At 42.4% G+C, this 230,686-nt stretch carries 204 protein-coding genes, 1 tRNA gene, 8 pseudogenes and 1 other annotated feature (2 of these 214 cut by a window edge); of the genes and pseudogenes, 28 read left to right on the forward strand and 185 right to left on the reverse strand.

Features of this window, described 5'->3' with window-relative positions:
* Positions 1–926: the beginning of a DNA mismatch repair endonuclease MutL gene (mutL, locus tag HMPREF9243_RS06500; RefSeq protein ID WP_013668991.1), read on the reverse strand. It extends 973 nt beyond the left edge of the window; only the first 926 of its 1,899 coding nucleotides appear in the window; the start codon lies at positions 924–926; its stop codon lies beyond the left edge, outside the window.
* A 1-nt stretch (position 927) separates the two neighbouring features.
* Positions 928–3,495 (reverse strand): DNA mismatch repair protein MutS, encoded by a 2,568-nt coding sequence (mutS, locus tag HMPREF9243_RS06505; RefSeq protein WP_013669389.1) that lies wholly within the window; start codon positions 3,493–3,495, stop codon positions 928–930.
* A 147-nt stretch (positions 3,496–3,642) separates the two neighbouring features.
* Between mutS and HMPREF9243_RS06510 the strand changes: the two genes are divergently transcribed.
* The 3 genes from HMPREF9243_RS06510 to HMPREF9243_RS06520 all read left to right on the forward strand — a co-directional run bounded on the left by HMPREF9243_RS06510 (position 3,643) and on the right by HMPREF9243_RS06520 (position 5,929).
* Positions 3,643–4,269, forward strand: a complete 627-nt coding sequence (locus tag HMPREF9243_RS06510) for a histidine phosphatase family protein (RefSeq protein ID WP_013668625.1) — start codon at positions 3,643–3,645, stop codon at positions 4,267–4,269.
* A 31-nt stretch (positions 4,270–4,300) separates the two neighbouring features.
* A tRNA-Ser gene (locus tag HMPREF9243_RS06515) sits at positions 4,301–4,388 on the forward strand.
* 260 nt (positions 4,389–4,648) lie between these two features.
* Positions 4,649–5,929 carry an ISL3 family transposase gene (locus tag HMPREF9243_RS06520; RefSeq protein WP_013669166.1) on the forward strand — a complete coding sequence of 427 codons (1,281 nt, stop codon included), beginning with the start codon at positions 4,649–4,651 and terminating at the stop codon, positions 5,927–5,929.
* A gap of 625 nt (positions 5,930–6,554) precedes the next feature.
* Here HMPREF9243_RS06520 and HMPREF9243_RS06525 read toward each other — a convergent pair.
* From HMPREF9243_RS06525 to HMPREF9243_RS06550, 6 genes are all read right to left on the reverse strand, one after another.
* The gene (locus HMPREF9243_RS06525; protein WP_013669771.1) at positions 6,555–6,788 is read right to left on the reverse strand and encodes an LPXTG cell wall anchor domain-containing protein; all 234 of its coding nucleotides are present in this window, start codon (positions 6,786–6,788) and stop codon (positions 6,555–6,557) included.
* Positions 6,789–7,087: 299 nt separating this feature from the next.
* Complete coding sequence (gene rny / locus HMPREF9243_RS06530; RefSeq protein ID WP_013669186.1) at positions 7,088–8,659, reverse strand: ribonuclease Y; 1,572 nt, start codon at positions 8,657–8,659, stop codon at positions 7,088–7,090.
* A 284-nt stretch (positions 8,660–8,943) separates the two neighbouring features.
* The gene (recA, locus tag HMPREF9243_RS06535; RefSeq protein ID WP_013669682.1) at positions 8,944–10,059 is read right to left on the reverse strand and encodes a recombinase RecA; all 1,116 of its coding nucleotides are present in this window, start codon (positions 10,057–10,059) and stop codon (positions 8,944–8,946) included.
* An 81-nt stretch (positions 10,060–10,140) separates the two neighbouring features.
* On the reverse strand, positions 10,141–11,379 hold the full coding sequence (locus HMPREF9243_RS06540; RefSeq protein WP_013669019.1) for a competence/damage-inducible protein A: 1,239 nt from the start codon (positions 11,377–11,379) through the stop codon (positions 10,141–10,143).
* Positions 11,380–11,430: 51 nt separating this feature from the next.
* Positions 11,431–12,009 (reverse strand): CDP-diacylglycerol--glycerol-3-phosphate 3-phosphatidyltransferase, encoded by a 579-nt coding sequence (gene pgsA / locus HMPREF9243_RS06545; RefSeq protein ID WP_013668694.1) that lies wholly within the window; start codon positions 12,007–12,009, stop codon positions 11,431–11,433.
* A 245-nt stretch (positions 12,010–12,254) separates the two neighbouring features.
* Entirely contained in the window at positions 12,255–14,462 is a 2,208-nt protein-coding gene (locus tag HMPREF9243_RS06550; RefSeq protein WP_231286949.1) for a DNA translocase FtsK, read from the reverse strand.
* Between the two features lie 300 nt (positions 14,463–14,762).
* On the opposite strand from HMPREF9243_RS06550, the gene HMPREF9243_RS06555 reads away from it, so the two are divergent.
* Both HMPREF9243_RS06555 and yidC read left to right on the forward strand, forming a co-directional pair.
* Positions 14,763–15,041, forward strand: a complete 279-nt coding sequence (locus tag HMPREF9243_RS06555; protein ID WP_013668490.1) for an acylphosphatase — start codon at positions 14,763–14,765, stop codon at positions 15,039–15,041.
* A gap of 63 nt (positions 15,042–15,104) precedes the next feature.
* Entirely contained in the window at positions 15,105–16,031 is a 927-nt protein-coding gene (gene yidC, locus HMPREF9243_RS06560; RefSeq protein ID WP_013669441.1) for a membrane protein insertase YidC, read from the forward strand.
* A gap of 89 nt (positions 16,032–16,120) precedes the next feature.
* On the opposite strand, the gene HMPREF9243_RS06565 is transcribed toward yidC, so the two are convergent.
* Both HMPREF9243_RS06565 and gndA read right to left on the reverse strand, forming a co-directional pair.
* On the reverse strand, positions 16,121–16,828 hold the full coding sequence (locus tag HMPREF9243_RS06565; RefSeq protein ID WP_013668854.1) for a response regulator transcription factor: 708 nt from the start codon (positions 16,826–16,828) through the stop codon (positions 16,121–16,123).
* Between the two features lie 26 nt (positions 16,829–16,854).
* Positions 16,855–18,294, reverse strand: coding sequence for an NADP-dependent phosphogluconate dehydrogenase (gndA, locus tag HMPREF9243_RS06570; protein ID WP_013669844.1), 1,440 nt, complete (start codon positions 18,292–18,294; stop codon positions 16,855–16,857).
* 230 nt (positions 18,295–18,524) lie between these two features.
* Here gndA and HMPREF9243_RS06575 point away from each other — a divergent pair, with 230 nt between their 5' ends.
* Positions 18,525–18,698 (forward strand): hypothetical protein, encoded by a 174-nt coding sequence (locus tag HMPREF9243_RS06575; RefSeq protein WP_013668844.1) that lies wholly within the window; start codon positions 18,525–18,527, stop codon positions 18,696–18,698.
* An 86-nt stretch (positions 18,699–18,784) separates the two neighbouring features.
* Here the strand turns inward: HMPREF9243_RS06575 and thiI are convergent, their stop codons facing one another.
* The 7 genes from thiI to HMPREF9243_RS06610 all read right to left on the reverse strand — a co-directional run bounded on the left by thiI (position 18,785) and on the right by HMPREF9243_RS06610 (position 25,746).
* Positions 18,785–20,008: a tRNA uracil 4-sulfurtransferase ThiI gene (gene thiI, locus HMPREF9243_RS06580; protein ID WP_013669648.1), complete on the reverse strand. Its 1,224-nt coding sequence runs from the start codon at positions 20,006–20,008 to the stop codon at positions 18,785–18,787.
* 8 nt (positions 20,009–20,016) lie between these two features.
* Positions 20,017–21,162: a cysteine desulfurase family protein gene (locus HMPREF9243_RS06585; protein WP_041706751.1), complete on the reverse strand. Its 1,146-nt coding sequence runs from the start codon at positions 21,160–21,162 to the stop codon at positions 20,017–20,019.
* Positions 21,163–21,318: 156 nt separating this feature from the next.
* Positions 21,319–23,040: a septation ring formation regulator EzrA gene (locus HMPREF9243_RS06590; protein WP_013669430.1), complete on the reverse strand. Its 1,722-nt coding sequence runs from the start codon at positions 23,038–23,040 to the stop codon at positions 21,319–21,321.
* 186 nt (positions 23,041–23,226) lie between these two features.
* Entirely contained in the window at positions 23,227–23,838 is a 612-nt protein-coding gene (gene rpsD, locus HMPREF9243_RS06595) for a 30S ribosomal protein S4 (protein WP_013669168.1), read from the reverse strand.
* Between the two features lie 250 nt (positions 23,839–24,088).
* Positions 24,089–24,784: a 5'-methylthioadenosine/adenosylhomocysteine nucleosidase gene (locus tag HMPREF9243_RS06600; protein WP_013670044.1), complete on the reverse strand. Its 696-nt coding sequence runs from the start codon at positions 24,782–24,784 to the stop codon at positions 24,089–24,091.
* Positions 24,785–24,793: 9 nt separating this feature from the next.
* The gene (locus HMPREF9243_RS06605; RefSeq protein ID WP_013670039.1) at positions 24,794–25,189 is read right to left on the reverse strand and encodes a hypothetical protein; all 396 of its coding nucleotides are present in this window, start codon (positions 25,187–25,189) and stop codon (positions 24,794–24,796) included.
* 5 nt (positions 25,190–25,194) lie between these two features.
* Positions 25,195–25,746 (reverse strand): NUDIX hydrolase, encoded by a 552-nt coding sequence (locus tag HMPREF9243_RS06610; RefSeq protein WP_013669274.1) that lies wholly within the window; start codon positions 25,744–25,746, stop codon positions 25,195–25,197.
* A gap of 163 nt (positions 25,747–25,909) precedes the next feature.
* Between HMPREF9243_RS06610 and HMPREF9243_RS06615 the strand changes: the two genes are divergently transcribed.
* Positions 25,910–26,155, forward strand: coding sequence for a GlsB/YeaQ/YmgE family stress response membrane protein (locus HMPREF9243_RS06615; RefSeq protein ID WP_013669621.1), 246 nt, complete (start codon positions 25,910–25,912; stop codon positions 26,153–26,155).
* Positions 26,156–26,373: 218 nt separating this feature from the next.
* Here the strand turns inward: HMPREF9243_RS06615 and HMPREF9243_RS10350 are convergent.
* From HMPREF9243_RS10350 to HMPREF9243_RS06795, 36 genes and pseudogenes are all read right to left on the reverse strand, one after another.
* Positions 26,374–27,800 (reverse strand): IS3 family transposase gene (locus tag HMPREF9243_RS10350; RefSeq protein WP_101560582.1). Its coding sequence is split into 2 segments (ribosomal slippage): positions 26,374–27,290 and positions 27,290–27,800, totalling 1,428 coding nucleotides; the frame shifts between segments, so codons are not numbered across the junction.
* A gap of 96 nt (positions 27,801–27,896) precedes the next feature.
* Positions 27,897–29,240, reverse strand: coding sequence for a H2O-forming NADH oxidase (gene nox, locus HMPREF9243_RS06630; protein WP_013669341.1), 1,344 nt, complete (start codon positions 29,238–29,240; stop codon positions 27,897–27,899).
* A gap of 270 nt (positions 29,241–29,510) precedes the next feature.
* On the reverse strand, positions 29,511–29,714 hold the full coding sequence (locus tag HMPREF9243_RS06635; RefSeq protein WP_013668879.1) for a cold-shock protein: 204 nt from the start codon (positions 29,712–29,714) through the stop codon (positions 29,511–29,513).
* Positions 29,715–29,716: 2 nt separating this feature from the next.
* Positions 29,717–32,500 (reverse strand): isoleucine--tRNA ligase, encoded by a 2,784-nt coding sequence (gene ileS, locus HMPREF9243_RS06640; RefSeq protein WP_013670032.1) that lies wholly within the window; start codon positions 32,498–32,500, stop codon positions 29,717–29,719.
* Positions 32,501–32,819: 319 nt separating this feature from the next.
* Entirely contained in the window at positions 32,820–33,512 is a 693-nt protein-coding gene (locus tag HMPREF9243_RS06645) for a DivIVA domain-containing protein (protein WP_013669349.1), read from the reverse strand.
* A gap of 13 nt (positions 33,513–33,525) precedes the next feature.
* Complete coding sequence (locus tag HMPREF9243_RS06650) at positions 33,526–34,311, reverse strand: RNA-binding protein (protein WP_013669787.1); 786 nt, start codon at positions 34,309–34,311, stop codon at positions 33,526–33,528.
* Positions 34,312–34,328: 17 nt separating this feature from the next.
* A complete protein-coding gene (locus HMPREF9243_RS06655; protein WP_013669306.1) occupies positions 34,329–34,571 on the reverse strand; it encodes a YggT family protein in 243 nt (80 codons plus the stop codon).
* A 20-nt stretch (positions 34,572–34,591) separates the two neighbouring features.
* Positions 34,592–35,260 (reverse strand): YggS family pyridoxal phosphate-dependent enzyme, encoded by a 669-nt coding sequence (locus tag HMPREF9243_RS06660; protein ID WP_013669488.1) that lies wholly within the window; start codon positions 35,258–35,260, stop codon positions 34,592–34,594.
* 4 nt (positions 35,261–35,264) lie between these two features.
* Positions 35,265–36,554 carry a cell division protein FtsZ gene (gene ftsZ, locus HMPREF9243_RS06665; RefSeq protein WP_013670070.1) on the reverse strand — a complete coding sequence of 430 codons (1,290 nt, stop codon included), beginning with the start codon at positions 36,552–36,554 and terminating at the stop codon, positions 35,265–35,267.
* 33 nt (positions 36,555–36,587) lie between these two features.
* Complete coding sequence (gene ftsA, locus HMPREF9243_RS06670) at positions 36,588–37,970, reverse strand: cell division protein FtsA (RefSeq protein WP_013669695.1); 1,383 nt, start codon at positions 37,968–37,970, stop codon at positions 36,588–36,590.
* Positions 37,971–38,179: 209 nt separating this feature from the next.
* A complete protein-coding gene (locus HMPREF9243_RS10000; RefSeq protein WP_013668687.1) occupies positions 38,180–39,448 on the reverse strand; it encodes a cell division protein FtsQ/DivIB in 1,269 nt (422 codons plus the stop codon).
* 11 nt (positions 39,449–39,459) lie between these two features.
* Positions 39,460–40,554: an undecaprenyldiphospho-muramoylpentapeptide beta-N-acetylglucosaminyltransferase gene (murG, locus tag HMPREF9243_RS06680; RefSeq protein ID WP_013669244.1), complete on the reverse strand. Its 1,095-nt coding sequence runs from the start codon at positions 40,552–40,554 to the stop codon at positions 39,460–39,462.
* A 14-nt stretch (positions 40,555–40,568) separates the two neighbouring features.
* Positions 40,569–41,957: a UDP-N-acetylmuramoyl-L-alanine--D-glutamate ligase gene (gene murD, locus HMPREF9243_RS06685; RefSeq protein ID WP_013669746.1), complete on the reverse strand. Its 1,389-nt coding sequence runs from the start codon at positions 41,955–41,957 to the stop codon at positions 40,569–40,571.
* A 9-nt stretch (positions 41,958–41,966) separates the two neighbouring features.
* Complete coding sequence (gene mraY, locus HMPREF9243_RS06690; RefSeq protein WP_013668497.1) at positions 41,967–42,914, reverse strand: phospho-N-acetylmuramoyl-pentapeptide-transferase; 948 nt, start codon at positions 42,912–42,914, stop codon at positions 41,967–41,969.
* A gap of 20 nt (positions 42,915–42,934) precedes the next feature.
* On the reverse strand, positions 42,935–45,091 hold the full coding sequence (locus tag HMPREF9243_RS06695; RefSeq protein ID WP_013670017.1) for a penicillin-binding protein: 2,157 nt from the start codon (positions 45,089–45,091) through the stop codon (positions 42,935–42,937).
* A complete protein-coding gene (gene ftsL / locus HMPREF9243_RS10005; protein WP_013668707.1) occupies positions 45,075–45,485 on the reverse strand; it encodes a cell division protein FtsL in 411 nt (136 codons plus the stop codon). Before ftsL ends, HMPREF9243_RS06695 begins: the two co-directional genes overlap by 17 nt.
* 19 nt (positions 45,486–45,504) lie before the next feature.
* Positions 45,505–46,461 carry a 16S rRNA (cytosine(1402)-N(4))-methyltransferase RsmH gene (gene rsmH, locus HMPREF9243_RS06705; protein WP_013669381.1) on the reverse strand — a complete coding sequence of 319 codons (957 nt, stop codon included), beginning with the start codon at positions 46,459–46,461 and terminating at the stop codon, positions 45,505–45,507.
* 15 nt (positions 46,462–46,476) lie between these two features.
* Positions 46,477–46,907: pseudogene (mraZ, locus tag HMPREF9243_RS06710) on the reverse strand (division/cell wall cluster transcriptional repressor MraZ).
* Between the two features lie 214 nt (positions 46,908–47,121).
* Entirely contained in the window at positions 47,122–47,493 is a 372-nt protein-coding gene (locus HMPREF9243_RS06715) for a DUF3397 domain-containing protein (RefSeq protein ID WP_013668766.1), read from the reverse strand.
* A gap of 241 nt (positions 47,494–47,734) precedes the next feature.
* Entirely contained in the window at positions 47,735–47,923 is a 189-nt protein-coding gene (gene rpmF, locus HMPREF9243_RS10355; protein WP_081456691.1) for a 50S ribosomal protein L32, read from the reverse strand.
* 29 nt (positions 47,924–47,952) lie between these two features.
* Complete coding sequence (locus HMPREF9243_RS06720; RefSeq protein ID WP_013668711.1) at positions 47,953–48,504, reverse strand: DUF177 domain-containing protein; 552 nt, start codon at positions 48,502–48,504, stop codon at positions 47,953–47,955.
* Between the two features lie 108 nt (positions 48,505–48,612).
* A complete protein-coding gene (locus HMPREF9243_RS06725) occupies positions 48,613–49,827 on the reverse strand; it encodes a nucleotidyltransferase family protein (RefSeq protein WP_013669639.1) in 1,215 nt (404 codons plus the stop codon).
* A 50-nt stretch (positions 49,828–49,877) separates the two neighbouring features.
* Positions 49,878–50,636, reverse strand: coding sequence for a class I SAM-dependent methyltransferase (locus HMPREF9243_RS06730; RefSeq protein ID WP_013668644.1), 759 nt, complete (start codon positions 50,634–50,636; stop codon positions 49,878–49,880).
* Positions 50,626–51,003 (reverse strand): ribosome silencing factor, encoded by a 378-nt coding sequence (gene rsfS, locus HMPREF9243_RS06735; RefSeq protein WP_013669212.1) that lies wholly within the window; start codon positions 51,001–51,003, stop codon positions 50,626–50,628. Before rsfS ends, HMPREF9243_RS06730 begins: the two co-directional genes overlap by 11 nt.
* Positions 51,000–51,611 carry a bis(5'-nucleosyl)-tetraphosphatase (symmetrical) YqeK gene (yqeK, locus tag HMPREF9243_RS06740; RefSeq protein WP_013669530.1) on the reverse strand — a complete coding sequence of 204 codons (612 nt, stop codon included), beginning with the start codon at positions 51,609–51,611 and terminating at the stop codon, positions 51,000–51,002. Before yqeK ends, rsfS begins: the two co-directional genes overlap by 4 nt.
* Positions 51,604–52,248 (reverse strand): nicotinate-nucleotide adenylyltransferase, encoded by a 645-nt coding sequence (locus HMPREF9243_RS06745; RefSeq protein ID WP_013669021.1) that lies wholly within the window; start codon positions 52,246–52,248, stop codon positions 51,604–51,606. The genes yqeK and HMPREF9243_RS06745 overlap by 8 nt, the downstream gene beginning before the upstream one ends.
* Positions 52,249–52,251: 3 nt before the next feature.
* A complete protein-coding gene (locus HMPREF9243_RS06750; protein WP_013669958.1) occupies positions 52,252–52,575 on the reverse strand; it encodes a YhbY family RNA-binding protein in 324 nt (107 codons plus the stop codon).
* A gap of 8 nt (positions 52,576–52,583) precedes the next feature.
* Positions 52,584–53,696, reverse strand: coding sequence for a ribosome biogenesis GTPase YqeH (gene yqeH, locus HMPREF9243_RS06755; RefSeq protein WP_013668564.1), 1,113 nt, complete (start codon positions 53,694–53,696; stop codon positions 52,584–52,586).
* Complete coding sequence (locus HMPREF9243_RS06760) at positions 53,689–54,219, reverse strand: YqeG family HAD IIIA-type phosphatase (protein ID WP_013669417.1); 531 nt, start codon at positions 54,217–54,219, stop codon at positions 53,689–53,691. The genes yqeH and HMPREF9243_RS06760 overlap by 8 nt, the downstream gene beginning before the upstream one ends.
* Positions 54,220–54,344: 125 nt before the next feature.
* Positions 54,345–55,244 (reverse strand): homoserine kinase, encoded by a 900-nt coding sequence (thrB, locus tag HMPREF9243_RS06765; protein WP_013669543.1) that lies wholly within the window; start codon positions 55,242–55,244, stop codon positions 54,345–54,347.
* Between the two features lie 3 nt (positions 55,245–55,247).
* Positions 55,248–56,528 (reverse strand): homoserine dehydrogenase, encoded by a 1,281-nt coding sequence (locus tag HMPREF9243_RS06770; RefSeq protein ID WP_013668985.1) that lies wholly within the window; start codon positions 56,526–56,528, stop codon positions 55,248–55,250.
* Between the two features lie 17 nt (positions 56,529–56,545).
* Positions 56,546–58,060, reverse strand: coding sequence for a Mur ligase family protein (locus HMPREF9243_RS06775; protein WP_013670127.1), 1,515 nt, complete (start codon positions 58,058–58,060; stop codon positions 56,546–56,548).
* Positions 58,061–58,182: 122 nt separating this feature from the next.
* Positions 58,183–58,410 (reverse strand): YkuJ family protein, encoded by a 228-nt coding sequence (locus tag HMPREF9243_RS06780; RefSeq protein WP_013669196.1) that lies wholly within the window; start codon positions 58,408–58,410, stop codon positions 58,183–58,185.
* 64 nt (positions 58,411–58,474) lie between these two features.
* Positions 58,475–59,683 carry a glycosyltransferase gene (locus HMPREF9243_RS06785; protein ID WP_013668624.1) on the reverse strand — a complete coding sequence of 403 codons (1,209 nt, stop codon included), beginning with the start codon at positions 59,681–59,683 and terminating at the stop codon, positions 58,475–58,477.
* Between the two features lie 166 nt (positions 59,684–59,849).
* On the reverse strand, positions 59,850–61,574 hold the full coding sequence (gene ptsP / locus HMPREF9243_RS06790) for a phosphoenolpyruvate--protein phosphotransferase (protein WP_013669403.1): 1,725 nt from the start codon (positions 61,572–61,574) through the stop codon (positions 59,850–59,852).
* A 1-nt stretch (position 61,575) separates the two neighbouring features.
* Positions 61,576–61,842, reverse strand: a complete 267-nt coding sequence (locus HMPREF9243_RS06795; RefSeq protein ID WP_013668503.1) for a phosphocarrier protein HPr — start codon at positions 61,840–61,842, stop codon at positions 61,576–61,578.
* A gap of 290 nt (positions 61,843–62,132) precedes the next feature.
* On the opposite strand from HMPREF9243_RS06795, the gene HMPREF9243_RS06800 reads away from it, so the two are divergent.
* Both HMPREF9243_RS06800 and HMPREF9243_RS06805 read left to right on the forward strand, forming a co-directional pair.
* Positions 62,133–64,322: an ATP-dependent Clp protease ATP-binding subunit gene (locus HMPREF9243_RS06800; protein ID WP_013669718.1), complete on the forward strand. Its 2,190-nt coding sequence runs from the start codon at positions 62,133–62,135 to the stop codon at positions 64,320–64,322.
* 272 nt (positions 64,323–64,594) lie between these two features.
* Entirely contained in the window at positions 64,595–65,815 is a 1,221-nt protein-coding gene (locus tag HMPREF9243_RS06805) for an IS110 family transposase (protein WP_013668470.1), read from the forward strand.
* A 497-nt stretch (positions 65,816–66,312) separates the two neighbouring features.
* Here HMPREF9243_RS06805 and guaB read toward each other — a convergent pair whose 3' ends face one another.
* From guaB to HMPREF9243_RS06870, 13 genes are all read right to left on the reverse strand, one after another.
* Positions 66,313–67,794: an IMP dehydrogenase gene (gene guaB, locus HMPREF9243_RS06810; protein WP_013669855.1), complete on the reverse strand. Its 1,482-nt coding sequence runs from the start codon at positions 67,792–67,794 to the stop codon at positions 66,313–66,315.
* 276 nt (positions 67,795–68,070) lie between these two features.
* Complete coding sequence (locus HMPREF9243_RS06815) at positions 68,071–69,600, reverse strand: peptide chain release factor 3 (protein WP_049776776.1); 1,530 nt, start codon at positions 69,598–69,600, stop codon at positions 68,071–68,073.
* A 181-nt stretch (positions 69,601–69,781) separates the two neighbouring features.
* Positions 69,782–70,525, reverse strand: coding sequence for an amino acid ABC transporter ATP-binding protein (locus HMPREF9243_RS06820; RefSeq protein WP_013668761.1), 744 nt, complete (start codon positions 70,523–70,525; stop codon positions 69,782–69,784).
* Positions 70,515–72,161: an ABC transporter permease subunit gene (locus HMPREF9243_RS06825; protein WP_013669705.1), complete on the reverse strand. Its 1,647-nt coding sequence runs from the start codon at positions 72,159–72,161 to the stop codon at positions 70,515–70,517. The genes HMPREF9243_RS06820 and HMPREF9243_RS06825 overlap by 11 nt, the downstream gene beginning before the upstream one ends.
* A gap of 201 nt (positions 72,162–72,362) precedes the next feature.
* On the reverse strand, positions 72,363–73,001 hold the full coding sequence (locus HMPREF9243_RS06830; protein WP_013669305.1) for a V-type ATP synthase subunit D: 639 nt from the start codon (positions 72,999–73,001) through the stop codon (positions 72,363–72,365).
* 20 nt (positions 73,002–73,021) lie between these two features.
* The gene (locus tag HMPREF9243_RS06835; protein ID WP_013668519.1) at positions 73,022–74,461 is read right to left on the reverse strand and encodes a V-type ATP synthase subunit B; all 1,440 of its coding nucleotides are present in this window, start codon (positions 74,459–74,461) and stop codon (positions 73,022–73,024) included.
* Positions 74,461–76,242 carry a V-type ATP synthase subunit A gene (locus HMPREF9243_RS06840; RefSeq protein ID WP_013669077.1) on the reverse strand — a complete coding sequence of 594 codons (1,782 nt, stop codon included), beginning with the start codon at positions 76,240–76,242 and terminating at the stop codon, positions 74,461–74,463. The genes HMPREF9243_RS06835 and HMPREF9243_RS06840 overlap by 1 nt, the downstream gene beginning before the upstream one ends.
* 18 nt (positions 76,243–76,260) lie before the next feature.
* Complete coding sequence (locus tag HMPREF9243_RS06845; protein WP_013669832.1) at positions 76,261–76,572, reverse strand: V-type ATP synthase subunit F; 312 nt, start codon at positions 76,570–76,572, stop codon at positions 76,261–76,263.
* Positions 76,562–77,584 carry a V-type ATPase subunit gene (locus HMPREF9243_RS06850; RefSeq protein WP_013670022.1) on the reverse strand — a complete coding sequence of 341 codons (1,023 nt, stop codon included), beginning with the start codon at positions 77,582–77,584 and terminating at the stop codon, positions 76,562–76,564. Before HMPREF9243_RS06850 ends, HMPREF9243_RS06845 begins: the two co-directional genes overlap by 11 nt.
* Positions 77,585–77,600: 16 nt before the next feature.
* Positions 77,601–78,182, reverse strand: coding sequence for an ATP synthase subunit E (locus HMPREF9243_RS06855; protein WP_013668999.1), 582 nt, complete (start codon positions 78,180–78,182; stop codon positions 77,601–77,603).
* A gap of 21 nt (positions 78,183–78,203) precedes the next feature.
* A complete protein-coding gene (locus HMPREF9243_RS06860; protein WP_013668531.1) occupies positions 78,204–78,683 on the reverse strand; it encodes a V-type ATP synthase subunit K in 480 nt (159 codons plus the stop codon).
* A gap of 15 nt (positions 78,684–78,698) precedes the next feature.
* Positions 78,699–80,672 (reverse strand): V-type ATP synthase subunit I, encoded by a 1,974-nt coding sequence (locus tag HMPREF9243_RS06865; protein ID WP_013669505.1) that lies wholly within the window; start codon positions 80,670–80,672, stop codon positions 78,699–78,701.
* The gene (locus HMPREF9243_RS06870) at positions 80,659–80,985 is read right to left on the reverse strand and encodes a hypothetical protein (protein ID WP_013669599.1); all 327 of its coding nucleotides are present in this window, start codon (positions 80,983–80,985) and stop codon (positions 80,659–80,661) included. The genes HMPREF9243_RS06865 and HMPREF9243_RS06870 overlap by 14 nt, the downstream gene beginning before the upstream one ends.
* A 301-nt stretch (positions 80,986–81,286) precedes the next feature.
* On the opposite strand from HMPREF9243_RS06870, the gene HMPREF9243_RS06875 reads away from it, so the two are divergent.
* Positions 81,287–81,724: a GNAT family N-acetyltransferase gene (locus HMPREF9243_RS06875; RefSeq protein WP_013669157.1), complete on the forward strand. Its 438-nt coding sequence runs from the start codon at positions 81,287–81,289 to the stop codon at positions 81,722–81,724.
* A gap of 5 nt (positions 81,725–81,729) precedes the next feature.
* Here HMPREF9243_RS06875 and metA read toward each other — a convergent pair whose 3' ends face one another.
* The 4 genes from metA to HMPREF9243_RS06895 all read right to left on the reverse strand — a co-directional run bounded on the left by metA (position 81,730) and on the right by HMPREF9243_RS06895 (position 86,132).
* Entirely contained in the window at positions 81,730–82,656 is a 927-nt protein-coding gene (gene metA, locus HMPREF9243_RS06880; protein WP_013670041.1) for a homoserine O-succinyltransferase, read from the reverse strand.
* A gap of 334 nt (positions 82,657–82,990) precedes the next feature.
* Positions 82,991–84,400, reverse strand: coding sequence for a magnesium transporter (gene mgtE, locus HMPREF9243_RS06885; RefSeq protein WP_013669315.1), 1,410 nt, complete (start codon positions 84,398–84,400; stop codon positions 82,991–82,993).
* Positions 84,401–85,264: an RluA family pseudouridine synthase gene (locus HMPREF9243_RS06890; protein ID WP_395994315.1), complete on the reverse strand. Its 864-nt coding sequence runs from the start codon at positions 85,262–85,264 to the stop codon at positions 84,401–84,403.
* Between the two features lie 49 nt (positions 85,265–85,313).
* Positions 85,314–86,132, reverse strand: a complete 819-nt coding sequence (locus tag HMPREF9243_RS06895) for an NAD kinase (RefSeq protein WP_013669620.1) — start codon at positions 86,130–86,132, stop codon at positions 85,314–85,316.
* 228 nt (positions 86,133–86,360) lie between these two features.
* On the opposite strand from HMPREF9243_RS06895, the gene HMPREF9243_RS10010 reads away from it, so the two are divergent.
* Together HMPREF9243_RS10010 and HMPREF9243_RS06905 are read left to right on the forward strand one after the other, a co-directional pair.
* Positions 86,361–86,957 carry a CYTH domain-containing protein gene (locus HMPREF9243_RS10010; protein ID WP_013669815.1) on the forward strand — a complete coding sequence of 199 codons (597 nt, stop codon included), beginning with the start codon at positions 86,361–86,363 and terminating at the stop codon, positions 86,955–86,957.
* A 39-nt stretch (positions 86,958–86,996) separates the two neighbouring features.
* The gene (locus HMPREF9243_RS06905) at positions 86,997–87,650 is read left to right on the forward strand and encodes a DsbA family protein (RefSeq protein WP_013669055.1); all 654 of its coding nucleotides are present in this window, start codon (positions 86,997–86,999) and stop codon (positions 87,648–87,650) included.
* 142 nt (positions 87,651–87,792) lie between these two features.
* Here the strand turns inward: HMPREF9243_RS06905 and HMPREF9243_RS06910 are convergent, their stop codons facing one another.
* Both HMPREF9243_RS06910 and trpS read right to left on the reverse strand, forming a co-directional pair.
* The gene (locus HMPREF9243_RS06910; protein WP_013669783.1) at positions 87,793–88,839 is read right to left on the reverse strand and encodes a competence protein CoiA; all 1,047 of its coding nucleotides are present in this window, start codon (positions 88,837–88,839) and stop codon (positions 87,793–87,795) included.
* A 73-nt stretch (positions 88,840–88,912) separates the two neighbouring features.
* A pseudogene (trpS, locus tag HMPREF9243_RS06915) lies at positions 88,913–89,901 on the reverse strand (tryptophan--tRNA ligase).
* Between the two features lie 369 nt (positions 89,902–90,270).
* Here trpS and spxA point away from each other — a divergent pair.
* Complete coding sequence (spxA, locus tag HMPREF9243_RS06920; protein WP_013669487.1) at positions 90,271–90,666, forward strand: transcriptional regulator SpxA; 396 nt, start codon at positions 90,271–90,273, stop codon at positions 90,664–90,666.
* A 162-nt stretch (positions 90,667–90,828) separates the two neighbouring features.
* Positions 90,829–91,476 (forward strand): adaptor protein MecA, encoded by a 648-nt coding sequence (locus tag HMPREF9243_RS10015; RefSeq protein ID WP_013668685.1) that lies wholly within the window; start codon positions 90,829–90,831, stop codon positions 91,474–91,476.
* Between the two features lie 14 nt (positions 91,477–91,490).
* Here HMPREF9243_RS10015 and HMPREF9243_RS06930 read toward each other — a convergent pair whose 3' ends face one another.
* From HMPREF9243_RS06930 to HMPREF9243_RS06945, 4 genes are all read right to left on the reverse strand, one after another.
* Positions 91,491–92,015 carry a GNAT family N-acetyltransferase gene (locus tag HMPREF9243_RS06930; protein WP_013669719.1) on the reverse strand — a complete coding sequence of 175 codons (525 nt, stop codon included), beginning with the start codon at positions 92,013–92,015 and terminating at the stop codon, positions 91,491–91,493.
* A 171-nt stretch (positions 92,016–92,186) separates the two neighbouring features.
* Positions 92,187–93,062, reverse strand: coding sequence for a MetQ/NlpA family ABC transporter substrate-binding protein (locus tag HMPREF9243_RS06935; protein ID WP_013669833.1), 876 nt, complete (start codon positions 93,060–93,062; stop codon positions 92,187–92,189).
* Positions 93,063–93,088: 26 nt separating this feature from the next.
* Positions 93,089–93,766, reverse strand: coding sequence for a methionine ABC transporter permease (locus HMPREF9243_RS06940; protein WP_013669711.1), 678 nt, complete (start codon positions 93,764–93,766; stop codon positions 93,089–93,091).
* Positions 93,767–93,768: 2 nt separating this feature from the next.
* On the reverse strand, positions 93,769–94,824 hold the full coding sequence (locus HMPREF9243_RS06945; RefSeq protein WP_013668742.1) for a methionine ABC transporter ATP-binding protein: 1,056 nt from the start codon (positions 94,822–94,824) through the stop codon (positions 93,769–93,771).
* Between the two features lie 208 nt (positions 94,825–95,032).
* Here HMPREF9243_RS06945 and HMPREF9243_RS06950 point away from each other — a divergent pair, with 208 nt between their 5' ends.
* Complete coding sequence (locus HMPREF9243_RS06950) at positions 95,033–95,503, forward strand: Dps family protein (RefSeq protein ID WP_013668903.1); 471 nt, start codon at positions 95,033–95,035, stop codon at positions 95,501–95,503.
* A gap of 58 nt (positions 95,504–95,561) precedes the next feature.
* Here HMPREF9243_RS06950 and rplT read toward each other — a convergent pair whose 3' ends face one another.
* The 17 genes from rplT to HMPREF9243_RS07030 form a co-directional block, all read right to left on the reverse strand.
* On the reverse strand, positions 95,562–95,921 hold the full coding sequence (gene rplT / locus HMPREF9243_RS06955) for a 50S ribosomal protein L20 (protein ID WP_013669362.1): 360 nt from the start codon (positions 95,919–95,921) through the stop codon (positions 95,562–95,564).
* Positions 95,922–95,977: 56 nt separating this feature from the next.
* Positions 95,978–96,178: a 50S ribosomal protein L35 gene (gene rpmI, locus HMPREF9243_RS06960; protein ID WP_041706153.1), complete on the reverse strand. Its 201-nt coding sequence runs from the start codon at positions 96,176–96,178 to the stop codon at positions 95,978–95,980.
* Between the two features lie 17 nt (positions 96,179–96,195).
* Positions 96,196–96,720, reverse strand: a complete 525-nt coding sequence (gene infC, locus HMPREF9243_RS06965; RefSeq protein ID WP_041706154.1) for a translation initiation factor IF-3 — start codon at positions 96,718–96,720, stop codon at positions 96,196–96,198.
* A 47-nt stretch (positions 96,721–96,767) separates the two neighbouring features.
* Positions 96,768–96,908: a sequence feature (ribosomal protein L20 leader region), on the reverse strand.
* 44 nt (positions 96,909–96,952) lie between these two features.
* Entirely contained in the window at positions 96,953–98,161 is a 1,209-nt protein-coding gene (locus tag HMPREF9243_RS06970) for a M20 family metallopeptidase (RefSeq protein ID WP_013670118.1), read from the reverse strand.
* A gap of 28 nt (positions 98,162–98,189) precedes the next feature.
* A complete protein-coding gene (locus HMPREF9243_RS06975; RefSeq protein WP_013668979.1) occupies positions 98,190–98,654 on the reverse strand; it encodes an O-acetyl-ADP-ribose deacetylase in 465 nt (154 codons plus the stop codon).
* 1 nt (position 98,655) lies between these two features.
* Entirely contained in the window at positions 98,656–99,036 is a 381-nt protein-coding gene (locus HMPREF9243_RS06980; RefSeq protein ID WP_013669564.1) for a GtrA family protein, read from the reverse strand.
* Positions 99,037–99,158: 122 nt separating this feature from the next.
* Positions 99,159–101,114: a threonine--tRNA ligase gene (gene thrS / locus HMPREF9243_RS06985; RefSeq protein WP_013669850.1), complete on the reverse strand. Its 1,956-nt coding sequence runs from the start codon at positions 101,112–101,114 to the stop codon at positions 99,159–99,161.
* A gap of 302 nt (positions 101,115–101,416) precedes the next feature.
* Positions 101,417–102,346 (reverse strand): primosomal protein DnaI, encoded by a 930-nt coding sequence (dnaI, locus tag HMPREF9243_RS06990; RefSeq protein ID WP_013668901.1) that lies wholly within the window; start codon positions 102,344–102,346, stop codon positions 101,417–101,419.
* Entirely contained in the window at positions 102,343–102,597 is a 255-nt protein-coding gene (locus HMPREF9243_RS06995) for a hypothetical protein (protein WP_013670037.1), read from the reverse strand. Before HMPREF9243_RS06995 ends, dnaI begins: the two co-directional genes overlap by 4 nt.
* Positions 102,558–103,745, reverse strand: a complete 1,188-nt coding sequence (locus HMPREF9243_RS07000) for a hypothetical protein (protein ID WP_041706155.1) — start codon at positions 103,743–103,745, stop codon at positions 102,558–102,560. Before HMPREF9243_RS07000 ends, HMPREF9243_RS06995 begins: the two co-directional genes overlap by 40 nt.
* A complete protein-coding gene (gene nrdR / locus HMPREF9243_RS07005) occupies positions 103,742–104,263 on the reverse strand; it encodes a transcriptional regulator NrdR (protein WP_041706156.1) in 522 nt (173 codons plus the stop codon). The genes HMPREF9243_RS07000 and nrdR overlap by 4 nt, the downstream gene beginning before the upstream one ends.
* Positions 104,264–104,363: 100 nt before the next feature.
* A complete protein-coding gene (gene coaE, locus HMPREF9243_RS07010) occupies positions 104,364–104,972 on the reverse strand; it encodes a dephospho-CoA kinase (RefSeq protein ID WP_013669342.1) in 609 nt (202 codons plus the stop codon).
* A gap of 13 nt (positions 104,973–104,985) precedes the next feature.
* Positions 104,986–105,576: a DNA-formamidopyrimidine glycosylase gene (gene mutM / locus HMPREF9243_RS07015; protein WP_269208272.1), complete on the reverse strand. Its 591-nt coding sequence runs from the start codon at positions 105,574–105,576 to the stop codon at positions 104,986–104,988.
* Positions 105,531–105,797, reverse strand: a complete 267-nt coding sequence (locus HMPREF9243_RS10875; RefSeq protein ID WP_269208273.1) for a DNA-formamidopyrimidine glycosylase family protein — start codon at positions 105,795–105,797, stop codon at positions 105,531–105,533. Before HMPREF9243_RS10875 ends, mutM begins: the two co-directional genes overlap by 46 nt.
* A gap of 307 nt (positions 105,798–106,104) precedes the next feature.
* A complete protein-coding gene (polA, locus tag HMPREF9243_RS07020) occupies positions 106,105–108,771 on the reverse strand; it encodes a DNA polymerase I (RefSeq protein WP_013669944.1) in 2,667 nt (888 codons plus the stop codon).
* A 49-nt stretch (positions 108,772–108,820) separates the two neighbouring features.
* Entirely contained in the window at positions 108,821–109,207 is a 387-nt protein-coding gene (locus tag HMPREF9243_RS07025; protein ID WP_049776777.1) for a hypothetical protein, read from the reverse strand.
* 180 nt (positions 109,208–109,387) lie between these two features.
* Positions 109,388–111,109 carry a LysM peptidoglycan-binding domain-containing protein gene (locus HMPREF9243_RS07030; protein ID WP_013669773.1) on the reverse strand — a complete coding sequence of 574 codons (1,722 nt, stop codon included), beginning with the start codon at positions 111,107–111,109 and terminating at the stop codon, positions 109,388–109,390.
* 170 nt (positions 111,110–111,279) lie between these two features.
* Here HMPREF9243_RS07030 and HMPREF9243_RS07035 point away from each other — a divergent pair, with 170 nt between their 5' ends.
* Complete coding sequence (locus HMPREF9243_RS07035; protein WP_013668541.1) at positions 111,280–111,846, forward strand: class I SAM-dependent methyltransferase; 567 nt, start codon at positions 111,280–111,282, stop codon at positions 111,844–111,846.
* Position 111,847: 1 nt separating this feature from the next.
* Positions 111,848–112,636 carry a hypothetical protein gene (locus HMPREF9243_RS07040; protein WP_013670011.1) on the forward strand — a complete coding sequence of 263 codons (789 nt, stop codon included), beginning with the start codon at positions 111,848–111,850 and terminating at the stop codon, positions 112,634–112,636.
* On the opposite strand, the gene HMPREF9243_RS10965 is transcribed toward HMPREF9243_RS07040, so the two are convergent.
* The 10 genes from HMPREF9243_RS10965 to HMPREF9243_RS07085 all read right to left on the reverse strand — a co-directional run bounded on the left by HMPREF9243_RS10965 (position 112,608) and on the right by HMPREF9243_RS07085 (position 123,964).
* A complete protein-coding gene (locus tag HMPREF9243_RS10965) occupies positions 112,608–112,877 on the reverse strand; it encodes a JAB domain-containing protein (RefSeq protein WP_315861756.1) in 270 nt (89 codons plus the stop codon). The two genes, HMPREF9243_RS07040 and HMPREF9243_RS10965, sit on opposite strands and share 29 nt — an antisense overlap.
* A 14-nt stretch (positions 112,878–112,891) precedes the next feature.
* On the reverse strand, positions 112,892–113,233 hold the full coding sequence (locus HMPREF9243_RS10970; RefSeq protein WP_315861757.1) for a UPF0758 domain-containing protein: 342 nt from the start codon (positions 113,231–113,233) through the stop codon (positions 112,892–112,894).
* A 205-nt stretch (positions 113,234–113,438) separates the two neighbouring features.
* Positions 113,439–115,247 (reverse strand): glutamine--fructose-6-phosphate transaminase (isomerizing), encoded by a 1,809-nt coding sequence (gene glmS, locus HMPREF9243_RS07050; protein ID WP_013669358.1) that lies wholly within the window; start codon positions 115,245–115,247, stop codon positions 113,439–113,441.
* A gap of 548 nt (positions 115,248–115,795) precedes the next feature.
* Complete coding sequence (locus tag HMPREF9243_RS07055) at positions 115,796–118,426, reverse strand: valine--tRNA ligase (protein WP_041706779.1); 2,631 nt, start codon at positions 118,424–118,426, stop codon at positions 115,796–115,798.
* A 317-nt stretch (positions 118,427–118,743) separates the two neighbouring features.
* Positions 118,744–119,370 (reverse strand): DNA-3-methyladenine glycosylase, encoded by a 627-nt coding sequence (locus HMPREF9243_RS07060; protein ID WP_013669465.1) that lies wholly within the window; start codon positions 119,368–119,370, stop codon positions 118,744–118,746.
* The gene (locus HMPREF9243_RS07065) at positions 119,370–119,792 is read right to left on the reverse strand and encodes a rhodanese-like domain-containing protein (protein ID WP_013668491.1); all 423 of its coding nucleotides are present in this window, start codon (positions 119,790–119,792) and stop codon (positions 119,370–119,372) included. Before HMPREF9243_RS07065 ends, HMPREF9243_RS07060 begins: the two co-directional genes overlap by 1 nt.
* 3 nt (positions 119,793–119,795) lie before the next feature.
* On the reverse strand, positions 119,796–120,761 hold the full coding sequence (locus tag HMPREF9243_RS07070) for an ROK family protein (protein WP_013669495.1): 966 nt from the start codon (positions 120,759–120,761) through the stop codon (positions 119,796–119,798).
* A gap of 9 nt (positions 120,762–120,770) precedes the next feature.
* Positions 120,771–121,436: a rhomboid family intramembrane serine protease gene (locus HMPREF9243_RS07075; RefSeq protein WP_013668529.1), complete on the reverse strand. Its 666-nt coding sequence runs from the start codon at positions 121,434–121,436 to the stop codon at positions 120,771–120,773.
* A gap of 144 nt (positions 121,437–121,580) precedes the next feature.
* A complete protein-coding gene (rpmG, locus tag HMPREF9243_RS07080; protein ID WP_013670055.1) occupies positions 121,581–121,736 on the reverse strand; it encodes a 50S ribosomal protein L33 in 156 nt (51 codons plus the stop codon).
* Between the two features lie 104 nt (positions 121,737–121,840).
* Entirely contained in the window at positions 121,841–123,964 is a 2,124-nt protein-coding gene (locus HMPREF9243_RS07085) for a penicillin-binding transpeptidase domain-containing protein (protein ID WP_013669107.1), read from the reverse strand.
* Between the two features lie 183 nt (positions 123,965–124,147).
* Between HMPREF9243_RS07085 and HMPREF9243_RS07090 the strand changes: the two genes are divergently transcribed.
* Positions 124,148–126,832 carry a YfhO family protein gene (locus HMPREF9243_RS07090; RefSeq protein WP_041706782.1) on the forward strand — a complete coding sequence of 895 codons (2,685 nt, stop codon included), beginning with the start codon at positions 124,148–124,150 and terminating at the stop codon, positions 126,830–126,832.
* A 62-nt stretch (positions 126,833–126,894) separates the two neighbouring features.
* On the opposite strand, the gene HMPREF9243_RS07095 is transcribed toward HMPREF9243_RS07090, so the two are convergent.
* On the reverse strand, positions 126,895–127,578 hold the full coding sequence (locus tag HMPREF9243_RS07095; protein WP_315861758.1) for a methyltransferase domain-containing protein: 684 nt from the start codon (positions 127,576–127,578) through the stop codon (positions 126,895–126,897).
* Between the two features lie 177 nt (positions 127,579–127,755).
* Between HMPREF9243_RS07095 and HMPREF9243_RS10880 the strand changes: the two genes are divergently transcribed.
* Together HMPREF9243_RS10880 and HMPREF9243_RS10885 are read left to right on the forward strand one after the other, a co-directional pair.
* Positions 127,756–128,181: a DUF1189 family protein gene (locus HMPREF9243_RS10880; protein ID WP_041706161.1), complete on the forward strand. Its 426-nt coding sequence runs from the start codon at positions 127,756–127,758 to the stop codon at positions 128,179–128,181.
* A complete protein-coding gene (locus tag HMPREF9243_RS10885) occupies positions 128,133–128,657 on the forward strand; it encodes a DUF1189 family protein (protein ID WP_013669756.1) in 525 nt (174 codons plus the stop codon). The genes HMPREF9243_RS10880 and HMPREF9243_RS10885 overlap by 49 nt, the downstream gene beginning before the upstream one ends.
* A gap of 27 nt (positions 128,658–128,684) precedes the next feature.
* On the opposite strand, the gene HMPREF9243_RS07110 is transcribed toward HMPREF9243_RS10885, so the two are convergent.
* Entirely contained in the window at positions 128,685–130,034 is a 1,350-nt protein-coding gene (locus tag HMPREF9243_RS07110; RefSeq protein WP_013669095.1) for a DEAD/DEAH box helicase, read from the reverse strand.
* 184 nt (positions 130,035–130,218) lie between these two features.
* Between HMPREF9243_RS07110 and zwf the strand changes: the two genes are divergently transcribed.
* Positions 130,219–131,676 (forward strand): glucose-6-phosphate dehydrogenase, encoded by a 1,458-nt coding sequence (zwf, locus tag HMPREF9243_RS07115; RefSeq protein ID WP_013669838.1) that lies wholly within the window; start codon positions 130,219–130,221, stop codon positions 131,674–131,676.
* A 39-nt stretch (positions 131,677–131,715) separates the two neighbouring features.
* Positions 131,716–131,865: a hypothetical protein gene (locus tag HMPREF9243_RS10515; protein WP_155812001.1), complete on the forward strand. Its 150-nt coding sequence runs from the start codon at positions 131,716–131,718 to the stop codon at positions 131,863–131,865.
* An 80-nt stretch (positions 131,866–131,945) separates the two neighbouring features.
* Here the strand turns inward: HMPREF9243_RS10515 and HMPREF9243_RS07120 are convergent, their stop codons facing one another.
* From HMPREF9243_RS07120 to gmk, 51 genes and pseudogenes are all read right to left on the reverse strand, one after another.
* Complete coding sequence (locus HMPREF9243_RS07120; RefSeq protein ID WP_013669298.1) at positions 131,946–132,911, reverse strand: bifunctional oligoribonuclease/PAP phosphatase NrnA; 966 nt, start codon at positions 132,909–132,911, stop codon at positions 131,946–131,948.
* Positions 132,912–132,939: 28 nt separating this feature from the next.
* A complete protein-coding gene (locus HMPREF9243_RS07125) occupies positions 132,940–134,253 on the reverse strand; it encodes a DRTGG domain-containing protein (protein ID WP_013670025.1) in 1,314 nt (437 codons plus the stop codon).
* 19 nt (positions 134,254–134,272) lie between these two features.
* Positions 134,273–135,391 (reverse strand): DNA polymerase IV, encoded by a 1,119-nt coding sequence (gene dinB / locus HMPREF9243_RS07130; RefSeq protein WP_013668620.1) that lies wholly within the window; start codon positions 135,389–135,391, stop codon positions 134,273–134,275.
* A 120-nt stretch (positions 135,392–135,511) separates the two neighbouring features.
* Positions 135,512–135,805: a post-transcriptional regulator gene (locus tag HMPREF9243_RS07135; protein ID WP_013669407.1), complete on the reverse strand. Its 294-nt coding sequence runs from the start codon at positions 135,803–135,805 to the stop codon at positions 135,512–135,514.
* 2 nt (positions 135,806–135,807) lie between these two features.
* Positions 135,808–136,191, reverse strand: a complete 384-nt coding sequence (yajC, locus tag HMPREF9243_RS07140; RefSeq protein WP_013668841.1) for a preprotein translocase subunit YajC — start codon at positions 136,189–136,191, stop codon at positions 135,808–135,810.
* A 38-nt stretch (positions 136,192–136,229) separates the two neighbouring features.
* Positions 136,230–136,763: pseudogene (locus tag HMPREF9243_RS07145) on the reverse strand (tRNA-guanine transglycosylase); the annotation flags it as partial.
* A gap of 177 nt (positions 136,764–136,940) precedes the next feature.
* Positions 136,941–138,367, reverse strand: a protein-coding gene (locus tag HMPREF9243_RS10360) for an IS3 family transposase (RefSeq protein ID WP_101560582.1) whose coding sequence is annotated in 2 segments (ribosomal slippage) — positions 136,941–137,857 and positions 137,857–138,367 — 1,428 coding nt in all. Because the reading frame shifts where the segments join, the coding sequence is not laid out codon by codon here.
* Between the two features lie 29 nt (positions 138,368–138,396).
* Positions 138,397–139,026 (reverse strand): annotated as a pseudogene (locus tag HMPREF9243_RS07160) (tRNA guanosine(34) transglycosylase Tgt); the annotation flags it as partial.
* A 185-nt stretch (positions 139,027–139,211) separates the two neighbouring features.
* Entirely contained in the window at positions 139,212–141,830 is a 2,619-nt protein-coding gene (gene clpB / locus HMPREF9243_RS07165) for an ATP-dependent chaperone ClpB (RefSeq protein ID WP_013669177.1), read from the reverse strand.
* A gap of 179 nt (positions 141,831–142,009) precedes the next feature.
* Positions 142,010–144,634, reverse strand: a complete 2,625-nt coding sequence (locus HMPREF9243_RS07170; RefSeq protein WP_013670113.1) for an ATP-dependent Clp protease ATP-binding subunit — start codon at positions 144,632–144,634, stop codon at positions 142,010–142,012.
* A gap of 99 nt (positions 144,635–144,733) precedes the next feature.
* Entirely contained in the window at positions 144,734–145,951 is a 1,218-nt protein-coding gene (locus tag HMPREF9243_RS07175; protein ID WP_013669337.1) for a dihydrolipoamide acetyltransferase family protein, read from the reverse strand.
* Positions 145,952–145,965: 14 nt separating this feature from the next.
* Positions 145,966–146,997, reverse strand: coding sequence for an alpha-ketoacid dehydrogenase subunit beta (locus HMPREF9243_RS07180; protein ID WP_013668574.1), 1,032 nt, complete (start codon positions 146,995–146,997; stop codon positions 145,966–145,968).
* A gap of 33 nt (positions 146,998–147,030) precedes the next feature.
* Positions 147,031–148,035, reverse strand: coding sequence for a thiamine pyrophosphate-dependent dehydrogenase E1 component subunit alpha (locus HMPREF9243_RS07185; RefSeq protein ID WP_231286977.1), 1,005 nt, complete (start codon positions 148,033–148,035; stop codon positions 147,031–147,033).
* A 102-nt stretch (positions 148,036–148,137) separates the two neighbouring features.
* Positions 148,138–149,484 (reverse strand): NAD(P)/FAD-dependent oxidoreductase, encoded by a 1,347-nt coding sequence (locus tag HMPREF9243_RS07190; RefSeq protein WP_013669603.1) that lies wholly within the window; start codon positions 149,482–149,484, stop codon positions 148,138–148,140.
* A 209-nt stretch (positions 149,485–149,693) separates the two neighbouring features.
* Entirely contained in the window at positions 149,694–150,572 is an 879-nt protein-coding gene (locus HMPREF9243_RS07195) for a LysR family transcriptional regulator (protein ID WP_013668859.1), read from the reverse strand.
* Between the two features lie 194 nt (positions 150,573–150,766).
* Positions 150,767–151,303, reverse strand: coding sequence for a hypothetical protein (locus tag HMPREF9243_RS07200; RefSeq protein WP_013669796.1), 537 nt, complete (start codon positions 151,301–151,303; stop codon positions 150,767–150,769).
* Positions 151,304–151,458: 155 nt separating this feature from the next.
* Positions 151,459–151,911, reverse strand: a complete 453-nt coding sequence (locus HMPREF9243_RS07205; RefSeq protein ID WP_013669747.1) for a MaoC family dehydratase — start codon at positions 151,909–151,911, stop codon at positions 151,459–151,461.
* Between the two features lie 71 nt (positions 151,912–151,982).
* Positions 151,983–152,345, reverse strand: a complete 363-nt coding sequence (gene rplS, locus HMPREF9243_RS07210; RefSeq protein ID WP_013669011.1) for a 50S ribosomal protein L19 — start codon at positions 152,343–152,345, stop codon at positions 151,983–151,985.
* A 118-nt stretch (positions 152,346–152,463) separates the two neighbouring features.
* Positions 152,464–153,222 (reverse strand): tRNA (guanosine(37)-N1)-methyltransferase TrmD, encoded by a 759-nt coding sequence (gene trmD / locus HMPREF9243_RS07215; protein ID WP_013669952.1) that lies wholly within the window; start codon positions 153,220–153,222, stop codon positions 152,464–152,466.
* A complete protein-coding gene (gene rimM / locus HMPREF9243_RS07220) occupies positions 153,212–153,751 on the reverse strand; it encodes a ribosome maturation factor RimM (protein WP_013669404.1) in 540 nt (179 codons plus the stop codon). The genes trmD and rimM overlap by 11 nt, the downstream gene beginning before the upstream one ends.
* Positions 153,752–153,841: 90 nt before the next feature.
* Positions 153,842–154,096, reverse strand: coding sequence for a KH domain-containing protein (locus tag HMPREF9243_RS07225; RefSeq protein WP_013669406.1), 255 nt, complete (start codon positions 154,094–154,096; stop codon positions 153,842–153,844).
* Between the two features lie 15 nt (positions 154,097–154,111).
* Positions 154,112–154,384: a 30S ribosomal protein S16 gene (gene rpsP, locus HMPREF9243_RS07230; protein ID WP_013668726.1), complete on the reverse strand. Its 273-nt coding sequence runs from the start codon at positions 154,382–154,384 to the stop codon at positions 154,112–154,114.
* A gap of 145 nt (positions 154,385–154,529) precedes the next feature.
* Positions 154,530–155,093 (reverse strand): hypothetical protein, encoded by a 564-nt coding sequence (locus HMPREF9243_RS07235; protein ID WP_013669725.1) that lies wholly within the window; start codon positions 155,091–155,093, stop codon positions 154,530–154,532.
* A 2-nt stretch (positions 155,094–155,095) separates the two neighbouring features.
* Positions 155,096–156,075 (reverse strand): annotated as a pseudogene (gene floA, locus HMPREF9243_RS07240) (flotillin-like protein FloA).
* A 56-nt stretch (positions 156,076–156,131) separates the two neighbouring features.
* On the reverse strand, positions 156,132–156,695 hold the full coding sequence (locus tag HMPREF9243_RS07245; protein WP_049776779.1) for a hypothetical protein: 564 nt from the start codon (positions 156,693–156,695) through the stop codon (positions 156,132–156,134).
* A 254-nt stretch (positions 156,696–156,949) separates the two neighbouring features.
* Positions 156,950–158,707, reverse strand: coding sequence for an ABC transporter ATP-binding protein (locus HMPREF9243_RS07250; RefSeq protein ID WP_013669294.1), 1,758 nt, complete (start codon positions 158,705–158,707; stop codon positions 156,950–156,952).
* Positions 158,700–160,415, reverse strand: a complete 1,716-nt coding sequence (locus HMPREF9243_RS07255) for an ABC transporter ATP-binding protein (RefSeq protein WP_013669973.1) — start codon at positions 160,413–160,415, stop codon at positions 158,700–158,702. Before HMPREF9243_RS07255 ends, HMPREF9243_RS07250 begins: the two co-directional genes overlap by 8 nt.
* 241 nt (positions 160,416–160,656) lie before the next feature.
* Positions 160,657–161,907: a peptidoglycan bridge formation glycyltransferase FemA/FemB family protein gene (locus tag HMPREF9243_RS07260; RefSeq protein WP_013668724.1), complete on the reverse strand. Its 1,251-nt coding sequence runs from the start codon at positions 161,905–161,907 to the stop codon at positions 160,657–160,659.
* Between the two features lie 24 nt (positions 161,908–161,931).
* Positions 161,932–163,407, reverse strand: coding sequence for a signal recognition particle protein (gene ffh / locus HMPREF9243_RS07265; RefSeq protein ID WP_013669012.1), 1,476 nt, complete (start codon positions 163,405–163,407; stop codon positions 161,932–161,934).
* 3 nt (positions 163,408–163,410) lie between these two features.
* Positions 163,411–163,758 carry a putative DNA-binding protein gene (locus tag HMPREF9243_RS07270; protein WP_013668599.1) on the reverse strand — a complete coding sequence of 116 codons (348 nt, stop codon included), beginning with the start codon at positions 163,756–163,758 and terminating at the stop codon, positions 163,411–163,413.
* 148 nt (positions 163,759–163,906) lie between these two features.
* Positions 163,907–164,932 (reverse strand): signal recognition particle-docking protein FtsY, encoded by a 1,026-nt coding sequence (gene ftsY / locus HMPREF9243_RS07275; RefSeq protein WP_013669326.1) that lies wholly within the window; start codon positions 164,930–164,932, stop codon positions 163,907–163,909.
* Positions 164,933–164,946: 14 nt separating this feature from the next.
* Complete coding sequence (locus tag HMPREF9243_RS07280) at positions 164,947–165,759, reverse strand: Cof-type HAD-IIB family hydrolase (RefSeq protein ID WP_013670075.1); 813 nt, start codon at positions 165,757–165,759, stop codon at positions 164,947–164,949.
* Between the two features lie 481 nt (positions 165,760–166,240).
* A complete protein-coding gene (gene smc, locus HMPREF9243_RS07285) occupies positions 166,241–169,801 on the reverse strand; it encodes a chromosome segregation protein SMC (protein ID WP_013669142.1) in 3,561 nt (1,186 codons plus the stop codon).
* Between the two features lie 14 nt (positions 169,802–169,815).
* A pseudogene (rnc, locus tag HMPREF9243_RS07290) lies at positions 169,816–170,513 on the reverse strand (ribonuclease III).
* 18 nt (positions 170,514–170,531) lie between these two features.
* Positions 170,532–170,777, reverse strand: a complete 246-nt coding sequence (gene acpP, locus HMPREF9243_RS07295; RefSeq protein ID WP_013670010.1) for an acyl carrier protein — start codon at positions 170,775–170,777, stop codon at positions 170,532–170,534.
* A gap of 39 nt (positions 170,778–170,816) precedes the next feature.
* On the reverse strand, positions 170,817–171,836 hold the full coding sequence (gene plsX / locus HMPREF9243_RS07300; protein ID WP_013668484.1) for a phosphate acyltransferase PlsX: 1,020 nt from the start codon (positions 171,834–171,836) through the stop codon (positions 170,817–170,819).
* Positions 171,837–171,859: 23 nt separating this feature from the next.
* The gene (gene recG / locus HMPREF9243_RS07305; RefSeq protein ID WP_013669825.1) at positions 171,860–173,899 is read right to left on the reverse strand and encodes an ATP-dependent DNA helicase RecG; all 2,040 of its coding nucleotides are present in this window, start codon (positions 173,897–173,899) and stop codon (positions 171,860–171,862) included.
* 27 nt (positions 173,900–173,926) lie between these two features.
* The gene (locus HMPREF9243_RS07310) at positions 173,927–174,940 is read right to left on the reverse strand and encodes an MsnO8 family LLM class oxidoreductase (protein ID WP_013669183.1); all 1,014 of its coding nucleotides are present in this window, start codon (positions 174,938–174,940) and stop codon (positions 173,927–173,929) included.
* A 55-nt stretch (positions 174,941–174,995) separates the two neighbouring features.
* Entirely contained in the window at positions 174,996–176,663 is a 1,668-nt protein-coding gene (locus HMPREF9243_RS07315) for a DAK2 domain-containing protein (RefSeq protein ID WP_013669869.1), read from the reverse strand.
* Positions 176,664–176,684: 21 nt separating this feature from the next.
* Positions 176,685–177,047 (reverse strand): Asp23/Gls24 family envelope stress response protein, encoded by a 363-nt coding sequence (locus tag HMPREF9243_RS07320; RefSeq protein ID WP_013668911.1) that lies wholly within the window; start codon positions 177,045–177,047, stop codon positions 176,685–176,687.
* Positions 177,048–177,250: 203 nt separating this feature from the next.
* A complete protein-coding gene (gene rpmB, locus HMPREF9243_RS07325; RefSeq protein WP_041706165.1) occupies positions 177,251–177,439 on the reverse strand; it encodes a 50S ribosomal protein L28 in 189 nt (62 codons plus the stop codon).
* Positions 177,440–177,539: 100 nt separating this feature from the next.
* Positions 177,540–178,211: a thiamine diphosphokinase gene (locus tag HMPREF9243_RS07330; RefSeq protein WP_013668786.1), complete on the reverse strand. Its 672-nt coding sequence runs from the start codon at positions 178,209–178,211 to the stop codon at positions 177,540–177,542.
* Positions 178,212–178,226: 15 nt separating this feature from the next.
* On the reverse strand, positions 178,227–178,874 hold the full coding sequence (rpe, locus tag HMPREF9243_RS07335) for a ribulose-phosphate 3-epimerase (protein WP_013669714.1): 648 nt from the start codon (positions 178,872–178,874) through the stop codon (positions 178,227–178,229).
* A complete protein-coding gene (gene rsgA / locus HMPREF9243_RS07340; protein ID WP_013670068.1) occupies positions 178,871–179,803 on the reverse strand; it encodes a ribosome small subunit-dependent GTPase A in 933 nt (310 codons plus the stop codon). Before rsgA ends, rpe begins: the two co-directional genes overlap by 4 nt.
* On the reverse strand, positions 179,796–181,847 hold the full coding sequence (pknB, locus tag HMPREF9243_RS07345) for a Stk1 family PASTA domain-containing Ser/Thr kinase (RefSeq protein WP_013669164.1): 2,052 nt from the start codon (positions 181,845–181,847) through the stop codon (positions 179,796–179,798). Before pknB ends, rsgA begins: the two co-directional genes overlap by 8 nt.
* Complete coding sequence (locus tag HMPREF9243_RS07350; RefSeq protein ID WP_013668640.1) at positions 181,844–182,587, reverse strand: Stp1/IreP family PP2C-type Ser/Thr phosphatase; 744 nt, start codon at positions 182,585–182,587, stop codon at positions 181,844–181,846. The genes pknB and HMPREF9243_RS07350 overlap by 4 nt, the downstream gene beginning before the upstream one ends.
* Positions 182,588–182,598: 11 nt before the next feature.
* Positions 182,599–184,011, reverse strand: coding sequence for a 16S rRNA (cytosine(967)-C(5))-methyltransferase RsmB (rsmB, locus tag HMPREF9243_RS07355; protein ID WP_013669384.1), 1,413 nt, complete (start codon positions 184,009–184,011; stop codon positions 182,599–182,601).
* Complete coding sequence (gene fmt / locus HMPREF9243_RS07360) at positions 183,968–184,924, reverse strand: methionyl-tRNA formyltransferase (protein WP_013668555.1); 957 nt, start codon at positions 184,922–184,924, stop codon at positions 183,968–183,970. Before fmt ends, rsmB begins: the two co-directional genes overlap by 44 nt.
* A gap of 43 nt (positions 184,925–184,967) precedes the next feature.
* Positions 184,968–187,400, reverse strand: coding sequence for a primosomal protein N' (gene priA / locus HMPREF9243_RS07365; protein ID WP_013669468.1), 2,433 nt, complete (start codon positions 187,398–187,400; stop codon positions 184,968–184,970).
* A gap of 124 nt (positions 187,401–187,524) precedes the next feature.
* Positions 187,525–187,749 (reverse strand): DNA-directed RNA polymerase subunit omega, encoded by a 225-nt coding sequence (gene rpoZ / locus HMPREF9243_RS07370; protein WP_013669681.1) that lies wholly within the window; start codon positions 187,747–187,749, stop codon positions 187,525–187,527.
* 2 nt (positions 187,750–187,751) lie between these two features.
* Positions 187,752–188,377, reverse strand: a pseudogene (gene gmk / locus HMPREF9243_RS07375) (guanylate kinase).
* Between the two features lie 347 nt (positions 188,378–188,724).
* Here gmk and HMPREF9243_RS10020 point away from each other — a divergent pair.
* Positions 188,725–189,105 (forward strand): hypothetical protein, encoded by a 381-nt coding sequence (locus HMPREF9243_RS10020; RefSeq protein WP_013668976.1) that lies wholly within the window; start codon positions 188,725–188,727, stop codon positions 189,103–189,105.
* Between the two features lie 227 nt (positions 189,106–189,332).
* Here HMPREF9243_RS10020 and cls read toward each other — a convergent pair whose 3' ends face one another.
* The 6 genes from cls to rpsO form a co-directional block, all read right to left on the reverse strand.
* On the reverse strand, positions 189,333–190,793 hold the full coding sequence (cls, locus tag HMPREF9243_RS07385) for a cardiolipin synthase (protein WP_041706788.1): 1,461 nt from the start codon (positions 190,791–190,793) through the stop codon (positions 189,333–189,335).
* Between the two features lie 153 nt (positions 190,794–190,946).
* Positions 190,947–191,552 (reverse strand): energy-coupled thiamine transporter ThiT, encoded by a 606-nt coding sequence (locus tag HMPREF9243_RS07390; RefSeq protein WP_013669041.1) that lies wholly within the window; start codon positions 191,550–191,552, stop codon positions 190,947–190,949.
* Positions 191,553–191,571: 19 nt separating this feature from the next.
* Positions 191,572–193,374, reverse strand: coding sequence for a ribonuclease J (locus HMPREF9243_RS07395; protein WP_013670074.1), 1,803 nt, complete (start codon positions 193,372–193,374; stop codon positions 191,572–191,574).
* 96 nt (positions 193,375–193,470) lie between these two features.
* Complete coding sequence (locus HMPREF9243_RS07400) at positions 193,471–194,514, reverse strand: aspartate-semialdehyde dehydrogenase (protein ID WP_013669108.1); 1,044 nt, start codon at positions 194,512–194,514, stop codon at positions 193,471–193,473.
* Positions 194,515–194,776: 262 nt separating this feature from the next.
* On the reverse strand, positions 194,777–196,897 hold the full coding sequence (pnp, locus tag HMPREF9243_RS07405; RefSeq protein WP_013669431.1) for a polyribonucleotide nucleotidyltransferase: 2,121 nt from the start codon (positions 196,895–196,897) through the stop codon (positions 194,777–194,779).
* 173 nt (positions 196,898–197,070) lie between these two features.
* Positions 197,071–197,340: a 30S ribosomal protein S15 gene (rpsO, locus tag HMPREF9243_RS07410; RefSeq protein ID WP_013668480.1), complete on the reverse strand. Its 270-nt coding sequence runs from the start codon at positions 197,338–197,340 to the stop codon at positions 197,071–197,073.
* A gap of 224 nt (positions 197,341–197,564) precedes the next feature.
* On the opposite strand from rpsO, the gene HMPREF9243_RS07415 reads away from it, so the two are divergent.
* Positions 197,565–198,452, forward strand: coding sequence for a phosphatase PAP2 family protein (locus HMPREF9243_RS07415; RefSeq protein WP_013669640.1), 888 nt, complete (start codon positions 197,565–197,567; stop codon positions 198,450–198,452).
* Between the two features lie 129 nt (positions 198,453–198,581).
* On the opposite strand, the gene uvrB is transcribed toward HMPREF9243_RS07415, so the two are convergent.
* The gene (uvrB, locus tag HMPREF9243_RS07420; protein WP_013668746.1) at positions 198,582–200,576 is read right to left on the reverse strand and encodes an excinuclease ABC subunit UvrB; all 1,995 of its coding nucleotides are present in this window, start codon (positions 200,574–200,576) and stop codon (positions 198,582–198,584) included.
* 181 nt (positions 200,577–200,757) lie between these two features.
* Between uvrB and rpsT the strand changes: the two genes are divergently transcribed.
* Positions 200,758–201,012: a 30S ribosomal protein S20 gene (gene rpsT, locus HMPREF9243_RS07425; protein WP_013669066.1), complete on the forward strand. Its 255-nt coding sequence runs from the start codon at positions 200,758–200,760 to the stop codon at positions 201,010–201,012.
* A 79-nt stretch (positions 201,013–201,091) separates the two neighbouring features.
* On the opposite strand, the pseudogene holA reads toward rpsT, so the two are convergent.
* The 12 genes and pseudogenes from holA to HMPREF9243_RS07490 all read right to left on the reverse strand — a co-directional run bounded on the left by holA (position 201,092) and on the right by HMPREF9243_RS07490 (position 217,524).
* Positions 201,092–202,110, reverse strand: a pseudogene (holA, locus tag HMPREF9243_RS07430) (DNA polymerase III subunit delta).
* 61 nt (positions 202,111–202,171) lie between these two features.
* Complete coding sequence (locus HMPREF9243_RS07440) at positions 202,172–204,496, reverse strand: DNA internalization-related competence protein ComEC/Rec2 (RefSeq protein WP_013669741.1); 2,325 nt, start codon at positions 204,494–204,496, stop codon at positions 202,172–202,174.
* Between the two features lies 1 nt (position 204,497).
* Positions 204,498–205,244 carry a helix-hairpin-helix domain-containing protein gene (locus HMPREF9243_RS07445; RefSeq protein ID WP_013669009.1) on the reverse strand — a complete coding sequence of 249 codons (747 nt, stop codon included), beginning with the start codon at positions 205,242–205,244 and terminating at the stop codon, positions 204,498–204,500.
* A 93-nt stretch (positions 205,245–205,337) separates the two neighbouring features.
* Positions 205,338–205,919, reverse strand: a complete 582-nt coding sequence (gene rsmD, locus HMPREF9243_RS07450; RefSeq protein ID WP_267986273.1) for a 16S rRNA (guanine(966)-N(2))-methyltransferase RsmD — start codon at positions 205,917–205,919, stop codon at positions 205,338–205,340.
* A gap of 184 nt (positions 205,920–206,103) precedes the next feature.
* On the reverse strand, positions 206,104–206,958 hold the full coding sequence (locus tag HMPREF9243_RS07455; protein WP_013669668.1) for an LPXTG cell wall anchor domain-containing protein: 855 nt from the start codon (positions 206,956–206,958) through the stop codon (positions 206,104–206,106).
* Positions 206,959–207,464: 506 nt separating this feature from the next.
* The gene (locus HMPREF9243_RS07460) at positions 207,465–208,583 is read right to left on the reverse strand and encodes a DUF5633 domain-containing protein (RefSeq protein ID WP_013668637.1); all 1,119 of its coding nucleotides are present in this window, start codon (positions 208,581–208,583) and stop codon (positions 207,465–207,467) included.
* Between the two features lie 456 nt (positions 208,584–209,039).
* Positions 209,040–209,348 (reverse strand): YlbG family protein, encoded by a 309-nt coding sequence (locus tag HMPREF9243_RS07465; RefSeq protein WP_013669393.1) that lies wholly within the window; start codon positions 209,346–209,348, stop codon positions 209,040–209,042.
* 35 nt (positions 209,349–209,383) lie between these two features.
* The gene (locus HMPREF9243_RS07470) at positions 209,384–212,815 is read right to left on the reverse strand and encodes a pyruvate carboxylase (protein ID WP_041706794.1); all 3,432 of its coding nucleotides are present in this window, start codon (positions 212,813–212,815) and stop codon (positions 209,384–209,386) included.
* A 79-nt stretch (positions 212,816–212,894) separates the two neighbouring features.
* Positions 212,895–214,019: an FtsW/RodA/SpoVE family cell cycle protein gene (locus HMPREF9243_RS07475; protein ID WP_013669939.1), complete on the reverse strand. Its 1,125-nt coding sequence runs from the start codon at positions 214,017–214,019 to the stop codon at positions 212,895–212,897.
* Between the two features lie 315 nt (positions 214,020–214,334).
* Positions 214,335–216,173, reverse strand: coding sequence for a translational GTPase TypA (gene typA, locus HMPREF9243_RS07480; protein ID WP_013669550.1), 1,839 nt, complete (start codon positions 216,171–216,173; stop codon positions 214,335–214,337).
* 201 nt (positions 216,174–216,374) lie between these two features.
* Positions 216,375–217,169: an inositol monophosphatase family protein gene (locus tag HMPREF9243_RS07485; protein ID WP_013668848.1), complete on the reverse strand. Its 795-nt coding sequence runs from the start codon at positions 217,167–217,169 to the stop codon at positions 216,375–216,377.
* An 82-nt stretch (positions 217,170–217,251) separates the two neighbouring features.
* Positions 217,252–217,524: a UPF0223 family protein gene (locus HMPREF9243_RS07490; protein WP_013669788.1), complete on the reverse strand. Its 273-nt coding sequence runs from the start codon at positions 217,522–217,524 to the stop codon at positions 217,252–217,254.
* A 160-nt stretch (positions 217,525–217,684) separates the two neighbouring features.
* Here HMPREF9243_RS07490 and HMPREF9243_RS07495 point away from each other — a divergent pair, with 160 nt between their 5' ends.
* Positions 217,685–218,416: a pseudouridine synthase gene (locus HMPREF9243_RS07495; protein WP_013669072.1), complete on the forward strand. Its 732-nt coding sequence runs from the start codon at positions 217,685–217,687 to the stop codon at positions 218,414–218,416.
* Positions 218,417–218,514: 98 nt separating this feature from the next.
* Here HMPREF9243_RS07495 and HMPREF9243_RS07500 read toward each other — a convergent pair whose 3' ends face one another.
* The 5 genes from HMPREF9243_RS07500 to HMPREF9243_RS07520 form a co-directional block, all read right to left on the reverse strand.
* Positions 218,515–219,162 carry an amino acid ABC transporter permease gene (locus HMPREF9243_RS07500; RefSeq protein WP_013670079.1) on the reverse strand — a complete coding sequence of 216 codons (648 nt, stop codon included), beginning with the start codon at positions 219,160–219,162 and terminating at the stop codon, positions 218,515–218,517.
* Between the two features lie 11 nt (positions 219,163–219,173).
* Positions 219,174–219,815: an amino acid ABC transporter permease gene (locus tag HMPREF9243_RS07505; RefSeq protein WP_013669281.1), complete on the reverse strand. Its 642-nt coding sequence runs from the start codon at positions 219,813–219,815 to the stop codon at positions 219,174–219,176.
* 1 nt (position 219,816) lies between these two features.
* Positions 219,817–220,659: a glutamate ABC transporter substrate-binding protein gene (locus HMPREF9243_RS07510; protein ID WP_013668596.1), complete on the reverse strand. Its 843-nt coding sequence runs from the start codon at positions 220,657–220,659 to the stop codon at positions 219,817–219,819.
* A gap of 14 nt (positions 220,660–220,673) precedes the next feature.
* Complete coding sequence (locus HMPREF9243_RS07515; RefSeq protein WP_013669549.1) at positions 220,674–221,408, reverse strand: amino acid ABC transporter ATP-binding protein; 735 nt, start codon at positions 221,406–221,408, stop codon at positions 220,674–220,676.
* A 277-nt stretch (positions 221,409–221,685) separates the two neighbouring features.
* Entirely contained in the window at positions 221,686–222,111 is a 426-nt protein-coding gene (locus HMPREF9243_RS07520; protein ID WP_013668468.1) for a hypothetical protein, read from the reverse strand.
* Between the two features lie 165 nt (positions 222,112–222,276).
* Between HMPREF9243_RS07520 and HMPREF9243_RS10365 the strand changes: the two genes are divergently transcribed.
* Positions 222,277–223,703 (forward strand): IS3 family transposase gene (locus tag HMPREF9243_RS10365; protein ID WP_101560582.1). Its coding sequence is split into 2 segments (ribosomal slippage): positions 222,277–222,787 and positions 222,787–223,703, totalling 1,428 coding nucleotides; the frame shifts between segments, so codons are not numbered across the junction.
* A 207-nt stretch (positions 223,704–223,910) separates the two neighbouring features.
* Here HMPREF9243_RS10365 and lpdA read toward each other — a convergent pair.
* The 4 genes from lpdA to pdhA are packed head-to-tail and all read right to left on the reverse strand — an operon-like array spanning position 223,911 to position 229,106.
* Entirely contained in the window at positions 223,911–225,320 is a 1,410-nt protein-coding gene (gene lpdA / locus HMPREF9243_RS07535; RefSeq protein WP_013669106.1) for a dihydrolipoyl dehydrogenase, read from the reverse strand.
* A 15-nt stretch (positions 225,321–225,335) separates the two neighbouring features.
* Complete coding sequence (locus HMPREF9243_RS07540) at positions 225,336–226,961, reverse strand: dihydrolipoyllysine-residue acetyltransferase (RefSeq protein ID WP_013669722.1); 1,626 nt, start codon at positions 226,959–226,961, stop codon at positions 225,336–225,338.
* A 52-nt stretch (positions 226,962–227,013) separates the two neighbouring features.
* Complete coding sequence (locus HMPREF9243_RS07545) at positions 227,014–228,000, reverse strand: alpha-ketoacid dehydrogenase subunit beta (RefSeq protein WP_013668539.1); 987 nt, start codon at positions 227,998–228,000, stop codon at positions 227,014–227,016.
* Between the two features lie 2 nt (positions 228,001–228,002).
* The gene (gene pdhA, locus HMPREF9243_RS07550) at positions 228,003–229,106 is read right to left on the reverse strand and encodes a pyruvate dehydrogenase (acetyl-transferring) E1 component subunit alpha (RefSeq protein ID WP_013669884.1); all 1,104 of its coding nucleotides are present in this window, start codon (positions 229,104–229,106) and stop codon (positions 228,003–228,005) included.
* 441 nt (positions 229,107–229,547) lie between these two features.
* Between pdhA and def the strand changes: the two genes are divergently transcribed.
* Positions 229,548–230,126 carry a peptide deformylase gene (def, locus tag HMPREF9243_RS07555; protein ID WP_013668970.1) on the forward strand — a complete coding sequence of 193 codons (579 nt, stop codon included), beginning with the start codon at positions 229,548–229,550 and terminating at the stop codon, positions 230,124–230,126.
* Between the two features lie 69 nt (positions 230,127–230,195).
* Here def and coaBC read toward each other — a convergent pair whose 3' ends face one another.
* Positions 230,196–230,686 carry the 3' portion of a bifunctional phosphopantothenoylcysteine decarboxylase/phosphopantothenate--cysteine ligase CoaBC gene (gene coaBC / locus HMPREF9243_RS07560; protein WP_013669165.1) on the reverse strand. The gene runs 748 nt beyond the window's last position, so 491 of the gene's 1,239 nt are visible here — the last part of the coding sequence; the start codon falls outside the window, past its right edge; its stop codon occupies positions 230,196–230,198.

The raw sequence follows: 230,686 nt of genomic DNA on the forward strand, positions 1-230,686 counted from the left end.
TCTTCTTCCTTACTAATGCGAATCTCTTGTTTGGTTGGATGGACATTAACATCAAGTAATTGGGCATCTGTAGAAATATTAAGGACAGCTATGGGATAACGGCCAATCATTAACTTAGAAGCGTAACCCTTGATAATTGACTGACTGAGGACATAGTTTTTGATATAGCGGCCGTTAACAAATAGGGACATATAATTGCGTGAGGCCCGGGTAAGTTCTGGTTTAGAAATATAACCGCTGAGTTGAAAATCATGGTCCTCATTCTCAATCGCTAACATGTCTTGAGCCTGTTTAAAACCGTAAACTGCAGCGATAACTTCTTGGAGCCGGCCCTTGCCATTGGTCTTTAGTAGTTTCCTGCCATCATGAGTATAAGTAAACCGTATATCAGGGCGGGCCATGGCTAAACGGTTCACGACATCCGTAATATGAGAAAGTTCGGTACTTAATTGCTTAATGTGCTTTAAGCGGGCTGGGGTATTATAGAATAAATTTTCTACTCGGATGGTTGTTCCTTGCCGTAAATGCGAAGGACGATACTCTACTTCATCGCCCCCAATTAAGCTGATAGAGGAGCCCTCTTTTCCATCACTGGTTTCCAGCGAAACTTCAGCCACTGAGGCGATCGAGGGTAAGGCTTCACCTCGAAAGCCCAAGGTTTTGATCCGAAAGAGGTCTCGTGAATGATAGATTTTACTGGTAGCATGGCGTTTAAAGGCCAACTTCACATCTTCCCCACTCATTCCTAAACCATTATCAATGACTTGGATGCTCTTCAAACCAGCCTCTTCGACTTTGATATCGATACTGGTTGCCTGGGCATCAATCGCATTTTCTAAGAGTTCTTTTACCACGGAAGCTGGCCTTTCGACCACTTCCCCAGCGGCAATCTGATTAGCAACTTGTTCAGGAAGTTCGTGGATCATCCTAATCCTCCTCGCTTAGTTTCCTCTGTAATTGGTTCAATAATTCTAAGGCTTCAATAGGTGATAAATGATTAATATCGACAGCATCTAGCTGGTCTAAGACATAATCTTCACTAGCTTTCTTTTGATTGAAATTTTCTTGGTCAGTGAAGAGATTAAGCTGCTTAGGCTCTGCCCCTTTAGCGGCTTCACTCTCCAAGTCAGATAAAATATTAGCTGCATTGGCTAATAAGCTCTTAGGTAAGCCAGCCAGCTTAGCAACATGAATCCCATAACTCTTATCTGCCGGGCCATCATAAACCTTATGAAGAAAGACCACTTCACCATCTTTTTCAATGGCGCCGACATGAATATTCTTAAGGGCCGGTAAATGATTATCCAAATCAGTCAGTTCATGGTAATGGGTTGAAAAGAGCACCTTCGCCTTAAGATGGTCGTTTAAATACTCTAAAATAGCTTGGGCTAAGGCAATGCCATCATAAGTCGAAGTCCCCCGCCCAATTTCATCAAAGAGTAACAAAGATCGGTCAGTCGCATGTTGAATAGCCTGGTTAGCTTCCATCATTTCGACCATAAAGGTACTCTGTCCCGCTTGCAGGTCATCAGTTGCCCCAATCCGAGTAAAGATCTGGTCAAAAATAGGTAGGGTTGCTTGACTCGCGGGCACAAAACTTCCCATTTGCGCCATGATCACGGTAAGCCCCAGTTGGCGCATGTAAGTGGATTTTCCTGACATATTTGGGCCAGTAATTAATAGAATGCAAGTGTCTTTATCCATGATGATGTCATTAGGAACAAAATCATCTCGGCCTAGGGTCTCTTCAACCACTGGGTGGCGGGAATCTTTAAGCAATAAGGCCCGGTCTTCTCTACTAAAATGAGGACGCACATACTGGTTTTGTTCGCTAATTTCCGCTAGGGACTGGATCACGTCCACCTGGGCAACAGCCTGGGCGATGGCTTGTAGGTCTTTTTGGTAGACTTTTATCTTTTCTCTCACCCCAAGGAAAAGCTCATATTCCAGGTCAACTGATTTTTCCTGAGCTTCCAAGATCCGATATTCCATTTCCTTTAGTTCTGGGGTAATAAAACGTTCAGCATTAGTTAGGGTTTGCTTTCTCTCATAACGACCTTCTGGTAAAAGATGAAGGTTAGCCTTAGTTACCTCGATATAATAACCAAAAACCTTATTATAGCCAATTTTTAAAGATTTAATCCCGGTCGCTTCACGCTCCTTGGCTTGCAGGTTAGCAATCCATTCTGATCCGTGGCGAATCGCCTGACGATAGTCATCCAGCTGATCACTAAAGCCATCCCTAATAATGCCACCTTCAGTAATCGATATATTAGCTTCCGGATCAATAGCGCTTTCGATGGTTTCAACCACTTCTGGTAGGGCTGCCAGGCTGTTAAGGAGCTTGTTCCAAACACCGGTTTCTTGTCTATCACTTGGATTATCTTGGATAGCTTGTAAATTTTCAGAGACTTGGGGAACCTTTTTCAAGGAATTCATCAATTGCAGGAGCTCGCGGGCATTGACCTGCCCCATTGAGATCTTAGCCACTAAGCGCTCTAAATCGTAGACCCCAGAGAGATTTTCTTGGATATTGCGCCGTTCAAAGAAGGCGTCGATCAAGGATTCTACTTGGTCTAGGCGCTCTTCAATCGTTGCTTGGATAATAAGAGGCCGGTCCAGCCACTGTCTTAGCAAACGTCCGCCCATGGCGGTTTTAGTCTCATCGAGAAAATGCAGTAAACTTCCTGAACGTTTCTGAGTTCGAATGGATTCGGTTAATTCTAAATTGCGTTTAGCAAAATAGTCCATATGCAAGTAATAGTCTAACTCATAGGACTCCGCTTGGCGCCAGTGGTTAACCATACGAAACTGGGTACTATAAACATAGGCCATCAATACCCGCAAAGCCTTAAGCTCAATACGATGCTTAATATTTTGAGTAATTTTTTCAAAGGCAGTTTCCGGTAATTGATCGAGGGTTTTACGATTAATATAGGAAGCGGTGAAAGGAAAGAGCTGCTCGAGTTGGGCCAAGTCTTCTTCACGCAGTTCATGGTAAAAGACAACTTCCTTGGCTTGAATTTGTGAGAATTCTGTTAACAACATTTCAAAAGCAGACATATGGGTCACTTTCAGCTCGCCTGTTGAAATATCAGTATAAGCTAAAGCATAGGCGCCTTCTTGATGTATAATCGCACAAATAAAGACATTTTCCTTATCGCTAGAATTGTAATAAGTCCCCGGGGTAATCACCTTGATCACCTGGCGGTCCACCATGCCCTTGGCTTGTTTAGGGTCTTCCATTTGTTCAGCGATGGCTACCTTATAACCTTGGTTGACTAGGGTTTTCACATATTCGTCCGCTGAATGATAGGGAACACCGCACATGGGAATGGGATCATCCGCATTCCGATTTCGACTCGTTAGGGTAATTTCTAATATCTGTGCCGCTTTTTTGGCGTCATCATCAAACATTTCATAAAAATCGCCCAGCCTAAAAAATAAAAAGGCATCGGGATATTGATCTTTGATCTGATAGTATTGCTCCATCATTGGTGTTTTTTCTTCGCCATTGTTTACATCCTTTAATCTTAACTTTTTACAATCCTATCTATTCTAACACAGAAAAGCAAAGGGTGAAATTCACAGCTTTAATAATTCGTGATAAAATAAAAGCTAAAAAAAGGAAAGGAATTAATCATGTTAAAGCACTTATATCTCATGCGCCACGGCGAAACGGAATTTAATTTGGAGAACCGCGTACAGGGCTGGTGTGATTCCCCTTTAACTGAAAAAGGCATCCGACAAGCCGAGCTGGCTAGAGATATGCTAAGAGAACGGGAAATCACTTTTACCCATGGCTACAGCTCACCACTTGATCGAGCGATTACGACTCTAAAACACGCTATTCCTAATCCCATGCCCACAGAAACAGTCCCCGGCTTAAAGGAATGGGGCTTCGGTTCACTAGAAGGGCAATCTCGCGACCTCATGCCTAAACCTCTCTCAGCACCTAAAACGGATGATTACTATTGTCAATATGGTGGTGAGAGAGCTAGCGAAGTCTGTCAACGCATTAACCATAGCCTCCAAGCCATCATGACAAAAGAGGATAGCCAGCAAGTCTTAGCAGTCGCTCATGGGGCTGTTATCTACCAATTTGTAAAAGATTTCCTTCCTGAGCCAGCCTCAGGAATTGGCAACTGCGAAATCTTTCACTTTGTTTACGATTTCAACACCTTCACTTTTATAGAAAATATGAAGCCTTATCGGGAGATGGCCGTGTCTGGTGAAAATTTATTTGCAAAATCGGACAAAACGTTATAAGATATACTTTGTTGCTAACTTAGTTTAGCCGGGAGAAGTAGCGAAGAGGCCGTAACGCGCTTGACTCGAAATCAAGTTGTCGGGAAACCGGCACGTGGGTTCGAATCCCACCTTCTCCGTAGTCAAATTTTCAAAAATACCCAATAACCCCCAATTGTTGTTAAATCAGCGTTTCTAAGGGTTTCGATTTCCTAACAATTTTTAATAATCGCCAACTTTTACCCAAAAATATATAACTTTTTTACATCAAAAATAGGTTCTATAATATTTGGTGTTGATGGGAGCCAACGGCTCTTCATTGGCACCATTTTTTGATACACAAAAAGCCATGGAAGGCCTATACTGAAAATACAATCCAAAACACAGAAAGGCGGATTCCATGACTCAATCTAATTGTATACAAAATCTCTTTAATATAAAAGATGAAAATATTGAAATTGAAGATAAAGTAGTGGAGGAAAAGAAAAATAATATCATTCATAAGGTTATTTTTGGAACCTTAACTAACCATCCTTCTCACTGTTCCCATTGCGGACATATCAACGAATCACAAGCTGATATCGTTAAAAATGGATTTTATTCAAGCGATATCTTACTAACGACCATTAATGGAGGTCAACCCGTTACTTTGCGTCTTAAAAAGCAACGTTTCTTTTGTAAGCACTGCCAAAGGACTTTTAATACTGAAACCCCCATAGTGGCAGCTAATTGCTATATTTCTAAAGCGCTAAAAACTGCGATTACTTTTGCTCTTAGTGAAACGATAGCGATGACTCTTATCGGTAAACAACACAATGTTTCTGTATCGACGGTGATTCGTCTTCTAGAAGAAAGAGGGAAAGCATTACTACCTAAATTTAATTATTTGCCCCAGTGCCTTTCTTTTGATGAATTTAAATCAGTGAAAAATGTTAGTGGCGCGATGAGCTTTATTTTTATTGATCCCCTAAACCATCGGTTAATTGATATTGTTGAAAATCGACAAAAGAACGAATTAATCCACTACTTTATGCGTTTTTCTTACAAAAGTCGACAAGCTGTCAAAATAGTTACGATTAATATGTATAGCCCTTATATTGAAGTTATCCGCGCTTGTTTCCCTAATGCAAAGATACTATTTGATCGTTTTCACGTTATTCAACATCTTAATCTGGCAATCAACTCCGTACGTATTCAACTGATGAATCATATTCGCTATCAATCACCACGTGATTATCGCAAATTAAAACAGTTATGGAAGTTACCTTTAAAAAATGAATGGGAACTTGACTATAAAAACTTATATACACATCGACTTTTTGACGGTCTCGTTTCAGAACAGATGATTGTCGATTACCTCATCAATTTATCTCCCGAATTGTCACGTACCTATACCTATGTTAATCGCCTAAAATACAGTATTTATACCCATGACATTCAGTCATTTAAAGACTTACTCATTGAAGTCAAGAAGTACACTTTTCCACGTAGAGTACGAACTATTTTTCAAACCTTAGAAAGATATCAAGAAGGTATTTGTGAAGCTTTAACGTATACTTTGTCTAACGGTCCAATAGAAGGAATGAACAATAAAACGAAACTGATCAAGCGCACAGGTTATGGCTACCATCGTTTTGATCATTTAAGAATACGTATAATAATGGCTTCTCGCTTGGTATGAAATGATTTCCAACCTCGTTCACTCACTTTTTCAGAAGCAGCATAATCTTTGTGGTATTTATTCATTATTTATAATATTGCTTTCTCACTCTCTGTCTTCGCCTACGGCGAAAAAATAAGAAACAAGAGGCCTTTTAATCGTACCCTTTTTCACCTATCAGAAGCTATTAAAAAATGCCATACCATTTCTGATATGACATTAATTATAAAAATTCCTATCAACACTATTTGACAGAGAACCCAAAAATATTGCCATGCCAGCACGTAGCGCCCCTCGAGGGTGCTTTTTTTCTATAACTTTTCCCCTTCTTGCCCTATATTGAAAAGCACTTTTAAAATAAGTTGTGACTACTTAAAAATAATTAATTCCAAAATAAATCGTACAAATCTCGTACAAGTTTTTCTCCCCCCCACTATCGGGTTTATAGAAGAGAATGAATGAGCGGTCACCAGAACCGCTTTTTTATTGCGCTTTTTTAGAACTTTGGTCTGCTTTCCCTCAATAGAAGTACACAGCCTCAGTTTTTACATTGTAATATCCTAGAATCACATCCTAAGTTAACAAGCATAATAAAAAGCCCAAGCTCTAATTGAACTTGGACTATAGCTGTCTCAAGGCATGCTAATTATTTGCGACGTTTCAAGACAGTTGCTCCAGCTGCGGCTAAGGCAAGGCCAAAGCCTGTAAAAGATGCAGCAACTACATCAGTTTTAGGTAAAACAGAATGAGTAGCCGGTGCAAAGGTCGCTTTAGCGGTCGAAGATTTTTCTTCCTTAGGAGCTAAGGCTAGGACTTTATCTGTCTTGGTATCTTTATTTTGATTTGCTGTCACTGGATCATTTGTATCAGAAGCAGTCACTAAAAGTTGAAACTTGTGAACCTTCTTCTGCAGTCACTGACTTATCACTATCGCTAGATGGAGCAACAGCTGTAGGAGTTGCTAGTGTAGGTGCTATAGCAGCACTAGGTTGGCTAGTTGGAGTAACAAGCGGAGTGAAATAAATCATAAAAACTAACAATTTAGACCAAGTCACATAAAAAATAAGCGAACCGACCTTTCCAATAGGGATTTATCGATTCGCTTATTATTTCATTCTGGAATTTACTACTCCAGATTTCTTTATTTTTAATCAAAGCTTATTGTATAGCTTAGGTAATTTATCTTGCATAATCCACAGAACGGGATTCACGTATTACCGTCACCTTAATTTGGCCTGGGTAATCCAGTTCGTCTTCAATACGTTTAGAAATATCATGTGACATCTTAACGACACTTAAGTCATCCACCTTTTCGGGGTTAACAATCACACGAATTTCGCGGCCCGCTTGAATAGCGTATGTCTTCTTCACACCACTAAATTCATTAGCTAGGGCTTCTAAACTTCTTAAACGTTGAATATAATTCTCTAATGATTCACTTCGAGCACCGGGACGAGCAGCCGACAAGGCATCAGCGACCTGAACAATAATGGCAATCGCAGAAGCAGATTCGATATCTCCATGGTGGGCCGCAATGGCATTAATAACGATATCATTTTCATTATATTTACGAGCGAGTTCAGTACCAATTTCAACGTGGGTACCTTCCACCTCGTGGTCCACGGCTTTGCCAATATCATGTAATAATCCACTTCGTTTAGCCAGTTGTTCATCTTCGCCGAGTTCACTAGCAATAATACCAGCCAGTTTAGCTACTTCGACACTATGGTTCAAGACATTTTGCCCATAGCTGGTGCGATAGTTTAAACGTCCGACTAACTTGACTAAGTCTGGATGCATATCATGAATACCTAGGTCAAAGGTGGTCTCTTCCCCAGTATCACGAATTTTTGTATCCATTGATTTTCTAGCACGTTCAACCGCTTCCTCAATTTTTGCTGGATGAATACGTCCATCCTTAATTAGATTTTCTAAAGCAATCCGAGCAATTTCTCGACGAATCGGGTCAAAACCACTGAGTACCACCGTTTCTGGAGTGTCATCGATAATTAAATCAATCCCAGTCAAGGCTTCAATGGTTTTAATATTCCGCCCATCTTTACCAATGATACGACCTTTCATATCATCGTTTGGTAAATCGATACGGGTTACCGAAGTATCGGCGACTGTATCGGCAGCAGATGTTTCGATTGCTTGTAAGATAATTGAAGTAGCGAGCTTATGTGCTTGCTCTTTATAGTTTTCTTCTGCATTTCGAATTCGTAAAGCAATTTCATTAGATAAGTTTGCTTCTGTCTCTTTCAAAATCAAAGCCTTGGCATCTTCAGTTGTCATCATAGAAATCCGCTCGATTTCATCTTGACGTTCCTGAACCATTGCTTGGACTTCTTCTTCTTTTTGAGAAACATTTTTTAAGCGATCTTGAATTGATTGCTCTTTAGAAAGCTGATCATTTTCCTTATTGGTAAGAACATTTTCACGCCGGTCAAGATTTTCTTCTCTTTGGAAGAGTCTTTGCTCTTTTTGAGTGATTTCTTGACGGCGATCACTTAATTCGCTTTCTACTTGATTGCGATAATCCTGAGCTTTCTCTTTTGCATCTAAAAGAATTTCTTTTCTTTTAGCTTCAGCATCTTTATTTGCTTGAGCTAAAATTCCTTTTGCAGTATTTTGCGCCTCATTACGTTCTTCTTCTTCAACATTTTGACGTCTTTTGTAACCAATTACTAATCCGACTAAAAGGCCAACAATTAAAGTAACGATAACGAAGGCAATAGTTAAACCATCCATAGTTTCACCTCCGTGTCTATTTAATTGTCTGCTTTTTTAAATAAAAAAATCATAAAATTTCAAATGCAAAGCATTTATTTAAATTTTATATTTTTTTCACATTATTGTCAATTATTCTAGAAGCGCTACCAAAAAATTCTCCTTCTGCTCTGAAAGCAAATATAAGGAAATATTGATAGGATGAGACGCTTATAGGTAATAGATAGAGGTCATAATCTCATTATTTATAAGACTTTTCTAAAGAAAAAACTTGGCTAAGAACACCAAGTTTTTGGAAAAATATTTTATTCTTCATCATCGTTAAATAAATCTAGGGTTTCATTTTCTTCATCACTTGATGAATCGTTTTTGGCTTCTTCATTGGTTGTTTCATCCTCTGAATCGTCATCTTCAACAGCTGGACCAAAACCATACTCTGCTCGAACCTTACTATCAATTTCCTTAAATATGTCAGGGTTTTCGGTGAGATATAGTTTGGCATTCTCGCGTCCTTGGCCAATCCGGTCATCCCCGTAAGAATACCAAGAGCCACTCTTCTTAATGATATCCATGTCAGCAGCTAAATCAACTAATTCACCCGCTTGAGAAATTCCTTGCCCATACATAATATCCACTTCAGCGACCTTAAATGGCGGAGCTACCTTATTTTTTACTACTTTAATCTTAGTGCGGTTACCAATAATATCCTGACCGGATTTGATCCGTTCCCCGCGTCTAACTTCTAGACGAATAGTGGAATAAAATTTTAGGGCCCGTCCCCCTGGAGTGGTTTCTGGGTTACCAAACATGACACCTACTTTTTCACGGATCTGGTTAATAAACATGGCAATGGTTTTCGTCTTATTAATGGAGCCCGATAACTTCCGTAGGGCTTGAGACATCAACCGAGCTTGGAGCCCCACATGGGAGTCCCCCATCTCACCTTCAATTTCAGCCCGTGGAACTAAGGCAGCAACAGAATCGACAACGACAATATCAATCGCACCAGAGGACACTAAGGCATCAGCAATTTCTAGCCCTTGTTCACCAGTATCTGGTTGGGAGAGTAATAGCTCATCAATGTCAACTCCCAAAGCTCTAGCGTATTCAGGGTCTAAGGCGTTCTCAGCATCAATAAAGGCAGCAATTCCACCTTGTTTTTGAACCTCGGCAACAGCATGTAGGGCAACAGTGGTTTTCCCAGAAGATTCTGGACCGTAGACTTCAATAATTCGTCCACGCGGATAACCTCCGACTCCCAGGGCAATATCTAAGGATAAGGAGCCTGACGGAACAGTCGACACCTGAGTATCCGTTGATTCTCCCATCTTCATTATAGCTCCCTTACCAAAGTTTTTTTCAATTTGTTTAAGGGCCTGGTCTAAAGCCTTTTGGCGGTTTGCATCATGTGATGTACTCATTCAATATCCTCCTCGTTTATCTTTCTATCTTAGTCTAACGGCATTAAGTCAAAAAAGCAAGCAAAAACAGAACAAATGTTCTTAGTCCTTTTCTTGGATAAAATCTAACACAGCTTGGTAGATAACCTTTAAACGAATGGCTGAGCGGTTGCCATTAATGTGATAGCGTTTGACCTGGGTAGACTGCCCTCGGCTAGCAAAACCACAATAGACGGTTCCAACTTCTTGACCTTCCATCTTATCAGGACCAGCAACTCCGGTGAAGCTAATGGCATAATCAGCCCCATAGTTTGAGCAGGTTAATTCAGCCATTTGCCGGGCACAAGCCTCGCTAACCATGCCCTCTTGGTCGAGAGTTGCTTGACTTACGCCAATGACATGAGCCTTGGCATATTCACTATAGGAAACGGTTGACCCTTTAAAAATTTTTGAAGAGCCTTCATGGTTGACCAATAAGTGCGCCGCTAGACCACCCGTCAGGCTTTCAGCAAAGGCAATTGTTTTTCCTTCTTGGTTCAAATAATCGAACAAGGCATCCATAGGGAGGTAATTATAACCACTTCCGTAATAATATTCACCAACGAGTTCAAGTATTTCTTCCTGGGTTTGGTCGAGCAGTTTATCTGTAACTGCGTGATTCTCCCCTTGGGCCGTGAGTCTTAAGGTGACTACTGATTTAGAGGCATAAGGAGCGATCGTTGGATTACTTTGTTTAGCGATTAGGTCTTCTAGACGACTAGTTAAGGCCGCTTCCCCAATACCAAAGAAATTTAAAAAGCGGGAAGCTAATACCTGTTTATTGGACAAATGTTCAAAAAGATAAGGCTTGACCTCATTAATAAACATGGGTTCCAATTCATCCGGAAAACCAGGCAGGAAGACATAGAGACAGCCATTTTTATGAATGAGGCTTCCACAGGCTTGCCCCGTTTCATTCTTTAGCGATTGGCCATTTTTGAAAGTCAGGGCCATCTGTAGGTTGTTGGAGGACATGCTTTGATGGCGGTCCTGGTAGTACTGTTTTATCTGCTCTAAACACTCTTGGTCGTAGATAAGCTCTTCATTTAAGTATTCGGCAATTACTTGCTTGGTCAAATCATCCTGGGTCGGTCCAATTCCTCCAGAGTAAATGATCATATCACTACGTGACTCGGCAATCTGAGTTAATTCAACTAAGCGCTCAGGATTGTCCCCCACCACCGTCTCATAGTAGTGTTCAATCCCTAGTTCATTCACTTGTCTGGCGATAAATGGGGCATTGGTATTGACAATTTGTCCCATCAGCATTTCTGTTCCTACTGCGATTATTTCAGCCTTCATTATTTCCTCCACTCTATTATTCCGTACTTACAGCAATTTTTATTGCCTTCTTTAAAAACTATCACTAAAGACTTGCCAATTCTTTTTAAAATAATCATAACCTGAATAGATGGTTGCTAGTAAAGCCAGGTAGAGGCAAAGCTGTCCGAGTGAAAATGGCAAGGCTTGGAAAGGAAAATCGTTCATTAATAATAAAATGATCGCTAACATCTGGGTACAGGTCTTGATTTTTCCTGGCCACTTAGCTGCTAGAACCTCCCCTTCAGTCACGATCAATAGTCTTAAGCCCGTAACAGCCAACTCCCGCATGACAATAATGGCAACAAGCCAAGCTGGCGCCTTGCCTAGAGCAATGAGCTCGATTAGGGCGGTAATGACCAGCATTTTATCCGCTAAGGGGTCGGCAAATTTACCAAAGTTGGTCACTAGGTTATCACGACGAGCAATATAGCCATCCAGCCAATCGGTCAAACTCGCTACGGCAAAAATAAGGGCTGCTACAGCGAATTGAATATTCACGCTTTGACTGCCAATGGCCCATGCTCCCCAATCAAAAGGAATTTCTATTAATAAAATAAATAAAGGAATCATCAAAATCCTTAGCATGGTCAGTCGATTAGGTAAATTCATTATGACAATGTCCTCCTTTAGGAAAATATCTCTTACATTATATCACGTTTTAGACAGTCAAAAAGCAATCCGTTCCATTAAAAAAAGTCAAAGAGCGAGTCACCACTAAAGATTCTCTTCTCTTTGACTTATTCATAATGAGGGTGCAACAAGAGCGTTTTAATAAAAAGTGATCTGCACCCGGAGCACATTTTGAATTAGATAGTTGGATTTTGAAAAGAGATTAGGGCCTTTAGCCAGGCCTACTAATCTTCTTGATCTTCTTGTTTTTCAGAAATATTAACCGTGCGCGGCTTACTTCCGTTTTGTTCTGAGACAATGCCGCGTGCCTCCATGTCATCAACTAAGCGGGCGGCACGGTTGTAACCAATGCGAAATTGACGTTGCAACATGGAAATCGAAACCGTTTCGCGGCCCTTGACAAAATCAATAACCTCATCCCACATCTCATCAAGGTCGTCAGCCGCGCTATTCTCATTCTCTTCGCTAGGCATCATCGCCTCACTATAATTAGCCTCTTGCTGGTCTTTAACAAAGTCAACTACGCTTTCAACCTCTTCATCAGTAATGAAAGCCCCTTGTACTCTTAAAGGCTTACCCTCTCCCATGGGCATAAAGAGCATATCACCGCGGCCAAGGAGTTTTTCCGCGCCATTTTGATCGATAATTGTCCGTGAATCAGTCCCACTAGAAACAGCAAAGGCAATCCGGGAAGGGACATTAGCCTTAATGATCCCCGTAATAACATCAACGGACGGCCGTTGGGTAGCTAAAATCATGTGAATACCAGCTGCCCGCGCCATTTGTGCTAAACGGGTGATGGCAGCCTCAACTTCTTTGGAAGCCACCATCATCAAGTCAGCTAATTCATCGACAATAACCACAATATACGGCAGCAAGGCCTGTTTATCATCACTGGTCTCATTATATTCACTCACATGATGGTTATAGCCATCGATATTTCGCTGACCCGTTGCAGCAAATAATTCATAACGCCGCTCCATTTCCTCAACTACCTTATTCAAGGCTTGGGCGGCTTTGCGTGGATTAGTTACTACTGGAGTTAGTAGATGAGGAATACCGTTATAGACGTTTAACTCAACCTTTTTGGGGTCAATCATCATTAATTTCACTTCATTAGGCTTAGCCTTTAATAAAATGGAAACAATCATACCATTGATGCAGACGGATTTACCAGAACCAGTAGATCCCGCAATTAAGAGATGGGGCATTTTCGTTAAGTCCGCCACCCGGGTGTCCCCATAAATTGACCGTCCCAAGGGAACTTCTAGTAACTTCGTATTGGCTGGCTGGTTCTCAAAACTGTCTCTAAAAGAAACCACAGATACCTTTTGATTAGGAACCTCAATACCAATCACTGATTTTCCTGGAATTGGCGCTTCGATCCGGATATCCTTAGCAGCTAAGGCCAAGGCGATGTCGTCAGCTAAGTTGGTAATTTTAGATACCTTGGTACCGACTGCCGGTTCAATTTCATACTTGGTAACTGCCGGACCTAAATTCGCCTTAGTCACCTTGGCATCCACATTAAAGCTGGCTAAGGTCTTTTCCAAAGTTTTGATGTTTTCTTTAATAATGTGGTACTCACTACTTTGATCCGTGTGGTGAATTGGATTTAAGAGGCTGACTGGAGGGAGTTTATAATCTGGATTTTCTTCTTCGGCCTCGATAGTTAAATCAGATAAATCTTCTCCATCATCCTCTTCGTCGATATCCAGGCTTAATTGGCTGGCTTGGTCTTGGCTTTGACTTGCCTTTTCCTGGTCAAGGGCTGATGCTTCTTCTGATTCTACTAAGTTTTGGTAGTTGGGCCCTACAATTTCCACAGCGGATTCTTGATTTTTGTCGTCATCAAGCCTGACTTCATTATTATCATCTTCCTCTTCAGCTAGCTTAGGGGAATGATTTTTCGCTGGAATTTCTGGCTGACTTTCCTTACCCTTATTCGCCTTGGCTTCTTTACGCTTAGCAGATTTCTCCTTAGTAGCATTTATAAAGCTTTGTTGCCACTGCACCGCCATTTGAAACAGATTTTGAACACTAGAAATCATTTCTTGACCGGATATATTTAGGCAGTAAGCCAGCCAAGCTAAAGCAGCTAGCAAAATAAGTAAATAAGTTCCCCATTGGCTGAGGATAAAGTAACTCACTTTATAGAGACCAGCGCCCATGATACCGCCACCAACATCGGGCTGAAAATTTCCCTTAAAACCTGCCAAAAAGTGATTTAAACTAACGGCAAATAGAGATTTCCCCTTGGCCATGACTTCTTTAAACTGGATCGCATGGCAGAGTAAAGCCAAAATGGGGACGGCTAATAGCAGAGAACTGTAAGGGCGTTTGCGCCAATTTGGCCCTTGATTGGTTAACAAATAAGCAAGGGCGGTAATTGCCACCAGGAAGAATCCCAATAGATAAAGCTCTCCCACCATAAAGCGCATGCTGGCTTTAACAATTCGACCTAAAAAGCCCAGTTGAAAACTCCCTAGCCCGGTTAAAATTAAAATAAAAAAGCGATAATCGCTTGTTGGTAAGTATTATTTGTTTTTTTCTTTGAACGTGTTTTTCTTTTTGCCATAGTTCCTCCCGACTCATCTCTTCTTAAGTCAATCAGTCTTCATTATATAATATCCCTTCATTTTTTTAAAGCTGGGTCTTGGCGGGCCTCTCCATAGAATCAATCAATTTAATTAGCGGGATTATGTTAAAATAAAGCAATAGGAGATGATCATATGCTAACCAGTAAAATACAAGTTCAAGGCCGGGTACAAGGCGTCGGCTTTCGCTTTCACGTTACCCGCCTAGCCAATAAACTGCAACTGACCGGTACGGTAAAAAATGAGTCCGATGGCAGTGTGACTATCCAATTACAGGCAAATGAAGCCCAAAGAGAACATTTTATCACAGAGCTCCAAGACCCTAAGAATATCCCTTATGCTAGAATCGATCAGCTTAGTGTCACGGAGGAAAAAGATCTTCCAGCCATGCATGATTTTCACCCCATATATTGAAAAAACAATATTTTTCGCTAAAATTAGGGGCGTTCGACAAATCTATAATTAAGGAGTGCTATTTTGAAAACAAGTCTCAAATCAAAACATCTCCAGCTGCTCAGTCTATTGGCTGCCTCTTCCTTATTCTTAGGAGGCTGTGTTAGCCGTAACCAAGACAGCTGGACTTTTCGTTTAATTGCCAGTCCAATTAACCAGTTAATCGAGTGGTTGGCCCAATTTTTCAATGGTAACTATGGCTTTGCTATTATTGGCCTAGTGATCATCATCCGCCTACTACTTATCCCACTCACCTACAAGCAACAAACCAGTTCCATTCTGGGGACAGAAAAACGCCGTTATTACCAACCTTACTTGATGAAATTCCAAGAGTTAATCCAAGGCGCCGAAACTCCAGAAGAACAAATGGAATACACCCGTCAACAGCAAGCCTTTATGAAGGATAATAATATTTCCTTATTTGGAAATATGGGCTGTTTCCCCCTATTAATTCAGTTACCTATCCTTTCCGGGATGTATGTGGCAATCTATAATAACCAAAATATTGCCAACTACAATTTCTTTGGCTTCTCTTTAGGAGAACCCAACCTGGTTTTAACAATTATCTTTATTCTTTTATCTTTCTTACAAACCCGGATCAGCATGCAAACCATGCCTGAAGAAGTCCGCGAGCAACAAGGTAAATCCATGCTATTTATGCCTCTCATGCTCGGTTTTGTTGTCTTCAACGTCCCCGCTGCGATTGGTTTATACTTAGTAACAACCACCATTTGGGGGATGCTCCAACAATTGGCCATTAATACTTTTGTTCATCCTCGTATCAAGGCTAAAGTGGAAAATGAAATGAAGGATAATCCCATCCGCTTTGACCAACATTATAAACCCAATAATTCAGTCAAAGATGTCACCCATACAGCAAATTCCTCAACTTCAGCAACTAAGGCCCATAAATCTAACCGGAATGCGGGAAAACAAAACAGAAAGAAATAAAGTTTTAAGTAAGCATTCAAACTAAAACACCCCCTAGCTGCTAGCGCATTAAGCGAACAGTTAGGGGGTGTTTTGATGTCTTTATTATGCTAAGAGTTATCCTCATCGCGCATGACATAACCAGCACCGCGGATGGTTTGGATATACTTTTGATTCCTATTAGGATCAATTTTGTTACGTAAGTAACGAATATAAACGTCCACGACATTGGTTTCAACCACACTTTGAAAACCCCAGACATCTTTAAGTAATTTTTCCCGGCTCAACACCTTATTGATATTCTCCATAAAAATTACTAATAGGTCATACTCACGTTTGGTCAAATCTAAGACCTCTTCGCCACGATAAGCAAGATGATTTTCTTTTTCCACTAGTAAATCGCGAAAGACCAAGCGGGTCTGCCTAATATGGTTTTCATTAGCTTCAATGGTCATACGTCTTAAAATTGAGCGTATGTGTGCTAAAAAAACTTCAATTGGAAGCGGCTTAATTAAATAACCATCAGCCCCTTGGTCCAAGGCAGACACTTGGTCAATGACCGATGAGCGCTGGGTCATCACTAGAATTGGGACCGTCATCTCTTGCCGCAAGCGGCGCATGACCTCTAAGCCGTTTAACAAAGGCAAATCTAAATCAAGTAAAATCAAATCCCATTGGTGTTGATGAGCCAGTTCTAAGCCCATTGGACCATCATGAGCGATTGTGGCAAAATAATTTTCACTATTTAACTCATCACCGAGATAATGCACCCATTCTTCTTCAGCATCGATTAAAAGAATTTGCTTTTTTGCTTCCAAACCCTAACACAACTCCTTAATGCGGATTACTGCTTAACTTCCTTTTCTTCATCCCATAAGAAATGATAAGTTCCTTCTTGGTCCACTCTTTGATAGGTATGGGCCCCAAAATAATCTCTTTGTGCTTGGATCATATTAGCAGGTAGTGTAGCGGAACGATAGCTGTCATAATATGAAATTGCGCTAGTAAATCCAGATACTGGAATCCCTGCTTGAACCGCTGCGCTAACCACATCACGGGTAGCTTGTTGGTATTTAGCGGCTATTTCCTTAAAGTAATCATCTAAAAGAATATTTTCTAATTCTGGATTATTCTCATAAGCAGCCATAATTGTTTCAAGGAATTGGGCTCGAATAATACATCCCCCTCTAAAAATACTTGCAATGGCCTTATAATCTAAGTCCCAGTTGTAAGTCTTGCTTGCCTCACGGTATTCCACAAAACCTTGGGCGTAGCTCATGAGTTTAGAGAAATAGAGGGCTTGACGGATTTTTTCAATAAAGGCTTCCTTTTCCTTATCCTCAACGTCTTTCACTTGGCTTGGACCTTCTAAGACTTGGCTAGCACGAACGCGTTCATCCTTTAAAGCAGAAATATAACGCGCATAGACTGAATCCGTAATGGTTGGTAATGGCACACCTAAGTCTAAGGCCTCTTGTGATGTCCATTTTCCGGTTCCCTTATTACCTGCAGCATCAAGAATAACATCAATCATTGGCGCTTGGGTTTGGGGGTCCTTCTTGGTCAAAATATCAGCGGTAATTTCAATCAAATAGCTGTCTAATTCGCCTTGGTTCCATTGCTTGAAGTATTGAGCACATTCTTCCACGCTTAAGCCTAAATAGTGACGCAATAAATCATAGGATTCACTAATTAATTCCATGTCCCCATATTCGATACCATTATGGACCATTTTGACAAAGTGACCGGCCCCATTTTCACCAATATAGGTCACGCAAGGTTTACCATCACTTGGTGCCTTAGCGGCCATGGCTTCAAGAATATCTTTCATTTCTAGATAGGCTTCTTTTTGACCACCTGGCATTAAAGCAGGCCCCTTCAGGGCACCCTCTTCACCACCAGAAACTCCCATACCGATAAAGTGGATTCCGGATTGAGCTAATTTTTCTGAACGCCGCATAGTATCTTTGAAATAAGTGTTTCCTCCGTCAATGAGGATATCGCCTTCTTCTAAAAGCGGTAAAATTTGGTCAATAAAATGATCAGTAGCTGCCCCAGCCTTTACCATAAGTAAAATACGACGGGGTCGTTCAAGATGTTCAACAAATTCTTCTAGCGAACGGGTAGGGACTAAGTTTTTGTCCTTGTTTTCTTCATAAACGGCTTCCATCCGTGAGGTAGTCCGATTATAAATAGCGACCGTATAGCCGCGGCTTTCAATATTTAGGGCCAAGTTTTTCCCCATTACCGCCATTCCGATTACACCAATTTGTGCTTGAGTCATAGTAGTTCCTCCTACATTCTAATAACATTCGATGAGATTGCGTCATTAGGCTTCTCATTTCAATGATAATATTATCAAAGTCTTTAGCAAAAATAAAGACGTAGCCAGGCACATGTTTTCAACCTTTGCTTAAGTGAAGGCTTAAAGAAATCTTTCTAAGTCCACGTTAAATGTCTTTAGCCTTTATGCTATAATAGCAAGGAGATTATTGTAAGGAGCGTTATACGAATATGTCAAATTCAACGAATTGGAAAGAGCAACGCGAAAAAGCCTATGAAAAATCAGAACGAAAAAAAAGGCGGAAGAAAAGATGGGGCAAATTATTCACCTGGGCCATGTTACTTGCCCTCGTTTCGAGTGTAGTGATTAGTCTAGGCGTTGCCGTTTACGGGTATTTTTTCTAAATAAACGCTAAAAAGCTTGCCTCTCTTCGATTGGCAAGCTTTTTATATTGTTCTTTTTTACGACCTTGATCGACTCGCTTATATTTTTAAAGTAAGTCATCCATGGCTTCTTCCTGGGCACTGCTTTCCTCTAAGGAATGATGGTCAATTCGCTCAAAGTTAAGCTTAGCTAGGCAATTATCCACTAAGCTATCAATATCAAGACGAGATTCATAATATTCGCAGCGGTCTACTTTTGGCTTAGTACTTGGTGAAGCCGGTGCAAAGACAGTACAGCAGTCCTCAAAGGGTTGAATCGACAAATCAAAGGTATCAATTGCTTGAGCAATATCAATAATTTCTAATTTATCCATGGTAACAACAGGACGAATAATCGGCGTTGTGGTCACGGCATTGATGGCATACATGGATTCAGCGGTCTGAGAAGCCACTTGCCCAAGGGACTCTCCATTAATAATGGATAGGGCATGGTACTGGTCACGAATGCGGTCAGCCACCCTTAGCATCATCCGCCGGGTAATAGTCATTAAATATTCACTGGGAATATGCTCCTTAATTGCTTCTTGAATTTCTGTAAAAGGCACTTCAATAAAATCGATCCAAGAGCCAAATTTAGTCAACTTACCCGCTAATTGTTTCGCCTTTTCTAGGGCTTGGGGACTGGTATAGGGTGGTGAAGCAAAGTGGATGGCAATGGGTCTGACTCCACGTTTCATGGCTAAATACCCCGCTACCGGAGAATCAATCCCCCCAGATAACATGAGGATCCCACGGGAACTGGTTCCCACCGGTAAACCGCCGATCCCTTTAATCCAGTCCGAGGAAACGACAAAGTCCTTGAAGCGCACCTTGACCCGGACAGTGAGGTCGGGCTTTTTCATTTTAACTTCTAAATCAGGGAATTCTTCCATCAGATAAGCCCCTAATTCCCGGTTAATAGCATTGGTGTCCATATGATAATTGTGGTCGGAACGGGAAGTAGCGACCTTGAAGCTATGAATTTCCCTTTCATCTAACTTTTCTTTCACTACTTGTTTGGCCACTTCTTTTAACAGGTCAAAGTCGCGGTCAATTTCGTAGACGGGACTATAACTTTGGATACCAAAAATATATTGCAAGCGATCAATAACGATTCCCTTATCGACACCATTAAGCTCAATAAACATGAAATCGAACTGTTCACTCACCTTAACCTGTGGATAGTCGGAAAAGATTTGGCGAATATTTTCAGCTAAACGGTTAATAAAACGACGTTTATTTTTTCCTTTCACTGATAATTCGCCATAACGAATCATGATTTTAGTTTCCATAAGACCTCCTATTGGATAACAGTAAATTTTTGACGTAAATCTTCAAAAGTGTCAATAAAGCACTGGGCTTCTTCTTCTGTATTTTCAAAGCCAAAGCTTAGACGAATAGCCGAATGAGCCCAAGAGCCATCAACCCCCATGGCTAGTAAGGTGGATGAAGAATGACCGGTTTGGCGGCTAGAACAGGCACTGGTTGTGGACACATAGATGCCCTTTTCTTCCAAAGCGTGGACCATCACTTCTCCACGAACCGCCTTTAAAGCAAAGCAGAGTACATGAGGAGAAGCGCCTGATGCAGGAGAAAAAATGCGGATGGTATCAGGGTATTGTTTGAGGTAAGCTCTGATTAAAGCTTGGATGGCTTCTTGGCGCTGGTTTTCTTCTTGAGCCCGCTCTAAACTTAAACGGAAGGCCTTGGCTGTTGCCACAATTCCGGGTAAGTTTTCGGTACCACTCCGTAGATTTGCTTCTTGGCCGCCACCTTCTACTAAATTCTTCAATGTCCGGTTTTTCTTTTTGTAGAGAATTCCCACTCCCCGAGGCCCATTGAATTTATGCGATGAGAAGGAATACAAATCAACCCGAGAATGAATGAGGGGATTCTTAAAACGGCCCAAGCTTTGGACGCCATCAACATGAAAGTGGATGGTGGGGAAATCGGTTAAAATTTCAGCAATCTCCTTGATCGGTTGGATGGTCCCAATTTCATTATTTACAGCCATGATTGACACCAGAATCGTATCCGCTCGCAATGCGGCCTGAAGATCCTTGGGGTTTACCCGCCCTTCCTTATCAACAGGTAAGTAAGTCACTTCAAAACCTTCTTGTTCTAGCTCTTTTAAAGTATGACTGACTGAGGGGTGTTCAACACTAGAAGTAATAATATGTTTGCCTCGACCCGCCTTTTCATAGGCCGTTCCTTTGAGAGCCCAGTTATTGGATTCGGTTCCCCCACTGGTAAAAAAGATTTCCTCAGCCTGGCAGCCACAGAGCTCTGCGATTTGCTGGCGGGCTTTATTGAGCAAGGCTTTTGCTTGGTTACCTAAGTCATGCAAGCTAGAAGGGTTGCCGTAATAATTCTCCATGGTCATCACCAGGGACTTTAAAGCGGCAGGATCAATTTTAGTTGTTGCACTATTATCAAAATAAATGATTTCTGACATGATTACTCCTTTACAAACGGTCAAAATAGTGACTGCTAGTCATTCCATCAATGGATAAAAAAGCAAAAGTGCATCAAATCAATAGCTATCCAATTGATTGAAGCACTTTCCTTGTTTAGAGACTGGTCAATGAGCCCCTATTAATATTTAATATAAACGCTCTTCTTTCTCTTGACGATATTGGTTCTCGACTTTATTAGAAGCCCCTGACTCTAATTGGTCAACAGCTTGACTAATAGTCTGATGAGCCTTTTTATAATCGAAAGTTTGATTAAAGTAATAAGAAGATTTTTCGATGGCTTGATTCAGTTCAGGATGGTTGGCCCGGTAGCGGTTAGCATATTGAACGGTTTGTTCGGTCAATAAGGCTTGGTCAATCATATTTTCCGTTTCTAAATCCAGGCGCTCAATCGCTTCGGAAACTTCATTGACGAGCTGGTCAATTTCATCCATATCCAGTTTGACCCGATTCATTTTGCGCTCGAGTTCTTCAACTTTATCTTCAGTAGCAAAATAACGATCTAGATAAGCATCAGGAAGTCCCGGTAAATGATACTGATTCACCCGACGTTTCATGTTACGCATATCTAAGTCGAAAGTGTAAAGCATGTCACGGGCATCGCGTTCTTTTTGCCGGAGATTGGCTAAGGACCCCACAATATGGGATTGGGCCTTATCAATTTCATTAAGCTGTTCATATTTATCTTTATAAACGCTCTGCATGTCGGTATAGGCAATGACGTGGGCTCCTAGACGTTGGTTAACGGTATCCACTTCTTCGTGGATGCGGTCAATTTGAGCAGCGTAGTCCTGTAACTTGCCCAGTTCATTATCATGAAGCAGATAATTTTGGGACACCCGGTCAATTTCTAGTGATCCATAGCGATTACTTTGGCGGACTTGGTTAATTCTTTGTTCAAGGTTACCTTGGTTTTTCTCAATATATTCCTTAGCCCGTAATTCAACTTCCATTAATTCATAGCTGCGGTCAATTTGAGCTTCAGTTGCGCTCATTAAGGAAGATGTTTCACTTAAATCGCATTCAGCTAAGGCTGCATAGCATTGCTCGATGCCCTTTTCTACCTGTTGAATTTCTTCATCAACCCGCACACCAGAAGGGAATTGGAAGTCCATATCTAGCATTTGCGAATAGCCTGATTTAAGGTCTTCAAGTTGTTCTTCATATTCATTATCAATCTTATCCAATAGCTTAGGAATTTCTTCCATCATTGCTTCTAAGGCTTCAATATCTTCCTTAGTTTGGTCTAAAACATCATGAGCGGCTAGATAGTCGGCATCGCTCATTAAGGTATTGTATTTGGTAAAGTCCAATTCAATATAAGAAAGATGTTTTTCCAAAGTTTCTTGTGAATCCCCATAGGCATAACCATGAGCAAGGAGTTGTTTTCTTATTTTGGCATAGCGGTCATTAATCTCTTGAAAATAAGCTTCATTTTTTGACTCGCTAGCTAAGAGTTCTTCTAAGGATTGATTGATATTTTGAACATCTTGCAAAGTATCATAAATCAACTTTTCGGTTTCTTCGGCCGTTTTTCTAGACTTAATCAGCGAAAATTTATCAGCATCTGCCTGGGCCTGCACCAGTGCCGCTTCAATTTCAGGCAACTTATACTGTTTAATAGTTTGCCACTTGGCTTGTTCAGCCTCAAATAGCCGGCGTGTGTTTCCACTCACATTTTTATTACGGATAGTGTAGAGTTTATCTGCAACAGGAATGGCCATGATCTCCTGTTTTTTCTCATCAAGTTCTAGGTTGGTTTTGCTTTGCTTGCGACCTAAGTAGTAGAGTAGGCCATAGCCAATCAAAATAATCACAATGATGATGATTAGAGCAATTATAAATCCCACTGTCTTCCCCCCTCTATTGCTAAAAAGACGCTTTTATACCTAATAATAAACATTATACGCTAAAGTTAGGACTTAGTCCACACTGGCCTTAGGGCAATGACCAAAGTATCCACCCGGCAAGGGGCTACTCCCGCTATACAATAAAAGTCTGTTACAAAAACTGTAACAGACTTTTCTAAAAGCGGATTAAACTTGGTTGTAGTATTCAACAACGAGTGATTCGTCAATTTCTTGGTTCATTTCATCGCGTTCTGGTAAGCGTGATAATGAGCCTTCGAGTTTATCAGCATCAAATTCAACATAAGGAACATGGCCATATAAACCTTCAACTGAATCTTTAATCACTTGTAAGTTCTTAGATTTTTCACGAACGCCGATAACTTGTCCTACTTCAACAATGTAAGAAGGAATATCAACACGTTTGCCATCAACAGTAATATGCCCATGGGAAACTAATTGACGGGCTTGGCGACGGGTAGAAGCTAAACCTAAACGGTAAACCATATTATCTAAACGTTGTTCTAAAAGGGTCATGAAGTTGGTACCCACAGTACCTTCTTTAATCTTTTCAGCACGGTTGTATAGATTATGGAATTGTTTTTCAGTTAAACCATAGATAAAACGTAATTTTTGTTTTTCTTGTAATTGAAGACCGTATTCAGATAAGCTCTTACGACGTTGGTTAGGTCCATGTTGACCAGGAGCGTAAGGGCGACGGGCTAATTCTTTACCAGTTCCGGATAATGAAATCCCATAACGACGTGATTTCTTCCAGCTTGGTCCTGTATAACGTGACATAAATTGTTTCCTCCATTTTTAAATAATTTCTTTGGAGTAAAATAATTATGGAATTGATCGCATTCGTGTAGTTCATCCAAGGCTTTCCCCTATGCAGCCGCAGGTACTCACTACACCATTCGTGGGCGAACTATTGACGAGCTTGCTTCAACTCTGCTGCATTATTTTACACAACCATTAGTGTACTAAATATCTACCCTGCTGTCAATTTATTTACCGATATTTTTCTGATACTTATTCCTAAGCAGACTTATTGAAGTTTTGCTATAAAGTCCAGCGTAGCTTGGGCGCTTTGACGACCCACTTTTTCAATAAACTCTTCAAAAGTTATATTAGCATCATGGTTAGCGGTATCTGAGATGGCCCGGATAATAACAAAGGGAATCTTAAAACGATAAGCCACTTGACCAATCGCCGTGCCTTCCATCTCGGTACACATAGCTCCAGGGAAGTGCTCTTGAATCCAAGCCACCTTGTCTTGGCTAGCAATAAAGGAATCTCCAGAAACAATCGGTCCAACTTTAATGTTAGCTTGGCTAGCATGTTCAGAATAATACTGATAAAAAGCTGAACGCCATTGAGGGTCGGTTGGGTAGTTAACCGGCATCCCATCCACTTGGCCTAAGACATTATCAAACGCAGTCGCATCGACATCGTTATAGATGGCATATTTCGCCAAGACAATGTCCCCAATCTTTAAACTAGGATCAATAGCTCCAGCTGAACCGGTATTAATAATCACATCCGGATCTTCCAGAGCAACGACAGTCGTAGCCAAGGCCGCATTGACCTTACCCACACCGGATTGGGCGATCACTAAATCCTTGCCCTGATAGCTGCCTAGCCAATAGGTCATATCGGCGATTGTCTTTTCTTCTAAATGGTCAATAGTTTCAATATAATAATTCACTTCCCGACTCAAGGCCGCGATAATAGCAATTTTCATTCTTCTCTCCTATACAAAAAATGCAATAGCAGTAACGACAATGATGGCTAAAATTAAAATAATGATACCCCAATTGAGGAAGCGGTCAATTGGAGGCCTTTGGTGAAGTCTGCCTTCCCTGTCATCTTGGTCTGCTTCCTCAAGTTTCCCAGACTGGCTAGCTGCTTTAGCCGCTTCCAGGTCTGCGTCAGCCTCTTGACTGGCGGATGAGCTAGCTTGGCTCTCATCAGCTTCTGATTCAGCGAGCTTCTCTGGGGCAACTGGGCGAGATTCATTATCTATTTCTTCTTGGTCATCAAACTCGTCCTCTTGTTTGAAGAGGCGCCGCCAGATATTTTTGCGGTTGTTCTTCTCCCGGGCCTTCCGATAAGAGCGTCGGGTAATTAAAGGATCCTTTTGCTTCATAATAATTACTTCGTTTCACCTCGTAATTTGATAATCTCCCATTGCTTGACGGCATAAATGGTCTTCATGTCACAAATGTCTCCTTTTTCAATAGCCGCTTGTACTTCTTCGAAACTTAATTGAAAAACTTCAATATGTTCATCAGCATCTTGGGCTTTAGGATGAGCGACCTTAGCCAAGCTGGAAGCTTGATAAATTTGAAGATTTTCATCTAAGTAGCCCGGTGAGACATAAAATTTATCCAGGGCTTGCCAGTTTTCAGCTTGAAAGGCAGTTTCCTCTTCGAGTTCACGCTTGGCAGCAGTTAAGAGGTCTTCTCCAGGATCGACTAAGCCGGCCGGAATTTCTAAAATTGCCTTTTCAATAGCTTTACGGTATTGCTTGACCAGTAATAATTTATCATCATTAATCGCTAAAATTGCCACTGCGGGGGCATGGTGGATGATTTCACGATTGGCTTTTTCTTTATTTTGTAATTCCACCACGTGCTTTTCAACTTCAATCAAACTGCCTTGGTAAATGATTTCTTTATTGAGTGTTTTTTCACCGAATTCCATGAGGCTACCCCTTTTCTTTGCAATTAAATTCTTTTTTATTGTAACAAAAATCTCTCAGAATGGGTCAAGGTCTCTAATTCTTAAGCAGAACTTACATATTATTTGTTAAAAGCGTCTTTTTCAACTAGAATATAAACAGACAAAAATAAAGGAGGTAATCACTATGGGTTGGATTTGGTCCCTCATTGTTGGTGGTGTACTTGGTGCAATCGCTGGTGCCATCATTGGTAGAGACGTTCCCGGTGGAGTGATTGGAAATGTAATTGCAGGTATTCTCGGTTCCTGGCTAGGCGGAAAATTAATGTCTGGCTTCGGTCCAGAAATCGGCGGTTTTTACATTATTCCTACCCTACTAGGTGCCATTATTATTTTGCTCATCTATTACTGGCTGGCTAAGAAGCTAGGCTAATTAATTATCAATTAAAAAAGGCCCTGAGTCACTTGATTAGATTTTATGGTGACCCCAATAAGTTGGACTTTATATATAGTGAGTTGGCCTTTGGCCAGCTCTTTTTTGTTGCTTACAGTTCTTGCTTATTTCTTGCCGACACATTTACTCAGAAATTTAAACTTGTCAAGAGGAAGAGCGTAGCGGCTCTTGATAAGTTTAAAGTTTATGTGTAATCATTAAGCGGCGAAAGAAGCGTGATGAAGACGAAATTCTATAGGACTCCTAAAATCTAATTTTTCTTTGATTCTTTCACCATTGTAATAGATTATAAAATCTTCAATCGCTTGTGCTAATTCTTCAAAGGAATGATAAGTCCGACCATAGTAGACTTCTTGTTTTAGTAGACTAAAGAAATTCTCCATTGGCGAATTATCTAAGCAATTTCCTTTACGAGACATACTTTGAAAAATTCGGTGATCCTTCAAGAGCCGGGTGTAACTTTTCATTTGATAGGCCCAGCCCTGATCAGAATGAAAGGTTCTTCTGTATGGACATAATTTACTTGCTTCAATGGCAGCTTGTAGCCCCTCCAACATGCTTTGTCCATTAGGCTGATGTGTTATCTTAAAAGAAATAATTTCTCGATTAAATAGATCCATGTAAGGATCTAAATAGAGTTTTCCAGTTTGATAATTCCCAGAATCATCGGCATAGTAGTATTTAAATTCTGTTGTGTCTGTTGTTATTTTTTGATAAGGAATGGTCGAATCAAACCGCCGGTTGATACGATTTGGCGCTATCTCTCCAATCGTTCCTTTGTAGGAATTATATTTTCTTGTCTTTCTAGTATAGCTAGTGACCTGTATCCCCATAATTTTCATTAGGCGTTGAACTTTGTTTTTACTGACCTTATAACCACGGGAAAGCAGTTCAGCTCGCATTCTTCGATAACCATAATCCTTATGGGTTTCTCTGATGTCTTTCATTTCCTCTTTTAAATCGGCATCCTTATCAATTTCCTCATCTTTATTTTTCCAATAAAAGTAGGTCGATTTAGGAAACTTTAAAACGCTAAGAATATCTTTTAAAGCATATTTTTCATCATGGAGACGTGTGATTTCGGTCACTATTTCTTCTTTTCTCGCTTGACTCTTTGAGCCACACGTCTCCTCAATCCTTTTAAAAATTTGTTCTCAATTTCTAAATCCGTAATCCGTTGTTCAAGTTCCTTTATTTTTGCTTCACTTAACTGATTGGTTTCGCTGCTATCCTTTATTTGATTGATTTGTGATTTCTTTTTAGACACTTTAGGTGGCCTTCCTTTCCTCGCGGAAAGGCCATCAAGTCCTCTTTCATGATAAGCTCTTCGCCAATTAGCGATTAGACTTGGATTATTCATGTTTAATGAATTGGCCAATTCGCGATAACTCATTTCCGTACTTTCATACAATTCTATCGCATTTAATTTGAATTCAACAGTATAAACCTGTTGAGTCCGCCTTTTCTTTAAACCATCTACACCAAATTCATAATAGTTATTAACCCACCTTCGTAAAATAGAAGGATCTATTCCTGCTTTATTAGCTAAGGTTCGATAACTTCCTTTTTTCGCAATATAGTCTCCTACTAAATTCAGTTTAAATTCTAATGAATATTTAGACATAAAAATAACCCCCAAAAGTTGAATTCTTAGTCCAACTTTTGGGGGTCACTACATTTTAATCAGTGACTCAGGGCTTTTTGCTTTTCTTAATGGCTGCTATTTATCAGCGCTTAAAGCCGCCATAGTGACATAGTTATAAGGTTGGTTATAGTGAGGCAAGAAGAAGATATCTAGGAGTTGTAATTTATCCATGGTTAATTCTTCTTGGATTGCTAAGGAGAACATGTGGATTAATTGGTGCATATCGTAATGAGAAGCTAATTGGGCACCTACGATCCGGTTACCTTCTTCAGTATAGACAATCCGAATTTTTACCTTTTCATTCTTTTCTTCTGGCATAAAGCCTGGTAATTGTAAGTCTTCATAGTCAACAAATTTCACTGGAATATCGGCTTTTTTCGCAGCCTTAATACTTAAACCGGTGGAAACTAATTTCAAGTCAAAGATTTCAATTCCGTTAGAGCCTTGGACGCCAGCGCCGTCAATGGCAGTCCCTGCTGCATTATGGGCACCAACGATTCCGGCACGAACTGCATTACTTGCTAAAGCAATATAGGTAGTATCTTGCAAAGCATTGGAATAGTTGGTTGCACAGTCGCCCACAGCATAAACATCTGGGTCAGAGGTTTGGAAACCACGGTTTACTAAATATGCGCCATTACCGAAACGTTCCAGGTAGTCTTCACCAAGGTTTGAATTAGGTCTAAAGCCGATACAGTTAATCACAGCATCCACTTCATATTGGCCTTTATCGGTTTTTAGTCCAGTGACCCGTCCATTTTCACCTAAATATTCTTGGGCGAATTCACCGTAATGGGTCTCAATCCCGTTTTCTTTAAGGTTTTCATCCATTAATTGGGAGAACTCTTTGTCATAGTAGGAAGCCAAACAAGTATCTTCAGCATCGAATAATAATACATTCTTACCACGACGTCTTGCTGCTTCAGCAATTTCTACCCCAATATAACCGGCACCAATAACTGCTACGGTATCAACGCCTTCTTTGCTGAGTTCTTGGTCAACCGCTTGGCCTTCTTGGAAGAGTTTTAAGAAGTGAATGCCATCTAAGTCTTTACCAGGTAAGTTAGGAGCAATTGGTGCAGACCCTTCAGCAAGAATTAATTTGTCATAAGATTCTTCAATTTCTTGCCCATCTTTTGTTTTGGCATAAACGACCTTCTTATCAAAATCAACCTTTTCCACATTAGTTTCCAAAGAAATTTTAGCACCTTTGGCTTCAAAATCTTCTGGTTTAGTATAGAAAAGTCCTTCATAGCCATCGATTTGGCGACCTACCCATAAGGCAGTCCCGCAGCCTAAATAACTTAAGTTTGAGTTACGGTCAAGCATGACTAATTCATTGCCTTCTCCATAATTATCTAAAATAGTATTTGCCGCTGCAATCCCAGCATGGTTTGTACCAACAATTACAAATTTCATTTTGCTACCTCCTAAATTTTGTACTATTTTCTACATGTTTATTATATCACGAAGTCATGTAAGCGCTATTTATATTAGCAAATTAGCGTAAAATCAAGGTAAAAAGACACAATTTGTATTTATTTTCACTAACTAGATACAATTATTGTTTATTTTATAACTAAATTAACTTTCCACTTTCCTTTTTTGTTTTTATTTACCCTCTTCTATGGATTAGACAAAAAAACTACCCCAATCAAGCTAGTAATCTGATTGGAATAGCTTATTCATTTATTGAACGTTCACCGCTTGAGGGCCTCTTTGTCCCCAAGCAATTTCAAAAGCTAGAAGATCATTGACCAGCATTTTTTCATAGTCAGCTGCCTGTAAGGCAGTCCGGTGGATAAAAACTTCTTTTTCAAAATAGGGATGAAGGACTTGAATAAAACCATAGCCACGTTTTTCATCGTATGACTTTAAAATTCCTTGGTACATGACTAATCTTCCTCTTTGACTAGTGCTTCAGGGAAGTTTTTAAGGACGATATCAGCACAACGTTGGCAAAGACTTTCTGCTCCTTCAACACTACCTACTGAAGGATAAACGCCCCGGCAACGGTCACACACCTTACCATCAGCCGGAACGATGGCAATGGCATAGTCCTCGTAATCGGCGGCTTGGTCACCTGCTTCTTGATAGTCTTTAATTTCTAACTGGGAAACAATCAGATAAGTTTTTAGGTCTTCCCCAATGCTTTCCAAGAATTGGCGACTATCTTCCTTAGCATAAACAATGACCTTGGCCTCTAAAGACTTACCGATCACTTTTTCGTTACGGGCGCTTTCTAAGCTATGGTTAACGTCACCTCTAAAGTTAAAGAATTTTTCCCATTTTGCTTTTAATGCTTCAGCATTGCTATAGTCTTCTACTTTAGGGAAGTCTGCTAATTGGACATAGTCCTCAGCTTCACCCATGTAGGACCAAATTTCTTCTGTGGTATGGGGAATAATTGGAGTAAGCAGGATAGTCATTTTCTTTAACACTTCGTACATTACCGTTTGCATGTTGCGCCGTTTAGGATCATCGGCTAAGAGAATATAAGTAACATCCTTGGAATAGTCCAAATAGAAACTAGACATGACTTGGGTGAGGAAATTAATGATTTCTTGGTAAATACTGTTGAAATCATAATGATTGTAGTAATCAATGACATGGTCAACTAATTCATTAAGTAGGACCAAGATATATTGATCAATACTGTCAAGGTCATCATAAGCGACATAATTTTCTTTGGCATCGAAGTCAAAGAGATTTCCTAAAGTAAAGCGCAAGGTATTCCGGATCTTCCGATAAGACTCAGCCACTTGACCCAGGATATCATCAGAAATACGAACATCATAGCGGGAATCTACTGAAGCCACCCAGAGGCGTAAAATATCTGCCCCACGTTGGTCACAGACATCATTAGGAGAGACGGTGTTTCCTAATGACTTACTCATTTTACGTCCTTCCCCATCGTTAACAAAGCCTTGGGAAACGACTTCCTTATAAGGCGCATGGTCATTAACGGCAACAGAAGTTAAGAGACTAGAATTAAACCAACCACGGTATTGGTCAGACCCTTCCAGATACATATCTGCTGGATAGGAAAGTTCATCTCGAGTTTGTAAAACCCCAGCCCATGATGAACCTGAGTCAAACCAAACATCCATAATGTCATTTTCCTTGGTGAATTGACCATTAGGCGAATGTTCATTTTCGTAACCCTCTGGAAGTAAGTCCTTGGCTTCTTTTTCAAACCAAATATTTGACCCATGTTCTTCGAAGAGCTTGGCTACATGGTCAATGGTTTCTTCGCTAATGATCGGTGTGCCGTCTTCTGCATAGAAAATAGGTAGTGGAACTCCCCAAACCCTTTGTCTAGAGATGACCCAGTCACCCCGGTCGCGAATCATGTTATAGATCCGGTGTTGACCAGAAGGATGCCACCAAGTCACTTCATTATTGATAACATCTAGGGTCTTTTCACGTATTTTATCTACTGAACAGAACCATTGAGGGAGGGCTCTAAAAATAACTGGTTTCTTGGTCCGCCAGTCATGGGGATAACTATGGACAAAGTATTCTACCTTTAATAAGGTGCCATTTTTAGTCATTTTATCAATGACTAAGTCGTTCCCTTCTTCGTAGAAGATCCCTTCTAAGCCTTCAGCTTCATCAGTAAAACACCCTTGGTCATCCACAGGGGACAAGACATCTAAGCCATATTTAACCCCGACATAGTAGTCATCTTCCCCATGACCAGGCGCCGTATGAACTAAACCAGTACCTGATTCAGTGGTCACATGGTCCCCCAGGATGAGTAGTAATTCGCGGTCATAGAATGGGTGGTTGGCCTTCATCAATTCCAGATCTTGACCTAAGACTCTATCTTCAACATGATAATCGGCCCATTGGAATTTTTCTGCTAAACTTTCTAGCAATTCGCTAGCAACGACATAGTGATGACCATTGACTGCCACTAAACTGTATTCGATTTGTGGATGAACTGCAATAGCTTCACTAGCAGGCAAGGTCCATGGTGTGGTGGTCCAGATAATAAATTCAGTATCCTCTGGTAATTTGCCCTTAGTATCCTTGGCCTTGAAGGCAGCATAGATACTTGGGGTTTCCACGTCTTTATATTCAATTTCCGCCTCAGCTAAGGTCGATTCACTTGAAGGTGACCAATAGACCGGTTTATTCCCCCGATAAATTAAGCCCTTCTTAGCCATTTCACCAAAAACACGAATTTCTTGGGCTTCAAACTTTTTAGTATAGGTAATATAAGGGTCTTCCCAATCCCCTTGTCCCCCTAAGCGTTTAAAGTCTTGGCGTTGGCTATCGATTTGTTGGCTCGCGTAATCTTGACAGATCTGACGAAATTCAGCTGTCGACATTGACTTACGGTCCACTCCTGAATTAGTCACCGCTTGTTCAATCGGTAGGCCGTGGGTATCCCAGCCAGGCACATAGGGACTATAGTAGCCCTGCATGTTTTTAGAACGGACAATGATATCCTTGGTAATCTTATTTAAAGCATGACCAATATGAATATTTCCATTGGCATAGGGAGGGCCATCATGGAGCACAAAGGGTTCATTGTCCTTATTTTGGCTCAAACGTCTTTCATAGACCTGATTTTCTTCCCATTCTTTTTGACGTTCTGGTTCTTTTTTGGGTAAATTTCCCCGCATAGGAAACTTCGTTTTTCCTAAGTTTAAAGTATCTTTCATTTTCATATATCAATTGCTTCCTCTCATTAAAATAAAAAAACACACCGCCCAAAGGGACGATGTGTGCTCGTGGTACCACCCAATTTTACAGATAAAGTTCTGCCTTAAAGTCTTAACGCAACTAACGGCCCAGCTTACTCTACATGTTCAGCTAAACAGGTCAACAGATGATAATCTAAGGCCATAATCATCTATCTCGCACCCCACATAGACTCGCTCAGATTAAAGTACCTTAAACCGTGTTCTGTTATAAATCTTATTGCAATCAATTATACGCAAGAAAAGCTAAATTTTCAACTTCAAAATAGATCCCATTTGCTCAGTTTTAATTATCGCTATCCAGTTTCTCTGCTTCTTCATCAAATAGTTTTTGTGCCTCTTCAGGCATTTGCGCCGGTTGGTCACCAGAAGCTTGGTCAAAAAATTCTTTTTGAGCTTGTTTATGCTTAGCCTCATCCAAAGCTTCTTGGTAGAGTTGGTCAGCTTCCTGGTTACGTACCTGGAAACTCTCCTCAGCTAGGACTTCGTCCAATACCGGTGTCTCCACTTTTTCTTCTTCTTGATCTTCAAAGAGTTCTTGCCATTGCGGATCATCTAAAACTTCTTTTGCATTATTAATCAAGCCTTGCATTTGGAAGATGTAGTAACGCGACATTTCCCTGAGCCGTGATTTCTCTTTAACAATGGTATTGGCTTTATCCGCTGCCGTTTGTAGGAGTTTTTGGGCTTCCGATTCGGCTTTTTGAATAATAAGATCAGCCTCATTCAAGCTATCCGCGCGCACCCGGTCAGCGGCTTGTTGGGCAACTACTATAGACCGATTCACTGAGGCTTCTCGTTCACGATATTCATCGAGCTGGTTATTGACATCGTATAATTCTTGTTGCAAATATTGATTATTGGTCTCCAGATTATCCATGACCATGGAAAGCTCTTTGAGATAAGCGTCGACCTCTTTTTTATCATAACCCCGCATTTTGCTATTAAATGTTTTTTCTCTAACTTGTTTAGCTTGCATCGAAAGTAACCTCCTAGCGATTTTCTAAACGACTTAATTGTACCCGATACTTTCCCTTTTTGCTGACCTTAAGCACCTTGTCTAAGCGCAGCCGACCATGATGTCTAAGCGATAAAATATCTCCTTCTGAAACTGTTTGAGCACTATTGGTTAAGGGCATCCAATTGTATTTTACTAAGCCTGCTTCAATAGCCGATTTTACTTTTGAGCGCGACAAGTTAAAGCCCTCGCTCAAAACCAGATCCATACGAAAAGAAGCTAGTGATCTTTCCAAGGGCTGCCATGGGTCTGCCACTTGGATCCTATCAGCAAAATCAACGGCTTCTAATTTAACACTGACTTTTCCAATACGCTGAATTTGGCTATTTACAAAGTCAATGAGAGAAGCATCAATAAAAAATTGCCAGTCTAAGTCAGAGTGAATAATATCGCCAATTCGATTTCTTTGTAAACCTTGTCCCAATAAAGTCCCTAAGACTTGGCGATGTTCAATATGGTTGAACTTGGCGGCATAATTAATCTGAATCAGGCTAATGTTAAAATCACCATCATTGACCTCCTCATAGCGAGGAGCAATGATCATCCGGCGCATTTCAGCTTGAGGATAACCGCCAAAATCTATAACCTGTATGTCTTCATCTTTACCAATGATGGAATAAACAATGGCCTGCTCTCTAGGATCCAAAAAGTGGCTTAGAAAGGGTTGAAAGGATGAAGCCACTCGATTTTTCCAATTAATCACCTGGTCAACAAAGTCTGCCTCACTCGGCAAGAAATGCATCAAAGTCGAATCGGTCATCTCAAATAACAGTCCTTCTAGCGTAAAACATTTAAGCCACTAATGGCTAATTCTAAGACTAAGATGGCTACAATAGGGCTAAAACTAATGCCGCCGATCGGTGGGATTATCCGTTCAAACCAGTCAATATAGGGCCTGACGATCCGGTCCAATAATTGGCCCAAACGGCTCTGTCTAGCACCTGGCAACCAGGATAAAAGTGCCCAAACGATGATAACAGAAATATATATTTGCAATACATTTTGAATAAAATTAATCATTAACATTCCTACCTTTTTGGCTAGTCTTTGAAGAAAGCTGCCCCTACTCGAATAAAGCTGGCCCTTTCTTTAATGGCAAGTGGATAGTCTTGGCTCATTCCCATGCTAAGCTCGGTGCAAGGAGCGTGCATCCATTGCTGGTCAGCAACTTGGTCACGCAAGCTTGCCAATTGTCTAAAAATTTCTTGAACTTCTGAGTCACTGGCGGCACTCGGAGCCATGGTCATCAGACCAACTACCTTGATTTTCTTAAATTCAGCTAATTGTTTGATGAAGGGAAGGGTCTCTTCCTTTGTTAGACCATGTTTGGAAGTTTCTCCAGATATATTCACTTCAACAAAACATTTAATCTCTTTGGCCGCCCGCTTGTCGATCTCTTTAGCTATCTTTATACGGTCTAAGGCATGGTAATAGTCGATTTCATTAATAACCTCTTTGACCTTTCGTGACTGCAAAGGCCCGATTAAATGCCAAATCACATCATCCGGCATAGCTGCTTTTTTAGCTAATAAGCCTTGGACATAATTTTCTGCAAAGTGACGGATGCCACAATGGTATACTGCCATGGCCTCTTCAGGACTATGATATTTAGAAACGCAAATCAGCGTGACCTTGTTTGAAGAACACGCTGATTGCTTAGTATCCTCTATGATACCTTCAATTTGTTTTACATTCGCTTGAATCGTCATGATCTTAACGACGACGCTTTCTAAAGAATGGTGGTGTGTCTAACTCATCATCTTCACTAACGTTATCAGTAAAGCGGTTGTCTTGTTGGTAGCGTGGGTCTTGGCCACCATAATTACGTCCTGAATCATTCCAAGGCTCTTGGCTTACTTGTCCTTGACGGTTTTGGAAAGCTTGGTTATTTGGAACTTGTTTTTCTTCAAAGTATTCGGGACGGTTCCCCAAATTTCTGGCTTGTCCTTGGTTTTGAAAGGCTTGATCTTGATAATTTGGTGTAGCTTGGCTAACGGGACGTTGCTTTTTTGCCTTACGTTGTTTTTCTTGGCGACGTTCAGGATCAATCCCGGTAGCAATAACGGTTACCACCACTTCGTCATCTAAACGATCATTGATAGTGGTACCAAAAATGATGTTCACTTCGCTAGAAGAAGCTGCACCAACGATTTCAGCAGCGTCTTGGGCTTCAAATAAGGTTAGGTCTTCCCCACCAGAAATATTCAAGAGAATTTGTTCAGCGCCATCAATGGAGACTTCCAATAATGGTGAAGAAATGGCCTTCTTAGTTGCTTCAGCGGTACGGTTTTCCCCGCTTGCTGTACCAATGCCCATTAAGGCTGTCCCTTGGTCTTGCATCACAGTACGCACGTCAGCAAAGTCCAAGTTCACATAGCCGGGTGAGGTAATCAAGTCAGAAATTCCTTGTACCCCTTGGCGTAAGACATTGTCCGCTTCACCAAAGGCTTCCCGCATTGGGGTTTTCTTATCAACAATTTCTAATAAACGGTTGTTAGAAATGGTCACTAAGGTATCCACATATTCCTTCATGTTGGCAATACCTTCTGCAGCTGCACGACCACGTTTAGGACCTTCAAAGGTAAATGGACGGGTAACTACCCCAACGGTTAAGGCACCTAAGTCTTCCTTAGCAATACGAGCAACAATTGGAGCAGCACCGGTACCAGTACCACCACCCATGCCAGCGGTAATAAAGATTAAATCAGCACCTTCTAGTGCTTCGCGAATTTGGTCTTCACTTTCTTCAGCGGCTTTTTGCCCTACTTCTGGTTGGGCCCCAGCACCAAGGCCACGGGTCACTTTAGGGCCTAAGTGAATCTTTGCATCTGCTTTAGAGTTAGCCAAGGCTTGGGTATCAGTATTAGCAACAATAAATTCAACACCCTTAACACCTTCCTCGATCATGCGGTTAACAGCATTGTTACCCCCACCACCAACACCAATGACCTTGATGTTAGCGTTATTGTTGTATTCTGCAGTATTATCAAATTCTAAATCCATAGTTAATCCTCCTAATTTATAAGCAATTCCCTCTTAACTAAACATATCATCAAAAACTTGACGTATTTTTTGTAAGAATCCTTCATCTTCTTGGTTGTCATCTTGATAATCTTGACCAGCATCTTCAGCTGTTGCATAAACATCACGCTCATCATTCGTTACAGAATCCTTATAAGTTGGTTCATCCACAACTGCCTCTTGATGAAGGGCTTGATTGGAAGCTTGGTAACTTGGTTTACTTTGATTACTGTTTACAGAATGGGTTTTTCCTTGAGCAACATGATAAATATCTGGGAGCTTAGCTGCATAAGCCACAACGCCATATGCTGTTGTAAAGCTTGGATTTCTTAGGCCAACTTGTTCAGGAATATAGAACCTAACATCCGTGCCAAACATTTCCTCAGCCAAATCAACTAAACCTGGTAAGGAAGCGGCTCCTCCGGTGATCACAACTCCTCCAGGAAGTTCAAAGGCTTCCACTTGGTCTAGGGCTTTCTTTAGCGTTTCAAATATTTGTTGTAAACGTGCTTCAATAATTTCTGCAAGATACTGTTCATCAACACGAACAGGGTCTTTTTTCCCGATCGTTTCAACTGGGAAATATTCATCAGGACTGGTAACGTCTGATTTTGCGTAGCCATATTCTAATTTAATACGTTCAGCATTTTCTAAAGTCGTATTGAGTATGGTGGAAATATCTTTTGACACATATTCTCCACCTTCTTGATCAACATAAGAGAATTTTAATTGACCTTCATGAATTACACTGGCTGTAGATTGCCCGCCACCCATGTCAATGATAATAGTTCCAAAATCGCGTTCATCTTCCGATAAGGCCACTTGACCATTGGCCAAGGGTTGAACAACTAGGTCATCAACAATGAGACCAGCTTTATCGACACAACGTTTAATGTTGTGAATGATGGTTTTAGGACCGGTAATCATGCTGGCGTATAATTCTAAACGTACGCCAATCATACCACGTGGGTCGCGAATGCCATCAAAACCATCAACGATAAATTCTTCAGGGACAACTGAAATAATTTCTCTCTCTGGGGGTACAGCTCTCACTTTAGCTGCTGATAAGACATTGTAGACGTCCTTGTCGGTGATTTCTCGATTTTCTCCTGAAACGGCAATCATTCCGTAACAAGGTTCAATATTAATTTGATTACTTGGAACGCCGACAACCACTCGATCAATTTGTATGTTAGCTTTCTGTTCGGCTTGGTTTACTGCACTTCTAATCGCTTCGACGGTTTTATCAATATCAACAATTACTCCTCGGCTTAGGCCTTCAGAGCGTTGACTACCAACACCGATAATATTTAAACGTTGATTAACATTTTCGGCAACAACGACTTTGACGGAAGTGGTTCCAATGTCTAATCCTACATATGTTTTGGGTTGAACCATATGATTGAAACCTCCTATTTAATTCTATAAGTATTAGATATGACTATATCGCAATTAATTTTAACATAAATCCTATTAAGACGAAACGAATTTGTTAGTAATCGGTCTTTTTACTTCTACCGCTTGCCCAGCAAATAGGACTATTAATTGTTTTTAATCATTGTATAAGAGACAAGTCCTTTTTTTCAATCCAATTTAATAGATAAATTTTAAGAATTACTTGACCTAGTCTGAGTCACTGTTGATGACTGCTGGCTCGAATTAGTGCCGGGTCTAGGGCTGGACTGACTACTCGTTTGCCTTTGTGAAGAAGTCACTTCCTCACTTGCTCCGCTTTGCTCTCCTCTTGGCTTAGGTTTATCTCCTAGCTTAGACTCGCTGCTATGCTTATCAGCCTTTGCCTGCTTTTCTTTAGACTTTTCCTTGGCCTGGTCCACTTTTTCTTGGTAGGAAGCTTTTTCCTCCGGACTCGCAAAAGGATCGTTGAGGGGATTCTTTTCTTGGAAATAGCTCCCTACCTCCATATTAATTACCCCGGTTTTTCCTTCTAATTCACTAACGATTTGGTCATAGTACTGCATCCGGTCAGCAATACTATCGATAAAACCTACCACGATATTGCCATCTTCCATTTTTAAAGCAATGTGGTTAGGGTAATTATCATCGCTAATATTCACAACTTCATTAATCTTAGCCAGTAAGTCATCAGACAATTTGGAAAGTTGGTTGGCCAGGTGAAGTAGTTCTTGGTCTTCAAAACCAGTAAAGAGGGGAATATCCTGGTCAAGATAAGGAATAGCCCCATCAAGCATAATATGATTTTCCAAAACCGGGTAATAAAAATCTTGTTTCTTCACATAGCCAATGGCACGGAATTCTTGGACATTAACTTCGACCGTTCGATTTCCCTTAGCATTCAGCTGAACACTGCGGACACTGGGGAACAATTGTTTTAAGCGGTTATCCACCACCCCGGTTTTTGATTCAATCCCTAGATAGGTCATATTTTCCCGTAAGCCTGATCCATAGAGAATCTGCTCTTGGGGGACAATATTATTCCCACTTACTTCAATTGTAGCGATACGGTTAAGTGGTGAAAGCCAGAAGGCACTAAAAATAATCATAAAAAGGAAAGCAGCAGCTAAAATCAATCGTGACCATGAGACTGATTTTAACTGCAGTTTTTTGTTCTTTGACCGAGATAAATAGGTCCAATTGATATATTTTCTATGATTAAAAGTCTTTTTGTGCTTTTGCTCTTGATCTTTAGCAAAATCTTCGCCCTTTGCCTCTTCTTCATTTGGCAGGCCTTGTTGCTTATCTTCTAGCCCTAAGTGTTTTTGCGGAAGCGCTTGACTTAGTCCAGGGTCATCACTGGGCTCATCGGCTTGCCCTTCACTTGAAGCCAATTCTTCCTGCTTCTCGGCCTCTTGACGCCGTTGACGAAAGCGTTGGGCTTCCTTATCCCAATCAACCATAATAACCTCCTTTAAAGCAGATCTTTAATAACTTGAATAATCCGATCACTAGCATCAGGGACGCCTAAGTTTTTCGCTTGGTGACTCATTTGGATACGCTTACCCGGATTAGTCATTAGTTCATCAATAGTTTGCAGTAAACGTTTAGGGCTGAGGTCTTTTTCTAGGATCATTTTGGCAGCTTGGTTGTTGACCAAGCTTTCAGCGTTATGTTGTTGGTGGTTATTGGTCACATTAGGACTAGGGATCAAGATACTCGGTGTACCGACTGCCGTCAGTTCGGTGAGCGTCGTTGCTCCGCTCCGACAAACGACTAAGTCTACCTTACGCATAAGTTCAGGCATATTATTGATATACGGCAGGATCCTAACATTGGAAAAGTTCTCCATATTAGGAAAACGAGCCTGCCAATCCTCATAGTAAATATCTCCAGTAGCAATGATACTTTGATAGGACCGGTGTTGTAGTTCACCCACCATGTCCAAAACCACTTCATTGATCCGTTGTGCCCCCCGACTTCCTCCAAAGATAAGTACTGTAGGCAGGTCATTATCTAATTGAAAGCTTTCTAAATCAACTTGAGAACTATCTCCAGCTAATTCTTGGGCCCTAGGGTTTCCCGTAAAGACCACCTTATTTTTGTGATGTTTAAAATCTTGCTTGACCTCAGGATAGCAAATACAAATTTTATCAACATAGCGACTGAGAAACTTATTGGTGACCCCAGCAACACTATTTTGTTCATGAATAATCGTTGGAATGTTCATCTTAGCGGCTTGGTAAAGAACCGGTGCACAAACATAGCCACCTGTTCCTATCACCACATCTGGTTGGAAAGCTTTTAAATATTTTTTACATTGATGAATACTTTTGACCATGTAGGCTAGAGTGCGCACATTGTCAAAGGAAAGTGAGCGTTTTAGCCCCTGGACTCTAATCGTCTGAAAGTCAATGCCCAAATTAGGAACAATTTTCCCTTCAAGACCCATTTCTGTTCCAATATAGAGGAATTCCGCTTGGGGGTATTGCTTTAAAATTTCTTTCCTCAGTGCTAAGGCTGGATAAATATGCCCGCCTGTACCACCACCAGATAAAACGATTCGCATAGTAAAACTCCTTTTTAGCTTTCCTGTTTCTTTAATTCTGCTACTGCATCGATAAAGCGTTGACCACGCACTTCAAAATTAGGGTATTGGTCCCAAGAAGCACAGGCAGGGGATAAAAGAATCACATCTCCTGGCTGGCTTAAACGGTAAGCGGCTTGGGTCGCCTCTTCAATATTTTTAGCGACACTAATTTGAGAAATTCCTGCCTTATTAGCGAGATCGATAAATTTATCCTGGGTTTCTCCCATAGCTACTAAGGCATGCACCTGACCTAGCTCTTTTAATAGTTCTTTCACACCATTTCCCCGATCCAAGCCACCAGCTATCCATACTAAGGGCTCTTTAAAACTGCGTAAGGCTGTGATGCTGGCTTCGTTATTAGTCGCCTTAGAATCATTGTAAAAGCGGCGTTCTTTTATTTGATCAACAAATTGAATCCGGTGTTTGACCCCATGGAATTGTGAACAAGCTGTTTGGATACTTGCATTGCTTACGCCTAATAATTTAGCGATGGCAAGAGCGACTAAGGCATTCTGAACATTGTGTTTACCAGGTAAGAAGAGGTCTTCTCGTTTTAAGACCGTCTCACTCCCCCACATTAGGGTTCCTTCTTTTTCATTATACCATGCCCCTTTCTCCAACTCACTTTCTATAGAAATCGGAATAATTTGGGCAGAACTTTCCTTAGCCTTTTGCCAAAGGATTTCTTGGTCATAGTTTAATAGTAAGTAATCGTCCGGTCCTTGGTTCTTAGTAATCCGCCATTTAGCAGCAAGGTAATTTTCAATACTTCCATGGTAGTCTAAGTGGGTGGGGTAGAGGTCAATAATGGCTGCAATATGGGGGCGAAAAGTTTCAATTCCCATTAATTGAAAACTGGACAATTCTAACACTAAGCGGTCTTGAGAACTTAAGCCTTGGCTGGCGGTTAAGGCCGGAATGCCTATATTACCGGCTACTTCCGTTTTTCCGGTTAATTCCTTAGCGCCTTGTAAGATCTCTCCCAATAAAGAGGTGGTGGTTGTCTTACCATTTGACCCGGTAATGCCAATGACCTCCGCTTGGTTAAACCAGGCTAGAAGTTCAATATCAGTATAAATCGGTAAATTCAACTCTTGGGCTCTTTGAACCATAGGATTACTGTAAGGAATGCCAGGATTTTTGACCATGAAAGCGAAGTCCTCGTCTAGGAGTTCAATAGGATGATAGCCAGAAATAATACGAACATTATGCTCAATGAGATCTTGGGCGGCTTTATTCTCATCTAGGGGCTGTTTATCATTGACAGTCACAATCGCACCTTCGGCAGCGAGTTTCTTAACCACACTCAGACCCGTTTTGGCCAAGCCTAAGACCAAAACCTTTTTATTCTTTACTGTTTGCTTACTAGATGTTTGCTCCATAATATACTCCTAAAAAATAAAAATTCCGATAACACTTAAAGCTGCAGCAATGCCCCATAAAACAAAGTCAATTTTCCACTCGCTCCAACCTTCCATTTCAAAATGGTGGTGGATGGGGGTCATTTTAAAGATTCGCTTACCAGTCTTTTTGAAATAAGTGACTTGAATCATGACACTAGCCGTTTCTACAACGTAAATAAAACCGAAAACTAGTAAACTCCAAGGATTTCCACTCATTAAGCTAATCACCGCTAAGCTAGCGCCAATTGCCAATGAACCAGCGTCACCCATAAAGACTTTAGCAGTTTTCATATTAAAGATTAGAAAACCAAACAAAGAAGCAATCAAGGCAACATTGAAAAGCGCCAGGTCCATCTGCCCTTGTTTTAAGAAGATAATGAGATAGGCAGTTAAGCTAATAATTCCGTTACCACTGGCTAAACCGTCAATTCCATCGGTGAGATTGAAAGCATTTGAAAAACCGGTGATCCAAAAAACCGCAAAAATAAAGACCACTAAAAATGAGGATGTACTAAAGCCAAAGGGAAGCGGTAAGGAAAAGTTTAACCCCGAAAAATACATGGCCAGAATCAGAACGGCTGATGCCATAAGCTGAGATAGAAATTTTTGCTTCGATGTAAGGCCTTCATTTTGTTTTTTGAAAATTTTCAAAAAGTCATCCACAAAACCGATTCCAGCAAAAAGAATCAAAGAAAGCATTAGAGTAACTAAAGGAAGAGAAAAATACGAATGCCAAAGTTTGTGAATGGTCAAGGCCAGCAAACTAGCAAAGAGAAAAACTAAACCTCCCATAGTAGGGGTACCACTTTTTTGCTTGTGCCAGCTGGGACCAATGGCTAAAATTTCCTGACCAAATTGTTTAGCATGCATCCATTGGATAAAGATTGGCATTAAGATAACCGTTATTAAAAAACTCAATATAAAGGTAAATAGCATAAATGATTCTCCCGTTCTCATTATTGTAATTCTACAGTAAGCCCCTGGCCATCAGCAATTGGTCGACCAGGTTCAATATTTTGACTGATCACTTTACCTTCACCATTCACTTTGAGATTAATTCCTAACAAACGTGCTAAGGTAATAGCTTCCGTCTTTTCTAATCCAAGGAAGTTAGGCATTTCCACTTGCCCATTAGTTAAGAGATAAACACGATTATCTAAAGACCGTCTGGTACCCGCTTGTGGAAATTGTTCAATCACCTTATCCCCGTCACCAATGACCTCAACGTTGACAAAGCCATTTCCCTGCATGGTTTGCTGGCCACTTTGGATACTGCTGTTAACCACATTAGGCACTGCTGTTAAATGGGCTTGGTCGGATTGGTCTAACTTCCCATATTCCATCGCCCGTTTCATAAAGGGAACAAAAATTTCTGAAAGCTGTACCTGGGCCAACTTTCCTGCTGAAGGAGATGGTTTCTTTAGGGTTAAGTATAAAATATATTGGGGATGATCGGAAGGTGCAAAGCCGACAACTGAATGTAAATAATTCGATTCACCGGATAAGTAACGACCCGCTTTTTCGTCAAAAATTTCTGCTGTCCCAGTCTTAACCGCTAGGCGGGTACCTTCAACATCATAGATTTTACCAGTACCAGTTGGGGCATAGACGATGGACTCCAAGGCTTTCAGGGTTTTTTGAGCGGTTTCTTCAGAAATCGGTGAAGAAATCACTTCTGGTTTAACAACTTCAATACTGCCATCTTCTTTTTCTAGGCGGTCAATCACATGTAATTTCATCATCTTGCCGCCGTTTCCTACTGCGGTATATGCTTGCATTAGGGCCCAAGGCGTAACTTGAATCCCTTGTCCAAAAGCGGTATTGGCCTTTTGGAGTTCTTCATCATAATTCATCGAACCCGCTATTTCATCAGAAAAACCTGAATTAGGTTTCTGAGTTAAGCCAAACTCCACCATATACTTATGCCAGGTATCATAGCCCATGGCTTGAACCAATTTTACCACAAGCACGTTAGATGATTGGGATAATCCTTCTAACTGGGTAATCGTTCCCCAACCGACCTTATTCCAGTCACTAATGCGGATACTATCCACAATAATACTCCCCGATTGGTAGGTAGCATCAGGATCAAAAACGCCTTCTTCGATGGCAGCAGCAATGGTTAAAACCTTAATGACTGACCCAGGTTCAAAGGCTTCGCCAACCAAAAGATTAGTCCACATATCTTCAATCCCTTTGCGGGTTTGCATGTTAAAAGTCGGTCGTTGGCTGGCTGCAAGAACATTCCCAGTGGAAGGCTCAACCAACATGGCTGTCATCGATTCAGGATGGTAATTATCATAGATGTTAGACATCAAACCCTCTAGGTAGGTTTGTAAACGGGTATCGATGGTCGTGTAGACATCTAAGCCATCTTTAGCTTCACTGTTAGCCGCTTCATTATCATCACTATTGGCATCATTGACAGCGACTTGGTCATGGCCAGCCTGGTAATCTTTGATAGCATTCTTTCCTGCCAGATGGGAGTCTAAGCTCTTCTCTAAACCTAATTGTCCCACGAGGCGACTATCCAGGGGATTTTCTGCTTCTTGAAATTGGGCATAACCAATCACGTGAGAGGCAAAGATTCCCGACGGATATAGGCGGGAAGGTTGGGGGTCAAAGTGGATCCCTTGCAGGTTTTCATTTTGAATTTCTTGCATTTTCGCATAGGAAAGGTTTTTCCCAGCTTGGCCAAATTCAATTTGGGTGGCATTTTCCGTGTTTAATTGTTTGAGGATGTCTTCTTTTGACATATCAATATGCTTACTTAAGACTTCCGCAGTGTGCTCTTTTTGATCATCAGGAACATGGATGGGTTCGGCGCCTTCATCGGCCCAAGCGGAGGTTAAAACAGCGTATAAATTATAAGAAGTAGCATCCGTAGCTATGGCGTTGCCACCAACATCATAGATGGTTCCACGCTTAGCTATTTGAATACTACTTCTTCCATATTGTTGCTGTGCACTTGCTCTTAAGTCCACCCCATCAACTTCTCCACCCAGCATGATATAAGCCAGTCTCCCTACAAAGAGGACAAAAATAAAACTAACCAAAAGCATCATGATATGCAGAAATTGTAAACGGTTTTGCTTGCTATTTTGATGTTTCATTGGTGACATTCCTTATATTTTCTTCTTCTAGCTTCAAGCCGTTGTCCTTAGCATACTGCATAACTCTTTCATAACTAGATAGTTCATTAACTTCTTGTTGGAGATTCCCTTTTTCCGTTTTTAAGGCCTGTGTTTCTCTTTGCACATTTTGTAATTCTTGTCTTTTAGCATCCACTGATGAACGTGCATTAATCAGCCAAAAAATCGCCACCATTAAAAAGAGAATCATTCCTGCTGAAAGCAAAAAATCTTTTCCCGTAAAAAAAGTAGAGGTCTCCACATGGTAGTGACCATTTAAAGATTTTGCTGAATGACTATACCTATGATCAATTTCCTCCTTAGGCAGGGCATATTGAAGTTTAGCTTTCTCTCTTTCAAGTGCTGGTGATGACACATTAACGACTCCTCTCAAATTACTCCGATACCCGTTCAATGACACGTAACTTGGCGCTTTGTGCCCGTGAATTCTTGTCTAATTCTTCCTGGCTGGGATAAATCGGCTTTTTATTTACTAAACGAAACTTAGCTTGGGGCAATTGGCTTTCCAATAAGGGTAACTGGCTAGGAAGATTATCCACAGTGCTGGCCTCTTTAAACATGACCTTGACAATTCGGTCTTCTAAAGACTGAAAGCTAATGGCAGCAATCCGCCCTTCAACCTTTATCAATTGCAAAGCCTGACTTAAGGAACTTTCAATAGCTCCCAATTCGTCATTGACTGCGATACGGATGGCTTGAAAACTGCGTTTAGCTGGGTGTCCACCCTTGCGGCGGGCTGGAGCGGGAATGGCTTCTTTGATAATTTCCACTAATTCAGACGTTCGGGTAATGGCTGCTTTTTGCCGACGGTTTTCAATATTGCGAGCAATGGCCTTGGCAAACTTTTCCTCACCATAGCGTTTGAGGATGCGAACTAAGTCAACGTAAGACCAGTCATTGACAATTTCTTTGGCAGTCAGTGTTTGACTTTGGTCCATCCGCATATCCAAGGGAGCATCCTGCTTATAGGAAAAGCCCCGCTCTCTATCATCTAATTGCGGGGAAGACACGCCTAAGTCATAAAGAATACCGTCAACTTGCTTAACGCCTCTTTGGGCAAGCTGCTCTTCTAACTGAGCAAAATTAGCATGGATCAAAGTCAGTTGTCCAGCTGCAATCGCATCAGCAAAACGCTCCTTAGCATGGTTAATGGCCTGGATATCTTGGTCAAAAGCATAAAGACGGCCCTTGGCTGATAGTTTACTTAAGAGATAGCTGGTATGACCGCCGCCTCCCAGGGTGCAATCGACATAAGAACCATCTTCTTTAACATTTAAGTCATCAACCGTCTCTTTTAAAAGAACCGTAATATGATGAAATGTTTCTGTCATAGGGGCCTCCTTCTCCTAAAGACCAAAATCAAATAGGTTTTCTGCAATATCTTCAAAGTTATCAGAAAGCGACTCAGCTTCTGCTAGCCAGCGCCCTTCATCCCAGATTTCAATCCGTTCACTAACACCAATCACGCGACAGGCCTTTTCTAAATGGGCAAAATCGATCAAGGTTTGGGGAATATTAATCCGCCCTTGCTTATCCAGTTCTACCTCTTGTGCAGCCGAGTAAAAAAACGGGTAAAGGCCCGGGCATCCTTCTTAGCTAAGGGAAGTTGTTTTAACTTTTCCTGGACCAGATCCCAGGTAGCTTTCGGATAACCAAAAATACAGCCATCCAAGCCCCGAGTAATCACAAAGTTTTCCCCTAAATCATCGCGCAATTTAGCAGGCATAATCAGGCGACCCTTGCTGTCAATATTATGTTTATATTCTCCCATTAACATAATTTTTCGCCTTTCTGTGTCCCTGGTCCGCCTAGAATACTAAGATAATATTAGTTTACCACAATCCTCCACAATCCTCCATTATTCCCCAAATATTTTTGAAAATTTACCACATCCCCCACTTTCCTAAAAAAGGGCAGAAAAAAAGCCCAACCTAGAAAGGAAAATGCCCTTTCTAGGCTGAGCTATTTGCTCTAGTATTTACGAAAAAGACCTATTTAATAATAACTTGGATAAAACGAACGATAAGCATAAGTAAGTAGGAAATAGAGGTCAGAACAAAGAGACGCTTGGAGAGTTTCCTAAAGAAACGGGTCCAGCGAAAAGCCCCCTCTCCTTTTTCCTCTTGGTACAAGCCCCAGAGCCCCAGAATCCCCAAAACAATAAAATACAGGGGAAGTAAGGAAAAATAAAAAATGGTCTCAGTTAAATAATGGAAGCATAGCCATAATATAGGATGCATGACATCAATAGGTAACAAGTGGATATGGCGTCCATCATTTAAATACTGACGAAAATAAAGGGCTAAAAATAAAGTTAAAAAAGGCATGAGATAAATGATAATTTCTGTCCATGAAAACGACATTGTCTGACCTCCTTAATGAGTAAAGCTAATAATAGTATCTCAAGCAAATTGATTGAATAAGCTGACTGTTGCCAGCTCTCTCAAAATGACATCTATATACTAACCTAAAGTCAAAAAAAGCAAAAGCCCTTTCATTCAGCAGACATAATAATTAAGTTGCTTGGGAATTAGCTAAAAGAAAAATAAAGTGAAAATAAAAAAGAGATCAGGACTTATGTCCCAACCTCTTACAGCAGAATCATTATTCTGCATCTTCATTATTAGACATCACGTCTTGGCCATCGTAGTATCCACAACTTGGGCAGACATGATGTGACTTACGGTATTCACCACAATTTGGACAAGTAACCATTCCTGGAACTTCCAACTTGTAATGAGTACGGCGTTTGCGTTTTCTTTGTTTTGATGTTTTACGTTTTGGTACTGCCATCTCCATTACACCTCCTAATTAGTTTCAGATTATGATTCAGAAGTATCATCGCTCAATAGATCCTTCAACTTGGCAAAGCGGGGATCGATTTGATTCGATTCTTTTTCTTCATTTTGAAATGAAGCTTCTGTCATTAAATTCCAATCGTCGCCAGATGGTAATTCTGTTGCTTCCAACTCATCAGGCGTCAATCGTTTAAGAGGGATATGTGTGATGATATTATCAACAATGGCCCTCCCCAAATCCACTGTATTATCCTCAAGTTCAATCACTAAGTTGTCCTCGTCTTGGACAAGTTCACTTTGCCAACCTGATTCAATATAGCGTTCTCGAATTGGAAACTGCATTGCCACATCTACCGGTTCAAGAGACCGTGAAGATGGGAGCGTTATAGTTAAAGCTATTTCTAATTGAGCCAATACTGTATGATCGTCGTATATCAAATACCCTTGAACCTCTACTGGTGATAAATCGAGGACTTCTTGATTTTTATTCATTAAATCATCTTTAAGGTCCAAGGTCTTATCAACCTTTAAGGGATCTTGGGCTTTTATACGGAGTTCTTGAAAAGACCATTTCATCATTGACCACCATTAAGCAACAAGAAAAATTATACCGATTTTCAATCGCTTTGTCAATGTTATTTCCTTGACAATCTTTTTCTCTACTTGCTCCCTTTCCACTATTTTTTATAACATGATCGGAGGATGAGCGAAAAGCTGACTTTCTTTACTTTTCATAACTACTTGCTGATAGATTTCATCCACACGAATCCATAAAGGCCAGGCCTTACTTTCATCCCTGCCTACACGGTTTATCATAGCATAAGAAGATGGATCTGTAATTTCTAAGCCTTTTAAATACTTTCTTCCCCTAGAATTGGCCCCCAAAAGATAGAGAGGTTGACGTTTTTTCAAATGATCCTGCATTTCCTGGTCAGAAACCCCTAAAAAAATCATCAAAAGCGCCCGTTGAATCCGGTATTTAGACCATTTTTTATTGGTAACCTGATTAAGAAAATCGGCATAGCAGGTCTCCTTCCGGGCGGCTTCGATAAAGTTTTTTTCAATGCCTTCGTAAACTTGATAATAGTCTGCCAGCTTATGACGGGATTCAGATAGGATTTTATAACGCAATAAGGGGTACAAAGCTGACCAGGAACTGTCATAATTGACTAATTCAAGCTTTTCCACCATTGCTTTGGGCATCAGCTGGTCAAGCTGATGGGGGTCTACCTGGTCCTCTAGCAGTGCCTTCCTAATACTGGTACTGGAAGCATAATTAGCCCCTGGGCTCATGTCTTGGTCTCGGTGCTGACTTCCTTGTCGCTTGATTGCGGTTAGGGTCATGGGCGCTTGATACTTAGCATTGGCCTTGGCATAAGAATAGGCTAATAAGACATTACTGTTATCAGTGAAATCGATCTTTAAATGCCTTAATTCAGGCACTTCCGCCACTAAATCAGCTAGGAGACTAATCGAGCTCTTGCCATAATTATTGGCATGAAAGGCTTCATTTTGCTGTTTCAAAGCCACAGTTTCTTCATGGTCACTCACCCATTGGGCTAATTTTTGGTAAGGTGCAAAATCCTCTAGCTCACTACCAAAAGCTAATTGCTGGCAGCCCAGTGCTTGTAGGCAACCCACCGCCCCTTCTGCGAAGAGGTCAGCCGGTTGAACAGCATACCAGAAGGGAAGTTCTATCACCAAGTCGCATCCATTTTTTAAAGCGACTTCCGCTCGTTGCCACTTAGAAAGCAAGGCGGCTTGACCCCTTTGGACATAATTGCCACTCATTATAGCAATGATAACTGTATCCGGTTGACGGCCCTTAAGCTGTTGGATCAGATAAGCATGGCCATTATGAAAAGGATTCCATTCTACAATCATTCCACAGACAGACATGTTAGGTTTACCTCCTTAACTCATTCAGTCTTCCCCTGGAAAATATCTACTTACTTTTTACAGGAAAAAAAGAGGCGGCGACTCTTTTGGCTAGGTTTATCTTGGCTAAAGTCTGCTGTGATTTGAATATCAGTAAAACCTGAGCTGAGTAAGGCTTCTTGATAGTTTTTTAGGGGCCAAATTTGTTCCTGATGGACTTCTTCAAAGCGCTGGTAAAGTTGACTGGCCTCATCCTTAACGAAGATATTCAATAAATGATCGATGGTATTAGGCCCCCTCAGCTGGTCACTTTGCCAGGTAAAAACAGCATCATCCCAGCTATCCACCCATTGAAAGTCAGGGTATATGCAATTCATCTGGTAAGAACTATGGATATCAAAAAGCAAGAGGCCACCCTTTTCTAAGGCCTCATAGCAAGCCTTAAAGGTAGCTTCTAAGTCAGCTAGACTGTCTAAGTAACAGATACTGTCACAAAAGATGGAAATCAGGTCATAGCTTGTCTCAGTTTTAAAACTGCGCATATCTGCTTGAAAATAAGGAACGTAAACCCCTGCCTCCTGCATCTCTGCTTGAGCAATGGATAACATTTCTTCAGACAGGTCCATGCCTGTCACATCATAGCCGGCCTTAGCCAGTTCCAGGGTTAAGCGCCCATCTCCGCAAGCCATATCCAAAATTTTTAGTCCTTCTTGATGAGTCAAGCGACTATGGACCTGATCTTCTAAATAATTCTGCCAGTTCTGGTAGAGGGTTTGGTCAAAAATTTGATGGTAGACTTCGCTAAACAAGGCATATTGGTTAGTCTTCATCATCATTTTCCAATAAAGCCGTTAAATTGACCAATGGCGCATCATTCCACAATTTTTCAATATTATAATGACTACGTACTTCTTTATTAAAGACATGGACAATAACATCCACACAGTCAATTAATACCCAAGCATGGCCGTCTTTCCCTTCAATGCCTTTAACCGTATAGTCTGCTGCTTCAACAGCTTCCGCAATACTTTCCACAATGGCGTTGACTTGTCGGTCATTTTTAGCGCTAACAATAACGAAATAATCAGCCAGTGGAGTTAATTGGTTAACTTCTAAAGCGACAATGTCTTGCCCTAAACGATCATCAGCTGCCTTTACAATAAGCTCCATTAACGGACGATTTAATTGATTAGTCATTCACTCTTTCCTTTCTTATTAATCCAAGCATTATATACCGCTAAACTTTCAGGATAAATACTTTGTCCCTTGTCAAGCAGATGTTTTAGATTTTGCTTAATTTTATAATCCACTGCCAAATCAAGGGATTGCTCAGTTAAGGCCCGAGCTTGATCCACACCAGGAAAATCGCGGCCCGGCTCCATGTAGTCAGCTAAAAAGACTAACTTAGCAGTATCAGTCCAGTCAATACTTCCAGTGGTGTGCTTATAAATGGCATAATAAATTTCTAGATCGTGTAGGCCAAATTCATCCACAGCCTTCATCGCTGCCAGGGGGCCGTGCCAGATCGCATTACCATAGTTCACCCACTCTTCATCGAAACCAGGAAAATGGACATATGCCTTTAATGTGGCTAGGCTGTCTTCTTTGGCATAGTCATGGAGCAAGCCAGCTATCCCTGCCCGCTCCCAGTTCAACTGATATTTTTGGGCGAGTTCTATAGCGGTGGACTCCACCCGTAAACAGTGTTCGAAGCGATCCTTTGATAAATTATTCTTTAACGCCTTAATTAAGTCTTCACGACTAGCCACAATGTATTTGTGGGAATAACTTATTTCTTTAGTCACGATATAACCCTTCCTTATCAATATAGTCTCTGACCTCTTCAGGCAATAAGTAGCGGATGCTAGATCCCTTATGGACGCTTTGACGTATATAGCTTGAAGAAATATCAATTTGAGGACTATCGACATAGATAATATTATAATCACTCGGCATATCATAGCCAGGTCTTTGGACCCCGACAAAATGACAAAGCTGCAATAATTCTCCAACCCGGTACCACTTGGGGAGGTTTTCCACCATGTCACCGCCTATAATAAAATAATACTCATTGTCAGGGTGGAGAGTGGTCAAGATATCCATGGTATCGTAAGTATAGGATTTACCGGGACGATCCAGCTCAATTTTTTCTATTGCAAAGTGGTCATTTGCTTGGATGGCAAGGTCTAGCATGGCCAAACGTTTGTCGGCAGCAATGGTCTCCTTATGCTCGGCATGGGGCGGAAGATTGCTAGGCATAAAGTCCACGCGGTCCAGGCATAACTTTTCATAGACCTGTTCAGCCACCATCAAATGCCCCTGGTGAATGGGATTGAAGGTCCCCCCTAAAAGACCAATTCTTTTTTTAGCCGAACTGCTTTCCTGGGCTTCTTCAAGGACTTGGCAGCTGTAATCCCCTTGTCTTTGCCTATTCTCAGCCATTCATTACACTCCTTTATTTTTTAAGGCGCGAATTTCTTTCGATAGCTTTTGGTTCTTTTCCTCTGAGGAAGTCCGGTAAAGGACAATAGTGTGTCCGATACTATAAGCGAATTGAGGCGCTAGGGCCTGGTCAATGGCTTCAAGAGCTTGGTCGGTCTCAATCCCGGCATTTTGTAAAACTGAGATTTTAACTAGCTCTCTCTTCTCTAGAGCTTGGTCAATTTGTTCCATTAACTCATCTTTTAAACCGCTTTTTCCAATTTGCAAAATAGCCTTCTCATGATGAGCTGCTTTTTTGATTGCCTTTTTTTGTTTATTTATTAGCATATTTCCTCCTAAATAAGTGGTTTTCTTTGAAAAATATCGACTGCTTTAGGTGCATAAATAGCTACTTTTCCTGGTTTTTTGATACTTAGCCAACCTAGGCCAGCAATAACCAAATCACATGGCTCCTTAATGGTATAGACCTGACTAACCAGATCGGGAAATCGCTCGACTTCACTGGCACTTGGCGGAGTGAGTAAGTCTCCTTGGTGCTTGGCTAAGAATTCATCAGATCCTTCAGTTTTTCGACGGTGAATGTCCACTTGATTACTCAAGTAAACTGTTACCCCCTGTTTGGCTCCTTCTAAGTAGTCAAAGCGAGCCATTCCTCCTAGGAATAAACTCTGACCCGGATTTAATTGAAAGGTTCTCGGCTTTATCCGTTTTTGGGGGAGGATTTGCTCAATACTCTTATAATCCAGTAAAGTGGTCATTTGACTGTCCTTAAGAATACCAGGCGTGTCAATTAAGTCACTCGCTTCATCAAAAGGAATTTTTATCAAATCTAGAGTCGTTCCTGGAAATTGACTGGTGGTAATGACACTATCGCTAAAGCCTTGGGCCCTGAGCATACTGTTAATTAAGGTCGATTTCCCCACATTACTTACTCCGACAATGTAGACATTGCGGCCCTTGCGGTGTTGGTCAATAAAGCTAAAGAGATCATCTATGGCTTTATTTTTGACGGCAGAGGTTAGGAAGACATTTCTAGCTTTAAAACCTTGGTCCTTTAAATATTTCCTCAGCCAGGCTTCAATTTTACTGCTTTTGACATCACTAGGGAGCAGGTCAACTTTATTCGCTACAAATACAATATCATTATTTCCCACTAAACGTTCTAAGGCCGGAATAATGGTGGACTGTACGTCAAAAATATCAATGACATTGACGATTAAAGCATCGTCCTCACTGATCTCATGTAAAATCTGTCTAAATTCTGCTGGGGTCATTTGGACTTTTTCTAATTGGTTATAGTGGCGCAATTTAAAACAGCGCTGGCAATAGAGGTCGCCACTTTCTACCCCCTTATCATAGGCACTTTTTGGAGTATAGCCTCGCTCCTTGGGCTGGTCTGTTTGCAAGCTCGCTCCACAACCAATACAATAAAGGACTTCCTCAGTCAATCCGATCCCTCCACTTTAATTCTGAATAGCGTCTTTTTAGTCCATTAAAGACAAAGCTTTCGATACGACGGTTTATCCGCGTGACTACACTATCACTGTTGGTCACCGGTCGGACCAAGACACTGCGCAAGCCTTGCCGGTTGGCCACAAAAATATCAGTCAATAGCTGGTCGCCAATGATAATAACTTCTTCTTCTTTTAAGCCGGAAATTTTCAATAAATGTCTTATTCCCTTGCGAAAGGGTTTAAAAGCTGCTGAATAGTATGGAACTTGTAATTGATCTGCGACATGTTTTACCCGCTGTTCATTGTTATTGGATAAAATCATAACCTCAATGCCATTTTCTTGCATCTCTTTAACCCATTCAATCAATTCCTGGGTAGCATCCGGAAAATCCCAGGCAATTAAGGTATTATCTAAATCAGTTATTATCCCTTTCACACTCAAGCTCTTTAGGGCTTGGGGAGAAATGGAATAAATTGTATCTACCAACCAGGTCGGTAGGAAGTAGTCTGTGAGCATATCCCTCTCCTCTCTACATTTCTTATATTATAGCATAATCATTGACATTGATAATTGATTGGTTCTTTTAAATAGAGGAAAACACGACTTCTAAAACTAGCGGCTAGAAGTCGTGTTTAAGCATATTATTCAAACTCATCCAGGGTTTTCACTTCTTCAAAGCGACTCCCCTTATCATCAATAGCAAGGTCATAGAGGCTGGCCTCTTCAAGGCTAGCCTCCAGTAAGTCCTTAATTCCTTGACTATGGGAAGCCTGGACCATAGTCATGACGGTAGGACCTGCTCCACTAAGATAAGTGCCATAGACTCCAGGAACGCCCTTTAAAAGTTGACGCACTTGTTCTAATTCAGGCACTAAGCTCTTGCGATAAGGCTCGTGGAAATAGTCCTGTTCCATTAAACGGCCCGCATCATCCAGATTACCTTCCATTAACTTGGAAACGAGAACATTTCCCATTCCATTGGCCCGAACAGCATCAGCGTATGACAGGCGGTCGGGTAGGACTTCGCGAGCTTTTTTGGTTGATAGTTGATAATGAGGCACGGTTGCGATTAGGCGAGTATTAGGAAAGACTTCCTTAGACCAAATCACTTCTTCCGAACCGATAGCCACTCCAATCACTAGTCCACCTGCTAAACAAGGAGCAATATTATCAGGATGCCCTTCGATTTTATTGGCTAAATTGATTTTGTGGCTAAGTGACCACTGGAATTGATTGAGATAATCAACAATTTCAATAGCAGCAACAATGGCACTGGAACTGCTCCCTAGGCCACGTGTGATGGGAATCTGACTGTGCATATATAATTGTTGGGGCGGTGTTTGGGGGGCAAGATCGAGAATAGTTTTTATCAATAGGTTATTCTCATCAGTTGGGACATCATCCCCCAGGTTATGTCTAATTTCCCATTCTTGACTAGGGCCGATAAGATCTACTCTCAAATACAGGTCGACAGCCACCCCGACCGAGTCAAAACCTGGGCCTAAATTGGCTGAAGTGGCAGGAACTATAACACGCTGCATGCTTTAGTCCTCCTTCTCTTCATTAAAAATAGGGTAGGAAGCCAATAATTCCACTCCTTGAGCGTTTTCAAGCTGCTTGGCAATTGCTTGATGAGAAGAATAGCTTCCTGGACTGGTTAAAATATACAGCATTCCCTCTTGGTAATTCCCCAAGTGGTTGATAGAGATTCCTTCTTGGTTGAGAAGATCGAGCAGGGTCTTTAGGCCTTGACTCTGGTCCTGGATGGCTAAACGATAGTAATAAGGATAGTTGGCTTGGGCAGACAAGTGGACCTTTTCATCTAAACGATAATTAGCAAAGACTTGGTAGTCATCATCTTCCTGGTTCTTAGCGACTTGGATGATATCACTCACAACAGCAACCCCTGTTGGCAACTCGCCGGCTCCGGGACCGTAAAACATCATTTCTCCCCCAGCCTTGCTCTTGGTATAAACAGCATTCATCTCTTGCTTAACCATGGCTAATGGATGTGACTTTTCTAGTAGAAAGCTTTGCACTTCACAAGCAAATTTTTCTCCTTGACGGTCGAGGACTGCCAAGGATTTAATCACGTAACCTAAATTCTTAGCGATCTCTATATCCACCGCATTTAAGTCACTAATCCCTTTGATCATCACATCATCTAAATTGAGACTAATACCAAATCCCATCTTGGCGAGGATAACCGCCTTACGCCCAGCATCAAGGCCATCAACATCGGCACTAGGATCAGCTTCAGCAAAACCGAGTTTCTGAGCTTTAGCTAAGGCTTCTTGGTAGCTAGACCCATTTTCGGTCATTTCACTAATAATAAAGTTAGAGGTTCCGTTTAGAATCCCTAATATTTCAGTGACTTCATCGCCAGCAAAACTATTGCGTAAGGTGTTTAAGATAGGGATGCCACCAGCGACCGCCGCCTCGAAGCGTAAGTCAAGTTCCTTAGTTTCAGCGAGTTGACTTAAGGCAGCTCCATGTTCACAAATAAGGTCCTTATTGGCAGTAACCACCGCTTTGCCTGCTTGAAGAGCGCCTTCAATACATTGCTTGGCAAAATCTATGCCACCCATAACTTCAACCACAATATCAATGTCAGGGTCAGCAATAATCTCCTGATAATCAGTAACAATCTCAGCCTGACTAGAAAATTCTTCGGTGACTTTTTCGGGGCTTCTGACAAAGATCTTTTTTACTTCAAGGGCATGGTGGAGTTGGCTGGTAATTTTGGCCTGATGATCGCGCAAAACGCGGAATACACCCTGACCAACTGTTCCTAGACCTAAAATAGCTATCTTCTTACTTACCATACTTGCCTCCTTCTTATCTAATGCTTGGGTATTTCTTCTAAAGCCTGCTTCACATAATAGCGATCGGTTGGGTAAGCTTGGTCGACACCATTAATTTTCATGGTATCTTCATCCCCCTTACCAGCAATCAAGACCACGACCTCTCCATCATAAGCAGAAGCTTGTTGAAAAGCATAGTCAATCGCTTGGGGACGATTAGGGATAATTTTTGCCTGGCGCTGAGCCGCTTGAATGGGTTGGTTGATTTCTTGGCATATTTTTTCCACTGATTCAGTCCCAGGGTCATCCATGGTGAGGATAATTTCATCCGCATATTGGGCGGCGACTTCCCCTAAATCCTTGCGTCTAGAAATTGCTTTGTCCCCTGCAGAGCCAAAGACCACAATGCTATGGGCCTTAGGATACATTTGTCGGCTTGCTTCAAAAAGTTTTTCTAGGCTCAATTTATTGTGGGCGAAGTCAACGATAGCATGGATGCGTTTATCCGTAGAATGATAGACTTCCATCCGACCTTCAGTTTGTGCTGCTTGTAAGGCTTTTTTTATGATTTCATAGGGAACTTGGTAGTAGCGAGCAATCGCAATAGCGACTAGGGCGTTTTCTACATTAAACCGGCCCAGCATCTTCATCCGGATTTCTCCTTCAAAGTCAGGAGCATGTAAGACAAAGTGTTGTTGATCAGACCCAGACACAATATTCTTAGCCAGATAATCGGCCTTTTCATCCTTAGTCGAAACCGTCACAATTTTCTTGACCGTTTTTGAGTCGCTTGCCCTTTGATAAATTCGGTCGATATGGTCAGCGTCTAAGTTAATCACCGCCAACTGACTTTGGTCAAAAAGCTTAAGCTTACTCATAAAGTAATCTTCGAAATTGGGATGCTCGCTTGGCGAAATATGGTCCGTGGAAATATTCAGAAAAGCTCCGACTTCAAAGGGAACTTCTGCTACCCGGTGATACTTGAGAGCCTGACTGGAGACTTCCATAGTCATAAAGTCGATTGCTGACTCGCGGACATGGTTAAAGCGATAGAAAAGTTCAAGGGACTCGGGCGTGGTTAAGTGGGATTCTCCTTGGTCAACTCCATCATAATAACTTGAGGAAGACAGATAGGCAGTTGGCTCCTTTCCTAAGCTTTCCTGATATAAATCAAGAATCTTAGTTAAATAGAAGGTAGTCGTTGTCTTCCCCTTAGTTCCCGTAATCCCAGTTAGGTGAAAGGCTTGGTAAGGGGCTTGGTAAAAGAAATCCGCAATAATGGGCATGGCTAAACGGATATCTTCCACTTGTATAAGGTATAGATCCAGGCCATAGTCCTGCTCACTCACATAGGCAATGGCTCCTAAAGCTTGGGCTTGTTCTAAATAAGCAGGCTTAAAGTGAGCTCCCTTGCAGAAGAATAAGGTTCCTTCAGAAACCGCTTTGGAATTGTAACTTAAGTTTTGGACGGACGCCTGGCTCGTTAGCAGCGGACTCTTTAATTGCCCTCGTTCATCAAGTAGGCGACATATCTCCCTTAATGTCTTTTTCATAATTGCCTCACTTTCTCTTCTGAATTTTCATTATACACTAAGTCAACTTTGTTTAACAAGATCAGGCCAATGTCCAGCTACAGAAAAAGCCTGGACAATCTCCAGGCTGTTTGTTAGTCAAATTATTGAATGAGGTCATAAATCTCCATAGCGGCTAGGTCGATGTCATCAAATTGAAAAGTTTGATCTACCCCATGCTCGATTAATAGAAAGCTTTCACTTTCACGATCATAGCGCACCATGCATCGTTCCTCGCCCTCTTTTTCAAATCGTCTCACTTCAATATCTGATCCCTCTTCAAGCATGGCCTCAAGTCGAGAAATAATCGCTTTTAGTTGTGAAGCTTGCATTTTCTGTCCCCTTTCATTACTCTTGTTTCATTTTAACAAAAAGTCATGAAATGAAAAGGAAAAATTATTGAAAGGGCCAGATATTTTCGGAAATTTTCTCAAAAAGGCTAGTATCGTCATCTTCCATCTGACTTTCTTGCTTTCTTATTAAAGAGGTATACAAGGCATAGACCCGTTCATAAAAAGTCTGGGCAGAAATTTCCTGCTCTAAGCGCTTGAAGGCTTGACAATTTTCAGAAGTTGACTCTGCTAAGGCAAGCACTGCCTGGCTGAACTGGTCAACCCGGTCGAGTAATTTACCAATCGGAGCTGTCCGATTTAAGTTAAGTAAATAGTCATTCTTCATAGCTACGATAGGCAGGTGATTGCCAATGGCCTCGATAAAGGTAATTCCCTGGGTCTCAGTCACGGATAAATTCACATAAATATCAGCGATTTGATAATAGCCGTTAATTTCTTCATGGGGAACCATCCCAGTAAAAATAACTGCATGACTTATCTTGAGTTCTTGGCTAAGGGCCATTAGGTGGTCTTTTTCCGGTCCATCACCGACTATCAGTAGTCGAGCCTGGGGAATAAGTTCCAGAAGTTGAGCCATCTGCCGAATTAAACTATCTAAATTCTTCTCTTGGGCAATTCGGTTAACCGTGATAAGAACCAGCTGGTCATCCGCAAGCCCCAGCTCATCCTTTAATTGTTGGCGGTCTGCCTTTGCTAACTGCTTTGAGAAACGGACACCGGACGGTATGACTTCAATCGGGCGCTCAACACCGTATTCCTGTAACACTTGGCGGATCATTTGGCTAGGAGCAATAACCGTATTGGCTAATTGACAAAAATAACGGGTATAGGACTTAACCGCCGCCTTAGGCACTAAGTGACCATTTAAGATATAATGCAGGTAATTTTCATACCAGGTGTGATAAGTGTGCACAATTGGTAAACGCAAACGGTGGGCCACCATGACGCCAAAAATCCCCATGGTAAACTCGGTATGGGTATGGATGATATCTAAGTCTAATTCTTTGGCCTTCTTATAAATCGGTCGCAAAGTTGTCACCGCCACCCGACGTTCTTTAAAAAAGAGAAAGGGAATGGATTCGTACCTAAATATTCCTTCTTCCGCTTGATCCTCTTTCACCTTAGGATCTGTCGTGGTGAAAATATAAACTTGGTGGCCGGCCTTGGTCAATTCTTCTTTTAAGGTCTGAATTGAGCTAGCCACCCCACTCGTTTGTGGAAAATAAGTATCCGTAAAAAAGCCGATCTTCATTTTCCTCTCCCCTCATTATCATCTACTATTAAGCTGTGTAGAGTACTTTTATTTTAGCACAGGTCAGAGTGAATACCAATCCAAGAAAAAAAGTGCTGGTATGATTGAATCACTCTCCTTCACTGAAGGCAGTATTCATTACCAGCACTTAATCAGTTTATTCTTTTTAGTCTAACTTAGAGACATAGTCATGAACCATTTCGGCCACTTCTTCTGAACTGGTCTTTTCATTCATGGCTTTGTGAGCTAATTCTTCACATTCCTTAGAATCTAAGCGAGCCATTAGGGAACGCGATTTAAGAATTGAAGTTGCGCTCATAGAGAATTCATCTAAGCCCATACCAACAAGTAGTGGGATAGCAGTTTGATCACCAGCTACTTCCCCACACATACCGGTCCATTTACCTTCTTTGTGACTAGCTTGAATCACATAGTTAATCAGGCGTAGTACGGCTGGGTTATAGGGTTGGTAAAGGTAAGAGATATTATTATTCATCCGGTCAGCCGCCATGGTGTATTGGATCAAGTCGTTGGTACCTATACTAAAGAAGTCAACTTCTTTGGCAAATTGATCTGCTAAAACAGCTGCTGCTGGGATTTCAATCATAATCCCTACTTGGATGTTATCTGCGACTTCAACGCCCTCGTCAATTAATTTTTGACGTTCTTCCTCATATAGGGCTTTGGCTTGACGCCATTCTTCTAAAGTGGCTACCATTGGGAACATAATGCTTAATTTCCCATAAGCGGAAGCACGTAGAAGTGCCCGTAATTGGGTCCGGAACATATCCGTTTCTCTTAAGCAAATCCGGATAGCACGGTAACCCAAGAAAGGATTCAACTCTTCTGGTAAGGGTAAATAAGGGAGTTTCTTATCCCCACCAATATCCATAGTCCGGATAACCACATTCTTACCATTAAGAGATTCTAAAACTTCCTTATAAGCTTCAAACTGTTCTTCTTCAGTTGGGAAGTGGTCTGAATCCATATAGAGGAACTCTGTCCGATAAAGTCCCACACCTTCAGCCCCATTTTCATGGACACCAGGTAGGTCTTTTGGTGAACCGATATTGGCAACAATTTCAAACTGTTTACCATCTTTGGTTAGAGAATCCGCATCTTTTAAGCTTTCCCATTCAAGTTTTTGTTTTTGATAAGCCTTAGCTTTGTCCTTATAGCTATCAACAGTGGCTTGGTCTGGATTAATTAAAACTTCCCCTTCAAATCCGTCGACGATGACTAAGTCACCATCACTAACCGCTTCTGAAGCAGAAGTGGTCCCAACAACAGCAGCAACTTCTAAGCTACGAGCCATAATTGCTGAGTGGGATGTCCGTCCTCCAATATCAGTAACAAATCCTTTAACATATTTGTTTAATTGTGCCGTATCACTCGGAGTTAAATCAGGAGCAATAACAATTGCATCCTCATCAATTAAACTCAAGTTAGGAATTTTTGCACCGATTAAATGCGCGATCAGCCGATCGGTAACATCTTTAATATCCGCTGCACGTTCTTGCATATAAGGATTATCTTCCATGGCCTTGAAGATAGCAATAAAGCCATCAGCCGTTTGGCGCACAGCAGTTTGAGCATCAAGATTTTCATCTTTGATTTTTTGTTGGTAAGTCGCGATCATTTCTGGGTCATCTAGCATTTGTAAATGAGCATCAAAAACGCCTGCTTCTTCTTCAGATAGACGTTCTTGAGCAATCACTTTTATCTTAGCAATCTCAATACGACTATCGTCAATAGCCTTAGTTAAGCGGTCAATTTCCGCATCAGCATCTTCTACTTTTCCTTCTTCAAAGGATAAGTCAGGTTGTTCCAAAAGAAAGGCCTTAGCAATGGCGTAACCATCACTAGCCCCAATTCCTTTCAACTTTTCCATGTTATTCTGACAACCCTTCACTTTTCATGGTTTCTTGAATAGCTGCCATTGCTTCTTCTTCATCTTCACCTTCAACAGAGATGGTTACATCTGCACCTTGGCCTACTCCTAAGGACATTACACCCATGATGGATTTCAAGTTAACAGATTTACCTTTATATTCTAAGTTAATATCAGATTTAAATTTGCTTGCAGTTTGCACAAGTAAGGTTGCTGGACGAGCATGGATACCAGTTTCTGCAGTAATATTAAAGTCTTGAGTTTTCATTATTATAATCTCCTTTTTTTAAATCTACGTAATTTGACGACTTTCCCAACTATCGCTTAAAAGAAAAGAAAACCGTTACATTAATAATGTACCATTTTTTAAGCATGGTGACAACTACTTAATTAAATTCTCCTTGGCTTTAGCATGGGAAAACAAGCTTTATGACTTGAATGTCAAACATGGTCAATGTATAATAACTATTGAAGGTCAATGTTTATCAAAAAGGTGTTTTTACAATACATGTATATTAAAAATATTGGCCAATTTCTTAAGAAAGGAGCGTGGCACTATTGAAATGCCAACGTTGTAACCAACGCGAAGCTGCCATTCACATGTATGCGAATATTAACGGTCAAAGGCAGGCCATTAACCTTTGCCAACCTTGTTATGCAGAGATAATTCGCAACCAATCTCAAGCTGGGAAAAGCAATAATGACAATAATTCATGGGGAAACCTCTATGAGCTTCTTAGACAAATGCAAGATAAAGGGCCCCATAATGCTAACGGCCAAGAGCCTCCCCACCATCCTAATGATGGCCAGGGAAATAGCTTGTTGGCTAATTATGGAACCAACATGACTGAATTGGCTCGCCAAGGCAAGTACGACCCGGTAATTGGCCGTGACCAAGAAATAAATCGGGTAATCGAAATTCTCAACCGTCGAACCAAAAATAATCCTGTCCTCATCGGAGAAGCTGGTGTAGGTAAGACGGCAGTTGTGGAAGGTTTAGCCCAAAAAATAGTGGCTAAAGAAGTTCCTGAAAAGCTACAAAATAAGGAAGTTATTAGTTTAGATGTGGCTTCCTTAGTCCAAGGTACTGGGGTTCGGGGCCAATTTGAAGAAAAAATGCAAGCCCTGATTAAAGAAGTCTCTTCCAATCAATCAATCATTCTATTTATTGACGAAATCCATGAAATTGTGGGGGCAGGAACAGCCGATAATTCATCAATGGATGCTGGCAACATCTTAAAACCTGCCTTGGCCCGGGGCGAAATGCAATTAGTTGGGGCAACAACCCTAAATGAATTCCGTCGTATCGAAAAAGATGGCGCACTGGCTCGCCGCTTACAACCGGTTCAAGTGGATGAGCCTTCGGTGGAAGAAGCCATCACTATTATCAAGGGTCTAGCCGACCAATACCAAAAATTCCACCATGTTCACTTTACTGACCAAGCCTTAGAAGCAACGGTTACCCTGTCTAATCGTTATATCCAAGACCGGCAATTACCTGATAAGGCCATCGACCTACTTGATGAAGCGGGCTCTAAGAAAAACTTAACCATTCCCTTCTTGGATAAGGAGGCCTTAGAAGATCAGATTCAAGAATTAGAAAAATTAAAGGAAATGGCTACCGATGCGGAAGACTATGAGAAGGCGGCCTATTACCGCGACCAATTAAAGAAATATAAGGATATGGCCGCTAATAATGAAGCTGTTGTTGAACAAGTCCCAACGATCACCGTCGAAGACATCGAAGAATTAGTGGAAGCTAAAACCGGTATCCCCGTTGGCCAGTTACAAGACCAAGAACAAAGCAATTTATTGCAACTTGAGGATGAACTCAAGGAGACAATTATCGGCCAAGATCCTGCTGTCGAAAAAGTATCAGCAGCAATCCGGCGTAACCGTGTGGGCTTCCACCCAGGTAATAAACCCATTGCTTCCTTCCTATTTGTGGGGCCAACGGGTGTCGGCAAGACAGAATTAGCCCGTCAGCTTGCTAAGCAACTCTTTGGTAGTGAAGAAGCAATGATCCGCTTTGACATGTCTGAATACATGGAAAAACACAGTGTCTCTAAGATGATCGGTTCACCACCCGGCTATGTCGGCTATGACGAAGCTGGCCAATTAACCGAGCAAGTCAGACGGCAACCTTATTCCCTCATTCTCTTAGATGAAGTGGAAAAAGCCCATCCTGATGTTCTCAACCTCTTCCTACAAATCATGGAAGACGGTCGACTTACTGATGCACAAGGTCGGACGGTTTCCTTTAAAGATACCCTTATCATCATGACTTCCAATGCCGGAACGGGTAACGTTGAAGCTAGCGTCGGTTTTGCCGCTAGTCAACAAGGGAAAAACCAATCTGTCTTGGACCAATTGGATAATTACTTTAAACCTGAATTCATGAACCGCTTCGACGGCATCATCGAATTCCAACCGCTGACCAAGGAAGAATTGATTCAAATTGTCGACCACATGCTCACCAGCATGAACAAATTACTCAAGGGACAAAAAATCTGCATTGCCATTGACGACCAAGTGAAAGAAGCTATTGTTGAACTAGGCTATGACCCCAAACTGGGTGCCCGCCCATTAAGACGGGTCATCCAAGAACAAATTGAAAACCAAGTCGCGGACCTATACTTAAAGGATCCAAGCATTAGCTATGTCCACTTTAGCGTGGATGATTCTGGCAACATTGTTGTTAATGAGAGTGAAAATAGTCAGGCCATTGAAGAAGCAGACGTCGATTGATCAAATAGTTCTTTTTACAAACATACTAAGATTAGCTCGAAGGTAAATCGACGGATTTATCTTCGAGCTATTTCTATTTTCAGATATAGTGTAAGTGAAAGGATAATCCGGACAAACTCTCAAGGGCTAGGAGCCCGAATTAAAAAACGGATTCTTTCACTCTTGTTTTTAATTTTGGTTTAAGTATGTTGAGCTGTGAGCTCGTGTTTAGGAAATTAGGATAAGAACAATGAAGTGAAAATCTTTCAAACCATTACGAAAGGAAGCTAGAAATGACTAAGTATTTATATGCATTTGATGTTTCCAAAGGAAAAGCGACACAAGTTCTGTATAAAAATAATAGATGTATTGAGGAAAGCCTTTTGGAATTCACTCGTAAGGGATTTGAAGAACTGTTACAGAATATCCAACAGATCTCTGGGGAAGTGACTCTTGCTTTTGAAACGACAGGTATCTATTCAAAGCCACTTGAACGATTTTGTCACAAAAATCATTTAACTTACCACAGTTTGAATCCTTTAGAAGTGTACAATCGAACTAATGGTTTGACATTAAGAAGAAATAAAACAGACCAAGCAGATGCTCATAAATTGGCACAAATCATGTCAATTTTTAACTTTCAACCTTCGGTAAGGAAAGAGCTTCGCTATGAAGAAATGAAGCGCATGAATGCTTATTATTTAGAACTACAAGAAGGTATCGACAGACTCTATGTTAAGTTTTTAGAAGGTATCTATCTTTGCTTTCCTGGTATCGAAAAAGTTTTCTCTAAATTAAAAAATGAATTTGCTTTAACTATTATTGAAAAATACCCACATCCCGACTATGTGCTAGAAACCTCTCGAACAGTCATCAAAAATATATTGAAAAAGTCAACATTAAAAAATATCTCTAAGCAAAGAGCTTTTCAAAAAGCTGATCAAATCATTGAGTGTGCAGCTTCTTCCTATCCTTCTGTCCATAAGGACAGTTTTTATTGTCAGGTGCTCAGTTTTTATGCCGCACATCTAAAAAATTTAATTAATCAAAAAGAACTTATTCAAGATAAGATGATTGCTTTGGGACGTCAGTTTTCTGAATTTATAATTTATGCCAGTGTACCAGGGATTGGGCAACTGTCGGCTTGTCAGTTAATTGCAGAATTAGGTGATTTATCCCGATTCGAGAACCACAAACAATTAAATGCCTATGTCGGAATTGATATTAGACGCTATCAATCAGGTAAATTTATAGGCCGAGACCATATCAACAAACGTGGAAATAAAAAAGCTAGAAAAATACTTTATATCATTATTACCAATATGATTCGCGCCCAGAGACATGCGCCAAATCATATCGTTGATTATTACTATACAAAAAAACAGCCACCCTTTAATAAATGCCATAAGGTAGCTGTTATAGCGTGTATGAATAAGCTGCTTAAATGCCTATACGCGCTATTCAATCATCATACGAAGTATGATTATGAATTAAATGCCTCTCACCGCAACTAATTCATTTTTATAGTAACTAAAATTTTTAAAAGTCTCAATACAGAGGCTTATTTAGCATGCCAAATTTTCCGTAGAATATTCAAAAGATTAAATTTCTAAATAACACTATATATATTTAGTAACTTTATACTGATTTTTACTTGACTAATCGTAGGAAAGAGAGTGTGACAAAAGTCAAAAGAGCCCTGAAGAGCTACGCATACTATATCTGTACTCGCTCTTCGCTTCAAACAGCTATAGCAACTGGAACAAACGATATGCGATAGGCGCAAGCCTATCGCACATCGTTCGTAGTTGGGTTCGACTTGGCAGGCTTGGATGATTGGAGCAAGTCTCACACCCTGTATGAAGTGGACGTCAGGGCTGACTTTTGGAATAGGTTTTGATTAGATAGTTAGTATTTTGAAAAGGAGTTGGGACAAAGCCTAACTCCTTTCTTTGTGTTTAAATTAATAGCTTTTTTATTAAAGCGCTAATCAAGCACCTATTTAAGTGGTTTAACCGCGTGAATAGTTAGGAGCTTCCTTAGTGATTTGAACATCATGGGGATGGGATTCCACTAGGCCAGCCGAACTGATGCGGACAAATTGACCATTTTGGCGTAAGTCTTCCACATTGTGAGCACCGCAATAGCCCATTCCTGACCGTAAGCCACCCACCATCTGATAAACGATACCACTAACAGGCCCTTTATAGGAAACTCGGCCTTCGATACCTTCGGGTACCAATTTATTGGCTTCATTCACTTCACCTTGGAAGTAACGGTCGGCCGACCCTTTTTTCATGGCAGCCATACTCCCCATGCCACGGTAAGTCTTGAAGCGTCTGCCTTGATAAATTTCCATTTCACCAGGGGCTTCATCAGTACCTGCTAACATAGAACCTAGCATCACCGCATGACCACCAGCTGCCAGGGCTTTCACGATGTCCCCAGAATACTTGATACCTCCATCGGCAATTATGGTTTTACCAAATTCATTAGCTACTTGAGCCGCATCGTAAATGGCGGTTAATTGGGGCATCCCTACCCCAGCGACCACCCGGGTAGTACAAATGGAACCCGGTCCAATCCCTACTTTAACCACGTCCACGCCTGCTTCAAACAGGGCCCGGGTGCCTTCAGCTGTAGCCACATTACCAGCAATAATGGTGAGCTTGGGATAAGTTTGACGGACTTCCTTGATTTTATTCAAGACGCCTTGAGAGTGACCATGAGCCGTATCAATCACAATAGCATCGACCTCTGCTTCAGCTAAAGCTTGAACCCGACGGAAGGTATCAGAAGTCACTCCCACAGCCGCAGCGCACAATAAACGGCCACTGTCATCCTTAGCCGCATCCGGATAATTTCTTACATTAGCTAAATCCTTAAAAGTAATTAAGCCGGACAGATTCCCCGCTTCATCGACGAGAGGTAGCTTTTCAATCCGGTGACTTTGTAAAATTTCTTCAGCCGCTTCTAAACTGGTACCGACAGGAGCAGTGACTAAATTATCCTTAGTCATGTAGTCAGCAATTTTTCGCGAGCTATCAGTAACAAAGCGCTTATCGCGGTTAGTAATAATCCCCACTAGCTTATGGGAGCTTTGGCTTTCCACAATGGGAACACCAGAAATGTGGTAAAGGCTCATTAATTCTTCCGCTTCTCTGACGGTACTATCAGGATAAAGATAAAAGGGATTAGTAATCACACCACTTTCTGAGCGTTTAACCTTTCTAACCTCACCCGCTTGGTCATCAATGGTCATATTTTTATGGATAACTCCCATACCGCCTGAACGTGCCAAGGCGATGGCCATTTCTGACTCAGTTACAGTATCCATACTTGCCGAGAGTATCGGAACGTTTAAACGTATATTATCAGCTAATTGAACACTAACATTGACCTGGTCAGGAACAATATCACTCGCTTGGGGTATCAGTAATACATCATCAAATGTTAGTCCTTCTTTAACAAATTTATTTTCCCATTGATTCATGAAGCCAAAACTCCTTTTTTTGATATTTTATATTGATCCCTAATATAGCACAAGTAAAGGCAAAAATACATACATTTTTAACAATCATCGGTTAAAATATACGTTTTATAAGCAATTTAACAGAAAATAAAACCCCTTTCCACCAAATTTCAGTGTTTTTGGTGAAAAAGGATCATTAACAAACTAACTATAACTGTTCAACTATTCAAAAACAAAGAGGGCTGATAAATAGCCTATTGGGGCTGCTATTGCCTTTTTTGCTCACTTGTTCGATTCCTATAACAAGGATTCTAATTGCACATCAGGATATTTTTGTTGGAACCAATTTTCAGCAAATTGATTTTCAAAAAGAAAGACAGGTTGGTCGAAGCGGTCTTTGCAGAGCAAGTTACGACTCGATGACATGGAAGGATCCAGTTGATCTTCGGAAATCCAACGCGCAATTTTATTGCCCAAGGGTGTCATTTCCACTTCCGAATTGTATTCATTTAATAAGCGGTATTGGAAGACTTCGAATTGGAGTTGTCCGACTGCCCCTAAGATATACTCTTCGGTGTGCCAAGTTTTATAAAGTTGGATAGCCCCTTCTTCAACGAGTTGTTTAATCCCCTTATGGAAGGATTTTTGCTTCATAACATTCTTAGGACTCACCTTCATAAATAATTCTGGCGTAAATTGTGGGAGGGGTTTAAAGTTTACCTTGTGCTTGCCTGAATAGATGGAGTCTCCAATTTGAAAGTTTCCGGTATCATAAAGGCCAATAATATCCCCTGCCACTGCTAAACTAGCATGTTCACGAGTATCTGCCATAAAGCGCGTGGTATTATTCAGCTTTAACTTCTTATCCGTTCGAGCTACAGTGACATCCATGCCTTCATGAAACTCGCCCGAGCAAATCCGAACAAAGGCAATCCGGTCACGGTGTCGGGGATCCATGTTGGCTTGAATCTTGAAGATAAATCCGGTTAATTGTTCATCAAGAGGGTCAACTAAGTCCTCTTCTACTGTTTCAACCGCTTGGGGCGCGGGGGCAAAATCAACAAAGGCATCTAAGAAGGTTTGAACGCCAAAACCCGTTAAGGCAGACCCAAAGAAAACTGGCGTTAACTTCCCTGCTTGGATGGCCTCCGAGTCGAAAGGATTTCCGGCCTCATTTAAGAGTTGAGCATTCTCCACGGCCTCCTCATACCAAGGCGATTTTTTCACTTCATAATCCCCTTCAAGTTCACCATCTTCATTTAAAGGTAAGAAATCATTGCCGCCATTAGCTTCTGGGTGAGTCAATTCTAAGCGATTATTAAAGAGATCGTAGTTGCCTTGGTAGGTCTTTCCCATGCCCATGGGCCAGTTCATCGCATAGGCATCGATACCTAGGACTTCCTCTAGTTCACTAATCAGTTCCATAGGTTCACGGCCATCACGGTCTAATTTATTCATAAAGGTGAAAATTGGAATGCCCCGGTGGCTAGCCACTTCAAACAATCTCTTGGTTTGGGCCTCAATCCCCTTACCTGAGTCAACCACCATGACCGCAGCATCCACGGCCATAAGAGTTCGATAGGTATCCTCGGAAAAGTCCTCGTGGCCCGGCGTATCCACAATATTAATTTGGTAGCCGTCATAGTCCACCTGCATCACCGAACTGGTCACTGAGATCCCACGCTGTTGTTCAATCTTCATCCAGTCGGACTTGGCAAAGTGGCCACTTTTCTTGCCCTTAACCGTCCCTGCCTGGCGAATAGCTCCTGAATATAGGAGTAATTGTTCAGTAATAGTCGTTTTCCCGGCATCGGGGTGGGAAATAATGGCAAAGGTCCTTCTTTTTTTACTTCTTCTGCTCTATTCATGCATGACATCCTTTTTATAACTTGTTATTTTCTTATGGTCAGTAAAAAACTTGCTTATTTATCATATCATATCCCCATAAAGCTAAGAAAGCTTTCTTTAAAAAAAGAGCCGGAAACAAAGTTCCAGCTCTGAGTCAAGTCTATTTTTCTGCTAGATAGCGTGACAAGAAGGCCTTGGTCCGTTCATGTTGAGGGTGATTGATCACTTGGTCAGGTTCGCCGTCTTCAACAATGACCCCTTGATCCATAAAGCAAATTCGCGAAGAAACATCACGAGCAAAGGCCATTTCATGGGTCACCACAATCATAGTTAAGCCTTCTTTAGCGAGTTCAGTCATAGTTCCTAGCACCTCACCGACCATCTCCGGATCCAGAGCCGAGGTCGGTTCATCAAAGAGTAAGATTTCCGGGTCCATAGATAGGGCCCGGGCAATAGCGACCCGTTGTTGTTGCCCACCAGATAGTTGGTCAGGACGGGCATCACGGTAAGGGGCCATACCGACTTTTTCTAGGTTTTTCAAAGCAGTTTTTTCAGCATCTTTTTTATTTCTTTTCAGAATTTTTTCTTGGCCGATAACACAGTTTTCCAGCACATTCATATTCTTAAATAAGTTGAACTGTTGGAAAACCATACCCACCTTGGCCCGATATTTATTCTTATCAAAGTTTTTAGCTAGGATAGACTGACCATGGTAGATAATATCACCAGAAGTGGGTTGTTCCAGCAAATTCATACAACGTAATAAGGTTGACTTCCCTGATCCTGATGAACCAATAATAGAGATAACATCGCCAGGGCTAACCGCAAAGTCAATATCCTTTAAAACCAAATTATCGCCAAACTTCTTCTCTAAGTGAGAAATTGTTAAAATCTCATTTTTCATGAATATTCACCTCACTAGTCGATGATTGATAAACAGTATAAGTATCGCTTCCCGACATCTTCCTTTCCACCAAGCGTAGTAAACGGGTAGTGGTAAAGGTTAGTACAAAGTAAATAATCGCTGTGATGAAGAAGGTTTGGAAGGTGAGATAGGTAGTCCCTGCTGCCGATTTGGACACAAAGAATAGTTCAGTAACAGCAATGACGTTTAAGACTGAGGTGTCCTTGATATTAATCACAAACTCATTACCCAAAGCAGGTAATATACTACGAATCGCTTGGGGTAAAACCACATAGGTCATGGTTTGGAAGTGATTCATACCAATTGCTTTAGCCGCTTCTGATTGACCATCGTCGACACCGATAATCCCGCCCCGGATAACTTCGGCGAGGTAGGCACCGGTATTCACTGAAACAATGAGCAAGGCGGCGAACATGGAGCTCATATCAATCCCTAGGAATAATTTCGATCCATAGAAAATCATCATGGCTTGGACCATCATTGGGGTCCCACGGAAGACTTCAATATAAGCCGTAATCAAGAATTCAACAACTTTGTATAAGATAGATACTATCCCGCTACTTTCGGCAATTGGCATCGACCGATAAATCGCAATCAATAAACCAATTAAAAAACCAACAAGGGTAGATATTAAGGCAATATACATGGTCGTTGCAGCACCTTTAAGCAATTGGCCCTTGTATGTGGACCAGATGCTGGCCACTTCACCCCAAAAGCCAATATCTTCGCCGCGATTATTTAAGTCAACCATTTCTTGCATCAGATTTTCCCGATCATTATCTGGAATGGTCGCTAAGGCTTGGTTAATTGGTTCCATTAAAGGCGAATCTTTGCGGAGCCCAACGGATGACCAGTTAGCAATATCCCCAGTATCAAAGCCTTTCCCTTCTTCAAAGGAAACAATCTTTAAATCTGGATTAGCAGCAACAGCAGAGAGGGCACCAGGCCGGTCTGAAATATAGGCATCAATCTTATTACTTAGCAAGGAAGAGATCATAGTTGGGAAAGAATCCATTGGGGTTTGTTTGTCAATCCCTTGCATTTGATCGAGTAAATCAACGTGGAAGGTATTTAATTGTGCAGTTACCTTGGCCCCATTAAAGTCATTAATGGATTGTGCATTGGCATAAGGACCGTCCTTAAGGGTCACTACAACCATGTCTGAGCCATAATATTCATCGGTAAAATCGATTTGTTTTTCCCGTTCAGGTGTCGGTGACATCCCCGCTACAATGGCATCAATTTTTGCTGATTGTAAGGCAGGTGGCAAACCATCCCATTCCATCTTTACGATTTCTAGCTTTAACCCTAGAGCATCAGCAATTTGCTTGGCTATTTGCACATCGTAACCATTAGCATATTCCCCGCTAGCATTACTAATTTCGATGGCGCCATTAGCGTCTGTCGTTTGACTCCAATTATAGGGAGCATAATTTGCTTCCATCCCTACTCTTAATACACCAGGTGTCTCTAATCCCTGATTAAGAGCTTCTTGATCAACCTCAATCCTTGGCTGATTTTCAGCAGCATCTACCCTTAGTGGACTAGCTAAACCAACCAAAAGGGATAAGGTTAACAAGAGAAAAGAAAGCGCTGCTCCAAATCTCTTTGACATATATCTTCGCTCCAATCTTCTATTTGAGTGGTTCTAAAATAAGAAATAAAAGTAATATTCACAAAGCTCTCTACTCCCTTATTGATAGAACATTTCTCTATTATAGACCAAAGGAAGTCCATAGTTCAAGAATAGCAAAAAATATCCAAATAAAAAGCCCTGCTAGGTCTAATTGGACCAAAAGCAGGGACTTCATCACGATTACCCGTTCATGTCTTTAATTTTGATCATCCGGGTCTTAGTCGACCGCTCATTCTCTTCTAATTTACTTTGAATATAAGCGATCGTTTCCTTGGTATCAGGAATCACCCGATATTCCAAGGCATTCACCCGTCGTCTGGTTGATTCAATATCGTCAGCCATTAACTGACAGGTCTTTTCAATTTCACTGAGTTCTAATAACTTAGGCATGACTTGATTTAAGGTTGCAATCGCGTCATCTAACTCACTAGCAGTATTTAAGAAACTATAAGTGTTACGGTCCTTACCTTCTTGGTATTCATCTGAATAGTGGAAATTCATCTTAGGAACATCGACACTCATAATATTTTCATGACGAATTTCAAGTTCCACACTCTGACTAGGTATGGCCACTAATTCATCAATGTAAGCCTCGTTAACCAGGGCAGATGCAAGCACGAAATTTTCCAGGGCTAATGATAGGTCTGCCTCGACCTCTTGACGAAGCTCATTATTTTTTCGAATGAGGTCAATAAACTGACGCATTAGCTCATCTTGCTTATCTTTTAACAATTTATGGCCGCGAGTTGCTATGGAAAGATTGCCTTGGAGTTTTTGCAATTCCATCCGAGTAGGCTTAACATTTAAAGCATTTGCCATAAAATATCACCCCTTCTTCACTAGGCCTCTTCATGACTTTCTTGGTCAGCTTGCTTATTGTCAGGTTCTTGGTCTTCCGTTGTCTGATCAGATTTCGGATAGTATTTTTCAATATACTTATCATTAATCCGAGTTAATTCTGATTTTGGTAGAATGGTTAATAATTGCCAAGCCAGGTCTAAGGTTTCATAGATCGTTCGGTTGGTGTCGAAACCTTGGTTGACATATTCTTTTTCAAAACGCTCAGCAAATTTTAAGTAAAGTTTATCCGTATCAGAAAGAGCTGATTCACCTAAGACAACCGCTAATTCACGCGCTTCTTTCCCCTTGGCATAAGCTGCAAAGAGTTGGTTCATGGTGTCAGCATGGTCTTCACGGGTTTTCCCTTCACCAGTCCCATCATCTTTTAGACGTGACAAAGAGGGTAAAACATCAATCGGAGGGGTAATCCCTTGGTGGTTCAATTCCTTATCCAAAATAATTTGTCCTTCAGTAATATAACCGGTTAAGTCAGGAATTGGGTGGGTAATATCATCTTCAGGCATGGTTAAAATTGGAATCTGAGTCACTGAACCTTTAGCGTCCTTAATCCGACCGGCACGTTCATAGATTCCGGCCAAGTCAGTATAAAGGTAACCAGGATAGCCACGACGTCCCGGCACTTCCCGCCGAGCAGCAGACACTTCCCGCAAAGCTTCACAATAGTTAGTCATGTCGGTCATGATCACTAAGACGTGCATGTCCTTCTCATAAGCTAGATATTCAGCTGCCGTTAAGGCTACCTTAGGGGTAGCTAAACGTTCAATGGAAGGATCATCGGCTAAGTTGATAAACATTACTGATCGGTCAATGGCCCCAGTTTCTTTAAAACTGTCAATAAAGAATTGGGCATCCTCAAAGGTAACCCCCATAGCCGCAAAAACAACCGCAAAGTTTTCATCATCGTTTAAAACAGTCGCTTGCCGGGCAATTTGGGCAGCCAATTCCTTATGGGGTAGACCTGATCCAGAAAAGATAGGTAATTTTTGCCCCCGGACTAAGGAGTTCATATGGTCGATGGTTGAAATCCCGGTTTGGATAAATTCATCCGGGTATTCCCGGGCCATGGGGTTGATCACCTGACCATTAACATCACGGGATTGTTCTGGAATCGGTGTTGGGCCACCATCAACCACATTCCCTAAACCATCAAAAGTTCGGCCAATAATGTCCTCTGACACACCGAATTCCAAAGGATGGCCTTGGAAACGAACCCGGGAGTCACGGATATTAATCCCTGAGCCACCCCCATAAATTTGGACAATGGCCTTGTCTTCTTGAACTTCAAGCACTTCCCCAATGCGGGAGTCGCCGTTTTGCATTTTAATTTCAACAAGTTCGTTATAGCCAACACCTGATACGTCATCGACAACCATTAACGGGCCCGAAATATCAACAATGGATTTATATTCTCTTTGCACTATTTCACGCCTCCTTTTTGAACAACTTCCTGCATAGTCGGTTTGATTGAATTGTTCAAGTCATCCAACTTGGAAATTTCAGCTTCTGGAACATATTTCATCCGGGCGATTTGCTCACGAATGGTTGAAGTTCCTTCCACAATCTCATCATAATAAGCCCCTAATTCCATAGCTTTACGCGCTTCACTGTTGAAAGCTAGAATATTTCTTAACATCTTAAACTGCTTTTCTGAAGAAGTCTTGGTGTCGACTTCATCATAAGAATTTTGTTGTAAATAATCTTCTCTCAACATACGAGCGATAACCAGAGTCAGACGGTCTTCTTGAGACAGGGCATCCACACCAACTAAGCGGACAATTTCTTGGAGGCTATCCTCTTCTTGTAGAATCGCCATAGACTTAGTGACCATCCCCGTCCAATCCACATCGAGTTCTTTTGAAATTCCCTCAGTCACTTCTTTTTGATAGAGAGAATAAGAATCCAGCCAGTTAACTGCTGGGAAGTGTCTTTGTTGGGAGAGGTTAGCATCCAAGCCCCAATAAACCTTAATCACCCGCATGGTATTTTGGGTAACTGGTTCTGAGGTATCTCCCCCTGGAGGTGAAACCGCACCCACTGCGGTAACTGCCCCACGGCGTTCATCAGAGCCCAGAGTCGCAACCATTCCGGCACGTTCATAGTATTCGGCCAAACGACTACCCAAATAAGCTGGATAACCTTCGTCCCCTGGCATTTCTTCCAAACGACCTGACATTTCCCGCAAGGCTTCAGCCCAACGAGAAGTCGAGTCAGCCATGATAGCGACAGAATATCCCATATCACGGAAATATTCAGCGATAGTTATCCCTGTATAGATCGAGGCTTCCCGGGCTGCCACTGGCATGTTAGAGGTATTAGCAATCAAGACCGTCCGTTCCATGATCGATTCACCCGTTTTGGGGTCAATCAATTTAGGAAATTCGTCAATAACTTCGGTCATCTCGTTACCACGTTCACCACAACCAACGTAGACCACAATGTCAGCGTCAGCATACTTGGCAATTTGGTGTTGCAAGACGGTTTTCCCAGCACCGAAAGGCCCAGGTATGGCTGCTGCCCCGCCCTTAGTAATTGGAAAGAAGGTATCAATGACCCGTTGCCCTGTCGTCATAATTTCATGAGGTAAGAATTTTTGTTTAAAGGGTCTCCCAACACGCACAGGCCAACGTTGAGACATACCGAAGGATTTTACTTGGTCACTGTCTTTTAAACGAATCGAGTAGACATCATCATCGAGGGTATAGTCGCCTGATTCAATGCTTTCAATGGTCCCACTCACCCCGTTAGGAACGAGGATGCGGTGTTCAATCACTGATCCTTCTTGAACGGTACCTACAATATCACCACTGACTACCTCATCACCTACTGATTTAGTGGCTTGGAAAGTCCACACTGCTTGGTGGTCAAGGGAATCGACTTCTGATCCTCTAACCAGGTAATTCGACTCAGTGACTTGCATAAATTCATCTAAGGGACGTTGGATCCCATCAAACATTTTAGTTAACAATCCAGGCCCCAACTCTACAGAGAGTGGAGATCCCGTTGGGTGAACGGGTTCGCCTGGTTTAATTCCTGAGGTTTCTTCATATACCTGAATATAAGCCACGTCTTGATGCATTTCAATAATTTCACCGATGAGGTTTAAATTCCCTACCCGGCAAACTTCTTGAACAGCTGCATCGTCCATATCTTTGGCTTTTACTAAAGGACCAGAAACTTCAATAATTTTTCCTGATTTCAACTAGTTTCCTCCTTCATCCTATAAAATATTTTGTCCAACAGCTTTTTCAACATTATCATTCACACGTTTCTTACCAATTCCCAAGCTGCCATTATTTGTTGGAATAAGAATAATTGCTGGAATGACTTGGGAATCGTAAAAAGAAATGGTTTCTGGGATTTCCTTGGCAAGACTTTCTGTCAAATAAATAATCCCATAATTATTTTCAGCTAAATGATGGATGGTACGGCGAGCTTCGTCACCACTAACCACAGGATAAGCGTCAAAACCAATGAGTTGAAAAGCAGTGACAACTTGTTTTTCACCAACTACTCCTATTTTACTCGTCATATATCGGCCGCATCCTTTCTTTTAGCTTATTTTCATCAATTTGATTACTCTTACCAACAAGTATCAAGCGCAAATTGGTCACTTCGTTATTTAAAAAGTAGAGATAAGCCAAGACTGGTAGGGGGCCAAAGGCTTGTAAACGCGCATCAAGCAAGTGGTCACTAATGACGCCTTCAATAGCCGCATCTAAACCATCGAGGGAAATTCTCTCTTGATTGGATAGTTCACTTTCCGTTTCAGATAAGACTTGGCTAAAATGTTCCCCATAATCCTTCACTTCATAGGCCTTAAAAATACTGGAATAATCCTTATTTTCAGCCCATTCTAAGAGTGAAGAAAGCGGAATAGAGCCGTGTTCATTGAGTAATGAACGAATGAAGGAACTCGACCGCTTCTGTTGCATGGCACGTAGTAAAAGAGATAAATTCTCTAAATCAATCCGCAAAGCCACCCATTCAGTCACTTGGTCATCATCAATGGCTAAAGCCAAATAGTGAATGTGGGACAAATAGGCGTCATCGAGCATCACCGAAATATCATTAATTTGCTTGGTGTCCTCAACATAGGTCCTCACCGTATTTATGGCTTCAAGCAAGCGCTGATCAATGACCGATGACTTGCCAGTTTTTATCGCCTGCCGCAAACTATCTATCTGATAGGGGCCGGCTGGCAAATACATATGATGAAAGTCTTGGTCACTAAATAGCTCTTTAAAAATAACCTTGGCGTTATGATAGCTATACCGCAGACCTAAAAGATCGACTACCTTTTGGTCAGGGATATTTTGATAAACTTCTTGCATAGCCTGCATGAGCCGGTCGATTAAGAAACCATCAAAATCATGACTTGATAGAATGTCATCAGGAATCCGATAAGCACTATGCTGTAATTGAGCGATAGCGTCTTCCAAGTTTTTGGCGCTTAATAAGGCTTGATAGTCGCTCTTATCCAGGAATTCTTCTTCATGGATACGTACAGTGACATTTAAACTCGCATAACTTGTTTCAGTCACAGCTATCTTCTCCCTTCTAATCATTCAATTGTTTAGCAACGTAGACAGATAGATTATCTTCTTGTTCACGAATCAATTGGTCAAAAGTCAGATCATAGTTCATGGTTTCTTGCTCGATCACTACCCCACCATGTCCTTTAAGTAAGTCTTGACTAAAGCGAATGTGGGGATATTTTTCTTGCAGGCTTTGCTTAGCCTCTTGGCCCAGTTGCTTTTGACTCAGTTCTCCAATAACAATTTGGGTATTTTCTGCTTGTGGAATTGCTGAAAGCGCCTGGTCCAGCATGCTGACAAAGTCCGCTTGACTGAGTTGGCTTAAGGCCAGTTGAGCTTCTTTAAATGCCTGCTGAATTAATTCTTGCTTCTTAGCTAAGAGGTCTTGATTTAATTGATTACTATAACTTTGCTTTTGTCTTTCTAGATTATCATGATAGTCACGTTCAGCTTTTTCTTTTTGCTTTTGCCATTTGGCCTGGCTTTGCTCCTTGGCATCACTTATGTCTTTTTCTAATGTTGCTTTGGCATGATCCAGCTTGGCTTCATTTTCTGAACGGACTTCTTTGTACACTTCTTCAGTTAGTTGCTTAATTGTAGCCATATCCGTCCTCCTTTATCATGCTTAGCTAATTGAAAAGACCATCATTACTGAAATAACCAAGGCTAAAATCGCATAAGTTTCAACCATGATCGCTAGGATGATCCCGTTAACATTGTTTTCAGGGCGTTTTGCTAGAATTTGTAAGGAAGAAGTTGCCACTTGACCTTGATATTTAGCAGACACTAAACCAACAAAGGCTACTGGTAGGCTAGCTAAAAAGTATTGGAAACCTTGACTTAAACTCATTCCTGCACTGGCTTGAATGAAGATCAAAATCCCTACCACGAAACCATATAGACCTTGAGTACCTGGCAGAAGTTGTAAGATTAAGGCTTGCACAAATTTTTCGGGTTGGTCTTTAATTAAGGCTGCAGCAGCTTCCCCTGTTTCACCAACACCACGGGCAGAACCCATACCTGCTAAAATAACCGCTAAGGCTGCACCTAAATAGGTAAATAAAATTCCGCCGTTTTCAGTTAAAAATCCTAACCAATTTTCCATTAATGTATACCTCCATTATTTATTTTCTATATTTTCATTAACGTCCGATAAATGAATATACTTTTGTAAGGTGTCAATCGGCTTAAAGCGACGTCCCCCACCTTCAACAAACTTACCAAAGAATTCTACGAAAGTAAGTCTGAGTCCGTGCACATAAGCACTTAAGAGTGAAAGGAACATGTTAAAGCCGTGCAGGGCAACAATCAATACGATCCCCACTGTAAAACGAAGTGGGACGGGTAATAAGCCCACAATCATATTGAAGGCCATGGCGATGCTCCCCCCAGATAGCCCTAAGGCCATCAGTCTTGAATAGGAAACAAAGTCACCTAAATAGGAACTCACGCCATATAAGTTATATAACCCACTGACAAAACCAACAATTTTCTTATCAGCATAAACCATAGGGACAATAATCATACCGATAGCCGCTATAATTGCAATTACACCCGCTATCGTCATTAGCATGGGGTAATTGAAGACATAGCCAGCAATGACTAAGGCTAAACTCAAGAACATCAGTAGCCAGCCACCACTTTCGCTATACATTTCCTGGAAGTCGCCACGGCGCCATTCCGTCACTGCCTTAATAATTAAAGCGACCATCATGTGAACAAAACCAAAAGCAATCGAAATAATCAATAATTGCATGGCTTGGTTCAAGGGATCAATTAATTTAAAAGGTAATGAAGCCCCAAAGAATGACCCATAGGCTAGCCCCACCAACATCGTCGTATAACTTAGCAAGTGCCCCATTTTCATGGTGCTACGCATGGAATCTTTCATATCGACAAACTTTAGAGCCAAGAAAGTAACAATCCACATCACTAAACCATAGCCCAAGTCTCCCATCATCATCCCAAAAAACAGCATATAGAATGGGGTGAGATACGGGGTCGGATCCGTTTCACGATAATTAGGTGTGGCATACATCAGCGTAATGGCTTCAAAGGGTTCAACTAAGGCATTATTTTCTAACTTAATCGGGACTTGGTCATCGTCAATTTCTTTCTGACTAATTTCCTCTTTAATCAGCGCATATTGATTGTCATCCAAATCAAGAGCCAGTTGCTGCTCCAATTTTTCCAAGTCATGAACACTCACCCAACCTTTAATATAGGTGAGGTAGTTGGTATCATGCGCTAAATCTTCAACCAGAGCCCGCTGACTGCGATTATAGAATGTTTCAGAAGCAAGCTGTAAATTGAAAATTTGTGCTTCCAAACTCCTAAAGTTTTCCACTAATTCTTGTTCAGTGCGATTGAGCCATAAGCGGTGGTCTTCTAAGGCATCATACACCTTATCGGGAGCTTCATGGTAAGGGTAGTCCCATTCTTCAAAGTGACTATTATTTAGCAAGTCACTATAGGAATTGTCGTCCCTTTCATCTTGCAGCAGGACAACCCCAATATGTTCCTGGGTAGAAAAAACTTCCTCAATCGCTAGACCATCAGCTGCTTTAATCTTATTAAAATAGGAACGCTCCTCATCATTAGGTAAGTAACCTAAGAAAGCTTTAAAGTGTTTACTTGCTAATAAATCACTAGGATTTATTGATAGAGCCCGCCAATTACTAATAGTATTTTGAGCTTGTTCGACTTTTTGCCTTTGTTCGATGAGCTCTTGGCGGTCTTTAGATAATTGTTCAATCTCTTGAATAAGGGATTGGGCTTGATCAACGTCAACCGCTTTAATTAATTCGCTCATGGTATATGTGGGACGCTTAGTCGTCAAACGACTCAAAAGCGGCTGGATAGTTAAGTAGCGTGACAAGGTCGTTAAGGCTTGCTCTGACCGCCGGTACCAACTTTGATAGTAGTCATATTGGCGGTTGTTTTTCTTAGCAAGTTCTTCACTTGAAAGCTCCTGATCTTCACTACTTAAGTCGCTAATTTCCACATTTTGTACACCTTGCAGGGATTGAATTAATTGTCCTTTATCTGTAGGCTTGGTGATCAATGAAATTTTTTGCATTTTAGCAATTGACATATACCTTCTTCACCTCCTCTACAATATAGTCAACAATACTTGCTTTATGGGCTTGATAATCCTCAACCAGCTTAGCGATTCTTTTCTGATTCTTCTCATCACCTTGGCGCTTATAGCTTTTCAACGTTTCTTGATTAGAGTTTGCTAAAGATTCGACATATTGGCGATATTCTGCTTTTGCTTCTTGCTCAATTTGCTCAATTTGGCTGTCTTTTTCATCTTTTAGCTCTTGAATTTTTGCTTGGGTTGCTTCACTTAATTGATTAGCTTCCTCATCAACAGCTAAGACTTGCGCCAATGTCTGATTTTCCATACTTTCACCCCCCTCACATACCTAGCCTATCTAGCAAAATCTTTGAAAAAAGGGAAGTTCGACGTGACCAAACTTCCCACAACTATTTTTTATTTATTTTTGACCAAGACAGACTTTGGTGTATATAACTAATGGACTACAATAAAAAGATACCACATTTGTTAACAAAGGGTCAATCGATACCCTTTATGTATATATTATAAGCTCCTTTTTATGGAACAGCAATAAAAAGATAAGTATTCTTTTCAGACTGAACGATTTTATCTATAATAAAATCATTATAAATAAAGGAGCCCATCCCATGACTACTATTCATATGAGTCAAGCGCTCAACTCTAAGCTATACCATGACGCTCTTACCATTAGAAAGCAAGTCTTTATTGAGGAGCAAGGTGTCGACCCCAAAATTGAAATTGATGGCTTTGAATCGCTTTGCTTTCACTTCTGTCTCTATCGAAATGACCAGGCGCTTGCGACTTGTCGACTCTATCCTTTGAACCAGGAAGATATCAAGATGCAAAGAGTGGCCGTCCTCAAAGACTACCGTAAACTAGGCTATGGGCAAGATTTAATGGAAGCCTGCCTAAAATTTGCTAAAGACCATTATTACTCAAGCTGCGTCCTTGATGCCCAAGTAACAGCCATTCCCTTCTATTTAAAACTCGGTTTTAAAATTAAAAGCGATGTCTTTTTAGAAGCGGGGATTAAGCACCGTAAGATGGCTTATACTTTAAGATAAAAAAATTATTTTTCTTTATCAATGCGTTCAATAACAAAGGGGGTTTCTTGGTAAACATAATAGTTTAACCAATTAGTAAATAACATATTTGAGGTTGACCGCCATCTCAGTAAAGGTTTTTTATTGGGATTATCCTCGGGATAATAATTCAATGGCACCTTGATTTCTATCCCTTCATTGATATCTCGCTTATATTCCCGGTCCAGCGTATCAGCGTCATATTCCACATGACCAAAGATAAAGACAAAACGTTGGTCCTTGCTATGGACAGCGGTTATTCCTGTTTCTGGTGAGGAAATAAGCACTTCCAGATCGGGATTGGCCTCGATATCCTCGCGACGGACTTCAGTATAGCGAGAATGAGGGATATAGAAGACATCATCTAAGCCCCGTAGTAGGGAAATTTCCGGATGGTCCATGTATTGGGGATAAACGCCAAAAAGCTTATGGTCCAAGGAATATTTCTTGATGCCAAAGTGATGGTATAGCCCGGCCTGGGCTCCCCAACAAATATGGAGGGTAGAGAAGACATGGTTGGAGCTCCACTCCATAATGTCAACTAATTCATCCCAATAATTTACTTCTTCAAAATCCAATTGCTCTACTGGCGCACCGGTGATAATCATGCCATCAAAGTAACGATCTTTAATATCAGCAAAGGTCCGGTAAAAAGTATCCAGGTGTTTAGCTGAGGTATTTTTTGCCTTATGGGACTGCATGTGAATGAAGGTGACATTAACCTGTAGAGCAGAATTACTTAACAGCCGCAACAATTGCTCTTCAGTGGCCTCTTTGGTCGGCATTAAATTGACAATAATGACTTCCAGCGAACGAAAGTCTTGCATGGCCGCGCGACGTTCATCCATGACAAAGATATTCTCACTAGCCAATTTCTTTAAAGCAGGTAAATTTTCTTGTACTTTTATGGGCATGATTCCCATTCCTCCATTCCATAAAAAAAGTCCCTACAGCATGAATACTCATACTATAAGGACGCTTCACCGTGTTACCACCCTACTTCGTAATCGATTGATTACCTCTCATCTACACTATCATGTAGTGGTAAGTTATCGATTACCAAGCGCTAAGTGTTCACCATTGCTCACAATTAGTTGCTCATAGACCATCTTCAATCAGCGCCTCATACTCTCTTTCACCAAACAGAGCTCGCTCAAATAATTAACTGACTTACTTATCTATTCAAAGCTTACTTTTTATATTATTGATCTCATTTTATCGGTTGTAACTATCTTTGTCAAGATAGGACTAGGATAAGTAAAGCAGAAACTGTGAAGCAATTGAAAAATAGATTAAAACACTAGTCAAGTCACTTAGGGTGGTAATAAAGGGGCCAGAAGCCACTGCCGGGTCAAAGCCCAGCCGGTCCATAAGGAGGGGAATGATGCTTCCTGCTAAATTAGCCACGGTAATCGCGCATAGCATAGCTACCCCAACGACCAGACCCAAGACCATATTCTTTTGCCAGAGGGTAATAATTAGGAAAATCGTTCCCCCAGTAATCAGTCCACAAATTAAACCCGTAAACAATTCGCGAAAGATCAATTGAAGAAAGGTAGACTCTTCATTATCTGGATTAGCAATTTTTCTCACAGCAACCGCTAAGGACTGAGTCCCTGCATTACCTGAGGTCCCGGTAATTAAGGTAATAAATAAAGATAAAGTGGCCACTTCAGAAATCATATCCTCAAAATGACCAATCAAGGTAGAAGTCCCCATCCCCAAAAACAAGAGAGTAATTAACCAGGGTAAACGTGACTGGGCTGATTTGACTGGTGTTTGATAAGGTTCATCAACCGACACCCCAGCCAATCCAGAGTAGTCAGCCACAGCTTCTTCATCCATAACATCCAAGATATCATCAACCGTAATAATTCCTAGTAACTCCCCGGTCGCTTCAATAACAGGAATAGCTAGGAAGTCATAGTCTTGAATGGTTCTAGCCACATCTTGTTGGTTATCATCAACCGACACCGTCACCACCCGCGGCGACATGGCTTCAGAAACTAGCCGGTTAGCATCAGAGGTGATTAAATCTCTCAGGGTGAGAACCCCGACTAAACGGGAATCATCATCCACAACATAGAGATAATAAATGGTTTCAGCATTCTCAGCTTTGGCCCTCACTAGAGTCATGGCCGATTTAATGGTTTGATTGGCCTTAATCTGGACGAATTCGGTTGTCATAATCGCCCCAGCAGTTTCATCTTCATAATCCATTAAGGTCTTAATCTTTTCCGCTTGTTCGATGGGAATTAGGCGCATATAATGGACAATTTTATTAGGAGAAAACTTTTTCAGGATATCCGCTGCATTATCTCGGTACATTTCTCCCAGCATATTGGCTGCATATTGGTCATCCATGGCTTCTAAATAATCAATAATATCTTCTTGCTCATCCTCATCCAAAACGTCATAAACATCGGCTAATTCCTTAGCTGAGATATATTGGTAAAGCAGACGACGTTCTTCATCACTTAGTTTGATATAAATTTTGGCTTGGTCATAAGGATGGTTCTTAAAAAATTCAAAACGCAAAGCCGACTGGTCATGTTTAGCTAAGGCTTCTTTAACGCGGTCAACAATTTCTTCAGGAGTCAATTCCTCTTCTTGTTCTGGCTTAGAACTGCTAAGTCTTTTTTGTTCTTGATCCTTCATTTAGGCGTCCCCCTTTTGATAACTAGCTAACCAAGTTTTAAAGTCTTGGGATAAAGGTGCTTCAATCACTAAATCTTCCTGGGTTAAAGGCTGCTTGAAGGCCAGGCGCTGACAGTGTAAAGCCTGACCAGACAGCCCGGCTTCCTGACTACCACCGTAGAGATCGTCCCCACAAAGAGGGGCGCCTAGATAAGCAAAGTGGACTCTAATTTGATGGGTACGTCCGGTATGGAGTTGAACCCGATAGCGGTACAATCCAGCCTGACTATCCTCCAACCAATACTCTGTCTTAGCGTGTTGACCGTCCGCTCTGATACAGCGTTCGATAATTGAGCCCTCCTTGCGACCAATCGGCGCTTCAATCAGGCCATGCTGGTCTGACCCGATAGCAGAATGGGTAAAGGCTAAATACTGCTTATTGATGCCGCCAGACTGCATTAATTGATCGATTTGCGAATGGGCGTACTTGTGTTTAGCAAAGATCATCGCTCCACTCGTAAAGCGGTCTAAACGGGTCACGACATGGATGACTTGGTTTTCGTAATTTTTTCTAACAAAGTAAGCTTTAACGAAATTAGCCATGGAGTATTCATCCTTAAATTGTGAAGGAATGGAGGTGTAGCCGGCCGGCTTATTAACAATTAAATAATCGCGGTCTTCATAAAGAATATCCAAAGGAAAATCCACCGCCATAATTTGATCTTGGCTGCCCTCAGCTGGGTAGATGATGGTCACTTGGTCTCCCAAAGAAAGGAAGTATTTACTCCCAACTCGCTTATTATTAACTATAATAGTCCCCCCATGGTATTTGATTTTAGCCAGTTGACGGCGGGAAACGCCTTTTTGCCTAAGAAAAGTCTTCACATATACTTCCTGGTCACAAGTCCATGAGAAAAATAACATAAGTCGTCAATTATCCTTTCTTATCGCGGTCGCCTAGGCCAATAAAGGCATTTTCCACTCGGTCCCAGAAATGCATATGACGGTACCTGGCAAAGTGAACCCGTGATTTAGCAATTCGGAACTCAATATTTTTCACTCCTTTTAGGGAAAAAGATAAGTGATCCAGGGTCATAAAGACTCCTGCTAAAAATTCATCATCCAATTTTACCCGGATCCACTCATCTCCAGCAATCAGGATAGGACTAGAGATGGTGCGGTAGACCCGGTTATTTAAAGAAGCAATCTCTGTGACTTGCAGGGTATCCAAGCGGGGATGAACCACCGCGCCTCCTAGAGACTTGTTCAAACCTGTTGACCCAGTCGGTGTCGATACACATAAGCCGTCCCCTTTAAAGAGTTCAAATTTTTCTTCCTTTATAAAGACTTCCCCAGTCATCGTCCCTTCAAAACGGCGTAAGGTCGCTTCGTTAAGCGCAATCAGGTGATTTTTTTCGCCATCAACCTTTTCTAAAGCCACTTCTAAAAGCGGGTAAGAGACACTCTCACCCGAGTCATTGAGGAGAAAATCAATAAACTGGTCCAATTCATCAACTGTCCAGTCGGTATAAAAACCTAAGTGCCCAGTATGAACGCCGACAAAACGGACATGGTCGAGCTGTTTTTCATAGTGGTGGAAGGCTTCCAATAAGGTCCCGTCCCCACCAATGGATACCACAATATCTGGATGGTCTTGGTCAATGCTGAAATCAGCCTGTTTACACGCAGAAAGCAGCCTGGCTTGGACATCCTTAGATGATTCATTGTCGTTACTTACTATTGCGATACGCATTGGTTGATTCTCCTTTTACATCCATATTATGATAAAATTTTAACTTGAAAAAATAATTCTTTTGGCCTATTTTATTAAGTAATTATATTAACTTAACTATAATCCTTACCCTACTATTAAAACATATTTTTCTTGCTTTAGGCAGCGATTACTGACTTTAAAGGCAAGTTTTTTGGCAAGCCCTTCAATGCTTGTTATAATACTTGGAGAAAAGAGGAGAGTGAATTTATGCACAAGGACATTGAAACAGAATATAAAAATATTCTCAGTCCAGAAGAATATCAAAAGCTCTTATCTTTATTTGATCTTCATTTAAATGAAGCCAAGCACCAACATAATATGTACTTTGACACCGAGTCTCTTCGCTTGAAGGCAAACCACAGTGCCTTAAGGATTCGACTCAGTGATACCTATGCCCATCTCACCTATAAGCAGTCACTGACTAGCGCCAAATCCTTGGAAGTCACTGATAAGGTCAGCCGTGAAAGTGCGCAAGCTATGATGGAGACAGGTCAGTTTCAGCCTGGAGCACACTTAAGCGACTTATTCCATGAAATTGGTTTATACGCGAGCGAATTACGACCCATTGGTCAATTTAAAACCACTCGCTTGGAAAAAAATTGGAAAAAGCAAAAGCTTGTATTAGACGCTTGCTCTTTTTACACTTACAATGATTATGAATTAGAATTAGAAATTGAGCCTGGAGAGGACGATCCAAAGCGTTATTTTAATGAATTTTTATCTAGCTATCATATTACTCGTCGGCCTTCCAAGCCAAAAATTGCCCGGATGCAATTAGATAAACCATTATATCCATTCGAATAATTTATACAGTTTGATCATCATTAATTGGGGGAGAATACAATGAAATCGGACTATAATTGTCATAGCATGGCAAAAAAACATCATAATAATCATATTTTTGAAATCTTTTTATTTGTTAATCCAATTGACCCGTTTTGTCTAGAGTTGGAAGAAGAGTTATTGCGTTTTGTTGCCCACAGTGATAAAAAAATCTACTTCCGCCTCGTCTCCTGTGTGGACCACCACTTCTTTTGGAACTATTTCAAGACTTTAGCCAAAAACAAGCAAAGCTTAGAAGAGAGAAATGAACTTTACCAATGCATGTATAAGGTGTCTTTGGGATACAAGGCCGCTCTCTGCCAAGGTAAGAAGCGAGGACGCACTTTCCTAATGACCATGCAAGAAGTCTTTGGCTGTCAAAAGAAATCTTACAGCTTAAAGCGTATGGAGAAATATGCTAAAAAGATTGGCCTTGACTTTGATATGTGGATGGAAGATCTCTATTCTAAGCAAACCCGTGAAGATGTTCTGGAGGATTTACAATTGGCCCATCAAATGGAAATTGTGAACTACCCTTCTTTAGTTATCTTTGATAACTTAAACTACCAATACGGTCTTAGAATCGAAGATGCCTTCACAGCCCAAGATCTGGAAGAATTGACCACTCAAATGTTGCCCCAAGCAGAAAAAAAATTAGCGAGCCTGCTCATTTAGAGAGAGAAAACAAGAGCCAGTCAAAGAAAAAATCACAATACCGCTCCTTAGATAAGGACAGTCTCAAATTAATCCGCCATTGAAATTAATTTGGCAACCTTTTTCCATATAAAAAGCGATCCGCAAAAACGGATCGCTTTTTTTATAGCAATTTTACCATGGCTTGACTAACCTGCCATAACCAGTTCTCATAAGCAAAGCTCAATTGGGGCCTAAAGGGACGCGGATTAAGGTAATTCAGTAAAAAAGTATAGATCTCTGAATCAAGTAAATTTTCTTCTTTAAGTAGGAAAACATAGGCAGCTAATAACCAGAGTTTTTCTTTGATATAGATAGACTCTCCCCTAAAGAAAAAACAAGTATCCGGTAAGTCGTCTAAGGACAATTTTCGAAAATAGAGCTGCTCTAGGAGCTTTTTCTCGGCCTTAAGCGGACGTTGACGAATTTTGCGCCTTAAAGACCGGGTCTCCCTTGCTTTTAACAACTGACTAATCCCGGGTCCGCTAGTCCCTTCTTGATTAAGTAAGCCAACTTGCTTGGGGTAAGAAAATAAATAGAGATAATTGTCAATACTTAAGTGATAACGGCATAAGAGATGACCATAATCGTTAAAACTTTGTATTTCAACTAAGCGAGTCTCCTCCACCCAATAAGGCAAATAAGTGCCAAAGCAGGGCAAATACTGAAAAAACGGAGCTAAACGATTTAAATTGTTTGCCGTTAAGCGTAAGTCTCTTTGTTTAGGATTGAGTAGCCACAAAACCTGCACTTTTGCTTGATGATAATCCTGCTCGCGACTGATGACAGCTTCTTTGGTCAGTAGGCTAGCCTGAAGTTCAATACTTACCACCACATCTCCTGCTTGAAAGAGGATATCTGAACGATGGTCAGGCGTGTAACTAGCGACTTCTACACGGGCCTGATAGCCCTTGGCTACTAAGATTTGCCTAATCTGCTCTTTATTATTCAAGTGCCAATGGGATTCCCGGCGCCAATATTTGAGGCTTAATTGATTATTTTGGTGGGCAAAATGTGGCTTCTTCCTTGAATGACAACGATAAACTAATTCTTGCCCGCAATTTGGGCAGTAGAAGTTCTGCTGGTTAAGGGCTAATATTTTTCTTTGAATGCGGTCATCAACCTCATAAGAACTAATCAACTGGCCATTAGCTAATTTTGCATAATACATGATTATTCCCCCTCATAGGAATATATCCGTAATCAGGGTTAAAATTAGCTGATTAATGCAGGATCAATTCTTTTTATCTAAAACCAATCGCTTTTTCAATGCGTGCTAGGGTTTGGTTAGCGACTTCATTGGCTTGTTTAGCACCGGCTGCTAAAACATCATCCAGTTCACTGCTTGCTAAGAGACGTTGATAGTCTTTTTGCATCGGTTCTAAAACGGCAATTAGCGCTTGGCTGAGGTCCTTTTTCAGTTGACCATAACCCGAATTGGCATAGGTTTTTTCTAGTTGACTAATGCTTTGGTCAGAAAAGGCTGAGAAAATATCTAATAGGTTAGAAACGCCTGGTTTATTTTCTGGATCATAGGAAATTTCTCCGCTCGAGTCCGTTACCGCACTTTTAATTTTCTTTTCAATCGTTTTCGGATCATCCAGTAAGGAAATAAAAGCTTTTTATTGTCATCTGATTTACTCATTTTCTTGCTTGGATCTTGTAAACTCATAATCCGCCCACCTGCCTTCGGTGTATAGATGTCTGGTTTAACCAATAGCTTTTCTTCCTTAGTGCCGAAGCGGTTATTGAAACGGTCGACAAAATTACGAGTCAATTCCATATGTTGCTTTTGGTCTTCACCTACCGGTACCAAGTCAGCGTCATAAAGCACAATGTCAGCCACCATCAAAGCGGGATAGCCTAAAAGGCCGGCAAAAATATTGTCTTGCTTTTGCGCCTTGTCCTTAAACTGAGTCATCCGTTCCAATTCCCCTAGTGGAGTCAGACATTGGACAATCCAAGCTGCTTGAGCGTGGGCTGGAACCTGACTTTGGATAAAGATAGCCGATTTGTTAGGATCAACCCCTAAGGCTAGGTATAAGGCCGCCAAAGATCTGGTATTCTTTCTTAAAGTCTCTGGATCTTGGGCAACAGTGATGGCATGTTCATTGACCACACAATAATAAGTGTCAAATTGATCCTGTAAATCGACAAATTGCTTTAAGGCACCCACGTAATTACCAATGGTTGGCGTGCCGCTTGGTTGTACCCCGGAAAAAATTCGTTTCATGAAAAGAAAACCTCCTCTAATTTTCCCTATTATATCACGAACCTGATCGGATAGACGGTATAAGTAATAAATTCACGAAGTCTTTTTTAATCGAGCTGGTGATTTTTTCGCTTATAAATAGTAAAAATAGCTTTCTCAAACAGAGTTTTACTCTGTGTTATATTTTATAAGTTAAAAAATCAGAAATTGATCAAACAAAGGTCAAATAGCGACTATATTGAAATACCTAGTTCCATATTGCTTATTTTATCACAAGCTTCACTAAGTTTTGCTCATTTATTTTTAAAAAAGAACTAGTATACGGTTCACTTTTATGATATACTGTGTATGTATACGGAACACAAGTCAAACCTTAAAGGAGAAATTGACATGGTTAAATTATATACTTCCCCTAGTTGTACTTCTTGCCGCAAAGCTCGGGCTTGGCTAGAAGAACACAACATTGCCTATGTGGAACGTAATATATTCCAAGAACCTCTAAGCCGCGATGAGATTAAAGAAATCTTAAGAATGACAGAAGATGGTACTGAAGAGATTATTTCTACGCGTTCAAAAGCCTTTCAAGAATTACATATTGATTTAAATGAAATCAGTTTAAATGAATTATTCGATCTTATCCAAGAAAACCCAGGACTATTGCGTCGACCAATCATTATGGACGAAAAACGTCTGCAAGTAGGCTATAATGAAGATGAAATTCGTCGCTTCTTGCCAAGAGAAGTAAGAACGATCGAACTTCACGAAGCTTTAAGAAAAATGGGATAAGATCCCTTACTTTTTAAATCGATGGCATGTTCATCCTCTAGCTTTTTGAATGGAGGGTGGAGGTGCCCTTTTTTCATTTTAGATGATTTATGGTAAAATAATCGTTGAAACAAAATATGCTTAAAGAAAAGATAATCACTAAATATTCGGAGGTGATTTGTGATGGAAATGGAGTATCTTAACGATAATACCATGCGCGTATTCATTGCCAAAGATGATCTCGAATCGCGCGGAATTACCCTCTTAGACCTCATGAAAGATCAAAGCCAAGTTGAAAACTTCTTTATGAGTATCTTAGAAGAAGCAGATGTTTCAAAGCGTTTTCAAGATTCAGAAGCTTTAACTTTCCAAGTCCTTCCTAAAAATGGCGGTATCGACCTCTATATTAGTAAAGCCACAGCAGATGGCCAATATATGGACAAGGATGGCTTGGAAAATCTACTTGAAAATATTACACAAAATATGAGTTCCGAGGAGGAAAACTCCTCTACAAACCCTAGTGAAGCAGACACAAAGGGAGGTCGACCTGAATTTGCTTTAGCCTTTAAGTCCTGGGACCAAGTCCTGACTTTTCTGAAATCCTACCAAGTGGATGAAGCCAGCCTAGAAGTCTATGTCTACCAAGATCTTTTTCAAGTGATTATAAGATTTGAAAAAGAAGACCTAACCCAGGCTAGACAAGCAGATCTGACTAGCTATGCTTTAGAGTTTGGTCATCTGAGTCCCTTTGCTCCTGCTCTACTCCGCGAGCATGGCCAATTATTAATTCATCCAGAATCAATTAACCAGGTCGCTCAATTATTCCAATAAAAAAATCCAGCTCATCAGCTGGATTTTTTTATTGGAATAATTTTCTCGTAGGCATAGCGTCTGCCACTACCCGCTAATTCAATCTCTCCTAAGTACTGATAACCGGCTTTTAAGATAATCTTCTGCATGCCAAGGTTATCGGGATGGGTATCAATTCTTAAGTCATTAATCTTTAAGTGATCGGCTAAGTCTTCAAAGGCTTGAAATAAGGCCCAACTAAGCCCCTGACCGCGGTACTTAGTCGCCAAGGCCACCCGATGAAAAGCTAGGTAGTCTCCCTGGCCCTGCCAAATTGAATAGTTGTCATAATCCCTGTCTATAGGCCTGGCAATAAAAAATCCGACCACATCCCCTTCGATTAAGCCTAAATACGCGTTTTTTCCTTCAATATCTTTTAATAGGCTGTCCGCTTGGTAGACGGTTGGATCTTGCCATTGATCAATATTTTGTTGGCGTAAATAGGCCGCTCCCGCCTTAATAATCGCCTGTATAGCTGGTAAATCTTCACTCTGAGCTAAGCGAATTCGCATTTTTTCCATCCTAATTCCTCCCGGTAAGAAGTTCATTACCACTTTACCATAAAGTCCATTTGCATGAGTAATAAAAATTCTTTAGCTCAAAATAAAAAAGCTTCCATCCACAGATATTTCTAAAGTCTCATGTGGATAGAAGCTTTTAATGCTTAGTAGGTAATCGTTAAGAAGTTAGGACTATTTTTGCCCTTCTTCTTGAAGTTTATGGAAGTCTTCTTCTGGTTGATCATTGTCGGTCCAGGCTTTTTGGTCAGCGTTACCAGAGATTTCTTTAATTTTCTTCTCAACGTCTTCACTTTGGTAGGCTTTGACAATCTTCTTATAAATTTCATTATCTTTATTTTCAGATTTCACTGCAATAATATTCTTATATTGAGTTCCTAAATTATCAAGGTCATCGGTATCAGAGAAAATACCATCATTAGGATCAAAACCAGCTGAAACCGCGTAATTGGTATTAGCAACAATAGCGTCAGAGTCTTTCAAGGCACGTGGCACTTGGGCAGCATCCATTTCAACCAGCTCAATATTTTTAGGATTCGAGGTAATATCATTAACAGTAGGAGTAATCCCTGCATTATCGTCGATTTCTAAGACACCAGCTTGTTCTAATAAGAGTAAGGCCCGGCCCCCATTAGTAGCGTCATTAGGGATAGCTACTTTAGCATTTTGAGGAAGGTCTTTAAGGTCTTTAACCGTATCGGAGTAGACCACCATGGCTGAAATATAAGTATAACCAATCGGCACTAAGTCAGCATTATTGTTCTTATTATAGTCCAATAAATAAGCCACATGTTGCATAGCATTCATGTCAATTTCGCCTTCTTGAACGGCCCGGTTAGGTTGCACATAATCAGAAAATAGTTGAACTTTTAAGTCAATATTTTCATCTTTCAATTTTTCAGAGACTTCGGTCCAAATCTTTTCTTCATTTTCACCAGCAACCCCAACAGTGACAGTACCGCCCTCTTCTGGCGCTTTGGCTTCTTTTGAACAGCCTCCTAGTAATAATAAGGATAGGGCTGAGGCTAAAACAACATTCCATTTCTTCATAAAAATTCTCCCCTTTTATAATTCCTTTAATGTTCGAAATGTTTTACTAAACGGTCAGCAACAGCTTGACTGATGAAGACCATAATTAAAATCAATAAGGTAGCAACTAGGATTACATCATTTTGGTAGCGTTGATAACCACGGTTAATGGCTAAGTCACCAAGACCTCCACCACCAACGACACCTGCCATGGCGGTTAAGCCAATCACATTAATAACGGTGAGGGCAGATACCCGAATCAAACCTGGGATAGCTTCTTTCAAGTAAACCCGGGTAACAATTTCACTTGTTGTAGATCCCATGGCTAGGGCTGCTTCTATGACACCAGGATCAATTTCTAATAAGGCGTTTTGGACTTGACGGGCATAGAAAGGAATCGTCCCCACAATTAAGGGAACCAGGGCTCCTGCTGTCCCGATGGCTGTCCCCATAATTAGGCGGGTAAAGCCCCCTAAAAGTGCTATTAAAATAACGAAGGGAATCGACCGACCGATGTTAACAACCTTATCTAAGACATTATAAACTGCCTTATTTTCTTTAAGACCTCCTGGCATATAGAGAACTAGGAAGACGCCGATCACTAAACCAATAGCAAAGGCAAAGAGGCAGGTAATAACCGTCATAAATAAGGTTTCCCAAGTGGCTTCAACGAATTGGTCGGAAATAGCTACCACATTTGGCATGATTTTTTCTAAGAATTCCATGCTTATTTATCCCCCTTCTCTATATGATCGAACGCATACTCCTTAGTATGAGACCCACTGCTATGGACAAAGTTAATGGCTTCTTGGACTCGGCTAGGTTCTCCATTTAAGGAAATCAGAAGCGTCCCCACCGGCGTTCCTTGAAGAATTTCAATATTGGCATAAAGGATATTAGCTAATAAATCATACTTCTTAGTCAAGGAGGCAATCAAAGGCTCCCCAGTAGAAGCTCCGGTAAAGTCAATCCGTAAGAGGCGGTCACCGGGCTCAATATTTAATAAATCAGGGTTGGCCAGGATGGTTTCAATGCCTTTTTCGGTCGGACTAGCTGAACTAATAAAGTCTTGGGTTAATTCTTCATGCGGATTTGAGAAGATATTTAAAATACTGTCTTGTTCAACCACTGAGCCAGCTTCCATAACCGCTACCCGGTCACAGATTTGTTTGATAACAGCCATTTCATGGGTAATAATGACAATGGTAATTCCCAATTCGCGGTTAACTTGCTTGAGCAAGTCTAAGATTTGGCTAGTTGTCTTAGGGTCTAAGGCACTGGTAGCTTCATCACAGAGAAGGACATGGGGATCATTGGCCAAGGCCCGCGCAATAGCGACTCTTTGCTTTTGACCACCGGATAATTGACTAGGATAAGAATCCCCCCGGTTACCCAAGCCTACCAGGTCCAGTAAGTGTTGGACTTTCTTTTGACTTTCTTCTTTAGATAAGCCGGACCCCTTTAAGGGATAGGCAACATTTTCGGCAACTGTCCGGGATTTCATTAAGTTAAAATGTTGGAAAATCATTCCAATTTTTTTACGGGCTAGACGTAGATCTTTTTCAGATAGGGCTGTAATTTCTTGACCATTAACAAAAACCTGTCCACTACTTGGTCTTTGCAGGCAATTAATGGTTCTGACTAAGGTACTTTTTCCAGCGCCAGAGTAGCCAATCACACCGAAGATTTCTCCTGATTGGATGGATAAGGACACATCCTTAACGGCATGAACGGCTTTATCATCACTCTCAAAAGTAACGGATACATTTTTTAATTCAATCAAAACGACCGCCTACCTTTCTATCACTTTCATAAACACTATTCTAACATTTTTTTGCCTTTTCAGCATGGCTTCTATTATATTACACTTGATCGCTTTTATCGATAACAAATTTGAATTGCCCACAGGTCTCTTACTTTACTTTCAAAAACATTAATTTTATAATTATTCTAAAGTAGAAAGTAATGCTAGAGAAAGGATATGATACATAATGGCATACACAGAAACAAAAAAAGCACTTAATCAATTAGTTGCTGACCTGGTTCAAGCCCACACCGTTATCCATCAAATTCACTGGTATATGCGTGGGGAAGGTTTTCTTTTCTATCATCCAAAACTCGATAGCTTTATGGATGATATTCTTGAACAGCTCGATGTTGTTTCTGAACGTATAATTACTATCGATGGTTCCCCCTTCTCAACCCTTAAAGAATTTTCTGACCACACCCGTATTCCCGACCATAAGGGCGAGTGGAATACCAGTATCCAAGAAGATATGCATCGGGTTGCTGATGTTATCCGCATCTTAGCAGACGACTATCAATTAGGGGTCGATGCAGCAAGTAAGGAGGGTGATGTCGCTAGTGAGGACATCTGTACTGGCTACCTCCGTGACGCTCAAAAAACCCTATGGATGGTGGAAGCGGAACTGGGCCAAGCCCCTAATATTGACAAAGACTAAGGCCAATAAAATTTACTTATAAACATAAAAAGGACCGCTGTGGGTCCTTTTTTAACACTTATTTTTCAAGTGCAGCCTTGGCTTGGTCACAGATTGCAGTGAAAGCTTCAGCATCGTTAACAGCGATATCTGCTAACATTTTACGATTGATATCCACGTTAGCTTGGTGTAAACCGTTCATTAAACGGCTATAGCTTAAGCCATTTAAACGTGCAGCCGCATTAATACGGGTAATCCATAAACGACGGAAGTCACGTTTTCTTTGACGACGGTCACGGTAAGCGTATGAATAAGATTTCATAACCGCTTGTTTAGCTACTTTATAGTTGGTTGATTTGCTACCAAAGTAACCTTTTGCTAATTTTAAATATTTTTTACGACGACGGCGTGTAACCGTTCCACCTTTAACACGTGCCATGTTATTCCTCCTTGATTATACTTAGTTCTCTATCTATGCGTCCTGCTTAACTGATCTTACTTGTAAGTGTCAAGCATTTGTTTAATACGTCTTTGGTCGGAAACATGCACCATTGCTGGTTGTTTGTGTTGACGACGTTGTTTCTTGGTTTTACCGTGAAAACGGTGTGAACGTTCTGAATGGCTACGTTTTAATTTTCCTGATGCAGTACGTTTAAAACGTTTAGCTGACGCACGATGTGTTTTTTGTTTTGGCATAATATATCCTCCTGAAATTAATCTTCTTTTGGTGCTAATTGTAGTTGCATAGAGCGTCCTTCCATCTTAGGTTTTTGCTCTACAGTAGCTACATCAGCAAGTTCGCTGGCAAAGCGTTCCAAAACCTCGCGACCTAAATCTTTATGGGTAATGGCGCGACCTCTAAAGCGAATAGAAACCTTCACCTTGTCCCCTTTATCAATGAATTTCTTTCCTTGACGTACTTTAGTTTGAAAGTCGTTTTCATCAATCGTTGGGCTTAAACGGATTTCTTTCACTTGAATCGTCTTTTGATTTTTACGTTGTTCACGCGCTTTACGTTGCTGTTGATAACGATATTTACCATAATCCATAATCCGAGCAACAGGCGGCTTAGCATTAGGTGAGACCAGAACTAAATCGAGTCCTGCTTCCTCAGCCCGCTCTAAGGCATCTCTTTTTGAAATAACCCCTAGCTGTTCTCCTTCTGGATCGATAACGCGTAATTCTTTTGCACGAATATCTTCATTAGTAAATAATTCGTTAAATTTATTCTTAGCGATATACCTTCACCTCCGAATGTTAAAGTGACAACAATAAATGAGATTTCGGCATAGAAAAACGGCGAATATAAAACACTATACCCGCCGTACTTGCACAATAGTCCCTGGGGACCATGTGTCACTGTATCTATCGGCCCGAGGACGTCCTTGTCAACTCAGGCGAGAAACGGGTGTTTCTGCTTCTTTTCTCAACTTTTATAGATTACTATAAAGCTTTCACCTTGTCAAGACATTATTCTTTAATTTGTGCTTTAAAGGCTTCTTTCACTTTTAAGAGCAGGTCAGGATCCTGATCAAGTTCAATAGCTAAAGCGACAAAGGCTTCCACGGCTCGCTTAAGTTGCTGGTGGGCTTCCGAACTATCAGCAACTTGGAGAAACCCTTCTTCATGAACGAAAACCTTACCCTGACCAACGCCCACATTGCCATAAAAAGTTGGGCAAGCATAGCTCACATTGCCAATATCAGTAGACCCAGGTTTTTCCTCTTCCTCACTAATATCGTCAAAACCACTCAGGCGCATGTGATCTTCCATGCGGTCGGCCAAGACTGGATTAACTAAGAGGTCATAGAATTCATTTTCTGGATAGCTGATTTCCAATTGACAGCCTGTCATCAAGGCTGCGCCGCGGGCACAATTAATGACCCGATCCATAGCATGACGATAAGTGGCTAATTTAGGTGCCCGCACATAGAAGAAAGCCGTCGCCGATTCAGGAATAACATTGGCGGCCTGGCCCCCTTCTTTAATAATGCCATGGATGCGAACATCACTGGGCAGTTGTTGCCTGAGGTAAGAGACCCCGGTAAAGGTCAAGTTGACAGCATCCAAGGCGTTGATTCCCAATTCGGGACTCATGGCGGCATGGGCGGCCCGACCGATAAAGTGAAAGTTGACGGCATTCATGGCTAGGGCACTAGCCTTGAGGTTGGTACTTTCATAGAGGTGCATCTGCATACAGGTATCAATATCATCAAAAGCCCCGCTCCGAGCTAAATCGACCTTGCGGCCAAAATTTTCTTCCGCTGGCGTACCAATCACGACCACCGTTCCTTGGAAGAACTCCTTCATTTGACTTAAGACAATTCCTGCCCCTACTGTCGAAGCCGAGATCCAATTGTGGCCACAGGCGTGACCTGGTTTTTTATCGGGTCCGAAACCCGGCAAGGCATCATATTCCGCTAAAAAGGCAATCTTTGGCCCATCTCCCAAGCAAAATTCTGCTCGGAAGGCGGTTTCAATCCCCTGATAGGCTCGGTCTACCTGAAAACCAGCTTCTTGGAGGAGCTTGGCGAGATAGTCCGAAGAGACGTATTCCTGGTCGCCTAATTCTGGATGTTGGAAAATGAACTGACTGATATCAAGAATTTGCGGAAAATTTGCTTTAACTTTTTGTCGCACATGATCATGAAGGGCGGTGATTTTTTGCTCATCTTTCATTAATGCTTTACCTTCTCTCTGTTAGTTATTAGGGATAGAGGACAAGAAAGACGTCGAGGTCTTTGGGATAAGTGGCTAAAAAGCTTTGAATGGTACTTTTTGCTACTGACAAGGCTTGGTCCTTGGGATAGCCATATACCCCAGCGGATATTAAAGGAAAGGCCAGCGACTTTACCGGGATACTAGCAGCTAGCTGGAGAGACTCTAGGTAGCAAGAAGTTAATAGGGCTTCTTCTTTCTGGTCGCCTCCCTGCCAAACTGGGCCTACCGTGTGAATAACATAATCAGCGGGTAATTGATAGCCGCGGGTTAATTTGGCCTGACCAGTTGGACAGCCCCCTAATTGCTTGCATTCAGCCAAAAGTTCAGGGCCAGCCGCCTGGTGAATGGCCCCATCGACGCCTCCACCTCCTAGCAGGGAGGAGTTGGCTGCATTGACAATGGCTTCTACTTCCACTTGGGTAATATCCCCATGAACGATTTGAAATGTCATATCACTGCTCGCTTTCTAATAATGCTTTTCGGCTAAGAAAATTATAAACCATGACCACAAGAATTCCAGCTAATTTAGCCAGATGGGCGTCCAGGCTTAGTTGCTCTATCAGTAGGTATAAGATCAGTTCTTGAATCAGCAAGCCTGAAAGAGCTAAGACTAAAAACAGGAGAAATTCCCGCCAACGCTCCTCCTTAGAAAAGCTAGACTGAAAGACAAAGTGCATACTGGCCCAATAGTTAAAGACTAAGGAAAGCATAAAGGCACACAAATTAGCTCCTAAGTAATGGACTTGACAGCTGATTAATAAGCTAAAGACGATAAAATCAAGAAGCGTGCTTAGCCCACCTACCAGGATAAAGCGCATAATTTGCCTGATCATCTTTTCCCACCCACTTTTCTTTTTAGAGGTCACTTGCGTTTAACTGATAAAAAACGTGCCAGCTTTAAGCTAATTGGTCACTAGATCATTAGCTTAAAAGGCTAAGCACGTTGTCAAGTTAACTAGTCTTTTACACCATAACTATCAATTTCTGCATGGATCATGTTGATGAATTCATCTAAGTCCACAGTTTCTGTTTTCTTAGAGCCATAACGACGAACAGTTACCGTGCCATTTTCAATTTCATTGTCACCAAAGACTAATTGATAAGGCACTTTACGGGTTTGGGCTTCACGAATCTTGTAACCCATTTTTTCATTCCGGTCATCAACCTCAATCCGCAAACCTTCACTACGCATACGGTTAGCCACTTGGTAGACATAATCCGCATGTTGGTTTTCATTCACTGGAATTAAGATGGCTTGTTGTGGAGCTAACCAAGTTGGGAAGGCACCCTTATATTCTTCAATTAAGTAAGCTACAAAACGTTCCATAGTGGAAACAATTCCCCGGTGGATCATCACAGGACGGTGGGTATTTTGACCATCTTCACCGACATAGGTCACATCGAATTTTTCCGGTAGGAGGAAGTCTAATTGGATGGTTGAAAGGGTTTCCTCATTGCCAAGAGCGGTTTTCACTTGGACATCCAACTTAGGCCCGTAGAAGGCCGCTTCTCCTTCGGCTTCAAAGTAGTCCAAGCCTAATTCATCCATAGCTTCCTTTAACATGGATTGGGCTTTTTCCCACATTTCATCATCATCGAAGTATTTCTTGGTATCTTTAGGGTCGCGGTAGCTTAAACGATAGCGATAGTCAGTAATATTGAAGTCATGGTAAGCATCTTGCATGAAGCGTAAAATGCTCTTGAATTCGTCCTTAATTTGGTCTAAACGCACAAAGATATGGGAGTCGTTCAGGGTCATTTCTCTTACCCGTTGCAAGCCGGATAGAGCACCTGATTTTTCATAACGGTGCATCATCCCTAGTTCAGCAATACGGATAGGTAATTCCCGGTAAGAATGCACCTTATTTTGGTAAACTCGGATGTGGTGAGGGCAGTTCATTGGACGTAAGACAAAGCTTTCACCATCTTCAAAATCCATGGTTGGAAACATGTCGTCACTATAATGGTCCCAGTGTCCAGACGTCTTGTATAAGTCTACATCAGCCATGATTGGGGTATAGACGTGTTGGTAACCGGCTTGAACTTCCTTGTCGACAATATAGCGTTCAACTTGACGGCGAATGGTTGCTCCGTTTGGTAACCAGAATGGCAGACCTTGTCCAGTTTTAGGATCAATCATAAAGAGGTCTAATTCTTTACCAATTTTACGGTGGTCACGTTCTTTAGCTTCTTCGCGACGTTTAAGATCCTCTTTAAGGTCTTTTTCATTGAAGTAACTGGTCCCATAAACCCTTTGCATCATGGCATTGTCAGAATTCCCTCGCCAGTAAGCTCCTGCTAAGGAAAGTAATTTAAAGTGTTTAATATAGCCTGTTGAAGGAACATGACCGCCCCGGCAGAGGTCAGTAAATTCTCCTTGGCTATAGGTGGTAAGGGTGGCATCTTCAGGTAAATCAGCAATAATTTCTAACTTATAAGGGTCATTTTTAAAGATTTCCTTGGCTTCTTCACGGCTTACTTCCTTACCTACCACTGGGTAGTCTTCTTTAACGATCTTTTCCATCTCAGCTTCAACCCGTGGCAAGTCTTCCTCACTCACTTGTTGGCCTTGACCATTATCAGTGTCATAGTAGAAGCCATTTTCGATGGCTGGCCCTACTCCAAATTTAATGTCAGGATAGAGACGGCGCAAAGCTTGAGCCAGTAAGTGGGCGCTGGAATGGCGGAGAATATCTAAGGCTTCTTGTTCAGTTTCTTTATTCTTAGGATCGATTAAACGAATGCTGCCATCACTTTCAATCGCTTCATCTAAGCCCTTTAATTCATCATTTAAAGTGTAAGCAACCACCCGTTTAGCTAAAGAATTGCTAATGGATTTAGCCACATCGCGGCCACTCACACCGGCTTCAAATTCCTTTACACTTTGATCAGGAAAAGTTAACTGTATCATTTTATCAAATTCCTCCTATAAAAAAATCCCTTCTGAGCATGCTCAGAAGGGACGATTACTAATTCATATCGTGGTTCCACCCTAGTTTACACCTATAGTGTCTCTAGTACGCTGATAACGTTGCGCTAACGTCATATAGAAAGTCTAAGAAGTGGTATCCTATAAAACCTGTCAGGCATTTGCACCATCTAGCCTGTCTCTCCTACAAGTTGATTATATTCAGTCTTCTATCACTGACTTGCTTTAATTAAAGCACTTTTTATGAAACAATTCAAGCTTTTATTTAGGAAAGTGAAGTGACTCTAATCCGAATAGCGACGGTTGCGCCCGGACATAGTTACTTCCTCGCTCAAATAACGAACCCTTTCCATAATCCGCTGCGCCTTGACGGTTTCCGAATCTCCTTGATTAGTATGGGCCAAATGATTTTCTAATTCCTTCATGGAAAAATTAGAAGTGAAAAAGGTAGCCTGGCCTTGACTCATACGGTTCTGCAAGAGAACCCCTAGGACTTCATCACGGACCCAGGCCGAATTACTTTCAGCACCAATATCATCAATCATTAATACTTGGGCGTCTTGGAGGCTCTTGAGTCGCTGGTTAACACGATTATCTTTGATGGCACTCTTGATCTCACTAATAAAAGTAGGATAGTGGAACAAGGTAGTCGTGAAACCATGTTCAGCCAGGTGATTAGCCACAGCTGCCGCTAAAAAGGACTTCCCCACGCCAAACGGACCATGTAAGTAAAGGCCTTGGTGAAATTGCTTGGGCTTAGACTGCATGGCTTCGACAAAATCAATGGCCTTCTCCAAGGCAGCTTGCCGTTTGGGATCGGTCAGGTCAAAGTTTTGGAAGGAGGCTTGCTTTAAATCCTTAGGCATTTCCAGTAAAGTGACCCGTTGCTTCTTCTCCCGCTCTTTTTGGGCGGCGAGGAATTCATCAGTCGCCTGGTATTCAATATCAATATAATTAAAATTCATAATGAGCTTAGGATAGAAATTAGGAAATTTGGGCCTTTTCCCCGCTCTTATCCGTTCTTTTTCTTGAACAAATTCATAGAGTTTCGATATCGAACGGTCAATCGTTTCTTGGTCCAAGTCTTCTTTATGATTATCAATAAATTGTCTAACGTCCGGATCACTCAAGACTTGGGCTTTGGTTTGGTCTAAGCGTTGGCGAAAGTTGCCTTTATTGAGCTCATGGCTGATATCTTCCCCAATATTTCTCATTCGTCTCCCTCCTCACTATTCAATGCCCGAATCCGATCGGCTAAGGCTTGGACACTTTCATGGTCCATTTTTTCCTCCTTATCTGCCGTCTCTTGTTTTTGATTAAACCAAGCGGGCTGTAATTCTTGATAGGTCTTGCGTTTGGTATTTTGCCGCTTATTTTTGCTTTGTCTTTGTTTTTGAATCCGTTTAGTCCGTTTGTTGAGATAGGTCAGCGCCTGTTCCGGACTTTGAATATTTTTTGACTCCAATCATCCACTGTCCGCTCAAAGGTCGACCTGACGATACTTGAACTTTCCTGACTGATCAAATAATAGTGAATCATGATATTCAAGGTCGGGCCATCGATAAGGCCCTTATTCATGACCATCTCTAAGGTTTTTATCTCGTTGGTAGTTAGATAACCGTTTTTTTGTTCTTTGATAGTCTTAGCAAAGGTTAGGGGCGGATAAGCCTTAGCCGCCTTGATCAAGGCTAGGCTAGCTTCATCCTGATTTTCTTTGGGTAAATCCTGACCCTGACTCTTGGTCTGCTGCTTGGCTTGGTCCATTTGATAGTCAGGTCGTTTATTTATCGGTTGGTCCGCCATGGCCTTGATCACTAGGCCTTGGTAGTAATTAATGTCCACTTGGTTGGTTCTTACATTACTTGCCTTAATGGCAAACTGGGACAGGGCAACTTCATCCAAACCATAAAGAGCATGGAGGCTTTGGGTCATCTCCTTAACATCCTGACTGACCGCCCGCTCACTGAGGAAAGACCTTTGTACCAACTCAGTAAAATAAGCCATATCAAAATCACTGACCAGGCTAGTTTTTATAAGGGATTTACTAGGCTTCTTTAACAAGCTTTGCTTTTCGCTTTCAGTCAATTGGCGACTGCTTTGGGACAGATGAAAAACATCCTGAAAAGTCGCTGTGACCTCCTGCCAGTCATTCTCCTGACTATCAGCAATCTTTTCAAAGCTAAAGCGGTCTAATAAGCGATTAAAACGCACTTCCCCCACATGGTCTAAAAGTAAGCTAGTCATTAAGCTATCCTTAAAAAACTGCTCAGAAGAAACCGGTGCTAGCAACTGATAGAGGGCCTGCACTGGGGCTTGACCACTTTGCTGGGTGTAGCTACGTAAGAGGCCAATGGCTTCTAATCGGCGCCTACTTCTGACATAGCGTTCTTTAGAAAAAACCAATTGGTCCATAATTTCCCCATGATTAATTACTTCTGATTGATAAGTCGAACGGTCAATATAGGCATAAAGAGTCATATAGAGAGCAAAGGCTTCAGCCCCAATAATTGGTTGGTAGAGATAGGTTAAGACTTCCAGATCAGCATTGGAAACAATTTGTGTGAGGATAATTTTGAGAGGTTCACGTGGATTTAACTTTTCCCATGGATTCAAGACTGATCTTCCTCCGCGTTATTGGCTTCTAAGTCTAAATTCGTTTGCCCCTCCGCGTTATTTTTTTGCATTTGCTTCAACTGCTCAATTTCTTGCAAAAAGACGGTAGGATCTTCGAAGTGACGGTAGACACTGGCATAGCGAATATAGGCAACTTCATCGATCTTGGGCAAAATATCCATGACCATTTCCCCTATTAGGGTTGAAGGCACCTCGTTTTGTCCTTTTTGCCGAATGTCCGATTCGATATTCTTAACCACTTCTTCTAAGGTCTCTAGGGCGATTGGCCGTTTTTCACAGGACCTCACTAAGCCCCGTAATAATTTTTCTTTGGAAAATTCTTCCCGGGTACCATCCCGCTTGATAACCAGTAAAGGCATCTTTTCTACCCGTTCAAAGGTCGTGAAGCGAAAATCACATTGCGTACATAGGCGTCGCCTTCTTATCGATGTGTTTTCCTCCACAGGCCGACTATCGATTACCTTCGTATTATTATCTTGACATCTGGGGCAGCGCACAATATTCACCTTCCTTGGACATTTTCTAAAATATTTCTTTTATTAATTATAGCACAGTTTAAAGGCGGAAGGATAAGGGGCAAAATCCAGCTTGGTCAGCTTATTTTATGGCTTGAAAGCCTTGGATGCTCAACCAGGCCTCGACTTGCTTTTCCGTTTGCTGGATGCTGCCCTGGTTATCAATCACAATATCTGCCCAGCGGAGTTTCTGTTCAATATTATATTGAGACAGCATGCGGTCAAAGGCCTCGTCTTCACTTAAATTATCCCGGTCCATCAGTCGTTGCAATTGAATGCTTTCTGGAACATAGACCAACATCACCGCATCACAAGCGTCCTGGTACTTGGTCTCATAAAGTAAAGGAATATCCAAAACAATCAATTGATGGCCCTGGTCTTGGTAAGACTGGGCTTGGTCGTTGACCCAGTCATAGATATAAGGCAAGAGCAGTTGATTAAGAGCTTTGAGTTGATCCTTATCTGTAAAGACCACATCCCCTAATTTCTTCCGGTTAAGGGTGCCATTTGGAAAGAGAAAATCCTCTCCAAAATGCTCTTTTATAGCTTGTAAACCCTGTGTTCCCGGCTCAACGACAGCTCGAGCCCCCAGGTCTGCATCCACTACCGGAAAACCAACTTTTTTAAAATAATTACTAACAGTAGATTTTCCCGTAGCAATTGACCCTGTTAATCCTAAGCGAAAAGTCATTCATACACTCCCTTTATTTCTGACAATTGGGACAAAAATGCGTCCCTCGCTGTCCTAACTTAATTTTCTCAATGGTTCTTCCACAATTTAAACAGGCTTGGCCCTGGCGCTGGTAAACCTTGAGATAATTTTGATATTGACCGTCCTCCCCTAAAGTGTTCTGATAGGTCCGCACACTAGAGCCGCCTAAGTCTACCGCTCGATTCAGTATATCTCGCATGGCTTCTAATAGGAGCAAGGTCTCTTGGTCAGTCAACGAATTGGCTGGCCGACCTGGATAAATTTCCGCTTGAAATAGAGATTCATCAGCATAAATATTACCAATGCCGGCAATTTTTTGCTGGTCCAGTATTAATGATTTAATGGGTCGCTTGGATGCCGCTAATATTTTTTGGAATTGATCCAAGTTAATATCCCAGGGTTCTGGACCGAGTTTTAAATTTTTAATAGCTTGGGGCATATCTTGACGAGAAAATAAGGATATCCGACCAAATTTACGCACATCATGATAGCGTAGGTCCCTGCCATCACGCAAGTGACAGATGAGGTGACTATGCTTTAAAATTGGCGTCTGCCTATCGCAGACAAAATACTTGCCTTCCATCCGCAGATGGCTAATCCAGGCGCAATCGCTCCAATAAAAAACAGGTATTTTCCATAACGGTCGACTCGTTCAAAGGTCTCCCCTTGCATGGCTTGGCGAAAGACCTGGGCTGGACAATTAATAATCTTTGCCCATTTTACTTCCACATCCTGTATTTGGGCTTGAGGAAGGACTCTATTAAGCCCCTGTCTCACATTTTCTACTTCAGGTAACTCTGGCATTAACTAGCCTCCTTCATCCCGCTAAAACACTGTTAGCAGTCTAACTTATTCTAATCAAACAATAACCATAAATAAAGTAAAGAGTGCGACGGATGCGCCAAAGGACGAAAACGCTAGGCATACTATATCCTCAGATTCGAACAGCTAAAACAAAAAAACGAAGAGAGAAGCGTATTCAATAGTCTCCCTTCGTTTATGAAAATGCCAGCAAAGCTAATTTTTAAATTAGGTTTTACTCCCTTTATTTGAAGGGCTTTGAACTCCTGTCCCAGCCTATCTTCTCTATTAAAACCTTTCTTAGATTTTCCTACTTGGCATCATACCAAGTGGACCCATAGTTACTATCAACAATTAATGGGACGTCTAAGGAAACTGCATTTTCCATGACGTCTTTAACTAAGGCAGCTAGGTCTTCTAAGTCCTCTTTGGCTACTTCAAAAATTAACTCATCGTGGACTTGGAGGAGGAGATTTGCCTGAAGTTGATGTTCCTTTAAGGCTTGATCCATCTCAACCATGGCTACCTTAATAATATCGGCTGCCGTCCCTTGAATTGGCGAATTCATTGCGGTTCTTTCGGCAAAGGACCTAACATTATAATTTTTAGCCTTTAAGTCAGGAAGGTAGCGACGGCGGTTAAAGAGGGTTTTAGCGTATCCAGCCTCACGGGCGATTTCCACACTCTTATCCATATATTCAGCCACTTTAGGATAAATTTCAAAATATTTATCAATAAAGGCTTTGGCCTCTTGACGAGAAATCGAAAGGTTTTGACTGAGACCATAGTCACTAATCCCGTAAACAATTCCAAAATTGACTGCCTTGGCTTGACGTCTTTCATCCTTACTAATGTCCTTTTCATCTTTATGGAAGACTTTGGCCGCTGTAGCGGTGTGGATATCCTTATTTTCTTTAAAGGCTTCTTGAAGATGAGGGTCACCAGAAACATGGGCAAGGACACGTAATTCAATTTGCGAATAGTCCGATGAGAAAATGACCCAGTCCGGATGAGAAGGCACAAAGGCTTGGCGAATTTTACGCCCCTCTTCGGTACGGATAGGAATATTTTGTAAGTTCGGATCAGCTGAACTTAAGCGTCCGGTAGTGGTTAGGGTTTGAATGAAACGACTGTGTACCTTGCCATCTTGGTGGATATAATCGAGGATCCCTTGAACATAAGTGGATTGAAGCTTAGCTAATTGGCGATAGGCTAGGATCAAATCAATGATGGGCACCCCTTGTAATTTTTCCAATTCAGATTGGGCCGTTGAATAGTTACCAGACTTGGTTTTCTTGCCACCCTTTAGTCCCATATCTTCAAAGAGAACCTTGCTCAGCTGTTGGGTGGAATTAATATTAAATTCAACCCCGGCTTCCCGGTAGATTTCTTCTTGCAGCTGGTCAAGTTGCTCTTCATAAGACTGGGATAAACCTACCAGCCTGCTGCGGTCAACGGAAATCCCCATAATTTCCATTTTAGCTAGAACTTGGGCTAGAGGGAGTTCAATTTTTCGGTAAAGTTCGACCATCTCATCCGCTTCTAGGCGATCTTTAATAATCGGTAGTAGGTCATTAATAACAGATACCTTAGCTACCAGGTGGTCATAAAGACGAGTTTTATCTTCAGGAACCGCCACTTTCTTGCCTTTCCCATAGACTTCACTATCATAGGCTAGATAATCCAAATTGAATTCTCGGGCCACATTAGCCACATCGCCACTTAAATCACGGGCATGGATGAGATAGGAAGCGATAAGGACATCATCACTAACCCCCTCTAAGTCCATCCCCAAGCCTTTTAAGATCACTTGGCTTCGCTTAGCATCATAGAGGACCTTTTTAGCATGGGGATCTTCTATCCAATTTTTAAAAGCTTGGCTTTCCCTCACCAGGTCTGGTGAGGCCAAGTAGATATGATCCTTATTCCCCCAAACAACGTAGATTAACTTCCCTTCATGGTAATTATTCTCGAACATTTCTAGGTAGAGGGCTGTTTGGTCTTGGGTGAAATGCTTAGCCTCAAGTTGGTCAAGGACTTGATAATCAGGGACTTCCCAGCTAGAATCCTCTAATTCAAAGTCAGCGTCAGCCCCAGAGTTAGCTAAGAATTTTTCCATAAATTGCTTGAAGTTCATCTCACGATAAAAGTTAACCAAATCTTGAGCCTGAATGCCTTGGCATTTTAAGTCTGCCAGGGATTTTTCAACTGGAGCATCAAGAATAATTCGGGCTAATTTTTTGGATAAAAAGGCTTGATCCTTATCCTTGACTAAGTTTTCCTTACGTTTTTTCCCGGAGACTTGATCGATATTAGCATAGACCTCTTCCATGGAACCAAATTCCTGGACTAGTTTCAAGGCGGTCTTCTCCCCAATTCCAGTCACACCAGGATAATTATCGGAATTATCGCCCATCAACCCCTTAACATCAATGAGTTGTTCAGGGCTGATTCCTTGGTCTGCTTGGATGGATTGAGGAGTATAGGAATCAATATTAGTCACTCCCTTACGGTTAATATCTACCCTAACCTGGTCCCTAGCCAGTTGAATCAAATCCTTATCGCCAGAGATAATCACGACATCCATACCAGCCTCTGCGCCTCTTTGGGACAGGGTACCAATGATATCATCCGCTTCATAATTAGCTAATTCATAGTGGGCAATACCAAATGCATCCAACAACTTATTAAAATAAGGCATCTGTTCTACAAATTCTTGCGGCGTTTTATCCCTGCCACCCTTGTATTCAGGATAATATGCCGTCCGAAAGGTGGTCTTACCAGCATCCCAAGCCACCAGGGCATGGCTAGGCTTTTCTTTTTCTAAGACGTGGGTCAACATCAAGTGAAAAGCATATAGGGCATTGGTATGTAGGCCTTTATTATTTTTAAAACGATTTAAATCATGCATGGCAAAGAAAGCCCGAAAGGCTAATGATGAGCCATCGAATAGCAATAATTTTTCTTGCTTGGACAAGTTGATTCTCCTTTACAATCTTAATGGTCCATATATTGGGGAAGAACGGTTAGCATGGCATCCATAACATTTTTTCTCCCGTGGTTTCATTATTAGTAATGACATGAATAGTGAGGTAGCCCTTCAATTCATCAACTCTTAAAATTTCAAAATGAAAGGTCAGGGTCACATGATGATAGATGGGATTATTAATCGTAAAATTCAATTCCACCAAATCTGAATGGGGGCCAGGGAATTGACCTGAAACTGTCCGTGTTACGGCTCCAATTAGAGCAATAGGCGGAATCTGGGCGCCCTCCTTACCAGGTAAATAAAGGGGATTATGATCATCCGTTACTCCCATGTAGAGCATGATATCGCGTTCACGAAAAGATTCCGTTGTGGAAAAAGTATCGCCCACTTGAAATCTTCTTTTCTGATTTTGCTTTTCTTCCATTAGCCACCACTCTTCTCCCTTATATTTTAAGTATTTCTTTTATTTTAGCAAAAGCAAGCCCAGTTGACAAAAAGCCTAGCTAGACAAAAATAAAAGCCAATGATTAAAAAGCCTGACCAAACTGGCTAGGTCAGCGATGACTTATAGACAGTGGTCAGACTTTTCAGATATTTTTATATTTTATTGTGGAATAACCAATTGTTGGCCAGGTAAAATCAATGAGTTGGCCTTTAATTGATTGGCTGCCAGTAATTGGTTTAAGGAAACCCCATGGTTAAGTGCAATTCGATATAAGTTATCACCGGCCTTAATTTGATAAGTATTGGCCGCTTGAACTTGACTGACTGGCTTAGGGCTGGCTGGCCTTTGACTAGGAGTTGGTGCACTAGTTGCTTGACTAGCACTTACTCCTGATTTAGCTGTGGGTTGATAAGCAGCTTTAGCCGCTAAATTCAATTTTTGCCCTACATAAATCGCATTAGAAGTTAAGCCGTTCATTTCTTTTAACTGATTCACAGTCAGGCCTTGGTTACGGGCAATGCGGTAGAGTGTGTCCCCAGCTTGGACTTGGTAGACCCCTGCCTGACTACCATTATGACTTGGTCTTGGGTTATTGGCAGATGGGCTATTGTTAGATGGCTTATGACTGCCTTGGCTAGTTTGGTTAGTAAAGACTTGGCCTGGATAAATGAAATTCGAAGTTAAGCCATACTTAGCCTTTAAAGTATCCACAGTCATACCCAAGTGCCGTGCCACTGTCCACAAGCCGTCCCCAGCTTGGACGGTGTAAGACTTGTAGCCTGCATTGCTTTGACCTTGAGATTGCTTATTGGTATTTGTCACTACTGGGCTAGCTGAGTTTTGTTTTTGCCCAGGAGCATAGAGAACCTGACCAGGGTAGATAAAGTTAGAAGTTAAGCCATTAGCAGCTTTAACTGCTTCAATGGTCGTTCCCAAGTTCTTAGCAACCGTCCACAAACCATCGCCAGCTTGGACCCTATAGGATTGTTTGGCAGACTGAGCGGGCTTAGCAGCAGGGCTAGAAGGCCTTACTGGTGAGCCCGTGTTTGCCTTAGCTGGACTGGATGAGCTTGCCCCGGCGTAAAGGACTTGCCCCGGGTAAATCAGGTTGGAACTGAGGCCGTTAGCTAGTTTGACTGCCTCAATACTAGTTCCCAGTTGGCGAGCTACTGTCCATAGGCCGTCACCAGGTCTCACCACATAGGACCGTCCGCCTGGTTGAGCTGTAGGCGTGCTTACTTGGCTGGAATTCGTTTGCTTGTTGCTAAACGTTTTCCCTGGCGTATCGTATTGGCTTAAATTATTCTTAGCGATAATGCTATTTAACTTGCTGCCATAGGAAGTATCAGTTGCATAGCGACCGGTTAACCAAGCCGTGGCATCCTTATAGGAATTAGTGTTACTCTTCCAGGCCCCACTATAGAAATTAGGGTTCCAAGAAGTCCCATTCTTTAATACACCCACATAATCGATGAGGGATTCCCGGTAAGATGGATACATCCGAAAGCCATCATTAATTTGATAATAATTTCCGCGACCATCATCCTCTAGGGTGTTAAAATTAGCCGTTTTCCCTCTATAATTACCCTTGATACCAAAGAGATTATTATAGGGTGCTTGAGATAAGCGGCTAGATCCCCAGCCTGATTCTAAGGCTGCTTGTGCCATCATCACAGAAGCATAAAGGTCATTTTGATTGGCTAAGTCGTAGGCGTAAGGTAAAATTTTATTAAGAAAATTATTACTAGTAGGTGCCAAAGTCGTTGCTTGGACGGGTGTATAGTTTGCCAATGCATCGGCCCCAGCAATAGCAACTACGGAGCTCAATAAAACCGCACTGGTCTTAATAAGTTTCTTGGACTTTTCTTGATGACCTGTCATAATATTAGAAATCCCCTCTCATCATCTAGAATTACTCATTAATAATTATAGTATAAATCGCGAGGAAAAAAATGCCTTTTAACAAAAGATGGGATTCTTAATATTCGTAATAATTTTGTAACATTCCTAGCGTATAATGTAAGCAATTCGATAGAATGCGAGGAAATTTTATGTTAAAAAATGTGATCGAAGTCAGCCATCACATTATCAAAGGACATTTACAAACCGGCATGACCGCCTTAGACGCCACTATTGGCAATGGCCATGACACCTTACTCTTAGCTCAAATCGTTGGCCAGTCAGGCCAGGTTTATGGCTTTGACCTCCAAAAGCAAGCCATCAGAGCCACCCAAGCCCTATTAGAAAAACACCACTGTCAAGAGCAGGTGAGTCTTTACCATGACTCTCACGCTAAAATTTCTCAGTATCTTAAGGCTGATGACTACTTGGACCTGGTTATTTTTAACTTGGGTTACCTCCCTAAGGGAGATAAGAGCATTATTACCAAGCCCGAGTCGACAATCCCAGCTATCGAGTCTAGTCTTTCACGGTTAAATCCTGGCGGAATCCTCTTAGTAGCGGCCTACTTGGGCCATCCTGGGGGAAGAGAAGAAGCTTCGGCGATTCAAGACTTCCTCAGTCAAATCGACCAAGATCAGTATAGCGCTAGTCACTTTGAATTCCTTAACCAAAAGCACCTCCCCCCAAAATTATTTCTTGTCGAGAGGAGATCCTAGTATGAATAGAGTGAAATCCCTGTTAAAAATCTCCCAGCTGTCTTTTTCTTGGACGAATTTTTGTTTTCAATTTTCTTTGCTTTTATTAGCCTTCCTTCCTGGATTAAAAGCCCTCGGGTCAACCGAAATCATCAATTTTTACGGCCTAGGCCTGGCTTTTATCTTTCAATGGCTTAACCAGGAACTCTTTTTACTCTTTAGCTTTGGCGAAAAGCATTCCCTGATCGGCCAGGCTAAGGCTTTACTCTTCATCGAATGTCTATGCTTTATAATCATTTTTTTAGTCGCCTTTTCTTTCGGGTGGTTGGCCCTAGTCCTAAGTATTCTTATCTGGCTTTTAACTCATAGCCATATGATCAGCCAGCAGTGGACCCCTTATCTACCTATCATCGTCTATTCCGGACAATTATTATTAGTGAATAACCTGTTAGAATACTTAAATTTTTCAACTTTTCTTACCGCATTTAGCCTGAGCTATTGGTTGATTTACTTAGGATTTCTGGCCTGTTTGACCCAATTAATAACAAAAGCTAAGAAAAGCTTGGTCCTTTGGGGAGCCTTGTTCCTTATTGTGGCGATCCCAGCCGCCATTTTCTTTAATCAAGACCAAGTCTCACTAGTGGTCGGGCTGATTCTCTTAAGTATTGTCTGTCTCATCAGTAAGCACTACCAAGAAAAAATAACTCCCATGAAAACTAACCCTCTTTGCCCCCAGCAAGAGGGTTTTAGCATCTTAAGATCCCCCCTGAAAGCAGCCTGTATCACAGCAAACCTTGTTCTCTTAAACTGATGAAAGAGCTATGCCCCACCACTAAATGGTCCAAAAGTTCAATCCCTATTATTTTGCCCGCTTCCTTTAATCGGCGAGTGAATTCGATATCTTCTGGGGAGGGTTCTGGATTTCCTGAAGGGTGATTGTGACCTACCATGATCCGGGCCGCCGATACCCTGACCGCCTCTTTATAGATTTCCCGAGGATGGGCCACCGACATATTTAACCCGCCAATAAAGATAATCTGTTTTTTGATCACTTCATTTTTAGTATTTAAGTAAAAACCAAGACCTTCTCCTGATGGCTATCCGCTAATTCACTGAGATAATAGTCCCCTGCTTCCTGACTTGAATGAATGGTTCCCAATTTTATTAACCGAGCTTGGTGTAAACGCTTGGAGAACTCAAAAATAGCCTGGAGTTCCACTGCCTTAGCCTTACCAATGCCTTCAATGGCCAGTAATTCTTCCGTAGCAGCCATTTTCAATTGATATAAGTCTTCAAAATGGTTCAAGAGTTTATGGGCTAACTGGATGGCTGACCCATATTTGCCCCCTGATCGTAAAATAATAGCCAGCAATTCATAAGTTGGCAAACTATTGGCCCCATATTCCATTAAACGCTCCCGCGGTCTAGCCGATTCGGGCAAGGTTTTAATAGGAATACATGTTTTTTACTATCCATATCTAAGCCACCTCCACCCTATATAGCCGCGAAGCCCCATTGAATTCATCAAACAGCGAAGAGTTAAAAACACAAAAAGATCAGAATCCTTAAAATCCTGATCTTCTTTTTTATAAGCTCTTATAAGAAAAATATGTCTATTCTACTGTTACCGATTTAGCCAGATTTCTAGGCTTATCGACATCTAAGCCGCGATCAATGGTCGCATAGTAAGCGAGGAGTTGAGCGGGGATGACTGTAATCAATGGCGTTAATAAATCATGCACATGGGGGAGGACAATTTGGTCCCCTTCTTGGTCTAGTCCTTCCATAGCAATAATTAAATTATGGGCGCCACGTGAGCGTGTCTCTTCCACATTACCACGAGTTAACAGGGCGGTGTTGGCTTGACTAATGATCGCCACAACAGGGACGCCATCTTCGATCAATGAAATGGTACCATGTTTTAATTCTCCAGAAGCAAAACCTTCTGTTTGAATATAAGAGACCTCTTTTAATTTCAAAGCCGCTTCAACAGAAACCGCATAATCTAGGCCACGACCAATATAAAAGGCTGACCTTTGGTCTTTAAAGTAATCGGTTGCCAGTTGATGGAAATAATCCGCTTGTCCAACCACTTCATCCATGGCTTGGGCAGCAATTGATAATTCATGTTTTAAGTCAAAGGGAAGGTCTAAGCCCTTCTTACGGGCAATTTGATCAGCAATGATTGCTAAAACTGTTATTTGTCCAGTATAGGCCTTGGTAGAAGCCACCGCAATTTCAGGGCCAACATGCAAGAGTAAAGTATAGTCAGCCTCCCGTGATAAGGTGGATCCTGGCACATTGGTAATGGTTAAGGAAGGATAACCTTGGGCATTGGTTTGGACTAGGACTTGGCGACTATCCGCTGTTTCCCCTGATTGGGTTAAGTAAATAAAGAAGGGTTTCTCAGGTAAAAGCGGCGGATTATAAGAAAATTCCGAAGCCACATGGACCTCTGTAGGAACCTTAGCAATTCTCTCCAGGAGCACTTTACCAACTAAGCCAGCATGCATACTGGTCCCAGCAGCTACAATAAAGATACGGTCACTAGCAGTAATGGTTTCCAGCAAGTCATGGTCGATACTTAATTGCCCCTTGTCATCTTCATAGGCTTGAATAATCTTACGGATAGCTGCTGGTTGTTCTACAATTTCTTTCTCCATGTAGTAATCAAAGGTGCCTTTTTCTAAATCGTCAGCGTCCAAACTAGCGGTATAAGGCTCTCTGCTTACGACTTCACCCGCTAAATTCTCAATTTTAACTTGGTCTTTGCTTAGGGTGACTAATTCACCATCATGGATTTCAATATATTGGTCAGTATAGGCGATCGAAGCCATGGCATCAGAAGCGATCGTATTAAAGCCTTGTCCTTTGCCAATTAAGAGCGGGCTCTTATTCTTAGCTGCATAAAGGTGGTCTGGATCTTCAGTATCAATCAAACCTAAAGCATAGGACCCTTCTAAGAGGCCAACTGTTTTTCTTAGGGCGCTTGGAGCATCAATACTTTCTTCCCGGCTAAATTTAGCAAGCAATTCCACGACAACTTCAGTATCAGTATCCGAATAAAAATCAACATCAGCTAAATAGTCATTTTTTAAGGCTTGGTAGTTTTCAATCACCCCATTATGAACCAAGGCAAAGCGGCCATCGTGGGATAAATGAGGATGGGCGTTAGGGACTGATGGCACCCCATGGGTCGCCCAACGTGTATGACCTATCCCTAAATGAGCCGGGATAGACAGATCGACTTCTTCGCGTAATTGAGCAATCCGCCCTTTGACTTTAAAGAGGTGTCCATGGTCTTCTTCATCGACCACATAGATTCCCGCTGAGTCATAGCCCCGGTATTCTAGGCGTTCTAAGCCCTTCAAAAGCACCTCTTGAGCCCGCATTTCGCCAATAAATCCTACAATTCCACACATAAATAGTTTCCTCCTAAAAATACCCATCACTTAATGGGCACACTGATATTAACTACTTAAGCACGAGAAAAGGATTTTGTTTCATTTGCTAAAAATGATTTTTGTGCTTTTCTATGGATTGTGCAACCCCTAGGCCACCCGCCGAATCTTCGATAAACCTAGTCCTCGTCACTGAAAAAATCTCTTTAATCAGTCAGGCGCTATCTGTCTGTAACAGATTTTATTAATAACATTTAAGTAGTAATTACATCCTAGGCCATTGTTAAAAGCTTGTCAATATAGGCAGAGCCCCTGTTAACAAAATTAAGTAAAATTTATAAAAAACATTAAAAAAGAACAGATTGTGAGCTGACGACAAAAAAGTGAAACGGTGGAAGAAATATGCGGTGATCCTTGAAAAGGATTGCCAAATATTTCTGAAGCGGACTTCACTTTTGTCAGCAAGCAGCTTATGAAGAATGCGACATAAATTAAGAAAGAGTCTGAGACTTTTGTCCCAGACTCTTTTCAAAATACGAACTATCTAATCAATTAGATAAATTTATCCACTAATTCGTAGCTTTCAAATCAGCCAAACGTTCTTTAGTGGCTTGGTATTTTTGTTGGTAATCCTGGCCTTTTTGCCGCTCTTTCTCTACCAGGTCAGCGGGAGCATTATTAACAAAGCCTTGGTTGGCTAGTTTCTTGTCTACCCGTTCAACTTCACTGGCCCATTTAGCGAGTTCCGCTTCTAAGCGTTGAATTTCTTCATCGATGTCAATGAAACCTGCTAAAGGAAGGTAAATTTCCCCATCACTAAAGAATAAGGTCATGGCTTGGTCAGGAATTTCCGTGTCTAAGGCCATTTCTAATTCACTTGGGTTAGCAAAGCGATTAATGTATTCTTTGTTTTCCTCTAACATGGTCAAAATTTCTTGAGAATTAGCTTTGACATGAATAGCAATTGGCTTGGAAGGTGCGACATTGTTTTCATTCCGTGCCGTACGGATAGAGCGAATAAAGGAAATCAAAGCCTCCATATGGCGAGCAGCTTCTTGGTGGATTTGACTTTCTTCGACTTCAGGATACTTAGCCGTCACAATAGAATTGCCTTGATGAGGAATATGTTGCCAGATTTCTTCGGTAACAAAAGGCATAATGGGGTGAAGTAGGGCTAACATTTGTCCAAGAACATAGCTGAGGACGCTTCTGGTCGTATGTTTGGCGTCTTCATCATCGCCTTGTAAGACTTCCTTACTCATTTCAATATACCAGTCACAGAAGTCATTCCAAATAAAGTGATAGAGGGCCCGACCAGCTTCACCAAATTCAAAGGCATCAAAACGGTCAGTCACCTTGGCAATGGTTTCATTTAAGCGGGTCAAGATCCACTGATCAACAATGGAAGTAACGTTATTTAGATCAATGTCATCATAGGTCATCCCATCCAAGTTCATCAAGGCATAGCGGGAAGCATTCCAGATCTTATTAATAAAGTTCCATGCCGCTTCCAATTTTTCTGGGTAATAACGGATATCTTGACCTGGTGTTGAACCAGTAGCTAAGAACCAACGTAAAGCGTCAGCACCATATTGGTCAACAACATCCATAGGGTCAACCCCGTTACCCAGCGATTTAGACATCTTACGCCCTTGGGAGTCCCGAATCAAACCGTGAATTAAAACGTTTTTAAAAGGCCGCTCTCCGGTGAATTCTAAAGATTGGAAGATCATCCGACTGACCCAGAAGAAAATAATATCATAACCGGTTACCAAGGTATCTGTTGGGAAGTAACGCTTATAGTCGCTAGCCTCTTCATCTGGCCAACCCATGGTAGAGAATGGCCAGAGAGCACTTGAAAACCAGGTATCTAAGACATCAGGATCTTGCACCCAATTTTCTTCATCCTCAGGCGCTTCCATTCCAACATAGACTTCCCCACTATCCTTATGGTACCAGGCCGGAATTTGGTGCCCCCACCAGAGTTGCCGTGAAATGACCCAGTCATGGACATTTTCCATCCAGGAAACAAAGGTTTGCTCGAAACGTGGTGGATAAAAGTCGACACGGTTTTCGGTATTTTGATTGTCTAGGGCTTGCTTAGCTAAGGGAGCCATCTTCACAAACCATTGGGTCGAAAGCCGGGGTTCCACTACAGCGTCAGAGCGTTCGGAATGACCCACACTGTGGACAATCTCTTCAATGTCTACCAAGCTACCATCAGCTTTTAAGTCTTCAACGATGGCTTGACGGCATTCATCCCGGGTCATGCCTTGGTACTTGCCGGCATTTTCGTTCATTGTACCGTCATCATTCATGACGTTAATCCGCTCTAAATGGTGGCGGTTGCCCACTGCAAAGTCATTGGGATCATGGGCTGGGGTGATTTTAACCACACCAGTACCAAAGTCACGGTCGACATAGTCATCACTAATCACAGGAATTTCTCTACCCACAATTGGTAGGATAACGGTCTTACCGATGTAGTCTTGGTAGCGTTCATCATCAGGGTGGACCGCAACGGCTGTGTCCCCTAACAGGGTTTCTGGACGGGTAGTGGCTAGGCGCAAGGAGCCTGACCCATCAGCCAGAGGGTATTCCAAATGATAGAAAGCGCCCTTGTCATCTTTATAGACCACTTCAATATCTGATAAGGCGGTTTGGAAGACCGGGTCCCAATTAATAATGTACTCACCCCGGTAAATAAGACCCTTTTCATACAAGGTCACAAAAACTTTACGTACTGCTTCTGATAAGCCATCATCTAGGGTAAAACGTTCCCGCTTATAGTCCACAGATATCCCCATTTTGGCCCATTGATTACGAATGGTTTGGGCATATTCCTCTTTCCATTCCCAGGTTTTGTCGATGAATTTTTCTCGTCCTAAGTCATAACGGGAGAGATTCTCCTCTTTACGTAACTTTTCTTCGACTTTGGCTTGGGTAGCAATTCCCGCATGGTCCATCCCAGGTAACCACAAGGTATCATAGCCTTGCATGCGTTTTTGGCGGACGATCATGTCTTGGAGAGTCACATCCCAGGCATGGCCGAGGTGGAGTTTACCAGTAACATTGGGTGGAGGAATCACCACGGAATAGGCTTCGACTGAAGTATCTCCATTGGGCTCAAAGACTTTTTCATCGAGCCATTGGTCATAACGGCCTCTTTCTACCTCATTAGGATTATATTTTTTGGGCATATCAATTTCTTGCACTAAAAAGCACCTCTCTTTATGGAATGATTTCTTAAGTTTATTAGAAATAAGTAAAAAGCCCTAGCTTCCTGATTAGGGAAGATAGGGCGCTAAGTGCACGGTGCCACCTATATTTATGACTGGATGATAACGGCATCGACCGGACAGTTCAGTTTGTAAGCAACCATGCCTTTTTCTCTTGATGGCCTCTCACCAAACGCCACTCGCTTCACCGATTCAAAAGCAACCTCTTACGCATTACCTTTACTTATTTTCCATCTAGTTTAACAAGAAAGCTAGGAAAAAGCAATTTAATTTCAATTCTAGGCTAACCAACCATGGTCGGTCTGAGTCCTCCCCTTGGGCGAGGAAACATAGGGATTGCCTTTCACATAGAAGCGTAAGGGTTTATGGGTCCACTCGCCCTTATTGGGAATACCAATACGGGGACCTCGAGCAATCTCTGCTACTGGTCTTGGATCATGGAAATCAATGGACAAGGGGCCTTGTAAAATCGACGTTCCGTAGTCGACTTCCTTATCGACCCCTAAAGCTTGAGATAATTTGCCCGGCCCATTCGTTAAGAGCCTGCGCTGGTCTTGTTTGCGCCGACTCTGCATGAGATCAATACCTTCCACAGGTTCCAAGGCCCGGATCAATACCCCTTGGGGTTCATCTTTACTTTGGGTAATCATATTCACACACCAATGGCCGTGAATATTATAGATATAAAAAATCCCCGCCTCCTGGTAAAAAGCTTCTAAACTAGCGGTCCGCTTGCCACCATAGACATGGGCGGCTCGGTCCTTTTCTCCTAAATAGGCTTCCGTTTCAACAATAATACCACTAGTCACTCCAGCTGAGGACTTTCTTCTTAAACGGCAACCTAATAATTTTTGGGCGATTTCCGGAGTCGATAAATCAGGGTTCTTAAAGAAAAGTTCAGCCATTAGTCAGCCGTTCCTTTAGTTTTACCTTCCCATTCATTGAAGCCGCCCTTTAAGATATAAATGTCTTCATAGCCTTCCTGCTTTAGGACTGAAGCCATCCGCGTGGCAATATTTACCCCATTGTCATAGAGGTAAATCTTTTGGGACCGGTTGAGACCAGGGGCTTTTTTCAATTGACGGACCTCACTATAAGGGATATTACGGGCGCCAAGAATATGGGATGAACGAAATTCTTGGGCTTCCCGAACATCAATAATTTGGGCTTGGTGCATGGTAACTTGAAAATCTGCTTGGTCAATCATACTTGCTGATTGCTTTCTTTTGATCCAAAAATAAGCTTGATAAATCAAGAAAGCTAATAAAGCCACGACTAATAATAGATAAATTAAAGTAAAACCACCAATTGTTTGTGCTAATAACATAAATTACTCCTTACTTTTCTCTCTAACTAAATTGGCCGCACCAATCACTCCCGCATCATTACCCAATTGGGCTAAAGAAATTTTTACTTGCCGGAGATTAGGGCGGTAAGTATATTCTTTAAGAATAGGTGTCATTTTGTCGATCAGATACTGGCCGGCATTAGCTACTCCCCCACCCAAAACAATCTGTTCGGGGTTAAAGATGCAGGTTAACTGGCTCAAACAAAGCGCCAAGGCTTGAAGAGAACGCGCCATCACTTGCTCTGCTAGTTTATCTCCTGCCTTGGCTGCATCTACTATGCTTTTAACATCAACGTCCTCCCCAGCACGGATTTGCTTGGCTAATAATGATTCATAGCGAGGATCCTTGGCATATTCCTTGCTTAAACGCAGAATCCCTGTCGCTGACGCTAAGGTTTCCACACAGCCTCTTGAACCACAAGTACATAGGTAACCATCCACTTCGCTAGTCATGTGACCAATTTCGCCTGCAGAACCTTGGCCAATGAGGAGTTCACCTTGGCTAATGATCCCGCCGCCAACACCAGTTCCCAAGGTGATCAAGATCATATTTTGACTTTTACTTCCTGCACCCTTAGCTAATTCACCTAAAGCAGCGACATTAGCATCATTTTCAATATAAACGGGTAGCTGGCCTAAGCGGGCTTGAAACTGGTCGACGACAGCAATCTCATTGTCCCAACCAAGATTATAAGCCCCAGTTACGGTCCCGCGCTTACGATTAATAGCACCTGGTGATCCCATACCGATTCCAAGACAGTTTTTTAAGTCCAAGTGCTTGGCTTCAACATGTTCTTTAATGGTTTGGGCCAGGTTAGAAATAATGTTAGCCCCGTGGTCAGTGGTATCAGTGGGCAGTTGCCACTGGTCGATTTTTCCTAGGTCCAGACTAAACAAGGCTAGTTTGGCGGTAGTCCCGCCTAAATCAATACCAACAATAAATTCCATGCTTGCCTCCTAATGTATAAACAGGGTGTTAAAAGCCCCATGATTCGCAATAATTATACCAGCTATTACTGAATAAACAAGAATAGATACCAGGATACTGGATAAGCGGTGCTTAGGGTTATTAGTGATAATGAGAGTGGCTAAGAAACCACCGACAATCCCTCCAATATGTCCTGACATATCCACATTAGCCATAAACAAGTTCATAATAATATTCAAAATAATTAAAGTCTGATATTGGTAGCCCATGGCTTGGAAATAACGGTCATGGGGATTGAGATAACGCATGGCCAAAAAGAAAGCAAACAAGCCAAATAGCGCCGTGCTGGCTCCCGCAGAAACGCTGGTTGAAAATTGATAACTGAATAAATTCCCCATAATACCAGAATAGAGGTAGATAAATAAAAAGCGCCAGGAACCAATAATTCCTTCCACTTCACTTCCCAGATACCAAAGAGTGATGGAATTGAATAAGAGGTGAGAAAAACCAATATGGACAAAGATAGGGGTTAGTAAACGCCAATATTGCCCATAAATGGCAATTAAGGCATTCTCCTTAGCTCCAAAAAGCAGAAGGGTTGATGAACTAAGGCTGGATCCAGTAAATTCCATCAGCAGGTAAATGATGATTTGAATAGCTAATAAAGTATAGGTGACATAGGGTTTTCCTCGCATTTGTACCGCCCTCTTCTTGTATTTAAATTAAAACATACCATAACTTTACCATATTTTAGCGATGAAGAAAAAAGCTATTCCTTTAGTTAAAAAAAGAGGCAGCGATCTCTTTCACTACCTCTTTTCAACCCGTTTAAGTACTTATTATTTTTTAACTTCTCTAAATAAGCATACTTTACGTAATTTTGGACTATATTTTTTTAATTCAATACGGTCAGGGTTATTACGACGATTTTTTTCTGTTAAGTAAATGCGTTCGCCCTTAAGTTCCGTATTTTCTAAAAGAATGTTAATACGCATTATTTTCCCTCCATCAGATCAATAATTTATCATAGATTTTTAATCATACCTTAAAAGTCTACCATAGTTCTCAGTGCTTTTCAAACTTTTTATAAAAATGCCCTTTAATTATTTTTATGGTAATAGGCATCCAAGACTTTGTGTCCAACAACTTCTGCTGTCTTATCATAAGCTGAGGCACTGATTTCAGGAATGACTACCGATAAGGCAATCTTAGGGTGTTCGTAAGGCGCGTAAGAAACAAAGGTCGAGTTAATTATCCCTTCGGTCCCTGTTTCCGCCGTACCAGTTTTAGCAGCAATAGTCACCGGGAAACCTCTAAATTCATTATATGAGAGACCTTGGGGATGGTTGGCTGCTGACCAGAAACCTTGTTGAATTCGTCCCAGTTCTTCTGGACTTAATTGTACGGCATTCAACAATTTAGGTTGGTTTTGATAAACCACTTGAGGGGTGTCAGACTCATGCTCACCATTTTCTCTGAGCACTTGTTTAAGCACATGGCTGGCATAGCGTTTACCACCGTTAGCGATAGTTGCTACATATTGGTTCAATTGCATGGGCGTATAGGTATCATATTGACCAAAAGCCAAGTCAATATAGTTACCAGGGTTACCCCCTTCACCTTCCAGACCAGTCACTTCATTTTGTAGGTCAATACCGGTCGAGCTTCCTAAACCAAATTGATGGTAAAAATTACGCAACTTATTACCCGTTTCTGGATCTAAACCAGCCAAGGACATCCCTGCTTCATAGTTGGGTAAGCCCCCGATAGCCATTGCAGTCCGGATCATATAGACATTGGAAGACCTTGCCAGAGCCATGACATCATTAATAGGAACGGGGCTAGTATTGTGGGCTGCCCACCAGGAAGCCTTCCTTGGTGTCCCAGTAAAGTAAAGCGGTTGGTCAATAAAGATATTTTCTTGACCCGGTTTTAAGACGCCATAATGGTAACCGGCCCCAACTGTGGCTCCTTTGACTGTAGATCCCATGGTAAAGGACGAATTAATAGTTCCCAGGGCATCGTCAATGATTTCGCCATGTTCATTGCGGTATTTACCAGCCATGGCCAGGATCTCCCCATTATTAGGGTCACTGGCTACCACATAGATGGAATTATTTTTACCGGTACTTGACCCGTGCAAGTAGCCTTCCAAAATTTCTTCAATTTTCTTTTGAAAATCAGTATCAATGGTCAGTTGAACGGTATTTCCCATGGAGCCAGGATATGCCTTGTCGGTTCTAACGACCTCGCCTCTTTGGTTAATTTCAGTTTCGTACTTGGTCTTGGCGCCGTGCAGGGTATCTTCATGCATGGCTTCCAGGTAAGACTTACCGACCCGGTCATTGCGGGCATAACCTTGGGCCAGGTAGTATTCAGCCTTATCACTCGGCAATCCTTCTTCTTCAGAAGTCACGCTACCGATTACTGAACGGAGTAAATCTTTTTGTGGATATTCTCTGCGCCAATCCATGGTGGTATTGACCCCAGGCATTTCATTACTATGCTCACTGACCAGGGCAATTTCTTCATTGCTGACATCCTTGTTTTTAATCAAGGTTGGTGTGAGGGCGTAGGCCCCATTCATGCGCTTATAAATCAGAACCGCTTCGAGATCATCCCCAGAAAAATTGATATCCTCTTTAGAGACGTAGGATAATTGCTTCTCATAAAGTTCACTATCCCTTAGCCGCAAGTCTTCTTCTGACATCCGCTCATTTAAGCGGTCTTGATTGCTGGCAATCCAATAATCTTTTCGGTCTCGTTCTGTGACTTCCCCAGTATCCAAATGAATAAAACTAGCTAATTTCCGGGCAGTCTTGGCTATATCTTCTCCCGTGACATTGGGGCCTCGGGTGTAATTAATGGCTTGTAGTCCCTCGTTATCCACCAACATCTTATGGTTACGGTCCACAATATAACCTCTAGGAACACTTTCTTCAGACATATTCTTTTCAGTCATGTGGACCAGTTCTTGGAAGGCTTGACCATTAACAACCTGTAAGTAGCCTAAGCGGAAGATAAGCAGAGCAAATAAAATAAATACAATATAAAGTAAAATGTTTAGCCGATTCAGGTAATTATGCCAATGGGGCGATTTCCGCCGTAAAGTCTTGGAATTAACCTGGGCTTGTTTTTCTCTCCCCTTGCGCTTAGCTGACTTATCAAAGTCATGCGACATGCCTTCACCTACTTTCTTTTTCTTATCGTCATTAAGTGCCAACACTCACTTTCTAAAAAGCAAGTCACCTATCATTATAATCGATTTCTATGATTTTGTCTGACTGAAAGTAGACTTTTATAAATTCTTTGAAAGATCTCTTGTCCTTGCCATGTTCTGATAAATTAATTTGTGCTAAGCTAAGGTGAAATAAAGCATCTTTAAGGAGTTAACACGGTGTCTTTAATGAAGAATTTTTCCAAAATAAATGCAGTTAAACGGTCGCTCTTATTAGCGGCCGGCCTCCCAGTTTTAATCCTGGTCTTTATTTACCTGTTTCAAGGTATCTTTCCCTTTGGCAATCAGACGATTTTAACTGTGGACTTAGGCCAGCAGTATATTGATTTCTTCCAATATTACCGGGAGACCCTGCTAGGCAATTGGCAGCAAATCTTCTACTCTTTCCAAAAGGGAATGGGAGGAGAGATGGTAGGAACTTGGACTTATTATTTAATGAGTCCCTTTAACCTCCTACTCCTCCTATTTCCCCAAAAGGCTCTACCCATAGCCTGTGTCTGCCTGGTCCTAGCCAAGAGCGCTGCTGCTAGTGCCAGTTTTCTCTGGCTACTTTACAAAAATTATGGCGACCACGGTCCCTTGACCATCAGCTTTGCCTGTTTCTATAGTTTAATGGGCTATTTTTCAGCTAACCAACTCAACATCATGTGGTTAGATGGCCTGGTCTTCTTGCCCTTAATCATCCTAGGCATCCAAGACCTTATCCACCACAAAAGGAGCACTTATTATATCATTAGCCTGGCTCTCTTATTGATAGCCAATTATTATATCGGTTATATGGTTTGTCTTTTTGCTGTGCTCTTCTTTCTTTATGAACTCTTTGGCGCCCAATTTACCAAGAGACTTAAACCAGCAAGATTCTCATTCAAGCAATATTTTACTAGAGTCCTGCGCTTTATTTTGTCTTCCCTGGCAGGCGCCGGACTAGCGGCTTTCACCCTTATTCCGACCTACTTTGCCCTGGCCCAAAGTAAAGGCAGCTACCAAGAGCTTCGTTTTGACTGGTCCTTTGCCTATCCACTCTGGCAGCTTATCAGCAAATTGGTGGTTGGCCCCTTTAACTTTGACCAAATGCCGGAGGGGTTACCTAATATCTTTGTTCCTTCCCTGGCCATTTTAGCTGGCCTAGTGTTTTTCCTGCAAAGGCGGTTCAGCTGGCAGGAAAAACTGATGAGTTTTTTGGTCTTAGCTTTCTTACTCTTGTCCATGAATGTTAAAGCCTTAAATTTAATTTGGCATGGCTTTCAATATCCTATCTGGTACCCCTACCGTTTTTCCTTTGTCTTTTCCTTTTTCGTCCTTTACCTAGCTTATCGGACTTTAAGACAAGTAGAGCCTCTCAGTAATCAGCCAGCCATTGTGACCCTTTGCCTAATTGGTTTATCTACCCTGACCTTGGCCTTACACTACCAGGATTTTTCTTATATTAGCCCTAATAGCCTACTTTTCTCAACAATAGCCTTTGTGTTTAGTTTTTTTGGCCTTTACTATCTCAGTCACTCCAGTAAGAAAACGGCTCCCTTGCTACTTTTGTCTGCCTTGGCTTTGATTGAAAGCATGACCAATACTGCTTTAACCTTAAACTCTATTTCTTATCTGAACTATGACAGCTATGCCCAGTATTTAGAAGTCAGTCAACCGCTTTTAGCTCGTTTACAGGATGATTCCGGCGAAGATTTCTACCGCATTGCTAAGACCTTTCAACGGACTAAAAATGACCCCATGCAATTGTCCTACTATGGATTAGACCATTTTAATTCAACCATTGAAAGATCGACCACCGAGCTTTTTAAAGCTTTGGGCCAACCGACAACCACTGGTTCAGTCAATTACTCGAATGGCAGCCTGGTAACGGATAGCCTCTTTAATGTTAGGTATCTGATTAATAGTCAAGTCCAAAGCCAAAAAGAGATCGAAGATAAGGCCTATGAACGCCGCTTAGTTAGCCACCGTCCCGATTTTAACCATTATCCTCTGCTTGACCAGGTCCAAGGTTTTTCTGTTTTTAAGAACCCCTACGCCCTGTCGCTCGGCTTTCTAGTCAATGAAGCGATCAGTCAAATGGACTTAAAGCCTGACCAACCGATCGATAACCAAGATAAACTCTTGGCCTATCTCAATGATCAAGACGATCGATCGACTAAGGACAGCTCTCTGGATTTCTTCCAGGTCAGAGACTTTAAGCGAATGGATTTAACTAACCTAGAAAGTGATGACCCCAGTCGGATTAATACCAGCTACCATAAGAAGGACCGAGAGAGTAAAAGTTTTATCGACTTTACCCTAAAAATTGATAGCAAGCAAGCCTACTACTTGACTGTACCAGGGGATTTATCGGAGGACGATGTGACATATTACTTAGATGGCAAAAAGCTAAACTATGATAAAAGTTACAATTCTACCCAAGTCTTTAATATTGCCAACCAATCCACCCCGGGAGAAAGGATTTTTACCATCGAGGTAAAAGCGGATAGTATCAACCTTTCCCAGCTAAACCTCTATTCCTTAGCTAACCAAACTTTCGATCAGGTGATGAATAGCGTGGCGGATCAAAAACTACATATTAACCGCTTCACTGATAACCACATTAAAGGAAGCTTTGAAGGCAAAGCGAATGACCAAGCTCTCCTCCTTGCCATCCCCTATAATGAAGGCTGGCGGGCCCAGGTCAATGGTAAAAAAGTCAATTTGGAATCGGTTTTAGACCGGAGTATGATGGTCATTAAAGAAATCCCCCAAGGAGAAAATCAACTAGAACTCCGTTTTCGTCCCCAAGGATTAACCTTAGGTGTGATTATTTCCTTATCCCATATCCTTGTTTTGTGGTCGCTTTACCGAATCAAACGGAAATAAAACAATTAGAAAATGCATCCAATCATCGTTTTGAAGGATGCATTTTTTTTGCTTGATGAATATTATTTCTCTCCAGCTTTTTGCCAGAGCACACAGGTGAAACTTGGGCTAGCGGATTTAGCATAGTTGGCTTCCTGACTGGCTAAATCAAGGTCAACATCAGGGTGAACAGGGAGATATAGCCCTTCGCGGTAGCCAAGAAACTGCTTAGGGTAGTGTTTTATAAAGTCTTGGGTATCTCGGAAATGGGCATAATTATAAATGGAGTCTTTTTTCTCTTGATAGTATTGCCCCCAGTCTCCAGACTCAGTAATGGAACCGATTAAGAGATAGCCCCCCGGCTTTAATAAGTCAAAGCAGGAGGCAATAAAGGCTTCTAAATCCGCAATAAATTCAATAGCGGTCATAGAAAAGATCAGGTCAAACGTCTCCCTGGGGAAATCTAAGTGATTCATATCCATTTTTTGAAAGGCAATGGGCAGGTCCAGCGTCTCCGCTTTCCTTTTTGCTTCTTTTAACATTTGGCTGGAAATATCGATCGCTTGCACTTGAGCTCCCGCTTGAGCCAGGCGGATGCTATAATTGCCTGTGCCGCAACCTGCATCTAAGACCGACATGCCTGCCTGAACATCAACTAAGGAAAAAGCCAGGTCCGCTTCAATCTGATCGACAAAAGCCCCGACTTCCCCTTGGTACCAGCTATCATAATCTCCTGCTAGATCATCAAATAAGGCCATTGACTTCACCTCCTTTACTCAATATAGTTTATTTTATCCTATTTATTGATAAAATGGTGCTTGTAAGAACTTTTTAACCAAGCTAGAGTCTTTAAATATTAGTAAAAAAGCGATTTTCTAAGCGGACTCGGTTAATTTTTTGCTATACTAAACTGATGCAAAGACTGTTTAATGAGGAGGAAAATTTTGAAAACCTTACGTTTATTCTTTGATAGTATCTTTCGCTTTAAAGATACACTTGTGGCTTTTTATATGACTTTGAAGCATAAATTAGTCTACATTTTATTATTGAGCCTTATGATGACCCTACCGGCTATCCAACCCAGCTACCAGCTACTTCATACGGTGAGAGGCAATGGGCCCAGCATTATCCAATCCATACCCGATTTTACAATTGAAAATAACCAACTAGTCAGCGAAAAGGACCAGGCCTTTATCAATAAGACTGATTTCTTAAACTATGTCTATAATCCCAAAGACCAAATCAGTCAAGAAGACCTTAAAAAAATCGATTCATCAGCCCTAACCATTTATACCAACCCAAAAATATCACATTCTCCTTTATGGGTCAGCAACAAAGCTTTCCTTATGCTGACTTTAGCACGGACTTAGATAGCCAAGGGCAAAAGCAAATCATCCAAAGCCTGACACAATTCCAACCTTGGGTCTATCTCTTAGTCTTTTTAGGGATTTTTCTATTTAATAGCTTACAGGTAAGTCTATTAGCCCTAGTGATTGCCTTGTTTATGGCACCCATGGCCATTACCCGTAAATTGCAATTGACCCTTGGCAAGCGCTATAATTTTGCCCTAACGGCCATGACTTTTCCTCTAGTTCTTATCCAATTGGTTCATCTCTTTGGTTACCAAGTAACCTTTTCTTTTTACATCATCCTCTTTACTGCTTTAATCCGTATCTGGGCCTTTACCAAACAGATTAAAGTGGTAAAGATTGACCCTAAGCAATGGGACGCCAACAAAGATCAAGTGAAAAACGATAAGAACTTAGTAAACTTAGACAAACAAGATGAAGACACCGCCCGAGGCCAAAAAGATGACCTTGATCATACCGATAAAAATGATGACTAAAAAATGCGCTCGCTGGAGCGCATTTTTTTAACGGTTGTTTTCTTTATTTTGCTTGCGTTTTTGCCGAGCAGTTTGTCTTTGTTTTTTATTATATTTGTCTCGTTTATATGCTTTAATTTGCCGGTCGAGTTTTTTCTTATAACCGGGTTTAACTTTCCTTTTCTTATTACGGTTAATCATCCCCTTAACAACGTGGTCCGTTTCCTCTTGGTGGCGGTCTTTTCTTAATTGCCGTTCCTTATGGTCTTTGACTTCGACCCATTGACCGTTTTTAATGTCTTTCACCTCAAAGTGGATCCCACGATCTTCTAACCAGCGAATCGCCTTTTCTTGGTCAGGATGGTAGAAGGTCAAGGCAATGCCCTTCATTCCTTGCCGCCCCGTACGGCCTACCCGGTGGATAAAGAATTCTAACTCTTTAGGAATATCATAGTTAACCACATGGGAGACCCCTTCAATGTCAATCCCGCGGGCAGCTAGATCCGTAGCCACCACATATTGATAATCAAGGTGTTGGATTTGACGCATGACCCGCCGCCGTTCGCGACTGTCCAGATCGCCGTGCAACTTAGCTACCGATAGCCCCCACTGCTTGAGTTTTAAATAGAGTTGGTCCACTTCCTCGATGGTATTTGCAAAAATAAGGACCAAATAGGGTTCGCCCATGGTTAAGGCTTGCTTGAGCAGGTCATCTTTGGACCGCCCTCTTAAGGGGAGTAAGATATTGGTAATAGTTGGGGAAATCAGCTTTTCGTTGGCAACTTGGATCCATTCTGGATGTTCCAAGTACTTTCTAAGGAAGGGACGTAATTTCTCTGGGATGGTGGCGGAAAAGACGTAAATCTTCAAATCATCGGGCATCCGACTGGCGATTTGGTCAACCGTATGTAAAAAGCCCATATCCAAAGTCATATCCGCCTCATCCACAACAAAGTGTTCTACTTTATGGACATTGATCGACCCTTCAGTCACTAAGTCTAATAAGCGACCTGGAGTCCCAATCACCACTTGTGGGTCTTGATTTTCTAAGCGTTCTTTTTGCCGCTTGGTGTCGGTCCCCCCATAGGCCCTTTCAATATGAAAATCAAAGTCACTATCACCAACAAGCTGTTGGGCGGTTTGATACAACTGGTCAGCTAATTCCCGGCTCGGTGCCGTAATGACTAATTGGGTAAAATTAGCCGGTTTTAATTGGTCAATTAAGGGGAGCAAGAAAGCATGGGACTTCCCTGATCCGGTTTGACTTTGGGCAACTAGGCTTTTTCCTGCTTGAATAACGGGAATAACTTTCTTTTGAATCGGGGTAGGTTCTTTAAAGGCTAATTTTTCTAAGGCCGCCTCAATAAAAGGCTGGAAATGGTAATCTTTAAATGACATAAAATTCTCCTTTAGCTTTTAAGACTTAAGCGATGATTGTTAGATTAAAATACAACTTGCCAAGCCAAGGACTAGTAGTTATAATTTAAGGTTTATAAAGACCTGCTCGCCAGATTGCATTCAGCTGATAGACATTCTATAATAAAACCACTCTGAAAATGAAAAAATGAAAGGACTTATCACAATGGACCAACAAGTTTCGGGAATCATTGTCCTCTTTGGGGCATCCGGTGACCTTGCCCAACGGAAATTATATCCCTCTTTATTTCACCTCTACCAACAAGGCTGGTTAAGCCAACGTTTTGCCTTGATCGGCACTTCTCGTCGCCCTTGGACAGATGCACATTATCATGAGATCATCGTTGAATCAATTATTAACTACACCAAGGATGACAGTTTGAGACCAGTGGCTGGTGAATTTGCCAAGCATTTTTATTATATCTCAAATGATGCTTCACAAACAGAAGATTATATCTTACTCAAGGACAAAATGCTAGCCCTGCAAAAGCAATATCAAACTGATAAGAACTTTCTTTATTACTTATCCATTGCCCCTAGTCTCTTTGAGATCACTTCACACCACTTAAAGAAAACCGGTATTATTGATATTCCTGGTAACCATCGGGTAATTTTAGAAAAGCCCTTTGGTGTTGACCTGGCTTCTGCCCAATCACTCAATCAGGCCCTTAATATCTCCTTTGCAGAAAGTGATATTTACCGGATTGACCACTATGTCGGTAAAGAAAGCGTCCTAAATATTTGGGCAACCCGGCAATATAATCCCTTTTTCGAAGCCATCTGGAACCACAACTATATTGACCACTTCCAAGTCACCCTGTCAGAAGATTTACCAGTGGGGAGTCGGGGGGGCTATTATGACCAAACTGGAGCCCTCTTAGATATGTTCCAAAACCATATCCTACAAGTGATCTCCTTTGTAGGCATGGACTTACCCAGGTCTCAAGACGACCTCCATCCGAAAAAAGAAGCCTTTTTAAGAGAAATCCCTTCTTTTGACCTCGAAACGGTCCAAACTAATATCGTCCGCGGCCAATACGGCCAAGCAGAAGATGGGAGTGAGCCGGCCTATCGCGACCTGGAAGGCGTTAGTGAAGACAGTAGTACCGAAACCTTTGTCGCTGGTAAGTTCCGCATCAATAATGATCGCTGGCAGGGAACCCCCTTTTATTTCCGAACAGGTAAGGCACTCAGCAGCGGAAAATACACCACAGTTGAAGCGGTCCTCAAGGATAACTTGTCGACCTGTGATTCACCTAACCGGATGACCTTTGTAATTACCCCTGAATACGGCTTAGAAGTCTCCATGAATCAAAAAGCCTTTAAAGGGGGCTTTAAACCGCAAACCATGCGCATGCTGCCCGATAAGGAAATTCTCGAATCCCGGGTAGCCAGTGAATCCTACGAAATTCTCATCTACTACGCCTTCCTTGGTAATCAGATGCTATTTACGACCTGGGATGAGCTCAAAGAACAATGGCGGATCGCCGACTCCATTAAGGAGGTCTGGTCACAACTCGACCCCCCAAGCTTCCCTAACTATCCCGCCATGACCAAGGGCCCTGAAGCTGCCAAAGATCTCATCGAAAGCGACGGCCGCCGCTGGATCAACCCACAATACTAAGAAGAGAGAGTGCGACAAGCGCATCAAAGAGTAAGACCATTGGAAGAAAAAGACGTAAAAATTTTTAATGAGAATTTTTCGTCATTTTCTGAAATGGACGCTTGCTCTGCGCTTGGAGCAGGTTTGATAAGGGGTATCAAGATCGATAGAGCTACGCATACTATATCTGAAAAAAGAGGTTGCAATTAATCTTGCAGCCTCTTTTAAAATATTCATCTTTAGAAAGATTAGTCTCAAGGAATAGAAAAACTTCCTAAGTAAGTCTAAAACTATTCCTTATTGCCTTTTTCTATTAAATAATTTTTAGCGGCTTGATTCAATTCTGACACAATTTCTTGGCACTCTTCCTTTGAATAGGCATTGGCGCCTGAAGCCTTGGCATGTCCTCCCCCTTCATGGGCTTGGGCAATTTCATTAATAGTTGGCCCCTTACTGCGAATGCGACAGCGCATGGAGCCATCAGACTTTTCAACAAAAATTACCCAGGCCAGCACCCCTTGGATCGATCCCGGTGTTTGCACAATATTATGGGATTCCGCCTCGGTTACTCCCAATTCCTTTAAGACTTCTTGGCTAATAAAGACCGCATTAACCAAGCCATCTTCGCTTAATTTAAAGTTTTCTAGGACATAGCCTTTCAAGCGCGCTTGACCCATGGTTTCAGTTAAGGATGCCTGCATGCGTTCGCTAGCAGGGAAATCGTATTTACGTAATTCGGTGGCAATGGCCATGGTTTTTACTGAGGTATTATCATATAAAAAACGCCCAGTATCGCCTACGATGCCTAAGAAGAAATATTCTGCTCCCTGGTCAGTCATAGTAAAAGTCTCCGGATGACTCAAAAGAATATCCGCCCAAATTTCACTGGCCGCACTAGCCTCTGGCAGGACATAGTTGATATCCCCATAACTGTCATGGTTAGGGTGGTGGTCCACTTTAATCACCATTTTGGCTTTTTGATAACGTTGGTCATCAATACGTTCAGTGTTGGCCGTATCATTGATGATGACTAAGGCCTCAGAGTAAAGTTCGTCAGGGATAGCATCCATTTGACCAAAATTAGCCAAGGACGGCTCATCTTCCCCAGCAGCATAAATATTTTTCTCAGGATAAGTGGCTTCTAAGACAGCCTTGAGTCCCATTTGTGATCCCAAGGCATCTGGGTCTGGGTTGACATGGCGGTGGATAATTATCGTTTCATAGTCTTTAATGGCTTGAATGATATCACTAATCATAAGTTTTCACTCTTTCTATATGGTTTAATTACTGTCTAAATAAATTGACGGATATAATGGCTTGGGCAATATTTAATTGCTGGTAGTAGACTTTAATACTTATCTTACAATTTTGTCTACTGTGGTAAAGCATTTCAGGATAGATTTGAATGGATTTGTCGCAGTCAACAGCGGCAAAGTAATAGTAATTCATTGATTCAATAATAGCTAACTCCCCGATAGCGTCTTTTACATACCGGCAAGTTGCCACATTGATCAGGGTGGCTAGGAGACTCTCCGATAGGGTCCCCAGGTGGTTAGCAAAAGATCCATCACTTTGGAAGGTATAAAATAATTCCGACCGGTCACTGGCCGCACGTTTGAGCTTATCGTTTAATAGAATCTCTAAGCGATAATCTTTGTAGGCAGCGTTTTCGTTAAACTGCATGGTATAGAGGACATCTTGCCGGGACATAATCCCCACTAACTTCCCCTGGTCATCAACCACAGGGGCCATTTCTAAATTATCCCACAGCATGAGCTGAGTGATACTGGCCACACTCATTTTTAATTTAGCTACCAAGGGCGAAGGGGTCATGACTTCAACAATGGGGGTCTCTGCATTAGCATCGAGAATATCCTTAGCTGCAATGACTCCGACCACTTCATAGTTATGATTGAGGACAGGAAAACGCGTATGGTTACTCTCTTCATTCAACTGCCGGTAGCGGCTCACCTTGTCGTCCTGAAAGAGGAACTTGACCCGGTCTAAGGGGACATAAATATCTTCGACCAGGACAATATTTTGTTGAATTGCTCGCTCAACCAGGACCTTATTAATAATCTTAACCGTCGAATAAGAGTCAAAGCTCACGCCAAGCAAAGGAATTTGGCGTTGGTTAGCCAAGTCGACCATCCTTTGACTCGGGCTAAAGCCCCCAGAAATAATAACAGGAACATCGTGGGATAAGGCCAGTTCTTGAACATTGTCCCGGTTCCCCGTGATCATCAGGAGGTTGGGTTTCAAATAGCTAGCAATCGAAGAGACCTTCATAGCTCCAATAATAAAGTCACGGATCATATAGTCCAGTCCCTCTTCACCGCCAAAGACCTTAGCATTAGTCAAAGAGACGACTTCTCCTACTGACATAGCTTGGTATTTAGGACTTTCCGCCTCTTCAACCCGGACTGTCCCTACCCGGTCTATGGTTTGAACGAGGCCACGGTTCTCCGCCTCCTTAATCCCCCGATAGGCGGTCCCTTGGGACACGTCCAGGTTGCGTGCTAGACTCCTGACCGAAATGCTGTGGTCGACGGGAAGGTCTTTAATATATTGAATTACTTGTTCATGCTTAGTAGTCATTTTTCTTCCTCTTCGTTCACTAATACAAGGGTAGCCGAATATTTTCAAAATCCACGGTTAATAAATCACTCAAGGTTATACCTAGTAATCGAACCCCTTGACTAACATCACCATATTGTTCCCACAAGTCTTGGGCATGGAAATAAATATCATCATAAGAGTTAATCGGATCTTTCAAGGCTCGTTGGCGGGTGGTGGTTTCAAAATTGCCATAGCGGAATTTCAAAGTCACTGTTTGCCCTTGAATATTTTTGTCTTGCAAGCTACTGGCTACCTTTTGGGCGAGATGTCTTAAGACATCATTAACTTGATCATCATGGTAGAGAAAGGGATATAGGGTCGTTTCCGTGCCATTCGACTTACGACTAGTCCGTGCTTTAACGGGACGGTCATCCACTCCCCTAACCCGCTCATATAGGACAATACCCGCCTTACCGAAATAATTAATACAATCCTCTTGAGACAATTGCTTGAGATCTTTTCCCTTATAAATATTTAACTCATGCATTTTTTCACTGGTGCGCTTACCAATACCGTAAAACTTTTCAATAGGAAGCTCTTCTAAAAAGGCAAGCGCCCGTTTTGGAGTAATGATGGTCATGCCATGAGGTTTATGAAAATCAGAGGCTAATTTTGCGATAAATTTATTATAGGATACCCCAATACTACAGGTAAGGCCTAGTTTATGATAGATATCCTTTTGAATCCGCTCAGCCACGTCCATGGCATAGAGGAGTTGGTAGTGGTTGTTAGTCACATCCAGAAAAGCCTCGTCGATAGAGAGAGGTTCAATAATATCAGTATATTCACGGAAGACATCGCGGACCTCTTCACCGACTTTGCGGTAATAGTCCTTATTGCCCTTAACAAAGTAAGCCTGGGGGCATAAGCGGTAGGCTTCACTAGCACTCATGGCAGAATGCACGCCAAATTTTCGTGCTTCATAGCTCGCCGTTGCCACGACACCCTTACCACTGTTTTCTTTAGGATGCTGGGCTATGATGACCGGTTTACCCCGTAGGTGGGGATGGTCACGTTGTTCAATTGAAGCATAGAAGGCATCCATATCCACGTGAAGAATTTTTCTAGAAGGATCGATTTTAGGCTCCCTAAATTCTAAAACACCAATACGACGCATAAGTCACCTCCTCGTCTCCTTAATAAAATTATCATAGCATAAATTCGGTCCCTGCTTTCATGATGGCGCTCTTCCAAGCCAAAATAAAAAGGCTGAGCTCTCACCCAACCTGTTTAAGCATCACAATAGACTTTGGATATCAATGTGGTCTAATGAAGGAACATCATAGACCGTTGCCTCCAATTGCAAGTAATCAAAATATTGATTAATCGACAGTTGCTTAATGGCTTGCTTACGTTCCTGGTAAGAAGCTGGCAATTGGTGTTTCCAAGCAAAGTCAGTAAAATATTTTTCGATATCATGGCGACTGATTTTTGGATAACCCGCTCGTTTAAACTCACGCGCCTTCTTTTGACAAAGCGGCTGAATTAATAAACTTTGCCATTTGGATAAGCTATTGTTCGTCTTCTTCACAATTATTGCTCATCCTCATCCTTGATTAGGATCGTATCTTCATCGGTAGTCACCACATCAACCGTTTCATCATCATTACTGTCCGCTTGAACATCTTCTTCCTCAGTCGGAGTTTGACCAGTACCCGCTTGATGATTTTTAATTTGAGCCACACTCATACGTTCAAAAACTAGGAAAACACCCTCAACGTCGAGAGTTACGGTATTATTATCTTGGTCAATTTCAGAGACTACCCCGTGTAAACCTGAAACCATCACCACTTCGTCGCCAACAGTTAGGCTATCCATCATTTGTTGCTTTTGTTCTTGTTGCTTCTTGGCAGGACGAATCATTAAGAAATACATCATCGCACCAATAATCACAATATATAATAAAATACTTACCATAATTTATAAACCTCCATCTATTTATTGACTCAATTATACTAAAAATTCTTAGGATTTTTCTTATTAAGGCCATAGCGTTCAAAGAAATCTGCCTTGAAATCAAGCAAGTTATCGTCACGAATGGCTTGACGAACATTGGCCATGAGATCGGTCAAGAAGTGCAAGTTATGAATACTGGTCAACCGCGCCCCTAGGATCTCATTAGTGTGTATCAAGTGTCTGATATAGGCCCGAGTATAATTTTGACAGGTATAACAAGAACACGCTTCATCTAAGGGTCTAAAATCACGTTTAAAGGTGGCGTTCTTTACCACTAAGCGGCCCTGACTGGTCATACAGGTCCCATTACGGGCAATCCGGGTCGCAAGGACACAGTCAAACATATCTATCCCACGAATGGCTCCTTCAATCAAAGCATCTGGACTGCCCACTCCCATCAGGTAACGGGGTTTATGACTAGGCATAACTGGTGTCAGGTAGTCAAGGACTGCATACATTTCGTCCTTAGACTCTCCTACTGATAAACCACCAATAGAATAACCCGGAAAATCGAGATTAATTAAATCCTGGGCATGTATGGTGACCCCAATAAGTTGGACTTTATATATAGTGAGTTGGCCTTTGGCCAGCTCTTTTTTGTTGCTTACAGTTCTTGCTTATTTCTTGCCGACACATTTACTCAGAAATTTAAACTTGTCAAGAGGAAGAGCGTAGCGGCTCTTGATAAGTTTAAAGTTTATGTGTAATCATTAAGCGGCGAAAGAAGCGTGATGAAGACGAAATTCTATAGGACTCCTAAAATCTAATTTTTCTTTGATTCTTTCACCATTGTAATAGATTATAAAATCTTCAATCGCTTGTGCTAATTCTTCAAAGGAATGATAAGTCCGACCATAGTAGACTTCTTGTTTTAGTAGACTAAAGAAATTCTCCATTGGCGAATTATCTAAGCAATTTCCTTTACGAGACATACTTTGAAAAATTCGGTGATCCTTCAAGAGCCGGGTGTAACTTTTCATTTGATAGGCCCAGCCCTGATCAGAATGAAAGGTTCTTCTGTATGGACATAATTTACTTGCTTCAATGGCAGCTTGTAGCCCCTCCAACATGCTTTGTCCATTAGGCTGATGTGTTATCTTAAAAGAAATAATTTCTCGATTAAATAGATCCATGTAAGGATCTAAATAGAGTTTTCCAGTTTGATAATTCCCAGAATCATCGGCATAGTAGTATTTAAATTCTGTTGTGTCTGTTGTTATTTTTTGATAAGGAATGGTCGAATCAAACCGCCGGTTGATACGATTTGGCGCTATCTCTCCAATCGTTCCTTTGTAGGAATTATATTTTCTTGTCTTTCTAGTATAGCTAGTGACCTGTATCCCCATAATTTTCATTAGGCGTTGAACTTTGTTTTTACTGACCTTATAACCACGGGAAAGCAGTTCAGCTCGCATTCTTCGATAACCATAATCCTTATGGGTTTCTCTGATGTCTTTCATTTCCTCTTTTAAATCGGCATCCTTATCAATTTCCTCATCTTTATTTTTCCAATAAAAGTAGGTCGATTTAGGAAACTTTAAAACGCTAAGAATATCTTTTAAAGCATATTTTTCATCATGGAGACGTGTGATTTCGGTCACTATTTCTTCTTTTCTCGCTTGACTCTTTGAGCCACACGTCTCCTCAATCCTTTTAAAAATTTGTTCTCAATTTCTAAATCCGTAATCCGTTGTTCAAGTTCCTTTATTTTTGCTTCACTTAACTGATTGGTTTCGCTGCTATCCTTTATTTGATTGATTTGTGATTTCTTTTTAGACACTTTAGGTGGCCTTCCTTTCCTCGCGGAAAGGCCATCAAGTCCTCTTTCATGATAAGCTCTTCGCCAATTAGCGATTAGACTTGGATTATTCATGTTTAATGAATTGGCCAATTCGCGATAACTCATTTCCGTACTTTCATACAATTCTATCGCATTTAATTTGAATTCAACAGTATAAACCTGTTGAGTCCGCCTTTTCTTTAAACCATCTACACCAAATTCATAATAGTTATTAACCCACCTTCGTAAAATAGAAGGATCTATTCCTGCTTTATTAGCTAAGGTTCGATAACTTCCTTTTTTCGCAATATAGTCTCCTACTAAATTCAGTTTAAATTCTAATGAATATTTAGACATAAAAATAACCCCCAAAAGTTGAATTCTTAGTCCAACTTTTGGGGGTCACTACAATGCTGGAGTCTTAAGTCCTTATAGCCACCCCCCTGGATAATTCCAAATAGGGCTTGGTCTCCCGGACGCTGGTGGGCCGCTAAGCCCCGTTCAGCCCAGCGGGTCGTACGATTAATACTATTCTTCATATAATCATAAGAAGCATCAAATGGCGGACATTCGTCCAAACTCATAATAATGTCTGCCCCTAAGTTATTTTCAATGGAAATCGCTTTTTCAGGACTTAAGAAAAGCCGGTGGCCGTTCAGGTGACTTCTAAAATAGACCCCTTCCTCCTCCAGGCGGCGGATCTTAGTTAGCGAGAAGACCTGAAAACCGCCGGAATCAGTCAAGATAGGACGGTCCCAATTCATAAATTGGTGTAGACCGCCAGCTTCTTTAACGATATCATCTCCCGGGCGTAACCACAAATGGTAGGTATTGGAAAGAATGATTTCTGCTCCCAAGCCCTTCAACTCTTCAGGAGACAGTCCCTTGACTGTGGCTAGGGTTCCGACTGGCATGAAAATAGGTGTTTCAAATGACCCATGCGGCGTGGTCACCCGCCCTAAGCGAGCACCCGTGTGCTTTTCCGTTTTGATTAATTCATAAGTAAGTGCTGGCATTTCCTACACCTTTCTAGCTAAGAAAAATAATGAACAAGACTATTTTAGCAAAGATTTCAGCATTTAACTAGGACTAGGCCAGTGAAAAAGAAAATTGTCTTTACTAGCTAGTCGTTAATAAAAGGGGCTGCGACTCTGGTCACAGCCCCTTACATACTTCCTTATATTAATTGCTATTCATTTACTTAAGCTTCTTTGATTTTTTCAAAACTGGCCCGGTCTTGAGCCTTGTCATAGTCCACTTCAACCTCTTGGCCTGCAGCGACATCTCCGGCGATAATAGCGCGAGCCAATGGCGTTTCCACTTCATTGGTGATAAAGCGACGGAGTGGCCGAGCACCAAATTCAGGTTCATAGGCCGTCTCAGCAATCCAATCAATTAATTCATCACTAAAGTGCAATTGAATGTGTTGGTCTTTGAGACGTTTATTGAGTCCGGCCAGCATCTTGGCAACAATCCCATGCATATTGTCTTGTGACAATGGCGTAAAGAGGATAATATCGTCAATCCGGTTAAGAAATTCAGGTTTGAAATAGCCATAGAGACGTTCTTTAACCTTGTCTCGAGCCTCAGTAGATATTTCTGAAGTATTCCCATCTTTAGCATCTTCTAAGAGTAAGTCAGATCCGATGTTACTGGTCATGATAATGATGGTATTCTTAAAGTCCACTGTCCGGCCTTGGCCATCTGTCAAACGACCATCATCAAGGATTTGGAGGAGAATGTTGTACACATCACTATGGGCCTTTTCAATTTCATCCAGGAGGACAACAGAATAAGGATGACGGCGGACTGCTTCAGTTAATTGTCCCCCTTCTTCATAACCGATGTAACCAGGTGAAGCCCCTACTAAACGCGACACATTGGCTTTCTCCATGTATTCACTCATATCGATACGGATCATGTTATCTTCAGAGTCAAAGACTTGTTCAGCTAAAGCCTTAGCCAGTTCCGTCTTACCTACCCCGGTTGGTCCTAAGAAAAGGAAGGAACCTAGTGGCCGGTTAGGATCTTGGATGCCTGCCCGGGAACGAAGAACCGTATCCGTTACGCTGTTAACGGCTTGGTCTTGGCCGATGACCCGTACATGTAAGCGGTCAGCCAGGTCAAGTAATTTTTCCCGTTCATTTTGGGCTAGCTTAGTGACTGGAATACCGGTTTGGCGAGAGACCACTTCTTCAATTTGCTCCTCGGTTACCGATTCTTGGACCAGGCTCGGTTTACCGCTGGCTTCAGCTTCGTATTTTTCTTCCATATCTGCTAATTCTTTAGCCAACTTAGGTAGAGTCCCATGTTGCAATTGGGCAGCCTTTTCTAAGTCATAATTATTTTGCGCGATTTCAAGTTGCCGTTTAGCATCGTCAATTTCTTGGCGTTTATCTTGGATATGACTGAGGGAGGCTTTTTCATCTTCCCATTCCAAGGTCAGTTGGTTAGTCTTTTCACGGACTTCAGCTAATTCTTTTTGCAATTCTTCTAAGCGTTCCTTAGAAGCGGGATCATCTTCCTCTTTTAAGGCTTCTTCTTCAATTTCTAATTGTAATTGACGGCGCCGTTGTTGGTCGAGTTCCGTTGGCATGGAATTCATTTCTACCCGTATTTCAGCACTAGCCTCATCAACTAAGTCAATAGCCTTGTCAGGGAGGTAACGATCAGTGATATAACGGTCAGATAATTCAGCTGCGGTAACTAAGGCTTGGTCATGGATTTTAACGTGGTGGTGGTTTTCAAAACTTTCTCTCAAACCACGTAAGATCGAGATAGTATCTTCGACAGTTGGCTCATTAACGAGAACCTTTTGGAAACGACGCTCTAAAGCCTTATCAGTTTCCATGTATTCCCGGTATTCATCTAGGGTAGTCGCCCCAATACAGTGTAGTTCACCACGAGCTAACATAGGTTTTAAGAGGTTACCAGCATCCATAGCTCCTTCAGCCTTGCCCGCACCCACAATGGTGTGGATTTCATCAATAAAGAGGATGATTTCTCCGTCTGATTTCTTAATTTCGTTAAGCACCGCTTTTAGACGTTCTTCAAATTCACCCCTGTACTTGGCTCCAGCTAATAGGGAACCCATATCGAGGGAAAAGATGGTCTTATCACGCAGGTTACTTGGCACGTCACCCTTGACAATTCTTTGAGCCAAGCCTTCTACAATCGCGGTCTTACCAACACCCGGTTCCCCAATGAGGACAGGGTTATTCTTGGTCTTTCTAGAAAGAATCCGGATAACATCACGAATTTCATCATCGCGGCCAATGATAGGATCCATTTTACCTTCTCTAGCAATCGCGGTTAAGTCGCTCCCGTATTTTTCTAGGGAATCATAATTTTCTTCTGCGTTTTGAGAGGTCACGCGATCACCCTTTCTCAAATCTTTAATCTTGTCCTTGACTTGGTCATAGCTTGTATAATTACTTAACCACTTGGTCAGATCAAGATACTTTAATTTAAAAATGCTTAGTAATACAATTTCAGTTGACAAGTATTCATCTTGGAATTCTTGCGCCTCTTCTTGGGCAGTTTGCAATAGTTCTGCTAGGGAACGCGAAATACCTTGTCCGTATTGAACATTGCTGCCGTTCACTACAGCAATACTATCCAGTTCACGGTCAAGTTCCTTATCGAGTTCGTCCATTGGAATATTCATTTGATGATAAAAATTATAAGCAAATTGTCCAGGTTGTACTAATGCTTTGAAGAGATGCGGAATCGAGATTTCTTGATGATGTCTTGTCATCGCAATTTGTTGCGCATTTGCAAGAGCTTCTTGTAAACTTCTTGTCATTTCCATATTATTCATTCTCTTCGCTCCTTTGATTCATTCATTTTAAAGGTATCTTTTAACCTTTACATTGACTATTATAACATATTGGTCAGTATTGATCAATATATTTAGTCAAACTTAGTCAAATATTTTTAGATAACTTTCTTTGCCAAGACAAAAAAGAGCTGTGCTATCAACATCACAGCTCCTTACCTTTAATTATCTTCGACTTTAAAAATCACTTGCTCACTATCTGTATCATACAAGAGATCGACTTGGTCATGTGCCTTTATTTGTCCACTAATGATGCGTTCAGCAAAAGGCGTTTCCAAATATTTGCGAATGAAACGTTTTAAAGGCCGCGCCCCAAATTCAGGTTCATAAGCAGAGTCAGCTAAGTAATCCTTTAAGTCCTCTTGATAAGTTAGGAAGATATCTTGCTGACTTAAGCGGACTTTCAACTGGTCTAGGAGTTTCTCAACAATCGCCTCCATATTTTCTTTAGATAGGGCCGAAAAGAGAATCGTATCATCAATCCGGTTTAAAAATTCAGGTCGGAAATGTTCTTGGAGTTTCTTAGTTACTGCTTGACGAGCTCCATGCGATATCTCACTGTTTTTATGCTGAAGCATATCCGCAAGCAGAATATCCGAACCTAAATTACTGGTCATAATCAAAATAGTATTTTTGAAATCAATCACCTGACCCTGGTTATCTGTTAGCCGACCATCATCTAGAATTTGTAATAAGAGGTTAAAGACATCCCGGTGGGCCTTTTCAATTTCATCTAAAAGAATAACCGCATAGGGTTGTCTACGAACTGCTTCCGTCAATTGTCCCCCTTCTTCGTAACCAACATAGCCAGGGGGCGCCCCTACTAAACGCGCAACACTGTGCTTTTCCATATATTCACTCATGTCTAAACGGATAATTTTTTCTTCATCATTAAATAACTGATCAGCTAAGGCTTTAGCTAATTCCGTCTTTCCTACCCCAGTAGGCCCAAGGAATAAGAAAGAACCAATAGGTCGGTTAGGATCTTGGACATCGGCACGAGACCGTATAACTGCCTGACTAACGGCTTGAACAGCTGGATCTTGACCAACAATACGTTGGTGTAAGCGGCTAGCTAAATGCATTAATTTTTCCCGTTCATGTTCAGCCACTTGGGCCACAGGGATGCCGGTTTGTCTGGCAATCACTTTGGCCACATCATTCTTCCTTACCCAGGGATCTAATAAGGGACCATCACTACCCTCTAGAATGGCCTGATAATCTGCCTGAACTTGATCTATCACAGCTTCAAGTTGGGGAATATTTTCCTCTTTTAACAGCTTCACCTTTTGACTATCAAAAGCTTTTTGGGCTTGGTCCAAGTCTAAATGGGCTTGAAATAATTTTTGACGGTAACCTTGCCAGTCTTTGAGCAAGACTTTTTCTGCCTGCCATTGTTCTTCTAGCCTAGCTTCCTCATTTTGGGCACTTGCCTGAGCCTGCTGAAGTTTATCCTCTTCATCAACTTGTCCGTTTGAAGCGGTTTGCGCATTGGCTAAAGTTAGCTCCATATGATATCGCTCTTCTCTAGCTGCTAATAAACTAGCAGGCGCTTCTTTAAGAACCATACTTACTTCTGCACAAGCAATATCTAAGACATCGATGGCCTTATCCGGTAAGTAACGATCAGTCATATAGCGGTCACTCATAGTAACACTAGCTTCAATAGCAGAATCATCAATGAAGACCTTGTGGTAGTCTTCGTGTTGGGCTTGTAAGCCTCTAAGAATCGCCTGGCTTTCATCAAGAGTGGGTTGGTCAACGAGTATTCGTTGAAAACGGCGGTCAAGGGCACGGTCCTTTTCAAAGTATTGGTGATACTCCTGGTGGGTGGTCGCCCCAATACAGTGAATTTCACCTCGAGCTAACATAGGCTTGAGTAAGTTTCCAGCGTCCATAGCACCTTCTGTCTTTCCAGCTCCCACAATCGTATGAATTTCATCAATAAAGAGAATGATTTTTCCTTGTGAGCTTCTCACTTCATCGAGTACTGCTTTTAGGCGTTCTTCAAAATCACCACGATACTTGGCACCTGCAATCAAGGCTCCAATGTCTAAAGCCATAACAATAGTGTCCTTTAAACTTGAAGGCAGCTTGTCTTCCTCAATATGCTGGACTAAGCCTTCGACTAAGGCCGTTTTACCGACACCAGCTTCGCCAATGAGGAGGGGGTTATTCTTTGACCGCCGCGATAGGATGAGCACCATATCAGCCAATTCTTTTTCCCTTCCAATAATGGGATCCATTTCATCCGCGCGATAGCTGGCATTTAAATTTCGGGCATACTTGGATAAGGCCGGAAAGGATAAGCTCACATCATCTCTATCAACCGTCCGCCTTTCTTGATAATCGGCTAATTTTTTATGGGCACTCGCTCGGTTAACATAATTATTTAACCAATGGGTCAGTTCATTGTTTTTCAGGTCAAAGAGGGCCAATAAGAGGTCCTGACTAGCGATTTCGTTAGCGTGTCGCTTTTCTTGGTAGTTTTCTGCCCCTTGGAGCAGGTCGCCGAGTTGTTTTGAAAATTGCTGACCATAGTTAAGATTCTTGCCATAGTCGCTACCTATACGTGACAACTCGCGATTAATTTCCGCCTGCATGGCCTTCATCGGCACATTGAGAGACTTTAAGAAACGATAGATAAAGCCATTTTGATCTTCGATTAAATAGTTAAAGACATGGGCAATGGCGATGTTTTTATGTTTTTTCTTAATGGCCAAATTTTCTGCTTGTTTTAAGGCCGTTTCTATATTTTCAGCCAAACGTTTTTTACTATTAACCATTTTTTCCCTCCTTTACCTACCTATAAAAAATGAGAAGGCTGCGACTTCTGTCCCAGCCCTCTCCTGCTATCTCGGTCCAACGGATAGTCATTATGCTTCTTATAGCAATAAGCTATAAGGATTTTCTAGATAAGAAACAATTAGGTCTAAGAAAGCACCAGCTGGATCCCCATCCAATAATTGGTGGTCAAAGGTTAAACTTAATGGGAATTTACTTAATTCCACCACTTTGCCATTATCATCAAAGGCTAATTCCTTTTGAATGGCCCCCAGACCCAGAATACCCGCTTCTGGTGGATTGATTACCGGGGTGAAGTATTCAATTCCTCGCCCTCCCATATTAGTAATAGAGAAGGTAGAACCGGAATAGAGATCTGCTGGTAGTTGACCAGCCTTGGCCTGGCTAGTCACTTCGTTAATCCTTTCGCCTAATTTACTTAGACTGAGGCCTTGAGCATCTCTAATAACAGGAACCACTAAGCCATCAGCAACCGCTGTTGCCATACCAATGTGAACCGCTTCATGTTGTTCCCAGTGTCCATCCTGGTACCAGCTATTCATTTCTGGCGTTTCTTCTAAAGCCTTCACAGCTGCTCGGGTAATTAAGGTGGTCCAGCCTAGTGCTGCACCATCATTGGCTTTGGCCTTAATTTCTTGACGCAGCTTGCTTAATTGAGTCACGTCTGCCTTGCGATGTAGGGACAGCTGGGCTGTGGTTTGTAAGCTTTGTACCATCCGTTTTGCAATAGTCTTACGCATACCTGGTAAACCTTCACCAGCTTGGCTAGTGACTGCTTGACTAGGCTTAGCTTGAGGTTGATAGCGTTCAACATCACGACGGGTAATCCGGCCATTACCACCTGTTCCCGGAATATCTTCAATGTCATAGCCCTTTTCAGCTGCTAGCTTACGGGCGACGGGAGTAATAAAGATACGCTCACCTTTAACTGCTCCCGATTGAGCTTTCTTGTCTGAAGCTTTCTGGGCTGGCTCTTGTGACACTTCTTTTTCACTTGAGCTGGATTCTGCTTCAGCTTCACTAGATTTTTCGTCTGAGCTTCCAACTTCCACTTCTTCTCCAGGCTCGCCAATATAAGCCATGGCTGCCTTACATTTTAACACGTCACCTTCATCAGCTAGAATTTTAATCACAGTACCTGCTTCTGGTGCTTCAACATCACCAGATAATTTTTCCGAACTAATCGTTGCTAGGACATCGCCTGAAGAAACTTCATCGCCTTCTTTAACATACCATTGTTCAATGGTTCCTTCTGTCATGGTGAGTCCTAATGTTGGCATTACAACTTCTGTCGCCATATATTTCCGCCTCCTTATGCTCTTAAGTCGTCAATAAGTTCAGCAGCTTCTTCAATTACCTTATCTGCATCAGGTAAATATAATTGTTCCAAGTTGACCGCAAAAGGTACCGGTACATTAGGTGCACAAATACATTTAATTGGTCCGTCAAGGTAATCAAAGGCCTTATCACTCACTACAGAGGCAATATCGGTTGCTGTATTATTGTGAGGATTGGATTCATCAATTACAATTAAACGTCCGGTTTTCTTCACCGATTCAATCACGGTTTCTTGGTCCCAAGGGGCAACGGTTCTTAAGTCAATGACTTCTACAGAAATGCCATCCTCAGCCAAGCGGTCAGCTACCTCTTCAGCAACAAAGAGCATTTTCCCTATAGTAACAATAGTTAGGTCGTCGCCTTGACGGTAAACATTGGCCTTTCCAATCGGGATGGTATAATATTCTTCTGGAACTTCGCCCTTTTGCCCATAGATGGTCTTATCTTCTGAAAAGACTACAATATTATTATCTTCAATTGAGGCTAGGAGTAAGCCCTTAGCATCATAAGGTGTCGCAGGAACAACGACTTTGATCCCTGGAATAGATCCAAAAATTCCATAATAAGATCCCGAGTGTTGGGCAGCTGCACTGGCCCCAGCCCCATGCATGGTCCGAACTACCATAGGAATCTGTGCCTTACCACCAAACATATAACGCATTTTGGAGCCTTGACCCAATAAGGAGTCCAAACAGAAACCAATGAAATCATTAAACATTAATTCTGGAACAGGGCGTAGACCAGTCACGGCCATACCTACTGCTGCAGCCATATAGCCCATTTCTGATAAGGGAGTATCTATTACACGGTCAAGACCGTACTTAGGGCCTAGTCCCTTAGTGACTCCCATCACGCCACCCCAGGCGTCTTCATTTTCTTCAGCTAAATGATCAACTTCGCGTCCACCCGCAATATCTTCTCCTAATAAAACCACACGATCGTCTTTTTCCATGGCTTGGTCTAAAGCTTCATTAATTGCGGTCATAAAGGCAATTTCTCTACTCATATTAAAGTCTCCTCTCTCAGCTAAATCCTCAGATTAGTCAGCGAAAACATCAGTTAATAGATTTTCAGCAGCAGGAATTGGGCTTTCTTTAGCATATTCCACAGCCTCTTCTATATCTTGTTTGGCTTGTGCTTCGATTTCTTCTAATTCTTCTTGACTTGCTAAGCCATGTTCAATGGCATAATCTTTAAAGACTTGAATAGCGTCACGGTCAGCCCATTCTTTCTCTGGGCCAGAAAGGGCTTTGTATTTTTGTTCGTCCCCTTCAAAGTGACCATAGTTACGGTAGGCCACACATTCAATTAAGCTTGGTCCACCACCTTGACGGGCCCGGTCAATGGCTTCACCGGCAGCTTCATAAACAGCCATCAAGTCCTTACCATCGACACGGACCCCTGGCATATTGTAGGCTGCCGCCCGTTCAGCAATAGTTTCCGAGCCCGAAGAATACCACTGAGGCGTTGATTCCGCAAAGAAGTTATTTTCATTGACAAAAATAACCGGTAGCTGCCAAATACTTGCCATATTTAAACACTCATGGAATAATCCTTCATTAGAAGCCCCATCTCCAAAGAAACACACAGCAACTGAATCAGTTTTGAGGTATTTATTACGCATGGCAGCCCCAACAGCTAGTCCGAAACCGCCACCAACCATACCATTAGCTCCTAAGATCCCCTTATCGAGGTCAGCTATATGCATGGATCCGCCCTTACCTTTACCAAGGCCGGTCTCTTTACCAAAGATCTCAGCCATCATCCCTTTAAGGTCGCCTCCCTTGGCCACACAGTGACCGTGTCCGCGGTGGGTAGAGGTAATGTAGTCATCATCAGTTAAGTGGGCACAGACACCACTAGCAATCGCTTCTTCACCAGCATATAAGTGAACGAAACCAGGAATTTCCCCTTGAGCGAAGAAGCGGTGAACGGTATCCTCAAAGTCGCGGATTTCGTTCATCGTTTTATAAATCGCCTTGGCCTTATCTGGGCTCATGGCTTTAACTTCAACATCAGAGGCTGTTTTAATATCGGTTTCCATCCGCTCTTTAAATTGAGCTTGTCCGGAGCTTTTTCTTTGCTCTTGTTGTTGTTCTTGTGCTTTCACCATAATGAATTCCTCCTATTGTATCTGTTTAACTCATCAATATTTTCTTACCAATGCTTTAGCGACATCTCCAATAGTTTCTGATAAGGTAGGGTGGGCGAAGACCATTTGCGCTAATTCATCAATGGTTCCCTCACATTGATAGACGGCTAGGAGAATATGCATAATTTCACTTGCTCCATGACCAACTACCAGGCCCCCTAAGATCTGCCCATATTGTCTTTCACTAATAATATTGACAAAGCCCTCACTCTCATTCAGAGCAGCAGCTGCCCCATTCATCATGAAAGGAATTGAATGACTAATCACATCATAGCCAGCCTTTTGGGCTTGGTCTTCGTGTAAGCCAAAACTTTCAACATCAACGTCAACTGCCATTTTACGAGGCACGGCATTAAAATCTAATGGATACTCAGCCTGGCCGAGGATAGCCTTGACTGCCTTGATACCTTCATGGCTAGCAGCATGGGCAAAGGGCCAGCCCCCGATTAAATCACCTACTCCGTATACTCCAGGTGAACTGGATTGATAGTTTTCATCGACAGCTAGATAAGTGCCTTTTTTATCTAGTTCTAGTCCCATAGCTTTTACCAAACTTAAATCTGGACGCCGACTCAGCATGAGGAGAACTTGGTCAAAACTAAGGTCTTGACCATCACTCAGCTGAATTTTCCCAGGACTAAGCCGATCAATGGCTACCCCTTCAATCACTTTTACCGAAAGTTTTTTGAATAGCTTTTTGACATAGTCTTGAACTTCCTTAACCTGGTTAGGGATAATGGTTGCCTTTTCCTCAATAAGAGTCACCTTTACACCTAATGCAGCCATGGCAAAGGCAAATTCAACCCCATGCTCACTAGCGCCAACAACCACTAAGTCGTCAGGTAAGTCTTCCATTTGGAAAAAGCTCTCATGCGTCAAGTAATCGACCTGGTCAATACCAGGTATCTCCGGATCTAAGACCCGACTTCCAGTAGCTAAGAGAACATTTTCAGCGCTAAGGGTCTGATCATTGACCCTAAAAGTCTTGTCCTTGACAAAGACTGCTTCACCTTCAATAAAATCAATCCCATTACTTTTAAAAATTTGCAAGATTCCCTGTTGATTTTGTTGGACGACTTGGTCCTTGCGTTCTTTAAGCGCTTTAAAGTCAACTGAATCACTTGCTTGACTGAGACCATATTTAGCCAGTTGCTTACTTTGCATGGCCCAGCGTCCATTTTGAACGTAGCTTTGAATGGGGATGCAGCCTGAATTTAAACAAGTTCCCCCAACTGGGCCCTTCTCAACTACGGCTGTTTTTAAGCCCGACTTAGCGGCCTCTTCCGCAGCGATATAACCTCCTGGTCCAGAACCAATGACAAGTAAATCATAATGTGCCAAGAAAATCACTCCTTCCAAATATAAATGTAATCGCTTTCATTTATAATAACACATTCTTTTTTAATTGCCAGAAAATTCATACACTATTTCGACTTTTATTTTATTTTTTAACCAATTAGTGATATTTTTCTTTAAAATAGAAGATCTAAAAAGACCCCCAAGTAATCGACTTACTTGGAGGGCTTCTTTGTGTCCTTTATCATTACATTTTAGGCAAAGTCACGCTGGTAATCTTTAGCAAAATTAAAAAATGCTGGCGCTGCTTGAGAGAAGTAATGGCCTTTCTTATAAACTAGGCTAACGGTCCTCTGGATGGAAAAATCTGCTACTCTAAGAGGGATAATCTGTTCTTGGCTTGATAAGAGAGAAATCTTAGGCGTAAAAGAAATGCCATAACCGGCTTCGACCAATTTATGGATCGCAGCGGCATCTTCTAATTCGATCTGGTAATTAGGTGTAAAGCCGGCCTGTTGACAGAAACCATCCGTTAACTCCCGAAAACTATAACCCTGACTCGAACCAACAAATTTTTCCGCCTTTAAATCGCTTAAGAAAACCTGCTTAGCCTGGGCAAAGGGGTGTTTCTGACTCACTGTGACAAAGATTTCTTCACTGATTATAGGGAGGGTCTCGACTTGGTCATGATTAATCTCATGGGTAGCTATCCAAAAATCGAGTTGATCTTTTAACAATTTTTCGAGCATCAAGGCACTCGCTGCTTCATACTGCTTGACCCGAACCTTGGGATAATCGTGGAGAAAGTCGCTCAATAAATTAGGGAAAACATGGGGAAGGGTAACGCCAATGATAATTTCACCATGTTCTAAACCGGAAATTTCCCTAACCACCCGCTTTCCTTCGTTTAAAGCACTAAAGGAATGATCGAGGTAAGTTAGAAAAGTTTCCCCATAGTGATTCAAATGAACACCGCGGCCTTGACGGACAAATAGATCGACTCCTAAATCTTCTTCTAACTGTTTAATAGCCCGGCTAATGGCTGGTTGAGATACATTTAATTCTTCCGCGGCACTGGTCATATTGCCTATCTCAGCCACCGCTTTAAAATATTTCAAAGCATAGTAGTTCATTTTACCACCTCTTCATTGATTGTCCTTATTATTTCAATTCCTCAGCTATTTTTCAAGGCTTAGTCAGTCAACTTCCCTTTTAACTTGGACCATTGCCATAAGAGTTATTTTTCATAAAAAAGACTGGGATTTTTGTCCCAGTCCGTAATAGCTTTTTCATATTTTAAGAAGAGAAAATCATTAGCTAGTTAATCTTATTTATCTTGCTTGCTTTCTTCCTTGTTTTCGTTGTCATTTTTCTTGTCACTATCGTCATTATCTGATTCCTTCTTGTCTTCTAAGAAAGGTCTGTCGAAATCAAGGAAATGACCTGGTCTAAAGTCGGTAAAGAAACGACTGAATTCATCATTGAAGCGTTGGTGCATTTGATTAAAGTGATCCATTAATTGATCATATTGAGCTTGGTTTTCATCAGTAACATCCACCCAGCCGGTGTCTTGACCATTAATGTTCATCCGCATCTTGCGACTAACTTGAGGTTTTGAACTTTTAGCTTGAGTTGGATGATTAGCGCCTGCAGATTCTTCAACCTTATAAGAAACTACATCATCATCTTCTAATTCATTGACATCGACTTGGAATTGAGCGCCTTTATCCTTTAAGAAAGCTAATTTATCTTGGTCTGAAAGGTTAGCATATTTGATGAAATCTTGTTCATTAAGTTCTGCAACTAGGATACCTTTACCATATTTATCACTGTTAACTTCTGCAGTTACTGTATACATTTTCATAAATGATCACCTTTCTTAGTTATTTGATTATCTTACTATTAGGATCTCTTTCATCCTACATTTATAGTATAAGCCTTTAATCAAAATTAGTCAATATATATGACTGACTTTAATTGACTTTAAAGGTAAAAAAGAGAGTGATCTCACTCTCCCTATTAACTAAAATCTTTATCCTTAGAAAAAACAACCACCTTCGATTCATTTTCTAAGACGACATCATTTTCTTGGTTGATGACTTTTACAGACACATAGGCAATGCCCCGATCTGACTTGCTTTTAGAGGGTTTAAAATCAGTAATTTCGCCTTCGATGTGCAGGTCGTCGCCGGGGTAGACGGGTTTAGTCCAATTGAGGGTCACTCCGGCACCAATATCTCCATGTTTAAAAGGAATGCTTTCAACCATTAATCGCATCATAATTGAAGTCACCAACCACCCGCTGGCGCAAAGTTGCTTAAAGAAGCTGTCTTCAGCAGCCTGCTTATCTAAGTGGAAAGGTTGGGGATCATACTTTTTAGCAAAATTGATGGCTTCTTCTTCAGACAAATGATAGCTACGGCTTTTGAATGTTAGGCCTACCTGACAGTTTTCTAAATAGATAGCTTCCACGGTCTATTCCTCCTTTTTCCTAATTATCAGACAATTAAAAAAACTGTGCCTAAGACACAGTTTTAAATACTTTATTTTTTACGACGACGTTCAGCAATACGGGCTGCTTTTCCGTGACGGTCACGTAAGTAGTAAAGTTTCGCACGACGTACTTTACCTTGACGGATCACTTCAATTTTAGCTACTCGAGGAGTATGTACAGGCCAGATACGTTCAACCCCAACACCGTTTGATACTTTACGTACGGTGAAGGTTTCGCTAATGCCTTGGCCTTTACGAGCTAAAACAACGCCTTCAAAAATTTGGATACGTTCACGTTCACCTTCAACAACACGTGCGTGTACACGAACGGTGTCTCCAGGACGGAAATCAGGAATATCGCTGCGTAATTGTTCGGAAACAATTTCATCGATTAATTTTGGGTTATGACTCATGATAATTCTCCTTTTCCAACAGATATTCATGTTCCATAGCGACAGCGGAATATTGTTTAAATTTGTGAAATAACCTCACTCGTAAAATGATACCAAAATTCAAGACCTGTGTAAAGGCTTATTTTGGATTTTCTGCTTGAACTTCTAACAACCATCGCTGCTCTTGGTCAGACAGCTCAGCTCGGTCTAAGAGGTCCGGACGTCTGAGATAGGTGCGGCGAATGGCTTCCTTCCCCTTCCAGTCAGCAATTTTTTGATGGTCGCCACTAACTAGGACATCAGGAACATCCATCCCCATAAAAGACCGGGGTCGGGTGTACTGGGGGTATTCTAATAGGCCTGTTGAAAAGGACTCCACTTCTACCGACTCATTGTTACCTACCGCTTCATCCAATAACCTTACCGTAGCATCAATGACAGTCATAGCACCTAACTCGCCGCCAGTTAAAACAAAGTCGCCAATGGAAATTTCATCAGTCACATAGTTTCTAATCCGCTCATCATAGCCTTCATAATGGCCACAAATAAAGATTAGCTGGTCTTCTTGGGCCAGTTCTTCCGCCTTGGCCTGGTTAAACCGCTGTCCAGCAGGATCCATTAAAATGACCCGGCTATTCGGCCGCTGAGATAAATCCTCGCTCACTAAAAGAGGGTCAATAGCCTCTAAAGCACGATAAATTGGTTCCACTTGTAGTAACATACCTGCTCCCCCGCCAAAGGGATAGTCATCAACATGACCATGCTTATTATTGGCAAATTGGCGAAAGTCAGTGACTTCAATATCGACTAGGCCTTTTTCCTGGGCCTTACCAATAATGGACTGGTTCATAGGGCCAGTAAACATGTCTGGAAATAGACTTAAAATATTAACCTTCATCATCAATCAATCCTTCAAGGGCATCTATGACAATTTTTTTATCATCTAAATCAATGCTTTTAACTACATCATCAATATAAGGGATGAGAACATCCTTCTTGCCCGGCTGATTGCGCTGGATGGTCCAGACATCATTGGGGCCTAATTGGGTAATGGTTTTCACCTTTCCAAGCTCCTTGCCCGTTAGGTCATAGACCACTAAGCCAATGATTTGATCATAAAAGAACTCTCCCTCGGCTAAATCATCGCTGTGCCGTTCTTTTGCAGCTACCATTATTTCCATTCCTTTAAAGCCTTCCACATCATTAATTGAGGTCATGCCTTTAAAACTAAGAATATGGAAATTTTTATGTTGACGGTGACTCACTACCTCAACCCAAGCTTCTATATTCTTATGGTCAAAGATGACTAGTTGACTTCCTGGTTGAAAACGCTTTTCTGGAAAATCGGTAGTCGCAATCACCCGTACTTCACCTTTCAAACCCTGGGTATTAACAATCTTTCCCACACGGTAAAATTCTTGACTCATCGTATCTCCTTATACACTATGGTTAATGACTAAGAAAAAAACTAGGATATAATCCTAGTTTAACTGATAATCTTACTAATACCAATCATCTTATTGGTCGTCATCAATGCGATCGATTGTTAACCGAACCCGACGATGACCTTTTACGCGTACACTATATAAAATTGTGCGAATAGCATTCGCTACGCGTCCGCGCTTACCAATGACACGTCCAACGTCATCGGGATGTACCATTAAATGGTATTCTAAGAATTCATCCCCATCACTCACTTCGAGTTGAATGTCTTCAGGATAAGACACTAAAGGTTGAATAATAGTCATTAGTAAATTTTCAATGTCCGGCATGCAATTCACCTATCTTTATTTATTATGCTTAGCTTCGTGATGTTTTTGCATAATTCCTTGACGAGAAAGGATGTTACGAACAGTATCTGTAGGTTGAGCACCATTTCCTAACCATTTTAAAGCAAGTTCTTCATCTAAAACAACTTCTTCAGGTTGGGTAGTTGGGTTATAGGTACCAATCTTTTCGATGATACGTCCGTCACGTGGTGAACGTGCATCTGCTGCGACGATACGGTAAAAGGGATTCCGTTTTGAACCCATACGTTTTAAGCGTAATTTAACTGCCATGAATAAAATTCCTCCTTATGTTTTATTTTTTCAATCTTTTATTCACATTGCTATACTATAGCAAATTCTAAGGAGTCTGTAAAGTATTTTTTCTTTACAGCTAGAATTTATTTCAAAACAGCTTATCATGACGCATTCTAAAGGCTTACAACCCCTTAGGGCGATCAATAATTTCTTTGACTAAAAGGGCTTGACGCAAGTCAGTTTTTGAGAGACTTGGCTTCACTTTAACCACTTCCTCTTGAGTCTCCTCAAAGGGGATGGTATGGCTGGGATAATCATCCAAGTCGGCATAAGTCTCCCGTAGTTCCCGATCTAAGTATTCCTTAAAAGCCTGTTCATCTTTAGCAATTAAATCAAAATCAAGGTCTCTATTCCAAACAACTTCTTGTGGGGCATCATTAGAAACTTGATCTTCCTCCTTGGCGACCGCCTCTAACAATTTTTCTTTAAAGGCCTGCTTTTCTTTATCCAGCCTAGCCTGTTTACGGTTGCCTTTAGTCTTTGGAAGAGACTTTGGATAGACCCTTTTTACTTGGTCATGTGATTGGCTCTGATCCTTGACTGGCTCACTGGTAGATAATATAGGCTTTTCATTAGCTTCTTTTTCCTCCTGGGCTTGACTTTCAGATTGGGCGAGTTCATCTCTAATTAGGGACCAGACCAGTTTCACTTCCTTAAAAAATTGCCGCCACTCCGACTTATCCATTACTAATCACCTGACTTATCTTCATGGGCTAAGGATTGGCGCATGTCTGTATCTGCTTGAACATTTTGCATCCGGTAATAATCCATAGCTCCCAAATGACCTGATTCTAAGGCACTGGCCATAGCTAGGGGAACCTTAGACTGGGCTTCAACCACCTTAGCGCGCATTTCCTGTGTCTTGGCGACATTTTCTTGTTCCTCAGCAACTGCAAGGGCCCGGCGCTCTTCAGCCTTGGCTTGAGCAATCCGCTTATCTGCTTCAGCCTGTTCGGCCTGTAATTTAGCCCCAATATTCCTGCCTACATCCACATCAGCAATATCAATGGACAAGATTTCATAAGCCGTTCCCGAGTTCAGTCCCTTGCGGAGGATAGTTTGGGAAATGGAATCCGGATTTTCTAAAACCTCTGAGTGATTGTGAGAGCTCCCCACTGTAGTCACAATGCCTTCACCAACTCGGGCAATTATAGTTTCTTCGCCTGCCCCGCCAACTAAACGTTCAATATTAGCCCGGACCGTTACCTTAGCCTTTGCCTTAACTTCAATCCCATTACGGGCCACCCCGGCAATGATTGGGGTTTCAATAACCTTAGGGGTAACTGAAACCTGGACTGCTTCAAAGACATCACGTCCGGCTAAGTCAATGGCAGCCGCTTGCTTAAATTCCAGATCAATATTGGCTCTTTGAGCAGCAATCAGGGCGTCAACTACCGAATTGACGTCCCCCCCGCCAAGTAATGAGCTTCAAGTTCATTAATATCAATAGCTAAACCAGCCTTAGTTGCTTTAATCATCGGTTTAATAATGCGGGAAGGATTCACCCGACGCAAACGCATTCCGATCAAATTACCGATACCTACCTTAACGCCTGAAAAATAGGCCGTTATCCACAGGCCAATGGGAACAAAAACGAAGAAGAGAATGATTAACGTCAGCAGCAGAACCATAATAATAAAAAAGCTGCCGGCCTGTAAATTTGTCATGAGATATCATCCTTTCTGTAGTCCTTTCCTACACTTTAGCAATAACTTTTCCTCTTTTATTTTATTGTTGTGACCAGCAAGCGATCATTCTTCACCTCAACAACTTCGACCTGGCTTCCTTTCTCGATATAATGGTATTGAGAAAAGACTTCAAGAATTTGGCCATTAGAGAAACGGGCCTTACCAACCGGCCGGCAATCGGTTACTGTTATCGCCTGTTGATAAAGATATTTAGATGAGTCAGCTAAGGACTGGAAGCCATCCGCCTCGGTAAGTGATGTGTCTAAAACAATTTTCTGAGTAAAGGGTATTTGAAAACCTAAACGCGTAAAGATTAAAACCGTCACGATGGCAATAGCTAAGGCTAGCGTGCCGTCAATGAGAGCTGATAACCAATTTCCCTGCAAAAGCCATAATGAAAAATAAATCAAACCGCCACCCAAGAGACCTAAAATGCCCATAGTGGGTAGTAACAATTCAAAGCATAAAAGAGAAAATCCCAAAACCAATAAAATCACGGCTAGCCAGGAACCACTCGCAAAGAAATAGAAAGATAAAACGAAGAGAATCAGGCTTATTAAGCCCATAAAGAGATATTTTCTAGTCATTAAGGTCGTCATTAAAGCCAGAACTCCTAATAGAAAGAGCAGACTTCCCATCTTACCACCAGCTTTCTGCTTTTCTCGCTTTAATCATAGCACAGCCCTAAAAAATACAGAAATAGAAAGAGTAGAGAAATGTCCCAAAAATTAGCTCTGGCAGAGCAAAACTAATTTTTCAAAAACACTTTAAAAATTGATATTTAAAAAGCTGGGTATCTTCTCCCAGCTTTCACATGCGATGTTGTCCTTTGGCGTGACCACCGCAGCCTTGATTAATCATTAAATTGACTTTGGTAGAGTTGGGCGTATTTGCCCTTTTTAGCCAGTAATTCTTCATGGCCTCCTTGTTCAACAATATCCCCTTGGTCTAGGACCAGAATTTTATCAGCTTCCACAATAGTGGACAAGCGGTGGGCAATGACGAAGTTGGTTCGCCCTTGCATGAGCTTAGCCATGGCTGACTGGATAAGTTGTTCGGTACGGGTGTCCACTGACGAGGTGGCTTCATCAAGGATCATGACTTCGGGGTTAGAGATAAAGGCCCGGGCAATGGTAATTAATTGCTTTTGCCCCTGGGAAATATTATTGGCTTCTTCATTTAAGAGGGTATTGAAACCATCGGGCAAGCTTTGAATAAAGTGATAGCAATGAGCATCCTTGGCTGCTTGAACCACTTCTTCATCGCTAGCTCCCTGGGCCCCATAACGGATATTATCCGCAATGGTTCCCTGCTGGAGCCAGGTATCTTGAAGCACCATGCCAAAAAACTGACGCAGGTTTTCCCGGCTGGCTTGGCGGATATCAATACCGTTGACGCGAATTGCCCCGCGGTTAACATCATAGAACCGCAACAATAAAGAAATCAGGGTCGATTTTCCTGCCCCGGTTGGTCCTACAATCGCTATAGTTTGACCTTTTTCAACCTGGAGATTCAAGTCTTTAATAATCATCTCTTCCTCATAGGCAAAGCCAACATGGTCAAAGACAATACTTTCAATCGGCGGCTCTATTTCATAAGTGCTATCCTCAACCACTTCGGGAGCATCTAATAATTCAAAGATCCGGTCGGCCGAGGCCAGGGTTTCTTGGAGAAGAGTAGCCATTTCGGCAATGGTATTAATGGGCCGGGTAATTTTTTGACTATATTGGATAAAGGCCAAAACGTCCCCAATTAAAATCCTTTGCCCTAGGACCAGTAATCCCCCCACAATGGCAATGGCCACGTAGCCAATATTACTGATAAAGGTCATCACTGGCAGTAAGATTCCCGCCATAAAAGAGGCATGGTAGGACACTTCATAGAGATGGTTATTATAGCGTTGAAATTCTTGGTCAGCCCGGTCTTGATAATTATAGGCCTTAATCAGGTCAGTACCGGTGAAACTTTCCTCAATGTAGCCCACAATATCCCCTAGGCCCTTTGCCTTGGCCCGAAAATATTTCTGCGACCGTGAAGTGATAAAACGGGTGGCAAAAAAGGACAGCGGGATGGTAATAAAGAAAATCCCCGTCATAGTAACTGAAATTCTAAGCATCATAATCAAAATTCCGACTAAGAGAATGGCCCCGTAAAAGACTTGGTCAATACTTTGCTGGATATTGCGCCCTAAATTTTCAATGTCATTGGTCATTCGACTCAATAAATCCCCCGTCAGCTGTTGGTCAAAGAAGGAGAGCGGAATTTTCTTAATCTTTTCTGAAACCGCCTGGCGCAATTCCTTGATAAAGGACTGGGCCAGATAGGTTAGTAAACGCCCTTGAAAATAACGAAAAAGTCCCAGAACTAAATAAATGGCAATGAGGTAGAGACAAAAAGCTTTGATCTGGTCAAAGTTAATAGCCTGGCCCTGACTGAGGTCTGCCGCAATACCATTGGTTAGGTCTCCCATAATCCGAGGAGCGATAATATCACAGGCTGCAATCACAATGGTAGCTATTAAACTAAAAGTTAATAGCCAATGGTACTTGCCTAAATGCTTGATTAGGCGTAGCAAATTCGACTGGTTACTTTGGTGTTTCTTCCTAGCCATGGATATCATCCTCCTCCCCTTGACTGATAACAATTTCCCGATAGAGTTCGGAATCCTCCATGAGCTCTTCGTGGCTACCATATGCACTGACCTTGCCCTCATCTAAGACCAGGATCTTATCGGCATGGCGGATGGTGGCCACTCTTTGCGCCACAATAATTAACATGGCATCGCCCAAATTATCTTTTAGGGCTTGGCGCAATTGATAATCCGTTTGATAGTCTAAAGCTGAAAAAGAATCATCAAATAAGTAAAGGGGAACCCGGCGGCTAAGAGCCCGGGCAATGGCCAAGCGCTGGCGCTGCCCACCGGAAAAATTGACCCCACCTCGAACCATGCGCTCATCTAAGGGACGATCAGATAAAAAGTCCCTAGCCTGAGCGATATCTAGGTTGTTCTCCATAGCAGCATCGGTGACGGATTCATCCGCATAAGATAGATTTTCCCCTACAGCCTTGGTAAAGAAGAAATTCTGTTGGGGGATATAAGAAATGTACTGGCGAACCGATCCTGGCGCTAAACTTTCAATGGCATGACCATTGATTAAGAGCTCGCCCTCACTGGGTGGGTAAAACTGTAAGAGGAGTTTTAAGAGGGTTGACTTCCCTGACCCGGTTCCACCAATGATCCCTAGGCTTTCCCCTTTACTTAAAGAGAAATTAATCTTATCTAGGGCAGGTAAGGCCGCTCCTGGATAATAAAAAGTTAAATCCTTAGCCTCTACCCGACTAATGGGCTCGGTAAGTAGTTTGTCCCCAATCATTTCTGCTTGAGGATAAGCTAAAACTTCACTGATTCTTTCCGTTGAAGTCACGGTCCGTGGCAACATAGTAAGTAAGTTACAAATCATAATTAAGGCCGTTAAGACCTGGGTAATATACTGGAGATAGGCCATTAACCCACCAATCTCTAAACTCCCCTGGCTAATTAAATGAGCCCCAAAATAGGCAATGGCAACGATTCCTAGATTTAAAACCGTGGAAAGAATCGGCATTACGGTAATCATTAAATTGTTAACCTTTAAGGCGATTTGATAATATTCATCATTGGCCTGGCTAAAAACAGCCTCTTCATAGTCATTTTTGTTAAAGGCTCGGATCACCTTTAAACCGGTCAAACGTTGGCGAAAGAGCAGGTTGATCCGGTCTAACTTCCCTTGTAAGTGGGGAAAATAAGGAAGAGCCTTTTTGATAATGACCCACATTCCCATAAATAAAAAGGGAATACTCAATAATATAATAACGGATAATTGCATATTGGTTAACATGGCCATAATCAGGCCCCCAATGAACATAAGCGGACCACGCACCCAGGGTCTTAGCCCCATGAGAGCCATTTGTTCTACCTGGCTGACATCGTCTGTTGTTCGCGTGATTAAGGATGAGATACCGAAATGTTCTGTATCATCAAAGGTCATATGGTTGACCTTGGTATAAATCGCATGTCTAACATCACGGGAAAATCCCATGGCTACCTTGGCAGAATGAAAGGCCGCAGACCCCCGACAGATCACTGTCAACAGCACGACTACCAACATCAAGCTCCCAATTTTTAAAATAAATGAGGTATCCCCTTGAGCCACCCCTTGGTCTACCACTTCAGCCATTAAACGGGGTAAAAACAATTCCCCCAAGGCATTTCCAAAAGTTAAAGCAATCACCAGCAAAATCCGCCAACGATAACTCTTTAAATAGGAAAAAACTTGCATAAAAATGACCAACCTCCCCCTGAAATTGATTACTGACTAACTACTAAAATACCCTATCTAAAAAAACATAGCAAATCATTTACTTTTCCACTAAAAAAAGCCCCGCTAAAAGCGAAGCTTGTTAATAGGAGTTTGAATTAGATCTTACTAGCTTAAACAATCATTTCTTTAGACCTTATGCTAGTAGTCTTACTTGAGCTCTTGAGATCTACTTTTTTGTCCACCTTTAAATCCTAGTCCCTTAATCATAGCGGCCAAGAAGACGTTTCACTTTCTCATAGAGGGCTAAGAAATGTGGATGGGGTGACCAGGTAAAGGTCCCAATATTTCTTTCCGCATAGCCGTTAAAGGATTGCTTGAAATGGAGCAGACCGTTATTTTCATCAAAGGGTTCACTAATTCCCAAGAAATTATAGACCGGAATATTATGATCTAGGGCCAGGCGGATTGATTGGTCTTGGATGAGATAAGGGGCGTTGATGATAGAATATTCCTCATCAGACCCCGAATAAAGATAGGTCATCTCATAAGGGCTCTCAATAAAGAGTGCCACCGCTAAAACCGTTTGGTCTTCTTTGGCCTGGTCCACCCAGACTTGGGCATCAGCAATCTTTTTCACTTGGGCATCATATTGGGATTGATATTCCCGTCTTTGGTTATTCTTTTTGCGGCTATTGGGATTCTTAGCAAGGTCTTCATCTAAGTCCGCCAAGATTTCCTCTAATTCTTCCTGCCGCTCGACCAAGCTATCTTGGTAGTCTTTGAAGTTGATTTCTGCAATCACAAAGCGGGCCGCACTGCCAATGTTTTGATAAACTTCTTCAAAGTATGGGTATTCCTTAGGAGCAATTCCCAATCGCTGACAAGTCTCCTCGTAGCAAGCATAGAAGCGCGGCATTTCTTCCATTCCAGTAATTTCTCGGACCACAGTACTATACTTATGGGCTTGCTTGAGGGACTGTTGGGCCCCATGGAGGTAGGATTTTTCTACCTTATTGGGGTCGACTGTGGTCAAATCCTTTTTATAATTCCAATCAAAGCCGGCAAACTCAGGCCTTTGGTCTTGGTAATGGTAGGTGAAGCCTGCTGCTTGAATCCAGGATACCATGTCTTCATTAATCTTTTTGGGGTTTTGTGCCCTTTCATCAGTAACAATAATCCCAACATCTGGCTTCACGAGTAAGGAGATCCCCTTATGGGCCTTGACAAAGTCCTTAACCCCGTTCAAAAAAGTAATGATTTGGTCGCGATTGCTTAAATCGCCAGGCAGCCAACCTTCTAATTCAAAGGCTCCCCCCACATGGGTAGGTAAGCTGGCCAAAATGCAGGCTTCTAGAATCTGATCCTGGTCGTCTACTAAGGCTAAATAATGAATGTCACGACCCCGGGCGGCTTTTAAGCGCGCCATGTCGAGCGATTGTAGGTGGTTGCTGCGGCCTAATTGTTTGATCCACTTGTCAAAATCATCTGCTGCTATTTCAACGAATTTCATTTATCCCACTAGTCTCCTTCACATTTACCCTTTTTTGCCACGTTTTTTACGTTGCTTATTTAATTTTTTCTTCATGTGTTTTGCTGCTAGTTCTTGAGCCCGCTGTTTCTTGCGGCGGCCACCATCCATTCCTGGCATATTGGGCATATTCCCCATTCCATTCGGCATGCCACCCATTAAGGAAGATAAGGAACTCATATCCCCATTAGTCATGGCTGACATCATAGTCCGACTTTGGTTAAATTGTTTAATCAATTGGTTGACTTGGTTAACGGTCGTGGCCGAACCTTTAGCAATCCGCCGACGTCGGCTTTGGTTAATTTCATCCGGATGGGTGCGTTCATAGTCGGTCATGGACTGGATAATGGCCTTAGTGCGGACCATGTCTTTAGGGTCGATATTTAACTTGTCAACAGGTAAGATTTTATTTAGGCCCGGTATCATCTTAATGATACTTTCAAAAGACCCCATCTTGTTCATTTGATCCATTTGCTTAACGAAGTCATTAAAGTCGTAAGTGTTGGCCTGCATCTTAGCTGCCATCTCTTCGGCTTCTTTTTCATCAAATTCTTTTTGGGCCTTTTCAATCAGGGTCATCATGTCCCCCATACCCAGGATCCGGTTAGACATGCGGTCAGGATAGAAGGTCTCAATGTCTTCTAATTTTTCCCCGACCCCAGTAAACTTAATCGGTTTGCCAGTGATAGAGGCGATGGACAAGGCAGCCCCACCACGGGTATCCCCGTCTAATTTTGTCAGGACTACCCCGGTAAGTTCTAATTCTTCATCAAAGGTCTTCGCCACATTAGCAGCTTCTTGACCACTCATGGCATCGACGGTTAAGAGAATTTCATCGGGATGAACGGCTGCTTGGATGTTTTTCAACTCATCCATCAGGGTTTGGTCGATCTGTAAACGCCCGGCAGTATCGATAAAGATAGTATCGTAATTATTTTCTTTGGCATAGGCGACTGCCTTTTGAGCAATATCGACAGGGCTGACTTGGTTACCTAGTTGAAAGACAGGTAGGTCCAACTGACGACCAATGGTTTCTAGTTGGTCAATAGCAGCAGGCCGATAGACGTCAGCAGCCACTAAGAGGGGCTTGCGATGGTCTTCCTCCCGCAAGTGATTAGCTAATTTACCAACCGTGGTGGTTTTACCAGCCCCTTGTAGACCAGCCATCATAATAATTGTTGGCCCTGCTTCATTATAGTTAATGCCGACTTGCTCGCCGCCCAATAATTCAGTCAATTCTTCATCAACGATTTTAACAATTTGTTGGGTTGGACTCAGTGATTCTAAGACATCACTATTAAGGGCCTTATCTTGGACCTTGCGAACAAAGTTTTTAACCACTTTAAAGTTAACGTCAGCCTCTAGTAAGGCCAGGCGCACTTCCCGCATCATTTCTCGCAAGTCGCCTTCTGAGATTTTTCCCTTTTTACCGACTTTTTCTACCGCTCCTTGCAGACGGTCCGATAAACTTTCAAAAGCCATTCCTTACACCTCTTTATCATCCATTATTAGTAACTTATCTATTGTTTGATTGAGTACTTCATCTTGGGCATAGTTGTTTTTGACATAGTCCCTGAGCTCCTTGATCGCCGCTTGCCGCTTACGGTAGTCAGAGGCTAAGTGTAAACGGGACTCATAATTTTCAAGGGTCTTCTCCGTTCTACGAATGTTGTCATAAACGGCCTGCCGACTCACATCGAAATAGGCCGCAATTTCACCGAGGGAGTAGTCATCTTGGTAGTAAAGACTAATATAATCTTGTTGTTTTTTAGTTAATAACTGGTAATAGAAGTCCAGTAAACGGTTAATTTCATTAGTCTTTTGAATTTCCATATCTGCCTCCATCACTAGATTACTTCTAGCTTACAATCTTTAAGAATACCGAAGTCCTTAGGGAAAGTCAATGCAGAGCCCAGTAAAATCCCCTTAAGATTAAGGCGTCCAAAAAAGGCTGGGACACATTTCCCCAGCCTCTTTGCTTTTAAACTTCAACGACATCTTTGACCAATTGATAAATAAATTTCTCTCCATCAAATGGCTGTAAATCATCCATGCCTTCGCCTAGGCCAATCAGCTTTACTGGCAGGTCTAACTCATAACGAATGGCAAAGATAACGCCACCGCGAGCGGTACCATCTAACTTGGTTAGGACTAAACCGGTAATGTCAACAGTTTTGTTAAATTCCTTAGCCTGTACTAAGGCATTTTGGCCCGTAGTAGCATCCAGGACTAGTAAGGTTTCATGGGGAGCGTCAGGGATTTCCCTTTTAATGACCCGGTTCATCTTATCCAATTCATTCATTAAGTTCTTCTTGTTTTGTAAACGCCCGGCAGTGTCAATGAGTAAATAATCATAATCTTCATTGACTGCCTTATGAACAGCATCGTAGACCACAGCAGAAGGGTCTCCATTAGCCTTCCCGCTAACCACTGGTGCCCCTACCCGTTGACCCCAAGTATTTAATTGTTCTACCGCTCCGGCCCGGAAGGTATCTCCAGCAGCTAGGAGGACTTTCTTGCCCTGGCTGATGTAGTGGTGGGCCACCTTGGCAATGGTGGTCGTTTTTCCAACTCCATTAACCCCCACAAAGAGCATCACAGTTGGTCCATCGGGATTTTCCTTTAAGGAAACTGAGCCGTCCTGACCTTTTTCATAGATCTTGACCATTTCCTCAATCACAGTGTTTTTGACATCTTCTCCCTTGGTGACATTCCGTCTTTGCACTTCCTCGCGAACAGCATCCGATAGGGCCAAGGTCATGTCAAAGCCCACATCACTGGTAATCAAGGCTTCTTCTAAATCATCAAAGAATTCTTCATCGACCTCACGAAAACCAGCAAAGAGGTCGTTCATACGCTCAGAAAAGCTTTTCCGTGTTTTTTCGACGCCCTTGTCATACTTTTCAAAGACAATCTTCTCTTCTTCTTCCTCCCGGTTCTTGGCTTGTTCAGCGACTAGCGGATCTTCACCGGTAAAAGCTTGTTTAATACGGTCAAATAAACCCAAATTGTTTCACTCCCTTATGACTTCAATACCAATTCTTCAATAGCATGGGCAACCCCATCTTCCATATTGGATCTGGTAATATAGTCCGCATATTTCTTTATTGCTTCATTGCCATTAGCCATGACAACAGCTGTTCCAGCCCATTGTAACATAGCCTTGTCGTTTTCTTCATCACCAATGGCCATGACCTCGCTAACATCAATCTTTAAATAATCAGCCAAGGCTGCCAAACCCTGTCCCTTATCCACGCCCTTAGGCATGACTTCGAGCTGGTGTCCATGTGAACGCATGACGGAATAGTCTTGGTAGAGCCATTCCGGTAAGTTGGCTAACTGGTCTTCGATATGTTCCTTAGGAGTATTGGTCACGGTTTTATAGAAATGATGGTCCATTCCCAAAGCATCCAGGTCAAAAGGACCAAAAGGAAGGAAGGGCATTTGTTGGTCATAGTGACCTGGCCAGTCTTTAGGGTACTTTAAGCGATGGACAGTATCGATATCTACCGCATCAAGGGGTAAACCTAGCGGATACATCGTGTCATAAATACGCAGCACGTCAGCTGTTGTCATAATGGTTTCAGAAATAATCTCGCGGGAATTATTATGTAAGACCAATCCCCCATTATAAGTAATAGAGAAGTGTTTAGCGGTATTCATTTCAAAGCGGTCCAGGGCAAATTGAATGCCTTCAATGGGCCGGCCGGTACAAATCACCACTTCAATTCCCGCTTCCACTGCTCTCCTTATGGTTCTGGCATTGGCTTCACTTATGGTCTTATCGTCTCGTAATAAGGTTCCATCTAAGTCAATAGCAATAAGTTTTATCATGCAATCTATCCTTTTTAAATCCTTACAAAATTTCTTTTTCATTATATCACATATCAAGCAAATAACCCATTTTAGGAAAATATGAGCTGACGGCAAAATCTTAACTAAAAAAGAGTTTGGAACAAGAATCCTAAACTCTTTTTAAAATACGAACTATCTAATCAAAACGTGTCCAAAAGTCAGCCCTGACGTCCACTTCACACAGGGTGTAAGATTTGGCGTATAGGCTTGGATGGTTGAAGCAAGTCAGAATAAAAGCGAAGCATTCGCTTGTTTCTGACTTGTGAAACCACTCCAAGTCTGCCAAATTGAACCCAAGAACGAACGATGTGCGATAGGCTCCCGCCTATCTTCATAGTTTGTTCCAGTTGCTATAGCTGTTCGAAGCGCAAGCGAGTTACAGATATAGTATGCATAGCTCTTCAAGGCTCTTTTGACTTTTGTCACACTCTCCTTGACTAGGATTTAAACGGCTACTCTACTAATTCAATTGATCATCGACATCTTCTAAACGCACCGAAGCCAGTTGAGAAATTCCCTCTTGTTGCATGGTCACTCCATAGAGAATATTAGCGGCCTCCATGGTCCCCTTACGGTGGGAAATGACAATGAATTGGGTTTTTTGGGCGAATTTTTGCAAGTAACGACCATAGCGGGCCACATTGGCATCATCAAGGGCCGCTTCCACTTCATCAAGAATAGAGAAAGGCACCGTTTTAACATCTAAAATGGCAAAGAGCAGGGCGATAGCGGTCAGAGCCCGCTCACCCCCCGATAACAAGCTCAAGAGCTGGAGTTTCTTTCCAGGCGGTTGGGCCATGATTTCGACCCCAGTATTCAGTAAGTCATTGGGATCGGTGAGCTTGAGGGTCGCCTTACCTCCACCAAAGAGAGCCGGAAAAATACTTTCAAAGGCGTCACGGATAGCTTCAAAGGTGGTCTTAAAGCGGGTAGAGACTTCACTATCCATTTCAGCAATGGTTTGATAGAGATTTTCACGAGCATCGATAGCATCTTGGCGTTGCTTATCGATAAAGCAAAAGCGCTCATACACCTCATCATATTCCTCAATGGCCTGCATATTGACTGGCCCTAGGCTGTCAATGGCCTGCTTTAATTGCTTAACCCGGCTGGAGGCTTGGTCAATCGACATGGTTAACTGACTTTCTGCCCGCGCCCGTTCATAGGTCAAACCGTATGATTCACTTAATTGTTCCAGGTGATTATCAATCGACACCTCATAGCGACTGACACTGGCCTCTAGCTTAGCAATACTTTGTAAGTTGCTTTGAATTTCTAAGTTCAGTTGACTAATCATTTGGTTGGCCGCTTCAACCTTTTGACTGGCTTCCTGGCGTTCTTCTTTGGCTGTTTTTAACTGAGTCTGGATGTCTTTACTTTGCTTTTGGAAGCTTTGCAATTGGGCCTCTAAATGCTTTTTCTTCTCCTCCTGGTCGCTATCATTGGTCAGGGCTTGGCTTAGTAAGTTAGAAAGTTCTTGATAGGCCTTTTCCTGGTCAGCGAGCTCTGCGGACAAGCTAGCTTTTTGATCCTTAGCCTGCTTAAATTGCTCCTTGGTGACCGCAAAGTCAGTTGCAATCTGTTGAAAATCTTCTTGCAGCCGGGCTTTTTGCTGGCCTTTTTCTTCATCAGAGAGTAAACGAGCATCGATCTTGGCCTTGGCTGCTTGAATTTTTTCCTGTAAGTGAGTCAGTTTTTCTTGGCTGGTGGCCAAGTCTGCCTGACTCTGCTTAACATCCTCTTGGCTGAGATTTTTCTCATAATCTTGGCCTTGGACTTCCTTAGCCAATTTCTCCAGCTCTTGAGTTAAGTGCTCCCTTTCAGTCTGGCTAGAACGCAGGTCATAGCGAGACTCACTACCTTTTTCTTTCAAGCTTTCTAAGGCCTGGGACATCTGATCTTGGCCTTGCTGCTGGGTCGCTATCCGGCTAGCCGCTTCTTGGTAAGCAACTTCCATGGACTCAATCGCTTGGCTTAAGCTTTGGATGTCATTTTTACGACTAAGGAGGGAGGTCTGGTTCCGCTTATTAGCGCCCCCGGTTAAGGATCCGCCTGCATTAACGAGGTCCCCGGTCAAAGTGACGACCCGGTAACGAGCATGGAGGGCCTGGGATAGGCGGCGAGCCCCAGTTAAGTCCTCAGCCAGAATGATATTTCCCATCACATTTTCCATGACGGTTTGAAATTGGTCGTCAAAGTCTACCAAGTCAACCAACAAGCCGATATAAGCGGGATCAGCTTGGACATGACTCACTTGCTGGTCACTGATCCGACGACTCTTCATGGTATCCAGGGGTAAGAAGGTGGCCCGCCCAGCCTTCTTGGCCTTCAAGTAGGCAATCACTTCCTGGGCCACTTGACCATCCTGAGTGACGATATTTTGCATGCTGCCTCCTAAGGCCGTTTCTACCGCTAGGGTATAGTCCTCAGGCACATCGATCAATTCCGCAATAGCCCCAAAAATCCCTCTTTTTTGACTCTTTAATTTCAGGGCGTTTTTAACCCCGTAATAAAAGCCTTCGTGATTATCCTCTAAATTCTTTAAGGAATCTAATTGAGCTTGCTTTCTCAAAAGCTTTTGATAGAGCGTCTGGTTAGCATTGGTCGCCTTTTGAACTTGGTCTTGTGCTTGTTGCAAGGACTGGGCTTGGATTTGGTATTCTTGGAGCAAATTTTTTAAAGCTTGCTCTTTTTGACTAATCTCTTGGTCCAATCCTTCCTGCTGGTCTTCCAGTTTAGCCTGTTCTTTTTGGCTGATCCGGATCCTCTCAGCATATTTTTCTTGGTTCTTTTGTCCTTGTTGGATATCCTTCTCAGTTTGCTGGATTTGATTAGATAAATGGCTCTCTTCCTGTAAATAAGCAATATATTGGTTACGTAAATCTTCCAAATCTTCTTGGCTATAATCACTTAAAGCGGCTAATTGATCCTTAAGGGATTGATAGGAGTCGGCTTGGCTTTGATAAGTTTTTTGGTACTTATCTAGCTGGGCCTGGTTACTTTTTAAGTCCGTTTTCATTTTTTCGATTTTTGCTTGTAAATTGGCCTGTTCTTTTTCTTGGCTTTGGCGGTTAGACTGGATAAAACGCTGTTCCTGCTCCATCATTTGCAGTTGACTGCGCAATTTCTCCACAGCCTGGAGCTTGACCACATAGTTATCATTGAGATCATTGACACGGTCATCAGACTGTTCTTCAGCAACCTTGGCTTGGGCCAGAGCTGTTTCTTCCTTGTCAAGCTGCCTCTTCTTGGCTTCATTGCTTGCTTGAATGCTTTCCAAATCTTGCTTAGCCAGTTGCCATTGTTCATTGAGGGTTTCAATTTGAACGGCAGTCAAGGCAATTTCAATTTGACTGAGCTCTTGCTTCTTATCCCGGTAAGAAACGGCTGCTTCTTTTTGCTCCTTGAGGGGTTCCAAGCGTCCTTCAATTTCTGATAGGATATCTTCAATTCGATTTAAATTCTCTTGAGACCGGTCAAGCTTGCGTTCAGCTTCTTGCTTCTTACTCTTATACTTCATGACCCCAGCAGCTTCTTCAAAGATAGCCCGCCGCTCTTCAGCCCGCTGGGTAAAGATTTCTTCCACCTTACCTTGGGAAATAATGGAGAAGGATTCCTTCCCCACTCCCGTATCCATCATTAACTGGGTGATATCCTTTAAGCGGCAATTTTGACCATTAATTTTATAGATACTGTCCCCCGAACGGGTATAGCGTCTCAAGACCGAGACTTCATCACTATCCATATCAAGAACCCGGTCTCTGTTATCAAAGGTTAAAACAACCTGGGCGTATTGGGATTGGCGGCGACTTTGTGAACCTGAGAAAATAACGTCATCCATTCTTTTCCCCCGCAGTGATTTGGCGGATTGTTCACCGAGCACCCATTTCACTGCTTCAGTGATATTCGATTTACCACTACCGTTTGGTCCAACTATGGCTGTAAAACCCTGGTCGAGTTCGACCCGGGTTTTCTCTGCAAAGCTCTTAAAACCGACCATTTCAATTGTTTTTAAATACACACACTTGCCGTCCTTTATTTATCTTTTTGTATATCCTCGAGGGCCTGTTTGGCTGCCGCCTGTTCAGCATGCTTCTTAGAAGTCCCCTGGCCTTGACCGATGATTTCACCATCCAAACAGACCGCCACTTCAAAGCGTTTATTATGGGAGGGGCCAGATTCCTTTAATAAACGATAAGATAGGTTAATCTGACCATCTTTTTGTAGTTCTTCTTGGAGGGCGGTTTTATTGTCTCGATGGTCCTTAAATTCCCCGCTCTCGATCTTAGGATAAATGGTTTGCTCTAGAAACTTCTCAATAGCATCTAACCCAAGATCAAGATATAAGGCTCCCACAACGGCTTCAAATAAATCACAAAGTAAAGAAGAACGTTCTCGACCACCATTGGCTTCTTCACCGTGCCCTAGACGGACGTATTGGTCAAAGCCACACTCCTTACACCGTTTACTCAAAGATTCCTCACAGACAATTAAGGCCCGGATCCGGGATAAGTCGCCTTCTGGTAATTGGGGAAAGTAATGGTAGAGGAAATTAGATACTGTTAACTCTAAAACAGCATCCCCTAAAAATTCAATCCTTTCATTGTCTTCTAAATTTTTTTGCGTTTTTCATTCACATAGGATGAATGCGTAAAGGCAATTTGATAATGACGTTTTTCTTGAATGTCCAAATCAAATTGCTCTTTAAAAAGCTGCTTAATGGCTTTAAACATGGTTTTCCTCCTTAATAATTAACTCTTTTTCGCCAAACTGATAGCATCAACTAATTCTTCTAAAGTTTCAATATGGTCTGCGGTTGAATCGGGGATGGAGACCTTGAAATAATCTTCTAAGGTCATGACCAGCTCCACAATATCTAAGGAATCCGCCCCCAGGTCCTTAGATAAGTGGGTGGTTTTATCGATTTTCTCATCTTCCAAACCGAATCGTTCGCTGATCATTTCTCGAACGATATCAAAAATTTTTCTCTCTTCCATAGTTGGTCTTCCTTCCCAAAGCAATTCCTTTCTAAAAAACTAGTCTTCTGCTTGACTTTCCTTATTAGCGATTTGTTGGGCCAGACTGTCATAGGTGCCTGACTTGACAATTTGCCGGGCCTGACCGATAGTTGCAGCAACAGTTTTGGCACTAGCGTTACCGTGACACTTAATCACTGGGGCTTTAACCCCAAATAGGGTCGCTCCACCAACACTTTCAATATCAAATTGTCCTAGGGTTTCCTTTAAGGAATTTTTTATCAATAGAGCTCCTAGTTTTGTTTTTAGGTTCCCTGATTTGAGGCTATGACTGACCAATGTAAGTATCTCTTTAGCCGTCCCTTCAATAGCCTTTAGAACGGCATTACCGGTAAAGCCATCACTAACCACCACATCGCAGGCCCCGGCTAAGATGTCACGAGATTCCACATTACCGATGAAGTGGATCTGTTCTTCTTGGCTCAATAATCCAAAGGCTTCTTTAGTGACTTTGTTGCCCTTAGTATCCTCAGAACCATTATTCAGAAGTCCCACCCGTGGCTGACTCTTGCCTAAGACATCCTTGGCATATTGGTTGCCCATCAAGGCATTCTCCCAAAGTTGCTTGGCCTTGGCATCGGCATTAGCGCCCATATCTACCAAGACAAAGGATTCCCCTGATTCTCTTAAATTAGGTAGGGTTCCCAATAAGGCCGGACGGTCAATCCCTTTAATTCGTCCGACTAGCAAGGTCCCTGCTGCTAAAAGGGCCCCAGTATTACCTGCTGAGACCATGGCATCTGCCTGTCCTTTTTTTACCGCCTTAGCGGCAACAACCATGGAGGCATCCTTCTTGCGGCGGATGGCCCGGACTGGTTCATCATCACCAGCAATTTTTTCAGAACAGTGGACAATCTCAATAGGATAGTCGCCCTCAGGAAGCAAGTCTTGGATTTGGTCTTGGTCCCCATAGAGCAGGATCTCAATATCGGAATAGGTCTGGACTGCTGCCAGGGCCCCTTCCACGATAGCTTGAGGGGCGTGGTCACCACCCATAGCATCTACTGCAATTTTAATCATGTGCTTCACTCCTTTAGCCTCGATCAGGCTTGACGTTCTTCTTCCATTTGATTCAACCAGACGCCTAGTAAGGGATAGTCCTGGGCATTTTCCATGAGGTAGGGAGCAAATTGAATAGCGTCCTGGCGGCTATATTCCAGAATCTCACCATCCTCGACCGGGTCGGCTAAGTGGAATTCAGGTAAGCCACTTTGCTTGGTTCCAAAATAGTCCCCTGCTCCCCGTAACTCTAAGTCTTGCTGGCTCAAATAAAAGCCATCATTGGACTCAGTCATTATTCGCATCCGTTCTTTACCGTTTTCCGTATGGGGGTCAGCCAACAAGAGACAAAAAGAAGCGGCTTGCCCCCTGCCAACCCGGCCCCGTAATTGGTGGAGTTGGGCTAGACCGAAGTGGTCGGCATCCAAGATAACCATTAAGCTGGCATTGGGGACATTGACTCCCACCTCAACCACCGTCGTGGCCACCAAAAGCTGGATCGTATTGTCACTATAGGCCTGCATGACAGCTTCTTTTTCTTCATTAGATAACTGCCCATGAAGGAGGCCGACTTGGTAGTGGTCCCCAAAACGGGCCTGGTAATCAGCATAAATTTTTTCGGCGTTTTGGGCCTCGACTTTTTCTGACTCGCCTACCAGGGGACAAATAATATAAGCTTGCCTGCCCTTAGCTAGTTCCTGCTTTAAGAGGTAGTCGACCTGGCTAGCCTCCTGGGGCCTTAGCCAGAGGGTCTTAACCGGCTGACGGCCAGCGGGAAGTTCCTTTAACTTGGAAACTTCCATATCGCCCATCAAAGTAATTTCTAGGGTCCGGGGAATAGGGGTAGCGGTCATATAGAGGACATTGGGATGGCGGTCTGTATTCTTATCGATTAATTGCCGGCGCTGCTTAACCCCAAAGCGGTGCTGTTCATCGATAATGACTAGCCCCAGGTCCTTAAAGTGAACATCCTCCTGGAAGAGGGCATGGGTGCCGATCATCAGGTCAAGGTCTCCCTGGGCCAACTGGGCGAGAATTTGCTTACGTTCTTTGCCCTTGGTAGACCCAGTTAATAAGGCACAGCGCAGTCCTGTGGCTTGGTATATACTTTGGGCCTCTTTAAAGTGCTGTTCAGCTAAAATTTCGGTAGGCACCATTAAGGCTCCTTGAAAGCCAGCCGATACAGCTGCCGCTAGGGCGATTAAAGCCACAATGGTCTTCCCACTCCCCACGTCCCCTTGCAAAAGCCGGTTCATAGGATAGGGTTGTAGAAGGTCCCGGCAAATTTGATTAGTGACTTCTTTTTGTCCCTGGGTCAATTCAAAGGGAATCGAGCGGATAAATTCTTTCAGCTGGTCATTGTCATAGAGAATCTGTACCCCTGCTTCTTGATAACGTTGGTTGAGCTTGCGCCATTGAATACGGAGACTATAGAGGAAGAGTTCCTGGTACTTAATCTGGCGCCGGGCATGCTGGCTATCAGCCTCGGTATTCGGGAAATGCATTAAGCGAATGGCCTGGCGATGGGGAATTAACTGGTAGCGCCTTGACAATTCTTCGGGGATAAGCTCAGGAATCTGATCTTCATACTGGTCAAGAGCTGTCTTAATTAACTGCCTTAAAGCGGACTGCGAAAGCCCCTTAGTCGTATGGTAGACAGAGGCGGTCTCATTATCCTCACTGGAAAAATTGATAAGTTTAATCCCTAACAATTGCTGGCGCTTGGCTTCATAAGTCCCATAAATCAGGATCTCTTCTTGGCTATGAATTTGCCTTTTGAGGTAGGCTTGGTTGAAGAAATTAACATTGATAATTTCATGGTCCACCTGCAAACGAAAATGCAGGCGGTTGCCCTTGCGCCCCCGAAAATAACTCACCACTGGTTCAGTAACCACACGTCCCTTTAAGGTCGCTTTTTGATTGTCGGCCAATTCCTGAATACTTTTAACCGATAAGTCTTCATAGCGAAAAGGAAATTGACAAAGTAAATCATAAATGCTTTCAATCTTCAAACGCTTCAACAGGGCTGCTTTTTTAGGGCCTACTCCAGTTAAGACGCTGACTGGATCAGTGATACTCGTCATTGGCTTACTCCTTCCCGCTATAGGCTATTAAAGATCGATGTCCGCTAAGATATTAATTAAGTCGCGGCGATAATTGTAACCAGATAATTGGTTAACCACCAGGAATTCATCGCAATCTAATTCTTTCATCAAATGGCTAAATTTAGCCTGAATTTCTTTAGGACTAGCGGTTAATTTAGCCTCTTGGTAATGGTCAATGGTTTCCTTCTCCTCATCGGAAAAAGGATAGAATTCCGCTTCCTCCACACTCAAGAGTTGGTACAAGGCCCGCTTGTTACTCCTAAAGGTCAGTATCCAAGCATCAATAGCCTTCTCTAGACCTTCCAAGACATTCTCATCATAGGCTGAAATGACATAGAGCGACACCATGACATGGGGGGTATTACTAATCCCATTGGGTTTAAAATACTTGCGATAAATACGGATAGCTTCTTTACATTCTTCATAAGAAGGATTGAGGAAGAGACCAAAAAGCATGCCCCAGCCTTGTTCAGCAATATAGCGAACATGGCGGGTGCTAGTCACCATGACATAATAAGGAATCTCATGGTCAAATAAGACTGGCATGGCCCGGGCTTTCCCCTCTTGGTGGACTGACCGTTGATCATGCATATAGTCATAAAGGGCAACTAATTCATCCTTATAGGGTTTGGGATTCTTAAAGTCAAAGCCCCCCATTTCCTTTTGGTCAGCTTGTTCCTTAGGATTGCTATAACCGACCCCCGCTTCAATCCTACGAGGGGCTAAACATTCCAAGACTTTAAAGTTCTCAGCCAGTTGATAGGCACTTAAATTATCCAGCATCACCCCACCCGTACCCAGGCGGATATGCTTGGTAATCTCTGCTGCGTAGCCTAATGTGACTTGGGGGCTTGACCCTAAGAGTGCCGGGGTGCTGTGGTGTTCAGCAAACCAGTAACGAGCCAGTCCCTTTTCATCTGCCAATTGTAATAAATTCATGGCGCTTTTAAAGGATTCGATCGCAGTCATTTCACGATCGCGAGGGATAAAATCCAAAATACCTATTTTCATATGACTCATTCTCTTTCACCCTTCTAAATATAGAAAACAGACTGCAAGACAGCCTGTTTCTTAACTATTCAACAGAAATTAAGTAACTATAGACAGGCTGGTCCCCTTTATAGACTTCAACTTCTAATTGATCATTATCTTCAGTGATAAGGTCGGCTAACTGACTAGCCTCTTCTTCACTGATGTCTTCACCATAGATTAAAGTCACTAATTCACTTTCGTCATCGGTTAAGGCCTGTACTGTTTTACGGGCAGCCTGACTCTTATCCTTATCACAGACTTGAATATCGCCTTCAACGAGGCCCATATAGTCACCCTTGTGGATAGTTAAACCAGAGATGGAGGTATCCCGAATTGCATGGGTCACTTGACCACTCTTGACTTCATGGAAGGCTTCTTTCATGGAGCTCTCATTACTTGCTAAGTCATCATTGAGGTTAAAGCCAAGTAAAGCTGCTAATCCTTGGGTAATCGACTCGGTTTCCAAGACCACGGTAGGTACTTCGCTAACGTCAGCTGCTTGTTTAGCCGCCATAAAGATATTCTTATTGTTAGGTAAGAGGATGATATTTTCAGCATTGACTGCTTCAATAGCCTTGACAAAGTCTTCCGTCGACGGATTCATGGTCTGACCACCGGAAATGATGTAGCTAGCACCTGCCTCTTTAAAGAGTTCGCTCACACCCTCACCGGCACAAACAGCAATAATACTGTAGGCTTGTTTTTCTTTAGGGGCTGCCTTGACCTTATTGGTCAAGATATCCTCATGTTGCTGGCGCATATTGTCCACTTTCACCTTGATTAAGGTCCCAAATTTTTGCCCATAATTGAGGACATCACCAGGACGTTCAGTATGGACATGGACCTTGACCACTTCATCATCATTAACCACTAATAAGGAATCCCCGCGTTCACTCAGGTAATTCCGGAAAGTCTCGTAGTCAAAGTCTTCATAGTCTTCTGAGCCTTGCCCTAAGGCCACCATAATTTCGGTACAGAAGCCGAATTTGATATCTTCTGAAGACACGGAATGGGAAGTATTATAGTAATTTTCTTCATGGGCCAATTCCGTGAGGTCAGTATTTTCCACATTGGTATGGAAACTAGCCACCGCTTCGCCTGTCAAGGCCTCTAAAAAGCCAGCATAGATCAAGCACAGTCCTTGCCCGCCAGAATCAACGACGCCAACCTCTTTTAATACAGGCAACAAGTTAGGCGTATTCTCTAAAGCCAAGTTAGCGCCTTCAGAAACAGCGCGCATGACTTCAATGACGTCATCACTCTTTTCAGCTTGGACCAAACCTGCTTCTGCTCCCTCACGAACCACGGTCAAGATCGTCCCTTCCACTGGCTTCATGACTGCCTTATAGGCTGACTTAACCGCCTGGTCAAAGCTATTGGCTAGGGCCTTGGCATCTAACTTTTCGAGACCCTTACAGCCCTTAGCAAAACCTCTAAAGATTTGGGATAGGATTACGCCGGAATTTCCCCGTGCACCCATTAGTAAACCCTTAGCTAGGGCATCAGCGACTTCTTCGACACTGTGCCCGTCGTTCTTCTCGACTCCGTCTAATCCCGCTGAAAAGGATAGGTTCATATTGGTTCCTGTATCCCCATCAGGTACCGGAAAGACATTTAAGGAATCGACATAATCTGCCCCTTGCTTTAACTTGTCGCAACCTACGGCAACCATGTTTCTTAATTCTGATGCATCAATGACTAACTGACTCATGCAGCGTCTTCCTCCCTTCGCTTATTGGTCCTCTGTATATATGCCTTGGACAAAGACGTTCACTACATTAGCAGTGATGCCTAGTTGCCGTCCTAAATCATATTTTACAGAGCGTTGCACGTTACGACAAATTTCTGAGATCTTGGTGCCATAGTTTACCATAATATAAACATCGACGATCACCAGATCAGCCTCGCTACGAACAACGACTCCCTTGGTATAATTTTCAATTTTTAAGATTTCAGAAATGCCATCACGGATTTGGTTCTTGCTGGCCATGCCAACCACACCATAATTTTGTGTGGTAGCCATTCCCACAACCTTAGCAATCACGTCATTAGTAATTTCAATTTCGCCATATTCAGAATCCATTTTTACAGGCATTGTTTTTCCTCCTTGTTAATAAGAGTCATTTTTTGATGAATACGCTTGAAGATTCTTATATCATAATCCTTTTCCCATTGTACCAATTTTTGCCGGATATTGCACTCTCTGGCCTAAATTAAAGGATAATAATAAAAAACACATTAGCGGTAGAATGATTAACACTCTATGGCTAATGTGATTTTCTATCGTTAGTTTGTTGACTAAACACGTTGAACTTTTCCTGATTTAAGGGCACGAGCTGAAACCCAAACACGTTTAGGTTTTCCATCAACTAACACACGAACTTTTTGCAAGTTTGGTTTAAAGGTACGTTTTGAGCTGTTTAAAGCGTGTGAACGGTTGTTTCCAGATTTTGCTTTACGACCTGTGAAATAACATTGTTTTGCCATGTTGAATAACTCCCTTCTTACAGTTTTTTGAACATACTAGAATATTTTATCATAGGGGTTACTGGGTTGCAAGTTCTTTTAGAAAATACTTAGCAAATAACTAGTGAGCATCCCTGGTTTGTAAGACCATCAAGAGCCCAGAAGTAAAGCTTAAGGACATGGGGCGTCCATCAGGGAGAAACTCGTTAGAAATAAAGGACCGCGGGTTATCAGAAGCAAAGTCCTCTAAGCGGTATTTGACGTCTTTTAAGGTCAACCCGCTGACGGGCCCCATAGAAATCAAGGAAAGATAGGTCATGCCTTCATAGGGATAAATGATATGGTCACCAGGCTCCAAAAAGCGAACCGTGTTGGTATCGGAAACAAATTCTAATCGAGAGATGACCGGTTGAAAACGGTCTTGGTAAGCCATCCATAGGTTATTAAGGGTGTGGTCGAGACGCCCCCCCAGCATGCCATAAAAAATGATATGTTCAGCCTGGGGCCAATTTTTTATCATTTCCACCAGTGCAGCCTCGGTATCAGTATCATTCTTCTCACTGGGTAAGACAATCGATTCCTGGGCCGCTTCTTGGATCGCTTGTCTTTCCTCCGCCGTCACCGAATCAAAGTCCCCCACAGCTAGGTTGAGGGGTAAGCCGGCCCGGAGCAACTCTCTCGCCCCACGATCAATGCCTACCCAGGCCACTTGGGGGTCGTTTTTGTAGCTAGCAATAATGGGATTGTCCAAATGAGCAATTGAACTTCCCACAGCAATAATACGTTGAATCATTTTCCTCACTCACTTTTAGCAGCAAGCATCGCGCAAGGAAGCGATGGCTTGGTTAGAATCCCCTTTGTAGACATAAGAGCCGGATACAAAGACATCCACCCCTTGGTCGTAGCACTGACGAATGGTGGTGTTATCGATCCCACCATCGACTTGGATTTGATAATGGTAGCCTTTTTCCTGACGAATTTGGTCCAGTTCAGTCATTTTTTCTACCATATCTGGAATGAAGGCTTGGCCACCAAAGCCTGGGTTAACCGTCATGACTAAGACCATATCAACCATATTCAAAATCGGTGTGATGGCTGCTACTGGAGTCGCTGGGTTAAGGGCCACCGCTGCCTTCATGCCTTGGGATTGAATATTTTGAATGGTCCGGTGTAAGTGGGTGACCGCTTCAAAATGCACCGTCATGCTATCAGCTCCCGCTTGGGCTAGGGATTCGATATAGTCATCCGGATTATCTACCATCATATGGCAATCAATGAAGAGTTTGGTGTGGGGACGTAGGGCTTCCACCATGGGTGCACCAAATGTGAGGTTGGGGACAAAGTGGCCATCCATAATATCCACATGAACCCAGTCTGCTCCAGCCTCTTCAATCCGGACAACTTCTTCACGCATACGACCGGTATCAGCATTTAAAATACTTGGGGCAATTTTCATTTTTTCTTCCTCCTATTTTTCTGTTGGTAATCGGGTTTTTTATTGATAATTTCCTGCAAAAATTCTACATAATGATCATAACGACTCTGACTAATCTCGCCCGCCGCTAGGGCCGCTTTAATGGCGCATTGGGGCTCGTGGGTGTGGGAGCATTCCCGGAACTTACAGAAATCACTCCGCTCTCTCATTTCAGGGAAGTAGTCTCCCAGGTCTTCCTTTTCAATGCTATCTAAGCTTAAACTGGAAAAGCCAGGCGTGTCGACTAGCTTACCCCCATAAACATCATGTAATTCAACATGGCGGGTGGTATGCTTGCCCCGACCCATGCCCTTAGAAATAGCAGCAGTTTCCTTATGGAGATCAGGCAGGAGATGGTTTAACAAGGTGGTCTTACCAACCCCTGACTGTCCCATAGCGGCAATGGTTTTCCCATGAAAAAGTTCAGTCAGCAAATCATCGTTGGCTTGAGCCAGAGCCAAATTCGTTAAGACCTGGTAGCCCAGGGACTGGTAATTAGCTAAGAGCGGCCTTAATTCTTCACGTTCTGCTTCATCGAGTAAGTCTAACTTGGAAAAGTAAAGCGCTGGCTGGATCCGTTGACTTTCACTATAGACCAGCATACGGTCAATCAACTTGCTAGGAATGTGAGGTTGGGTCACGGAAGCGACGACAAAGGCTAAGTCAATATTGGCCACAGGCGGCCGGTCAAGCTCATTTTTGCGTTCTTTCACGGCAGTTAAGACTCCTTCATGGGGATTATCTGCTTGAAAGCTGACATAGTCACCTACTAAGGGAGTCAACTGTTCCTTACGAAAGAGACCACGCGCCCGGGTTTGGTAAATCTCCCGACTATCTTGGTCCTCAATATAGTAAAAGCCACTCAAGACCTTAACGATCTGGCCCTGTTTTTCGGTTTGTCTATTAGTCATCGCCTGGTTTCACTCGATTCTCTAAAATCGTCTTGCCGTCACGAACCACCTTGAAACGAGCGGTTTTATTAGGCTCAGTTTCAAAACTCAAAGTATAAGACTTATCGTCAGTGATGGTAAAGTGATCAGCCACTTCATTGTAAGAATGGTTTAAATCATCAATGTAAATCTCAATGTCATTAGCTGCCTGCCGTTGAGAAGTAGACTCGCTATCCGAATCTCCACGAGATCTTTTGCCCTTGTAAGGAATAGTGATGGTGTGACGGAAGCTGTGTGTGGGCTCCTCCTCAGGCCCTAAAGAAAGGGTCACAGTCAAATTCGCCCCGCGGTTGAAGTTGGCTCCAGGCGCGATACTTTGGGAGACCACTAAGCCCTTAGCCACAGAATCTGAATTAGCTTCATTAAAACTGACATTCAAGCCTACACTTTGGGCATATTGTTGGACACCCGCTTGATTTAAGCCTTGCAGGTTGGCCATCGTTAAGGGTTCCTTACCCAGACTCACGACCAAGTGCAGGTTGGTTTCACTAGCCACCACACTAGAGCCTGGAGCTGGGTTTTGGGAAATCACTTTCCCCTTTTCAACCTCTTCACTATAGACTTCTTCACTACTTACAGAAAAACCTTTCTTCTCAGCATCTTTTTTAGCCTGTTCTAGGGTCTGTCCTTGGTAGTTAGGGATTTCAATGGGTTCCTTACCCTGGCTAATATAGAGATCAATGGGCTGGTCTGCCTTGACCTTTCGCCCACTACTCGGATCGGTCCGGATCACTCGCCCGCTTTCCACCTGGTCGCTATATTCTTGATGACTCTCACCCAGGCTAAAGCCATTATTAACCAGGCTATTACGGGCCTGGTCCTCGGTCATATTGGTTAAATCAGGGACCGGTTGACTTTGACCCTGGCCAAAGACAAAGACGCCGAAAAGCAATAAGATAGCTAAGAGCCCCCCAATGAACCAAGGCCATCTCCGCTTGGACCGACTGGATGCTTTTGGCGGAGCTGCTTTTACTTTTGCCTCACTTTGGGCCTCTGCCTTTTGACTCGCTAAGCCGGCACCGATCGGCATGGCCTTGGTCGCTTGAGCCGTTTCCTTGGGCTCTGGCTTGGCTTGGGGAGTGACCTTAGTTTCGTCAGTGATTTGTTTTTCGATCGCGTCCTTAGCCATAACAATGGTTTCATTCTTCATCAATGAAGGTGTAAATGGTGCTTCATTGGCCCGGCTAGGATCTAGACAGGTCGCTAAATCTTGCCGCATCTGTTCGCAAGTCTGATAGCGTTCATTAGCTTCCTTGGCCGTTGCCTTCATAATAACATTTTGCATGGCTTGGGGGATATCGGAACGGAATTGATTAATATCCGGTAGGGATTCCTGGAAGTGCTGAATGGCTATGCTAACGGCAGATTCCCCGTCGAAGGGGACCTGGCCAGTGAGCATTTCAAAGGAAACAATCCCCAAACTATAAATGTCGGATTGGTAACTAGCCATCGACCCCCGGGCTTGTTCGGGGGAGAGGTAATGGACCGAACCAATAATGGTATTGGTCTGGGTAATTGAAGTCTCGGTAGAGACCAAGGCAATCCCAAAGTCCATGATTTTTACCTGGCCATCCGGTTTAATCATGATATTTTGCGGTTTTAAGTCCCGGTGGATAATCCCCTTGCGATGGGCGCATTCAACCCCAGCCAGGATTTGCATCATGATTCCTTGATAAGTTTCTTTACTGATGGGATGGTTTTTGCGAATAAATTGTTTAAGGTCAATTCCCTCAATGTATTCCATCACGATATAGTGGCCATCATCATCGTCACCGACATCGTAAATATTAACAATATTGGGGTGGTTCACTTCTGAAATCGACATGGCTTCCCGCTTGAAGCGTCGGGTCGCGTCATCCATATCCGAAGTCCCAATGCGAAGGAATTTAATGGCAACCTCCCGTTCCAAAATTGGATCGTAGGCTAAATAGACGGTTGCCATTCCTCCCGAGCCAAGGTGGCGGATAATTTCATAACGATTACCAATCACTTGACCTTGTTTCATGACACATCCCCTCCCTCAATCCTGGCCAGGACCACCGAAATATTATCCCGGCCCCCAGCTTGGTTGGCTGCAGCGATTAAGGCCTGAGCCGCCTGATTAACATCTTCATCGCTAGCGATAATCTGACCGATATCGTCATCAGTCAGCATATCGGTTAAACCATCTGAACAGAGTAAGAGCATGGTCTGAGCCTCTAAGGCAAACACCGAAATATCCACCTTAATATCTTCGCTTACCCCCACGGTCTGAGTTACAATATTCTTTTGCGGATGGTTTTGGGCTTCAGATGGGGTAATCATGTTCATATCCAGGAGTTCTTGGACAAAGGAATGGTCGCGGGTCAAAGGCTTCAAGGCCTCCCCATCGTAGCAATAGGCCCGACTATCACCGACATGGGCGACAATCCCCTGCCCTTCAATAATCGCAATTCCCACAATAGTGGTCCCCATGCCTGACAAATCATTATATTTTTTTGAAGCTTGTAAAACCCGGTCATTAGCAGAAACAATATTATCTTCCAACCAAGTTTGAACCGCTTCAGTATCGGTCTTAGGAGACTCCTCCCAGGCATGGCCCACTGCATAGAGGGCCATTTCACTGGCCACGTCACCAGCATTATGGCCGCCCATGCCATCACAGAGCAGGAGTAGGGCCTGCTCGGCTTGATTATAAAAAACCCCTACTTGGTCTTGATTTGAGCTTCGAATTTGACCAGTATCGGTCAACTGACTAACTTCCATAGTAATTGCTCCTAACTTTGTTTTTCTAATAAGGCGACAAAAAAACCATCGCTATTAAAATGATGTGGTAAGATTTCTAGGCAAGCGTCATTGATCAAAGATGGCTGTATAACTTCCTGCCACTCAGGGCCAATGGCTTTGAGAGCGAAATCTGGGTGGGTCGCTAAAAATTTTTCGACCACTTGCCAGTTCTCTTCTGCTGTTATTGTACAGGTACTATAGACTAAGCGGCCAGCCTTTTTTAGTAGGGGACTGACATTATTTAAGATTTCTAATTGAATTTTTTGCAAATTCTTTAGATCTTGAAAATCCTTGTTTAACTTGGTATCCGGTTTGCGCCGGAAGAGCCCCACACCTGAACAGGGAGCGTCAACTAAAATTCCGTCAAAACTTTCCGCTGGAAATTTTTCCCCAAGTTGGCTGGCATCCCCTTGTTGGATACTTACCTGACTATCGACATGCATGCGTTTAACATTATCAGCAATTAAGGGTAATTTATTCTCAGCAATATCAAAAGCTAAGACCTGGCCCGTTTTACCTACATATTCAGCTAATTGGACCGTCTTGCCCCCAGGTGCCGCACAGGCATCTAGGACCCGGTCGCCAGCTTTGGGATTCAAGATATCGACGGCCAGGCTGGCAGCCTCATCTTGAATGGTAATAACTCCCTTCTCAAAGAGTTCAGATTGCGCTGGATTACCGGTTTTAACTTTTAGCTGGTGAGGAGCTATCTGACTGCTTTGGTTAGGAAAACCTTGATCGGCTAAACTCTGACTAATTTTATCCTGGTCCTGCCAATAGTCGCGACTAATTCGCACATTAACCTGGGCTGGTTCTACCATGGCTTGGGCAATTTGCTGGGTAGTTTCAAAGCCAAAGCGTTGAGTAAAATATTTCACCCAATCTAAGGGCAAGCTAGTCTCTAAGGAAAGAACATAGGCCTGGTCGCCTGCCTGCTGGCTAATAAAGTCCTCGATGGTCGGATAGGTCCGGAAGAGGTTACGCAGGGTCCCATTGGTAAAACGTCCCATGGTCTGGTTACCGCGCTTCTTAGCGATACGCACGGCCTCGTCAACAATGGCGTGGTCAGGAACGGCATCGAGATAATAATGCTGGTAGGCTGATAATTCGAGTAGGGCTAGCAGCCACTTCTTGGTCCGCTTATAGAGTTTCAATACCTGTTTTAAGAGTTCTTGGAGGGTCCAATGGAATTGCAGACTTCCGTAAACTAGGCGGGTATAGAGATCTCGGTCCGAGTCTTCTACCCGACTGTAGCTGAGCACCTGGTTGACTTCTTGGTTAACAAAGGCCTCGCCCTTATAGACTAGGTTTAGGGTTTCCATAGCCTGGTAGCGGGCGCTAGCTTTTAGGCCTGAAGGCTTATTGGAATGTGTCGCCGACTTCAATTTGACCCGCTCCCCCATTAATAAAACTCCTAATATCCATGGCCTTCTTCCCTGCTGGTTGGATTTCAGTAATAGCTAAGACCGTTCCACTTCCGCAAGCCACTAGGAAACGGGCTGGTTTCTTGTCAATAGCGATCACCGTTCCTGGGGCTTGATCAGTTTCATCGTCTTCAAGCACTTCACTTGCCCAGATCTTCCAGCGCTTGTCATCAAAGAAAGTGTGGGCCACTGGCCAGCTATTAAAGGCCCGAACTTGGTTATGGATTTCTTGGGCAGTATTGTCCCAGTTGACCCGCTCCTCTTCCCGGGTGATATTAGGTGAAAAAGTTGCTTCCTCTTCATTTTGAGGAGTCTCAGTCACTGTTCCATCAAAGAGAGCGGGTAAGGTTTCTAGCAATACTTGACTGCCCAGTTCACTCAAGCGGTCAAACATTTCAGCGACAGTAACTTGGTCATCAATAGGGATAGCGGCTTGCTTTAGGATTGCTCCAGCGTCCATTTTCTTAACCATACGAATAATACTTATCCCGGTCTCTTTTTCTCCCTTCCAGATGGCGTAGTGGACAGGTGCCCCGCCCCGATACTTGGGAAGGAGGCTGGCGTGGACATTAATGGCCCCGTATTTGGGGTAATTCAATAAACGCTCAGGTAAAAATTGCCCGTAAGCAGCCGTCACGATTAAATCAATATCCCCCTGGCTGAGCAGCTGGTCGATGTCTTGGTCTTGGCTGATTTTTTCAGGTTGGTAGACGGGAATATCAGCCGCTTGGGCCGCTTCTTTAACCGCTGAGGCTTGGAGGCGGTGTTTCCGCCCCACGGGTCGGTCAGGCTGGGTAACCACAGCACTAACTTCATAATCAGGGTGGTCAATTAAGGCCTGTAGACTCCTGACCGAAAATTCTGGTGTCCCCATAAATACAATTTTTTTCATAATAAATAACTTCCTCCTCAGTGCAATCCATGTCCCCGGTTTCCTATAAGAAAGATAAAGGCTCTACATCAATTGAGACATAGAGTTTCTTTTTACTCCAGTCTTGAGCCAAGTCACGGAGTTCTTGGAATAGGGGCTGAATGTGTGCTTGATTGCGGTACTGGTACAAAATTTGATAATAATAACGGTTTTTAATCCGAGAAATGGCATTTTGACTCGGACCAATGACATAGTCCTTACTGCCCTGGCTGCGTTCACGCAGTAAAGTAGCCAAGGTTAAGGCCGCTTTAAGGGCATCTTTTTCATTAAAGTGTGAGATAGATAATCTGATGGTATAGAAATAAGGGGAATAATGGTTGAGTTTACGGTAGGTCATTTCCTTTTGGTAGAAGCGGTCATAGTCGTGGTGTTTAGCAAGTTGGAGGGCATAGTGGTCTGGATTAAAGGTTTGAATCATGACCTGGCCTTCCAAGTCACCCCGGCCGGCCCGACCACTCACCTGGGTTAAGAGCTGAAAGGTTCGCTCTGAAGCCCGGAAATCAGGCAGGTAGAGGGAAGTATCCGCATTGATCACTCCCACTAGGGTAATATTAGGAAAATCCAATCCCTTAGCTATCATTTGCGTTCCCAATAAGATATCCGCTTCGCCACTAGCTACTTTGGCTAACAAACGCTCATGGGCGCCCTTTTTACGGGTGGTATCATTGTCCATTCTGACTAAGTTCTTACCAGGAAAGAGTTGGTAGATCTCTTCTTCGACCTTTTCCGTTCCACTACCAAAGGGACGTAAGTGTTGGCCTTGGCAGAGGGAGCAGACTTGGGGGTAGGGCCGGCTATAGCCACAATAATGGCACTGCAAACTGCGATCACTATAATGATAGGTTAGGGAAACATCACAATTTTGACATTGAAAAACATACCCACAATCCCGACACATGACATAATTAGCATAGCCCCGTCGGTTAAGCATGAGGGCCACTTGTTGGCCCTGGCTTAAGGTTTGATCGATGGCTTCTTTGAGTGAGCGGGAGAATTGATAGTAATTTTTATGCTTAAACTCTTCCCGCATATCGATCAAGTCAACTGCTGGTAAAGACTTACCGTTAATCCGTCCAGGGAGACTAAGCAAGTGGTAGACCCCATTTTGGGCCCGAGCCCGGCTTTCTAAGGCGGGTGTTGCTGACCCTAAGAGTAAGGGACAGGAATGGTAAGACGCGCGCCACTTAGCCACATCCCGGGCATGGTAGCGCGGGGCTTCCTCTTGTTTATAAGTGGTCTCATGTTCCTCATCAATAATGATGATGCCAATATTATTAATCGGGGCAAAAATCGATGACCTCGCTCCGACAACCACTCGAGCATCCCCCCGACGCATCTTCCGCCATTCATCAAAATGCTCGCCAACGCTTAATTGACTGTGAAGGACAGCGACCAAGTCTCCAAAGCGCCCCTTAAGTTGGGCCACCATTTGTGGGGTCAAGGCAATTTCTGGTACCAATAGAATGGCATTTTGCCCTTGGTCAAGGGCTTGGCGGATTAATTGCAGGTAAACTTCCGTCTTCCCACTACCCGTCACCCCTTGCAAGAGATAGGTGTCATTAACTTGGTCACTAATCGCCTGTTTGACTTCTTGGTAAACCCGATTCTGATCGTCAGTTAAGGGTTTATCTTGGGTTCTTTCTTGATAGCGGTCAGCATAAGGATCACGGTCAACTTCAACCTCAAACAACTTTAACCAACCGAAGTCTTGGCCACGGCGGATGGTCTGTAGGGAGAGGTCATAATTCTCCCGCAGCCATTTGACGCTCACCCGCCGGCCTTCAAGTTCCATAAGCACTTCACAGAGTAAGATCTGCTTTTTAGCGGTTTTTCTAAGTTGGTCGCGCTCCTGTTCTAATTGGTCTGCATCCAGGAGCGGTTGGATCCATTTTTCAGTTTTATAATGTTTGCGGTCGGCAACGCGGTAGTCAACGCTGACCTCGCCTGCCTCTTTTAAAGCTAGCAAGTCTTTTAACTGGTCGGCTTCCTCAGCCGTCTCCCAGGACACTTCTTCCTGGTCTTTAAAGTAGCTTTGCCGGTGTTGGTAAGTCAATGTCTCACTAGGAACGAAATACTTATGGTAGTCCACCTTTAACAAGCGGGGCAGCATGGTTTGGTAACAAGTTACCACATAAGAAAACAAATGCTCGGCCATATCTCGGCCCAGGCTCAACATTTCCGGAGTTAAAACCGCTTGGTCATCAAGCAGGCTAGTGATCTCCTTAAGTTCACCTTCAAATTCACTGGTCACGGTTAATTCCACCACATAGGCCAGTACCTGGCGAACACCAAAAGGAACTTGGACGCGCATCCCCACCTGAATCAAGTCTTGATAGCGGTCGGGAATATAATAATCATAGGGATGATCAGTCTGCATGGTGGGAACATCAACAATGACCCGGGCAAAACGGGGGGCTCTTGCCTTTTCTGTGACCATATCCATTCTCCTTTCCGCTATTTCTCTATCTATTGTACTAAAACTTAAATCAGCTTCCAACTATCTCTAGTTTTCTTAAGCACGAAAAAAAGACCGGCTAACCGATCTTTGTTCGTGGTTATTATTAGTTAAGGCTTTCGTCCTTAGCTAAAGAATCTGGATCAATACCTAAATCACCAGAATTAATCTCTTCTAAGGCTTGGCCAACATACTTAGGAGAATGATAGTCTGTTAACATCGGATTTTGGTTTTCTTGAAGTTCGTGGGCCCGTTTAGCGGCAATGGTACACAGAGAATATTTAGAATTTACTTGCTTTAACAAAGAATCAATCGATGGATAAATAATCATAATTAATCTCCCTCTCCTAGATAATTCTCAACAATATCGTCAATAAAACGGTCAACTTTCAAATGTTCTGCCTTAATGATGGTTTGGATCCGTTTTACCGCTAGATCCACATCATCATTTTCCACCACATAGTCATATTGGGTCATTAATTGCAACTCGGTACGAGCCTTGTCCATCCGTTCCGCAATCACTTCTGGACTGTCCGTTCCCCGGTTAACAATGCGTGATTCCAATTCTCTTAAGTTTGGTGGTGCCAGAAAAATGAAAACCCCATCAGGCATCCGCCGTTTTACCTGCAAGGCACCCTGCACTTCAATTTCTAAGAAGACATCCTTTCCTGCATTTATCATTTTATCAATGTAATCCAGGGGTGTCCCGTAAAAATTTCCTACATATTCCGCATATTCTAACAACTTTTCATCTTCGATCATTTTCTCGAACTCTTCTCGCGATACGAAAAAATAATCCTTTCCGTCTACTTCCCCTTCACGTGGTTGACGTGTAGTTGCTGAAACGGAATAGAAAAATTGATTTTTTCTTGATCAGTCTCAAATAATGCTTTACGGACCGTCCCTTTACCTACCCCAGAGGGTCCTGAAAGCACAACCAATAATCCTTTCGATTTCATAGAACACCTTTCATCCTTTAAAAGTTTATAAAGTGTATCATACCACAAATTAAAAGACTTGTCGTAAATTATTTAAATAAAGTAAATAATTAAAAGTCCTTATTCTTTTCATGACTAAGTGTCGCATGGAATAAATTGGCAGCCACACGATCTTTATTAGAGTTAAGTTCATTTTAGCATAGATTTATCCCTTTGAAGCGATTTTACTTCACTTAAAAGCTTTCTCACCTATAAAAAACATCTGTTCGAATTTCACTTGACACTAGAACGAACGTTCGCTATACTATAAATCAGTTAGAACAAACGTTCTGAAATTGTTTATTTTTATTATTTAAGGAGGGTCTAAGATGCAAAATCCAAGTCAATCGTTCTCATGGAATAGCTTAATTCATAATATTATCCCCTTAAGTTCACAGACAAACGTCGCTAGACCGTTACAGTCCATTAATAAAACCCCCGCTGAAAAGCTTACAGACCTAGCGCCTAGTTCAGAAAATGACGACCTATCCAGTCAGATCAAGGATTACCAAAAACAACAGCTTCCCGTCTACATTACCGTTAGACGCAATATGGGTAATATGTATACCAAGGACACCCTCTTTGGCTATTTTCAAAAATATTCTTCCCATCCCCAAAGTCAAATGGTTATCTTTGAAGATATCGATAGCGAGGTTAACTTTATGATTCCTAAGCAAGAAATCCTTGCCATCTGGGAACCCAATGCCTAGAATGAGCACTTATTTATAACGATTCAATCACTTTACTAAATAAAAACTTCTACCATCACCAAAATAACTTCTCAATCATCGTTTAACTAAGAAAAAGCCAGTTTACTCACTTTCTTGATGTCCTTCCTAAGCGAAGCACTAAGAAATCCCCCAGAGAGTAAACTGGTTTTTATTTATCAATTAATCTTAATGAGCATCCGTTCTGCTTTTGAAATTAAATTATATTTTTATAAAATCGGTGCTAAGAGACGAGAGCCCTTTTGTTTGAACTTCTTCCAACCGGATTGATTGTCGAAGTATTCTTGGGTCAGGACTGTCGAATCCTCTAAGTCACGTTCATATTGGGCAATCAATTCAGCCACAACTGCCTTATCATAGATAAAGGCATTGACTTCAAAATTCAAGCGGAAAGAGCGAATATCGAAGTTGGCTGTCCCCACACTGGCAATCCGGTCATCCACAATCATCATCTTGGAATGCAAGAACCCCTTGTCATAACGATGGACATGAACACCACTGGCTAAGACTTCCTTACTATAGTACTCAGTGGCTCGATAAACAAAGGGGTGGTCCGGCTTACATGGGATCATGATATGGACTTCAATACCAGACAAGGCAGCAAGTTCCAAGGCCTCCAAAATCGGTGAATCCGGAATAAAGTAAGGCGTGTGCAAGTAAATCCGTGACCTGGCCATGGTGATCATCTTCAAATACCCCATCTTAATTTGGTCGGTTTCATCTTCAGGTCCAGATGAAACAATTTGCATAGGCACTTTATCCGCAACCGGAAATAAAGGGAAATAGTCATGGGCCAATTCAGGTTCAGCCAGTAAGAGACTGGTATCCTCCTCCGTTGACGCATACCAGTCAACCACAAAACGACTTTGCAGGGCTTGAACCGCCTCGCCAACTACCCTTAAATGGGTATCGCGCCAGTAACCCAAGGGCCCCTTACCAATATATTCCTTAGCAATATTAAAGCCACCGATATAACCAACCCGGCCGTCAATCACAACAATTTTGCGGTGGTTACGGAAGTTCAAGCGAAAATTTTGAATCCAGGTCGAGTAACCAAAGAAGGCCGAAGCCACTCCCCCTGCTGCTCGCAAGGCTTCTAAATCCTTATCCTTTAACTGACGACTTCCCAAGGCATCATAGAGGAGTCTGACTTCAACCCCCTCTTGGGCTTTTTTAGTGAGGGCATCTAAGACCCGGTTGCCGACCTCATCAGGAGTGAGGATATAGTATTGGATATGGATATGGTGCTTGGCTGCCGCGATATCCCCTAAGAGGGCTTCAATTTTTTCCTTCCCTTCATCAAAGATTTCAACCTCATTATTAGCGGTTAAAATAGAAAAATTAGAGCGGTAAAGCAAGATAATTAATTCTTGCAGTTCAGGATCATAGTCAGAGATGAAACGCTGTTTGCCCGAGTCATCAATGTTTTTATTGACCAGGGTGGTCATCCCCATGGCTTCCTTCTCATTCAATTGGAAGATCTGCTTATCAGAAATTTTCCTTCCCAAGAAAAAGTAAATCACAAAGCCTAGTCCCGGTAATAAGATTAGGACAAGTAACCAAGCCCAAATCGTCGCTACTGGCCGCTCTTGGCGAAAAACCGTGTAAATCGCCGACACCGTATTAATTAAAATAATGGCAATAATTAAAATAGTCATCCAGTTGGTCATAAATCCTAACCTCTCTCTCAAGCTAAATAAGATTATAGCAAATTTCACAATAAATAAAATAAAACTAAAAGGCATACTTCCCCTAATAAGCAAAAGAGCTGGAGCCAGTGCTCCAGCTTCCTTGGGCTGTATTTGCTTTGGGCTGTATTTGCTTTAATCATCATTCAGTAAGCGAGAACGCTCACGCCTTGATATATAAGGCGTATTTTTAGGGATAAAGTTCTTAGCCGAAACATTCATAATCACAATCAAGATAATCAGGCTAAGGGCAATATTCACCAAGGCTGACAGGGCATTTTGTTGGAAGTTAGCCTGGGTGGTTAGGCTAAGGTCACTGACTAAATATTCATAAGTCAGGAAACGCACTAAGAAATAGGCTAGCCATGCCAGGATAGTACCGGTTACCAAGTTAAGATAGGCTGATCCCATCCGACGATTATGCAAGGTCCGTTGTAAATTACGAGCAAAGAGACCCGCAATGCCTAAACAACCACTAGCGATAATCATACCAATAATTTGTCCGATATGATTGCCTGGGTTATCGAGTCCAATGCAGGAAACGGCTCCTAACAAGAGGCCGGCGAAACTTCCGGCAAAATTTCCGCGCCTGAAAGCATAGTAAATCAGCAAAGTATAGCCAATTCTTAAAGCAATTCCCCATTCGGAAATAACCGCTGGGAATATTAACTGAATAAGAAAAGCTAAGGCTAGGTAAAGTAAGCCTTCAACGATAATCACTAAACGTTGGGAAGATTTCATAACTTAGTCCTTTCTAATGCTAGGATTTTGCGTCTTGTTTCTGCTTGTGATTTTTATTGTGCTTGTTTTTTGAGTTCGATTTATTATTTTTCTTGGCGTTATTCTTTTGGTTGGAATTGTTCTTTTGGTTCTCTTTCTTGAAATTACGCTTACCACGACGGTGAGATGATTCCATGATCACCGGTAAAACCATAGGACGGCGGTTGGTTTCCTTATAGAGGTATTTAGCCACCACTTCGCGAATTTTACCCTTTAAGTCGGCCCAGTCAAAGTTTTTGGGATCTGCTAGGGCCTGCTCAACCTCTTCGCGGACCAGTTCCTTGCTGGCGTTAAGGAGGTCGGTACTTTCCTTCATAAAGACAAATCCCCGCGAAATGATTTCAGGTTGGGAAAGAATCTTGCCCTGGCTTCTTGAAATGGTCAAGACAATCACAAAAATCCCATCTTCTGAGAGGATACGACGGTCACGTAAGACAATATTACCAATATCGCCAACCCCACTCCCATCAACCAAGACATTCTCAGACGGAACTGAGTTGGCTAGGCGGAGTTTGCCCTTCTCGTATTTAAGAACGTCACCCTTTTCAAGTAGAAAGATATGGTCATCATCATAGCCCAGGCTTTGAGCAATTTTGCCATGGGCGTGTAAGAGACGGTATTCTCCTGATACGGGCACCACATAGTCTGGATTGAAGAGACCAATCAGGACTTCTAAGTCCTTGGGTGATGCATGACCGCTGGATTTATAAGCCGATAAGACTTGCAAGGCATGGCCACCAGCCCGGTAAATCTCATCTTCAGTATCGGCCATGACGGTCTCTAAGCCCACCGATGGACTCGAAGTAATCAAGACCAGGTCGCCCTTTTGAATTTTAATATTCTTATGCGAGCCCTTGGACATGGCTTGTAAATTGGTTAAGATTTCCCCGTATTCGCCCGTCTCTAAGATAATAATTTCATCATCAGCGAAGTTCTTTAAATTATCATTGGGCTGAATCAGGTTCTTGGAAGGAATGGTGAGCTTGTTCAATCGAATGGCCACATCGATAATTTCTTCAATTTGGTCGCCTGATAAGAAAACATGACGGTTGGTTGCCCGCGCCACATTTAAGACTTGTTGGATCCGTAAAATATTACTATCCACCGTGGCTAAGACAACCCGACCACTGGCCTTGTCCACTTCTTTTAAAATAGCTTGTTCCAATTTTTCTTCCGAGGTATTCTCAAAATAGGAATCCGCATGTTGGGAATCACTCAAGAGAGCAATTACTCCAGATGAAGCAATTTCGCCAATGCGGTTAAAGCTGGTCTTATAACCATCGCCAACCGTCAAATCAAATTTGAAGTCCCCAGTATAAACAATGCTGCCTTGATCAGTTTGCACTGCAATCCCCAGGGACTCAGGCACCGTGTGGGTCGTACTAAAGAATTTAACGACAGCATCGTCAAAATCGATCTCGTTAGAATCATCGATCACGTAGAAGTCTTTGAAATTCTTAACTCCACGCTTCTTACAATTAATCTTAGCTAGTTCAATGGTCAATTCCGTCCCAAAGACGGGAACATTGACCTCTTTTAAGAGATAAGGCAAGGCCCCAATCGCATCGGCATGGCCGTGACTTAGGAAAACCCCAGCCACCTTATCTTTATGTTCAATGACATAGGTAAAATCAGGGATCATGATATCGACCCCTAACATCTCATCAGGTGGGAAGATTAGGCCACAGTCCAAGATAAATATCTTATCCTTGACTTCAACCAGGTACATGTTCTTACCATCTTCACGAACACCACCCAATGGAATAATACTTATTCCACTCATTACAACTCCTCTTTCTTCTTATAATAATTGTTTATAAAGGAAAGAAGCATCTTTATAACCTATTGGTAAAGATGCTTACTTCATCTTTTATAGCTTTTAGATCAAATTCCGAGCGATTAAGGTTTCGGCAATCTCGATGGAATTATAAGCCGCACCCTTCCATAAGTTGTCGGAAACAATCCATAGATGGAAGCCATTCTTCACATCCAGGTCTTGACGAATCCGTCCTACAAAGGTTTCGGGACGGTTGACCGCATTAACCGGTTGAGGATAGACTTGTTGTTTAACATCATCTTCGACAACCACATTATCCGCTTGGTCTAAAACAGTCATCAAGTCTTCAATCGTCACATCATCACGGTCAATTTCAATATAAACCGACTCAGCATGACCTTTAATGACAGGCACCCGTACACAAGTTGCTGAAACAGGTAAATCAGGACGACCTAAGATTTTCTTGGTTTCATTGGTCATCTTCATTTCTTCAAAGGTGTAGTGGTTGTCCTGGAACTTATCAATTTGCGCCAAAACGTTAAAGGCCATTTGATAATGTTTGACATCGCCTGCCACTGGTAAAATTTTAGGCTGGTCAATTTCATCGCCTGATAAGATATCACGGAATTGATTTTCCATTTCTAAGACAGCCCGAGTTCCTGCGCCAGAAACCGCTTGATAGGTTGAAACAATAACCCGTTTTAAGCCAAAAGCCTTTTCGATAGGTCTTAAGGCCATCACCATTTGAATGGTTGAACAGTTAGGGTTGGCGATTAAGCCATGGTGGTCATCCATGGCTTCCTGGTTCACTTCTGGGACAATCAAAGGAGTGTCTTCATCCATCCGGTAGGCACTGGTATTGTCAACCACAATCGCACCCGCTTCAACAGCCTTAGGGGCAAATTCCTTGGAACGGTCCCCGCCTGCTGAGAAGAAGGCAATATCAATTCCTTCAAAAGAATCAGCGGTTAATTCTTCTACGGTATATTTTTCCTCGCCCACACTTAACTCTTTTCCAGCAGAACGGCTAGAAGCCAGTAAGCGGACCTGGTCATAAGGAATCTTGGATTGGGCTAATAAATAACGGAGTTGTTCGCCCACAGCTCCAGTCGCACCAACAATAGCGATATTATATTTCTTTGTCATGTTTACACTCCCTCTATTTTCATGTTTGATCAAGCTTATAACTCATTTTACCAAATTATCAAGGCTTTCACAAATTAACTTCATTGTAAAGTCGCAACAGATAAAATTTCTGCTTCCCGAGAATGTCACTAAGTAGTCCCTCTGGTCAGTCCTAGCCTTATAAGTTTAAATCAATTTTTTCAAAATTCTAAAAAAGAGAGCTGACTAAGAGCCAACTCTCTCAATAAAAATCTAATATTTTTGATGTCACCTATCCGGTAACTTATTCAGCGTCTTTGTCGGTCAAAGCCTTCATGGAGAGGTTGATCCGACCGCGGTTATCGACTTCAATGACTTTAACTTTGACTTGGTCACCAATTTGAACCACATCTTCAACCTTATTGGTGCGTTTATGTTGGAGTTCAGAAATGTGAACCATCCCATTTTGTTTGGGGGTTAATTGGACAAAGGCGCCAAATTTTTCAATCCGAGTAACGGTCCCAGTAAAGACTTGGCCGACTTCAATTTCCAAGGTGAGTTCTTCAATGATTTCAATCGCCTTATCAATCATGTTCTCATCACTCGAAGAAATACTTACTTGGCCATCGTCATCGATATCAATCTTGACTCCGGTAGCTTCGATAATCTTATCGATGGTTTCGCCACCCTTGCCGATGACTTCACCGATCTTTTCAGGTTTAATTTGAATCATCTTAATCTTCGGTGCATAAGGGCTGAGATGGTCACGTGGCGCATCCAGAGTGCCTTGGAGGTGGTCCAATAGTTGCATTCGGGCAACTTTAGCTTGGGCTAGGGATTCACGGAGGATATCCTCAGTGATTCCTTTGATTTTAATATCCATTTGCAAGGCGGTAATCCCTTGTCTGGTTCCGGCTACCTTAAAGTCCATATCACCTAAGTGGTCTTCGAGGCCTTGGATATCGGTCAGAATAGTATATTTATTGTTATCTTCTTGGTCCATAATCAAGCCCATGGCGATCCCCGCTACGGGTGCTTTGATCGGCACACCAGCATCCATCAAGGCCAGGGTTCCTGCACAAATAGAAGCTTGAGAAGAAGAGCCATTGGATTCTAAGACTTCAGCCACTAAACGAATGGTATAAGGAAATTCCTCTTGGGAAGGGATTACTCTTTGTAAGGCCCGATGACCTAATTCCCCATGACCAATTTCCCGACGACCTGGTGAACCGTAACGTCCAGTGGATCCCACTGAATATTGGGGGAAGTTGTAGTGGTGGATGAAGTGCCGTTCGGTTTCAGGACTAATCCCATCCAAGGGTTGGTATTCAGATAGGGGGGCTAGGGTACATGCGGAGAGGACTTGGGTTTGTCCCCGGGTAAATAAACCGGACCCATGAACCCGTGGCAAGAGCCCTACTTCGGAAGAGAGGGGACGAATTTCGTCAATTTTACGCCCATCCGGACGGACCTTGTCTTCGGTAATCAGACGGCGAACTTCGTCATACTCTAACTTATCAGCTAGGGCCACAATTTGATTATGTTTAGCGACAAAGTCTTCGTCATCTAGGAATTGGCTATCGTAAAACTCAATCATTTCGTCCTTAACCGCTTGAACGCCTTCTTCACGTTCCAATTTGTCAAAGATTTGGATAGCGTCTACCATTTTTTGATGGTAGCGAGTATAGACTTCCGCTTCAGTTTCTGGAACAAAAGCTTCCGCCTCAAAAGGCATTTTTTCTTGGCCAACTGCTTGACGGATCTCTTCTTGGAAATAGCAAAGTTCCTTAATGTTTGCATGACCAAACATCAAGGCTTCTAACATTTCTTCTTCACTTAATTCTTGGGCAGAGGATTCCACCATATTAATAGCAGTTTGAGTCCCAGCAACGGTCAGTTCCAAGTCAGATTGTGCTTGTTGGTCTAGGGTTGGATTAATGACTAAGTTGCCATCTACACGGCCCACATTCACTCCGGCAATCGGACCATCGAAGGGAATATCCGAAATGGTCAGGGCCACTGAAGACCCTAACATTGCTGCCATTTCTGGGCTACAGTCATTATCCACCGACATGACGGTGTTAATCACTTGGACTTCATTTTTGAAGCCTTCGGGGAACATGGGCCGGATAGGACGGTCAATCAAACGCGCAGTTAAGGTGGCGTGTTCGGTTGGCCGGCCTTCTCTTTTAATGAAGCCGCCTGGAATTTTACCAGCAGCATATTGTTTTTCTTCATAATTCACTGTAAGAGGGAAGAAATCTTGGCCTTCTTTGGCTTCCTTAGCCCCAACAACAGCGGTTAAGACGACAGTATCTCCGTAGCGGACCAGGGCCGCAGCATTAGCCTGTTTAGCCAGTTGACCGACTTCGATTTGAAGCGGACGGCCCGCCCAATTCATTTTAAATACTTGTTTTTCAGACATATTTACTCCTTTTCTACCCCAACCACCTACTAAGCAAGGTTATATGTTTTTTCTAAAGCACATAACTTTGATTAGTAAGAGGTCAATATAGGGGCTTTATCTAGATTTTACTTTAAAAAAGCGAGACTCCAAAGAATCTCGCTTTTTGTGGGCTTGGAACCCTTTCGCTTCAATTAACGACGTAAACCTAAACTCTTAATTAAGTTACGGTAACGAGTAACGTCTTTGTTACGTAAGTAAGCTAGTAAGTTACGACGGTGACCGATTTTCTTCATTAAACCACGGTAGGAATGGTGGTCTTTCTTATGAGTTTTAGCGTGTTCGTTAAGGTTGTTGATATCTGCAGTTAATAAAGCAATTTGTACTTCAGCAGAACCAGTATCCCCTTCATGTGTTGCGTATTTTTCGATAATAGCGTCTTTTTCTTCTTTAGTTAATGCCATTATATTCACCTTTCTTTCTCTTGTATTCTTCCATAGTCTGAGTAAGCCGTTGGTGATTCGGCTGACCAAGAAAATGGTTGTGCTATAGCACAGCAGTCATTATACGAGAAATCGGTTAAACTTGCAAGAAATATCCCTAATTTTACTCGACATTACCATCAATTTTTGGCCTTTTTCCAGTTTTTCACTTAAAATAAAGATAATTATAACAAAGGAGAAGACTTATGAAACATTTAGATCGAACATTCTTCCCCCATTTACTCGGCTCGCTACTTGCTTTGATCCCCTTCGCCCTAATTTGTTTAACGGCAGCTATCCATCCTGCCTTTATCCAAGGGGCTGATCAAGCGATTGGTGGGGCTCTGTTTGCTTGGGGACCCCAGTGGTGGCAGACCCTTGTCACTTACTTCACCGAAATGGGGACCACGGTTTATATTATTATCGCCGCTCTCATTATCAGTGCCATTCTCTATTACTTCAGGTACCGTTTCCTAGGGATTTGGTTTTCTAGCCAACTTATTCTTGGTGTCCTGCTCGGTAACCAAAGTATTAAGTATATTGTGAAACGTCCACGCCCTAGTTTCATCCAACCCCTTATCGAACAAGGTGGTTATTCCTTTCCTAGCGCCCACTCCATGGGGAGCGTCTTAATGTATGGGGGCTTGTGCTTAATTGCTTTTTACTTTATCCGTTCTTACAAGAAGCGCCAAATTTTAGGAATTGCTACTGGTATTCTCTGCTTAGCCATCGCCCTCAGCCGGGTCTACCTTGGCGTTCATTATTTTTCCGATATTGTGGCCGGCTTGTCCTTAGGAGTGGCCTGGTTAAGCTTATCCAGCACACTCTTGCCTGCATTTCCAAGGGCCATTAAAGACGAGCCAGCTGACCCTGACGATAGTCAAGCAACAGCCACAAAAGATGACCAAGCAAGGGCTGAACAAACCAAAGAAAAAAGCGGTCCCAAGCTCCACGTGATTCAAAGTAAGAGTGAGGATCCAGGCACACAGGACCGCTTCATCACTAGCTTAGACACTGCTGAGGGCCAAGACTTAGCTGACGATTTAGAGAAATTGGAAGCAGAGCCTGACCCCAGTGATGACAATGAGGACTAGTCAAAAACAAAAGTTAAATCTGAAGCGCAAAGAGCTCCCCATTGCAGATTGTAGCAATGGGGAACTTTTCTTTTGTAGTTCTTTACTCTTTTTACTGTCAATAAGCATAGTTTATATAATTGACCAACATCACTTAATCTTATATTCTGCCTTAAGTTCTAAGATGATATCCCGCAATTCAGCCGCTTTTTCGAAGTTCAGGTCTTTAGCCGCTTGACGCATTTCTAATTCCACATTGTGGACAGCTTCTTCTTTTTCATTGCGGTTCATGCCCCGGATGGTATCCATGAGCGATTCATTTTCTTCTGCATTATTCACTGCGGTAGTAATGCGGATGGAATCACGAATTTCTTTTTGGATGGTTTTTGGGGTGATGTGATGTTCTTCATTATAAGCCTCTTGAATCGCCCGCCGTCTAGCAGTTTCATCAATGGCTGCCTGCATGGACCCGGTCACAGTATCAGCATACATGATCACATGGCCATTTTCATTACGGGCAGCCCGGCCTATGGTTTGGATCAGCGACCGCTCATTACGGAGGAAACCTTCTTTGTCCGCGTCTAAGATAATCACCAGAGACACTTCTGGCACATCGATTCCTTCCCGCAGGAGGTTAATCCCCACCAGGACATCGAAGACGCCCAGGCGGAGGTCACGGATAATTTCGGTCCGCTCGAGGGTTTTAATATCCGAGTGTAGGTATTTCACCTTGATCCCGACCTCTTCTAAGTAATCGGTCAGGTCTTCGGACATTTTTTTGGTCAGAGTGGTGACAAAGACCCGGTCACCTCTATCTACCCGCTCATTTATTTCACTAATCAAGTCATCAATTTGACCCTTAATCGGGCGAACTTCCACTTTGGGGTCTAAGAGACCGGTTGGCCGGATAATTTGTTCCACGACTTCGCCATTAGACTTCTCAATTTCATAATCTCCAGGGGTAGCGGAAACATAGATAGCTTGGTTGACCCGTTCTTCAAATTCAGCTAATTTCAAAGGCCGGTTGTCTAAGGCACTAGGCAGACGGAAACCATAATCCACTAGCTGTTCCTTCCTGGCCTTGTCGCCGTTGTACATGCCGCGTACTTGGGGCATGGTCATGTGGGATTCATCAACCATGAGTAGGTAATCGTCAGGGAAGAAATCCAGCAAGGTATATGGGGGTTGACCCGGAGCCCGACCGTCCATATGGCGGGAATAGTTCTCAATCCCGTTACAATAGCCCATTTCTAATAGCATTTCGATATCATAGCGAGTTCTCTGTTCCAGACGTTGGGCCTCTAGGAGTTTGCCTTCGTCATTAAACTTCTTCAATTGGACCTCTAGTTCAGCCTCAATGGAGTCAACCGCTCTTTGCATCTTATTATAGTCAACCACAAAGTGAGTGGCTGGATAGATGGGATAGTGTTTGACGTCATTTTTGACTTCACCGGTCAAAACATCAACTTGACGAATCCGATCAATTTCATCGCCAAAGAACTCTACCCGGATGGCTTCACTATCGCGGGAAGGCAGGAAGACTTCCACCACATCCCCGCGCACTCGGAAAGTTCCCCGGCGAAATTCAATGTCATTACGCTCATATTGCATATCCACCAAACGCCGCATAAAGTCGTTACGGTCAACTTCTTGACCTTGGCGGATAGAAAGCACATGGTTTTTATATTCCATTGGATCGACTAAACCGTAGATACAGGACACCGAAGCCACAATGATGGTATCCCGGCGTTCCAAAATCGATGAGGTGGCTGAGTGGCGGAGCTTATCAATCTCATCATTGACTGAGGCCGATTTTTCAATATAGGAATCGCTGGAAGGCACATAGGCCTCCGGTTGGTAGTAGTCATAGTAAGAAACAAAGTATTCGACTGCGTTATGGGGGAAGAATTCCTTGAGCTCTGAATACAGTTGCCCCGCTAAGGTTTTATTATGGGCTAAGACCAGGGTCGGCCGGTTGGTCTCCGCAATAACATTAGCCATGGTAAAGGTCTTCCCGGTCCCGGTACCGCCCAAAAGGACCTGAGCCTTATCGTTATTTTCCACCCCTTCAACCAGTTTTTTGATGGCTTGGGGTTGGTCCCCACTAGGTTGGTAGGATGATACTAATTCAAACTTGCCGTCCACTATACTTCACTCCATTTTTTCTTTTCTCATATCTAGTTTATCACGACTAGGACCTAAACCCTATTTTAAGCTTCCAATGACTAAGTAAAATTTCTCTTGCCAGCCTGGTCAAATTTCTGTATAATATTCATGTTAGTGACCTGTTCACTTGAAAAAGCGAAAAAAGAAAGAGGTGGACTCCATGGCAAACATTGCATCAGCTATTAAACGCGTACGTCAAAACGAAAAGAACGCTGCAGTGAACTCTGCAAAAGTCAGCGAAATGCGTACCGCTATTAAACGTTTCGAAACTGCTGTCCAAGAAGGCGCAGACAACGTCGAAGAATTACACCAACATGCTCAAAAATTAGTGGACCAAGCAGTTTCTAAGAACTTAATCCACGCGAAAAAAGCAAGCCGTATTAATTCACGTATGGCTCAAAAATTAAACAAGTAATTAAAAAAGCCACCGCTTCTCTTAACTGGCCTAAGCCGTTGAAGAAGCGGTGTTTTTTTGTGTATTTTTTTACCTCTGATTAGGCCGCAAAGCGCAAGATAAACCATTCAATGCCTAAGTTAGGGTCTACCTGACCTGACTTAATCTCATAATCCAACTCCACCAAGTCCTGGTAGGCCGCCAATAATTGCTGGCCATCGTAGGAGCGCATTTGTTTCATACTCATCTTGACCCGGTAAGGATGGGCCCCTAAAGACTTAGCAATAGCCCCTTGGTCATAACCTGAACGGGATAGAAGAGCAATCTGGCTAAAAAGACGGAAGTTAGCCTCTAAGAGGGCCAAAATCGCAATAGGCTGGTGTTTTTCCTGGATCAGGGTCCGGTACAAGTCCAAGGCCGCTTCCAAGCGGTGGGCCATGACATAGTCAGTCAAGTGGAAGATATTATTATCCAAGGAAGGGGACACCACGGTCTCAACATCGTGCTTGCTAATTCGATCTTCCTGACCCACAAAGAGAAAGAGCTTCTCCAATTCATTCATGGCATTGGATAATTGATAATTGGTTCTTTCCAAAAAGAGCTGTAAGACTGAGCGATCCATCAAGTAGCCCGCATTTCTAACATAGTCCTTGATGTAATTAGTCGTAGTCGCCTCATCCGCCAAGGAAACATCAACCAGATTGGCGGCTTTTTTTAACTGCTTAACCACCTTCTTGCGGCCGTCGAGTTTCTCAAAGTCACAGACAAACACCAGGGTCACGTCAGGAGCCGGTTCAGCCATATAATCCAGCAGGGCTTGGGTATTTTCCTCCTTCTTCCCTTTTTCTGTACTTAAAAAAGCCGGCTGGGTCAACCAAATAATCTTGGGCTCAGAAAAAAAGAAATGGTATTGGCCTCTACCAAGGCCTCTTCTAAGGAATGTTCTTCTAAGTCTAAGCGGACAAAGTTAAAATCACTGACCGCTTCTTGGTCCCCAATGACCGCTCGGCTTAACTGATTTTCAAATTCTTGGATCAAAAACTTCTCCTCCCCTAGTAAGAGGTAGATAGGATCCACTTGTCCTGCTTTTATTTTCTGTATCGTGCTTTGAAAAGTCATGACGCCCCTCCTCACATCCCATCTATTATAACTGACAAGGCCGACTTTGTCATTAAACAAGTCAATCTCCAATAGAATCTTCTTCCCCCGCTGCTTTTACCGTCTTAAAAACATAATGCCTTCCCAGGTAAAAATAATGGATAGCCCCATCCCGATCAGTGCGAAAAGTTGTCGCCTTGACTGCAGCTAGATCATCGACTACCCGGTCACTGGGATGGCCGTAGCGGTTATTCTCTCCCACTGAAATCAAGGCATAGCTGGGTTGCCATTGGGCGATTAGATCACTAGGGCTGGAATGGTCAGAGCCATGGTGGGCTACCTTCAAGACATCGATCGGGCTTTTTATCTTTTCTGCCATTTGTGCCTCAGACTCCCCGTCAATATCCCCTGTAAAGAGAAAAGTCAAGGGACCCATGGCCCCTAACATGGCTAAGGAGTCTTCGTTTTCCCCTGCTCCTGCCTCTTCTGGCATCAAGACCTCTAGGCCCATGGACCGACTGAGACTCAGACTTTGGCCGGCTTGGAGCCAGACCACTTGGATATGGGTGTTCTTACTAGCTTTGAGCGCCTGATCCAAGGTAGTTAGAAATTTATGGTCTTCCTGCATGCCAACAGGTAAATAGAGGATATCCACCGGAATTTGACCAATGATTTCAGGTGCTGACCCATAGTGGTCAAAGTCGCCGTGAGTCAAGAATAGGCCTGCTAGGCTCCGTACCCCCTGAGCCGCTAAGGCAGGCTGGATCTGACTTTCAAACAAGGTCCGCCTGGGCCGCTTTTGCCAGTCTTCTTTTGGAAAAGTGGGTCTGCCAGCTGCGTCAATCAGGTAGGCCGAGGCAGAAAACGGCGGTTTGACGAGGATACAATCCCCTTGACCAATATCTAAGACAGCTACTTGCCCTAGAGGGGATAAATATGGGAAAAGATATAAGCCTAAGAGAGCCAAAGTCAAGGCCAACCAGCCCCGCCCTTTCCTCTTGGCTAAGACTTGTCGGTCTAACCAATATGCGAGCACCAAGCAATAAAGCAGGATAAAGACAAAGGGCATATGGCCAGTTAGCCAGTAAAATCCGGGCAGGTCACTAAAAAAGACCGACAACTTCTCTAGATGAAGGATCACCCAGGTCAGGGGCCAGGCCACTAGAGGCACTAGCCAACCTAATCCTCCTATCCCTAAACCCACTACCAAAAGGAGCCCAGGAAATAGGCAGACGGAAAACAGCCAGGAATAAAAGTAATTCACCCACAGGACTAACCAAGAGAAACCAGCCTGACTGACAATGAGAAAAGGAATGGTGACCAAAGTACAGGCCAGGGAGAAGATGAACTCTTCCTGCCAAGCATGCTTAAAGGGCGGCGCTTGTTTAATGATTAATAAGGTGGCAGTTAAGGCATAGGACAACTGAAAGCCTAAGGAAAAAATTGCCTGAGGATTGATGAGAAGGATAAACACTACCGACCAGGCGAGGCCAGCCCAGGGATCGACAGGTCGATCAGTTTTTCTTTGAATAAAGGCGTATAGATAAGACCCAATGGCCCGGATCATCCCATAAGGCAAGCCTAACAAACAGCCATAAAGGACTAAAACAGCTAAGGCGATCCATTGGTAGTATTCTACCAAGACCCCTAAACGGAGGAGTGACCGCTTCAACAAGGCTAATAAATAGTTGACATGAAAACCAGATAGGGAAAATAAATGAATAATCCCAATTTCCTGGTAGGTAGCCATGACAGAAGGATCAATGCCTGACTTATCATTCAGAAATAAGGCCTGGAAATAATCCGCCAAGATTCCTAAGTCTAAGCCCTGTAAATAGGAATAAATGCTCTGGCGAAGGTTGGGCCAAAAATAAGACCAATAGGGTAAATCGACCAGCTCCTGAACCATCTCTACCTCAAAGACCCAATAAATCTCTTGCCGGCTTAAATAGGCTTGGTAGTCAAAACCATGAAAATTACGCTGGCCGCTGGGAGGGGTTAAGCGGCCTAGGAGACTGACTTGAAAGGATCGCCCTTGATTTAGCCAAGCCGCCAGCTCAGCCTCAGATTTCATGTAATAGAAGACTTGAAACTTTTCTCCAGTTGCCACTTCTTGACCCCTAAATTGGACTAAGTCGCCTTCCACCTTCAAGCTATCGATAGCCACTTCTAAAGTTAGAGCAGCCTCCCCAGTGGTAAAGTGGGACATCCTTTGACTAAGGAGATAAAGATAAAGTCCCATAAATAGCTGAGTGACTAAGATCCACTTAAATAGTCCTTTATCTTTTAAGGCAATCACCCGTCCCAAGTACCAGATGTAGAAAATCAAGGTCCATAGCGAAGGTGCCAGCATGAGAGCTGTCAGTAAGAGAACCCCCAAGGCTAACCAAAAAATCTTCGTCTTCATCTTAATTCACAGTAATTTGTTCTTTGATCTTCTCAAAGGTCTTGTCACCAATGCCAGAGACTTCGGTAATCTCCTCAATCGTTTGAAAAGACCCCTCACTTTCCCGATATTGAATAATATCAGCCGCCTTCTTCTCCCCAATGCCCGATATTTCTTGGAGTTGGCTGGCATCAGCAGTATTGATATTGATCTTCTGACTATCTCCCTGGCTACTTCCTGCAGTTGGGCCATCCCCAGACAAAGCAGGAGTTATAACCATCAAGTCTTCCGATCCCACTTCTTCATCCAAGGTCGGCACATAGACCACCATCTGGTCCTGGAGGCGCTGGGAGAGATTAATCCGTTTAGAATCGGCTTGATCATTGAGCCCACCCGCCAAATCAATAGCATCAAGGACGCGGTCCCCAGCCTGAACTTGATAGAGGCCGGGCGACTTGACCGCCCCTTTGACATCCACATAGATTAGATCGTCTCCCTGGTCCTCTACATTTTCCACTTCACCTGAATTTTCTTGCCCTAGCTCTAATGTCTCCGACTGGCTATTGTCCTCTAGATCAACTGATTCCACCAGGGCTGTTGCACTTACTGGAGCTTGACCCGCTGGACTAAGCACCCGATCAAAAACAAAATAAAACAAAGCAGCCACCAATAAAAGCCCAGCGACCAAGGCTCCAACCAGTAATTTGCCATAGTTTTCAATGATTTCTGCAAAAGATAAGCTCTTTAATTCTTCCCACCATGCTTGCATAGCGACACCTCTTTCTCTACTTATTCATCCGTAAAGAAAGACTCAGTTAACGAAAAAAGCTGACTTCAATTTCATGAAATCAGCTTGAATGCCCTATGCTTCAAAACGATAGCAAACCACCCGGGTATGGCCATAGGTTGCGTTTTTAAAGGCGTGTAAATTTCCCACGGTGTCAGGCAGGTTATCTTGACTATCCAACTCACAAACCACCGTGACTTGGTCACTGAGCCAGCCCTCTTCCTGGAACTGAAGGAGCAAGTCTTCTAAATGTTGGCCCTTATAGGGTGGATCTAAGAAAACCCAGTCAAATTGTAAGTCAGGAACCTTCTTCCGTAAAGACTTCAACTGCTTTTGGTTGTCCCCCTTCAATAAGTGGTAACGCTCCTCAAGATGGGCCTTAGCCACATTCTTAACGATTGTTTCTTGTGCCTTACGGAAACGTTCAAAAGCATAAACCTCATCAGCTCCCCGCGATAGGGCTTCTAGTCCCAGAGCTCCGGATCCCGCATAAAAGTCAAGGACAATCCCGCCATCTAGGTATTGACCAATAATATTAAACATGGATTCCTTAATCTTATCTGTCGTGGGCCGGGTATTCGATCCTGGCACCGCTTGTAGGGGGATTCCCCCAAATTCACCGGCAATAATCCGCATCTTGCCACTTCCCTTCTCAATTCGCTATTCATTATAGCACAGTCATTTGCTAAGAGACGACCGATTCATAGCCCTTTTCCCTGCTATAAACAAAGAAAGACCTTGGTACTAAAGCACCAAGGTCCGCTAGAGGGAGAGTAAGATAATCTTGCACTTTTATTTAAGCAATTTAGATACTATTAACTATCGCTTAAGGTCTAGTTAATTATTTACGACGACGGAATGAAAGTGCTGAACCAGCAGCAACTAAGGCAACACCTAAGCCAGCAACAGAACCAGCAACTACACCAGTAGCTGGTAATTTAGCGTTAGCTTTTTGAGCTTTAGCTTCTTTCTTAGCTTTGTTGTCTTTTTTAGCTTTTTCGTTAGCTACGACAACTTTAGAATCTTTGTCAGATTTCTTCTTGTCATCTTTCTTAGAATCGTTTTTCTTAGCTTTGCTGTCTTTGTTAACTTCGCTATCTTTCTTGTCTTTGCTGTCTTTGTTCTTGTCGTCTTTCTTGGTGTCGTCTTTCTTAACTTCGTCTTTTTTATCTTCTTTAGCAGGTTTTTCTTCTTTTTCAACGTAGCTGAAAGTTGGGGTCCATTTACCTGAAGCAGTTTGGACAGCATCTACATGGTTATTCACTTGTGCTAATGCGGTACCTTCTAATTTAGAACGGTTAAGCATTGCTTCACCAATTTCGATAGCAGCTTTTTTGGTTTCTGCTTCGTATTCGTATGGTGAGTGGTTTGGATCTTCAACAGATTTTTCTTCTGGTTGTGCTACAGCAGGGTTACCAGAAACGTTTGAAGGTACACCATCTTTGTCTAAACCTGGTTTAAATAAGTTTGATGAGTTATTTTCTTCAACAGGTTTTACTTCTGGTTTTGCAGGTGTAGCTTCTGGTTTTACGTTTACAGCTGGTTTACCAGAAATGTTTGTAGGTACGCCATCTGCGTCTACTGGTGTTACAAATGGGTCTGCTGCGTGAGCTACAGAAGCGTCAGCTGCGAATAAAACACCAGCTGCTGCAGTGGTAGCAGCTGCGCCTAATAATAATTTTTTCAAGTCTTTCATAATATTGACCTCCCATTACAAAATCATATATTTCTTTGCCAGTGCACTAGTAAAGAATTTCAACGTATTTATCGCTGAACTTTCGTGCAAGTAAATTTTTTATCCCCCTCTATAAATTAATTTTATTAAATATTCAATTATATTCAAGTTATACTTCGTAAAATCTTCACACTTTTAGCATTTTCTGGCTAATATTTCATATTTTTGACACAATAAAGGTAGTATTTATAAGGATTGTAATTGATATTTACAAAATTTACAATTTAATTACGGAAATATTAATTTAACAATGCTATCCTTTATTTCTATTTCTTTTTATGATTTTTAAAATTTTAAGCAAAAAAATGTTGATAAAGAACTTTTAATTCTCATCAACACCTAGATCCTATAGAATACAAAAAACCTTGGCTCCGAAGCACCAAGGTTAAGTAGAGGGAGAGTATGATATTTTGCACGCTTTTTAAGCAATTAAGATATTATTAACTATCCTCTAAAGAGCTAGTTAATTATTTACGACGACGGAAAGCGAATGCTGAACCAGCAGCTACTAAAGCAGCACCTAAGCCAGCAACAGAACCAGCAACTACACCGGTAGCTGGTAATTGAGCGTTAGCTTTTTCAGCTTTAGCTTCTTTATCAGCTTTTTGATCTTTTTCGTTAGCTACTACAACCTTGGTATCTTCTTTCTTACCATCTTTTTCAGTTGCTTCAGCTTTTTCGTCTTTATCTTCTTTTTCAAGTTTGCTAAAGTCGAATAGATCTTCTAATTCAGTATTAGCTTCTACTTGTAGTTGAACGTAATATTTACCATCCGCACCTACTTGAATGTCATAGCCTTTGTTTACTGGATCATTCTTGATTGCAGTTTCTGCAGCTACGAAAGCGTCTGCTAAGTTGTCATAAGCTTGATCTGGATCAAATTCAAATTCTGGGTCTTCTTCTACTAAACCACTGAAGTCAAAGAGATCTTCTAAGGTTTTTTCAGTTTCTTCAGCAGGCTTTTCAGTGCCTTCTGCTGGAGTTTCTTCTTCTGCTAAACCGCTAAAATCAAAGAGATCTTCTAAGGTTTTTTCGGTGTCTTCTGCTGGTTTTTCATTTTCTTCAGCAGGAGTTTCTTCTTTTTCTACATAGCTGAATTGTGGAGTCCATTTACCTGAAGCAGTTTGAACAGCATCAACATGGTTATTAACTTCTGCTAAAGCAGTTCCTTCTAATTCAGAACGTTTAAGCATAGCTTCACCAATTTCGATAGCAGCTTCTTTGGTTTCTGCTTCATATTCATATGGTGATGCGTATGGATCTTCTTCTACTACTTCTTCTGGTTGTTCAACAGCTTCATTACCTGAAACGCTCGTAGGTACCCCATCTTTATCTACACCTGGCTTAAATAAGTTTGAAGAATTATCTTCTTCAACAGGTTGTACATCTGGAGCTTCAGTTGCAGGTTGTGTTGGTTGATCTACGTTCACTGCGGGTTTTCCTGAAATGCTTGTAGGTACTCCATCTGCATCAACTGGAGTTACATATGCATCTGCTTTAGCAACTGCAGCGTCAGATGCAAAGAACACACCAGCTGCTGCGGTTGTAGCCGCTGCGCCTAATAATAATTTTTTCAAGTCTTTCATAATCTATTGACCTCCCATTACAAAATTGAGTGATAGATACACTGCGATATGTAATTGTTATATTTAATATTTATCTTTCTTTGCCAGTGCACTAGTAAAGAATTTCAGCTTTCTTATAAGCTGTGATTACCGTGCAAAATTTTATCACCGCTCTCCCTTATATATTTTATTTTAACAGATATTTTTATTTTTTGTATGAATAAAGCACATAAAGTTCACAATTTAATCATATTTTATAAAATTACTAAAATATGACACGATAAAAACCATTCATAGCAGGCAATTTGTATATTTCAATAGAAATCATTAAATAAATTACATTTTCATGACAATTGTCATCATTGAGTAAACATCACTGACATTGTAAGTTTCTTTATAACTTTGTTTGGCTTTTCGTTAACTTTCATTTTCAAGACAATTAAAAAACGCAGCAGGTTTTCTGCTACGTTAACTTATTTATTTGGGTGGATAGTTAAAGTCTTCAAACTCCTTGATGACTTTGGCGCGATCTTCTTCGCCGTCTAAAGCCACTGTAAAATCCATGTTAATGGTCGCTTTGGGAGAGACAGTGACTTTGATGACTTGGCGGACTTTCCTAAGTCCCTCGACAGCTTCTTCTACCTGGTCCTTATCGACATAAAGGATGGCGTATTTACGTTCCTTATTCAGGTAGTGAAGATAACCATAGCGTTTCAATTGCCGGGTTTTTTGAGTGGAATTCAACCAGACGACGAGTTCTTGCCGTTGTGTATATGAATTGGTCATGGCACCAGGCTCCTTTCTTTGAAGTTATTATTGTCTTATTCAGTTTCTAATTCAATGAGTAGGTCTCCAATTTCAACTTGTTCTCCTGCTTGGACAGTGACTTGGCGGACCCTGCCGGCTTTTGGTGCCTTGATCGTGGTTTCCATCTTCATGGCTTCAGTCACTAGGACCACTTGGCCAGCGCTGACATGGTCGCCTTCACTGATTTCTACCTTGAGAATCGACCCGGGCATGGTTGCTGCAATGTGGTTAGGGTTATTGGTATCCGCCTTGGGACGACTAGCCACCACATTGGTGTAGTGGGCGTCTTGGACGGCAATTTCCCGCCGTTGACCATTCAAGTCGAAGTAGATAATCCGTTGACCAGAGTGGTCGGCTTCCCCAATTTCAATTAGGCGAATCAGGAGGACCTTGCCCTTTTCAATTTCAACGGTAATGGTTTCGCCTTGCCGCATGCCATTGAAGAAGGTAGGCGTATCGACATTGGAGATGTCACTGTAACGAGCTATCTTCTCCCGGTAGTCGGTGAAGACCTTAGGATACATGAGATAGCCGAGTAGGTCTTTATTATCGACATCATCGCCGATTTTTTCGGTCAATTCTGCCTTGACTTGGTCGAAATCAACGGGCTCCAGTAAAGCTCCAGGGCGTTCTTCAGTATAATCAGCGCCTTTAAGGATGATGTCGCGGACATCTTCTGGGAAGCCGCCAGCCGGTTGGCCCAGCTTGCCTTGGAAGAATTCAATCACAGAATCAGGGAAGTCGATAGTCTTGCCCTTTTCATAGAAGTCTTCAATAGATAGATCGTTTTGAACCATGAAGAGAGCCATGTCACCGACCACCTTGGATGATGGGGTTACCTTGACGATGTCACCAAAGAGCAAGTTGACATCATGGTACATGACCTTGACCTCTTCCCAACGGTCCCCTAAGCCTACTGAAGCGGCTTGTTGTTGGAGGTTGGTATACTGGCCTCCTGGCATTTCGGTCCGGTAAATTTCGGTTTCTGGGGTTTTTAATCCCGAGGCGAAATCTTCATAATAGGTCCGCACACTTGACCAGTATTGGTTCATAGCTTGGGCGTTCTTCACATTAATCGTTGGCTTACGGTCATTGTGTTCCAAGGCATAGTAGAAACTGGTCATACTTGGTTGGCTGGTGGTCGAGGAAAAGGCTGAAGTAGCCACGTCCACAATATCAATGCCCGCCCGAACGGCTTCGGAATACATCATAATCCCGTTACCCGAGGTGTCATGGGTATGGAGATGAATCGGCACATCGATTTTGTCTTTTAGTTCAGAAATCAAGATATAAGCGGCTTGTGGTTTCAAGAGCCCTGCCATATCCTTAATGGCGATAATGTCAGCGCCCATAGTTTGGAGGTCCTTGGCTAAGTTGACATAGTAATTGAGATCATATTTGCTGCGGTGAGGGTCTAGGATATCCCCGGTATAGCACATGGCTGCTTCGGCAATCTTTCCAGTTTCCTTGACAAATTCCAGAGGACGCTCAATTTGCTTGGACCAGTTCAAGCTGTCAAAGATTCTAAAGACATCAATTCCGGTGTCTGCTGCTTGTTTAATGAAAGCCCGGAGCACATTGTCTGGATAGGCCGTGTAACCCACAGCATTGGACCCTCTAAAGAGCATTTGCAGTAAGGTATTGGGCATGACTTGGCGGAGTTTTTCTAAGCGGACCCAAGGATCTTCAGTTAGGAAGCGGTAGGCCGTATCAAAGGTCGCCCCGCCCCAGACTTCTTGGGAGAAGATGGCTGGGTTAGCCGCCTCCATTTGTTTAGCCGCCTTGAGCATGTCGCGGGTCCGCATCCGGGTCGCGATCAAACTCTGGTGGGCGTCCCGCATGGTGGTTTCAGTTAAGAGAACTTCCTTGCTGTCATGGATATAGCGCTGGACGCCAGAGGCCCCTTCTTGGTCGAGAACCTGTTTGGCGGTCGGACGGTCTAAAGAAACGGCTTCTAAGTCAGGAATGTGAGCCGGACGGTAGTGGGGCTTATCTTTTTGTTGTAAGCCTGGGAAACCATTGACGGTCGTGTCCCCAATATATTGGAGGATCTTATTACCCCGGTCGCGGTTACGCTCCTTAGGGAAGTCGAAAAGTTCGGGGGTATTGTCGATAAAGGTGGTGGTGGCTTGGCCACTGGTAAAGGTCGGATGGGTGAGCACATTCATTAGGAATGGAATATTATTGTGGACACCCCGGATCCGGTATTCCCGTAGCCCCCGGGCCATCTTCCGCACCGCATCTTCAAAGGTCATGGAATGGGAAACCAGCTTGGTTAAGAGAGAATCATAATAAGGCGATACCTCGGTATTGGTATAACCATTTCCAGCGTCTAACCGTAGACCAAATCCCCCCGGTGACCGATAAGTATTAATTTTCCCGGTATCAGGGAAGAAATGGTTGGCAGGGTCTTCCGTCGTGATCCGACATTGGATGGAATAGCCAATTAAGGGCATTTCTTCCTGCTTAGGAATTCCTATCTCTGCTAAAGTCTTCCCTGCTGCGATTTGGATCTGAGCTTGGACAATGTCGATACCGGTAATTTCTTCACTGACCGTGTGTTCCACTTGGACCCGGGGATTGACCTCAATAAAGTAGAAATCATCACCAGAAACCAGGAATTCGACAGTTCCCGCATTGACATAGCCCACATTTTCCATCAATTGCCGAGCGGCTTCACAGATCCGTAGTCTTAAGTCATGGTCTAAGGAAACGGAAGGCGCCATTTCCACTACTTTTTGGTGGCGACGCTGGATCGAACAGTCTCGTTCCCATAGGTGGACCACATTGCCGGCTTGGTCGCCTAAGATTTGGACTTCAATGTGCTTAGGGTTTTCAATGTATTTTTCCGCATAAATTTCATCAGAACCAAAGGCAGTCTTGGCTTCACTTTTAGCGGTCTTATAGGCTTCTTCCACTTCATCGTCAGAGCGGACTACCCGCATCCCCCGGCCACCGCCACCTAGGGCAGCTTTGACCATAATCGGATAACCCACCTCCTTGGCAAAGGCCTTGACCTCTTCAACCGATTCCACATCCCCTTCAGTCCCGGGAACTTCTTGGATGCCTGCCTGATGGGCAGCAGCCTTGGCTTTAATCTTGTCCCCAAACATGTCTAGGGTATCGGTATTTGGTCCGATGAAGATAATCCCCTCTTCCCGGCAGCGACTAGCAAATTCTTGATTTTCAGAGAGAAAGCCATAGCCGGGATGGATGGCATCAGCCTGGGTTTCCTTAGCGATACGGATAATATCTTCAATGTCTAAATAGGCATCAACAGGTTTCTTGCCGGCGCCAACCAGGTAGGATTCATCAGCCTTAAAACGGTGGACACTGGTTTCATCTTCACGGGCGAAGATAGCCACAGTTTCAATGCCTAATTCATAGCAGGCCCGAAAGACCCGAATAGCAATCTCGCCACGGTTGGCGACTAAGACTTTTTTAATCATAATATTCCCTCCGTTAATGCTTGAATTAGCTTTGCCTATGAAAGCGGTTATAATAGCCTCATTATAACACAAGAAATTAAGAAAGCTGTTGAGCAAGCATCATCCGGCGGTTACGATAGTCAATGGCTAGGGCCAAGCCTACCATAATACCAGTTGTCATGATTGAGGAACCCCCGTAGGAAATAAAGGGAAAGGTAACCCCGGTAATGGGGATAAGACCAGTGATCCCTCCCAGGTTGACAATGGCCTGGCTGAGGAAATAGAACCCCACGCCAATCATGACCAATTGGTAGAAGTTATTTTGAATTTTCTTGGCCCGGTAGAAAATATAGAAGGTGAGATAGAAATAAAGGGCCAAGATTACAAAGAGGCCGATAAAGCCGTACTCTTCACCGATGATCGCCATGATAAAGTCGGTATGGGCTTCAGGCAGGTAGCCGGTCTTTTGGATACTGTTGCCTGGTCCTTGACCCAGTAACCCCCCCATGGCTAAGGCATAGAAAGAGTTGACTAGTTGCAGTCCCGAGCTCTTGGCGACTTTGAAGGGATCAGTAAAGGAAATAAAGCGCTGGATCCGGTAGTTGACGTCCCCTGAACCCGAAAAATCGAAGAGGTTCAAAAACCCTATCACGAGGACATAGGCTAAGGCGCCTAGTCCCAGGGTTCTGAGGGTATACTTACTGGAAATTCCTGAAGCTAAGGTCATGCCTCCTAAGATTAAGCCTAATAAGAGGACTCCCCCAGTATCTGGGAAAGTGAGGACCAGCCCCAGCCAGAAAAATAAGGCCAAAGGAAGGACCAGGTTGGCCTTCACCGTCTTAAAGAAGCCCTTATTCAAGATCGCCAAGCGGTGGCGGTCTAGGTAGTCGGCCCAGAGCAGAATCATCACGGGCTTAAGAAATTCGACCGGTTGAATCGAAATCGGCCCCAAAATAATCCAGCCCTTGGCCCCGTTAATGGCTGGCATCAAAAAACGCACCACCAGGAGGAGGACTGTCATCACTAAGAGCAAGCCACTTCTGAACTTAGGTTTTCTGAAGTAATCAGGCTTAAAACGATAAGTCACCAAGCCAACAACTGTCCCAATGAAGGCAAAAACAACCTGGCGGACAATATAAGTGGTGGCCGATTCATAGCCGGTTTCTTGAAGGGACCGGTAACTGGAAGCCGAAAAGACCCCAATCAGACCGAGCACCAGCAAGAGAAAACTAGGAATCAGGATATGCTGGTTTAAACCCCAGGAAAAGTTTTGAAAAATCGGATGGGAAAACTTCGCTTTTTTTCTGGCCTTTTTACTTTTTTATTGGATTTTGCTTGGCTAGCCTTGCCTTGACTAGCTGAATGAATCAATCGCATCAAAACGCTCCTCATTGATTATATTCTATAAATTAAAGATTACATGCTGACCTATTTTTCAATTATAGCATAGCTAACATGAAAAATAATGAGACCAAAAGAAAAAGGCCAAGACAAAAGTCTCAACCTTTATTCGACTAGTCCGCTTCAATCAGCATCTTTAGTCATTTTTCTTTTTACGCTTGTTGTAACGGGCCCGTTCGCTCTTGTTGAGGATTTGTTTGCGGAGACGAACATTTTCTGGAGTCACTTCACAGTATTCATCGTCATCCATAAATTCAAGCGATTGTTCCAGGTTTAGGATCCGTGGTGCCTTGATGGTAGCGGTTTGGTCCTTGGTTGCTGAACGGACGTTAGTTAAGTTCTTAGAACGAACAATATTCACGTCAATGTCCGCTTCACGGGCATTCTCCCCAACAATCATGCCTTCATATACTTCGGTCCCCGGTTCAACAAAGATGGTTCCGCGGTCTTCAACCTGCATGATCCCATAAGTGGTAGCCTTACCGGTTTCGGTAGATACTAAGGCCCCATTACGACGGCCACCGATTTCTTCCTTAATCACAGCTTGGTATTGTTCAAAGGTATGGTTTAAGATCCCGTAACCATGGGTCATTTGCACAAATTCAGTAGAGTAACCAATCATCCCCCGGGAAGGCACTAAGTACTCTAAACGCGCGGTTCCCCGTCCAGTGTTTTCCATATTACGCATGGTCCCATGGCGTTCATTTAAGGATTGAATCACGGCACCTTGGTATTCTTCTGGCGTATCGATTTGTACGGCTTCAAAGGGTTCGCATTCTACTCCGTCAATAACCTTGCGGATAACTTTTGGCCGCGATACTTGAAGTTCAAAGCCTTCGCGACGCATATTTTCAATCAAGATGGAAAGGTGGAGTTCCCCACGACCAGAAACGACCCATTGGTCTGGTTGGTCGGTATCTTCAACCCGTAAGGAAACATCGGTGTGAAGTTCATATTTCAACCGTTCTTCAATCTTACGTGCGGTCACCTTATCCCCTTCACGACCAGCGAATGGTGAGTCGTTGGTTAAGAAGGTCATTTGTAGGGTTGGTTCATCGATGTGTAAGGCTGGTAGGGTTTCTTGAACTTCAGTATCGGTCACGGTTTCACCCACGTAGATGTCTTCCATCCCAGAAACGGCAATGATGTCGCCGGCCTTGGCTTCATCGATTTCAATCCGGTCTAAACCGAGATAACCGAATAATTTAGTGACCCGGAAGTTCTTTTGACTACCGTCTAACTTGTTTAAGGTCACGGTATCGCCCACTCGGATGGTTCCACGGAAGACCCGGCCCACTCCGATACGACCTACATAGTCATTATAATCGAGCATGCAGACTTGGAATTGGAGGGGTTCATCTTCATTATCTTCTGGAGCAGGAATGTTTTCCAGAATACTATCAAAGAGAGGATCCATGGTCTTTTCTTGTTTTTCAGGATCTGGAGCCAAACTTGAAGTCCCGTTCACAGCGGAAGCATAAACGACGGGAAATTCAATCTGACTCTCATCGGCTCCCAGTTCAATAAAGAGATCTAAGACTTCGTCAACCACTTCTAGGGGACGGGCTGCAGGCTTATCAATTTTATTGACCACAACCACGGCTGGTTTACCCGCTTCAAAGGCCTTTTGGAGGACGAAACGGGTTTGAGGCATGGTCCCTTCAAAGGCGTCCACCACTAAAACCACGCCATCCACCATGGTCATAATCCGTTCCACTTCACCACCGAAGTCGGCGTGGCCTGGAGTGTCCATGATGTTAATCCGGGTGCCCTTATAATTCACCGCAGTGTTCTTAGCTAAGATAGTAATTCCGCGTTCACGTTCAATCGCATTGGAATCCATGGCACGGTCAGCCAGCTGGGTACGCTCATCCAGTGTATCTGATTCTTCTAAGAGTTGGTTCACCAACGTTGTCTTCCCGTGGTCAACGTGAGCAATAATTGCGACGTTACGAATATCATTGCGATTTCCCATTATTTTAATTCCTCCAAACAAAATAATAATGAACTTGTTTTGATTTTCTGTTAATGCTTTTGGTTTTTACAGACGATTCATTGTAACACTCATCTGTCTAAAATCCTAGTTTTTTATCAGTTGGGAAAAAACTAGGATTTATCCGTTCGACTGCAGTCAAGCAAAAGTTTGGTTAACAGTCGATGGACAAGAGCGACTCCCCTAATCGCCTTCCTGCACTGAGCGTTCATAGAGGTCACGGAAGGTCTGATAGGCGCTAGGATAGGCAATCACAGAAGCATTGGCTTGCATGAGATTAAGGGCTTGGCCATCGAGCTGGGTCAGTTTCAAAGGACTTTCATTGACTAGGGCCACCCCTGCCGCTAAATCCCAAGGCTTGAGGGCTAAGGCGGCATATAGGGACAATTCCCCTTTTAAGACATTGAGAATTTCCAAACCCGCACTGCCGTTGTAGCGAATCCCTAAGGACTGACTGACCAGGTCTTTAGCATGGTAGCGGTCATCGAGTAAGATTTGCCGGTTAAGGGCGATCAGACTCTCACTGATAGCTAGGTCGTCATAAGGGACTTGGTAGACTTGACCATTGCGTTGGATCCCTTGGCCCTTGACAGCTGAAAAATAGTCATCATTCATCACATCATAGATGGCGCCAAGTTGGACATCCCCATCCAAGGCAAAGGCCACCATAATAGCAAAGTGGTTATGCTGGCAGACAAAATTTGTGGTCCCGTCAATGGGATCAATGATCCAGACTGGTCCTTCCAAGCTGTCAATCTGGCCTTGTCCCCCCTCTTCACCTAAGATCTTATCTTGAGGAAAGTGGGCCTTAATCTGACTACGGATAAATTTTTCGGTCGATTGATCGAGATTAGTCACTAGGTCTTTAGGATTGGACTTGGTTTGAACGATCAAGGGATTCTTCAAGCCTTCATGAATCTGATCAGCAGCTTGGTAAATCCACTGTCTCACCAATTGGGCACGTTTATTTAAATCCAAAAGATTACCTCCTTTAATATAGATAGTTTCCATTTAATCCTGCCCTACACTCTTTATGCTAGACTTAAAAGGGCGAAAAACTTTAAGCCATTTTTATTGTTTTACTGGATTCTTGCTGGGCTTTCTTCACAGTAGGATAGAGTTCATAACCTGAGGCTTGGGCAAATTCCTTGGCTAATTGTTTTTCTTCCATCTTACTTGGTATAATTTTCTTAAAGCCCTTGTACTTGTCGAGAAACTCCTGGCGGTCAATACCGCCTTCATAAGCCGCCTCCAAGGCAACCCATAAAGCAATCACATCAGCAATCTCTTGACTAGAACATTCAAAGGGAAAGGGATAAGAATAAGCTTTCATGTTTATTTCCTCTCTTAATATTAACTATATTTATTATAGCAAACAAAAACAGCTAATAAAGAAATAGAGTGTGACAGTCACAACAAAGAACAATCATTTTTAATTAAAAACTCTGGAATATTAATTTCAGCCATAAAGTCATTAATAAAGGAGCATCACTATGCGTTTAGATAAATTTATTGCTAATTTTACCCTCTATAGCCGTAAAGAAGTCAAAAAGTTAATCAAGGCCAAACGGATTACAGTGAACGATTCTATTGCCAGCCGACCAGAAATGCAGATTGACGAAGAGACAGATACCATTAGTCTAGACGGGCAATGGATCGGATATGAACCCTACATTTACTACCTGCTCAATAAACCGCAAAATTGTCTATCTACTACCCGTCCCGGTCCCACATCGATTGTGACGGATTTCCTTCCAGCCAACGAAGTTGAAATTTACCAACCTTTTCCCGTGGGGCGCTTAGATAAGGATACCGAGGGCCTACTCCTTCTGACTAATGACGGCGACTTCGCCCATGACCTCCTCTCACCCAAGAAATTAGTCAGCAAGGAATACTATGCTGAGATTGAAGGTATTGTGACTGAAGAGGATGTCAAAGCTTTCGCTAAAGGGTTAACTATCGACCAAGGCGACCACTGTGCCCCTAGTCAGCTAGACATCTTAGCCACTGATCCAGCCAAGAACCGGTCGGAAATCACCGTGACCTTGACAGAGGGCAAGTATCACCAGGTCAAGCGCATGTTTCAAGCGGTCGGGAAAGAGGTTATCTACCTACAACGCTTTCGAATCGGTTCGCTTTACCTGCCTGAAGAACTTGAGCTCGGTACTGCCTTTAAACTCCTCCCTGAGGAAGCCCAATTAGCTTTAAAAAACGAGACCGACTAAAAGTCCAATCCATATCAAATAAAAAACTCCTCATTGCCGCCCTGGCTCTAAATCAACAGAGTCCTAAAGCAAACATTGAGGAGTTTTTATTTGTCATTTTATCCGGCAAATTTCAACCGCTTAGCTAGGCGTGATAGGAGGAAGCAGGTGATCCAATAGAGGAAGGTCATCGCCACAAAAATTGGAATCACATAAGAGGTTTCCTGACCATAGATAATCCGGGCATTATGGGTCAGCTCTGGCAAGGAAATCACCGTTGCTAGGCTGGTGTCCTTAATGAGAGCAATCAGCTGACTGACAATGGACGGTAACATGGACCGGATCGCTTGGGGTAGGATAATTAAAATAATCACCTGACCACGGGTGAAGCCAGTTGAAAGCCCCGCCTCCATTTGCCCCTTAGGCACGGCATTCATCCCACCACGAATGATTTCTGAAATCATGCAAGACTCAAAGATGGTCATCGCTGCCACCGCTGCCCAAAAGATATTCAAGCGTAGGCCGATTTGTGGTAAGGCAAAGTAAGTAAAAAATATAATTAATAGCAAGGGTAAATTACGGATGGTATCAACAACTAAGCCTACTCCCTTGGCTATAAAAGGGAGCTTGAGGTAACGAATGACTCCTAAGAATGTCCCTAAGAGTAAGCTCAAAAGGATGGTTATCCCGGTGACCTTCAAAGTCACCCATAAGCCTTCTAAGAGAAAGGAAATATTTACCCAAGAAAAAGCATCAGAAAAATTCATGATCATCCCTCCTAGTTACTCAAGCGCCGTTCTAGATACTGCATCAAGGCAGTCAGTGGTATGGTTAACACTAAGTAGAACAAAGCCACTAAGATATAAGAATCAAAGGTATTAAAGGTTTCGCTAGCAATCAAGTCTCCAAAATACATCAAGTCTAGCCCAGCAACCATAGCTAAGATACTCGAGTTCTTCACTAGGTTAATGAACTGGTTGCCTAGGGGTGGGATCACGATGCGAACGGCTTGGGGAAAGATAATGTAGACCATGGTCTCAGTCGCGGTGAAACCCTGAGATAGCCCCGCCTCCATTTGTCCATGGGGAACGGCTTCAATTCCCGACCTTACCACATCAGCAATAAAGGCCGAAGTATAGATAGTGAGACCGATTAAACCGGCAGTAAATCCATTTAATTTCACCCAGTATAAGGGCACCACCACGTAGAAAAACATTACAATAATTAACAAGGGAATATTGCGGAAAAATTCCACATAAATGTCTCCTAGCATCCGTAAGCCCTTAGGATGGCTGGTTTGCATAATCCCCACCAGACTCCCGATGACTAAGGAAAAAACTAAGGCTAAAACACTGACCATGATGGTATTCTTAAAACCGAGGAACAATTCACTGGAATAGTTATTCAATAATTGAAACATTTTACTTCCCCTCCTTCACGTCATTAGCAATAGACGCTTCTTGGGCCTGGTCACCAAACCACTTCTTGAAAATAGCTTGATAGCTGCCGTCAGCAACCATGTCTTTTAAGCCCTGATTGATGGCTTGGCGAAAGTCGTCTTGACCTTTATTGACCGCAATCCCATAAGGCTCCCGGGTAAAGGTAGATCCCGCAATATGGTAGTCGGGATTTTCCTTACTGATCCCCAAAAGAATAGCATTATCAGTGGTCATAGCTTGGCCTTGACCAGATTTCAGAGCAGTGAAGGCTTCCGAATAATTTTCCAATTCCAAGACCTTGGCCTCAGGGGCGTGTTCTTTAATTCTTTGTGCTGAAGTAGACCCTTTAACGGCGAGAACCGTATGGTCAGGTCCCAGATCCTCAACCCCCTTAAGCTTGACATCTGGTCCTACTAAGAGGGCTTGCCCGGCATTAAAATAAATATCAGAAAAATCGACCTGTTTTTTTCGTTCGTCAGAAATGGTCATAGTGGCAATAATAGCGTCGATATTGGCATTTTTGAGTAATGGAATCCGGGTTTTAGAGGTCACTTCGACAAATTCTGCTTGAGCATTGGGGCCGACGATCCGCTTGGTCAATTCCTTAGCGATATCAATATCAAAGCCCTCAACTTCTCCTTTTTCAATGTTGTAAAAGCCGAATAAATTGGTATCCACCTTGACTCCCCAACGAATCTTAGGGGCTTGGTCAGTTTGCAAGCGGTCCATAATATTTTTCTCACTCACAGACTTCCCACAGGCACTGAGCAAACACAACAGGCCTGTCAGGGCGAGGAGCAAGAGCTTTTTACCTGGATTTTTCATGGTAGACCCTCCTTTTATAAGCCTTCAAGGGAGGAGATAAAGTCCCGCGCCCGTCGAGATTTTGGTTGACTGAAGAATTCCTCACTCGGACGATCTTCGACAATTTCACCGGCCTCCATAAAGATAGTCCGGGTTGAGACATGACGGGCAAAGCGCATTTCGTGGGTGACTACCACCATGGTCATTTGATCACGTTGGGCAATGCCTTGCATAACTTCTAAGACTTCACCGACCATTTCTGGGTCCAGGGCTGAAGTGGGTTCATCGAAAAGCAAGACCTTAGGCTTCATAGCCAGTCCCCGAGCAATGGCCACTCTTTGCTTTTGACCACCAGAGAGTTGGCTTGGATAAGAATCTCGCTTGTCCCACATATTCACGCGTTTGAGTAGCCGCTCTGCACGCTCATAAGCTTCTTCTTTGGTCTTTCCAATGACCTTAATCGGTGCCAGGGTCACATTCTCCATAACGGTCATATGCGGATACAATTCAAAGTGTTGGAAGACCATGCCAAAGTCACGGCGGATTTGACGGATATTGGTTTTAGGATCAGCAATATCCTCGCCATCACAATAGAGATGACCACTAGAAATCTCTTCCAGGCCATTAATACACCGCAAAAGGGTCGACTTACCAGACCCAGACGGCCCAATCAAGGTGACCACCTCTCCCTCAGCAATGCCAAGGTTAATATCTTTTAAGGCATGAAAATCCCCGTAATACTTTTCCACATCTTTAAATTCAATGATCATTTTTCTCACTCCAATCCTGCGATAACCAAATATGTTATATTTTCTTACATATTTGTTATGGTTGTTTATATTTTACGTATTTACTTCTGAATTGTCAAACTATTTTACATATAAATTTAAGGGTTCTTTATTATTTATTAATAAAATAAGTTATTAGCTAATTATTTCAAGAAAAACCGGTTTTTATGTGTTACTTTTTTTAACAATTTTAAGCAAAAAAGCGCATAAAAAAAAGACCGCATGTTAGCATGCAGTCTTCTCTATCAAGTTTAAGCCATTAGTTTTTAAACAGCTTTGATTCTTTGACTAAGATCCTTAAGACCTGTTGACCGGCCATAATAATCTCATAAAGGGGGCGCACATCTTCCGATACCCGGCCTAAAGTTCTTAAATAAATTTCACCATCACCCGCTAAACACAGGTGGAAATAGCCGGTGTGGACCCGGTTAAGCCGGTTAATTTCATCTAAGGCCTCGCCTCGTTGGTTATAGTCCTTCACATAGGCTAGTTTACTGTAGGTAATTTGATAATCCACCGCCGGGTCTTCCTTACCGTCGATAATGATGGCTACAGGGATAACCTCCCTATCCGGTAGCTGCATTCCCATTCGGAAGAGTTTCTGTCCACCCTCCAGCTTAGATTCTTCAACCGGGACGCCTCCTTTTAAGGCATAATCCTTAAATTTATCAGTAATTTTACTCATAGCGACACTCCATCCTAGTCTTTTTTTCCTTAGTATGGCTAAGAAATCCCTAAAGTGCAAGTCATAGATCATTGATTAGTCACATATTAGCTAATAAAAAAGCCCTTGCCGGTGTAGTGACCCCCAAAAGTTGGACTAAGAATTCAACTTTTGGGGGTTATTTTTATGTCTAAATATTCATTAGAATTTAAACTGAATTTAGTAGGAGACTATATTGCGAAAAAAGGAAGTTATCGAACCTTAGCTAATAAAGCAGGAATAGATCCTTCTATTTTACGAAGGTGGGTTAATAACTATTATGAATTTGGTGTAGATGGTTTAAAGAAAAGGCGGACTCAACAGGTTTATACTGTTGAATTCAAATTAAATGCGATAGAATTGTATGAAAGTACGGAAATGAGTTATCGCGAATTGGCCAATTCATTAAACATGAATAATCCAAGTCTAATCGCTAATTGGCGAAGAGCTTATCATGAAAGAGGACTTGATGGCCTTTCCGCGAGGAAAGGAAGGCCACCTAAAGTGTCTAAAAAGAAATCACAAATCAATCAAATAAAGGATAGCAGCGAAACCAATCAGTTAAGTGAAGCAAAAATAAAGGAACTTGAACAACGGATTACGGATTTAGAAATTGAGAACAAATTTTTAAAAGGATTGAGGAGACGTGTGGCTCAAAGAGTCAAGCGAGAAAAGAAGAAATAGTGACCGAAATCACACGTCTCCATGATGAAAAATATGCTTTAAAAGATATTCTTAGCGTTTTAAAGTTTCCTAAATCGACCTACTTTTATTGGAAAAATAAAGATGAGGAAATTGATAAGGATGCCGATTTAAAAGAGGAAATGAAAGACATCAGAGAAACCCATAAGGATTATGGTTATCGAAGAATGCGAGCTGAACTGCTTTCCCGTGGTTATAAGGTCAGTAAAAACAAAGTTCAACGCCTAATGAAAATTATGGGGATACAGGTCACTAGCTATACTAGAAAGACAAGAAAATATAATTCCTACAAAGGAACGATTGGAGAGATAGCGCCAAATCGTATCAACCGGCGGTTTGATTCGACCATTCCTTATCAAAAAATAACAACAGACACAACAGAATTTAAATACTACTATGCCGATGATTCTGGGAATTATCAAACTGGAAAACTCTATTTAGATCCTTACATGGATCTATTTAATCGAGAAATTATTTCTTTTAAGATAACACATCAGCCTAATGGACAAAGCATGTTGGAGGGGCTACAAGCTGCCATTGAAGCAAGTAAATTATGTCCATACAGAAGAACCTTTCATTCTGATCAGGGCTGGGCCTATCAAATGAAAAGTTACACCCGGCTCTTGAAGGATCACCGAATTTTTCAAAGTATGTCTCGTAAAGGAAATTGCTTAGATAATTCGCCAATGGAGAATTTCTTTAGTCTACTAAAACAAGAAGTCTACTATGGTCGGACTTATCATTCCTTTGAAGAATTAGCACAAGCGATTGAAGATTTTATAATCTATTACAATGGTGAAAGAATCAAAGAAAAATTAGATTTTAGGAGTCCTATAGAATTTCGTCTTCATCACGCTTCTTTCGCCGCTTAATGATTACACATAAACTTTAAACTTATCAAGAGCCGCTACGCTCTTCCTCTTGACAAGTTTAAATTTCTGAGTAAATGTGTCGGCAAGAAATAAGCAAGAACTGTAAGCAACAAAAAAGAGCTGGCCAAAGGCCAACTCACTATATATAAAGTCCAACTTATTGGGGTCACCATACGGAGCAAGAGCCTTTTTTGTATTATTTTATGCTTACATATGGATTGGCATACCAAGAACGCCTTCTGCTGTATCCATTAAGCTTTCCCCGAGGGATGGGTGGCCATGAATAGTTAGGGCGATATCTTCAGCATTCATGCCCGCTTCAATAGCTAAGCCAGCTTCAGCCATCACATCTGATGCGCCAACGCCGACCATTTGGGCACCAACAATCACCTTGTCATCCTTAGTAGCTACTAAGCGAACGAAGCCTTCTTTTTGATTTAATGACAAAGCCCGTCCATTCCCAGCTAATGGAAACTTGGTTGCTTTCACATCAAGACCTTGGTCTTTGGCTTCTTTTTCGGTTAGACCATAGGAAGCAATTTCAGGGTCAGTAAAGGCAACGGAAGGCATTACCTTGTAGTCCACTGCAGCGGCTTTACCAGAAATGGCTTCCGCAGCAATTTTACCTTCGTAGGAAGCTTTGTGGGCTAAAGCAGCACCAGGAACCACGTCACCGATCGCGAAGATATTCTTCACGCTGGTACGACCTTGGTTATCAACTTCAATTAGGCCACGGTCATTCTTCTTAACACCTAAGGCTTCTAAGCCGAGATCTTCAGTGTTAGGACGACGACCAACACAGACTAAGACATAGTCCGCTTCAACTTCGTTAGCCTTACCGTCAATTTCATATTTAACGGTTACAGAGTCCCCGTTATCGACAGCTTCCTTAGCCATGGCGTTAACATGGATATCCATGCCTTTGGCTTTCATGCCTTTTTCGACAACCTTAACCATATCCTTTTCAAAGTTAGGTAAGATTTGAGGAGAACCTTCTAAGATGGTGACTTGGCTGCCGAGGTTAGCATAAGCTGAACCGAGTTCGGCACCGATGACCCCACCACCGATAACAACAAGTTTCTTAGGCACTTCTTTTAAGTTTAAGGCACCTGTGGAGTCAATGACACGGCCACCAAACTTAAAGCCTTTGATTTCAATTGGATGGGAACCTGTTGCAATGATTGCGTGTTTGTAGCTATAAAGTTGGTGTTCATCACCTTCACCCATCACGGTTAATTCACGTTCATTGTTGAAGAAAGCTTCTCCGCGGATAATTTCCACTTTATTTTTCTTCAATAGCATTTCTACCCCACTGGTTAGGGTTTTAACCACGCTATTGTCTTTCCATTCTTGTGTTTTGGTGAAATCTAAGCTAGCTTTTGAATCCACACCAAAGACGTCTAAACCGCCATTGGCTTCATGGTAAGCATGTCCAGCTTGGATTAAAGCCTTGGAAGGAATACAGCCAACGTTTAAGCAGACACCACCAATATATTCACGTTCAATAATGGCTACTTTTTGTCCCATTTGGGCTGCGCGGATCGCCGCAACGTATCCGCCAGGTCCAGCCCCAACAACGACTGTATCCAATTCAATTGCCATTGCACCTACAACCATTTACTAACTACCTCCTTAAGATTCCATTAATAATAATTCAGGATCGCTAAGCAGACGACCAACTTCGTTCAAGGCTTTTTGTCCTGTTGCGCCGTCGACGATACGGTGGTCGAATGTTAATGAAAGTTTCAATACTCGACCAACTGCTAATTCACCATTATCGTCAACTACAGGTTGTTGCACAATTGCACCAAAGCCTAAAATGGCAACCTCTGGGTAGTTAAGAATTGGGGTGAAGTATTCCCCGCCAACTGAACCGATGTTAGAAATTGAAACAGTACCGTCTGACATGTCAGCAGCCTTCAATTTACCTTCATGGGCCTTGGCAGCTTTATCATTAATTTCATCAGCAATATCAAACATGGATTTGCGGTCTGCATTATGAACTACAGGAACGTATAATCCTTGATCAGTATCAGTAGCAATACCAATGTTGTAATATTTCTTCAATAAGAATTCTTGGGCGTCATCATCAACTGAAGCGTTAAGCATTGGGTATTTCTTAACTGCAGCAATTAAAGCTTTCACTGCATATGGTAAGAAGGTTAACTTGGTATCACGTTCAGCAGCAATACCCTTGAATTTCTTACGGTGATCCCATAGCTTGGATACTTCCACATCCTTGAACAAGGTCACTTGAGGAGCAGTGTATTTAGAGGTTTCCATGGATTTAGCGATAGCTTTACGCATTGGAGTCATCTTCACGTGTTCTACATCGCCGTCTTCATGGCTTTCCTTCTTAGGTGCAGCTTTCTTAGCAGGTTCTTCGCTGGCTTTAGCACTTGTTGCTTCAGCAGCTGGAGCACTTGCGCTTGCAGCTTGTCCGTCAAAGTTATCAATGTCTTCTTTGAGAACACGGCCATTCTTACCGGTACCTGCAACTTGAGAGATGTCAACACCTTTTTCACGCGCATATTGACGCACGGAAGGCATTGCTAATACACGTTTGTTTGGATCAGCGGTTTGTGGAACGCCACCGTTGCCATTAGCTGCACCGGTTGCTCCTTCATTGCCTTCGTCAGCTTTTTCAAGTTGAGCTGGAGAAGCTGGAGTTGAAGATGGTGCTGAGCCTTCGCTGTTATGTTCTGGTGAGTCGATTTCAGCAAGAACATCACCCACATTGGCTACTTCACCGGCAGGCACAATGATGTTCTTAATGGTACCAGCAACGGGTGCGTATACTTCTTCAACGGATTTGTCATTTTGAATTTCAACAACCGCAGTATCTTCAGTGACTTCGTCGCCTTCACTGACTAGCCATTCAGCGATCTCACCTTCGGCCATTCCTTCACCAACATCTGGTAGGCGGAATTGGTAATATCCGGTACTTGCATTAGCTGAAGGAGCTGAGGCTTCTTCACTAGCTGGAGCTTCAGAAGCTGTATTATCACTTTCTGGTAAACCTTCCCCTGAGAAGTCAATCAAAGGTTCCCCAACGATAGCTACGTCACCTTCCTCAACGTATAATTTTTCAATTTTACCGCTTACAGGTGAAGCGATTTCTTCAACAGATTTATCATTTTGGATTTCAACAAGAACATCTTCTTCTTGGACGGAGTCTCCGACAGCAACGTGCCAGCTAACAACTTCGCCTTCGCTCATGCCTTCACCGACGTCTGGCATATTAAAAGTATATGTCATCTTTTTTCATCATCCCTTCTTAGCTTAAGTGATTCAATAGGATTACTTATTTCTAGAAATTAACTGTGTTCTTAACTGCTTCTTTGATGTCATCAGCATTTGGCAACCAGTCATTTTCTGCTAAACCAAATGGGTAAACTGTATCAGGAGCTGATACGAATTCAATTGGTGATTCTAGAGAAAGAATGAAACGTTGAGAAATTTCAGCGATCACATTGTTACCTGCACCAGCTTCACGTTGAGCTTCTTGCACCATGACAACACGGCCGGTTTTTTCAACAGATTTACCAATGGTTTCATAGTCAACTGGTGAAATCGTCCGTAAGTCAATGACTTCAACAGAAATATTTTCTTTTTCTAATTCTTCCGCAGCCTTAAGCGCTTCACGTACCATGTAACCATAAGCGATCACAGTAACGTCAGAGCCTTCACGAGCCACATTGGCTACACCTAGAGGAATGGTATATTCTTCTTCAGGAACTTCTTCACGGAATGAACGGTATAACTTCATGTGTTCAAGGAATAAGACTGGGTCATTGTCACGAATTGCTGAAGCAAGTAAACCTTTAGCTTCATAAGGACTTGATGGCACAACCACTTTCATCCCTGGGGTTTGGACAAAGAGACCTTCTACTGAATCCGCGTGCATTTCAGGTGTGTGAACCCCACCACCAAATGGTGAACGAACGGTAATTGGGAAGTTACGGGTTGCTCCATAACGGAAGCGGTAACGTGACATTTGTCCAGCTAAGGAGTCCATCACTTCAAATACGAAAGCGAAGAATTGGATTTCCATGATAGGACGGAAACCTTGGAGACAAAGTCCGATTGCCATACCACCAATACCTGATTCAGATAGAGGCGTATCACTTACACGGTCTTCACCATATTTATCAAATAAACCTTTAGAAGCACGGAACACACCACCGTTTTTACCTACGTCTTCACCGAAAAGTAAAATTTTATCGTCACGAGCCATTTCTTGGTCTAACGTTGCAGTGATGGCTTCTACCATTGTTTTTCCAGTTCTCTTGGCCATCCTTATTCACTCTCCTTCGCTTCATATTTTTCAATTTGTTCTTTAATGTTTTGTCCTGGTTCTTCAAACATGTTCTTCAAGAAGTCGGAAACTTTTTGCTTAGGTGCAGCTTCAGCTTTCTTGATGGCTGCTTGAACTTCTTCTTTAACGCTTTCGACATAGTCGCTTTCACTTTGTTCGTCCCAGAGACCTTTTTCTTCTAGGTATGCACGGAAACGAATAAGTGGTTCACGACTGGTCCAGCTTTGGATATCTTCATCGGTACGATAAATCTTAGGATCGTCACCGGAAGTGGAGTGAGCGCCGAGACGGTTGGTAATGGTTTCAATTAAGACTGGTCCGTTACCTGCTGCAGCCCATTCACGTGCTTGTTTAGCTACCGCATAAACTGCTAAGGCATCGTTACCATCCACTTGAACACCTGGCATACCAGCTGCAACGGCTTTTTGTGCTAAGGATTTGGCTGCTGATTGTTTATGACGTGGGGTGGAAATCGCAAAACCATTGTTTTGAATGAAGAAAACAATTGGTGCTTTATAGCGACCAGCATAGTTCCAAGCTTCATATGAGTCCCCTTGACTTGAACCACCGTCACCAGTATAGGTGTAAGTAACATTCTTAGAACCATTTAATTTTTGACCAACAGCATTACCCATACCTTGGATAAGTTGGGCCCCAATAATAATTTGTGGAGGCATTGCATGGAAGTCTTCTGGATAATCATTTCCTTCAACGTGTCCACGAGACCAATGGAAAGCCTTATCTACTGGTAATCCCTTAGCCACTAATTGTGGAATATCACGGTAACCTGGGAATAGCCAGTCATCTTGTTCAAAGGCATAAGAGCTAGCCATTTGTGAAGCTTCTTGTCCATAAGTTGGCGCATAGAAGCCTAAACGTCCTTGGCGAGCAAGTGCCATTGAGCGTTCGTGTAAGGTTCTTGAAAAGACCATCCGTTTCATTATTTCTACAAGTTGGTCGTCAGTTAAATCTGGCATAATGTCAGGGTTAACGACTTTTCCTTCCTCGTCTAGTATACGAACCATTTGGAACTGTTCGTCAATACCAGCAAGTTGTGCTTGATAATCTACTGGTTGTTTTGCCATCTGTACACATTCCTTTCTGTAAAGAAAATATTTTGCCATGCCTTGGCATTGGCTTATTCACCCTTCACTTCACTAATTTATCATGGAAAGGAAGCGAATTCAAACAATTGAGGTCCAAATCCTAACTTTCTATATTAGAACAGTTGCTTTATTTGTGTAAACGTTAACATGTGCGTAGTGATTGATTTCCTAAAAGTCTGGCTAAAGTACTTATATAAAGCCATTTTTAAAAATAATACAGGCGTTTGCAACTGTTATAATACTGTTATAGTCCAATTGAGAAAGCGCTTACCTTGTGAAATTTTTATTAATTGAGGGATACATTTATTGTTCTGATTCGATGATTTATGGCCTTAAAAAACGGCGAGATCCTTTTGACTTATTTGCTGTAATTTGAGAAAATGAATTAAAATATAAGATAGTTAATGGAGGATAAGCTGTATGTACTTAATGGATGACATAACCCGTGATGGTAATCCAGTTTTACACCGTGAAGCAGATACCATCACTTTTCCCTTAAATGAAGCGCAAAAACAAGCCGCTCACGATATGATGGAATACCTGTATAATAGTCAAGATGAAGAAAAGGGCCCTGAACTTGGTCTCCGCGCTGGTGTCGGTCTCGCTGCCCCTCAAGTAGGTATCGGCGAGAAGATGATCGCCCTTTTGGTTCCTAATATCGAAGATCCTGATTCCGATGAAGAGATTATTTTAGAAGGGGTTATGGTCAATCCAAAGATCATTAGTCATTCCGTAGAAAAAGTTTGCCTCAGAGAAGGCGAAGGCTGCCTCTCAGTCGATGACGATGTGTCCGGTTATGTGCCCCGCTACGCTCGCATCACCATTACTTACGATGATCTGGAAGGCAATCACTTTAAGAAACGTTTCAAAGGCTATCCTGCCATCGTCTTGCAACATGAAATCGACCACCTTGACGGTCACCTCTACTACGAGCGAATTAATAAAAGCGATCCATATTCCTTGGGCGAACACACCTATCTTTTAGGTGATGAGTTTTAATCCTTGACCAAGAAAAAAAGGACCTAGCTGATCCAGCCATTAAATTGGCTTGGAGCTAAGTCCTTTTTCTTATGCATTCAATTCTTGGGCAATTTGGGCAAAGATTCCAGCAGCAATCATCATTTTATCGGCTTGAGGCAAGGATCTTGCCCCCTTTTGACTAATGATGGTAACGGCATTATCTTCGCTAGAGAAACCGATGGCTTGTTGACTCACGTCATTAGCCACAATCATATCGATGCCCTTGGCGGCTAATTTCTTCTTCGCATAGTCAAGCACATGGTTAGTTTCCGCTGCAAAGCCAACCAAAAAGGTGCCTTCCTGGGAAAGGCTCTTGAGAATATCAGGATTTTCTACCAGGCTAATTTGTAAGTGGTCCTGGTCATTTTCTTTATTCTTCTTGATCTTCTCGGTGCTAGGCGTCTCGACCCGGTAGTCAGAAACAGCCGCTGCCATGATAATGATATCACTGGCCTCGTTCAATTCATGCATGACTTGGTAGAGTTGGCGGGCGTCTTTCACTTGACGGGTCTTAATAGCAGGTAAATGGGGTAAGCCTT

It is taken from the genome of Aerococcus sp. Group 1 (assembly GCF_000193205.1).
GTDB lineage: Bacteria > Bacillota > Bacilli > Lactobacillales > Aerococcaceae > Aerococcus > Aerococcus urinae_A.

Bases quoted from the DNA above. Each gene is read 5' to 3' on its own strand.
- HMPREF9243_RS06610 (WP_013669274.1), bottom strand. From the start codon at position 25,746: ATGGAATTCGGTGAAAAAACACTCAATAAAGAAATCATTTACCAAGGC.
- HMPREF9243_RS07505 (WP_013669281.1), bottom strand. From the start codon at position 219,815: ATGTTTCAATTATTGAATAACTATTCCAGTGAATTGTTCCTCGGTTTT.
- HMPREF9243_RS06750 (WP_013669958.1), bottom strand. From the start codon at position 52,575: ATGCTAATAAATAAACAAAAAAAGGCAATCAAAAAAGCAGCTCATCAT.
- glmS (WP_013669358.1), bottom strand. From the start codon at position 115,247: ATGTGTGGAATTGTAGGATTTATTGGCGAAATGCGGGCTCAAGAGGTG.
- HMPREF9243_RS07315 (WP_013669869.1), bottom strand. From the start codon at position 176,663: ATGAGTCAGTTAGTCATTGATGCATCAGAATTAAGAAACATGGTTGCC.
- HMPREF9243_RS07060 (WP_013669465.1), bottom strand. From the start codon at position 119,370: ATGGCTGAACTTTTCTTTAAGAACCCTGATTTATCGACTCCGGAAATC.
- HMPREF9243_RS07245 (WP_049776779.1), bottom strand. From the start codon at position 156,695: ATGACGACCTTAATGACTAGAAAATATCTCTTTATGGGCTTAATAAGC.
- pdhA (WP_013669884.1), bottom strand. From the start codon at position 229,106: ATGGCAAAACAACCAGTAGATTATCAAGCACAACTTGCTGGTATTGAC.
- mraY (WP_013668497.1), bottom strand. From the start codon at position 42,914: ATGCTATTTACCTTTATATTGAGTTTTTTAATAACGGTTATCTTAATG.
- HMPREF9243_RS06645 (WP_013669349.1), bottom strand. From the start codon at position 33,512: ATGCAAGCTAAACAAGTTAGAGAAAAAACATTTAATAGCAAAATGCGG.
- lpdA (WP_013669106.1), bottom strand. From the start codon at position 225,320: ATGGTTGTAGGTGCAATGGCAATTGAATTGGATACAGTCGTTGTTGGG.
- HMPREF9243_RS07110 (WP_013669095.1), bottom strand. From the start codon at position 130,034: ATGTCATTTAAAGATTACCATTTCCAGCCTTTTATTGAGGCGGCCTTA.
- HMPREF9243_RS06935 (WP_013669833.1), bottom strand. From the start codon at position 93,062: ATGAAGAAATGGAATGTTGTTTTAGCCTCAGCCCTATCCTTATTATTA.
- HMPREF9243_RS06555 (WP_013668490.1), top strand. From the start codon at position 14,763: ATGCTAACCAGTAAAATACAAGTTCAAGGCCGGGTACAAGGCGTCGGC.
- HMPREF9243_RS06540 (WP_013669019.1), bottom strand. From the start codon at position 11,379: ATGAAGGCTGAAATAATCGCAGTAGGAACAGAAATGCTGATGGGACAA.
- HMPREF9243_RS06970 (WP_013670118.1), bottom strand. From the start codon at position 98,161: ATGAAAGATGAGCAAAAAATCACCGCCCTTCATGATCATGTGCGACAA.
- HMPREF9243_RS06860 (WP_013668531.1), bottom strand. From the start codon at position 78,683: ATGGAAAATTGGTTAGGATTTTTAACTGAAAACGGCGGAATTTTATTT.
- recG (WP_013669825.1), bottom strand. From the start codon at position 173,899: ATGACGAGTATCACTGATCCAGTCAGCGTCTTAACTGGAGTAGGCCCT.
- HMPREF9243_RS07500 (WP_013670079.1), bottom strand. From the start codon at position 219,162: ATGAATTTTTCTGATGCTTTTTCTTGGGTAAATATTTCCTTTCTCTTA.
- HMPREF9243_RS07225 (WP_013669406.1), bottom strand. From the start codon at position 154,096: ATGCCGGACATTGAAAATTTACTAATGACTATTATTCAACCTTTAGTG.
- HMPREF9243_RS06975 (WP_013668979.1), bottom strand. From the start codon at position 98,654: ATGACATTTCAAATCGTTCATGGGGATATTACCCAAGTGGAAGTAGAA.
- HMPREF9243_RS10970 (WP_315861757.1), bottom strand. From the start codon at position 113,233: ATGGAATATGGGGCCAATAGTTTGCCAACTTATGAATTGCTGGCTATT.
- plsX (WP_013668484.1), bottom strand. From the start codon at position 171,836: ATGATTAAAATTGCAGTAGATGCTATGGGTGGTGACCACGCCCCTCAA.
- HMPREF9243_RS07415 (WP_013669640.1), top strand. From the start codon at position 197,565: ATGAAACATTTAGATCGAACATTCTTCCCCCATTTACTCGGCTCGCTA.
- rpsP (WP_013668726.1), bottom strand. From the start codon at position 154,384: ATGGCAGTTAAATTACGCTTAAAACGTATGGGTTCAAAACGGAATCCC.
- HMPREF9243_RS06715 (WP_013668766.1), bottom strand. From the start codon at position 47,493: ATGTCGTTTTCATGGACAGAAATTATCATTTATCTCATGCCTTTTTTA.
- HMPREF9243_RS07030 (WP_013669773.1), bottom strand. From the start codon at position 111,109: ATGACAGGTCATCAAGAAAAGTCCAAGAAACTTATTAAGACCAGTGCG.
- rpmG (WP_013670055.1), bottom strand. From the start codon at position 121,736: ATGCGTATTAACATTCTTTTAGAAAATACGGAACTTAAGGGCGAACGC.
- HMPREF9243_RS07250 (WP_013669294.1), bottom strand. From the start codon at position 158,707: ATGGCTAGGAAGAAACACCAAAGTAACCAGTCGAATTTGCTACGCCTA.
- HMPREF9243_RS06660 (WP_013669488.1), bottom strand. From the start codon at position 35,260: ATGACGATTCAAGCGAATGTAAAACAAATTGAAGGTATCATAGAGGAT.
- HMPREF9243_RS06795 (WP_013668503.1), bottom strand. From the start codon at position 61,842: ATGAAAACTCAAGACTTTAATATTACTGCAGAAACTGGTATCCATGCT.
- HMPREF9243_RS07025 (WP_049776777.1), bottom strand. From the start codon at position 109,207: ATGGAAGAAAAGCAAAATCAGAAAAGAAGATTTCAAGTGGGCGATACT.
- HMPREF9243_RS06785 (WP_013668624.1), bottom strand. From the start codon at position 59,683: ATGAAGATCGGCTTTTTTACGGATACTTATTTTCCACAAACGAGTGGG.
- HMPREF9243_RS07280 (WP_013670075.1), bottom strand. From the start codon at position 165,759: ATGATAAAACTTATTGCTATTGACTTAGATGGAACCTTATTACGAGAC.
- HMPREF9243_RS06695 (WP_013670017.1), bottom strand. From the start codon at position 45,091: ATGAAACATCAAAATAGCAAGCAAAACCGTTTACAATTTCTGCATATC.
- HMPREF9243_RS07260 (WP_013668724.1), bottom strand. From the start codon at position 161,907: ATGAAATTCGTTGAAATAGCAGCAGATGATTTTGACAAGTGGATCAAA.
- recA (WP_013669682.1), bottom strand. From the start codon at position 10,059: ATGAGTACATCACATGATGCAAACCGCCAAAAGGCTTTAGACCAGGCC.
- rpsD (WP_013669168.1), bottom strand. From the start codon at position 23,838: ATGTCACGTTATACAGGACCAAGCTGGAAGAAATCACGTCGTTATGGG.
- HMPREF9243_RS06655 (WP_013669306.1), bottom strand. From the start codon at position 34,571: ATGATTAATTTTATTCAAAATGTATTGCAAATATATATTTCTGTTATC.
- HMPREF9243_RS06905 (WP_013669055.1), top strand. From the start codon at position 86,997: ATGAAATCGGACTATAATTGTCATAGCATGGCAAAAAAACATCATAAT.
- rpmF (WP_081456691.1), bottom strand. From the start codon at position 47,923: ATGGCAGTACCAAAACGTAAAACATCAAAACAAAGAAAACGCAAACGC.
- HMPREF9243_RS07520 (WP_013668468.1), bottom strand. From the start codon at position 222,111: ATGAGTAAAATTACTGATAAATTTAAGGATTATGCCTTAAAAGGAGGC.
- HMPREF9243_RS07320 (WP_013668911.1), bottom strand. From the start codon at position 177,047: ATGCCTGTAAAAATGGATTCTGAATATGGCGAAATTGAAATTACTAAT.
- HMPREF9243_RS06865 (WP_013669505.1), bottom strand. From the start codon at position 80,672: ATGTCAATTGCTAAAATGCAAAAAATTTCATTGATCACCAAGCCTACA.
- HMPREF9243_RS10010 (WP_013669815.1), top strand. From the start codon at position 86,361: ATGCACAAGGACATTGAAACAGAATATAAAAATATTCTCAGTCCAGAA.
- murD (WP_013669746.1), bottom strand. From the start codon at position 41,957: ATGGAGCAAACATCTAGTAAGCAAACAGTAAAGAATAAAAAGGTTTTG.
- HMPREF9243_RS06870 (WP_013669599.1), bottom strand. From the start codon at position 80,985: ATGGAAAATCAGACATTGGCGCAAGTCTTAGCTGTTGATGAGGAAGCT.
- HMPREF9243_RS06770 (WP_013668985.1), bottom strand. From the start codon at position 56,528: ATGGTAAGTAAGAAGATAGCTATTTTAGGTCTAGGAACAGTTGGTCAG.
- mutM (WP_269208272.1), bottom strand. From the start codon at position 105,576: ATGGAAGGCAAGTATTTTGTCTGCGATAGGCAGACGCCAATTTTAAAG.
- HMPREF9243_RS06825 (WP_013669705.1), bottom strand. From the start codon at position 72,161: ATGTCAAAGAGATTTGGAGCAGCGCTTTCTTTTCTCTTGTTAACCTTA.
- HMPREF9243_RS07125 (WP_013670025.1), bottom strand. From the start codon at position 134,253: ATGACTACTAAGCATGAACAAGTAATTCAATATATTAAAGACCTTCCC.
- trmD (WP_013669952.1), bottom strand. From the start codon at position 153,222: ATGAAGGTTAATATTTTAAGTCTATTTCCAGACATGTTTACTGGCCCT.
- HMPREF9243_RS10000 (WP_013668687.1), bottom strand. From the start codon at position 39,448: ATGGTTGATTGGGATAAGGAAGCCCAACGCTTTCGTCAACGGCGTCAA.
- HMPREF9243_RS07545 (WP_013668539.1), bottom strand. From the start codon at position 228,000: ATGGCCAAGAGAACTGGAAAAACAATGGTAGAAGCCATCACTGCAACG.
- rsgA (WP_013670068.1), bottom strand. From the start codon at position 179,803: ATGACTAATAGACAAACCGAAAAACAGGGCCAGATCGTTAAGGTCTTG.
- HMPREF9243_RS07440 (WP_013669741.1), bottom strand. From the start codon at position 204,496: ATGAAGACGAAGATTTTTTGGTTAGCCTTGGGGGTTCTCTTACTGACA.
- HMPREF9243_RS07445 (WP_013669009.1), bottom strand. From the start codon at position 205,244: ATGCAAGCATGGTGGGAAGAATTAAAGAGCTTATCTTTTGCAGAAATC.
- HMPREF9243_RS07040 (WP_013670011.1), top strand. From the start codon at position 111,848: ATGAATAGAGTGAAATCCCTGTTAAAAATCTCCCAGCTGTCTTTTTCT.
- thiI (WP_013669648.1), bottom strand. From the start codon at position 20,008: ATGGAAACTAAAATCATGATTCGTTATGGCGAATTATCAGTGAAAGGA.
- spxA (WP_013669487.1), top strand. From the start codon at position 90,271: ATGGTTAAATTATATACTTCCCCTAGTTGTACTTCTTGCCGCAAAGCT.
- HMPREF9243_RS06615 (WP_013669621.1), top strand. From the start codon at position 25,910: ATGGGTTGGATTTGGTCCCTCATTGTTGGTGGTGTACTTGGTGCAATC.
- HMPREF9243_RS07540 (WP_013669722.1), bottom strand. From the start codon at position 226,961: ATGACATATACTTTTAATATGCCAGACGTCGGTGAAGGCATGAGCGAA.
- HMPREF9243_RS07200 (WP_013669796.1), bottom strand. From the start codon at position 151,303: ATGAAAATGTATACAGTAACTGCAGAAGTTAACAGTGATAAATATGGT.
- HMPREF9243_RS07195 (WP_013668859.1), bottom strand. From the start codon at position 150,572: ATGAACTACTATGCTTTGAAATATTTTAAAGCGGTGGCTGAGATAGGC.
- rplS (WP_013669011.1), bottom strand. From the start codon at position 152,345: ATGAGTCATAACCCAAAATTAATCGATGAAATTGTTTCCGAACAATTA.
- HMPREF9243_RS07455 (WP_013669668.1), bottom strand. From the start codon at position 206,958: ATGAAAGACTTGAAAAAATTATTATTAGGCGCAGCTGCTACCACTGCA.
- ftsZ (WP_013670070.1), bottom strand. From the start codon at position 36,554: ATGGATTTAGAATTTGATAATACTGCAGAATACAACAATAACGCTAAC.
- HMPREF9243_RS07390 (WP_013669041.1), bottom strand. From the start codon at position 191,552: ATGAAATCTTCCCAACGTTTAGTGATTATCGTTGAAGGCTTACTTTAC.
- HMPREF9243_RS06600 (WP_013670044.1), bottom strand. From the start codon at position 24,784: ATGAAAATTGCTATTATCGCGGCCTTGAGTCGGGAAGTGAATTATTAT.
- HMPREF9243_RS07090 (WP_041706782.1), top strand. From the start codon at position 124,148: ATGAAGAATTTTTCCAAAATAAATGCAGTTAAACGGTCGCTCTTATTA.
- mutS (WP_013669389.1), bottom strand. From the start codon at position 3,495: ATGATGGAGCAATACTATCAGATCAAAGATCAATATCCCGATGCCTTT.
- acpP (WP_013670010.1), bottom strand. From the start codon at position 170,777: ATGGAAGAGAGAAAAATTTTTGATATCGTTCGAGAAATGATCAGCGAA.
- HMPREF9243_RS07075 (WP_013668529.1), bottom strand. From the start codon at position 121,436: ATGCGAGGAAAACCCTATGTCACCTATACTTTATTAGCTATTCAAATC.
- HMPREF9243_RS06895 (WP_013669620.1), bottom strand. From the start codon at position 86,132: ATGCGTATCGCAATAGTAAGTAACGACAATGAATCATCTAAGGATGTC.
- HMPREF9243_RS07180 (WP_013668574.1), bottom strand. From the start codon at position 146,997: ATGAGTAGAGAAATTGCCTTTATGACCGCAATTAATGAAGCTTTAGAC.
- yajC (WP_013668841.1), bottom strand. From the start codon at position 136,191: ATGGTAAGTATTTTATTATATATTGTGATTATTGGTGCGATGATGTAT.
- gndA (WP_013669844.1), bottom strand. From the start codon at position 18,294: ATGACTCAAGCACAAATTGGTGTAATCGGAATGGCGGTAATGGGGAAA.
- rpsO (WP_013668480.1), bottom strand. From the start codon at position 197,340: ATGGCATTAACTAAAGAAGAAAAAGACGCTATTATCGAAAAATACGCA.
- HMPREF9243_RS06725 (WP_013669639.1), bottom strand. From the start codon at position 49,827: ATGTCTGTCTGTGGAATGATTGTAGAATGGAATCCTTTTCATAATGGC.
- HMPREF9243_RS07460 (WP_013668637.1), bottom strand. From the start codon at position 208,583: ATGAAAGACTTGAAAAAATTATTATTAGGCGCAGCGGCTACAACCGCA.
- HMPREF9243_RS07175 (WP_013669337.1), bottom strand. From the start codon at position 145,951: ATGGCGACAGAAGTTGTAATGCCAACATTAGGACTCACCATGACAGAA.
- HMPREF9243_RS07495 (WP_013669072.1), top strand. From the start codon at position 217,685: ATGCGTTTAGATAAATTTATTGCTAATTTTACCCTCTATAGCCGTAAA.
- HMPREF9243_RS06940 (WP_013669711.1), bottom strand. From the start codon at position 93,766: ATGGAATTCTTAGAAAAAATCATGCCAAATGTGGTAGCTATTTCCGAC.
- HMPREF9243_RS07235 (WP_013669725.1), bottom strand. From the start codon at position 155,093: ATGGATAAGTCGGAGTGGCGGCAATTTTTTAAGGAAGTGAAACTGGTC.
- HMPREF9243_RS06550 (WP_231286949.1), bottom strand. From the start codon at position 14,462: ATGGTGGGAGAGCTTTATCTATTGGGATTCTTCCTGGTGGCAATTACC.
- metA (WP_013670041.1), bottom strand. From the start codon at position 82,656: ATGCCCATAAAAGTACAAGAAAATTTACCTGCTTTAAAGAAATTGGCT.
- rpsT (WP_013669066.1), top strand. From the start codon at position 200,758: ATGGCAAACATTGCATCAGCTATTAAACGCGTACGTCAAAACGAAAAG.
- HMPREF9243_RS06780 (WP_013669196.1), bottom strand. From the start codon at position 58,410: ATGCAAGCTTCACAACTAAAAGCGATTATTTCTCGACTTGAGGCCATG.
- rsmB (WP_013669384.1), bottom strand. From the start codon at position 184,011: ATGGGGGAGCGGGTCAAATTGAAGTCGGCGACACATTCCAATAAGCCT.
- HMPREF9243_RS10885 (WP_013669756.1), top strand. From the start codon at position 128,133: ATGGGTCAGCAACAAAGCTTTCCTTATGCTGACTTTAGCACGGACTTA.
- HMPREF9243_RS07490 (WP_013669788.1), bottom strand. From the start codon at position 217,524: ATGAAAGCTTATTCTTATCCCTTTCCCTTTGAATGTTCTAGTCAAGAG.
- rsmH (WP_013669381.1), bottom strand. From the start codon at position 46,461: ATGACAGAAACATTTCATCATATTACGGTTCTTTTAAAAGAGACGGTT.
- HMPREF9243_RS07065 (WP_013668491.1), bottom strand. From the start codon at position 119,792: ATGTTATTAGCACAAACAATTGGTGGTTTTACTTTAATTTATCTATTA.
- HMPREF9243_RS06760 (WP_013669417.1), bottom strand. From the start codon at position 54,219: ATGCTCACAGACTACTTCCTACCGACCTGGTTGGTAGATACAATTTAT.
- dnaI (WP_013668901.1), bottom strand. From the start codon at position 102,346: ATGAGAAATATTGGGGAAGATATCAGCCATGAGCTCAATAAAGGCAAC.
- ileS (WP_013670032.1), bottom strand. From the start codon at position 32,500: ATGAAAATGAAAGATACTTTAAACTTAGGAAAAACGAAGTTTCCTATG.
- HMPREF9243_RS07400 (WP_013669108.1), bottom strand. From the start codon at position 194,514: ATGACAAAGAAATATAATATCGCTATTGTTGGTGCGACTGGAGCTGTG.
- def (WP_013668970.1), top strand. From the start codon at position 229,548: ATGTACTTAATGGATGACATAACCCGTGATGGTAATCCAGTTTTACAC.
- nox (WP_013669341.1), bottom strand. From the start codon at position 29,240: ATGAAATTTGTAATTGTTGGTACAAACCATGCTGGGATTGCAGCGGCA.
- HMPREF9243_RS07070 (WP_013669495.1), bottom strand. From the start codon at position 120,761: ATGGAATTTATTGTTGGTATTGATTTAGGCGGGACTACCGCCAAACTA.
- HMPREF9243_RS07185 (WP_231286977.1), bottom strand. From the start codon at position 148,035: ATGGAAACCGATATTAAAACAGCCTCTGATGTTGAAGTTAAAGCCATG.
- rsfS (WP_013669212.1), bottom strand. From the start codon at position 51,003: ATGACTAATCAATTAAATCGTCCGTTAATGGAGCTTATTGTAAAGGCA.
- cls (WP_041706788.1), bottom strand. From the start codon at position 190,793: ATGACCAACTGGATGACTATTTTAATTATTGCCATTATTTTAATTAAT.
- mgtE (WP_013669315.1), bottom strand. From the start codon at position 84,400: ATGAAGGATCAAGAACAAAAAAGACTTAGCAGTTCTAAGCCAGAACAA.
- HMPREF9243_RS07515 (WP_013669549.1), bottom strand. From the start codon at position 221,408: ATGATCATTGAATTTAAAGATGTGGAAAAGTATTACGGGGATTTTCAT.
- thrS (WP_013669850.1), bottom strand. From the start codon at position 101,114: ATGATACAGTTAACTTTTCCTGATCAAAGTGTAAAGGAATTTGAAGCC.
- coaE (WP_013669342.1), bottom strand. From the start codon at position 104,972: ATGACTTTTCGCTTAGGATTAACAGGGTCAATTGCTACGGGAAAATCT.
- HMPREF9243_RS06520 (WP_013669166.1), top strand. From the start codon at position 4,649: ATGACTCAATCTAATTGTATACAAAATCTCTTTAATATAAAAGATGAA.
- HMPREF9243_RS06605 (WP_013670039.1), bottom strand. From the start codon at position 25,189: ATGAAGCAAAAGGATCCTTTAATTACCCGACGCTCTTATCGGAAGGCC.
- pknB (WP_013669164.1), bottom strand. From the start codon at position 181,847: ATGAAACAAGGTCAAGTGATTGGTAATCGTTATGAAATTATCCGCCAC.
- rpmB (WP_041706165.1), bottom strand. From the start codon at position 177,439: ATGGCAAAACAATGTTATTTCACAGGTCGTAAAGCAAAATCTGGAAAC.
- HMPREF9243_RS07395 (WP_013670074.1), bottom strand. From the start codon at position 193,374: ATGAGTGGAATAAGTATTATTCCATTGGGTGGTGTTCGTGAAGATGGT.
- HMPREF9243_RS07510 (WP_013668596.1), bottom strand. From the start codon at position 220,659: ATGAAAAATCCAGGTAAAAAGCTCTTGCTCCTCGCCCTGACAGGCCTG.
- guaB (WP_013669855.1), bottom strand. From the start codon at position 67,794: ATGAATCAATGGGAAAATAAATTTGTTAAAGAAGGACTAACATTTGAT.
- HMPREF9243_RS07055 (WP_041706779.1), bottom strand. From the start codon at position 118,426: ATGCCCAAAAAATATAATCCTAATGAGGTAGAAAGAGGCCGTTATGAC.
- rny (WP_013669186.1), bottom strand. From the start codon at position 8,659: ATGGATGGTTTAACTATTGCCTTCGTTATCGTTACTTTAATTGTTGGC.
- thrB (WP_013669543.1), bottom strand. From the start codon at position 55,244: ATGCAGCGTGTTATAGTTCCTGCCACTTCAGCCAATTTAGGCCCAGGT.
- HMPREF9243_RS06875 (WP_013669157.1), top strand. From the start codon at position 81,287: ATGACTACTATTCATATGAGTCAAGCGCTCAACTCTAAGCTATACCAT.
- HMPREF9243_RS10875 (WP_269208273.1), bottom strand. From the start codon at position 105,797: ATGCCAGAGTTACCTGAAGTAGAAAATGTGAGACAGGGGCTTAATAGA.
- pnp (WP_013669431.1), bottom strand. From the start codon at position 196,897: ATGTCTGAAAAACAAGTATTTAAAATGAATTGGGCGGGCCGTCCGCTT.
- dinB (WP_013668620.1), bottom strand. From the start codon at position 135,391: ATGCGTCGTATTGGTGTTTTAGAATTTAGGGAGCCTAAAATCGATCCT.
- HMPREF9243_RS07270 (WP_013668599.1), bottom strand. From the start codon at position 163,758: ATGGAAATTCAAAAGACTAATGAAATTAACCGTTTACTGGACTTCTAT.
- HMPREF9243_RS07255 (WP_013669973.1), bottom strand. From the start codon at position 160,415: ATGCAAGTTTTTTCCTATTTAAAGAGTTATCGTTGGCGGATTTTGCTG.
- ffh (WP_013669012.1), bottom strand. From the start codon at position 163,407: ATGGCTTTTGAAAGTTTATCGGACCGTCTGCAAGGAGCGGTAGAAAAA.
- HMPREF9243_RS07465 (WP_013669393.1), bottom strand. From the start codon at position 209,348: ATGACCAATTCATATACACAACGGCAAGAACTCGTCGTCTGGTTGAAT.
- HMPREF9243_RS06910 (WP_013669783.1), bottom strand. From the start codon at position 88,839: ATGTATTATGCAAAATTAGCTAATGGCCAGTTGATTAGTTCTTATGAG.
- rplT (WP_013669362.1), bottom strand. From the start codon at position 95,921: ATGGCACGTGTTAAAGGTGGAACGGTTACACGCCGTCGTCGTAAAAAA.
- HMPREF9243_RS06855 (WP_013668999.1), bottom strand. From the start codon at position 78,182: ATGGCTACAATTAAGCAACTAACTGAAGAAGTGTACAAAGAAGTCCGT.
- HMPREF9243_RS06720 (WP_013668711.1), bottom strand. From the start codon at position 48,504: ATGAAATGGTCTTTTCAAGAACTCCGTATAAAAGCCCAAGATCCCTTA.
- rpmI (WP_041706153.1), bottom strand. From the start codon at position 96,178: ATGCCAAAACAAAAAACACATCGTGCGTCAGCTAAACGTTTTAAACGT.
- zwf (WP_013669838.1), top strand. From the start codon at position 130,219: ATGGACCAACAAGTTTCGGGAATCATTGTCCTCTTTGGGGCATCCGGT.
- HMPREF9243_RS07035 (WP_013668541.1), top strand. From the start codon at position 111,280: ATGTTAAAAAATGTGATCGAAGTCAGCCATCACATTATCAAAGGACAT.
- HMPREF9243_RS06510 (WP_013668625.1), top strand. From the start codon at position 3,643: ATGTTAAAGCACTTATATCTCATGCGCCACGGCGAAACGGAATTTAAT.
- HMPREF9243_RS06845 (WP_013669832.1), bottom strand. From the start codon at position 76,572: ATGACGAGTAAAATAGGAGTAGTTGGTGAAAAACAAGTTGTCACTGCT.
- HMPREF9243_RS06820 (WP_013668761.1), bottom strand. From the start codon at position 70,525: ATGAAAAATGAGATTTTAACAATTTCTCACTTAGAGAAGAAGTTTGGC.
- HMPREF9243_RS07120 (WP_013669298.1), bottom strand. From the start codon at position 132,911: ATGATTAGTGATATCATTCAAGCCATTAAAGACTATGAAACGATAATT.
- HMPREF9243_RS06730 (WP_013668644.1), bottom strand. From the start codon at position 50,636: ATGAAGACTAACCAATATGCCTTGTTTAGCGAAGTCTACCATCAAATT.
- HMPREF9243_RS06805 (WP_013668470.1), top strand. From the start codon at position 64,595: ATGACTAAGTATTTATATGCATTTGATGTTTCCAAAGGAAAAGCGACA.
- ftsA (WP_013669695.1), bottom strand. From the start codon at position 37,970: ATGGTTCAACCCAAAACATATGTAGGATTAGACATTGGAACCACTTCC.
- ptsP (WP_013669403.1), bottom strand. From the start codon at position 61,574: ATGGAAAAGTTGAAAGGAATTGGGGCTAGTGATGGTTACGCCATTGCT.
- HMPREF9243_RS06950 (WP_013668903.1), top strand. From the start codon at position 95,033: ATGGCATACACAGAAACAAAAAAAGCACTTAATCAATTAGTTGCTGAC.
- HMPREF9243_RS07350 (WP_013668640.1), bottom strand. From the start codon at position 182,587: ATGGAAGTTAGTCAGTTGACCGATACTGGTCAAATTCGAAGCTCAAAT.
- HMPREF9243_RS10015 (WP_013668685.1), top strand. From the start codon at position 90,829: ATGGAAATGGAGTATCTTAACGATAATACCATGCGCGTATTCATTGCC.
- HMPREF9243_RS10020 (WP_013668976.1), top strand. From the start codon at position 188,725: ATGCAAAATCCAAGTCAATCGTTCTCATGGAATAGCTTAATTCATAAT.
- HMPREF9243_RS06575 (WP_013668844.1), top strand. From the start codon at position 18,525: ATGTCAAATTCAACGAATTGGAAAGAGCAACGCGAAAAAGCCTATGAA.
- HMPREF9243_RS06650 (WP_013669787.1), bottom strand. From the start codon at position 34,311: ATGACCGATTCGACTTTGATGCATTTCTTGCCGAGTGAGGCAGACTTT.
- fmt (WP_013668555.1), bottom strand. From the start codon at position 184,924: ATGAAAAAAATTGTATTTATGGGGACACCAGAATTTTCGGTCAGGAGT.
- typA (WP_013669550.1), bottom strand. From the start codon at position 216,173: ATGGGAAATCGCAATGATATTCGTAACGTCGCAATTATTGCTCACGTT.
- priA (WP_013669468.1), bottom strand. From the start codon at position 187,400: ATGGTCACAGAAAAGGCAAGAGCCCCCCGTTTTGCCCGGGTCATTGTT.
- rpoZ (WP_013669681.1), bottom strand. From the start codon at position 187,749: ATGATTATTTATCCATCGATTGATTCTTTGTTAAAGCAAGTAAATTCT.
- HMPREF9243_RS07170 (WP_013670113.1), bottom strand. From the start codon at position 144,634: ATGGTTAATAGTAAAAAACGTTTGGCTGAAAATATAGAAACGGCCTTA.
- HMPREF9243_RS06635 (WP_013668879.1), bottom strand. From the start codon at position 29,714: ATGTACCAAGGAATTTTAAAGTCATACGATGAAAAACGTGGCTATGGT.
- rimM (WP_013669404.1), bottom strand. From the start codon at position 153,751: ATGAGTCAAGAATTTTACCGTGTGGGAAAGATTGTTAATACCCAGGGT.
- HMPREF9243_RS06745 (WP_013669021.1), bottom strand. From the start codon at position 52,248: ATGGCTGAGAATAGGCAAAGACAAGGGGATTACAGCTGCCAAGTCCTT.
- pgsA (WP_013668694.1), bottom strand. From the start codon at position 12,009: ATGAATTTACCTAATCGACTGACCATGCTAAGGATTTTGATGATTCCT.
- HMPREF9243_RS06775 (WP_013670127.1), bottom strand. From the start codon at position 58,060: ATGAAAAAGACATTAAGGGAGATATGTCGCCTACTTGATGAACGAGGG.
- HMPREF9243_RS07310 (WP_013669183.1), bottom strand. From the start codon at position 174,940: ATGAGTCATATGAAAATAGGTATTTTGGATTTTATCCCTCGCGATCGT.
- HMPREF9243_RS06930 (WP_013669719.1), bottom strand. From the start codon at position 92,015: ATGGAAAAAATGCGAATTCGCTTAGCTCAGAGTGAAGATTTACCAGCT.
- murG (WP_013669244.1), bottom strand. From the start codon at position 40,554: ATGCGAATCGTTTTATCTGGTGGTGGTACAGGCGGGCATATTTATCCA.
- rpe (WP_013669714.1), bottom strand. From the start codon at position 178,874: ATGAAAATTGCCCCAAGTATTTTAAATGCTGATACCGGTCGTATGCGT.
- HMPREF9243_RS06980 (WP_013669564.1), bottom strand. From the start codon at position 99,036: ATGATCAGGCAAATTATGCGCTTTATCCTGGTAGGTGGGCTAAGCACG.
- clpB (WP_013669177.1), bottom strand. From the start codon at position 141,830: ATGAATAATATGGAAATGACAAGAAGTTTACAAGAAGCTCTTGCAAAT.
- HMPREF9243_RS07330 (WP_013668786.1), bottom strand. From the start codon at position 178,211: ATGATTCAACGTATTATTGCTGTGGGAAGTTCAATTGCTCATTTGGAC.
- HMPREF9243_RS06830 (WP_013669305.1), bottom strand. From the start codon at position 73,001: ATGGCAAATGCTTTAAATGTTAAGCCTACTCGGATGGAATTGCAAAAA.